Origin of the sequence: Trinickia terrae (assembly GCF_005144415.1) — a bacterium.
GTDB classification, from domain to species: domain Bacteria; phylum Pseudomonadota; class Gammaproteobacteria; order Burkholderiales; family Burkholderiaceae; genus Trinickia_A; species Trinickia_A terrae.
Map to the genome: position 1 here is coordinate 457775 of NZ_SWJE01000001.1, position 221943 is coordinate 679717.

The 221943-nt window shown below is 64.9% G+C and carries 207 protein-coding genes and 8 pseudogenes (2 of these 215 only partly in view); 95 read left to right on the forward strand and 120 right to left on the reverse strand.

All coding sequences use genetic code 11. The features are described from left to right. Window positions 1-186 carry the final stretch of a LysR substrate-binding domain-containing protein gene (locus FAZ69_RS02060; protein WP_136892265.1) on the forward strand. Its footprint begins 735 nt before the window's first position, so the window shows 186 of its 921 coding nt (coding positions 736-921); its start codon lies off the left edge, out of view; the stop codon is at window positions 184-186. 26 nt (window positions 187-212) lie between these two features. On the opposite strand, the gene FAZ69_RS02065 is transcribed toward FAZ69_RS02060, so the two are convergent. Next, window positions 213-998 carry a hypothetical protein gene (locus FAZ69_RS02065; RefSeq protein WP_136892266.1) on the reverse strand — a complete coding sequence of 262 codons (786 nt, stop codon included), beginning with the start codon at window positions 996-998 and terminating at the stop codon, window positions 213-215. A gap of 918 nt (window positions 999-1916) precedes the next feature. Here FAZ69_RS02065 and FAZ69_RS34310 point away from each other — a divergent pair. Then, window positions 1917-3005: a hypothetical protein gene (locus tag FAZ69_RS34310; RefSeq protein ID WP_169708524.1), complete on the forward strand. Its 1089-nt coding sequence runs from the start codon at window positions 1917-1919 to the stop codon at window positions 3003-3005. A gap of 59 nt (window positions 3006-3064) precedes the next feature. Here FAZ69_RS34310 and FAZ69_RS02070 read toward each other — a convergent pair whose 3' ends face one another. After that, a complete protein-coding gene (locus FAZ69_RS02070) occupies window positions 3065-3709 on the reverse strand; it encodes a DsbA family oxidoreductase (protein WP_136892267.1) in 645 nt (214 codons plus the stop codon). 205 nt (window positions 3710-3914) lie between these two features. On the opposite strand from FAZ69_RS02070, the gene FAZ69_RS02075 reads away from it, so the two are divergent. Together FAZ69_RS02075 and FAZ69_RS02080 are read left to right on the forward strand one after the other, a co-directional pair. Continuing rightward, complete coding sequence (locus FAZ69_RS02075) at window positions 3915-5294, forward strand: FAD-containing oxidoreductase (protein ID WP_136892268.1); 1380 nt, start codon at window positions 3915-3917, stop codon at window positions 5292-5294. A gap of 29 nt (window positions 5295-5323) precedes the next feature. After that, on the forward strand, window positions 5324-7147 hold the full coding sequence (locus tag FAZ69_RS02080; protein WP_136892269.1) for a beta-galactosidase: 1824 nt from the start codon (window positions 5324-5326) through the stop codon (window positions 7145-7147). Window positions 7148-7157: 10 nt separating this feature from the next. Here the strand turns inward: FAZ69_RS02080 and FAZ69_RS02085 are convergent, their stop codons facing one another. After that, entirely contained in the window at window positions 7158-9161 is a 2004-nt protein-coding gene (locus tag FAZ69_RS02085; RefSeq protein WP_439654735.1) for an alpha-galactosidase, read from the reverse strand. Window positions 9162-9255: 94 nt separating this feature from the next. Here FAZ69_RS02085 and mnmH point away from each other — a divergent pair, with 94 nt between their 5' ends. From mnmH to FAZ69_RS33150, 5 genes are all read left to right on the forward strand, one after another. Continuing rightward, a complete protein-coding gene (gene mnmH, locus FAZ69_RS02090; RefSeq protein WP_136892270.1) occupies window positions 9256-10389 on the forward strand; it encodes a tRNA 2-selenouridine(34) synthase MnmH in 1134 nt (377 codons plus the stop codon). A gap of 27 nt (window positions 10390-10416) precedes the next feature. After that, window positions 10417-11484, forward strand: a complete 1068-nt coding sequence (locus tag FAZ69_RS02095) for a permease (RefSeq protein WP_136892271.1) — start codon at window positions 10417-10419, stop codon at window positions 11482-11484. A gap of 29 nt (window positions 11485-11513) precedes the next feature. Continuing rightward, the gene (gene selD / locus FAZ69_RS02100; protein ID WP_136892272.1) at window positions 11514-12578 is read left to right on the forward strand and encodes a selenide, water dikinase SelD; all 1065 of its coding nucleotides are present in this window, start codon (window positions 11514-11516) and stop codon (window positions 12576-12578) included. A 274-nt stretch (window positions 12579-12852) separates the two neighbouring features. Continuing rightward, the gene (locus FAZ69_RS02105) at window positions 12853-13395 is read left to right on the forward strand and encodes a phasin family protein (RefSeq protein WP_169708525.1); all 543 of its coding nucleotides are present in this window, start codon (window positions 12853-12855) and stop codon (window positions 13393-13395) included. 71 nt (window positions 13396-13466) lie between these two features. After that, entirely contained in the window at window positions 13467-13625 is a 159-nt protein-coding gene (locus FAZ69_RS33150; protein ID WP_169708526.1) for a hypothetical protein, read from the forward strand. Window positions 13626-13694: 69 nt separating this feature from the next. Here the strand turns inward: FAZ69_RS33150 and FAZ69_RS02110 are convergent, their stop codons facing one another. Then, on the reverse strand, window positions 13695-15086 hold the full coding sequence (locus FAZ69_RS02110; RefSeq protein ID WP_136892274.1) for a pyridoxal phosphate-dependent decarboxylase family protein: 1392 nt from the start codon (window positions 15084-15086) through the stop codon (window positions 13695-13697). A gap of 169 nt (window positions 15087-15255) precedes the next feature. On the opposite strand from FAZ69_RS02110, the gene gcvA reads away from it, so the two are divergent. Continuing rightward, entirely contained in the window at window positions 15256-16131 is an 876-nt protein-coding gene (gcvA, locus tag FAZ69_RS02115) for a transcriptional regulator GcvA (RefSeq protein WP_136892275.1), read from the forward strand. A gap of 9 nt (window positions 16132-16140) precedes the next feature. Here gcvA and FAZ69_RS02120 read toward each other — a convergent pair whose 3' ends face one another. The 4 genes from FAZ69_RS02120 to FAZ69_RS02135 all read right to left on the reverse strand — a co-directional run bounded on the left by FAZ69_RS02120 (window position 16141) and on the right by FAZ69_RS02135 (window position 23544). Next, complete coding sequence (locus tag FAZ69_RS02120; RefSeq protein WP_136892276.1) at window positions 16141-18936, reverse strand: Hsp70 family protein; 2796 nt, start codon at window positions 18934-18936, stop codon at window positions 16141-16143. Window positions 18937-19931: 995 nt separating this feature from the next. Next, the gene (locus FAZ69_RS02125) at window positions 19932-21779 is read right to left on the reverse strand and encodes an Hsp70 family protein (RefSeq protein ID WP_136892277.1); all 1848 of its coding nucleotides are present in this window, start codon (window positions 21777-21779) and stop codon (window positions 19932-19934) included. Next, window positions 21776-22348 carry a DUF2760 domain-containing protein gene (locus FAZ69_RS02130; RefSeq protein WP_136892278.1) on the reverse strand — a complete coding sequence of 191 codons (573 nt, stop codon included), beginning with the start codon at window positions 22346-22348 and terminating at the stop codon, window positions 21776-21778. The genes FAZ69_RS02125 and FAZ69_RS02130 overlap by 4 nt, the downstream gene beginning before the upstream one ends. Window positions 22349-22569: 221 nt before the next feature. Next, window positions 22570-23544: an AraC family transcriptional regulator gene (locus FAZ69_RS02135; protein ID WP_136892279.1), complete on the reverse strand. Its 975-nt coding sequence runs from the start codon at window positions 23542-23544 to the stop codon at window positions 22570-22572. 220 nt (window positions 23545-23764) lie between these two features. On the opposite strand from FAZ69_RS02135, the gene FAZ69_RS02140 reads away from it, so the two are divergent. The 4 genes and pseudogenes from FAZ69_RS02140 to FAZ69_RS02155 all read left to right on the forward strand — a co-directional run bounded on the left by FAZ69_RS02140 (window position 23765) and on the right by FAZ69_RS02155 (window position 27977). Continuing rightward, on the forward strand, window positions 23765-24739 hold the full coding sequence (locus FAZ69_RS02140; RefSeq protein ID WP_136892280.1) for a LysR family transcriptional regulator: 975 nt from the start codon (window positions 23765-23767) through the stop codon (window positions 24737-24739). 66 nt (window positions 24740-24805) lie between these two features. Further along, a complete protein-coding gene (gene poxB / locus FAZ69_RS02145) occupies window positions 24806-26527 on the forward strand; it encodes a ubiquinone-dependent pyruvate dehydrogenase (RefSeq protein WP_136892281.1) in 1722 nt (573 codons plus the stop codon). Between the two features lie 123 nt (window positions 26528-26650). Then, window positions 26651-26776: pseudogene (locus tag FAZ69_RS02150) on the forward strand (integrase core domain-containing protein); the annotation flags it as partial. Window positions 26777-26822: 46 nt separating this feature from the next. Further along, complete coding sequence (locus FAZ69_RS02155; RefSeq protein ID WP_136892282.1) at window positions 26823-27977, forward strand: hypothetical protein; 1155 nt, start codon at window positions 26823-26825, stop codon at window positions 27975-27977. Window positions 27978-28112: 135 nt separating this feature from the next. On the opposite strand, the pseudogene FAZ69_RS02160 reads toward FAZ69_RS02155, so the two are convergent. Then, window positions 28113-28469: pseudogene (locus FAZ69_RS02160) on the reverse strand (transposase domain-containing protein); the annotation flags it as partial. Between the two features lie 185 nt (window positions 28470-28654). Further along, window positions 28655-30940 carry an aconitate hydratase gene (locus tag FAZ69_RS02165; protein ID WP_136892283.1) on the reverse strand — a complete coding sequence of 762 codons (2286 nt, stop codon included), beginning with the start codon at window positions 30938-30940 and terminating at the stop codon, window positions 28655-28657. Between the two features lie 104 nt (window positions 30941-31044). Here FAZ69_RS02165 and FAZ69_RS02170 point away from each other — a divergent pair, with 104 nt between their 5' ends. Then, on the forward strand, window positions 31045-31938 hold the full coding sequence (locus FAZ69_RS02170; RefSeq protein ID WP_136892284.1) for a LysR family transcriptional regulator: 894 nt from the start codon (window positions 31045-31047) through the stop codon (window positions 31936-31938). A 38-nt stretch (window positions 31939-31976) separates the two neighbouring features. On the opposite strand, the gene murQ is transcribed toward FAZ69_RS02170, so the two are convergent. The 13 genes from murQ to FAZ69_RS02235 all read right to left on the reverse strand — a co-directional run bounded on the left by murQ (window position 31977) and on the right by FAZ69_RS02235 (window position 49280). After that, complete coding sequence (murQ, locus tag FAZ69_RS02175; protein ID WP_136892285.1) at window positions 31977-32897, reverse strand: N-acetylmuramic acid 6-phosphate etherase; 921 nt, start codon at window positions 32895-32897, stop codon at window positions 31977-31979. Window positions 32898-33150: 253 nt separating this feature from the next. Continuing rightward, entirely contained in the window at window positions 33151-34548 is a 1398-nt protein-coding gene (locus FAZ69_RS02180; RefSeq protein WP_136892286.1) for an MFS transporter, read from the reverse strand. A 194-nt stretch (window positions 34549-34742) separates the two neighbouring features. Then, window positions 34743-36506, reverse strand: a complete 1764-nt coding sequence (locus FAZ69_RS02185) for a S53 family peptidase (protein ID WP_439654736.1) — start codon at window positions 36504-36506, stop codon at window positions 34743-34745. Window positions 36507-36855: 349 nt separating this feature from the next. Beyond that, window positions 36856-38571 carry a S10 family peptidase gene (locus FAZ69_RS02190; RefSeq protein ID WP_136892288.1) on the reverse strand — a complete coding sequence of 572 codons (1716 nt, stop codon included), beginning with the start codon at window positions 38569-38571 and terminating at the stop codon, window positions 36856-36858. Window positions 38572-38728: 157 nt separating this feature from the next. Beyond that, the gene (locus tag FAZ69_RS02195; RefSeq protein WP_369407717.1) at window positions 38729-39367 is read right to left on the reverse strand and encodes a class I SAM-dependent methyltransferase; all 639 of its coding nucleotides are present in this window, start codon (window positions 39365-39367) and stop codon (window positions 38729-38731) included. Beyond that, window positions 39364-40179: a sulfite exporter TauE/SafE family protein gene (locus FAZ69_RS02200; protein WP_136892290.1), complete on the reverse strand. Its 816-nt coding sequence runs from the start codon at window positions 40177-40179 to the stop codon at window positions 39364-39366. Before FAZ69_RS02200 ends, FAZ69_RS02195 begins: the two co-directional genes overlap by 4 nt. A gap of 3 nt (window positions 40180-40182) precedes the next feature. Further along, complete coding sequence (locus tag FAZ69_RS02205; protein WP_169708527.1) at window positions 40183-41451, reverse strand: NAD(P)/FAD-dependent oxidoreductase; 1269 nt, start codon at window positions 41449-41451, stop codon at window positions 40183-40185. A gap of 46 nt (window positions 41452-41497) precedes the next feature. Then, window positions 41498-42358 (reverse strand): MBL fold metallo-hydrolase, encoded by an 861-nt coding sequence (locus tag FAZ69_RS02210; RefSeq protein ID WP_136892291.1) that lies wholly within the window; start codon window positions 42356-42358, stop codon window positions 41498-41500. Between the two features lie 13 nt (window positions 42359-42371). Continuing rightward, the gene (locus tag FAZ69_RS02215) at window positions 42372-44012 is read right to left on the reverse strand and encodes an HAL/PAL/TAL family ammonia-lyase (protein ID WP_136892292.1); all 1641 of its coding nucleotides are present in this window, start codon (window positions 44010-44012) and stop codon (window positions 42372-42374) included. Between the two features lie 25 nt (window positions 44013-44037). After that, window positions 44038-45360, reverse strand: a complete 1323-nt coding sequence (locus FAZ69_RS02220) for an MFS transporter (protein WP_169708528.1) — start codon at window positions 45358-45360, stop codon at window positions 44038-44040. Window positions 45361-45396: 36 nt separating this feature from the next. After that, complete coding sequence (ertB, locus tag FAZ69_RS02225) at window positions 45397-47037, reverse strand: thiourocanate hydratase (protein WP_136892294.1); 1641 nt, start codon at window positions 47035-47037, stop codon at window positions 45397-45399. Between the two features lie 14 nt (window positions 47038-47051). Next, a complete protein-coding gene (gene ertC / locus FAZ69_RS02230) occupies window positions 47052-48143 on the reverse strand; it encodes a thiohydantoin desulfurase (protein WP_136892295.1) in 1092 nt (363 codons plus the stop codon). Between the two features lie 246 nt (window positions 48144-48389). Next, window positions 48390-49280, reverse strand: coding sequence for a LysR family transcriptional regulator (locus tag FAZ69_RS02235; protein WP_136892296.1), 891 nt, complete (start codon window positions 49278-49280; stop codon window positions 48390-48392). A gap of 101 nt (window positions 49281-49381) precedes the next feature. Between FAZ69_RS02235 and ertD the strand changes: the two genes are divergently transcribed. The 3 genes from ertD to FAZ69_RS02250 all read left to right on the forward strand — a co-directional run bounded on the left by ertD (window position 49382) and on the right by FAZ69_RS02250 (window position 53247). Beyond that, on the forward strand, window positions 49382-50773 hold the full coding sequence (gene ertD, locus FAZ69_RS02240; protein ID WP_136892297.1) for a hydantoin-5-propionate amidohydrolase: 1392 nt from the start codon (window positions 49382-49384) through the stop codon (window positions 50771-50773). Window positions 50774-50784: 11 nt separating this feature from the next. After that, complete coding sequence (gene ertE / locus FAZ69_RS02245; protein WP_136892298.1) at window positions 50785-52056, forward strand: N-carbamyl-l-glutamate amidohydrolase ErtE; 1272 nt, start codon at window positions 50785-50787, stop codon at window positions 52054-52056. 96 nt (window positions 52057-52152) lie between these two features. Continuing rightward, window positions 52153-53247: an AI-2E family transporter gene (locus tag FAZ69_RS02250; RefSeq protein ID WP_136892299.1), complete on the forward strand. Its 1095-nt coding sequence runs from the start codon at window positions 52153-52155 to the stop codon at window positions 53245-53247. A 24-nt stretch (window positions 53248-53271) separates the two neighbouring features. On the opposite strand, the gene FAZ69_RS02255 is transcribed toward FAZ69_RS02250, so the two are convergent. Together FAZ69_RS02255 and FAZ69_RS02260 are read right to left on the reverse strand one after the other, a co-directional pair. After that, on the reverse strand, window positions 53272-54126 hold the full coding sequence (locus tag FAZ69_RS02255) for an alpha/beta hydrolase (protein ID WP_136892300.1): 855 nt from the start codon (window positions 54124-54126) through the stop codon (window positions 53272-53274). A 129-nt stretch (window positions 54127-54255) separates the two neighbouring features. Then, window positions 54256-55347 (reverse strand): OpgC domain-containing protein, encoded by a 1092-nt coding sequence (locus FAZ69_RS02260; protein WP_136892301.1) that lies wholly within the window; start codon window positions 55345-55347, stop codon window positions 54256-54258. A gap of 454 nt (window positions 55348-55801) precedes the next feature. On the opposite strand from FAZ69_RS02260, the gene FAZ69_RS02265 reads away from it, so the two are divergent. The 3 genes from FAZ69_RS02265 (at window position 55802) to FAZ69_RS02275 (ending at window position 58220) form a co-directional block, all read left to right on the forward strand. Then, on the forward strand, window positions 55802-56038 hold the full coding sequence (locus tag FAZ69_RS02265; RefSeq protein ID WP_136892302.1) for a TonB family protein: 237 nt from the start codon (window positions 55802-55804) through the stop codon (window positions 56036-56038). A gap of 211 nt (window positions 56039-56249) precedes the next feature. Beyond that, a complete protein-coding gene (locus FAZ69_RS02270; protein ID WP_136892507.1) occupies window positions 56250-56672 on the forward strand; it encodes a hypothetical protein in 423 nt (140 codons plus the stop codon). 390 nt (window positions 56673-57062) lie between these two features. Continuing rightward, on the forward strand, window positions 57063-58220 hold the full coding sequence (locus FAZ69_RS02275; RefSeq protein WP_136892303.1) for a porin: 1158 nt from the start codon (window positions 57063-57065) through the stop codon (window positions 58218-58220). Window positions 58221-58407: 187 nt separating this feature from the next. On the opposite strand, the gene FAZ69_RS02280 is transcribed toward FAZ69_RS02275, so the two are convergent. Beyond that, entirely contained in the window at window positions 58408-59307 is a 900-nt protein-coding gene (locus FAZ69_RS02280) for a LysR family transcriptional regulator (protein WP_136892304.1), read from the reverse strand. A gap of 268 nt (window positions 59308-59575) precedes the next feature. Between FAZ69_RS02280 and FAZ69_RS02285 the strand changes: the two genes are divergently transcribed. Further along, window positions 59576-60595, forward strand: a complete 1020-nt coding sequence (locus FAZ69_RS02285) for an aldo/keto reductase (RefSeq protein WP_136892305.1) — start codon at window positions 59576-59578, stop codon at window positions 60593-60595. A 40-nt stretch (window positions 60596-60635) separates the two neighbouring features. Here FAZ69_RS02285 and FAZ69_RS02290 read toward each other — a convergent pair whose 3' ends face one another. After that, on the reverse strand, window positions 60636-61283 hold the full coding sequence (locus FAZ69_RS02290) for a GntR family transcriptional regulator (protein WP_255451492.1): 648 nt from the start codon (window positions 61281-61283) through the stop codon (window positions 60636-60638). Between the two features lie 353 nt (window positions 61284-61636). Here FAZ69_RS02290 and FAZ69_RS02295 point away from each other — a divergent pair, with 353 nt between their 5' ends. From FAZ69_RS02295 to FAZ69_RS02305, 3 genes are all read left to right on the forward strand, one after another. Then, window positions 61637-62386, forward strand: a complete 750-nt coding sequence (locus FAZ69_RS02295; RefSeq protein WP_136892307.1) for a hypothetical protein — start codon at window positions 61637-61639, stop codon at window positions 62384-62386. Between the two features lie 282 nt (window positions 62387-62668). Then, window positions 62669-64318 (forward strand): methyl-accepting chemotaxis protein, encoded by a 1650-nt coding sequence (locus FAZ69_RS02300; RefSeq protein ID WP_136892308.1) that lies wholly within the window; start codon window positions 62669-62671, stop codon window positions 64316-64318. A 276-nt stretch (window positions 64319-64594) separates the two neighbouring features. Further along, on the forward strand, window positions 64595-65392 hold the full coding sequence (locus FAZ69_RS02305; RefSeq protein ID WP_136892309.1) for a peptidoglycan DD-metalloendopeptidase family protein: 798 nt from the start codon (window positions 64595-64597) through the stop codon (window positions 65390-65392). 277 nt (window positions 65393-65669) lie between these two features. Here FAZ69_RS02305 and mdcH read toward each other — a convergent pair whose 3' ends face one another. Genes mdcH through FAZ69_RS02345 form a run of 8 tightly spaced genes read right to left on the reverse strand, consistent with a single transcriptional unit; the run spans window position 65670 to window position 72692 of the window. Then, window positions 65670-66596 carry a malonate decarboxylase subunit epsilon gene (gene mdcH, locus FAZ69_RS02310; RefSeq protein ID WP_136892310.1) on the reverse strand — a complete coding sequence of 309 codons (927 nt, stop codon included), beginning with the start codon at window positions 66594-66596 and terminating at the stop codon, window positions 65670-65672. After that, window positions 66596-67309, reverse strand: coding sequence for a malonate decarboxylase holo-ACP synthase (locus FAZ69_RS02315; RefSeq protein ID WP_136892311.1), 714 nt, complete (start codon window positions 67307-67309; stop codon window positions 66596-66598). Before FAZ69_RS02315 ends, mdcH begins: the two co-directional genes overlap by 1 nt. Continuing rightward, on the reverse strand, window positions 67309-68121 hold the full coding sequence (gene mdcE / locus FAZ69_RS02320; RefSeq protein ID WP_136892312.1) for a biotin-independent malonate decarboxylase subunit gamma: 813 nt from the start codon (window positions 68119-68121) through the stop codon (window positions 67309-67311). The genes FAZ69_RS02315 and mdcE overlap by 1 nt, the downstream gene beginning before the upstream one ends. After that, complete coding sequence (locus FAZ69_RS02325; RefSeq protein ID WP_136892313.1) at window positions 68118-68990, reverse strand: biotin-independent malonate decarboxylase subunit beta; 873 nt, start codon at window positions 68988-68990, stop codon at window positions 68118-68120. The genes mdcE and FAZ69_RS02325 overlap by 4 nt, the downstream gene beginning before the upstream one ends. Beyond that, window positions 68987-69292, reverse strand: a complete 306-nt coding sequence (locus FAZ69_RS02330) for a malonate decarboxylase subunit delta (RefSeq protein WP_136892314.1) — start codon at window positions 69290-69292, stop codon at window positions 68987-68989. The genes FAZ69_RS02325 and FAZ69_RS02330 overlap by 4 nt, the downstream gene beginning before the upstream one ends. Continuing rightward, on the reverse strand, window positions 69280-70215 hold the full coding sequence (locus FAZ69_RS02335; RefSeq protein ID WP_136892315.1) for a triphosphoribosyl-dephospho-CoA synthase: 936 nt from the start codon (window positions 70213-70215) through the stop codon (window positions 69280-69282). The genes FAZ69_RS02330 and FAZ69_RS02335 overlap by 13 nt, the downstream gene beginning before the upstream one ends. A gap of 4 nt (window positions 70216-70219) precedes the next feature. Beyond that, the gene (gene mdcA, locus FAZ69_RS02340) at window positions 70220-71902 is read right to left on the reverse strand and encodes a malonate decarboxylase subunit alpha (protein WP_136892316.1); all 1683 of its coding nucleotides are present in this window, start codon (window positions 71900-71902) and stop codon (window positions 70220-70222) included. A 7-nt stretch (window positions 71903-71909) separates the two neighbouring features. Then, window positions 71910-72692, reverse strand: coding sequence for a GntR family transcriptional regulator (locus tag FAZ69_RS02345; protein WP_136892317.1), 783 nt, complete (start codon window positions 72690-72692; stop codon window positions 71910-71912). 157 nt (window positions 72693-72849) lie between these two features. Here FAZ69_RS02345 and FAZ69_RS02350 point away from each other — a divergent pair, with 157 nt between their 5' ends. The 4 genes and pseudogenes from FAZ69_RS02350 (at window position 72850) to FAZ69_RS02365 (ending at window position 76593) form a co-directional block, all read left to right on the forward strand. Beyond that, on the forward strand, window positions 72850-74232 hold the full coding sequence (locus FAZ69_RS02350; RefSeq protein ID WP_136892318.1) for an MFS transporter: 1383 nt from the start codon (window positions 72850-72852) through the stop codon (window positions 74230-74232). 126 nt (window positions 74233-74358) lie between these two features. Further along, entirely contained in the window at window positions 74359-74709 is a 351-nt protein-coding gene (locus tag FAZ69_RS02355) for a hypothetical protein (RefSeq protein WP_136892319.1), read from the forward strand. 109 nt (window positions 74710-74818) lie between these two features. Then, window positions 74819-75659: pseudogene (motA, locus tag FAZ69_RS02360) on the forward strand (flagellar motor stator protein MotA). A gap of 16 nt (window positions 75660-75675) precedes the next feature. Then, window positions 75676-76593 (forward strand): flagellar motor protein MotB, encoded by a 918-nt coding sequence (locus tag FAZ69_RS02365; RefSeq protein ID WP_136892320.1) that lies wholly within the window; start codon window positions 75676-75678, stop codon window positions 76591-76593. 5 nt (window positions 76594-76598) lie between these two features. On the opposite strand, the gene FAZ69_RS02370 is transcribed toward FAZ69_RS02365, so the two are convergent. Together FAZ69_RS02370 and FAZ69_RS02375 are read right to left on the reverse strand one after the other, a co-directional pair. After that, entirely contained in the window at window positions 76599-77996 is a 1398-nt protein-coding gene (locus FAZ69_RS02370; RefSeq protein ID WP_439654737.1) for an SH3 domain-containing protein, read from the reverse strand. A 288-nt stretch (window positions 77997-78284) separates the two neighbouring features. Then, complete coding sequence (locus FAZ69_RS02375; protein WP_136892322.1) at window positions 78285-79235, reverse strand: ATP adenylyltransferase family protein; 951 nt, start codon at window positions 79233-79235, stop codon at window positions 78285-78287. 384 nt (window positions 79236-79619) lie between these two features. On the opposite strand from FAZ69_RS02375, the gene FAZ69_RS02380 reads away from it, so the two are divergent. From FAZ69_RS02380 to FAZ69_RS02395, 4 genes are all read left to right on the forward strand, one after another. Beyond that, window positions 79620-80045 carry an organic hydroperoxide resistance protein gene (locus FAZ69_RS02380; RefSeq protein WP_136892323.1) on the forward strand — a complete coding sequence of 142 codons (426 nt, stop codon included), beginning with the start codon at window positions 79620-79622 and terminating at the stop codon, window positions 80043-80045. Between the two features lie 185 nt (window positions 80046-80230). Next, window positions 80231-81265: an alpha/beta hydrolase gene (locus tag FAZ69_RS02385; RefSeq protein ID WP_136892324.1), complete on the forward strand. Its 1035-nt coding sequence runs from the start codon at window positions 80231-80233 to the stop codon at window positions 81263-81265. 219 nt (window positions 81266-81484) lie between these two features. Then, window positions 81485-81946, forward strand: a complete 462-nt coding sequence (locus tag FAZ69_RS02390) for an Lrp/AsnC family transcriptional regulator (protein ID WP_136892325.1) — start codon at window positions 81485-81487, stop codon at window positions 81944-81946. Window positions 81947-82164: 218 nt separating this feature from the next. After that, entirely contained in the window at window positions 82165-83286 is a 1122-nt protein-coding gene (locus FAZ69_RS02395; RefSeq protein WP_206171165.1) for a hypothetical protein, read from the forward strand. Here FAZ69_RS02395 and FAZ69_RS02400 read toward each other — a convergent pair. Further along, window positions 83253-83537, reverse strand: coding sequence for a hypothetical protein (locus FAZ69_RS02400; protein WP_136892326.1), 285 nt, complete (start codon window positions 83535-83537; stop codon window positions 83253-83255). The genes FAZ69_RS02395 and FAZ69_RS02400 overlap by 34 nt on opposite strands. 54 nt (window positions 83538-83591) lie before the next feature. Beyond that, a complete protein-coding gene (locus FAZ69_RS02405; RefSeq protein WP_369407718.1) occupies window positions 83592-84272 on the reverse strand; it encodes an FHIPEP family type III secretion protein in 681 nt (226 codons plus the stop codon). On the opposite strand from FAZ69_RS02405, the gene FAZ69_RS02410 reads away from it, so the two are divergent. After that, entirely contained in the window at window positions 84235-85338 is a 1104-nt protein-coding gene (locus FAZ69_RS02410) for an IS5 family transposase (RefSeq protein WP_169708536.1), read from the forward strand. The genes FAZ69_RS02405 and FAZ69_RS02410 overlap by 38 nt on opposite strands. A 146-nt stretch (window positions 85339-85484) precedes the next feature. On the opposite strand, the gene FAZ69_RS33695 is transcribed toward FAZ69_RS02410, so the two are convergent. Next, entirely contained in the window at window positions 85485-85751 is a 267-nt protein-coding gene (locus FAZ69_RS33695; RefSeq protein ID WP_240702065.1) for an FHIPEP family type III secretion protein, read from the reverse strand. Further along, window positions 85733-86188 (reverse strand): FHIPEP family type III secretion protein, encoded by a 456-nt coding sequence (locus FAZ69_RS33700; RefSeq protein WP_240702066.1) that lies wholly within the window; start codon window positions 86186-86188, stop codon window positions 85733-85735. Before FAZ69_RS33700 ends, FAZ69_RS33695 begins: the two co-directional genes overlap by 19 nt. A gap of 461 nt (window positions 86189-86649) precedes the next feature. Here FAZ69_RS33700 and FAZ69_RS34390 point away from each other — a divergent pair, with 461 nt between their 5' ends. Beyond that, entirely contained in the window at window positions 86650-86880 is a 231-nt protein-coding gene (locus FAZ69_RS34390) for a transposase (RefSeq protein WP_169708529.1), read from the forward strand. A gap of 59 nt (window positions 86881-86939) precedes the next feature. On the opposite strand, the gene FAZ69_RS02425 is transcribed toward FAZ69_RS34390, so the two are convergent. From FAZ69_RS02425 to FAZ69_RS02450, 6 genes are read right to left on the reverse strand one after another with little or no spacing between them, the layout of a single operon-like run. Then, window positions 86940-88010 carry an ABC transporter ATP-binding protein gene (locus tag FAZ69_RS02425; protein WP_136892329.1) on the reverse strand — a complete coding sequence of 357 codons (1071 nt, stop codon included), beginning with the start codon at window positions 88008-88010 and terminating at the stop codon, window positions 86940-86942. Between the two features lie 59 nt (window positions 88011-88069). Then, window positions 88070-89665 carry an ABC transporter permease gene (locus tag FAZ69_RS02430; RefSeq protein WP_136892330.1) on the reverse strand — a complete coding sequence of 532 codons (1596 nt, stop codon included), beginning with the start codon at window positions 89663-89665 and terminating at the stop codon, window positions 88070-88072. Window positions 89666-89676: 11 nt separating this feature from the next. Continuing rightward, window positions 89677-90708, reverse strand: a complete 1032-nt coding sequence (locus FAZ69_RS02435) for an iron ABC transporter substrate-binding protein (RefSeq protein WP_136892331.1) — start codon at window positions 90706-90708, stop codon at window positions 89677-89679. A gap of 55 nt (window positions 90709-90763) precedes the next feature. After that, window positions 90764-92083 (reverse strand): iron uptake transporter deferrochelatase/peroxidase subunit, encoded by a 1320-nt coding sequence (gene efeB / locus FAZ69_RS02440; RefSeq protein WP_136892332.1) that lies wholly within the window; start codon window positions 92081-92083, stop codon window positions 90764-90766. A 1-nt stretch (window position 92084) separates the two neighbouring features. Then, window positions 92085-93245 (reverse strand): NHL repeat-containing protein, encoded by a 1161-nt coding sequence (locus FAZ69_RS02445; RefSeq protein ID WP_136892333.1) that lies wholly within the window; start codon window positions 93243-93245, stop codon window positions 92085-92087. Between the two features lie 43 nt (window positions 93246-93288). Then, window positions 93289-94716 carry a carbohydrate porin gene (locus FAZ69_RS02450; RefSeq protein ID WP_240702068.1) on the reverse strand — a complete coding sequence of 476 codons (1428 nt, stop codon included), beginning with the start codon at window positions 94714-94716 and terminating at the stop codon, window positions 93289-93291. A 501-nt stretch (window positions 94717-95217) separates the two neighbouring features. Between FAZ69_RS02450 and FAZ69_RS02455 the strand changes: the two genes are divergently transcribed. The 6 genes from FAZ69_RS02455 (at window position 95218) to FAZ69_RS02480 (ending at window position 100946) form a co-directional block, all read left to right on the forward strand. Further along, a complete protein-coding gene (locus FAZ69_RS02455; protein WP_136892335.1) occupies window positions 95218-96060 on the forward strand; it encodes an arylamine N-acetyltransferase family protein in 843 nt (280 codons plus the stop codon). Window positions 96061-96064: 4 nt separating this feature from the next. Further along, window positions 96065-96742 (forward strand): methyltransferase family protein, encoded by a 678-nt coding sequence (locus tag FAZ69_RS02460; protein ID WP_136892336.1) that lies wholly within the window; start codon window positions 96065-96067, stop codon window positions 96740-96742. A 147-nt stretch (window positions 96743-96889) separates the two neighbouring features. After that, complete coding sequence (locus FAZ69_RS02465) at window positions 96890-97897, forward strand: ABC transporter substrate-binding protein (RefSeq protein ID WP_136892337.1); 1008 nt, start codon at window positions 96890-96892, stop codon at window positions 97895-97897. Window positions 97898-97934: 37 nt separating this feature from the next. After that, window positions 97935-98978 carry an ABC transporter permease gene (locus tag FAZ69_RS02470; protein WP_136892338.1) on the forward strand — a complete coding sequence of 348 codons (1044 nt, stop codon included), beginning with the start codon at window positions 97935-97937 and terminating at the stop codon, window positions 98976-98978. After that, window positions 98972-99832 (forward strand): ABC transporter ATP-binding protein, encoded by an 861-nt coding sequence (locus tag FAZ69_RS02475; RefSeq protein ID WP_240702069.1) that lies wholly within the window; start codon window positions 98972-98974, stop codon window positions 99830-99832. The genes FAZ69_RS02470 and FAZ69_RS02475 overlap by 7 nt, the downstream gene beginning before the upstream one ends. A gap of 70 nt (window positions 99833-99902) precedes the next feature. Further along, on the forward strand, window positions 99903-100946 hold the full coding sequence (locus tag FAZ69_RS02480; RefSeq protein ID WP_136892339.1) for an ABC transporter substrate-binding protein: 1044 nt from the start codon (window positions 99903-99905) through the stop codon (window positions 100944-100946). A 296-nt stretch (window positions 100947-101242) separates the two neighbouring features. On the opposite strand, the gene FAZ69_RS02485 is transcribed toward FAZ69_RS02480, so the two are convergent. Together FAZ69_RS02485 and FAZ69_RS02490 are read right to left on the reverse strand one after the other, a co-directional pair. Further along, window positions 101243-101617: a hypothetical protein gene (locus tag FAZ69_RS02485; protein WP_240702070.1), complete on the reverse strand. Its 375-nt coding sequence runs from the start codon at window positions 101615-101617 to the stop codon at window positions 101243-101245. A 5-nt stretch (window positions 101618-101622) separates the two neighbouring features. Then, a complete protein-coding gene (locus FAZ69_RS02490) occupies window positions 101623-102552 on the reverse strand; it encodes a hypothetical protein (RefSeq protein WP_136892340.1) in 930 nt (309 codons plus the stop codon). Between the two features lie 39 nt (window positions 102553-102591). Between FAZ69_RS02490 and FAZ69_RS02495 the strand changes: the two genes are divergently transcribed. Further along, window positions 102592-102810, forward strand: a complete 219-nt coding sequence (locus tag FAZ69_RS02495; RefSeq protein WP_136892341.1) for a hypothetical protein — start codon at window positions 102592-102594, stop codon at window positions 102808-102810. Here FAZ69_RS02495 and FAZ69_RS02500 read toward each other — a convergent pair. From FAZ69_RS02500 to FAZ69_RS02520, 5 genes are read right to left on the reverse strand one after another with little or no spacing between them, the layout of a single operon-like run. Next, a complete protein-coding gene (locus tag FAZ69_RS02500; protein WP_136892342.1) occupies window positions 102797-104020 on the reverse strand; it encodes an acyl-CoA dehydrogenase family protein in 1224 nt (407 codons plus the stop codon). The genes FAZ69_RS02495 and FAZ69_RS02500 overlap by 14 nt on opposite strands. A gap of 51 nt (window positions 104021-104071) precedes the next feature. Beyond that, window positions 104072-105685: a rhodanese homology domain-containing protein gene (locus FAZ69_RS02505; protein ID WP_136892343.1), complete on the reverse strand. Its 1614-nt coding sequence runs from the start codon at window positions 105683-105685 to the stop codon at window positions 104072-104074. Continuing rightward, entirely contained in the window at window positions 105682-106278 is a 597-nt protein-coding gene (locus tag FAZ69_RS02510; protein ID WP_136892344.1) for a cysteine dioxygenase family protein, read from the reverse strand. The genes FAZ69_RS02505 and FAZ69_RS02510 overlap by 4 nt, the downstream gene beginning before the upstream one ends. Beyond that, a complete protein-coding gene (locus tag FAZ69_RS02515) occupies window positions 106278-107096 on the reverse strand; it encodes a class II aldolase/adducin family protein (protein WP_136892345.1) in 819 nt (272 codons plus the stop codon). The genes FAZ69_RS02510 and FAZ69_RS02515 overlap by 1 nt, the downstream gene beginning before the upstream one ends. 31 nt (window positions 107097-107127) lie before the next feature. Next, window positions 107128-108204 carry an LLM class flavin-dependent oxidoreductase gene (locus FAZ69_RS02520; RefSeq protein ID WP_136892346.1) on the reverse strand — a complete coding sequence of 359 codons (1077 nt, stop codon included), beginning with the start codon at window positions 108202-108204 and terminating at the stop codon, window positions 107128-107130. Between the two features lie 390 nt (window positions 108205-108594). Here FAZ69_RS02520 and FAZ69_RS02525 point away from each other — a divergent pair, with 390 nt between their 5' ends. Next, window positions 108595-109284, forward strand: a complete 690-nt coding sequence (locus FAZ69_RS02525) for a CBS domain-containing protein (protein WP_136892347.1) — start codon at window positions 108595-108597, stop codon at window positions 109282-109284. Window positions 109285-109355: 71 nt separating this feature from the next. Here the strand turns inward: FAZ69_RS02525 and FAZ69_RS02530 are convergent, their stop codons facing one another. Next, the gene (locus FAZ69_RS02530) at window positions 109356-110525 is read right to left on the reverse strand and encodes an NHL repeat-containing protein (protein ID WP_240702071.1); all 1170 of its coding nucleotides are present in this window, start codon (window positions 110523-110525) and stop codon (window positions 109356-109358) included. 282 nt (window positions 110526-110807) lie between these two features. On the opposite strand from FAZ69_RS02530, the gene FAZ69_RS02535 reads away from it, so the two are divergent. Beyond that, window positions 110808-111200, forward strand: a complete 393-nt coding sequence (locus FAZ69_RS02535) for a hypothetical protein (RefSeq protein WP_240702072.1) — start codon at window positions 110808-110810, stop codon at window positions 111198-111200. Between the two features lie 24 nt (window positions 111201-111224). On the opposite strand, the gene FAZ69_RS02540 is transcribed toward FAZ69_RS02535, so the two are convergent. Further along, window positions 111225-111716 carry an Lrp/AsnC family transcriptional regulator gene (locus FAZ69_RS02540; RefSeq protein ID WP_136892349.1) on the reverse strand — a complete coding sequence of 164 codons (492 nt, stop codon included), beginning with the start codon at window positions 111714-111716 and terminating at the stop codon, window positions 111225-111227. 116 nt (window positions 111717-111832) lie between these two features. On the opposite strand from FAZ69_RS02540, the gene FAZ69_RS02545 reads away from it, so the two are divergent. From FAZ69_RS02545 to FAZ69_RS02555, 3 genes are read left to right on the forward strand one after another with little or no spacing between them, the layout of a single operon-like run. Continuing rightward, window positions 111833-112864, forward strand: a complete 1032-nt coding sequence (locus FAZ69_RS02545; RefSeq protein ID WP_136892350.1) for a histone deacetylase family protein — start codon at window positions 111833-111835, stop codon at window positions 112862-112864. 60 nt (window positions 112865-112924) lie between these two features. Then, window positions 112925-113998 carry an ornithine cyclodeaminase gene (ocd, locus tag FAZ69_RS02550; protein ID WP_136892351.1) on the forward strand — a complete coding sequence of 358 codons (1074 nt, stop codon included), beginning with the start codon at window positions 112925-112927 and terminating at the stop codon, window positions 113996-113998. A 43-nt stretch (window positions 113999-114041) separates the two neighbouring features. Beyond that, window positions 114042-115175 (forward strand): branched-chain amino acid ABC transporter substrate-binding protein, encoded by a 1134-nt coding sequence (locus FAZ69_RS02555; RefSeq protein ID WP_439654738.1) that lies wholly within the window; start codon window positions 114042-114044, stop codon window positions 115173-115175. An 80-nt stretch (window positions 115176-115255) separates the two neighbouring features. Here the strand turns inward: FAZ69_RS02555 and FAZ69_RS02560 are convergent, their stop codons facing one another. Together FAZ69_RS02560 and FAZ69_RS02565 are read right to left on the reverse strand one after the other, a co-directional pair. Next, on the reverse strand, window positions 115256-116668 hold the full coding sequence (locus FAZ69_RS02560; RefSeq protein ID WP_136892353.1) for a cation:dicarboxylate symporter family transporter: 1413 nt from the start codon (window positions 116666-116668) through the stop codon (window positions 115256-115258). Window positions 116669-116694: 26 nt separating this feature from the next. Further along, entirely contained in the window at window positions 116695-118065 is a 1371-nt protein-coding gene (locus FAZ69_RS02565) for a class-II fumarase/aspartase family protein (RefSeq protein WP_136892354.1), read from the reverse strand. A 154-nt stretch (window positions 118066-118219) separates the two neighbouring features. Here FAZ69_RS02565 and FAZ69_RS02570 point away from each other — a divergent pair, with 154 nt between their 5' ends. Continuing rightward, window positions 118220-118951, forward strand: coding sequence for a GntR family transcriptional regulator (locus FAZ69_RS02570; RefSeq protein WP_136892355.1), 732 nt, complete (start codon window positions 118220-118222; stop codon window positions 118949-118951). Window positions 118952-119366: 415 nt separating this feature from the next. Here the strand turns inward: FAZ69_RS02570 and FAZ69_RS02575 are convergent, their stop codons facing one another. Next, on the reverse strand, window positions 119367-120338 hold the full coding sequence (locus FAZ69_RS02575) for a zinc-binding alcohol dehydrogenase family protein (RefSeq protein ID WP_136892356.1): 972 nt from the start codon (window positions 120336-120338) through the stop codon (window positions 119367-119369). A gap of 56 nt (window positions 120339-120394) precedes the next feature. Continuing rightward, the gene (locus FAZ69_RS02580; protein WP_136892357.1) at window positions 120395-121249 is read right to left on the reverse strand and encodes an alpha/beta fold hydrolase; all 855 of its coding nucleotides are present in this window, start codon (window positions 121247-121249) and stop codon (window positions 120395-120397) included. Window positions 121250-121459: 210 nt separating this feature from the next. On the opposite strand from FAZ69_RS02580, the gene FAZ69_RS02585 reads away from it, so the two are divergent. Then, window positions 121460-122092 (forward strand): CGNR zinc finger domain-containing protein, encoded by a 633-nt coding sequence (locus FAZ69_RS02585; RefSeq protein WP_136892358.1) that lies wholly within the window; start codon window positions 121460-121462, stop codon window positions 122090-122092. Between the two features lie 211 nt (window positions 122093-122303). Here the strand turns inward: FAZ69_RS02585 and FAZ69_RS02595 are convergent, their stop codons facing one another. From FAZ69_RS02595 to FAZ69_RS02620, 6 genes are all read right to left on the reverse strand, one after another. Continuing rightward, the gene (locus tag FAZ69_RS02595; protein WP_136892512.1) at window positions 122304-122675 is read right to left on the reverse strand and encodes a VOC family protein; all 372 of its coding nucleotides are present in this window, start codon (window positions 122673-122675) and stop codon (window positions 122304-122306) included. A gap of 238 nt (window positions 122676-122913) precedes the next feature. Further along, complete coding sequence (locus FAZ69_RS02600) at window positions 122914-123681, reverse strand: AraC family transcriptional regulator (protein ID WP_240702073.1); 768 nt, start codon at window positions 123679-123681, stop codon at window positions 122914-122916. A gap of 62 nt (window positions 123682-123743) precedes the next feature. Continuing rightward, the gene (locus tag FAZ69_RS02605; RefSeq protein WP_136892360.1) at window positions 123744-124466 is read right to left on the reverse strand and encodes an NAD(P)H-dependent oxidoreductase; all 723 of its coding nucleotides are present in this window, start codon (window positions 124464-124466) and stop codon (window positions 123744-123746) included. Continuing rightward, window positions 124459-125193, reverse strand: a complete 735-nt coding sequence (locus tag FAZ69_RS02610; protein ID WP_136892361.1) for an enoyl-CoA hydratase-related protein — start codon at window positions 125191-125193, stop codon at window positions 124459-124461. The genes FAZ69_RS02605 and FAZ69_RS02610 overlap by 8 nt, the downstream gene beginning before the upstream one ends. Then, window positions 125190-125642: a DUF2000 domain-containing protein gene (locus FAZ69_RS02615; protein ID WP_136892362.1), complete on the reverse strand. Its 453-nt coding sequence runs from the start codon at window positions 125640-125642 to the stop codon at window positions 125190-125192. The genes FAZ69_RS02610 and FAZ69_RS02615 overlap by 4 nt, the downstream gene beginning before the upstream one ends. Before the next feature lie 157 nt (window positions 125643-125799). Next, window positions 125800-126198, reverse strand: coding sequence for a nuclear transport factor 2 family protein (locus FAZ69_RS02620; protein WP_136892363.1), 399 nt, complete (start codon window positions 126196-126198; stop codon window positions 125800-125802). A gap of 82 nt (window positions 126199-126280) precedes the next feature. On the opposite strand from FAZ69_RS02620, the gene FAZ69_RS02625 reads away from it, so the two are divergent. Next, a complete protein-coding gene (locus tag FAZ69_RS02625; RefSeq protein WP_136892364.1) occupies window positions 126281-127222 on the forward strand; it encodes a LysR substrate-binding domain-containing protein in 942 nt (313 codons plus the stop codon). A gap of 66 nt (window positions 127223-127288) precedes the next feature. Here the strand turns inward: FAZ69_RS02625 and FAZ69_RS02630 are convergent, their stop codons facing one another. Together FAZ69_RS02630 and FAZ69_RS02635 are read right to left on the reverse strand one after the other, a co-directional pair. Next, window positions 127289-127837 carry a GNAT family N-acetyltransferase gene (locus tag FAZ69_RS02630; protein WP_136892365.1) on the reverse strand — a complete coding sequence of 183 codons (549 nt, stop codon included), beginning with the start codon at window positions 127835-127837 and terminating at the stop codon, window positions 127289-127291. Window positions 127838-127870: 33 nt separating this feature from the next. Then, window positions 127871-128497 carry a helix-turn-helix domain-containing protein gene (locus FAZ69_RS02635; protein ID WP_136892513.1) on the reverse strand — a complete coding sequence of 209 codons (627 nt, stop codon included), beginning with the start codon at window positions 128495-128497 and terminating at the stop codon, window positions 127871-127873. 334 nt (window positions 128498-128831) lie between these two features. Between FAZ69_RS02635 and FAZ69_RS02640 the strand changes: the two genes are divergently transcribed. Continuing rightward, window positions 128832-130424 carry a lectin gene (locus tag FAZ69_RS02640; protein WP_240702074.1) on the forward strand — a complete coding sequence of 531 codons (1593 nt, stop codon included), beginning with the start codon at window positions 128832-128834 and terminating at the stop codon, window positions 130422-130424. Window positions 130425-130520: 96 nt separating this feature from the next. On the opposite strand, the gene FAZ69_RS02645 is transcribed toward FAZ69_RS02640, so the two are convergent. From FAZ69_RS02645 to FAZ69_RS02665, 5 genes and pseudogenes are all read right to left on the reverse strand, one after another. Continuing rightward, window positions 130521-131225: a substrate-binding domain-containing protein gene (locus FAZ69_RS02645; protein ID WP_136892367.1), complete on the reverse strand. Its 705-nt coding sequence runs from the start codon at window positions 131223-131225 to the stop codon at window positions 130521-130523. Between the two features lie 11 nt (window positions 131226-131236). Further along, window positions 131237-131920 (reverse strand): 4-carboxy-4-hydroxy-2-oxoadipate aldolase/oxaloacetate decarboxylase, encoded by a 684-nt coding sequence (ligK, locus tag FAZ69_RS02650; protein ID WP_136892368.1) that lies wholly within the window; start codon window positions 131918-131920, stop codon window positions 131237-131239. Between the two features lie 2 nt (window positions 131921-131922). Beyond that, window positions 131923-132948 carry an amidohydrolase family protein gene (locus FAZ69_RS02655; protein WP_136892369.1) on the reverse strand — a complete coding sequence of 342 codons (1026 nt, stop codon included), beginning with the start codon at window positions 132946-132948 and terminating at the stop codon, window positions 131923-131925. Between the two features lie 66 nt (window positions 132949-133014). Beyond that, on the reverse strand, window positions 133015-134316 hold the full coding sequence (locus FAZ69_RS02660) for a gallate dioxygenase (protein WP_136892370.1): 1302 nt from the start codon (window positions 134314-134316) through the stop codon (window positions 133015-133017). A 260-nt stretch (window positions 134317-134576) separates the two neighbouring features. After that, window positions 134577-135086: pseudogene (locus FAZ69_RS02665) on the reverse strand (substrate binding domain-containing protein); the annotation flags it as partial. A gap of 14 nt (window positions 135087-135100) precedes the next feature. Between FAZ69_RS02665 and FAZ69_RS33715 the strand changes: the two are divergent. Continuing rightward, window positions 135101-135265 (forward strand): annotated as a pseudogene (locus tag FAZ69_RS33715) (alkene reductase); the annotation flags it as partial. Between the two features lie 5 nt (window positions 135266-135270). Here the strand turns inward: FAZ69_RS33715 and FAZ69_RS02670 are convergent. Continuing rightward, the gene (locus FAZ69_RS02670) at window positions 135271-136206 is read right to left on the reverse strand and encodes a LysR family transcriptional regulator (RefSeq protein WP_136892372.1); all 936 of its coding nucleotides are present in this window, start codon (window positions 136204-136206) and stop codon (window positions 135271-135273) included. A gap of 114 nt (window positions 136207-136320) precedes the next feature. Between FAZ69_RS02670 and FAZ69_RS02675 the strand changes: the two genes are divergently transcribed. From FAZ69_RS02675 to FAZ69_RS02685, 3 genes are all read left to right on the forward strand, one after another. Continuing rightward, window positions 136321-137376, forward strand: a complete 1056-nt coding sequence (locus tag FAZ69_RS02675; RefSeq protein ID WP_136892373.1) for an aromatic ring-hydroxylating dioxygenase subunit alpha — start codon at window positions 136321-136323, stop codon at window positions 137374-137376. Between the two features lie 41 nt (window positions 137377-137417). Continuing rightward, window positions 137418-138338 (forward strand): PDR/VanB family oxidoreductase, encoded by a 921-nt coding sequence (locus FAZ69_RS02680; protein ID WP_369407720.1) that lies wholly within the window; start codon window positions 137418-137420, stop codon window positions 138336-138338. A 124-nt stretch (window positions 138339-138462) separates the two neighbouring features. Further along, window positions 138463-140943 (forward strand): GcvT family protein, encoded by a 2481-nt coding sequence (locus tag FAZ69_RS02685; RefSeq protein ID WP_136892375.1) that lies wholly within the window; start codon window positions 138463-138465, stop codon window positions 140941-140943. 18 nt (window positions 140944-140961) lie between these two features. On the opposite strand, the gene FAZ69_RS02690 is transcribed toward FAZ69_RS02685, so the two are convergent. The 12 genes from FAZ69_RS02690 to FAZ69_RS02745 all read right to left on the reverse strand — a co-directional run bounded on the left by FAZ69_RS02690 (window position 140962) and on the right by FAZ69_RS02745 (window position 153242). Next, window positions 140962-141804, reverse strand: coding sequence for a sterol desaturase family protein (locus tag FAZ69_RS02690; RefSeq protein ID WP_136892376.1), 843 nt, complete (start codon window positions 141802-141804; stop codon window positions 140962-140964). A gap of 53 nt (window positions 141805-141857) precedes the next feature. After that, window positions 141858-142553: a methyltransferase family protein gene (locus FAZ69_RS02695; RefSeq protein ID WP_136892377.1), complete on the reverse strand. Its 696-nt coding sequence runs from the start codon at window positions 142551-142553 to the stop codon at window positions 141858-141860. Window positions 142554-142611: 58 nt separating this feature from the next. After that, on the reverse strand, window positions 142612-143562 hold the full coding sequence (locus tag FAZ69_RS02700; RefSeq protein WP_136892378.1) for a type II secretion system F family protein: 951 nt from the start codon (window positions 143560-143562) through the stop codon (window positions 142612-142614). 57 nt (window positions 143563-143619) lie between these two features. Further along, window positions 143620-144597 carry a type II secretion system F family protein gene (locus FAZ69_RS02705; protein WP_136892379.1) on the reverse strand — a complete coding sequence of 326 codons (978 nt, stop codon included), beginning with the start codon at window positions 144595-144597 and terminating at the stop codon, window positions 143620-143622. 29 nt (window positions 144598-144626) lie between these two features. Continuing rightward, a complete protein-coding gene (locus FAZ69_RS02710) occupies window positions 144627-146003 on the reverse strand; it encodes a TadA family conjugal transfer-associated ATPase (RefSeq protein ID WP_136892380.1) in 1377 nt (458 codons plus the stop codon). Window positions 146004-146021: 18 nt separating this feature from the next. Continuing rightward, window positions 146022-147224, reverse strand: a complete 1203-nt coding sequence (locus tag FAZ69_RS02715) for a CpaE/TadZ family protein (RefSeq protein WP_136892381.1) — start codon at window positions 147222-147224, stop codon at window positions 146022-146024. Between the two features lie 44 nt (window positions 147225-147268). Further along, window positions 147269-147574: a hypothetical protein gene (locus FAZ69_RS02720; protein WP_136892382.1), complete on the reverse strand. Its 306-nt coding sequence runs from the start codon at window positions 147572-147574 to the stop codon at window positions 147269-147271. Window positions 147575-147602: 28 nt separating this feature from the next. Continuing rightward, window positions 147603-149708 (reverse strand): type II and III secretion system protein family protein, encoded by a 2106-nt coding sequence (locus FAZ69_RS02725; RefSeq protein ID WP_136892383.1) that lies wholly within the window; start codon window positions 149706-149708, stop codon window positions 147603-147605. Between the two features lie 75 nt (window positions 149709-149783). Beyond that, window positions 149784-150602 carry a Flp pilus assembly protein CpaB gene (cpaB, locus tag FAZ69_RS02730; RefSeq protein WP_136892384.1) on the reverse strand — a complete coding sequence of 273 codons (819 nt, stop codon included), beginning with the start codon at window positions 150600-150602 and terminating at the stop codon, window positions 149784-149786. A gap of 65 nt (window positions 150603-150667) precedes the next feature. Further along, window positions 150668-152137 (reverse strand): DUF8689 domain-containing protein, encoded by a 1470-nt coding sequence (locus tag FAZ69_RS02735; protein WP_206171166.1) that lies wholly within the window; start codon window positions 152135-152137, stop codon window positions 150668-150670. 286 nt (window positions 152138-152423) lie between these two features. Further along, window positions 152424-152957, reverse strand: a complete 534-nt coding sequence (locus FAZ69_RS02740; protein ID WP_136892385.1) for an A24 family peptidase — start codon at window positions 152955-152957, stop codon at window positions 152424-152426. A 108-nt stretch (window positions 152958-153065) separates the two neighbouring features. After that, window positions 153066-153242: a Flp family type IVb pilin gene (locus FAZ69_RS02745; protein ID WP_136892386.1), complete on the reverse strand. Its 177-nt coding sequence runs from the start codon at window positions 153240-153242 to the stop codon at window positions 153066-153068. Between the two features lie 67 nt (window positions 153243-153309). Here FAZ69_RS02745 and FAZ69_RS02750 point away from each other — a divergent pair, with 67 nt between their 5' ends. After that, window positions 153310-153603, forward strand: a complete 294-nt coding sequence (locus FAZ69_RS02750; protein ID WP_136892387.1) for a hypothetical protein — start codon at window positions 153310-153312, stop codon at window positions 153601-153603. Between the two features lie 654 nt (window positions 153604-154257). Then, on the forward strand, window positions 154258-155706 hold the full coding sequence (locus FAZ69_RS02755) for a sigma-54-dependent transcriptional regulator (protein ID WP_136892388.1): 1449 nt from the start codon (window positions 154258-154260) through the stop codon (window positions 155704-155706). A gap of 234 nt (window positions 155707-155940) precedes the next feature. Here FAZ69_RS02755 and FAZ69_RS33725 read toward each other — a convergent pair. Further along, window positions 155941-156351: pseudogene (locus tag FAZ69_RS33725) on the reverse strand (IucA/IucC family protein); the annotation flags it as partial. A gap of 65 nt (window positions 156352-156416) precedes the next feature. On the opposite strand from FAZ69_RS33725, the gene FAZ69_RS34175 reads away from it, so the two are divergent. Further along, the gene (locus FAZ69_RS34175) at window positions 156417-156545 is read left to right on the forward strand and encodes a hypothetical protein (protein WP_255451493.1); all 129 of its coding nucleotides are present in this window, start codon (window positions 156417-156419) and stop codon (window positions 156543-156545) included. Window positions 156546-156633: 88 nt separating this feature from the next. Here the strand turns inward: FAZ69_RS34175 and FAZ69_RS02765 are convergent, their stop codons facing one another. From FAZ69_RS02765 to FAZ69_RS02780, 4 genes are all read right to left on the reverse strand, one after another. Then, entirely contained in the window at window positions 156634-156981 is a 348-nt protein-coding gene (locus tag FAZ69_RS02765; RefSeq protein ID WP_136892389.1) for a hypothetical protein, read from the reverse strand. Further along, window positions 156978-157451 (reverse strand): hypothetical protein, encoded by a 474-nt coding sequence (locus FAZ69_RS02770; RefSeq protein ID WP_136892390.1) that lies wholly within the window; start codon window positions 157449-157451, stop codon window positions 156978-156980. The genes FAZ69_RS02765 and FAZ69_RS02770 overlap by 4 nt, the downstream gene beginning before the upstream one ends. Before the next feature lie 105 nt (window positions 157452-157556). Continuing rightward, window positions 157557-157889 carry a hypothetical protein gene (locus FAZ69_RS02775; RefSeq protein ID WP_136892391.1) on the reverse strand — a complete coding sequence of 111 codons (333 nt, stop codon included), beginning with the start codon at window positions 157887-157889 and terminating at the stop codon, window positions 157557-157559. Between the two features lie 32 nt (window positions 157890-157921). Continuing rightward, window positions 157922-158188 carry a hypothetical protein gene (locus tag FAZ69_RS02780; RefSeq protein WP_136892392.1) on the reverse strand — a complete coding sequence of 89 codons (267 nt, stop codon included), beginning with the start codon at window positions 158186-158188 and terminating at the stop codon, window positions 157922-157924. 1012 nt (window positions 158189-159200) lie between these two features. Between FAZ69_RS02780 and FAZ69_RS02785 the strand changes: the two genes are divergently transcribed. After that, a complete protein-coding gene (locus FAZ69_RS02785; protein ID WP_136892393.1) occupies window positions 159201-160823 on the forward strand; it encodes an AAA family ATPase in 1623 nt (540 codons plus the stop codon). 97 nt (window positions 160824-160920) lie between these two features. Beyond that, window positions 160921-161013: pseudogene (locus FAZ69_RS33535) on the forward strand (IS6 family transposase); the annotation flags it as partial. A gap of 139 nt (window positions 161014-161152) precedes the next feature. Here the strand turns inward: FAZ69_RS33535 and FAZ69_RS02795 are convergent. Continuing rightward, window positions 161153-162007: a helix-turn-helix domain-containing protein gene (locus tag FAZ69_RS02795; protein WP_136892394.1), complete on the reverse strand. Its 855-nt coding sequence runs from the start codon at window positions 162005-162007 to the stop codon at window positions 161153-161155. 167 nt (window positions 162008-162174) lie between these two features. On the opposite strand from FAZ69_RS02795, the gene FAZ69_RS02800 reads away from it, so the two are divergent. Beyond that, on the forward strand, window positions 162175-164418 hold the full coding sequence (locus FAZ69_RS02800) for an NADP-dependent isocitrate dehydrogenase (RefSeq protein WP_136892395.1): 2244 nt from the start codon (window positions 162175-162177) through the stop codon (window positions 164416-164418). 74 nt (window positions 164419-164492) lie between these two features. Here the strand turns inward: FAZ69_RS02800 and FAZ69_RS02805 are convergent. The 4 genes and pseudogenes from FAZ69_RS02805 to FAZ69_RS02820 all read right to left on the reverse strand — a co-directional run. Next, window positions 164493-164900 (reverse strand): annotated as a pseudogene (locus tag FAZ69_RS02805) (LysR substrate-binding domain-containing protein); the annotation flags it as partial. Window positions 164901-165197: 297 nt separating this feature from the next. After that, complete coding sequence (locus tag FAZ69_RS02810; RefSeq protein ID WP_136892397.1) at window positions 165198-166673, reverse strand: NCS1 family nucleobase:cation symporter-1; 1476 nt, start codon at window positions 166671-166673, stop codon at window positions 165198-165200. Window positions 166674-166831: 158 nt separating this feature from the next. Further along, window positions 166832-167032, reverse strand: a complete 201-nt coding sequence (locus FAZ69_RS02815) for a 5-oxoprolinase subunit B family protein (RefSeq protein WP_136892398.1) — start codon at window positions 167030-167032, stop codon at window positions 166832-166834. A gap of 193 nt (window positions 167033-167225) precedes the next feature. Continuing rightward, complete coding sequence (locus tag FAZ69_RS02820; protein ID WP_136892399.1) at window positions 167226-167660, reverse strand: VOC family protein; 435 nt, start codon at window positions 167658-167660, stop codon at window positions 167226-167228. Between the two features lie 160 nt (window positions 167661-167820). On the opposite strand from FAZ69_RS02820, the gene FAZ69_RS02825 reads away from it, so the two are divergent. Continuing rightward, complete coding sequence (locus tag FAZ69_RS02825; protein WP_136892400.1) at window positions 167821-168693, forward strand: LysR family transcriptional regulator; 873 nt, start codon at window positions 167821-167823, stop codon at window positions 168691-168693. 24 nt (window positions 168694-168717) lie between these two features. Here the strand turns inward: FAZ69_RS02825 and FAZ69_RS02830 are convergent, their stop codons facing one another. Both FAZ69_RS02830 and FAZ69_RS02835 read right to left on the reverse strand, forming a co-directional pair. Further along, complete coding sequence (locus FAZ69_RS02830) at window positions 168718-169359, reverse strand: hypothetical protein (RefSeq protein ID WP_169708530.1); 642 nt, start codon at window positions 169357-169359, stop codon at window positions 168718-168720. Between the two features lie 27 nt (window positions 169360-169386). Further along, entirely contained in the window at window positions 169387-170781 is a 1395-nt protein-coding gene (locus FAZ69_RS02835; protein WP_136892401.1) for a selenium-binding family protein, read from the reverse strand. 314 nt (window positions 170782-171095) lie between these two features. Here FAZ69_RS02835 and FAZ69_RS02840 point away from each other — a divergent pair, with 314 nt between their 5' ends. The 5 genes from FAZ69_RS02840 to FAZ69_RS02860 all read left to right on the forward strand — a co-directional run bounded on the left by FAZ69_RS02840 (window position 171096) and on the right by FAZ69_RS02860 (window position 173343). Further along, window positions 171096-171464: a nuclear transport factor 2 family protein gene (locus tag FAZ69_RS02840; protein WP_136892402.1), complete on the forward strand. Its 369-nt coding sequence runs from the start codon at window positions 171096-171098 to the stop codon at window positions 171462-171464. Window positions 171465-171498: 34 nt separating this feature from the next. Further along, entirely contained in the window at window positions 171499-171912 is a 414-nt protein-coding gene (locus FAZ69_RS33730; RefSeq protein ID WP_240702075.1) for a hypothetical protein, read from the forward strand. After that, a complete protein-coding gene (locus tag FAZ69_RS02850; protein WP_136892403.1) occupies window positions 171906-172382 on the forward strand; it encodes an RbsD/FucU family protein in 477 nt (158 codons plus the stop codon). The genes FAZ69_RS33730 and FAZ69_RS02850 overlap by 7 nt, the downstream gene beginning before the upstream one ends. Window positions 172383-172534: 152 nt before the next feature. Beyond that, window positions 172535-172969, forward strand: a complete 435-nt coding sequence (locus FAZ69_RS02855) for a DoxX family protein (RefSeq protein ID WP_136892404.1) — start codon at window positions 172535-172537, stop codon at window positions 172967-172969. 101 nt (window positions 172970-173070) lie between these two features. Beyond that, window positions 173071-173343, forward strand: a complete 273-nt coding sequence (locus tag FAZ69_RS02860) for a hypothetical protein (protein WP_136892405.1) — start codon at window positions 173071-173073, stop codon at window positions 173341-173343. Window positions 173344-173392: 49 nt separating this feature from the next. On the opposite strand, the gene FAZ69_RS02865 is transcribed toward FAZ69_RS02860, so the two are convergent. Then, a complete protein-coding gene (locus FAZ69_RS02865) occupies window positions 173393-174844 on the reverse strand; it encodes an MFS transporter (RefSeq protein WP_136892406.1) in 1452 nt (483 codons plus the stop codon). 286 nt (window positions 174845-175130) lie between these two features. Between FAZ69_RS02865 and FAZ69_RS02870 the strand changes: the two genes are divergently transcribed. Continuing rightward, the gene (locus FAZ69_RS02870; protein WP_136892407.1) at window positions 175131-175832 is read left to right on the forward strand and encodes an AIM24 family protein; all 702 of its coding nucleotides are present in this window, start codon (window positions 175131-175133) and stop codon (window positions 175830-175832) included. 51 nt (window positions 175833-175883) lie between these two features. On the opposite strand, the gene FAZ69_RS02875 is transcribed toward FAZ69_RS02870, so the two are convergent. Beyond that, window positions 175884-176789, reverse strand: a complete 906-nt coding sequence (locus tag FAZ69_RS02875; protein ID WP_136892408.1) for a dihydrodipicolinate synthase family protein — start codon at window positions 176787-176789, stop codon at window positions 175884-175886. Window positions 176790-176822: 33 nt separating this feature from the next. Beyond that, window positions 176823-177038, reverse strand: coding sequence for a hypothetical protein (locus FAZ69_RS02880; RefSeq protein WP_136892409.1), 216 nt, complete (start codon window positions 177036-177038; stop codon window positions 176823-176825). Between FAZ69_RS02880 and FAZ69_RS02885 the strand changes: the two genes are divergently transcribed. Genes FAZ69_RS02885 through FAZ69_RS02905 form a run of 5 tightly spaced genes read left to right on the forward strand, consistent with a single transcriptional unit; the run spans window position 177028 to window position 181559 of the window. After that, a complete protein-coding gene (locus tag FAZ69_RS02885) occupies window positions 177028-177984 on the forward strand; it encodes a 4-hydroxyproline epimerase (protein WP_136892410.1) in 957 nt (318 codons plus the stop codon). The genes FAZ69_RS02880 and FAZ69_RS02885 overlap by 11 nt on opposite strands. Beyond that, window positions 177981-179120 carry an NAD(P)/FAD-dependent oxidoreductase gene (locus FAZ69_RS02890; RefSeq protein ID WP_136892411.1) on the forward strand — a complete coding sequence of 380 codons (1140 nt, stop codon included), beginning with the start codon at window positions 177981-177983 and terminating at the stop codon, window positions 179118-179120. The genes FAZ69_RS02885 and FAZ69_RS02890 overlap by 4 nt, the downstream gene beginning before the upstream one ends. Next, the gene (locus FAZ69_RS02895; RefSeq protein ID WP_136892412.1) at window positions 179113-179379 is read left to right on the forward strand and encodes a 2Fe-2S iron-sulfur cluster-binding protein; all 267 of its coding nucleotides are present in this window, start codon (window positions 179113-179115) and stop codon (window positions 179377-179379) included. The genes FAZ69_RS02890 and FAZ69_RS02895 overlap by 8 nt, the downstream gene beginning before the upstream one ends. Then, on the forward strand, window positions 179379-180716 hold the full coding sequence (locus FAZ69_RS02900; protein WP_136892413.1) for an FAD-dependent oxidoreductase: 1338 nt from the start codon (window positions 179379-179381) through the stop codon (window positions 180714-180716). Before FAZ69_RS02895 ends, FAZ69_RS02900 begins: the two co-directional genes overlap by 1 nt. Window positions 180717-180770: 54 nt before the next feature. Further along, on the forward strand, window positions 180771-181559 hold the full coding sequence (locus tag FAZ69_RS02905; protein ID WP_136892414.1) for an AraC family transcriptional regulator: 789 nt from the start codon (window positions 180771-180773) through the stop codon (window positions 181557-181559). 18 nt (window positions 181560-181577) lie between these two features. Here FAZ69_RS02905 and FAZ69_RS02910 read toward each other — a convergent pair whose 3' ends face one another. Further along, window positions 181578-182339 (reverse strand): SDR family oxidoreductase, encoded by a 762-nt coding sequence (locus tag FAZ69_RS02910; protein ID WP_136892415.1) that lies wholly within the window; start codon window positions 182337-182339, stop codon window positions 181578-181580. Window positions 182340-182876: 537 nt separating this feature from the next. Here FAZ69_RS02910 and FAZ69_RS02915 point away from each other — a divergent pair. Then, window positions 182877-184160 (forward strand): tetratricopeptide repeat protein, encoded by a 1284-nt coding sequence (locus FAZ69_RS02915; protein WP_136892416.1) that lies wholly within the window; start codon window positions 182877-182879, stop codon window positions 184158-184160. A gap of 119 nt (window positions 184161-184279) precedes the next feature. Continuing rightward, entirely contained in the window at window positions 184280-185368 is a 1089-nt protein-coding gene (locus tag FAZ69_RS02920; protein WP_136892417.1) for a TAXI family TRAP transporter solute-binding subunit, read from the forward strand. 56 nt (window positions 185369-185424) lie between these two features. Here the strand turns inward: FAZ69_RS02920 and FAZ69_RS02925 are convergent, their stop codons facing one another. Further along, entirely contained in the window at window positions 185425-185685 is a 261-nt protein-coding gene (locus FAZ69_RS02925) for a hypothetical protein (RefSeq protein ID WP_136892418.1), read from the reverse strand. 115 nt (window positions 185686-185800) lie between these two features. Beyond that, the gene (locus tag FAZ69_RS02930; protein WP_136892419.1) at window positions 185801-186139 is read right to left on the reverse strand and encodes a hypothetical protein; all 339 of its coding nucleotides are present in this window, start codon (window positions 186137-186139) and stop codon (window positions 185801-185803) included. Window positions 186140-186383: 244 nt separating this feature from the next. Between FAZ69_RS02930 and queF the strand changes: the two genes are divergently transcribed. Beyond that, complete coding sequence (queF, locus tag FAZ69_RS02935) at window positions 186384-187187, forward strand: NADPH-dependent 7-cyano-7-deazaguanine reductase QueF (protein ID WP_136892420.1); 804 nt, start codon at window positions 186384-186386, stop codon at window positions 187185-187187. 138 nt (window positions 187188-187325) lie between these two features. After that, on the forward strand, window positions 187326-187742 hold the full coding sequence (locus tag FAZ69_RS02940) for a VUT family protein (RefSeq protein WP_255451496.1): 417 nt from the start codon (window positions 187326-187328) through the stop codon (window positions 187740-187742). A 271-nt stretch (window positions 187743-188013) separates the two neighbouring features. Here FAZ69_RS02940 and FAZ69_RS02945 read toward each other — a convergent pair whose 3' ends face one another. Both FAZ69_RS02945 and FAZ69_RS02950 read right to left on the reverse strand, forming a co-directional pair. Continuing rightward, window positions 188014-189192, reverse strand: coding sequence for a porin (locus tag FAZ69_RS02945; RefSeq protein ID WP_136892422.1), 1179 nt, complete (start codon window positions 189190-189192; stop codon window positions 188014-188016). 72 nt (window positions 189193-189264) lie between these two features. Next, complete coding sequence (locus FAZ69_RS02950; protein ID WP_136892423.1) at window positions 189265-191157, reverse strand: bifunctional sugar phosphate isomerase/epimerase/4-hydroxyphenylpyruvate dioxygenase family protein; 1893 nt, start codon at window positions 191155-191157, stop codon at window positions 189265-189267. Window positions 191158-191461: 304 nt separating this feature from the next. Between FAZ69_RS02950 and aroQ the strand changes: the two genes are divergently transcribed. The 3 genes from aroQ (at window position 191462) to FAZ69_RS02965 (ending at window position 194215) form a co-directional block, all read left to right on the forward strand. After that, the gene (gene aroQ, locus FAZ69_RS02955; protein WP_136892424.1) at window positions 191462-191911 is read left to right on the forward strand and encodes a type II 3-dehydroquinate dehydratase; all 450 of its coding nucleotides are present in this window, start codon (window positions 191462-191464) and stop codon (window positions 191909-191911) included. Window positions 191912-191941: 30 nt separating this feature from the next. Then, on the forward strand, window positions 191942-192808 hold the full coding sequence (locus FAZ69_RS02960) for a shikimate dehydrogenase (RefSeq protein WP_136892425.1): 867 nt from the start codon (window positions 191942-191944) through the stop codon (window positions 192806-192808). A gap of 87 nt (window positions 192809-192895) precedes the next feature. Next, window positions 192896-194215 (forward strand): MFS transporter, encoded by a 1320-nt coding sequence (locus tag FAZ69_RS02965; protein ID WP_439654741.1) that lies wholly within the window; start codon window positions 192896-192898, stop codon window positions 194213-194215. Between the two features lie 80 nt (window positions 194216-194295). Here the strand turns inward: FAZ69_RS02965 and FAZ69_RS02970 are convergent, their stop codons facing one another. From FAZ69_RS02970 to FAZ69_RS02980, 3 genes are all read right to left on the reverse strand, one after another. Next, complete coding sequence (locus FAZ69_RS02970) at window positions 194296-194973, reverse strand: TetR/AcrR family transcriptional regulator (RefSeq protein ID WP_136892426.1); 678 nt, start codon at window positions 194971-194973, stop codon at window positions 194296-194298. Window positions 194974-195104: 131 nt separating this feature from the next. Then, on the reverse strand, window positions 195105-196373 hold the full coding sequence (locus FAZ69_RS02975) for an NAD(P)/FAD-dependent oxidoreductase (protein WP_136892427.1): 1269 nt from the start codon (window positions 196371-196373) through the stop codon (window positions 195105-195107). A 19-nt stretch (window positions 196374-196392) separates the two neighbouring features. Next, the gene (locus FAZ69_RS02980; RefSeq protein WP_136892428.1) at window positions 196393-197301 is read right to left on the reverse strand and encodes a LysR substrate-binding domain-containing protein; all 909 of its coding nucleotides are present in this window, start codon (window positions 197299-197301) and stop codon (window positions 196393-196395) included. A gap of 201 nt (window positions 197302-197502) precedes the next feature. On the opposite strand from FAZ69_RS02980, the gene FAZ69_RS02985 reads away from it, so the two are divergent. The 5 genes from FAZ69_RS02985 (at window position 197503) to FAZ69_RS03005 (ending at window position 204047) form a co-directional block, all read left to right on the forward strand. Beyond that, window positions 197503-198522, forward strand: coding sequence for a DUF1338 domain-containing protein (locus FAZ69_RS02985; RefSeq protein WP_136892429.1), 1020 nt, complete (start codon window positions 197503-197505; stop codon window positions 198520-198522). Between the two features lie 13 nt (window positions 198523-198535). Beyond that, window positions 198536-199768, forward strand: a complete 1233-nt coding sequence (locus FAZ69_RS02990; protein WP_136892430.1) for an aminotransferase-like domain-containing protein — start codon at window positions 198536-198538, stop codon at window positions 199766-199768. A gap of 255 nt (window positions 199769-200023) precedes the next feature. After that, the gene (amaB, locus tag FAZ69_RS02995; protein WP_136892431.1) at window positions 200024-201535 is read left to right on the forward strand and encodes an L-piperidine-6-carboxylate dehydrogenase; all 1512 of its coding nucleotides are present in this window, start codon (window positions 200024-200026) and stop codon (window positions 201533-201535) included. A 173-nt stretch (window positions 201536-201708) separates the two neighbouring features. Further along, the gene (locus tag FAZ69_RS03000) at window positions 201709-202233 is read left to right on the forward strand and encodes a putative pterin-binding protein (RefSeq protein ID WP_136892432.1); all 525 of its coding nucleotides are present in this window, start codon (window positions 201709-201711) and stop codon (window positions 202231-202233) included. Further along, entirely contained in the window at window positions 202230-204047 is a 1818-nt protein-coding gene (locus FAZ69_RS03005) for an ATP-binding response regulator (protein ID WP_136892433.1), read from the forward strand. The genes FAZ69_RS03000 and FAZ69_RS03005 overlap by 4 nt, the downstream gene beginning before the upstream one ends. Window positions 204048-204071: 24 nt before the next feature. On the opposite strand, the gene FAZ69_RS03010 is transcribed toward FAZ69_RS03005, so the two are convergent. Then, window positions 204072-204926, reverse strand: coding sequence for a helix-turn-helix domain-containing protein (locus FAZ69_RS03010; RefSeq protein WP_136892434.1), 855 nt, complete (start codon window positions 204924-204926; stop codon window positions 204072-204074). A gap of 436 nt (window positions 204927-205362) precedes the next feature. Here FAZ69_RS03010 and FAZ69_RS03015 point away from each other — a divergent pair, with 436 nt between their 5' ends. The 3 genes from FAZ69_RS03015 to lhpI all read left to right on the forward strand — a co-directional run bounded on the left by FAZ69_RS03015 (window position 205363) and on the right by lhpI (window position 207768). Then, window positions 205363-206025: a C39 family peptidase gene (locus FAZ69_RS03015; protein WP_136892435.1), complete on the forward strand. Its 663-nt coding sequence runs from the start codon at window positions 205363-205365 to the stop codon at window positions 206023-206025. Window positions 206026-206146: 121 nt separating this feature from the next. Continuing rightward, window positions 206147-206776: a proline racemase family protein gene (locus FAZ69_RS03020; RefSeq protein WP_136892436.1), complete on the forward strand. Its 630-nt coding sequence runs from the start codon at window positions 206147-206149 to the stop codon at window positions 206774-206776. Window positions 206777-206847: 71 nt separating this feature from the next. After that, window positions 206848-207768 (forward strand): bifunctional Delta(1)-pyrroline-2-carboxylate/Delta(1)-piperideine-2-carboxylate reductase, encoded by a 921-nt coding sequence (lhpI, locus tag FAZ69_RS03025; RefSeq protein WP_136892437.1) that lies wholly within the window; start codon window positions 206848-206850, stop codon window positions 207766-207768. A 26-nt stretch (window positions 207769-207794) separates the two neighbouring features. On the opposite strand, the gene FAZ69_RS03030 is transcribed toward lhpI, so the two are convergent. Both FAZ69_RS03030 and FAZ69_RS03035 read right to left on the reverse strand, forming a co-directional pair. After that, window positions 207795-208448: an amino acid ABC transporter permease gene (locus tag FAZ69_RS03030; protein ID WP_136892438.1), complete on the reverse strand. Its 654-nt coding sequence runs from the start codon at window positions 208446-208448 to the stop codon at window positions 207795-207797. Then, on the reverse strand, window positions 208445-209194 hold the full coding sequence (locus tag FAZ69_RS03035; RefSeq protein ID WP_136892439.1) for an amino acid ABC transporter permease: 750 nt from the start codon (window positions 209192-209194) through the stop codon (window positions 208445-208447). The genes FAZ69_RS03030 and FAZ69_RS03035 overlap by 4 nt, the downstream gene beginning before the upstream one ends. A gap of 359 nt (window positions 209195-209553) precedes the next feature. Between FAZ69_RS03035 and FAZ69_RS03040 the strand changes: the two genes are divergently transcribed. Continuing rightward, complete coding sequence (locus FAZ69_RS03040) at window positions 209554-210429, forward strand: LysR substrate-binding domain-containing protein (RefSeq protein ID WP_136892440.1); 876 nt, start codon at window positions 209554-209556, stop codon at window positions 210427-210429. 281 nt (window positions 210430-210710) lie between these two features. Further along, on the forward strand, window positions 210711-211415 hold the full coding sequence (locus FAZ69_RS03045; RefSeq protein WP_136892441.1) for a DUF2968 domain-containing protein: 705 nt from the start codon (window positions 210711-210713) through the stop codon (window positions 211413-211415). A gap of 74 nt (window positions 211416-211489) precedes the next feature. Here the strand turns inward: FAZ69_RS03045 and FAZ69_RS03050 are convergent, their stop codons facing one another. Next, window positions 211490-212578, reverse strand: a complete 1089-nt coding sequence (locus FAZ69_RS03050; protein ID WP_136892442.1) for a calcium:cation antiporter — start codon at window positions 212576-212578, stop codon at window positions 211490-211492. Between the two features lie 275 nt (window positions 212579-212853). On the opposite strand from FAZ69_RS03050, the gene FAZ69_RS03055 reads away from it, so the two are divergent. Then, window positions 212854-213534 carry a DNA-3-methyladenine glycosylase gene (locus tag FAZ69_RS03055; protein WP_240702077.1) on the forward strand — a complete coding sequence of 227 codons (681 nt, stop codon included), beginning with the start codon at window positions 212854-212856 and terminating at the stop codon, window positions 213532-213534. Here the strand turns inward: FAZ69_RS03055 and FAZ69_RS03060 are convergent. Continuing rightward, a complete protein-coding gene (locus FAZ69_RS03060; RefSeq protein WP_136892444.1) occupies window positions 213506-213961 on the reverse strand; it encodes a hypothetical protein in 456 nt (151 codons plus the stop codon). The genes FAZ69_RS03055 and FAZ69_RS03060 overlap by 29 nt on opposite strands. Before the next feature lie 274 nt (window positions 213962-214235). Here FAZ69_RS03060 and FAZ69_RS33735 point away from each other — a divergent pair, with 274 nt between their 5' ends. After that, complete coding sequence (locus FAZ69_RS33735; protein WP_240702078.1) at window positions 214236-214565, forward strand: helix-turn-helix domain-containing protein; 330 nt, start codon at window positions 214236-214238, stop codon at window positions 214563-214565. Here the strand turns inward: FAZ69_RS33735 and FAZ69_RS03070 are convergent. Next, a complete protein-coding gene (locus tag FAZ69_RS03070) occupies window positions 214528-215232 on the reverse strand; it encodes a helix-turn-helix transcriptional regulator (RefSeq protein WP_136892516.1) in 705 nt (234 codons plus the stop codon). The genes FAZ69_RS33735 and FAZ69_RS03070 overlap by 38 nt on opposite strands. Before the next feature lie 634 nt (window positions 215233-215866). Between FAZ69_RS03070 and FAZ69_RS03075 the strand changes: the two genes are divergently transcribed. Further along, window positions 215867-216190 carry a DUF4148 domain-containing protein gene (locus FAZ69_RS03075; RefSeq protein WP_136892445.1) on the forward strand — a complete coding sequence of 108 codons (324 nt, stop codon included), beginning with the start codon at window positions 215867-215869 and terminating at the stop codon, window positions 216188-216190. A 40-nt stretch (window positions 216191-216230) separates the two neighbouring features. On the opposite strand, the gene FAZ69_RS03080 is transcribed toward FAZ69_RS03075, so the two are convergent. After that, entirely contained in the window at window positions 216231-216671 is a 441-nt protein-coding gene (locus FAZ69_RS03080; RefSeq protein ID WP_136892446.1) for a CBS domain-containing protein, read from the reverse strand. A gap of 221 nt (window positions 216672-216892) precedes the next feature. On the opposite strand from FAZ69_RS03080, the gene ribA reads away from it, so the two are divergent. After that, on the forward strand, window positions 216893-217543 hold the full coding sequence (gene ribA, locus FAZ69_RS03085; protein ID WP_439654739.1) for a GTP cyclohydrolase II: 651 nt from the start codon (window positions 216893-216895) through the stop codon (window positions 217541-217543). Between the two features lie 134 nt (window positions 217544-217677). Here the strand turns inward: ribA and FAZ69_RS03090 are convergent, their stop codons facing one another. The 3 genes from FAZ69_RS03090 to FAZ69_RS03100 all read right to left on the reverse strand — a co-directional run bounded on the left by FAZ69_RS03090 (window position 217678) and on the right by FAZ69_RS03100 (window position 220083). Then, window positions 217678-218730, reverse strand: coding sequence for a cytochrome P450 family protein (locus FAZ69_RS03090; protein ID WP_136892448.1), 1053 nt, complete (start codon window positions 218728-218730; stop codon window positions 217678-217680). A gap of 40 nt (window positions 218731-218770) precedes the next feature. Further along, complete coding sequence (locus FAZ69_RS03095; RefSeq protein ID WP_136892449.1) at window positions 218771-219385, reverse strand: acyl-homoserine-lactone synthase; 615 nt, start codon at window positions 219383-219385, stop codon at window positions 218771-218773. A gap of 254 nt (window positions 219386-219639) precedes the next feature. Then, window positions 219640-220083 carry a DUF4902 domain-containing protein gene (locus FAZ69_RS03100; RefSeq protein ID WP_136892450.1) on the reverse strand — a complete coding sequence of 148 codons (444 nt, stop codon included), beginning with the start codon at window positions 220081-220083 and terminating at the stop codon, window positions 219640-219642. A gap of 73 nt (window positions 220084-220156) precedes the next feature. Here FAZ69_RS03100 and FAZ69_RS03105 point away from each other — a divergent pair, with 73 nt between their 5' ends. After that, window positions 220157-220876 (forward strand): autoinducer binding domain-containing protein, encoded by a 720-nt coding sequence (locus FAZ69_RS03105; RefSeq protein WP_136892517.1) that lies wholly within the window; start codon window positions 220157-220159, stop codon window positions 220874-220876. Window positions 220877-220897: 21 nt separating this feature from the next. Here FAZ69_RS03105 and FAZ69_RS03110 read toward each other — a convergent pair whose 3' ends face one another. Then, window positions 220898-221943, reverse strand: partial view of an enoyl-CoA hydratase/isomerase family protein gene (locus tag FAZ69_RS03110; protein WP_136892451.1) — the 3' portion only. Its footprint extends 157 nt past the window's final position; the window shows 1046 of its 1203 coding nt (coding positions 158-1203); its start codon lies beyond the right edge, outside the window; the stop codon is at window positions 220898-220900.

The following is a 221943-nucleotide window of genomic DNA, read 5'->3' on the forward strand; positions in this document are numbered from 1 at the left end:
TACGGCATGCCGTCGACGCTCATCGCCTTCGATGCGAAGGCGCACGGCTTGCCGCCGCTGCCCCAGTTTTCGCTGATGCTGCTGCGCGGGGCGTCCGCCGTGACGCCGCCGGTCGAACGGCTGGCGGAGCTGATGGTGGAGTCGGTGCGCAGCTTTGCGAATCCGCTCGATGGCGAAGCGGCGTAGTGAGGGGTGTGCTATCCGATGCTGCGCTACCGTTGCCGCCACGGTTCTCGCTGATGCCGCTGCACGGAGGCGAGCCGTTTGGTGCTCGACTGGACCGCCATTGCGATGACGGCCGCTTCGGCAAACGCTGCAGCGGGCGCTTGGCGCATCAGCGCGAATGAAAGCCAGAGACAGAACGCGGCGAACGAAAACCGTCCGAGCACCATGCCGCGCAAGAGCGAGATGACGAAGTCAGGCCCGTGGGCGCGCTGCGACGATACCGACAGCACGATGCCGAGCAACGGGAACACCGCCAAGAGCCCGCTCCACTTCGCGCCGAGCATTCCCGACAGCGACGTGACGAGCAGCGTGAGCGCGGCTCCGGCCAGCATGCGGCCGATCAGGTCGCTGCGCGTGAGCGGCGCGCCCGCCGCGACACTTCTCGCGCGCGGCAGGAACGATTGACCGAACAAGACCGCTACCAACGCGACTGCCGCAGCCCAGGCCGGAGAGGCGGGCAACAGCGACAACGCGCAAGCCGAAACGAACCATGCAAGCAGACCGGAGCACAAGGCGAGGGGCCATGCACGCGTGCGGCAGGTCCATGCATAGGCGAAGTTGAATGCTTCGGACGCGAGGATTGCCGACAGCGAGAGTATCGCGGCGTGCGCGCCGAATAGCGGGCCGTGCTGGAGGACGAGCAGATAAAGAATCGGACCTGCGACGACAGGCAAGCCTGCGAGCCATCCGGCAATGGATGGCCCCCACCACTTTCCGGACGACGAGACGATCAACAGGAATGCCGGGACAAGCGTGAGCTTGAGAGCGAGCATGGTGGCATGCAGGTGGGATTAAAGACAGATTTTATAACGTGAGCGGTGAGTTCCGATTCGGCATGCTCGTGTCGGAGCAGCACTGCCAGCGTTAACCCTCGCTGCGATAGGCGCGTGTGACGTGCCGCTGCTGCCGGACGCGACGGCGATGAGCACCTTGGCGCTCTCCGCCGCCAATGTTCGCTAGCGATCATCCCCGCCATTTATCTCCCTGCTTTCAAGTCCATTCATACCAATGCGTGGGGCTGCGCACGGTTCTCGCATCCGGGACCGCCTAACGTAACTTCACGCAATGGGGGGGCAGTCCGCGTGATTCACTAGCGCTGCCAGATGAAACGAGTATGGGTCGACGAGGATCCAGGCAAGATAATTAGGATTTCAAAATGAATAAATATAACCGGGGATATAGGGGGCGGGTGCCGTTGAAAATGCTGGCGGTGCTGACAGTCAGTCTGCATGTGGCGGCGGCATACGCCCAGCAAGACGGCGGTACGACGGCCTACGCGGTGCCGGATCACGGCGTAATGATGGAGAGCCAGGCACAGCAGTCGGAAGCGCCCTCGACCGGGCAGAGTGCGGCGAGTGATTGCCCGTTAACCGGGGCGACAGATTGCCCGCGCAGGGACGTTGACCTGTCGTTGACGGATGAGACCTCGAGCGGATATGGCGATGACGTTTCATCCGGCAGCGATGCTGGAGGTGCCGGAGTGGCCGGCTTCGCGGGCAGCGGTGGCGGCGGACGCGGCACGGGCTCGGGAAGTCCGGGCACGGCGACGACCGGCGGTGACGGGGGGCACGGGGGCAATGGTGGCGCCGGCGTCGGATCCGGTGGGCCGGGTGCGGCAGGCAACACCCCCGGGGGTTCGGGCAACGGAAACGCTGGGAGTACCGGAAGCACCGGAAGCAAAGGCTCGGGCAATGGCGGTTCGGGTAGCGGCGGACAGGGCGCTGGTGGGCAAGGTGCCGGAGGAAGCGGTGCTGGCGGACAGGGCGCTGGCGGGCAAGGTGCCGGAGGAAGCGGTGCTGGCGGACAGGGCGCTGGTGGGCAAGGTGCCGGAGGAAGCGGTGCTGGCGGACAGGGCGCTGGTGGGCAAGGTGCCGGAGGAAGCGGTGCTGGCGGACAGGGCGCTGGTGGGCAAGGTGCGGGAGGAAGCGGTGCAGGTGGTCAGGGCACTGGTGGGCAAGGTGCGGGAGGAAGCGGTGCAGGTGGTCAGGGTAGTGGTGGGCAAGGTGCGGGAGGAAGCGGTGCAGGTGGTCAGGGTAGTGGTGGGCAAGGTGCTGGAGGAAGCGGTGCAGGCGGACAGGGCGGTGGCGGTCAGGGATCGGGCGGAAAAGGCTCAGGCGGCGAGGGTGCTGGTGGACAAGGTTCCGGAGGAAGCGGTGCTGGCGGTCAAGGCGCTGGTGGTCAGGGCTCCGGCGGAAAGGGCTCAGGCGGCCAAGGCGCCGGTGGACAAGGTTCCGGAGGAAGCGGTGCCGGTGGCCAGGGAGCTGGCGGTCAGGGATCGGGCGGAAAAGGCTCGGGCGGCGAGGGCGCTGGTGGACAAGGTTCCGGAGGAAGCGGTGCCGGTGGCAAGGGAGCTGGCGGTCAGGGATCGGGTGGAAAAGGCTCAGGCGGCGAAGGCGCTGGTGGTCAAGGTTCCGGAGGAAGTGGTGCCGGTGGCCAGGGAACTGGCGGTCAGGGATCGGGCGGAAAAGGCTCAGGTGGAAAAGGCTCAGGCGGCGAAGGCGCTGGTGGTCAAGGTTCCGGAGGAAGCGGTGCCGGTGGCCAGGGAGCTGGCGGTCAGGGATCGGGCGGAAAAGGCACGGGCGGAAAAGGCTCAGGCGGCGAAGGCGCTGGTGGTCAAGGTTCCGGTGGAAGTGGTGCAGGTGGTCAAGGCTCAAGCGGCAAGGGCTCAGGCGGCCAGGGCGGTGGCGGAAACGGTGGTCACGGCGGTAGCAACGGCTCTCACTAAAAACCCGTCAGTACCTCACGGACTCCAAAATAACTACAAGATAAATTCTCAATAGACGTTCGCGCCGACTTCACAGCGCACCGGGTTAGGGGGCGAAAGCCCCCTAACCCTCTCTCACGCGTTCTCGGCCAGAATTTGCCGGATGGCCTGCTCGAATGCTTCCACGGGCTGTCCGCCCGACACCAGATAGCGTTGATTGAAGATGATCGACGGCACCGACTGGATGCCCATCGCCTGGTGTTCCCGTTCTTCCGCGCGAACCTCGTCGGCGTAGTCTCCGCTGCGGAGCACGTCGCGCGCCTTCGCGGCGTCGAGTCCGACCGATTGTGCGGCATCGACCAGCACGTCGTGGTTGCTCGGGTCCTTGCCGTCGGCGTGATAGGCGCGCATCAGCGCCAGCTTCAGCGGCAGCTGCTTGCCTTCGATGCCGGCCCAATGCAGCAAGCGATGCGCGTCGAAGGTGTTGTAGACGCGCGTGCGCGGGCCGAACGTGAAGCCGACGCTCGCGCCGCGATCGCGGATCATGGCCTGCGTCTCGGCGATCTGTGCAGGCGTGCGTCCGTATTTCTTGCCGAGATAGTCGACCACGTCCTCGCCGCCTGGCCCCATCTGCGGATTCAGCTCGAACGGGTGCATGACGACCTGCGCGTCGACTTCATTGCCGAGGCGCGACAGCGCGAGCTGGAGCGAGGATAGGCCGATAGCGCACCACGGGCATGCGATATCGGAGACAAAATCGATTCTGAGCGGTTGTGTCATGGCTTTCCTGATGGCAATAACCTGTTGCGCGGCACGCCTTTGCATGCGAGCGGCAGGGTCCGAAAGGGTAGCGTGAATCGCCGTTGCTTGCAGGAGCTGCAACAGGTCTACCATATGCGGGCAACTGTCCGCGAGCGGCGCGTCAACTTCACGCGAATGGCTCGCGCAACGCCATGCATACGATGTAGCAGCGAAGGAGAGTTCCATGACTCAACGCTTCGAAGCAATCATCATCGGCACCGGACAATCCGGCCCGCCGCTCGCCGCGCGGTTGTCCGGCGCGGGCATGAAGGTAGCCATCGTCGAGCGCTCGCAGTTCGGCGGCACTTGCGTGAACACGGGCTGCATCCCCACCAAGACGTTGATCGCCAGCGCCTATGCGGCCCGCTTGGCTCAGCGGGCCGACGAGTACGGCGTGGTGATCGGCGGGCCGGTCACGGTCGACATGAAGAAGGTGAAGGCTCGCAAGGACCAGATCTCCGGGCGCTCGAGCCGCAACGTGGAGAAGTGGGTCCGCGGCCTCGCGAACTGCACGGTCTACCAGGGCCACGCCCGCTTCGAAAGCGCGCATGCCGTGCGAGTCGGCGACGAGCTGCTGGAGGCGGAGCGGATCTTCATCGACGTCGGCGGGCGTGCGCTGGTTCCGCCGATGCCCGGCCTGGACCAGGTTCCCTATCTCACCAGCTCGAGCATGCTGGACGTGGACTTCCTGCCGGAGCACTTGATTGTCGTCGGCGGCAGCTACGTGGGTCTCGAGTTCGGTCAGATGTACCGGCGCTTCGGGTCGCGGGTGACGATCGTCGAGAAAGGCCCGCGCCTGATCGGGCGCGAGGACGAGGACGTGTCGCAGGCGGTCAAGGAAATCCTCGAAAGCGAGGGCATCGACGTTCAACTCGACGCCAACTGCCTGAGCGCGCGACGCGATGGAGACAACGTGGTCGTCGGGCTGGATTGCGCCACGGGGGCGCGTGAAGCCGCGGGCTCGCATCTGCTGCTCGCCGTCGGGCGCGTGCCGAACACCGGCGATCTCGGCTTGGACCGCGCCGGCGTCGAGACGGACGCGCGTGGCTACATCAAGGTCGACGAGCAATTGCGCACGAATGTCCCCGGCATCTGGGCGATGGGCGATTGCAACGGTCGCGGCGGGTTCACGCATACGTCGTACCACGACCATGAGATCGTTGCGGCAAACCTTCTCGACGACGACCCGCGCCAAGTGTCGGACCGCATCACGGCCTACGCCATGTTCATCGATCCGCCGCTTGGCCGTGTCGGCATGACGCAAGCCGAGGCGATGCAATCGGGACGCAAGCTGCTGGTCGGAACGCGCCCGATGACGCGCGTCGGACGCGCCGTGGAAAAAGGCGAGAGCCAGGGCTTCATGAAGGCGATCGTCGACGCGGATACCGGGGCCATACTCGGCGCCTCGATCCTGGGCGTGACGGGCGACGAAGTCGTTCATGCGCTGCTCGACGTGATGTATGCAAAGGCGCCCTACACGACGATCAGCCGCGCGGTGCACATCCATCCGACCGTGTCGGAACTGGTGCCGACGCTGCTCCAGGATCTGCATCCGCTGAATTGACGAGGGATAGGTCGAAGGGGATCGAATCCATGCACACGTTTTCCTTCAGCGAAGACGGCAGCGCCTTTCTGCTCGACGGCCGCCCGTTTCAGATCCGTAGCGGCGAGCTGCATCCGGCGCGCATCCCCTTCGAATATTGGCGGCATCGCATCCGGATGACGAAGGCGATGGGCATGAACACCATCGCGCTCTACGTCATGTGGAATTACCACGAGACGAGTCCCGGCCGCTTCGACTTCCACAGCGAGAACCGCGACATCGAAGCGTTCATCCGCCTGTGCCAGTCGGAGGGAATGTGGGTGCTGCTGCGGCCTGGCCCGTACGTCTGCGCTGAATGGGACTTGGGCGGCCTCCCTTCCTATCTGTTGAGCTACCCCGGCATCCAGCTCAGGACCGATTCGGCCCATGATCCGCGCTACATGTCGGCGGTCGCGCGCTACATCGGCGAACTGACCCCGCGCGTGAAGCCGCTGATGGCGTGCAATGGCGGCCCGGTCCTGATGATCCAGATCGAGAACGAGTTCGGCTCGTATGCCGGCAACCCGGCTTACCTCGAGGAAATCCGGCAACTCTGGCTGGATGGCGGCATCGAAGGCCCGTTCTATACCGAAGACGGCATCGCTCAACTGCGTGAGAATCGCTCGACCATAACAGGCGGCGCGATTGCGTTGAGCAACGGCGACGCCGCGCAAATCGCGGCGGCAAGGCAGGCATTTCCGGAGGTTCCGGTCATGGCGGGCGAGGTTTATCCGGGCTGGCTCACGCATTGGGGCGATGCGGCGCTGCAGGGCGCCAGCGTCGATATTTCCGGCACGCTCGATGCGCTGATGCAGCAGGGCCTCTCGTTCAATCTCTACGTCATTCATGGCGGCACGAGCTTCGGTTTCTACGCGGGGGCCAACGTCGACCCCGATTCCGGCGTCTACCAGCCCGACATCACGAGCTACGACTACGCGGCGCCCGTCAGCGAGCAAGGCGTGGCGACGCCGAAATACATGACGTACCGCAGCATCATTGCGCGATACCTGTCGGCGCCGCAGCCCGAGGCGCCCGAGCCCATCGCGACGATCGAGCGCCGCGGGGACAGGGCCTTGATGCCGGAGCCCTACGCGTCCGTTTGGGACAATCTGCCCGCCGCGCTTCCCGTCGAGCAGAGCCTCGATCCGCAGCCCTTCGAGGCATATGGACAGTCGTTCGGCTTCGTGCTTTACCGCAAGACGCTGCAGGACGGACGCGGCGGCGTGTTGCGAATCGGCGATGTCCACGATTACGCGGCTGTTTTCTCAGGCGGGCAATACGTGGGCGGCGTATCGCGGGCGCTCGTGCCGGCGCGCTCCGCACAGTCTTTGCATGTGGTTCACGATGCGCCGCTCGTGCTTCCGTCGAAAGCCGGTGCGGCAGCGCTGGAAATCCTCGTGGAAGCGATGGGACGCGTCAACTACGGTCACGCGATGATCGACCGCAAGGGCATCCTGGGGCCTATCACGCTGGAGGATTCGACGGGCGCGAGCGAAGTTCTCACGGGGTGGGAGGTGTTCCCGTTGCCGATGGACGAGGCTTTCATCGGCAACCTGCGGGCCGTCTGCTCGAACCCGGACAGGCCCGGGATGTTCTTTCGGGCGATGGTGTCGCTCGATGCGCTCGGCGACACCTATCTCGACATGAGTTGCTGGACGAAGGGCGTTGTCTGGGTCAACGGCCGCAATCTTGGCCGCTACTGGAACATCGGCCCGCAAACGCGCTTGTTTTGTCCCGCGCCGTGGCTCAAGCAGGGCGAGAACGTGGTCATCGTCTTCGACTTGCACCAGACGGAGGCCAGGCCGATTGAACTCGCGCGCACGTTGTCAGGCTGATGTGCGCGGCTCAGTCCTCCATGCCGGGAACAGGCAGCAGTTCCAGCGTGAGCACTTCGAATGGCGCGAGCGGAACGGTCTGCGGCTGGTCCGCATCGAGAACCCCGGGAACATTCACGGCTTGCTCTTGCCAAGGGCAGTGCGCACGAAATCGCTTGTCGAAACCGGCGGGCAATTCCAGGCTCCGGCGCAAGTCGAGATCGAATCGCTGCTCGCGATTGGCGGGATTGCGCAGCGTGACGATCGCTTTTTCGGGTGACCACGCCGCCCACCCATAGATGTCGAGCGCATCCGGCGCGCCGCCGATCCAATGGCTGTCCCGCAGCACGCTCGCATTCGCGCGCGCCCACTTCGCCGACTCCGCCAGCACGTCCCAATCGCGCGCGCCCAGCAGGGACGGCGTGACGTACAACTCCTGCAACTGCGTCCCGCTGCCGAAATACGAACGGACTTCGTGGACGAAATCGTCGCCCGAGCTGTCGCTCAAGCGCGGATTCTCCCGCGCGCGGATGATGCCGTGGAGCATCAGCGAATTGAGCGGAAACAGCGGGCTTTCGCGCACGACGTTGCGATAGGTCTGCGCGTCGCGGTACGTGATCCAGCGCTCGCGATTGCTGCCCACGCCGGCCAGGCCGTCGTCGACGCCGCCGCGCCAGATGGTATCGGCGTAGCGCAGCCAGAACGGCGAGGGCAGGGTGCCGGTGGAGAGGTTGATGAAGGTCTCGGGCTTGGCGCGGCGGATATCGTCGATCAATTCGATCGCGGCGTCCCAATCGCTGTTGTAGGCGCTGCGGGGGAACACCCGGTTGGCGTTGCCGGTGCCGTCGAACTTGAACTGGTTGACGCCGTGCACGCTGAGCAGGTCCATGACGACGTCGTGGAAGCGGCCGTAGTAGTTCGGCCCCGATAACGCCAGGCCGTCGTCGACCGTTTCGTATCCGGCGGCGCGTCCGCGCGCGACGCGTTCCTCCCGCGGCCCGCAGTAGCCGCCCCACGGCGACAGCCACACCCCGGGCGCCGCGCCGTACCGGGCGGCGGCCTCGCGCAGCGGCGCGAAGCCGCGCGGAAAGTGCTCGCTGAAGCGCCAACTGCCGCTGTAGTCGTCCCAGCCGTCGTCGAACAGGAACGAGTCGATCTGCACGCCGCGCTTGTCGTGCAATTCCCGGCCTAGCGTGTCGATGCGCTCGAGCGCTTGCGCTTCCGTATAGCGGGTGAGGTAGCCGATGTCGTACCACGAGTTGTAGTGGAGGAACGGGCGGTACGGATGCGCGCGCTCGCGTTCGAGATACGCCGAGAAATCGCGGCGCAACTGGCCTTGCCGAGCCACGCCTGCCACCGCCGAGTAGGCGAGCGTTTTCCCTTTTTCCAGCGGCAAGGCTCTCGCCACCGTGAAGCGGACCATGCCGTCGCGCGCTTCGCTCACAGACATGGGAAGCTCGAAGCCCAGGTAGAGATCCTCCGTCGCCGTCACCACAGGCGTTCCAGGCAATGCGCTGGTCTTCCGCGCACCGGCTGCCTCGGTCCGCAGCATCGAAACGGCGACGATGGGCTCGTCCCGCACGAGCGCGGTGATGGCCACGCGTTCGCGCAGATAGGGGGAGCCCTCGCGCTGCTCGATGCTCCATTCCACGCGCAAGCGGCCCTCTTCGTCGCGCAGGAGGGCGCTCACGCGCCTGCCGGCGATGCGTTCGGCGAGCCGCGCCGCGCGCGGATCGGCCGCCAGTGCTTCGTCGCGCAAAGGTGCCAGCAGCGTCAGGCCGGCGACGCCTAGCGTGCGCCCATCTGCGAACGTCAGCGCGAAGGGCTCGGACACCGCCAGCGTCCGCCCATGCGCGCGGTCGACGACGGCGAACGCGCCCAGCCGCCCGTCTTCCAGCGCCCACGTCAACGCTATGGCGGCGTTGCCGAAGCTGCAGCGGCCGCCGTCGCTCGTTTGCAACTCGGGCATGCCCGGGTGGGTGAGCGCGGCTTCCTCGTTGAGCATGATGTCGGCGGTCCGTGGGCGAATTGTCATCTTGGACGGGCCGCGCATCGGACAGCGCGCCCGCATGGAATAATAAGCAATTATTCGGACAGGCCCGGCAACGTCCGTGCTTCATCAAGACATCGTGAAAAACCTCGTAGTCTCCATCGATCAGCTCGACAAATTCGACGAGATCGTCGACGTCCGCACGCCGCTCGAATACGCCGAAGACCACGTGCCCGGCGCCATCAACGCACCGGTGCTCAGCAACGAGGAGCGCGTGATCGTCGGCACGCTGTACAAGAGCTCGCCGTTCGAAGCCACCCGGCTCGGCGCGGCGATGGTGGCGCGCAACATCGCGCACCACCTCGATACGGTCTTCGCCGACCGTCCGCGCAACTGGCGTCCGCTCATCTACTGCTGGCGCGGCGGCAAGCGCTCAGGCTCGATGACCACGTGGTTCAACATGATCGGCTGGCAGGCGCGCCAGCTCGACGGCGGTTACAAGTCGTACCGGCAGCGCGTGCTCGAAGAGCTCGAGCGCTTACCGCCGCGGCTCAGCTACATCGCACTCACCGGACACACCGGCACGGGCAAGACGCGTCTCCTGCATGCGCTCTCGGAAGCGGGCGCGCAGGTGCTCGATCTCGAAGGGCTGGCCCGGCACCGCGGCTCGCTGCTCGGCGCGCTGCCCGATTCGTCGCAGCCCACCCAGAAAGCCTTCGATACAGCGCTGGCCGCCGCGCTGTCGAAGCTCGACGCCAGCCGTCCCGTGTTCATCGAGGCGGAGAGCCGCCGCATCGGCAACATTACGCTGCCGCTCACGCTGCTCGATGCGTTCCACGCGGGCCGCTGCGTCCGGGTGACGGCGCCGCTCGAGGCGCGCGTGGCGTTCTTGCTGGCCGACTACGGGCATCTGTTCGACACGCCGCAATTTTTCAAGGACCAGCTCGCGTACCTGATCGGACTGCACAGCAGGCAAACCGTCGCGCACTGGCATGCGCTCATCGACAGCGGCGAGCGCGCACAGCTCTTCACGGAGCTGGTCGAGCAGCATTACGATCCGGCCTACGCGCGCAGCAGCCAGCGCTCGTTCACCCGGATCGGCGAGGCGCTGCCGTTCGGCTTCGATCCGTGCGCGGCCGAACCGCTTGCGCAGGCGCGCGAGTTGATCGCGTTGGTCGCGGCGGCGCAGAGCCCGGCGCCGGACCTGTCCGCAGGCAAACCGATGCATGAAGAGCAAGCGCCTGCGGCGCAGGACGCTTCCCGCATTCGCTGACCCTTTCGAACCTACCGACAAGAGACCATGGAATCCTTTTTTCCGACGCAGCGCCGCCCCAATTCCGCGCTCGCCATCGCGTTGTTTGCGCTGATCGCGGTGGCGGGCCTCTACTACGTCAAGTGGTCGCCGTACTATCACCGCGCGTTTGTCGCCGCCGATACGCATTCGATCGGCCATTCGATCCTGACCGGCGCGCAGGCGTCGCCGCCCGCGGCCTCGTGGCATGCGGCGCTCGATTATGCGAGCGCCTACGCGAAGGCGATCTGGCAGGCGCTGGTGCTTGGGCTGCTGCTCGGCTCGGCCGTGCAAACGCTCCTGCCCGCGCATTGGGTGGCGCGCGTGCTCGGCAGCACCGGCCTGCGCAGCGTCGCCGCCGGCGGTCTGCTCGCGCTGCCAGGCATGATGTGCACCTGCTGCGCGGCGCCCGTGGTGGTGGGCTTGCGGGCGCGGCAGGCCTCGCCGGGCGCGGCCGTGGCGTTCTGGCTCGGCAATTCGGTGCTCAATCCGGCGACGCTGGTCTTCATGGGCTTCGTGCTCGGCTGGCACTGGACCGCGCTGCGGCTGGCGCTCGGCGCGCTGCTCGTGTTCGGCGGCGGCTGGCTAGTCAACCGGCACGCGACGTCCGCCGAGCGTTCCGCCGCGCTCGCGCAGCTCGATGCGTTCGCCGAGGCCGCGTCGCACCAGGGCAACCGGTTCGCGCGCTGGCTGAAGCTGCTCGCGCAGATGGCGCTGCGCCTCGTGCCCGAATACGTGGTGCTCGTGCTGCTGCTCGGCGCGGCGCGCGCGTGGCTGTTCCCGCACGTCGGGCCGGAAGTCGACGACGCGCTCGGGTGGATCGTTGCGTTTGCGATCGCCGGCACGCTGTTCGTGATTCCGACCGCCGGCGAAGTGCCGATCGTGCAGGCGATGCTGTCCTTCGGCGTGGCGGCGGGGCCCGCCGCCGCGCTCTTGATGACGCTGCCTCCCATCAGCGTGCCGTCGCTCGCGATGACAGCGCGCGCGCTGGGCGTGCGAGTCCAGGCGCTGCTGGTGCTGATGGTGGTGGCGACGGGCGTCGTCGGCGGCCTCGCCGCCGTTGCACTCCATTTTTGAATCGCGTCTGATTCGACTCAGGGCTTGTCATGAACTCCACTTCATCGAACCACGGCGCGGCGCCGCGCCTGACCGAGCTGTCCCACGGCGGCGGCTGCGGCTGCAAGATCGCGCCCGGCGTGCTGGCCGAACTGCTCAAGCGGGCCGCGCCGATGCCGGCCTTTCCGGATCTGCTGGTCGGCACCGAGACCGCCGATGACGCCGCCGTCTATCGCCTCAACGACGAGCAGGCGATCGTCGCGACCACCGATTTCTTCATGCCGATCGTCGACGACCCCTACGACTTCGGCCGCATCGCCGCGACCAACGCGCTCTCCGACATCTACGCGATGGGCGGCAAGCCGCTCTTCGCGCTGGCGCTGGTCGGGATGCCGATCAACGTGCTGCCGCACGAGACCATCGCCCGGATTCTCGAAGGCGGCGAGTCGGTGTGCGCGGAAGCGGGGATTCCCGTGGCCGGGGGGCATTCGATCGATTCGGTCGAGCCGATTTACGGGCTCGCGGCCATCGGCGTCGTGGATCCGAAGCGCGTCGCGCGCAACGCCGGCGCGCGGGCCGGCGACGTGCTCGTGCTCGGCAAGCCGCTCGGCGTCGGCGTGCTGTCCGCGGCGCTGAAGAAGGGCAAGCTCGACGACGCGGGCTATGCGGCGATGATCGGCGCGACCACGCGCCTGAACCGCCCGGGCACGGCGCTCGCCGCGCTCGACGGCGTGCATGCGATGACCGACGTGACCGGCTTCGGCCTGCTCGGCCATCTGCTCGAACTGTGCCGGGGCGCGGGGCTCGGCGCACGCGTGGACTACGCGGCGCTGCCGTGGCTCGACCCGGCGCCGGAACTGGCGCGCGCCGGTCTCGTGACGGGCGCGTCGGCGCGCAATTGGACGAGCTATGGCGCAAGCGTCACGCTCGCCGGAAACTTGCCCGCCATTGCACAGGCGCTTCTGACCGACCCGCAGACCTCGGGCGGCCTGCTCGTCTCATGCGGCGCGGGCAGCGTGGATGCGGTGCTCGATTGCCTCCGGGACGGCGGCTTCGACCGCGCGGCCGTCATCGGCGCGATGACGGAGGGCGCGCCCCGCGTCACGGTCGAGTAGGCCGGAACGCCACTTTCGAGTTTCCCGCGATGTGCCGAGCCGTATGCCGCGTGATGAATGTCTGACGAAACGTGCTGCCGATATGAAAGCGTTTTCAATGAAACTCTCTGAAATCTCACATGTTGATATTTCCTGGGACCGGTTCTAAGATGCGGCTTCCTGACTGCTTCAGAACTTGTCTGTCTTTTCCTTGACCATGTCTTTCGAGCGCTTCGCGCACGCCGGCCAGTGGCGTGACGGGGCGTCAGCGAGATTCTTCTTCAGGAGCTGGATGATGACCTTGTTCACCCCCGAGCAATTCATGGCGATGCAGAAGGCCAACCTCGATACGGCGTTCACGCTCGCCAAGTCGGTCGCCGACGGTTTCGAAAAGCTGGCCGTACTGAATCTGCAACTGACCAAGTCGGTGCTGACCAGCGCGCAAGCGAGCCTGCTGCAAGGCCTGGGCGCGCCGCAAACGCCCGAGAGCGGCGCGCGGCAAGTCGAGCTCGCGGCCTCCATTCCCGCGCAGGCGCAATCCTACGGCCGTCAATTGGCCGACCTCGCGTCGGCCTCGATCGCCGAGTTCCTGAAGGTCGGCGAAGGGCAGACCGATGCCTACAACCGCCGCGTGCAGACCTTGGTCGAGGACCTCGCCAAGAACGCCCCGAGCGGATCCGAAGCCGCCATCGCCGCCTGGAAAGCGGCGATCACGACATCGAGCACGCTGATCGAAACCATCCGCAAGAACTGCGAGCAGGCGATGCATGCGACCGAATCGAATCTTGCCGCCATTGCGTCCACGCCGAATGCTGGCAGACGCGGCGCTGCCAAATAGTCTCTTTTGCAATCGAGCAGGCCAGCGGGACGCGAATCTGAAGCTGCAAACACCAACCAAGGAGCGCAGCAATGAGCACGTCGTGGTGGGGCATCGCAGGGGGCTCGGCGGCCCTCGTCATTGCGGCACTGAGCGTGGTCGTCCACTATCGCCGCGAGCATCGGCGGCAAGCGTTGATGAGGAATCTCGATCACCACGATTGGTGGTATCGGGCGGTGCCCCGGCGCTGACCCAATCGATCGCAGCAACGGCAATGGCGCGCCGAAACGTGTATCGCCGTTTCGGCGCGCTGCTGGTCGCTAGGGCGTTTCTCGCTTGACGATTTCCGCAACGGCATCGAGCGTGCGCCGCACGTCGTCGGCCGTCGTGCGCCAGTTGCAGACGGAGATGCGCATCGCGCGCCGTCCGCGCCACGTCGTGCCGCCGAACCACGCGATGCCCGATGCCTGGATCGCGGCGATCGTGGCGTCGGTGCGCGCGTCGTGTGCGCCGTCGCGATCGAGAAAACGCACGAGCCCTTGGTTGATCCGCGGACGCGCCAGCACCTCGACACCGGGCAGTGCGCCGAGGCCGCCGGTCAATTGCGCCGCGAGATCGCAGCAGCGCGCCACCATCTCGCCGATCCCGTCGCGGCCCAGCGCGCGAATCGCCGCGTAGCAGGCGACGGCGCGTCCGCGCCGCGACCACTCGGGGTTCCAGTCGCGCTGCTCGCGCACGCCTTGCGACGCGGCGGAATAGCTGGTCTCCATCGTGAACACCGCGCGGTGCGCCTCCGGGTCGGCGACAAACACGAAGCCGTTGTCGAACGGCAGGTTCAGCCACTTGTGTCCATCGGTCGCCCATGAGTCGGCGCGCTCGACGCCGGCGAGATGATGGCGATGACGCTCGCTCGTTGCGGCCCACAAGCCGAACGCGCCGTCCACGTGCACCCATGCGCCTGATGCATGCGCGAGCGCGCAGGCTTCGCCGAATGCGTCGAAAGCGCCTGTGTTGAGGTCGCCCGCTTGCAGGCAGACGACGGTGGGGCGATCGGATTCGCGCAAGGCGGTGGCGAGCGGGTCGAGTTCGAGCGCACCGTCGCCGCCGACCGGCAGCAGCGTGATTGCATCGGTGCCGATGCCGAGCAAGCGCGCCGAGCGCACGATCGATTCGTGACGGTTCTCGCTCATCAGGAGACGCAGCGGCGGCGCGCCGTAGAGACCTTGCCGCTCCACATCGATGCCGCGCGCGGCCAGCAGCTTGTGGCGCGCGGCCGCGAGCGCCGTGGTGTGGGCCATCTGGCAGCCGGTCACGAAGGCGAACGATGCCGTTGCCGGCAGGCCGAGCAATTCCTTCAGCCACGCGCCGCAGATCTCCTCGATCACGGCCTCGGCGGGCGAGCACGCGACGGATGCCGCGTTCTGGTCCCAGGTCGACGTGAGCCAGTCCGCAGCGAGCGCGACGGGCAGCGTGCCGCCGATCACCCAGCCGAAGAAGCGTCCGCCGGTCGAGCCGAGCAGGCCGCCTTCGGTGTTGGCGACCAATGCGTCGATGACGCCGGCGGGGTCGCTCGGGCCGGCGGGCAGTGCGCCGCCGAGGCGCTGACGCAATTCGCCGGCGGTCACGGTGGCGTGTACTGGGCGCTCGTTCAGTTGGTCCAAATAGCGTTGTGCATGCGCGGCTGCGCGCGCGAGGACGTCGTGGTCGTTCATGAATGAAGGGGCGGCAAAGGATAGGAGTGAATTCGCCGGTTGCCGGAGAAATCAATTTTGCTAAAGTCCGGCAATCGACGCACTGAAGTGCAGTGTCGATATTTAAGGCCGGATTGGTTTCAGCGTACAAGCAACTATTCTTGCTGTTCAATTAAGAGAATCTACATTCATGACTGTCCGGCCAAGCCTCTATGCGCTGCGCTGTTTCGTTACCGTCTGCCGGTATTCGAGCGTCAAGCTCGCGGCGCAGGAACTGCATGTCACGCCGGCGGCGGTGAGCCAGCAGCTGTCGAATCTCGAAGACAGCATGGGCATCAAGCTGTTGGAGCGCGCGGCGCGCGGCGTCGCGCCCACTGAGCGAGGCGAACGGTATTTCATGACGTTGCGCGGCGCCTTCGCGCAGATCGACGATGCGACGCGGATGCTGATCCGCGAATCCCGCTCGAACCTCACGGTCAGCTGCACATCGGGTTTCGCCATGCAATGGCTGTTGCCGCGGCTTGCACGGTTTCATGATGCGTGCCCGGATATCGACGTGCGGATCAGCACGTCCGACCGGCTCGTCGATTTTGCGCGGGACGATGTCGATTTCGCCATCCGCCACGGGTTGGGGAACTACGCCAATCTGATATCGGAAAAGCTGGTCGGCGACGACATGTTTCCCGTATGCAGCCCGTCGCTGATCCGGCGAAGAAAATTGCGCCGCCCGCAGCAATTGAGCGGATTGACGTTGCTGCACGACGCGCATCGTCAGGATTGGCGGTTGTGGCTTCAGGCCGCCGATGCGGAGGAGGTCGAGTGGGATCGCGGCCCGGTGTTCGTCGATTCCAACGGTGTCGTCGAAGCGGCGCTGCACGGCCACGGCGTGGCGCTCGCGCGCAAGTCGCTGATCGCGGACGAATTGCGAGAGGGCAGGCTCGTTCTGTTGTTCGCGGATTCGATCGAGCCGCCGATCAGCTACTACCTCGTGTATCCGGCAGGCGTGGCGCTGCCGCAAAAGAGCGCTGCATTTCGAGCGTGGCTTCATCGGGAGGCGGCGGCATAGCGCCCGCGTTCACTCCCCGATCAGCTTCAACCCCGCCGGCAGCGATTCGCCGAACACGCGGCCGGTGTCGGCTTCGTCGAGCGTCACGGTTGCTTGGACCATCGCGATCCACGACGGCGACGCGCCGATCGCCTCCAGCCGCCGCACGACGGTCTCGCGCGCCGTCTGAGGGAGGTCGCGCGAACGGTCGCCCGTCATGCGCGCGATCTGGGCGGCGGCGAATGCGGCCGTGTCGACCTTCTTCCAGTCGAGCGCGAGAATCGCGTCGAGCCAGGAACCGGCGGCCTCGGGCGGCACGACCGTGTGCGCGCTGCCGTAGAACGGCCGGCGCGCGCCGATGCGGCCGATGGCCCACCAGTTCTGCTGGTTCTCCGTCGACTTCTGCAATTGCGCGAGCAAGCGTTCGGCGATCTCGACTTTGCGATCGATCGCGATGCGCTCCAGTGATGCCGAGAGCCGGACCATGTCGGCAAAACCCACTTTCGCGGGGTCGAAAGGCGACTTGTGGCGCTTCGCGCCGGCGGTCTCGCGCAGGTAGTCCATTGCTTCGAGCAGGCGCAGCTGCTCCTCTTCACCGAGTCCGCCGGCCGCGCGCCGCCAGAGCGTCCACCACTCCGACCACACCTGGCTTTCGTTGATGTACTGGATGCCGTCGTCGAACAGCGACCACAGCTGCTCGACGCGCCATTCGTCGAGCGGGTAGCCGAAGCCCGGACGCACGCAATAGCCCGCGAGGTTCAGCCACAGGCGTTCGTGGTCCGCCGAGCGGCGGCGCCGGCGCGCGCGCTCCCACAGTGCGCCGAACAGCTCGCGAAGCAGGGCGCTGTCCCAGGATTCGCGCGCGCCCAAGGTCTGCTCGAGTTGCGCGCGCAGACGCTTCACGTCCTTGGCCGCGACGTCGTGGGAACGCGAGCCGAAGATGCGGTCGATCTGCTCGATCGCGTCTTTCAGCGCGGGATGGGCCGTGGTTTCCAACGAGGACGGTGCGCCGCCTTGGGCATCGTCGCGCCGCAATTGGAATTCGAGCAGCCAGCGCTGGGACGCGCCGGCGGTCTCGATGCAGTGCACTTGCAGCGTGCCGACCTCGGTAAGCGCCGTGGCGAGCTGGACCGGCGTTTCGCCGGGGCCGCTCGCGCCGCGCGGCTGGACCACGGTGGCGATCGGCGGCAGGCGGACGAAATCGCTCGAGTCGAGATCGGCCAGGTCGCCTGGCCGATACGGGGCGTCGGCGACGGACGACGCCAGGTGAAAGCGCACCGGCGAGCCGAGCCGCAATGCGAACGTGCGGTCGGCGAGGTGGATCTCCTGGCCTTCTTCGGTGCCGCGCGGCAGGAGGCAGACGCCGTGCGGGGTGTCCTTGCCGTCGTCGTCGAGCACGAGGAAGTAGCTGCGCGCCGAGCCCCCGCCGATGCGCGGCGCGCTGCCTGCTCTTGCGAGCGCATAGGCGACCGCGCCGCGCGCGACGGCGACATCGGGGTTGGCGTTTTGCAGCACGTTGAGCGGCGCGCCGCGCCACGCGCCGAGCGTATCCGCTAGACGCCGCTCCAAGGCGTGTGCGCGGAACACGCCGCCGTTGAGCAGGAGCGTATCGGGCATCGGCAACGCGCTGTTGCCTTCCGTCTCCTGGATGCCCAGCGCATTGCGCGCTTGGGCCGCGTGCTGGCTCAGAAATGCCGCGACGTGGCGCGTGATCGCCGGATCGCTCGCGTAAGGCAGGCCGAACTCGACGATGGCGCCGCGCGCGCGCCGCGGACGCTCGCTCGCATCGACCATCGGAAAGAAGCCGTCGACGATCAGCCGCTCGGCTTCCTGCCGCGTCACGTCGGCCGAGCGCGCGCCGCCGATCAGCCTCGCCCCCGAGCCGAGCAGGGTGATCGAGGTGGAGTCCGGGGCGCGCGCATCGAGCAGTTGCTCTTTCGCGGCGCGGCAACGCTCGACGAGCTGCGACAGGCTTGCCGCCGACAGCTTCTGGTCCTTGTCGCCTGCGGCGAGGCGCGTCTCGACGAGATGCGCGAGCGCGAGGTCCATGTTGTCGCCGCCGAGCATCAGGTGATTGCCGACGCCGATCCGCGTCAACTGCGGCTCGCCGTTCTCGACTCGGACCTTGACGAGCGTGAGGTCGGTCGTGCCGCCGCCGACGTCGCAGATCAGCACGAGACGGGTTTCTCCAAGCTCGGTGGCGAGCGTATCGCGATGATGGAACAGCCAGTCGTAGAACGCCGCCTGCGGCTCTTCGAGCAGGCGCAAGGCGGGCAGCTTCGCGATGCGCGCGGCTTCGAGCGTCAGCGCGCGCGCGCCCTCGTCGAACGACGCTGGCACGGTGAGCACCACCTCCTGGTCTTCGAGCCGCGCTTGCGGGAAGCGGTGGTTCCACGCCTCGCGCACGTGGGCCAGATAGCTCGCGCTTGCCGTCACGGGCGATACCTTGACGATGCCTTCGTCGGCGCCCCAGGGCAGGATCGGCGCGAGACGGTCGACCGAAGCGTGCGACAGCCAGCTCTTCGCGCTCGCGACAAGCCTGCCCGGCACCTGCGCGCCGAGCGCGCGGGCGAGGCGGCCGATCACGGCGGGCTGGGGCGAAGCGAGGTCCGCTTCCGGTTGCCAGGGCAACGTCAGCGAGTCCGCGTTCAATTCGCTTTCAGCCGCGTGATAGCGGACCGACGGCAGCATCGGCCGCGCCGCGACTTCGCCGACGCCCACCAGCTGCTCGATATCGAAGACGCGGATCTCGTTGCCGCCCGCCTCGGCATAAGCGACGACGGTATTGCTCGTGCCTAGATCGATCCCGACGATGTACTGCTTCATTGCTTCCAATTGCTTAGACTCGCTGACAAAACTGGCTTTGGGGTTTTTTGTTCTTGCCGTTTGGGTTTTCGTGCAACTTTGAATTCGCGGCGGTGCGTATAGTCCGTCCCTCCCCGGGACCGGGGTCACTTTGGTCTTGCCCAAAGTAACCAAAGGCGTGTCCTGGGCGGACGGCCTGGCCCGGAGGCACTCAGTGCTGTTGGCGATAGCGGTCGAGGGGCTACCGCTATCGCTCGCCGCACGTCCCGTTAGCACGTGGCACGGAATTGCTCAGATTCGAATCAAATCAATACTGATGGCCAGGCAAGGTCCGAAGACCCTTGTCTTGCGATGCGGCGCATGCTCCTGTGCTCACATCCAATCGCAGGCAACGTGGGGCGCGGCCAAACCGCTGTCTTCCATTTGTTTCGTCGCAAGGCCATTCGGTGCCGCGTGCTAACGGGACGCGCGGCGAGCGGTGACGCTTGCCCTAGACCGCTATCGCTGGCAGGACTGAGTGCTAACGGGCCAGGCCGTCCGCCCAGGACACGCCTTTGGTTACTTTGGGCAAGACCAAAGTGACCCCGGTCCCGGGGAGGGACGGACTATACGGACCGCCGCGATATCAAAGTTTTCACGAAAACCCAAACTTTTCACGAAAACCCAAACGGCAANGATGCGGCGCAGGCAAATCGAACTCTTCAATTTGTTTCGTTGCAAGGCCATTCGGTGCCACGTGCGAACGGGCCGCGCGGCGAGCGGTGACGCTTGCCCTAGACCGCTATCGCTGGCAGGACTGAGTGCTAACGGGCCAGGCCGTCCGCCCAGGACACGCCTTTGGTTACTTTGGGCAAGACCAAAGTGACCCCGGTCCCGGGGAGGGACGGACCATACGGACCGCCGCGAATTCAAGTTTTACGAAAACCCAAGTTTTACGAAAACCCAAAATTTCAAGTTTTACGAAAACCCAAAATCCGCGATCCTTCACTTCAACCGACAGCCATTGATACCGAGCCTCAGTCGCTCACGCCACCGCGCACATCGAACTCGACCTTCCAGCGCTCGCCCGTGCCGCGCGGCACGGCTTCGAGCTCGAGCGTCCCGGCTTCGGTCACGCGGGCATGGAGCTTGACCGGCACGATCTCGCCGGGCGTGCGGCCTTCGGTCGGCAGCGTGGCCTGGATCTCTTCGAGTTCCTGAAGCTCGTCGGGCTGCCAGAAGTCGAGCAACGCGCCGACCTGATCCTGGCGCCGCACTGACGAGCCGAAGAAGCGGAAGTGCACCGGCTCGCCGACGACCAGTCCGAACTCCTGCGCCGGCAGTTCGGCTTCGGTGCCTTCCTCCATCCCGAACGGCGCGACGCAGAGCGCCTGGATCGGCGGCTCGAGCCCCGGCACCGCGGGCATCGCCGATTCGATCGCGATGTAGTACGCACGCGCCGTGCCGCCGCGAATCCGCACGCCTTGGCCGCGCCGCACATAGCCGTAATAAGCGGCGCCGCGCGCGACGGCGAGATCGAGGTCCGCGCCTTCGAGCAGCCGCGCGGCCGGCGCGCCTTCGGCGGAAAGCCAATCGTTGAGCGTCCGCATGACACGCTCGACGAGCAGCGGCGACTTGAACACGCCGCCGTTGAACAGCACCGCGGTGGGGTGCAGGAACGTCGCGCCTGCCGCGGCTTGAACCTGGACACCTTCGAGATCCGCGAGCGCGCCCACCTGGCGCGCGAGGAAGGCCGCGAGATGGCGCGTCACGGCGGCATCCTGCGCATAGGGCAGGCCCAGCTGCGTCAAGCCCGCGCGCGTCCGGCTCACGGGCCGCGCCGAGCTTTCGGCTTGCGGGAAGAAGCCTTCGAGAATCGTCAGCGTGAGTTCGGCGCGCGTGAGCTCGGTGCGGATCGAGCCGCCGATCAGCTTGGAGCCGCGGCTCGGCACGACGAGCGGCGCGGCGTCGAGATCGTCACGCGTGAGCAGCGTTTCCTTCGCGGCGCGGCACGCGTAGGTGAGGGCGCGCAGCTGCCACGGGTCGGCCTGCGTGCCGAGCGCAGCCAGCTTGCGCGCGACGACGTGGGCCAGCGCGAGATCCATGTTGTCGCCGCCAAGCAGGATGTGCTCGCCGACGGCCACGCGATGCAGTTCGAGGTTGCCCTCGCGCTCGACGACAGCGATCAGCGACAAGTCAGTCGTGCCGCCGCCGACGTCGACGACGAGGATGATGTCGCCGACCTTCACCTGCTTGCGCCACTGGCCGTTGCTCTTCTGGATCCAGCTGTAGAGCGCGGCTTGCGGCTCTTCGAGCAGCGTCATGCGCGCATAGCCGGCCGCCTGCGCGGCTTCCGCGGTCAGCTCGCGTGCAGCCGGATCGAACGAGGCCGGGATCGTGACGGTGATGTCCTGGTCGGCGAACGGCGCGTCGGGGTGCGCGTGGTCCCAGGCTTCGCGCAGGTGGGTGAGGTAGCGGATCGACGCTTCGAGCGGCGACACGCGTGCGACTTCCTCGGGCGCGTCGTTCGGCAGGATCGCCGCGCGGCGATCGACGCCCGGATGGCAGAGCCAGCTCTTCGCGCTCGAGACGAGGCGGATCGGCGTGGCCGCGCCGCGGCTGCGCGCGAGCTCGCCGACCGCGAAGCCGCGCTCCGCCGTCCACGGCAGGCTCAGGTCGCCGGGCGCGAGCTCGTTGGCGTGCGGCAGGTAGAGGAACGAGGGCAGCAGGTCGAGCGAGCCGGTCGCGCCCGGAGCCGTGAGCTGGGAGATCGGCAGCACTTGCTGAGCGGTCTTGTCGCCGTCGCTCGCGGCGACGTCGACATAGGAAAGCGCGCAGTGGGTCGTGCCGAGATCGATACCGATCGCGTAGCGCGTATCGCTCATAGCTCCACCTCGGCGGGGGCGATCACCGAAGCGTCATGGCTCTCGGCGAGCTTCGGCAGGCGCACGTCGGCGACGCGCCAGCCGCGGTGGCTGATGCTGCCGTGGAACGGCGGCTTGCCGACGACGTTGCCGGTCAGGCGGATAGCGGTGGCGTCGAAGCCGTCGGGCACCGTCACGCGGCTGCCTTCAGCCTCGTCGCGCACGGGACGGATCGTGAAGTGCTCGCGCAGCACGCGGCGGCAGCCGTCGTGGACGAGGCGCGCCGCGGCGCCGATATCGGTGTCGGAGTAGCTGACCACGTCCTCTTCGATGAAGTCGATGAAACGGGCTTCGCGCTGCAGGAGGCCGAGGAGCTGGAGCGCCGCGTCGGGCGTGGCTTCCTTCAGCGTGCGCACGACAGGCTGGGGCTGCGGTTGCGGCGCGGCAGCCGGCGTTGGGGCGGCGGGAATGCCCGGCGCTTCGCGCAGGCTGCGCACACGGGCAGCGAGATTGCGGTCACCGAGGATGCTGAAAAACGTTCCGACCGCGAGAGAAAATCTCCCGAAGAAAGACCCGTTCGAGTCGGTCATACGATGCTCCTGAGGTTTCGGCGCGCGGACGCTGGCCCGCGGCGGCAATAGGCGAAATCGGATCGAGGGCGGGGCGATGCCGCCCGGCGGCGCGCGGGTCACGCGGCGAGCATGGGCTCGCGGTGGGCGCCGGCACGTGCGCTATTGTAGTTGGACTTCACGGCCGGGCCTGAGGAACGCGCCGATCGCAAGGGGCGGCTGCGCATCGAAGAGTCGATCATTCACTCCGTCGTCACATAGCGCGGGGCCGATGGCTGCTCCGGTTCCTGTTGTGACGACGCGTCAATCCCCGTGCGCACGCGCCGCAATTCGTCGACCGGGCTCAGCCCGAACAGCCGCTTGAATTCGCGGCTGAATTGCGAAGCGCTCTCGTAGCCGACGCGCGCCGCCGCCGTGCTCGCATTCAATCCATCCTGCAGCATCAGGAGGCGCGCCTGATGCAGGCGCGTTGTCTTCACGTACTGCATCGGCGAGGTCGATGTCACCGCCTTGAATTGTGCGTGGAACACGGCAAGGCTCATGCCTGCTTCGCTCGCGAGCGTATCGACGTCGAGATCGCCGCGATAGTCGCTGTGGATGCGCCGCAGCGCCTTGGCGATACGGCCGAAGTGGTGCTGGTAGTTGAGCGCCGCGCGAATCGCGTTGCCCTGCACGCCGGTCAGCACGCGAAAGCAGATCTCGCGCACGATCGACGGCCCCAGGATGCGCGCCTCGAGCGGCGATGCGAGCGCTTCCAGCAGGCGCAGCACGGCGTCGCTGAGCGGCTTGTCGAGCGGCGTCGAGTAGATGCCTTGCGGATCGTTCAAGGCCGGGGCGCGCGTGTCGTCGATTTGCAGCAGCAGCTCAGCCGCCATCGTCAGGTCCACGCGGATCGAGATGCCGAGGAGCGGATGCTCCGCGCTCGCCTCGGTTTCGGCCTCGAACGGCAGCGGCACCGACAGCACCAGATATTGCTGCGCATCGTAGACGAACATCTTGTCGCCGAGATACCCCCGCTTGCGTCCCTGGCAGATGATCACGATGCACGGCTCGTACAGCACCGCGGTGCGCGGATGCGAACGGCTCGAGCGCATGAACTTGACGCCGTCGAGGCGCGAGTACGTTGCGCCCTCGGACGGCGCCAGCGTGGCGAGCAATTCGACCATCCGCTGCTGGGCGGGGCTGACGAAGGAGGTAGCCGGAGCAGTCGTTTCCATGATGAGAATGGCCCGTATGCGAGACAAGAGAATCAGGCTTGAAATCTAGCACCAAACCGGCGCGTCTAGTGTTCCATGAGAGTAATAGGCAAGTCTTCGAGATATTCAGGTATTCACGGGCTGGCGTCCGGTTCCTAAGATGGGAGCCCTGACGGACTCCGTCCTTTGTGTTCACACCGGAGCTCCGTGCCGCCCTCTTTGCTTGCCAGGAGAAAAGCCCGTGATCGACCGTGTCCAGGCGATGCGTACCTTCGTTCGCATCGTCGATACCCAAAGCTTCACGCGCGCCGCCCTTTCGCTCGACATTCCGCGCGCGACCGCCACCACCATTGTCCAGAACCTCGAAGCCATGCTCGGGGTGCAACTGCTGCAACGCACGACGCGCCGCCTGAACCTCACCGCCGAGGGTGCGGCGTACTACGAGCGCTGCGTGCAGATTCTCGCCGACATCGACGAAATGGAGGCGAGCCTGCGCGACGCCACCGACAACCTGCGCGGCCGCCTGCGCGTCGAAATGCCGGGCGCGATCGCGACCACGCTCGTGTTTCCCGCGCTCGACGATTTTCATGCGCGCTTTCCGCATGTCGATCTCGCGATCGGCTTGAGCAGCCGCACCGTCGACATGGTCGGCGAGGCGGTCGATTGCAGCGTGCAGCTCGGCGAATTGCCCGATTCGGGGCTCGTCGCGCGGCGTCTCGGCATGCTCGAGCAAGTGACGTGCGCGAGCCCCGACTATCTCGCGCGCCACGGTACGCCGATGACGCTCGACGACCTGGCTGGGCACGTCGCCGTCAATTGCATGGCCGAGGTGTGCGGCAGCGCGGCGCGCGGGGCCGAATTCGACTTCGAGGACGACGGCCGTGTCACGAGCGTCAGGGTGGAAGGCTTCGTGCAGGTCGCGGACGAGCATGCGTATCTGGCCTGCGGGCTCGAAGGGCTCGGCCTGATCCAGCCGTCGCGGATCGCCGCGCAGCCGTACCTCGATTCGGGGCAGTTGAAGGAAGTGCTGCCGCGCTATACGCCCGTGGCTGTGCCGGTCTCGGTCGCCTATTTGAAGAACCGGCGTGTCGCGCCGCGCGTGCGTGCGTTCGTCGATTGGCTCGCCGAGCTGTTCGAGCAGGCCGAGCTCGTCGGCAAGGATATGTCGCGTGTGCGTCAGCTGTTGCGCGGCTTGCATCCCGATGAAGTGAACTAGCTTGGCATTGCCGCCGCGAACGGTCTATCTTCCAACCACGTGCGGATACGTCGATGGGAGCGCGTCATGGCAAAGCAGACCGTTGCGGACTACCTGGCGAAGACATTGCAGGCGGCCGGCGTCGAGCGGATCTGGGGCGTGACGGGCGACAGCCTGAACGGCCTCTCCGACAGCCTCGGCAGGCTCGGCTCGATCCGCTGGATGCACACTCGCCACGAAGAAACGGCGGCGTTCGCAGCGGGCGCGGAGGCCGCGGCGACCGGCAAGCTCGCGGTCTGCGCGGGCAGTTGCGGGCCCGGCAACCTGCACCTGATCAATGGTCTGTTCGACTGTCACCGCAATCATCAGCCGGTGCTCGCGATCGCGGCGCACATTCCGTCCTCTGAGATCGGCCTGGGCTACTTCCAGGAGACGCATCCGCAGGTGCTCTTCAAGGAGTGCAGCCATTACGTCGAGCTCGTGAGCAACCCGCGGCAATTCCCGCGCGTGCTCGCCACGGCGATGCGCACCGCCATCGACGAGCATGGCGTCGCTGTCGTCGTGCTGCCCGGCGACGTCGCGCTGGCCGAGGCGCCGGAAGAGGAGGCGCAGTGGGCGCAGCCCGGGGCGTCGGCGACGGTGCCGTCGTCGGCCGATCTCGACCGGCTCGTGAAGCTGCTCGACGCATCGGATGCGGTGACGCTCCTCTGCGGCAGCGGCTGCGCCGGGGCGCACGACGAAGTCGTCGCGCTCGCCGACCTGCTCGGTGCGCCTGTCGTGCATGCGCTGCGCGGCAAGCAGTACGTGGAGTGGGACAACCCCAACGACGTCGGCATGACCGGCCTCATCGGCTTTTCCTCGGGGTATCACGCGATGATGTCGTGCGACACGCTGCTGATGCTCGGCACCGATTTCCCGTACCGCAACTTCTATCCGCCGCAAGCGAGCATCGCGCAGATAGACCGGCGCGCAGCCGCGCTCGGGCGGCGCGCGCCGCTCAAGCTGGGCCTCGTCGGCAACGTGCGCGAGACGCTGCAGGACCTGCTGCCGAGGCTCGCGCGCAAAGCGAACCGGCATTTCATCGGGCGGGCGCTCAAGCACTATCAGGCGGCGCGCAAAGGGCTCGACGAGCTGGCGCGGCCGTCGGCGCCCGGGCGGCCGATTCATCCGCAGTACCTGACCCGGATCGTCGACCAGATCGCAGCCGTTGACGCCGCCTTCACTGTGGACGTCGGCACGCCGACGCTATGGGCCGCGCGCTATCTGACGATGAACGGCAAGCGCTCGCTGCACGGTTCGTTCAATCACGGCTCGATGGCCAACGCGATGCCGCAGGCGCTCGGCGCACAGGCGGCGCATCCGGGGAGGCAGGTGGTGTCGCTGTCGGGCGACGGCGGGCTCTCGATGATGATGGGCGACTTGCTGACCGCGCGGCAGCTCGACTTGCCGATCAAGGTGGTCGTCTTCAACAACGGCACGCTCGGCTTCGTCGCCATGGAGATGAAGGCCGGCGGCTATCTCGACAACGGCACGGATCTCGCCGCGACGAATTTCGCCGACATCGCGAACGGGGCGGGGATCTTCGGCGTGCGGGTCGAGGAATCGGAGCAATTGGCCGAAGCGCTGAGGCTCGCGTTCTCGAAGCCGGGGCCGGCGTTGGTCGATGTCGTGACGTCGAAGTACGAGTTGGCAATGCCGCCGAAGATTCAATGGGAGCAGGCGAAGGGCTTCAGTCTCTATATGCTGCGCGCGGTGTTGAACGGGCGTGGTGATGAGGTCGTGGAGCTGGCGCATACGAATTTGCGCTGAGGGTTGCTTCGGGTTTCGCGCGAGTGAGAGCGTGCGGACTTCGCCGGTCCGCACGCTCTTGTTTTTATGGGTATCGGTATTTGGTGATTGATACCGGCGGTCTCTGCTGCATCGCAAAAATTGGGCGTGCCAACCGCGCTCTCACATCTGGCTGCTGCTTTCGTGCACTACAATGAGCGCCACCCGCACAAAGCGTTGAGATACCGCTCGTCTCGGGAGTTTCGGCGAGCCGCCGCGTCATTAACTTAACGGTGTCTGGTTGTCCTGACTTACAGGGGCAACTCCAGGAGTCGAGATGGAAAAAGCTCAAAAAGATCAGCCGCACTCGCAACCTTCACAATCGGCTATTCAGGGCAAAAGTGGTGCAGGTGTCGAGGCCCCAAGCGCGCGGCAACTTATTCAACGAGAAGTCCTGACAAGTCACAGTCCGCAAGCAGCCAAGTTGACTCAGATGGCGGCAATGAGCGAGGGTAGTCCGCGATTGGCGGCGCAGCGTAGGCAAGCCAATATGCTCCACCACAGTCCACGTATGGCCGTGCAAAGAAGCGTATTGGATTCGACTCGCAGCGGTGTGCATCCCGTCATACAACGGCAGTCGCAAGAAAAGATCGAAGGGACAGTGCCTGTACAGCGGATGCTAAAGATAACTGGCGGGGAAGCGGTGGCGAACGTTCAAAATATCACGAGCAGCGCCATGTATGGGAAATTAATAAAAGAAACAGGCCTTGGGGAAAAGAAGGAAGTCGTCGAGTTTCTTCTGTCCCAGTATTTGAGCGATGAAAATGTTGAAGCCTTCATAAATTATCAGCATTTGAAAGATGCGGTTCTATATGATGCGCGGACACGATCTTTTGTGAAAGGTCAAAAGGTTGATTTCGATAAAAAAATGTCCGTGCAAGAAGAGTTCATGACTCGACGTGGATGGAAGGCGAAATCTCTTCATAAAACGAATCCAGCCGTCAATCCGAATGTTGTGCGGCGAACGGGGAAAAATGCGCCTACAAATCTCAGGCTTTATCGAAACATGAGCCAGGATGAGGCCAATGCGATATTGAAAGATAAAGATTATTCCAAGGTTGGGGCTCATTTGGGTGACTATAAACAAGCGCTCGATTATTTTCATAGGGATACAAATCCACCCAATTTCCTGGTCGAATTTGTGCTGAAGCGAGAGGAAGAGAAAACTCTTTTTTCTGATGATTTGGCCATACAGGAAGGGCAGGATGATGATAAAAAGCCGGTCGGCAGGATAAAAAATGCAACGGGCGCGAAGAATAAGGGAAACAGAGCCGAAGGCGCGCACGAAGATTATATTGGAATCAAAGCGGAGTCGAAGGGGGATGCCGGTTTCAGTATTTCGCTTAGTGGAGGAGTCAAGGCGAAATTTGCAGAAATGGTAAGCTCCGCAAAATTGCTGATGACAAAGCGGCAGAATGGAGAAATAGACTAAGCTTCCCCTGAAATTTTGCCTTCCATGAGGTCGTGTATAAATTCAACGGAAAGGAAGGAAATCAGGCATGTTCAGGGTGCCGAAACTGAACCACACGTAAGCGCTCACCGAGGGCCGTAGCTCAGGTTGTTGACTTTACCGAATGGGTGCGGCTTTTGCCGCTGCGGGCAGATGCGGCGCGACGTTCCACGGCGGCAGTTCGTCGATGCGGTTGACGGGGTGATCGGCAATGCGCTCGATGACGTAATGCAGGTACGCTTCGGGATCGATCCCGTTAAGACGTGCCGAGCCGATCAGGCTGTACATCGCGGCAGCGCGCTCGCCGCCGGAGTCGGCCCCGGCAAACAGATAATTGCGCCTTCCGATGGCTATACCGCGCAACGCCCGCTCCGCGATCAGGTTGTCAATCTCCGCGCAGCCGTCAGAGCAGTAATAGACGAGTGCCGCCCAACGATTGAACCCATAGTTGATCGCTCCCGTCGTCTCGGATCTGCCTCCCCATCAACGTCCGTTGGTTGATGGGGAGCGGCCGCTCGAACGGCCTGACCGTGTAGATGCCCGACGGCGGCTAGTGGCTGTTCTGCGCCACCTCGATAGCCACTTGCATCCCGCCGCTTTCACTGCGCCGCACAACGACAAATCAACCGCGGAATACGGATACCGGTTTTTATACAGCGCTACGCCGCCTTGCGATGATGAAACAAGTTCAACGCCGAGCCCGCGCGGAACCATTCGAGCTGCGCCGCGCTATACGTGTGCTTGAGCCACAGCGTCTCCTCTTTGCCGTCGGCATGCATCAGGCGGCATTCGACTTCCTTGCCCGGCGCGAGCGCTGACAATCCCGGCAGGTCGATACGGTCGTCGGCACGCACGCGCTCGTAGTCGGCGGGATCGGCGAACGTCAGCGCGAGCAGCCCTTGCTTCTTCAGGTTCGATTCGTGGATGCGCGCGAAGCTGCGCGCGATCACGGCCGCGCCGCCCAGCAAGCGCGGCGAAAGCGCCGCATGCTCGCGGCTGCTGCCCTCGCCATAGTTGAAGTCGCCGATCACGAGCCAGCGCAGCTTCGCGTCGCGATAGCGGCGCGCCGCTTGCGCGGGCGTGATGCCGTATTCGCCGCTCAACTGATCGGCGGTCGTGCCGATGTTGCCCGTATAGGCGTTGGTCGCGCCGTTCAGCAGGTTGTCGCTGAACTTGTCGAGGTGGCCGCGAAAGCGCAGCCACGGGCCGGCGGGCGAGATGTGGTCGGTCGTGGTCTTGCCGCGCGTCTTGATGAGCACGGGCAGGTTCGCGAAGTCGTGGCCGTCCCAGGCAGGCCATGGATGCATCAGCTGGATGCGCTCGCTGTGCGGATCGACAGCCAGCTCGATCGCACGGCCGTCCGCGGGTGGCGCGACGTAGGTCGTGCGGCCCGGTTCGAACGCGGCGGGCGGCACTTCGGGCGCGGGCTTGGGCGGCGTGAGCGCGAACGGCTTGCCGTCAGCGCCCGTGAGCGTATCGGTCAGCGGGTTGAACGAGAGGCGGCCGGCGAGCGCGAATGCGGTGACGATCTCGGGGCTCGCGATCAGGTTCATCGTCGATGGCGAGCCGTCGTTGCGGCGCGGGAAATTGCGGTTGTACGAAGTGACGATCGTGTTTGGCGCGGCGTAGGCCTGCGGGTCGCGGCGCCATTGCCCGATGCAGGGGCCGCAGGCGTTGGCGAGCACGTTGCCGCCGATCCTGGAGAGCGCGTCGAGCTGCCCGTCGCGTTCGATCGTCGCGCGCACCTGCTCCGAGCCCGGCGTCACGAGGAACGGCACGGCGGCCTTCACGCCGTGCGCGCTTGCTTGGGCGGCGACGTCGGCGGCGCGGCTCATGTCTTCGTACGACGAGTTCGTGCAGCTGCCGATCAAGGCGGCCGAGATGGTCTCGGGAATGAGGTTGCCGGCTGTTTTCAGCTCGGCCGCCAGCTGCGAGATCGGCCGTGCGCGATCGGGCGAGTGCGGGCCGACGACGTGCGGCTCGAGCGTCGACAGGTCGATGCGGATCACGCGGTCGTAGTAGCGCTCGGGGTTGGCTTCCACTTCGGCGTCGGGTGCGAGCAGATGCGCGTACTGCCGCACGAGCGGCGCGAGCTCGCCGCGGCCGGTGGCGTCGAGATAGGTCAGCATCTTGTCGTCGGCGGGGAACATCGACGTCGTTGCGCCGAGCTCGGCGCCCATGTTCGTGATGGTCGCCTTGCCGGTCGCGCTGATCGTGCGCGCGCCGGGGCCGATGTACTCGACGATCGCGTTGGTGCCGCCCGACACGGTGAGCTGGCCCGCGACGCAAAGAATCACGTCCTTGGGCGCGGTCCAGCCGCTCAGCTTGCCGGTGAGATGGACAGCGATCCGCTTCGGATACAGCACTTCCCAGGGCAGGCCTGCGATCGTCTCGACCGCGTCTGCGCCGCCGACGCCTACCGCGCATGCGCCGAGCCCGCCTGCGTTCGGCGTGTGAGAATCGGTGCCGATGATGAGCGCGCCGGGAAACGCGTAGTTTTCCAGAACGACCTGATGGATGATGCCCGCGCCCGGCTCCCAGAAACCGGCACCGTATTTCGCGGCGGCGCTGCGCAGGAAGTCGTAGACCTCGTGATTCTCGACGATCGACGCGCGCAGGTCCGCGATGCTGCCGGTGCGCGCCTGGATCAGGTGATCGCAGTGAATGCTGGCCGGCACGGCGACGCGCTCGCGCCGCGTCTGCATGAACTGCAGCATGCCGGTCTGGCCGAGCACGTCCTGGAACACGACGCGATCGGGGCGCAGCATCAGGTAGCTGCTGCCCGATACGAGCTCCTGCTGCTCGGGGTCGTCGAGATGGCCGAGCAATACCTTGTCGGCGAGCGTGAGCGGCTGGTTCTTGCGGCGGCGAACGATGGCGAGCTTTTGCTCCATCTGTGCGTAGAGCGCGGTGGCCATGGCCACGGGGGATTCGATTGCGGACATCGCGGTTTCCTCTTTTGTGGGGTGGGGTGTGAGGTGCCGCAAGTTTGCGCACCCGCGATGTCTGCGTAAAATGAATTTATTCTGCGAATTGGTTCATTTTTCTTATGAAAATCGATACCCTGGGCGTGCAGGCATTTGTCGCGATTGCCGATCGAGGCAGCTTCCAGAACGCCGCCGACGAGCTTCACGTCACGCAAACGGCGATCACGCAGCGCTTGCGCAAGCTCGAGGATTTTCTCGGCGTGACGCTGATCGAGCGCACGACGCGCTCGATCGCGCTGACGCGCATCGGCCGCGAGTTCCTGCCGCAAGCGCGGCGTCTGCTCGAAGAGCTGTCGCATGCGCTGATCGAGATCCGCGAGACGGGCAAGGCCGAGCGTGGCGATGTGTCGATCGCCTGCGTGCCGACCGTCGGCGTGCAGTATTTGCCGCGCATCATGCAGGAGTATTCGGCGCGCTATCCGCACAATCGCATCAAGATTCTCGATCATGCTTCTTCCGCCGTGGCCGATGCGGTGCTGCATCGCGAAGCCGAATTCGGCATCAATATCGCGGGCGCGCATCATCCGGAACTGTCGGCGATTCCGCTGATCGAGGACCAGTACGTGCTGATCTGCGACGACATGCATCCGCTCGCCAAGCGCAAACGCGTGACATGGCGGCAATTGCAGCCGTATCCGCTGATCTTCGCGGGGCAAGTGAGCGGCAACCGCGCGCCGCTCGATCTCGCGCTCGGCGTGAGTGAACTGACGTTGCAGTCGTTCTATGAGGTGCAGCGCAGCTCGACGGCGGTGGGGCTTGTCGCTGAGCGGGTGGCTGCCGCCGTCGTGCCGCGGCTGGCGATTCAGAAGGGCGCGTATCCGAGCATCCGGATGGTCGAGCTGGTGGAGCCTGTCGTGTCGCGCACGCTCGTGCTGGTGGCGCGCAAGAGCGCGCGGCTCTCGCCGGCGGCGCAGGCGCTGTACGACATGATTCGCAAGCGGGCGATGGTGAGGTAGGGGACGGCGTTGGATGCTGCGCGGCCTTCGGTCAGCGATCAGTCCGCGCCGAGCGCATCGAGCGCAGCCCGCACGTGCCCGTTGGTCCGCTCGAGAACGGCGTTCGCTTCCTGAAGGCTGACGCCGGCGCGAATCATCACGATGGCCGTCTTGCAGTGATGCTCGCTGAGCTCCAGTGCCTCGCAGGCCTGGTTCCGAGAACAGCCGCAGGCGGCGATGACGATCTGTATCTGCCGCTCGATCAGCTTTGCACTGGTCGCTTCGACATCGACCATGAGATTTCCGAACACCTTGCCGAGCCGGATCATGGCGCCTGTCGAAAGCATGTTCAGGATGAGCTTCTGGACAGTTCCAGCCTTCAGGCGCGACGAGCCCGTTACGGCCTCCGGACCGACGACGGGCGTGATTGCGATATCGGCCATCGATGCCATCGCGCTCCCTGGGTTGCAGGTGATCGAGATGGTCCGCGCACCAAGCGAGGCGGCCCATTTCATGGCGCCGATGACATAGGGCGTGCGCCCGCTGGCGGCGATTCCCACCAGGATGTCCCGGTCGCGGAATCCGATGTTCTGAAGGTCGATTTGCCCTGCGTCGGCGTCGTCCTCGGCGAATTCGATTGCACCGACAATCGCGTCGGGGCCGCCCGCAATCAACCCCTGAACCATCGCCGGAGCGACGCCGAAGGTTGGCGGGCATTCGCTGGCATCCAGGATGCCGAGGCGCCCCGACGTGCCCGCGCCGACATAGATCAGGCGTCCGCCCCGCGACAGCGCCTCTGCAATGGCGTCGACCGCCGTCGCGACAGCAGGAAGAACCGCTTCGGCGGCGAGGGCAACCTTCTGGTCTTCCGCATTGAGGATTCGCAACATGGTCAGCGTGTCGACACGGTCAATCCGTTCGCTGGCCGGATTGCGTTGCTCCGTGATCAGCTCGTTCAGCGGGATCGGTGCGTCGTCCATGAAGACGTATCCTTTTAATTTGTTGTTTGGATAGTTTATTCCTTGGCGGCGGCCCACGGGATCGTTGAGCGCGGTGACTGACCTGCTTTTCATGGTGCTCGTGCAAAGCCACGCTTCGCGAAACGATTTGATCAGGGATACGCAGGCGCTGATCAATGGGCTGACGGACGGGGGCCGAACCGAGGATTGGCCGGGCCGCGATAGGCCGGGCCGCGATCGGCCGGGAGGCTGCCCATCTCCCTCGGTAAGCGGCTCACCCCCGCGTCCCTCGCGCAATCTCATCCCCGGCGTTCGGCTCCAGCCGCCGCGTAATCGGTATCGAGCCGAACGAGAACAGCCCGACCACCACGAACGCCGGCCAGAAATCCGACCACATGATGTGCGCGTGCCCATGCAGCGCGCGCGAGATCTGCAGCACGATCCCCGCGACGGTCACGCCGAGCCCGAGCGACATCTGCTGCACGACGCTGCCGAGGCTGGTGGCACGGCCGGCGTCGCGGCTGTCGATGTCGGCGTAGATCATCGAGTTGAGGCTCGTGAACTGCAGCGCCGGGAAAAAACCGCCGAACAGCACGATGACCCAGATCAGCCAGACCGGCATGCCGGGAACGAAGGTGCCGCAGGCCGCGATCGCGATGCCGGCGAACATCGCGTTATAGATCAGCACCGTGCGGAAGCCGTAGCGGCGCAGCACGGTGGAGGTGAGCGAGCGCATGAACATGCCGCCGAACGCCGAGGCGCAAGTGATCGCACCCGACTGGAACGCCGACATGCCCAGCCCCTCCTGCAGCGAGAGCGGCAAGAGGAACGGCACCGCGCCGAGCCCGATCCGGAACATCGATCCGCCGAGCACGCTCGCCCGATAAGTGGGAATGCGCAGGAACGCCAGGTCGAGCAGCGGCCGCGCCGCGCGCTGGGCGTACAGCACGTACAGCACGAGCAGGAGCGCGCCGATCACGCACATTTCGAACGCCGTGCGCGCCGAGACGAGCTCGCCGTCGATCAGCGACAGCCCCAAGAGCAACAGCGACGCGCCGAACGCGGAGAGCACGAAGCCGACCCAGTCGAGCGGTCCTGGATGCGGCTCGTGCGAATTGACGATGTGCTTGTTGGTCAGGTAGATGCCGAGAACGCCGACCGGCACGTTGATGAAGAAGATCAGGCGCCAGTGCAGGTAAGTGGTGATGAACCCGCCCAGGAGCGGAGCGACCGCTGGAGCGAGGAGCGCGGGCATGCTCAGGTAGTTCATCGCGCGCACGAACTCCGCCTTCGGCACGACGCGGAAGATGATGATGCGGCCGACCGGCACCATCATCGCGCCGCCCACGCCCTGGATGAAGCGCGCGAGCGTGAAGGTGTCGAGCGACCGCGAAGCGGCGCACATCAGGGAGCCGGCCACGAAGATGCCGATCGCCGTGCGGAAGATGGTGCGGGCGCCGAAGCGGTCGGCGAACCAGCCGCACACGGGGATGAAGACGCCGAGCCCCATCACGTAGCTGATGACGCCGATCTTGAGCGCGACCGGATCGCTGCCGAAATCGCGGGCCATCGAGGGGAGTGCCGTGACGATGATGTTGGCATCGACGCTTTCCATGAACATCGCGCACGCGACGATGAGGGGGACCAGGAAAGCTCGGATGGCAAGCGGCATGGAAGACGGCGCGAGCGATGGCAGCGGCAAAGCGCTGATTATGCGCCTACTTCAATCGCGTTGGGGAGGGGGATGGTGCGTCTCGCGATGCGTTTGTGCTGTTTCGCGGCGGGTTTACAGCAGAGTGTGATGGCGGCCCGCCTCCGTTCGAGCGAAGGAGGCGGGCGATCCGGCTACGTCACGCGCTCAGGCTCTCACTGCGCGAACTTGTGGCTCTGCACGTACGCGCCAAGCTTCGCGATATCGACGCTGCCCCAGCCGGTCGGATAGTCCCAGCCCTTGCCGGCGTTGTACCCGTAGCCGCCGTAGCCGTTGTTGCCGGAGGTCACGTCGTGCACGAGCGAGGGCGTCGACGGCACGGCGCCATAGATGCTCGCCGCCGGGAAGCCGAGCGCGTTCGAGTTGGCCGACTGAAGGCGCGCATAGAAGCCGACGAAGATCGGCGAGGCGAGGCTCGTGCCGCCGATCTGCTGGAGCTGTCCGTAGTTGTAGACGAGCGCGCCCGTGCTCTGCGCGGCATCGAACGAGATGTCGGGCACGGCGCGGCCAGCCGGCGCGGGGCTCACGGACAGCGCCGCTTGCCACGACGGGCTCGCCTCGTACGAACTGAAGCCGCCCGTCGACGCCCATAGCTTGCCGGCCTGGTCGAGGCCTTCGTTCCAGACCGTCTCGCTCGCGTAGCCGTCGCTCGCCGTCGTGTAGAGCGTCGTGCCGCCGACCGCGATCACGTTCGGCGACGACGCCGGCCACGAGATCGAGTAGGTGCCGCCGTCCGGGTAGCCGCGGTTGTTGCACTCGTACACGCCTTCATCGCCTGACGATACCGAGAACGTCTGCCCCTGCGCGACCGCGGTCGTGAAGATCTGGTCCTCGGCCGCCATCGTGCCGTCGGAATAGGCATCGGCCTCGCACCAGCCGAGCGATACGTTGATCACTTTCGCGAGGTTGTCGGAGACCGCTTGATTGAACGCCTGCGTCAAGCCGGTATTGCCGGATGCGCTGTTGTCGGCCATGTAGAACCGCAGCTGGTTCACCGCGCCGCCTGCCGCGCCGACGATCGACTGGCTGTCGAGATCCCATTCGCCCTGGCCTTGCTGGTCGTCGCTGTAGTCGCCGCTCGGGCTGCCCGTCTGGATCGCCTGGACGTTCACCGCCGGCAGGTTGTTCGCGCTCGTGAACTGGTTCAGGTCCTGGGTCGCCTGGCTCACGCCGCCTTGCGTGATGATGCCGACGGTCGTGTTCGCCGCGCTCGGCGTATTGCCGACGTCGTAGAGCGCCGGGAATTCGGTGGGGCTGTGACCCTTCGCCGTGCCCGTCGCGAGCGTGCGCGCCTGCGTGCGCGGGCCGGCATGCAGCATCGGGTGGGCGCGCGTCACGTCTTGCAGGCCGAGCACCGAGAGCACGACGTCGCCGAGCTCCGCGGGCACTTCCGCGGGCGCAGTGTTGGCGTAGACGTCGCGGTTGTTGCGCTGGAAGTGGACGAGCGGCGTATTGAAGCCGCTCTTCACCGAGCTCGCCGTGCCGTCGGCCGATACCAGCAGACGGTTCGGCGCCACGCGGATGTTGATGAAGCCGTGCTTGCGCAGATGTGCGGCGACGGCCTGGGCCTGCGCCTCGGTCGGCGCGTAGTTCGCGAGGAATTGCTGGTGCGTGAGGAACTTGCGGTAGCGCGCGCTGCGGCGATCGTCGACGTCGCGCGCGAGCTGCTGGAGCTGGCTGGCGTTGCGCAGCTTGAGGCTGACGACGACATGGGTCGGCGTGCCGGCGGCCAGCTCGGCGAGCGGCGTGGCGGTGAGCGTGCGCGTCGGGGCGATGAACGCCTTGGTTTCGGTGCTGACCCAGGCGGTTTGCGCCGGCGCGGCCGCGTAAGCGGTCGATGCCAGGGCGAGCGGCAGCATCCATGCGTTGTGTTTAAAGGAAGCAAATGCGGAACGTTTTGTATTTAACGTCAATTTCATTTGAGCTCCTAAAGCGAAATGCCATGAGAAGACAAATCCGTCGAGTCTCGATGCATCGGCGAATTGAAATGACCAGCCCTCTCAGGCGCGACTTCGTCGATATGGATTGTTGGCGATCGCCGGGGCGATGCGCGCCGCTAAGCTAGCAGGGGCGGTTTTGATGGCGGTACTGTCTAAACTGTTAGTGGAGGCGCGAATTTTTCTCGGCTACCCGAATTGGAAAATATAATTTGAAAGCTTGTTGAATGAAAAATGGGGGTTGACGATTTTTAATTTGAAAATATGGAGGGGATTTTTATGGATATTTTTCTTTGGATGAAATCGAGAGTTAATTCTAATTCTGACTGGATTATTTGTTTCGGATCGTTCCTCCCGTCGCGGCGTCGTAGAAGCGCGCCAGGTCGCCCTTGAGCGCGTGCAGCGCCGCATCGTCGAGATAGATCATGTGCCCCGTGGGGTAGTACGTGATGCGGATGTTCGAGCGCAGCGACGGATCGAGTCCCATATGCGCGAGGTCGTACTCGGTCGCGAAGAACGGCGTCGCGAGATCGAAGTAGCCGTTCGCCGACAGCACCTGCAAGCGCGGATTCTGCCGCATCGCCTGCGCGAGGTCGCCGGCCGCGTAGGGCTCGGCGAGCTCTTCGCCCGACCACGTGCGGTGCTTCCAGTTCCATTGCTTGAGCGCCGTGTCGTTGAAGACGCGGTAGCGATCCTGCGCGGCGTAGTGCAGGTCCTGCGCGAGGTGCTGGTGGAACGCGGCGTCGAAGGCGCTCGAGATGCCGCTCACCGATGCGTCGCCGTCGGGGCTGTCGGACGCGTCGTCGTAGTCGATGCCTTCGAAGCGCGCATCGTAGCGGCCCACCGTGCGTGACGCCGAGCGCAGCAGCTCCTTGCGGAAATGCGACGGCCAGATGCGCAGGCGCGATTCCTCGACGTAGCGGACGTCGAGCCCCGTAAAGCGCGCCACTTGTGCGGCGACGGCGTCGCGCTCTTGGTCGCTCAGCGTGTCGCCTTTGGCGAGCGCCTGCGCGTAGGGGCCGGTCGCGTACGCGCGCACTTCGTCGAGAAAGCCCGGCAGGTCGGCGGGCTTCGGGTCGAGCTTGCCGTGATACCAGGCGATCGCGGCGAAGCTCGGCAGGTAGCGCTCGTTGACGAAGTCGTAGCCAGGCGCGCGCACGTTCGAATTGAGCACCGAGGACAGCAGCACGACGCCATTCACCGCCATGTTCTCCTGATCGAGCTTGTAGGCGAGCATCGCGGCGCGCGCCGTCCCGTACGACTCGCCGACGAGGAACTTCGGCGAATTCCAGCGCTGATTGACGGTCAGGTAGCGCTCGATGAAATGCGCGAAGGCGTCGAGGTCTTCGTCTACGCCCCAGAACTGCTTGCCGGTGGCGCTGCCGACCGGCTTCGAAAAGCCCGTGCCGACCGCATCGACGAACACGAGGTCGCTCTTGTCGAGCAGGCTGTCGGGGTTGTCGGCGAGCACGTAAGGCGCGGGCGGGGTCACCGAGGGGCTCGCGGTGCGCACGCGCTTGGGTCCGAACGAGCCGATCAGCAGAAAGAGGCTGCCCGCGCCGGGACCGCCGTTGAAGAGAAATGTGACGGGGCGCTGCGCCGGCGCTTTCGCATGCCCCGAGGCGGCTTCCTTCGGGGCGTCGACGGTGTAGGCGACGTAGAAGACGCTCGCTTGCGCGTCGCCGGCGTTGTTGCGCAGGAGCAGGTTGCCGGCTTTCGCCGTGTAGTCGAGCTTGTGGCCGTCGATTCGGATCGAATGCCGGGTGACGCTGGCTGTCTCGGGCGGAACGGGGACGGCGGCGGCACGGGTGGCGCCGGACGGTTCGGTCTCGCTCGCCGGCCCGCCGGTGTGCTGGGCGCCCGGAGCGGGCTGGTCGCCGGGCGCCGATGCCGCGGGTAGCGGGGTGGCGATGGCCGGCGCGGAATCGGAGGCTGCCGGCGAATCCGCGTTCGCTGCGAGGCCCGACGCCGATGCCAAGGCTGCGGCGACTGCCGTCGACGCAGCGGCAATGAAACCGCGCAGCGAGATTGCGAAGCGATAGCGCATGGCCGGTCCGGTTGAATGTGGCACTGACGGAATTGGCTCCGATTCTTCGCAATGTCGCGCATCGAGTCAATGGTTTGAGCGGCGTTGTCACGTCACCGGTCATATGACGGGACATCCGCATTGCCCCGCGAGTTGTTTGGTCGTGCGCTCGACCGGCTCAATCGCCCTGCGAGCCTCGCTCGAGGCAGCAATGGACGAATTGCTGCGTGGCCCCGGACGGCGTCCGATGCCATTGCGTCGCGCTTTCGACAAGCCGGAAATTCGCTGCAAATTGCGCGTACAGCGCATCGGTGTCGTAGCGAACCACGTCGAGGCCGCTGCACTTTTGCGGCCCCTCGGGGCCGAACGCCGCGACGATCAGGTGCCCGCCCGGCCTGATCGCGCGGCTTGCCTGACGTACATACGCCGCCCGCTGCCGAGGCTCCGTCAGAAAATGAAACACGGCCCGGTCGTGCCAGACGTCGTAGCGATCCGCTTCAAGGGCCACGCGCGTCACGTCGCCGGCGATCCAGTTCACGCGTGCTGCTGCGCCGCCGATGCGCCGTTGTGCCGCGTCGAGCGCCGCCCGCGAGAGATCGAGCACGGTGACATCCCGATAGCCGCGCGCAAGCAGGTCGTCTACGAGTGACGCCTGACCACCGCCTGCGTCGATGATCGCCGCGGCGCGGTCCGGCGCCACGCGTTCGATCAACTGAAGCGATAGCTCGAGATGCGGGCGATACCAGCTCACCGCGTCCGGCGCCTTGGTCCGATAGACCGCCTCCCAATGACCGGCTGCATCCATTTCGACGCTCATTGAACGGCGACCTTGATCGCCAAACCCATCGCGATGACCGTTGCGATCACCGCGAAGCCTCGTTGCAAATGGGGTCCGGCGAGACGCCGCGCCAACGGCCGGACGGCGATCAGCCCGCCGAGCGCGCCCGCCGCGAACGGAATCGCGATGCGCCAGTTCATCTGGCCGCTCGCAACCGAATAAGCGACGCCCGACATCGATACGAGCGCGATCACCGCGAGCGACGTGGCGACGATCGACTGCATCGGCAGCCGCGTGGCGCGGCGCAGCGCCGGCACGACGACGAAGCCGCCGCCGACGCCAAGGAGCCCAGACAGAAAGCCCGCGCTCACACCGGACGCCGCCAGCGCACGTGCGCAAGGCAGCGTCCAGACGAGGCGTCCGGTGGCGCCGTCGAGCGCGCACGGCACGTCGGCGCCGGCGCCGATTCGCTCGCCGTCGTACTGTGCGCCCGGCTGCCGGAACATCCGATACGACACCAACATCAGCACCGCCGCGAACAGCAGCGTGAGCGGCGCGTTGGGCAGGCGTTGCGAGGCCCACACGCCGGCGGGCGAGATCAGCATCCCGGTCACGGCGATGAAGCTCGCGGCCTTGTAGCGGACGATCCCCGCGCGCAGGCCAAGCACGGCGCCGAGCGCGGCGGACAGGGCGACGGCCAAGAGGCCGATCGGCGCCGCCTGCGCGACGGCGAGGTGCAAGCCGAACACCAGGAGCGGCACCGCGATGATCGCGCCGCCGGCGCCGGTCAGCGCGAGGATCACGCCGACTACCGAACCCAGCAACGCGCTGATCAATTCAACCATCGCCATGCGTCAACCGGCCTTCGTCTGCGTGAGCCACTCGTGGCCCTTCAGCATGCCTTCCCAGTAGAGCCACGGCAGCAGCTTGGTCTTCATGTGCCACGACGAGCGGCGCGCCACCGTTCCATCCAGCGGGAACGTGGGCAGGAGCTTGCCCCCGTAGCCGAATTCGGCGAACACGACCTTGCCTTTTTCAACGGTGAGCGGACACGCGCCGTAGCCGTCATAGGCAGCCGGCAGCGGCTGGCCGTCGCGCGCCGCCAGCAGGTTGCGGGCGACGATCACGATCTGCTTGCGCACGGCGGCAGCCGTCTTCGCATTCGAGGTGGAGCACACATCGCCGAGCGCGAAGATGTTCGGATAGCGCGGATGGCGCAGGGTTGCCGGATCGGTTTCGCACCAGCCGTCGGGATTCGCGAGCGGGCTCGTGCGAATGAAGTCGGGCGCGGCTTGCGGCGGGACGACGTGCAGCATGTCGAATGGCTTGTCGACGCGGGTCACGTTGCCGTCGGCGTCCTTTACCGCGAAGGTCGCGACGCGGTTCGGGCCGTCGACCGCAACCAGATTCGAATTGAACGCGAGCGCCGCGTGGTAGCGCTCGATGTAGCGCATCAGCGACGGCACGAACGCCGCGACGCCGAAGAGTGCCGCGCCGGCGTTGTTGAATTCGACGTCGATGTTGGCGAGCACGCCTTCGCGCCGCCAGTGGTCGCAGGCGAGATACAGCGCTTTTTGCGGCGCGCCCGCGCATTTGATCGGCATCGGCGGCTGCGTGAAGAGCGCCCGGCCGCGCCGGGTTTCGCGCACGAGTTGCCACGTATAGGGCGCGAGATCGAAGCGGTAGTTCGAGGTGACGCCGTGCTTGCCGAGCGACGCTTCCAACCCGTCGATCTTGTCCCAGCCGAGCTGCAAGCCCGGGCAGACGATCAGGTGCCGATAGCCGAGCTCGCGTCCGTCGTCGAGCTCGACCGCGTCGCGCTCGGGCGCGAAGCGCGTCACGCGCGCCTGAATCCATTGTGCGTCCCCGGGGATCAACGAAGCGGTCGGCCGCACCGTCTTGCCGATCTCGAACGCGCCGCCGCCGACGAGCGTCCATCCGGGCTGGTAGTAGTGCTTGTCGCTCGGCTCGACGATCGCGATCCTCAGCCGCGGCTGCCGCCGCAGGAGGCTTGCCGTCACGCCGATTCCGGCTGCGCCGCCGCCCACGACGACGATATCGAAGGTTGGCTTGTGATGGGGCCGCCCGTTGGCGGGCATGGTCGTTTCGATCATTCTTGTCATGGCCTGGTTATTGTTTGGTTATTGTCTGGTTATCGCGTCGATGCGCTCAAAGCACGTTCAACGGTATCTTCAGATAGCGAATGCCGTTTGCCTCGGGCTCGGGGAGGACGCCCGCGCGAATATTCAACTGGACCGAGGGGATGATCAGCGTCGGCATGCCGAGCGTCGTGTCGCGCGTGGTGCGCATCGCAACGAAGTCCAATTCGGCGACGGTGTCCCGCACATGAATGTTCGCCGCGCGTTGCTCATCGACAGTCGTTTGCCAGCGCAGTTCGCGCCCGTTCGGCGGATAGTCGTGGCACATGAAGAGTTGCGTGTCGCCGGTCAGCGAGAGCAGCCGCCTGATCGACGCATACAGCGTGTGCGCGTCGCCGCCCGGAAAATCGCAGCGCGCGGTGCCGACGTCCGGCATGAACAGCGTGTCGCCGACGAACACCGCGCCGTCGAACGCATAGGCAACGTCGGCCGGCGTATGGCCCGGCACATGCATCACGGTGGCTTCCAGTTCGCCGACGCGAAGCGTGTCGCCGTCCCGAAACAGCCGATCGAACTGCGAGCCGTCCAGACGGAAGCCCGGCTCGAAATTGAAGACCGGAGCGAAGATCTTTTGCACCGCGCGAATGTGCTCGCCGATCGCGATGCGGCCGCCGAGCTGCGCCCTCAGATACGGCGCCGCCGACACGTGATCGGCATGCGCGTGCGTTTCGAGCAGCCATTGCACCTCGAGTTGCTGCTCGCGCACGAAAGCGATGATGCGATCCGCCGAATGCGTGGCCGTGCGGCCGGCGTGCGGATCGTAGTCGAGCACGGAGTCGATGATCGCGCACGGCGAGCCGGGTGCTGCATAGACGACGTAGCTGAGCGTCGATGTCGCCGGATCGTGGAACGCCTGAATCACGGGTTTCACTGAATTGCCTCAATCATTCGTGGTAGTTGCGCAGCAGGTCCGCCGCTGCGCGGAAGTCTATGGTAAGCGGCCGGTCCTGGTCGAGGAAGGCGACCTGGCGACGCAAGGCTGAATAGAGCTCCTGCGCGGCGGGCGAGAGCGTGAAGTCGGCTTGCTGCTGCTTGCGCAGGTCGACGGCTTGCGCGGCGTGAATCAGCTCGATGCCGAGCAGCGCGTAGCTGTTGTCGATCTGCCGCTGCACGCGTTCGACCACTTGCGGCGCGTTGGTCGCGATGTCTTCGATGCCGCCTGCCACCGGCAGGTAGTCCGTCGAGACCGGCATCGCCAGTTGCTTGTTTTCCATCGCGAGCGCCATCACGGGTTTTTCCATCGCGCCGAATGCGTGGACGGTCTTGCCGGTGCCGAGATAGCGGGGCAGGCCGGTGAGATGCGAGTCGTTCAGCTTGACGATGCGCTGCGCCGACGCGAGCGAATTGTGTGCGAGCACGAGGCCCAGTTCCTCGAAGGCGAGCACCCACGGCAGCGGCTCGAAGTTCGCGCTCGGCAGCACCGCGCCGCCCGGATTCGCATCCACATAGCCGCGCTTGTCCTGCCAGCGCGCGGATTTCGGCGTGACGCCGACGGCGACGCCGGGGTTGTCGTCGGACGAATTCAGCTGCACGTCGAGCAGCGCGCGGGTTTCGTCGTACACGCGATCCTCTTCGCCAAGCAGATATACGCCCGAGCGGAAGCTCAGCGGATCCTGCAGCGGGCGCTGATCGTCGCGATTCCAGATGCTGCCGCCCGCGAGCAGCGCACGCAGTTCGTCGCCCGCGCGCATGGTGTACGGGAACGGGCGAAGCGCGAGGGTGTCGTGCAGGAACGGCGACACGTTGCCGTTCAGCGCTTGCAGCGAGAGCGCGTAGACGAGCTTCGTCGTGCGCGCGAGGCGCGCCATGTCGTCGAGGGCGAGCGCCGCCATGCCGGCCGCATAGGCGTTCGAACTGAGAATCGCCAGCGCGTCCTTGCCGTATGGCTTGATCGGCGCGATGCCGGCCGAATCGAGCGCGTCCGCGGCGGGCATTTTCTTGCCCTGATAGTAGACGTCGCCTTCGCCGAGCATCGCGAGCCCGACGTGCGAGAGGATCGTGATGTCCGCCTCGCCGATCGAGCCGTCCGACGGCATCGCCGGCGTGATGCCGTGGTTGAGGAACTGCACGTAGGTATCGACGATCGCAGGCTGAACGCCCGCACCGCCGTCGAGCATCGCGTTCAGGCGCGCAGCCATCGCGGCGCGCGCGACACGGATGTCCATGTCCGCTCCCACGCCGCCCGAGTGCGCGTGAATCAGGCCGATGTTGAAGCGGCGCGACGCATCGAGCACTTCGTCGGTCAGCTTGCCGTGGGCGTCGACCATCACGTGGTCCTTGTTCAATCCGACACCGACGGTCAGGCCGTAGATTTGCTGGCCCGCCTGCGCGGCTGCGAGCAGCACGCGCTGCGCATTCTCGACACGCGTCCGCGCGGCGGGAGCAATGCCGACTTGTTCGCCGCCGGCGATGCGGGCGATGACCGCTGGTGTCGCGGAGCGGCCGTCCAACTGCACTTCGGCGAAGGAAAGCGTGGCATGCAGCAGCGCACAGGCCACGATCAGGCGGGGAATCGAGCGGAGCACGGGCGGATGTCCTTGTGATGGTCGGTTATTGGAGGGCCTGCCGGGGCAGGAAGGCGATGGAGACTAAAGCGGCGACGCACGCGGCCATCACGTACCACGCAGGCGCGAAGGTATTGCCCGTGCTTTGCGTGAGCCAGGTGAGGATGGCCGGCGCGAAGCCGCCGAACACGGTGGCCGCAAGGTTGTAGGAAAGCGACATGCCGGTGGAGCGCACGCGCGTCGGAAACAGCATCGACAGTGCGGACGGCGCCACACCTGTGAAGATCGCGACCATCACGCAGAACGCGGTCTGCACGACGATCAGGGCGGCGCTCGTGTGCCATGCATGCAGCCAGACGAGCAGCGGATAGACGCTCGCGAGCATCAGCAACGCGCCGGCCGTGAGCACCTTCCTCGCGCCGAAGCGGTCGGACAGCGCGCCGGCCCACACGCATACGACGGCCATGAAGCAATTGCCGATCAGCGAAGCGATGAACGCTTGGCGCCCTTCGAAGTGGAGCGTGCGCTGCGCGTAGGTCGGCATGAAGATGACGAGTACATAGACGCAGACGGCCCACAGGATCGAGAAGCCGGCGCCGATCGCGAGCGAACGCGGATATTCGCGCACCACTTGCATGAGCGGCGCCTTCTGCGCCTCGTGCTGGCGATGAGCGCGCTCCATTTCGGCCTGGAAGTGCGGCGTTTCATCGAGCGTCTTGCGCAGCCAGAAACCGACCGGCGCGATCGCGAGACCCAGAACGAACGGAATGCGCCAAGCCCAGTCCCCGATCTGCTCGTGCGTGAAGAGCAGCGTGACGACGGTGGCGACCAGCGCGCCGAGGATGTTCGACAGCGCCATGCTCGCCTGCAGCCACGACGCATACTTGCCGCGCTTGTTGGCGGGCGCGTGCTCGATCAGGAACGCCGCCGCGCCGCCGACCTCGCCGCCGGCCGAGAAGCCTTGCAGCAGGCGTCCGCAGACGATCAGGAGCGGCGCGCCCACGCCGATCGCCGTATAGGGCGGCGCGAACGCGATGATGCCGGTGCCGGCCGCCATCACCAGGATGGTGAGCGTCAGCGCGGCCTTGCGCCCCGCGCGGTCGCCGTAGACGCCGATCACGAGCGCCCCGAGCGGCCGCACGACGAAGCCGAGGCCGAACGCCATGAAGGCTTCCAGCAACTGCACGCTCGAATCCGCGTGGCCGAAGAAGTTCTGCGCGATGTAGACCGCGAAGAACGCGTAGACCGAGAAGTCGTACCACTCGAGCGCGTTGCCTATCGATGCGGCTGCAACGGCCCGTCGACCGGTGTTGATTGCGTGCGGCGAAGAGAGTCGAGCGGCATCGGCCGGTGGCGCGGCGTTTTCCAAGGTGGCTCCTGATTGGCTCATGGACGAGAGATGAGGCTACAGCCGGATATGGGGAACCGACTTGAGTTGGACTTCGTCGAGTGCTTCTTCGTAGCCGGCGTCGGCGTAGCGCATGACGCCCATCGACGTGTCGTTGGTCATCGAAAGCGCGAGCCGCGCGTCGGCTTGCTTGGTGCCGTCGGCAATGACCGTCACGCCGGCGCTCGTCATATAGCCGCTGTAGCCGCCGCCGCCCGAGTGGATCGCGACGAGATCCGCCATCGACGAGCAGGCTGCCATGGCGTTGAGCAACGGCCAGTCGGCGATCGCATCCGAGCCGTCGCGCATGTTCTCGGTCATGATGTTCGGGTGCGCCATCGCGCCCGCGTCCAGATGATCGCGCGTGAAAGCGACCGGGCCGGCGAGATGGCCCTCGCGGACCATCCGGTTGACCGCGCGCGCGAGTTCCGTGCGTTCGCCGTGGCCGAGCCACGCGATGCGCGCGGGGAGCCCCTCGAACGGCACATGCTCGCGCGCGAGCCTGATCCAGTTGGCGACGATCGCGTTGTGGCCGAAATGTTCGAGCAGGTGGTCGTCGATCTTGCGGATATCGCCGGCATCGTTGGACAGCGCGATCCAGCGGAACGGGCCGATGGCGCGGCAAAACAGCGGGCGCAGGAAGGCTTCGGTGAAGATCGGGATCTCGAATGCGCGCTCGACGCCGCCTTCCTTCGCATGCGTGCGGATCAGGTTGCCGTTGTCGAAGACGATCGCGCCGCGGTCCTTGAAGCCGAGCATGGCCGTGACGTGACGCACGATCGACGCGCGGCTCGCGTTCATCAGGCGCGGGATGTCGGCCGTGCGCAGCGCGCGCACTTCGTCGAGCGTGCAGCCCGCCGGCACGTAGCCGTAGACGAGATCGTGCGCGGAGGTCTGGTCGGTGACGATGTCGGGGATGACGCCGCGCGCGAGGATCTCCGGATAGACATCGGCGGCATTGCCGAGCAGGCCGACCGACAGCGGTTCGTGGCGCGCCTGCGCGTCGCGGATCATCGCGAGCGCTTCGTCGAGATCGCGTGCCTGACGCTCGAGGAAGCCGATCTTCATGCGCTTGTCGATGCTGTCCTGATTGACTTCGATCGTGAGGATCGCCGCGTTCGCCATCCGGCCCGCGAGCGGCTGCGCGCCGCCCATGCCGCCCATGCCGGCCGTCAGGATGAAGCGCCCGCGCAGGTCGCCGCCGAAATGCCGCTCGGCGATGCGCGAAAAAATTTCGTAGGTTCCCTGAATGACGCCTTGCGAGCCGATGTATTGCCAGTCGCCGGCCGTGAGCCCGCCCCAGCAGATCAGGTTGTTCTTTTCCCACTCGTAGAAGTTCTCGGCCTTCGCCCATTGGCCGATCATGTTGCAGTTCGCCATGATGACGAGCGGCGCCTGAGCATGCGTGCGCAACAAGCCGATCGGCTTGCCGGACTGGACGACGAGCGTTTGATCCTCGTCCATCGTCTTGAGCGCATGGACGATCGCGTCGTGCGAAGGCCAGTCGCGCGCCGCGCGGCCGAGCGCCGCATAGACGATCAACTGCTCCGGCGCTTCGCCGACGGCGAGCACGTTTTCGAGCAGGCGCAGCAGTGCTTCCTGGCGCCATCCCTTGCAGCGCAGCGTGGTACCGGATGTGACGTTGAATTCGCGTTTCATGCTTCCGATACCCCTTACTGAGCGAGCGCGTAATCGGCGATGCTGATGCCGAGTGCCTTTTCGACCGGCGGATAGACAGCCGGATCTCGCACTGACGACGACAGCGGAATGTCCTGCTTCGCCACGTGAAACAGCAGGATCTCCATGCCCTCGCGGACCTGGCCCGCGCTGACCGGACAGCCGCCGGCATCGAGCGTCGTGATCACGTCGGGGTAGGTCGCGATGCGCGCGCCGTGCGCATCCTCGACGGCCATGTGCTCGTTCATCACGTGAATCAGGCGGCGATTCGCGCCTGCGCCGATCTCGATCACGCCGACATCGAACGCTTCGTCGGTGTACTTGAGCGTGTTGCGCACGACCTTGCCGCTGCCGATGATCTGCCCGCGCGTCGCCTTGCAGATCGCATCGACGACGGCTCCGCCGCCTTTCGCTTCCGCCGCGATGATCGCTTCGCCGAGCGCGAGCGCCATGCCGATGCCGCCGAGCGCCGCGTGCTGGCGCACATACGACGCGCGCACCGGATTGCGGCAGCTCGCGATGAAGCCGCCCGACATGTCCGACGCCTTGCGCAGCACCGGCGAGACCTTCGCGGTCGCGCCGCGCACGACGAGCTCGATATACGCGTGGTTCGCGCGATTGCCGCCGGCGGCCGCCTGAATCATCGGCTCGGGGCTCGACGCGAGGCCGAGCGAGCCCATGTCGCCGGTCGGATGGGCGCGGATGTCGCCGACCGCATCGACCACCTTCGTGCCGAGCAGCGCCGAAGGCAGCCAGCCGTTGAGCGTGCTCGACATGCCGTTCTGGCCGATGATCAAGCCGTGGATCGGGGCGCCGAGCGCCTCCTGCACGAGCTGCACCGCCTTCACGTAGTCGACGCCGAGCATTTCCCAGTCGGTCAGGCCGCCCGGTGCGCCGATTGCCGCCGCGGTCGCGATCCACGCGTCGTCGGGGATTTCGTCCATCGTGACGAGCTCGGGGCGGCCGATCGTCACCGCCAGCGTGCCGAGCTCGCGGCCGTGATCGGCCCAGCCGCCGCCGCCGCACGCGAAGATCGAGCCGCCCTTGACGGCGGCCTCGACATCTTTCAACGACAAGATGCGTCCCATGGTGTTTTCCTTCCTGTTGGTTTTCGGTTGCGTGAGCGTCGACGGCGAAGGCGTCGACGCGTCCGGCGCCGCTTGCGCCAGACGCGGGTATTGGCATGCTCGGAGCCTTGTGGCTGCGAGGATTGAAGGGGATTCTAGGGAGCGTTTATTTTTGCTCGTTATTGCTTTTTTATGGCTGAGGCATAACGCAGTGTTAAGGCTAGGGTAATCCCTCGGAGGGGCGGTGCGAGCGGCCGGAGCCGTGCTTCAGACCGCTGCGCGAAGGCTTTCGAGCATGGCGATGAACTCGCGCGCCGGCCGTGACAGCGGTTCGAGCACCGGATGGAGCACGCTGACCGGCGCACTGACGGTCGGCACGATCGGCCGCACGACGACTTGCGGCCACACCGGCCCGCTGACCGTGAGCTCGTCGATCAGCGCGATGCCCGCGCCGACCTGGACGAGCGCGCAGGCTACATGCGACTGCTGCACTTCCATCTTGATTTGCGGCACGCACTGCGCGTCATGAAAGAGCCGCCGCACGAGTTGTCCGAGGGGGATGTCGCTGCCGTAGCCGATCAGTGGCTGATCGACGAGATCCTGCACGCGCAGCGTCTCGTGCTTCGCGAGCGGATGATCGGCCGGCAGCGCGGCGACGATCCGGTTTTCGTGCAGCGGATGGATCTCGATGTTCGGGTGCGTCTCCTGAAGGAACGCGACCCCCAGCTCGACCTGCTGCGTGAGCACGGCCTGCATCAACACACCGGGAATCATCGTGTGCAGGATGATCCTCACGTCCGGAAGGTGCTCGTAGAAGCGGGCGATCGCGCGCGGAATCAGCGATTGCCCGAGATTCGGGCTGCACGCGATGCGCAGGTGTCCCATGCGGTTCTCGATCAGGTCCTCGGCCACCTCGTTGACGCGCTGAACGCCTTGGTACACCGCGTTGACCTCGGTGAAGAGCCGGCGTGCTTCGGGCGTCGGATAGAGGCGGCCCTTGATGCGCTCGAACAGGGCGAGCCCAAGCCGTTGCTCCGCATAGGAGATCAGCCGCGACACGGCCGGCTGTGAGACGTGCAGCAGCTTGGCGGCGCCGCTGATCGAGCCGGTCAACATGATCGCGCGGAACACTTCGATTTGCCGCAGGTTGAGTCGCAAGGGATTAACTCCATGTTATGTCGATGCAATAAATAGGCATGAGACATTCTGACAGAGCACCGCCTAAACTTGCTTCGGACAAGAACATGCCGGGAGCAAGGATGAGCGATTTCGATCTGGTGGTGCGCGGCAATCTCGTCGATGCCCGGAGCATCGTGGAGGACGGTTGGGTGGCGGTGCGAGACGGCAAGGTGGCGGCGCGCGGCACGGGCGCGGCGCCGCGGGCGCGCGATAGCGTCGATGCGAGCGGGCAGTGGGTGATGCCGGGCGTCGTCGACGGACAAGTGCACTCGGGCAGCCAGGCCCATCAGGAGGGGCTGGGGCAAGCTTCCCGTGCGGCGGCGGCCGGCGGCGTGACGGTGATGGTCGATATGCCGTACGACGACCCGGAGCCGGTCGCGTCGCGCGCGCAGCTCGACGCGAAGATCGCCGAGGTCGAGCGCGATTGTCACGTGGACGTGGCGCTCTTCGGCACGCTGAACGACCGGCACGGCATGCAGGCAGCGGCCGGTCTGATCGAAGGCGGCGTTTGCGCGTTCAAGTTCTCGACCTTCGAAGCGACGCCCGGACGCTTTCCGCGCGTGGAAGAGGACGATCTTTACGAAGCGTTCCGGCTGATCGCGCCGTCGGGGCTCGCGTGCGGCGTGCACAACCAGATGCAGGAGCTCACGCGCAAGAACATCGCGCGCATGATCGACGCGGGCGACACCGGCTGGGACGCGTTCATGCGCGCGCATACGCCGCTCATCGAGAATCTCGCGACCACGCTCATCTACGAGATCGGCGCGGAAACCGGCGCGCGCGCGCATGCGGTGCATGTGTCCACTTCGCGCGGCTTCGAGCTGTGCAACATGTACCGGCGCGCCGGACACCGGGCGAGCATCGAGACCTGCGTTCAATACCTGATGCTCAATCACGAAGAACATACGAAGCGCTTCGGGGCGAAGACCAAGCACTATCCGCCGATCCGTCCGAAGGCGGAAACCGAGCTGCTGTGGACCCACATCGCCAACGATGCCTGCACGTTTGTCTCGTCCGATCACGTCAGCTGGGGCCTCGAGCGAAAGGGGAACCCGAATGTGTTCAGGAATTCATCGGGCGGGCCGGGGCTCGAGACGCTGCTGCCGGCGTTCTGGACCGGCTGCGAGGCGCACGGCATCGCGCCGACGATGGTCGCCAGGCAACTGAGTGCAAACCCCGCGCGCCACTTCCTTCTGCACGATCGCAAGGGCTCGCTCGATGTCGGCGCCGATGCGGACATCGTGATTCTCAAGCCTGAGCGCTATCGGTTCGATCCGTCGAGCAGCTTGTCCGCGGTGCAGTGGAGCTCGTTCGAAGGGATGGAGTTCAGCGTGCGTATCGCAGCCGCCTATTGCCGTGGCGTGCAGGTCTTCGACGGGACAAGGATCGTCAATCCGCAAGGGTATGGGCGTTTCCTGCGTCCGCAGCCGCAAACCAAACTGGCGGCCGAGGCTGCCTCCCCATCCGCTTGAACGGACATTCCATGACCGCTATCCCGTTTCCCCCGCTCAACGCCGAGCGGCTCAATGCGCGTGCCGAACGGCTGGCCCGCTTCACGCTGCCCGACGTGCCGTGGACCCGCCGTGCCTTCTCGCCGCTGTTCACCGAAGCGCGCGCGTGGCTTGCCGAGGAGTTTGCCGCGGCCGGCCTTGCGGTGACGCAGGACGCGGGCGGCAACCTGATCGGCCGGCGCGCCGGCTCGGGGCGCTGCGCCAAGCCGATCGTCACCGGCTCGCACTGCGACACCGTGGTCGGCGGCGGGCGCTTCGACGGCATCATTGGCGTGCTGGCCGGCATCGAGGTTGCCCACGCGCTGAACGAGCAGGGCATCACGCTCGACCATCCGCTGGAAGTGATCGACTTTCTGTCGGAAGAGCCGAGCGACTACGGCATTTCGTGTGTCGGCAGCCGTGCTTTCTCGGGCGTGCTCGACGCGGGCATGCTCGCGTCGAAGAACGCGGCGGGCGAAACGCTCGGCGAAGCGGTGCGGCGCATCGGCGGCGACCCCGGCGCGCTGACCCGGCCGCTGCGCGAGCCGGGCAGCACCGCAGCGTTCGTCGAACTGCATATCGAGCAAGGGCCGGTGCTGGAGGCGCGCGGACTGCCAATCGGCGTGGTCACGAACATCGTCGGCATTCGCCGGGTGCTGATCACGGTGACGGGGCAGCCGGATCACGCCGGCACGACACCGATGGATATTCGCCGCGATGCGCTGGTCGGCGCTGCGCGGCTGATCGAAGGCGCGTACCGGATGGCGTCCACGCTGAACGGTGCGCCGCACTACGTGGTGGCCACGATCGGCCGCATCGCGATGACACCGAACGTGCCCAACGCGGTGCCGGGCCAGGTCGAGCTGATGCTGGAAGTGCGCAGCGACAGCGACGCGATACTCGATCGCTTCCCGGAAGACCTGATGGCATCAGCCGCCGCGGATCTGGAGGCGTTGCGCGTATCGGCGAGCGCCGCGCACGTGAGCCGTGCGAAACCGACCGACTGCCAGCCGCTCGTGATGGACGCCGTCGAACGTGCGGCGGGCCAGCTCGGCTACGCGAACATGCGGCTGCCGAGCGGCGCGGGACACGATGCGGTGTATGTCGCGGCGACCGGCCCGATCGGGATGATCTTCATTCCATGCCTGAACGGACGCAGCCACTGTCCGGAAGAGTGGATCGAGCCGCAGCAGCTGCTCGACGGCACGCGCGTGCTGTATCAGACGATCGTCGAACTCGATCGGGAGCTGGCCAAGGCCATTTGACGCAATCCTTTAAGATGTCGTGCATTGACCACTTGACTATTTCGCAGCGTGCCGCCCAACGGTTGTTCACGCAACGAAAGCGCCGACATCACCGCCATGCCACAAGACAATTCTCCCGAGCAAGAAACGGACGGCGCCCTGGAGAGCGTCCCCTCAACGGACAGGAAGCCCCAGCACATCGCCGCAGCGGTGCTCTACGCGGCGCTCGTCCTGCTCGCGCTCTGGGTGATGCGCGATTTCATCCCGGCCGTTGCCTGGGCCGGGGTGATCGCGATCGCGCTGTGGCCGCTCTTGACGCGTCTCGAAGCGCGCTCGGGTTCGCACAAGCGCACGACCCTCGTCGCCATCGCCCTGACCGCGGCAGTGGGCCTGCTCATCGTACTGCCGTTCGTGCTCGTGTTCGCGCAGGCCGTCAGCGAAATGCACGATTTCATCGCGTGGCTCAGAGAGGCCGAAGCGACCGGCATCCCGGTGCCGGACTTCGTCGCGCATCTGCCGTTCGGCTCAGCGCAAGTGGCCTCGTGGTGGCAGGACAATCTCGCGCTGCCGCTGCACGGCTCGCCCGCGATGAAGGCGCTGCACGGCGACGCGGTTGTCACCATCGGAAGGCGCTTCGGCACGCTCGCGGCGCATGGCCTTGTCGTGTTCTCCTTCACGCTCGTCACGCTGTTCGTGATGTTCCAGGCGGGCCCGCGCTTGAGCTGCAACCTGCTCAAGGGCACGCGCCGCGCGTTCGGCTCCCACGGCGCGCTGCTCGCCGTGCGGATGGCGGCCGCCGTGCGCTCGACTGTCAGCGGTCTCGTCGTGGTCGGTCTGGGGGAGGGCGCGTTCCTCGGCATCGCCTACCTCGTGAGCGGCGTACCCCACGCCGCGGTGCTTGGCCTGCTGACGGCGATCGCGGCGATGCTGCCCTTTTGCGCGCCGCTCGTCTTTTGCGGCGCGGCGCTTTGGCTCTTCGCGCAGGGGGCGGCAGCGGGGGCGATCGGCGTGGCGGTGTTCGGCTTTATCGTGGTGTTCATCGCCGAGCATTTCGTGCGGCCGCTCTTGATCGGCGGATCGACGCGCCTGCCGTTTCTGCTGGTGCTGTTCGGCATCCTCGGCGGCGCGCAGACGTTCGGCTTCCTCGGGCTCTTCATCGGTCCGGCGCTGATGACCGTGCTGACGGTGCTGTGGAGCGAGTGGGTCAGATAGGCGCGGCGCCGCGCCTTTGCCCCCTTACTTGGCGCCGCCCTTCACGCATTCGAGCGAGTACTTGAGCCCGGGCGCGATCAGCCCGCGCCAGACATCCCACGTATGCGCGCCGTCGACTATCCGCAATGCCGCCGGATTGTTCGCTTGGCGCAGGTGCGTGTAGAGCGCGTCGGCTTCGGCCTGGATCACGAGGTCGTCGCCGCCGGCGGCGATGAAGAACGGCAGCCGCCAAGGCTTGCTGAAATACCCGCTCCACAGCGTCGGATAGTTGAGTTCGTGCCAGACATGCGGATCGAATTGCCGCTCGCCGAATACGCCGACATAGCGCGCCGCCGAAGTGAGCGGCGGCACGTCCGCATAGATGGCCGGACTCAGCAGCATCGCCGAGCAGAACTGGTCGGGCTTGAGCAGCGCATAGCGCAGCGCGCCGAAGCCGCCCATCGACACTCCGCCGATCACCCGTCCGCCGCGCTGGTTCGACACCCAATAGCGCGCTTCGATTTCCGGCAGCAGATCGTCGAAGAACGCGGTCTGCATGCGCTCCTTGCGGTCGACGTACCAATCGGTGCCGGCCTGCGGCATCACGATCACGACGGGCGGGATCTCCTTGCGTTCGATCAGCTGGTCGGCGGTGGCCTGCAACTGGCCTTGCGTGATCCAGTCGTTCGCGTCGCCGTGATTGCCGTGCAGCAGATAGAGCACCGGATAGCGTGGACCCTCGTCGCGATAGCCGGTCGGCAGATAGACGGTGTATGACCAGTCGCGCTCGAGCGCCTCGGAATGGAAGGTGCGCGCCGCAACGGTGCTCGCGAACGAAGGCGCTGGCGCTGCCGCTGCCGCGCAAATGAGCGCGGCGAAGAAATAGAGGAGTGTGCGCATGAGCGTCGATGGGGAAATCGGCCCCGGGCGAAGTGCCCAGAGGTTCAATGTTAACAGCAGCACGGAGCTGTCATCGGCGCGATGCGGCGCGCGTGAACAGCCCGGACGGCGCCGCGTACGAGCGGCGGCTCAGCTCGTCTTGACGGCCAGCACGCGCACGAGCGGCCCGTAGACTTTGGCGACCGCGAGCAGCGCGCCGATCGCGATAGCGTCGGCGGCGAGGCCGAGCGGCACGTCGAGCAGGCCGTCGGTCATCGTGTACAGCGCGGAGTCGACGATCAGCGAAATGCCCGTGCCGGCGATGAAGCACAGCAGCCCTTTGCGGCCCACGATGCCGATCCACGGCAGCCATTCGGCGGTCTTCCCGACCCAGCCGATGCGGATCATGTCCGCCACGAGCCAGGCGATCGCCAGGAAATTCACGACGCGCAGCCATTCGAGGTTCTGCTTGAACTCGGGGCGCAGCGCCGCTTCGACGCCGACGAGCTTCGCGAAGCACAGCGCCGCGATGATGACGAACGCCGCGCCGCTGACGAGCGGCCCGAAGTGCGACGTGCTCACGCGCTGATAGACGGGCTGGCAGCGTGCGAGCACGCCGAGCAAGAACATCAGTTGCCAGGCGAACGGGTTGAAGTCCCAGTGCATGTCGTCGGCGGCCGGCAGGTAGGGGATCGCGTGGCTCGCGGCGGCCCATAGCGCAACGCTGCCGGCGGCGAGCAGCCACGGTTTCTTGCGCGCGAGCGGCAGGGCAAGCGGCACGGCCAGCGCGAAGAACGCGTACATCGGCAGCACGGACGCCAGATAGGGCTGCCGGCGCAGCAGCAGGATGTCGATGAGGCTCTGGAACGGCGTGCTTGTGAGGCTGTCGAGATCGGCGTACGCGAGGTTGGGCGCTTCATCCATGCCCAACGCGACGAAGGCCGCGCTGATCACGAGCATCAGGCCTGCGGTCACGAGAAACGCGCGGTAGATCTCGAGCGCGCGCCGCATGAAGCGCAGGCGGGCGGCGGTTTCGTCGCGCTTTGCGGCGAGCGAGAGATAGGCGGTAGCCGTTGCATAGCCGCCGAGAAAGACGAAGACCTCGGCCGCGTCGCAGAACGCGTAGCTGTGCAGCGTGAAGCGCGACAGGATGCTGCCGCCGATGTGGTCGACGACGATGACGAGGAGCACGAGTCCGCGCAGGAAGTCCAGTTCGACGAGGCGTTGCGATTTCTTCTGCATGGTTTTAACGGTCTGGCCCGGTGGCCCGCCCGATGGGCAGGGCCTGGCGTCAGGCTGGGAATGGGGGTTGCAGGGGCGGCGCCCGATCGAAACGGATGGCGCCAGGCCGGCGAGGCAGACGCGTGGATCGGCTGCAAGACACAGTCTTGACGGACCCGCCAGGCCCGAAATGGTTTCGACTGTCATTACAAAAATCTTTCGAGATTATTGCCGAAATTTACGCTGCACTGCGGCAAACGCGGCATCGTGAGGCGAATACCGGGAACGGGCTTGTTGTATATCAAGATGGATACGTTATATCGCCTCGGAAGGTGGCGGTGTGAGAGGGCGGGGGTGCAATCGCGCCGCCGCAGCAGCGCGCGTCTGCGCGTACGACAAGAGCCTCGAGAAATTTCCCACTTCGCAGAACAACAAAAGATGAACCACCGCAGACTCATATCCGCTTTCGCAGCCGTTGCCCGAGTTGCCCGACGATTTGCGCGAGGATGCCTATCGCGCGGAAGCCGTCGCCCGCTTCAGCGTCCACGCAGACGGCAGCACCGAAGTCGAATTGCTGAAGGCGACGCAGAACCCGCGCCTCAACCAGGTTTTGCTCCAGGCGTTGCACCGCTGGCGCTTCTTTCCGGCGATGCGGGACGGCCGCCCGGTCGACAGCCATCTGGACGTGCGCGTGCATTTCAACGTGAGCTGATCGCGAGGCGGCGCTCGCCGTACTCGCCGCGCGATATATACATATCCGCAAAGGGTTGCTTTTTCGCCGGCCCGGGCGGGTACTTCGATTGCTGTCAGCAAAGCGCGGAAAACATCGGTAAAGTGCGGGCCTTGGCCGACTCCCTTGTCTTCAGGCACCGGTGTGCGGAGTCCGGATGGCTCCGTTCTGCTTGCATCCTGCGGTTATTAAAATGAAAGGCGTTTTATCTGCGGTCTTCTTCGCTTTATTGCCTGTCATCTGCTCCGCAGCCGACCTCGATGAGCAGCTGAAGTGCGGCGTCTCCGCACACGAGTTCATCGGCTCGCTGGAGCAGCAACAGCTGATCGATCCGGCCCCGACACGCGTCGAGCCGAACTCGATCAACGCGTTCCGGCCAGCGAGCGGCGCGACGCTCACGGCATACGGATTTCACGTGTTTGCGATAGTCGGATATCAAAAGAATGACCCGCTGTTCCGCACCGGGGATGGCAAGCCCATTAGCGATTCGGCGTACGGCGCGGTCGTATTCGGCTGGCTGGACAGCGTGCGGGCGGCGGTGACGGCGGCGCATAGCACGGCGGTCGTGCACAAGGTCGCGCCGCATATCACGGCGATATTCTGCAATCAGGATTGATTGATGCGGGTTAATTAACGAGTACGTCCAAAAGGCCGGCGTTTGTTGTTAATACGCCGGTTTTAATCGACGCACTGCTATGCATTTCGCGTTGTTGTATGGCTTGATCTTCCCTTCTTCGTCTTTGGGGCTGGATTTATAGGGTTATCACTTATTGTCTTGGCCTTTGGGTTGACCAGTGCTGTGTCAATCCGTCTGATTGATGCGGCTTTAGTTGGCAATTCGCAACGGTTCAGTGCAAAAGCACGCACCAGAATGGACTCGGGGATTTCATCGTGCAAACATCTCCTCCGTGTTGCATGAACTTACCGCAACCGAACACTAGAGGCTCCGCCTAAAATAAGTAGATTGAAAAAATTTTCAACAAGTCAAAAAGCTTTGGAGATTTTGATGAAAAAACACGTCATCTCGCTTGCAGTGCTGTCCGCATTCGCAGCGCCGGTTTTCGCACAGAGCAGCGTCACGCTGTATGGCGTGATCGATGAGGGCCTGAACTATACGAACAACGTGGGCGGCAGCCACGTTTGGGAGCTGCAAAGCGGCTTTGCGCAAGGCAGCCGCTGGGGCTTGAAGGGGTCGGAAGATCTGGGTGGCGGCCTGAAGGCGGTTTTCCAGTTGGAAAACGGCTTTGATGTGAACACCGGCAAGCTGAACCAGGGTGGTCGCATGTTCGGCCGTCAAGCCTATGTGGGTCTCGCGCAAGATCAATACGGTACGGTAACGTTGGGCCGCCAGTACGACTCGCTCGTTGACTTCCTGGCACAGACGACGGCGAACGGTAACTGGGCCGGTTACATGTTCTCGCACCCGTACGACAACGACAACACGGATAACTCGTTCCGCGTCAACAACACCGTCAAGTACACGAGCCCGGATATCGCGGGCTTCCAATTCGGCGGCACCTATAGCTTCAGCAACAGCACGAACTTCGCGAACAATCGTCAGTACAGCATCGGTGGCCAATATGCAAACGGCGGCCTGCTGGTGGCTGCCGCGTATTTGCAAGCCAACAATCCGGGCGTTGACAACGGCAACGGACCCAGCGGTGGCGCAATCTCGCCGAACGATGCGGACTTCATCTCCAACAAACTGCGTGTCTTTGGCGGCGGTATCAACTATACTTTCGGTCCCGCTACCGCAGGTTTCGTGTACACCAACACGTACATCGGCAATCCGACCGGTTTTGAGGATAACGCCACCACCACCGGGCTTCCTGCGGGCCTGAACTCGCTGCGCTTCCAGAACTTCGAAATCAACGGCAAGTACCAACTCACGCCGGCATTCTTCGTAGGGGCAGAGTACGTCTATACGCTGGCGAAGGCCAACACGTCCGGCGGCAGTGCGAAGCCGAAGTACCACACCGTAGGCCTGATGGCAGATTACAACTTGTCGAAGCGTACGGACTTCTACGTCCAGGGTGCGTACCAGCACGCGCAGAGCGCCAATACGGGCACGTTCTTGGATAACGCACTCATCGTGAGTGCGGATGAGAACTCGTCGACGGCGAATCAAGTTTCGGTTCGTGTCGCAATCCGTCACAAGTTCTAACCTGACGCGACAACGCGCGGCGCCTGGCGCGCCGCGCGAGTTTTTAACAAGTCGATGTGCTGGCAGCTGCGTTCTCGTTGCTGCGGGTCTTCGATCTGCGCCGTTTGTCGGCGATTTGGCTCATCCCAGCTTGGCTCGGATGAGCCTTTTGCTTTTTGGGCGTCCGTTTTTCCAGGCAGAGCCGCGCTCAGCCGTGCGCCTCCTTGATGAGTTGCGCGACCCAATCGATGAAGATCCGCACCCGCGGCGCCAGATGCCTGCTGTGCGGAAACACGACCGATACCGGCAGCGGCGCGGCTTTCCATTCAGGGAGCACTTCCACCAGTTGCCCTGAGGCAAGCAGTTCGTTGATGTTGTCGCGCGGCACCTGAATCATTCCGAGCCCGGCGAGGCAACTGCCAAGATAGGCATGCGCGCTGTTGACCGAAATCAGGCTGCGCATCTTCACAAAGCGCATCTCGCCGTCTTCCTCGTATTCCCAGTCCAGATCGCGCCCCGTCCGGTTCGAAAAGAAACCGACTGCGACGTGCTGAGGCAAGTCGTCGGGCGTGCTTGGCATGCCGTACCGCTGGACATACAGCGGTGACGCGCAGTTGACCTGCTCGAACATGCCGATGCGCCGCGCGACGAGCGTCGTGTCGCTGAGCACGCCCACGCGCACCGCGCAGTCGACGCCATCGTCGATCAAGTCGATGATCCGGTCCGATGCGCTCAGCACGACGCGGATGTCGGGATACTTCGCAAAGAAATCGGGTAGCGCCGGGATCACCGTATGCAGCGCCAGCCGCTCGGGAAGGTCGACGCGGATCGCACCGCGCGGGCCCGCCGTGGCGTCGGAGAACAGGGATTCGGCGTCGTCGATGTCGGCGAGCACCTGCACGCAGCGCGCGTAGTAGGCGCTGCCTTCGTGCGTGAGGGAGACGCGGCGCGTCGTGCGCTGCAGGAGGCGCACGCGCAAATGCTCCTCGAGATACTGGATCGCGTTGCTCACGCTAGGGCGCGGCAGCTGCATTTGCTCGGCGGCCTTCGTGAAGCTGCCCAGCTGCGCGACGCGCGCAAATACTCTCATCGCTTGCAAGTGGTCCATACGCGCATAATTTCCTTCAAGGCGTTGATTTCCTCAGCGGCTGCCTGCTCGTGGGCCGCCGATTGGTAACGCCGCTCGAATAAATTGATCGAGCGCAGCGGATTTATCGGGATGCGCCCGCTCGGCAGAATGCTCTTCAAGCGCGGTGCGGCATGTCAGTCGCGACAGTCCCGGCGACTGGCGGCACCGGCCCCTCTCAACCGCAAGCTTTGCATGAGATCAGAGTAAGGCGCTGAAGCGCCAACTCTGATCGACAGGAGCGATTCGCATGAACACGAGACGTCTTGGCCGCAATGGTCCGCAGGTATCCGCTATTGGTCTCGGCTGCATGGGCATGTCCGATCTGTACGGTCCCGCCGATCAGAACGAAAGCATAGCAACGATTCACGCCGCGCTCGACGCCGGCATCACGCTGCTCGACACCGGCGATTTCTACGGCATGGGCGCGAACGAAATGTTGATTCGCGATGCGCTGCGCGGCCATGAGCGCGAGAAGGTGCAGATCAGCGTGAAGTTCGGCGCGCTGCGCGATCCCGCCGGCGCGTGGCTTGGCTACGACAGCCGTCCGGCCGCGATCCGCAACTTCCTGGCCTATACGCTGCGCCGGCTCGGCACGGACTACATCGACGTCTACCGGCCCGCGCGGCTCGACCCGGGCGTGCCGGTCGAGGACACGATCGGAGCGATCGCGGATCTCGTCAAGGCAGGCTATGTGCGGCAGATCGGGCTTTCGGAAGTGGGTGCCGAGACGATCCGCCGCGCGCATGCGGTCGCGCCGATCGCGGATCTGCAGATCGAGTATTCGCTGATGTCGCGCGGCATCGAGGCCGACATTCTGCCGGCTTGCCGCGAGCTCGGCATCGGCGTAACGGCCTATGGGGTGCTGTCGCGCGGCCTCTTGAGCGGGCAGTGGTCGAAAGAGCGCTCGGTGCAGCGCGATTTTCGCGGCGCCAGCCCGCGCTTTTCCGGTGAGAACCTCGAGCGCAATCTCGCGCTGGTCGAGGCGCTGCGCGCGATTGCCGATGAGCGCAATAGCAACCCGGCGCAGGTCGCGATCGCCTGGGCGCTGTCGCGCGGCGACGACATCGTGCCGCTCGTCGGTGCGCGGCGCCGTACGCAGTTGACCGACGCGATCGCGGCGACCCATTTGCGCCTGTCGGCCGACGATCTTGCTCGCATCGAGGCCGCGATTCCTGCCGATGCCGTGGCGGGCGAGCGTTATCCGCAAGCGCAGATGGATCACCTCGACAGCGAGCGTGGCTCGGGCCATTCGCCGGCTTCGCACTAAGGCGCTGTGCAGGAAGCGAAGCAGCGAGGCGCCGCGCTCGTCACGCAGCGGGTTCGGCATCACCCCGCAGCGTGACGAGCACCGCTTGCTTTTTCTCGTCGAGATGCTGCCGCATCAGCTTCGCCATCCGCGGGCCGTCGCGCGCTTCGAGCGCTTCGATCATTTGTCCGTGTTCGGCCACGGCGCGCGCCCATTTCTGCGCGTCGTGATTGGAGCGGAAGCGCAGCCCCTCCACGCGCCGGTTCAGCGCCAGATAGGTTTGACGCAGCACGTCATTGCCCGCGAGCAGGTTGATGCGGTCGTGGATGGTGCGGTTGTACTCGTAGTAGCCGGACAGGTCGCCGCGTGAATAGCAGGCCAGCATCGAATAGTGCAGCGCCTTGAGCTCATTCAAATCGGTAATCGTGCTCTTTGCGCATGCCAGTTCCCCGGCAAAACTCTCGAGGCAGCCGAGCAGGTCGAACGTCTCGCAGATGTCCTTAGCGCTCATGACCGCCACGACAGCGCCCCGATTCGGCTGATGGTCGATCAGGCCTTCGGCGGCGAGCACCTTCAACGCTTCGCGCAACGGCGTGCGAGAGACGCCGAGCACGGCACACAAATCCCGTTCATTGAGCCGGGCGCCCGGCGCCAGGGCGCCTTCCACGATCATCTTGCGCAGCGCATTGGCGACCGTTTCGTGCAGCACCGGACGGGCGACCGCGAATCCGCCTCGGCCTGGCTTGGCGGCCTCTGATTCAACATCGTCAGATTTGGTATGCAATATACCAGTTGCCATATTATGGATACCCACGCCAGAAACCAGGAAACCCAGTCATGATAGGGTGACTAAGGCAATGCGTCCATATATCGAACGGCTACGGGAAGAATTTGCGTTTCGCAAACTGACTGGATATGGTATACCAAATACCAAATTTGGTACCGCAGAACGGATGAAACTGAATTTCCGTCCAACGTCTATCATTCTTATCCCGGCCGCATCCGCCGGGCGGCGCGCAATGCGCGCCGGAATCCTACGCAGGCAAGGAGACACCTCATACCATGGCCTCTATGCAAGCTCTCGCCGCGCGGCTCGTCGAGGCGCGCCGCACGCATACCTTGATCGACACGCTGCCGGATGACTTGCTGCCCGCCAGCACCGCCGATGCCTATCTCGCCCAGCAGCTGACGATCGCTCAACTCGGCGGCGGCGCCGGCTACAAGATCGGCGCGAAAACGCCAACCGACGATCCGCAGTGCGCGCCGCTGCCTGCCACCCGGGTGTTCGGCGCGAAAACCGGCGTGCGCCGCGCCGAGTACGCACGCGTGGGCCTCGAACTCGAGATCGCGTTCAGCTTCGCCACGGATATCGACAACAGCTTCGCTGAGCGCACCGACGACGTCCTCGATGCCATTGATTCGATGTCGGTCGTGGTCGAAGTGGTCGACAGCCGCTTCAAGACCTGGCCGCAAGTCGACAAGCTCGCACAGCTCGCCGATCTGCAGAACAACGGTGCGCTCGTGATCGGCGATACGAAGCGCTATGACCGGCGCTTCGATTTCGTCGCACCGAAAGTCAGTTTTCATTGCGGCGACCAGGAGATCTTCAGCGGCCAGGCGAGCAATCCCGCGGGCGATCCGCGGCGGCTCATCGTGTGGTTCGTGACGCGCGCCTTGCAGAACGTGCAGACCATCCCTGCCCGCACGCTGCTGACGACAGGCTCGTATACCGGCCTTTATCTGGCCGAAGGGCCGGATATCGTGCGGGGGACGATCGAGGGCATCGGCGGCATCGAGTTCGAGATCAGTTGACCGATCCATCGGTCGCTTATCGGGGAGATTCGCGGGCCGATTCCCGTTCCCATCACCGTGCGCGACGCGTCGCTTCGCGGGCTCGCCGCGCACGCGTAGCCGGTGTGGCAGAACGCCGCGCAGTAGCAGTAGGCCATCAAGTTTTTTAAGCAGCGGCCGTAGACCATGGCATGTGGCGTCCGTTTAATTCGGACGCTGGCCACGCCTGTGCCATGTGTGCAGTGCGCGAGCAAAGAAAGAGGGTTGGCGGACACGCCGGCTCCACCGCACTGGAGAAAACTGATGTTGAAGAACCTTACGATCCGCGCATGGCTGACGCTGATGGTCGTGTGCTTTGCCGTGGTGCTCGTTGCCGGGGCGGCCGCCGGATTGCTGTCGATGCGCGCGGACAACGAGTCGCTGCAGCAGGTGTTCACGGTCGATACGCCCTCCATCGCGGACATCGACGGCAGCGCCGGCCAGTTGCTGCGCTTGCGCCTCGCGCTGGCGACCTACGCGTCGCTGACCGAGCTGAACGACCAGGACGCCGCGGCTGCCGTGCTCAAGCGTGCCGACGACTATCAGCGCGCTTCGGACGAACGCCTCGCTCACTACCTGAGCCAGGCGAGCAGCGATCCGCAGGAGCAGCAGCTCATCAAGGACTTGCAGGACACGCGCAACGCGTTCCTGCATGACGGCGTCGATCCCGCGCTTGCCGCGCTGAAATCCGGCGACAAGGCGGCTTTCCTGCAATCGCAGGGCAAGCAGCTGCCGGCGCTTTACGACGCTTATGACAAGGCGACCGCCGCGCTCGAAAAGCTGCAGCTCGACCGTGGCGGGCGGCGCTATCAGGACGCACAGCAGCGCTTTCAGATCGTGAGTGTCGTGGTCGCGGTCGGCATGCTGTTGTCGTTGCTGTGCGGGTGGTTCGCACGTGTCACGCTCGTACGGGCGATCGTGCACCCGGTCGACGCGTCGATCGCGCAGTTCGAGCGCATCGCGCACGGCGACCTGACGGGGCGCGTCGAAGTCGAGAGCGACAACGAAATGGGGCGCCTTGCCGCCGCGCTGCAGAAGATGCAGGCATCGCTCGTCGCGACGGTCGGCACCGTGCGCAGCAGCGCGGATTCGATCGATACGGGTGTGAGCGAGATCGCGGCCGGCAATACGGATCTCTCGCAGCGTACCGAAGAGCAGGCTGCGTCGCTCGAGCAGACGGCCGCGAGCATCGAAGAGCTCACCTCGACCGTCAAGCAAACCGCGCAGAACGCCCAGGAGGCGAGCTCGCTCGCGCGGGGCGCGTCCGGTCTCGCGACACAGGGCGGCGAGCTCACGCAGGAGGTGGTCGGCACGATGCAGGAGATCGTCGGCAACTCGCGCAAGATCTCCGACATCGTCGGCGTGATCGAGGGCATCGCGTTCCAGACCAACATTCTTGCGCTCAATGCGGCCGTCGAAGCGGCGCGGGCTGGCGAGCAGGGACGCGGCTTCGCCGTGGTGGCGAGCGAGGTGCGCTCGCTCGCGCAGCGCAGCGCCAGCGCAGCCAAGGAGATCAAGACCGTGATCGGCGAATCGTCGGCGCGCGTGGAAGCGGGGGCCGAGCTCGTCGAGCGCTCGGGCGCGACGATGAACGAGATCGTGTCGGCGATCACGCGCGTGAGCGCGATCATGAACGAGATCGCATCGGCGGCCCACGAGCAAAGCACCGGGATCGATCAAGTCAACATCGCTGTCGCCCAGATGGACGAAGTCACGCAACAGAACGCCGCGCTCGTCGAGCAGGCTGCGGCGGCGGCCGGCGCGCTCGAGGAGCAGGCGCGCAGGTTGACGACGGCAGTGGCGGTGTTTCGCATCTCGGGAGACACCGCGCTGGAGCGTGTGTTCGCGAGCCGCGTGGAGGAGCGCACACGCGTTGTGGAGCGGCAGGTTGAAGAGGCAAGCGAGCCGGCCTGAGCGGCGTTTTCACGGCGGTCTATGCCGTTGCATTTGTTAATGATCGATTGCAGTCCGTTACATGTCGGCGGACTCAATTTTGAGATGTTGCCCTTACAATGCACCATCACATTTTGATGCACAACGTATGCGGTATTTTGTATTGGGTATACATCATGCCGTTGGATCGCGAGTAACAAAGGGGCGTCTCGCTCGCATGCGGGTTTGCAGGCCATCGAGGCGCCGCGCGGGTGTCCTGGACGCGACGCCCTTGGAAAAATGGAGTTCAAGTCGAAGATGAGTCGACGTCATTTCGACAGAAGCATGGCGCTCATGGCGAGCGCCGCGATCGCCGCCTTCATGGCGGGCTGTGCAACGGTCGCGCCGCCTGTATCGAGCGATACCGTGGCCGGCGCGGTGCCCGCATCTGCGGTACAGGCAGCTCAGGCAGGGCAAGGCGCGAGCGCCGGGAGTGCGGATACTTCATCCGCACCGGCAAGCGATGAAGCAGTGCAGGTGCAGTGGACCCGCTATGTCGTCAAGCGCGGCGATACGCTCGCAAGCATTGCGAGGAGCCAGGGCTGCACGGTGAAGAACTTGATCGCGTGGAATCACTTGAAGCGCAAGACGCATCTGGTGAAAGGGGAATCGCTGCGCATCGCATCGCGCAGCGGCGGGAACGGCGGTGCCGTTACCGCCCAGACGCTCGATCGGCACACCGGGCGCGTCGTGCTCGCCTGGCCCGCCGACGGCTCCGTCATCGAGCCGTTCGAGCCAGGACACAACCGGGGCATCCAAATTGGCGGCAACGAGGGCGACCCGGTGCGTGCCGCCGCCGACGGGCGCGTGATGTATGCAGGCACGGGGCTGAACGGCTACGGCAGCCTGATCATCGTGCAGCACAACGCCGATTTCCTGACGGCGTATTCGCATAGCCGCAAGCTGCTGGTGAAGACGGGCGACGTCGTCAAGCAAGGCGAGGAGATCGCTGAGATGGGCAAGGTCGACAGTCCGCGCGTCGCGGTGCTGTTCGAGGTGCGCCGCGACGGCAAGCCGGTCGATCCGATGCCGTATCTGCCGAGCGGGCACGGTTGAGCGCGTGAGCGAACACGATCGGGGGGAGCGGGATGCATGAGTTTCAAGCCATCGTCGAATGGCTTGGCTGAATGGCTTGACCCACGGATCCCGCAAAGTCTCACCTTCGTATGTGGCCGGACTGCTGGGAATGCGCTGGGTTGTTAGTACTTCTACGGCCGATCAAGGCCGATCGTCGCGCCATTACCCCCTAAAGACGATCGATTGCGCGCCAAAACGCGCATTAGTTGTATCTACATGCACCGATCTCAATGGTGAGCCTATTCGGGAGCAGCGTTCAACCCAGCCGTCTTCGAATCGTTTCCGCCAGCTTGTCGTGGGCGATCGTGCTTGCCGAGATCGCGCGGACGTCCGGATAAGCGTCGGCTGCGATGTCGGTCAGCACTTGTCCCGGAGGCGCCTGGACAAGCAGGGTTGCGCCCATTTCGATCATCACCGAGAGCGCGTCGAACCAGCGCACCGTATGGCGCATATTGGTGGCGAGGTCGTCGCGGACCGCGTCCGCCGAATGCAACGGACGAGCGCTTCGATTGCCGATATAGGTGCTGCGTGGCGCACGGAATGGAACGTTCGCGCTGTAGGCGAGCAGTTCGTCGGAGGCGTGCGCGAGCAGTTCGCAATGCGACGGCACACTGACATCGAGCCGCGTCGCCTTGCGCGCGCCGGCCGCGAGCGCGCGCTCGTTGAAGGCGGCGAGCGCGGCATCGGAACCCGCCACGACGATTTGCCTCGGCGCATTCACGTTGGCGATGTAGATGCGTCCAGCGGCATCGTTTTCCGTCCCGCGCGCCAGCGCTTCGATCTCGTGTTCCGTCAGGCCTGAAATGGCGGACAAACCGTATCCGCCCGGATAGGCGCTCTCCATCAGCTCGGCGCGCTTTTTTGCCATGTGCAGCGCGTCGGCGAACGCCAACGCTTCACAGCCGACGGCGGCCGCATAGGCGCCGATCGACAAGCCGGCGCACATCTCCGGGCCGAGTCCTTCCGCTGCGAGCTGGCGCGTCATCGCGACACCTGCGATCACCAGCGATAGCTGCACCGCGACGGTCGAGCGCAGCGCATCGGCGGAATCGAGCGTCAGCACGTCGAGGCCTAGCACCTGCGAGGCCTCGTCAAGCGTGTCTCGGACCGCGGCGTTCGGTGGCAACCGATGCAGAAAGCCGGCGCTTTGCGCGCCTTGACCCGGATAGAGATAGGCAAGCATTACGCGGACTCCCGCATGTGAGTTTCTGCTGCTGGCCAAGGGTCTGCGACGAGCCGCGGACCTTGCGCACCCCGCACCATCACGCGCGCTTTGTCCGATGCGAGCTCGGCGAGCGCGACGCCGCCGGCCGGCGTTTCCAGCTGCGCGTCGAGCCGGGTTCCGGCACGCTCGGCATACGCGGTCAATTCGCCGAGCAGGGCGCGTGCGGCCTCGCGCGAGAGCGGCGCCGGGGTTCTGATCAGCAGATCGAGATCGCTGATTGGAGTCGTGGTCGGCAGCCCGGTCGCGAGTTCGAAGCCCGCGCTCCCGGTAGGCCCCCAACTGAATTCGGCAAGGCAGGATGTGTCGCGCAAGGCATGCAAAATATTGAATACCGGATACCGTGCACGGTCGACCGCAGGTTGTATACCAACCAAAGACTCTGGTGCAATGACGGCTTCGATGTCGGCGGTTTCGGCCCAGGCGCCATAGCGCTCGTTTCGCGCGCCGCCGCGCAAGCCCACCGCGACGTATCCGGCTGCCGATTCGGCTCTGCGCACGACGGCGAATGGCGCACGCGCAAACGCGCTGCGTACCCACTCCGGCTCGCCGGGCAGCACCGCCAGCCGCCGCAACTTCAGCAGATCGTGCGCGCGCCACCGCGAATCGAGCGCGACCTGCTTATCCGGTGCCCAAGGCGGCAGTGCGCAAGCACGCGTCGCTTCAGGCTTCATCAGGCATCCCATTGCTCGGCCAGACGCCGCCGCACTTCGATCGAGGCAGCGCGCGTCGTCTTCGCCGTTGCCGATTCGAGCCTGTGCGACAGATTGCGCGGGCCGCTCCTTGCACTCCGCACGGTTTCACTCAGCACCGCCCGCACGCGTTCGGTCTGCGTATCGGTCGGCGCATCGGCATCGACGCCGTCGATCAAGGTGTCGAGCAGCCCTAGCTTGGCGAATGCCGCGAGCGAATAGGACATCGGCGTGATCGTTTCGCCGAGTGCATCGAGGGCTTCGACGGTGCGGCGCGTCACACGCGCCGCCGCTTCCTTGCCCATTGCATGCACGGCGATGCCGGGCGCGTCGAGCGCGACGATCCGGTTGGCCTGATAGCCGTGCGCGAGAAACGCGCCCGACATGGCCGGCCCGACGATCAACGCGACCACCGGATGCCCCGCGGCGCGCGCGGCCGCATAGGCGTCCACGGCCGCCGCGCAGGCGAGATGAATGCCGAGCATTTCTTCGCGGTACCCATAGGCCTGGCTTTTCACATCGACGATGGCGACGATCGGGCGGCGCGTTCCTGTGCGGGCGTCTTCTTCGATCGTGTCGCGCACGATGCGTGCAAGCCGCCAGCCCTGCTCGAGGCCGACGACGTTGTCGACCGCGCGCGGGAAGCGATTGCCGGGATCGGGCACGACAGCAATGAAGCGCGCCGTCTCGGCGCCGAGCGCCGCATCGCCCGACCACACCGGCGCGCCGGTGCGCGATTCGCCCGCGAGGGCGCGGAACCAGCATTGTCCGCGGGTCATCGTGTTCTCGCTCATGCTTGCTCCTTTGCATGAAACACCGCGCGCATCGATTCGGGCGCGACGTTCGCCGGATCGATCTGCGCGAGCCTCGCCAGATACCTATCGACGGCTTCGCTGCGATGCTGCGCCGGCACGCCGCGCGCGAACGCTTCCCGCACGGCGGAGCGGATCGCGTTCGTATCGTCATCCGCGAGCATGTCGACCAGACCGGTCGCCGCGCGCTGCTCGCCGCCGATCAACTGCCATACATAGCGCCGGTCGCTCGCATCGAGCTCGTCGATGCCGGCTTCCTGCTCGATCACTTCGGGTCCGTTCATCCCGAGCCGGCCCTGCCTGGTCGCGACGAGATACGAGCACAGCGCGGCAGCCAGCGACATCCCGCCGAAACAGCCGACCATCCCCGCAATCACGCCGACGACCGGCACATGACGGCGCAGCGCGACGATCGCCGCCTGGATCTCGGCGATGACCGCGAGGCCGAGGTTGGCTTCCTGCAAGCGCACGCCGCCGGTCTCGAACACGATGACCGGACGCACGGGCTTGCCGCGCTCGCAATCGCGCAACGCGAGCTCCAGCGCTGCCGCGATCTTGCTGCCCGACACTTCGCCGATGCTGCCGCCCTGGAACGCCGATTCGATCGCGGCGACCACGGCCGGCTCGCCGTCGATCGTGCCGCGCGCGATCACGGCGCCGTCGTCGGCCTGGCAGACGATGCCTTGCAGCGGCAGCCACGGCGATTCGAGCCTGTCGAACGGCCCGAGCAGCTCGCGGAACGTGCCTGCATCGAGCAGCGTGCGCGCGCGTTCGCGCGCCGGCAGTTCGATGAAGCTGTCGCGGATGATCGACGCGGCGTGTACGGTGCCAACGGTGTCGCGCCCGCTCATTGCACGGCTCCTTGCTCCGAAGCTTCGACCGCTTCGGCGAGCCGCAGCGCGACGACGCCCGGCGTCGCGCCGAAGTCGTTGATCTCGATCGACGCCGCGCCGTCGTAACGTGTGAAAAAGCGATCGAGCACGTGCTTCCAGATGTGCCCGTAGCCGTCCACGCTCGTGCGCACGACGACGTGCGCCGTCATCGCCGCGCTCGGCGACAGCAGCACCTCGAGGTCGCCCGAGCCGACCACGCCCACGTGTGCGCGGGCGGTCGCGGGGCGTCGTGCCGGGTAGTCGAACGTCAGATGTTCCATGTCGTGGGGCTCCCGCCAGTCCGGTGCGGGACCAGCTTGTCGATGAAAAGGGTCGCGGCGAGCAGGTCGGCTGCGCCGCCGGGGGATGCGTTCAGCGAGAGCAGGGTGCGCTCGAGCGTATCTAGCGCGTCGCGTCCACTTGGGGTGGAACTGCCGCCCGCGCCGAGCACGCGCCGTGCGCCGCGCTTGGCGGCGGTGAGCGCGGGCTGGCCGGCGCGATGGAGGAGGCAGGTGTCGTCGAGCATCGTCATGATCGCGAGCAGCGTGTCGACGCGGGCTGCGTTCTCGTCGATGCCGCGTTGCCGTGCCGCATGAAGCGCGGGTAGGCCAACGCCTATCACATGAGGAAAGCCTTCTTGGGCTTCGCGGCGCGCACCGCCGACGCCATAGCGCTCGCGTACGCGTGAACCGTTGCTGTCGATATGGGTTGCGAGGCGGTCGGGGAAGCAGGCGATTTGCGCACCGAGATCGCAAATGCGTGGAGCGCTCATGCGATGAAGGTCGCCACAGATGGTTGCGCCTGCAACCAATAGCCCGACGATCCAGATTGCGCCGCGATGCGCGTTGCTGCCGCCCGTCGCACGCATCATGGCGGTTTCGCCTGTTCGGCCGATTCGAGCCAGTTCGGTGCGCAGTGCCGCCGACGGTTCGCGGTTGCGCGACGCCTGCGCGAGCGCCGCGAAAGTAGGCTCGAGCGCGCGCGCGGAACGTGTCATCACTGCGAGATCGAGATCGTGATGGGCGCCGCTGCCGCGCCGGTCGACGAGCGCCGGCTTCGGCGTCAGGTGCGCTTCTTCGAGCAGCGCCTCGACGGCGAGGCGCGCAAGTTGCGCATCGGTTGGAATCTGCGCAGCCGCCTGCATGGAGGCGGCTGCGCAGCAGCGATCGCTGCTGCATTCCGCAAGAACTGAAGTCGCAAGCATCGGCTTACCAGCTCCTGAAACGTGCCGGTGGCGCATAGAGCCCGCCGGACCACGTCACGAGGTCGTCGATGCTGCGCGCGGCGAGCAACGACCGCTTCGCGTCGCCACGCCGGATGCCGAGGTCTTCCGGATAGGCGACGATCCCGCGCCGCCGCAACGCGGCCGTTTGCTCAGGCTTCGCGCGCAAGCCGATCGGCGTGACGCCGGCCACCGCGGCGAGCGCCGCGCGCCGTTCGTCAATGCCTTCGGCCTTGTGCAAATGCGCGATCCCCTCTTCGGTGACGACGTGGCTCACATCGTCGCCGTAGATCATCACCGGTGCGATCGGCATCCCGCTCTTGGCGCCGACGGCGATCGCGTCGAGCTCGTCGACGAAGGTCGCCTCGCCGCCTTTCTTGTACGTTTCCGCGAGCTGCACGACGAGCTTGTGTCCGCGCGCGATCGGCCCGTCCTGCTTCAACAGCTTGAGCCACGCCTCGCTCGAATGACGACGGCCGCGCGGATCGTGTCCCATGTTCGGTGCGCCGCCGAAGCCGGCGAGACGTCCGCGCGTGACCGTCGACGAATTCGCATCGGCGTCGATTTGCAGCGTCGAGCCAATGAACAGATCGACGCCGTATTGTCCAGCCAACTGGCACAGCACGCGGTTCGAGCGCAGGCTGCCGTCGCGGCCCGTGAAGAAGATGTCGGGGCGCGCCGCGATATACGCCTCCATCCCCACTTCGCTGCCGAAGCAATGCACGCTGTCGACCCAGCCCGATTCGATCGCGGGTATCAGCGTGGGATGCGGATTGAGCGTCCAGTTGCGGCAGATCTTGCCTTTGAGGCCGAGCGATTCGCCGTAAGTGGGCAGCAGCAACTCGATCGCGGCGGTGTCGAAGCCGATGCCGTGATTGAGCGACGTGATCCCATACGCTTCGTAGATGCCGCGGATCACCATCATCGCGGTCAGCACCTGCAGGTCGCCGATATGGCGCGGATCGCGCGTGAACAAAGGCTCGACCGCAAACGGACGATCGGCCTCGACGACGATGTCGACCCACGAGCCCGGGATATCGACGCGCGGCAGCTCGTCCACGATTTCGTTGACTTGCACGATGACGATGCCGTGCCTGAACGCAGCAGCTTCTGCGATGGTGGGGGTGTCCTCGGTGTTGGGGCCTGTGTACAGGTTGCCGTGGCGATCGGCTTTCTCGGCGCAGAGCAGCGCGACTTGCGGCGTCAGGTCGACAAACATCCGAGCGTACAGCTCGACATATGTATAGATCGCGCCGATTTCGAGCTGCCCGTCTTCGAGCAGCTGTGCGACCCGCAAGCTTTGCGGGCCGGCAAACGAGAAGTCGACCTTGTGTGCGATGCCTTGCTCGAAGAGCGTCAGATGCTCAGGGCGGCTGATGCTGGAAATCAGCAAATGAATGTCGTGGACTTTCTCGGGATCGACCTTGGCGAGCGAGCGCGACAGGAAGTCGGCCTGCTTTTGATTGTCGCCCTCGAGCGCCACGCGGTCGCCGGGACGGATCAGCGCTTCGAGCGCTTGCACGATGTGCTCGCGCGGCAGCACGCGCGCGTCGAGCCAGGGCGCTATCGCAGCAAGGCGGCGCGCTTTCTCGTCGCGCAGCGTGGTCCATGAGCGCGCGGCGGGGGAGGCGGATGAGGCGCCGGCCGGCATGAAAGCTGGATGATTCATCGGTGGATCAGCTCCCGGAAGTGTCGCGCTGGCGTTTCACACGCGGCTTGCGCGTTTGGGACGAAGCGCCGGCTGTGCCGGCATGTTCGCAAAGGAATCGATAAAGCAGCTCGCCCGTGTCGAGCAGGTGCTGCGTGACGAGCGTTTGCGCCGTGACGACGTCGCCTTGGCGCACGGCCTTGAGCAGTGCCACATGCTCGCGGTCGGATTCGCCCTTGTACGACGGCAGGCCAAACTTGAGGCGCAGATAGCGTTCGCCGCGCCGATGCAGCGTGCCGATCATTTCGAAGAGCTGCGGCCGCGCAGCGGGCTCGTAAAGGCTCAAATGAAAAGCCTCGTTGCGCGTGACGTAAAGCGACGGATCGGTTTCGGCCGACGCCGCCTTGCAGAGCGCTTGCGCGTGCTTCAACGAGGCCGGCGTGTGCGCGGGAATCGCGAGGCCGATCGCTAGGCTTTCGAGCGCGGCGCGAATCTCATAGATTTCGCGCGCTTCCTCGGCCGAAAGCGGCGCGACGGTCGCGCCCTTGTGCATCTCGACCTTCGCCCAGCCTTCGCTTTCGAGCTGACGCAAGGCCTCCCGCACCGGAATCGCGCTGACGGAGAAATGCCGCGCGATGGCGTCTTGGCGTAGAGGCGCGCCGGGCGCGAGAGTGCCGTCGACGATTGCCGTGCGCAGCGCGTTCGCGATCATCCGCGGCGTGCTGGCGCGCTCCGCGACGGAAATCGCGGCAGGCAGCGCACTTGTGCCGGACGGACTGTCTAGGGGAAAACGATTCGTTGCGTCGCTCATGATGGTGAATATTATATATAAAATACGAACCCGCAATCGGGACAAACACGAAACGAAGCCCGGGTCTGGCGCGTATCGGACGCGAGCACGCGGCGAGAGCTGCGTGCTCGCGAATTCATTAGGGACAGACGTTCAACCGTATCACCGGAGGAGCAAGATGAGTTCAACGACGGAACGCGCGAGTGTCGCGCGACATCGCACGCCGCTCAATCGTTCGCAGATAGCGGGATTCTGGGGCGCGTGGACAGGCTGGACGCTCGACGGAATGGATTCGTTCATCTACGCGCTCGTGCTCACGCCGGCGCTGACCGAGCTGCTGCCGCGTTCCGGATATGCCGCGACGCCTGCCAACGTCGGGCTTGCCGGATCGATCTTGTTCGCGCTGTTCCTGGTCGGCTGGGGCCTGTCGTTCATCTGGGGGCCGATTGCCGACCGCTTCGGGCGCACCAAGGTGCTGGCCGCCACGATCTTCACGTTCGCCATCTTCACCGGGCTCTCGGCCACGGCGCAAAACGTCTGGGAACTCGCGCTCTTTCGCTTCATCGCAGGCGTGGGGATCGGCGGAGAATGGGCGCTCGCGGGGACTTACGTGGCGGAGTCATGGCCCGAGGATCGGCGCAAGATGGGCGCGGGCTATTTGCAGACCGGCTACTATGCGGGCTTCTTTCTGGCGGCCGCGTTGAACTACACGATCGGCGTGCATTTCGGCTGGCGCGCGATGTTCCTGACAGGCGCGGTGCCGGTCTTCGTCGCCATTCTTATCCTGACCCGCGTGAAGGAAACGGAGAAATGGCAGAAGGCCGAAGCGCGCGCGGTCCATGTCAGTGCGCGCCGGGCCGCCCCAAGCGCACTGACTGCCCCCACGGGGGGCAGCGAACGCAGTGAGCGCAGGGGGCTGTCCTATTTCAAGCCGTTGCGCGAGATCTTCGGCTCGCACTATCGGCGGCGGACGTGGGTGGCCTGCGCGCTGTTGACGATTGCGATCGTGGGCTTGTGGGCGGGCGCGGTCTACGAACCGTCGGCCGTGATTCAGCTGGCGCAGAAGTCGGGCATGGACAAGGCCGGTGCAATCAAAACCGCGTCGCTTGCGACGGGCCTCTTGTCGATCGGCACGATACTGGGCTGTCTGGCGTTGCCGCCGCTTGCGGAGCGCGTCGGCCGCAGGAAGACGCTTGCGATCTACTTTGCGGGGATGGCCGTGTCGATTGCCGGGAGCTTCGGCTGGGCGTTCTATCTGCCCGACGGGCTCGCGCCGTTCATCGCGTGGTTGTTCGTGCTCGGTTTCTTCGGCGGCAATTTCGCGCTCTTCAGCCTTTGGCTGCCCGAGCAGTTCGAGACGCGCGTGCGCGCAACTGCGTTTGCGTTCTGCACGTCATTCGGCCGTTTTGTCGGCGCGGCTGTGAACTTCGCGCTCGGCGCGGCAGTGCTGCATATGCATACGCTTGGCCTGCCGGTGGCGCTGACGGCGATTGCTTTCGTGATCGGACTCTTCATCATTCCGCTCGCGCCTGAAACACGAGGGGAGGTGCTGCCTCAATAGAGTATCGGAATGAGGCCGCCCGCGTGGCGGCTTCGATTGGGTCTGTTGATTGCGGGTGGCGCCGGTGGAGCCTTGCTGTTCCAAAACTTTAACGGGTTTCGAGATGACCACAACGAAGAGGCCAAGGTGGTCAAGCACGCGAAGCCGTTCGACTACATCGAGTTGAACAAGATCATGGTTTCCGTGCCGTTGACTGTCGCATCGGACGGTTCCGCGTCGTCGATCTATCGCGTCTGTTCGCTGGATATGGCGTTCGAGGTCAACGCGAAGGACAAGGACAAGTTCAAGAACATCACGCCGCTGGTGCGCAGCATTGCCGTCCAGGCGCTGTCGGTGCATACGTACGACAAGATCCGCAATGTTCCGCTCGACGAATTGCAAAACGACGTCAGCACGAGAATGTTGAGCATCGCGGACAGCTGGCATATCGATCGTCCGTTCAACGCGGCAATCATCACTCAGCTGTTGTGCGAGTGACAGGCAGGCGGGTCCCGTCAGGCATCGAGTCGAGGCGTTTCCGGGAAGTGGCGCTGATCGATCGAATATAGAGGGGTGTGAAATGCAGATATTGTTAGGTTAACTATTTATTGTTGGTTGCGTGTTAGGGGGATTCCTCCTGCACGGCGGATCGCTGCACGCGATCTGGCAGCCGACCGAGATTCTGATTATCGTGGGCGCGGCGCTCGGCGCTCGGCGCGCTGGTGATGGGCAGCGCAAAGCATGTGCTGATGGACATGCTGGCGCAAATCAAGAAGGTCGTCGCGCGCGGCAAGAACGATGGAGAGTTTCAGCGCCAGTTGCTGTTGCTGTTGTACGAGCTGCTCGAGATGGTGCGCGACGGCGGCTTGAAGGCGCTCGACCAGCACGTCGAAAGCCCGGAGGAAAGCGAAGTCTTCAAGAAGTATCCGATGATCCTCGGCGAGCGCAAGCTTACGGCGTTCCTCGTCGACAACTTCCGCCTGATGGCAATGGGCCGCATCACCTCGCACGAGCTCGAGGGCATGCTCGACCAGGAGATCGAAGCGATCGAAGGTGAATTCCTGCAGCCATCGAAGTCGCTCGGCAAGATCGCTGAAGCGATGCCCGGCTTCGGGATTCTGGCGGCCGTGCTCGGCATCGTGACGACGATGGGCAGCATCGGCGGCTCGGTGGCGGAGGTCGGCGTGCAGGTGGCCGGCGCAATGGTCGGGACGTTCATGGGCATTCTCTTTTGCTATGGCTTTCTCGATACGCTGGCGGGGGCGATAGTGCAGCGCGTGAAGTCGGAGATGTCGGCGTTCGAGTGCGTGAAGGTGGTGCTGTGCGCGCAGGTTGCCGGCAAGCCGACGCTGCTTGCCGTGGATGCGGGCCGCAAGCTGATCCAGCTCGAGGTGAAGCCGAGCTTCGCGACGCTCGAGTCGTGGATCACGAAGCTGAGAACCAACTGATTGCAGTAGGGGCGAAATGAAGAAGGACGACGCACATCACAGTCCCGCGATCATCAAGCGCGGCTCCAAGCATCACGACGAGCATCACGGCGGCGCTTGGAAGGTGGCGTTTGCGGACTTCATGCTCGCGCTGATGGTGCTCTTCATGGTGTTGTGGGTGATGAGCGCGTCGACGCAGGAGGAGCGGATGAAGATCGCGGCCCAGGTGAGCGGCAGCCCGGTTATCGACGGAGGCGCCGGCATCTTCGAGCAGAACAGCAAGACGCCGCAGATAGCGCCGTACGCGCCGCACGCGGCTGAAGGAAGCAAGGATCGTGATAAGGGCGGCGACGATGTATCGCCCTACGCTTCATCTTCGGCAGATTCGCTGGCGCAGCAGCAGGCGCTCGCCGCCGCGATTCAGGCGCAGGCAAAAGCGCTTGGCCTCGACAAGAACCTCGAGACGATCATGACGCAAGACGGGTTGCGCATCATCGTGCACGACTCGGACGACCACGGCATGTTCGTGCGCAGCAGCGACGTGCTCGAGCCGCAGGTCGCGACGCTCTTTCTCAGCCTGGTTCCCGTGTTGACGCAGGTGAAGAACAAGGTCGTGATCGCCGGTCATACCGACTCGGCGCAATACACGGATTCGAGCGTGTTCAACAACAACTGGAACCTATCCAGCCGGCGCGCGCTGCGCGTGCGTCAGACGCTGGAGGATGGCGGCCTTGACGACCGGCAGGTGCTGGAGGTGATCGGGATGGCCGACAAGGTGCCGGCCAGGGGTAGCGATGCAACCGGCGAGCACGATCGCCGCGTCGAGCTGATGATCCTGACGACCAAGGCCGAGCAGGACTGGATGCGCTTCTTCCGCATGGAGGGCATGAGCGCGAAGATCGTGGGCAGCGGCGCCGCGGTGCGCCTGGCAAGCGGCGCAGCGGCGACCAACTAGGCGCATCAGCTTGCGGGATTGTCCTCGTCGGGTTCGGGCGGGGTGCCGTTCTCTGGCGCATCGAGGATGCTGACCCGAAAAATGGATGTGCCCGCAAGCGATTGCAGCGCGGGGTCTTCGGGCATCTGCTCGAGCAACGGCAGGATCACCGAGCCGCCGATCACCGCACGCCGGCTGTTGTCGGCGGGGCGCATTCCCCAGATGTCCTGGTAGACCACGGGCACCGTCTGCGTGCCGCGCGTGGTGTTCCCGAGATACAGCATGACGTGGCCGCCGATGTAGATCAGCGTGCGCATCGGCTTGCCGTTCTTCACCAGATAGTCGAGGCGCACGGCGGGGCTCGACGATGACAGGTCGACCATCTGCCCCGCGCTCATCTGCGTCGACGAATGGCGCGGTAGCCACACGCCGAACGCGGCGAAGATGCTTTGCAATTCCGAGGAGCAGTCGTTGTAGAGGCCCGTATTGCCCCAGCCGTACGGACGTCCGATCAACGCCTTGATGAGCGTCGCGAGATGGCGCGGCGTGGCGGCGAACGGCATCGGCACGATTTGCGTGTCGCTAAGCTGCGCGGTCTGAATCACGGTGCGGCCGTCCAGGTCGCGCGCGGGCACGAGCACGACGCGCATGCCGGGCCGCGCGCCGAGCCGCAGCGACGAAAGCGGCAACAGCGTGCCCGCGGGCGCGTCGAAGCGGAACGTGCCGCCGGCGTCGGTGACGCTCGCCGATGCGGCGATGACCGCACCGAGCCCCCCGCGTTGGGCGTTGCTTCGCCACGCCGCGATGAACGTGTTGTCGGCGAGGCTCACGTTGTCACTGCGCACCCAGCCCTGGACTTCGGGCGTCTGCACGTAATCCCAGCCGCCGTCGACGCTGCGCCCCAGCACGTAAAGCGGCGTGCCGGGGCGGATCGCCGAGATCTGCAGATTGTCGAACGGGTAGCCTTCGCCCGCGAAATGACGCGAGTAGAAAAACGGGTCCATCGTCGGCAGCTCGCGCACGAGCAGGTTGCCCGTGGCGATCGCACGGCGCGCCGGTGTGTAGGCCGTGTTGCGTTCGAACTGGCCGACGTCCAGGTTCCGCGCGATGTCATCGATCCACGCTTTCGTGTACGGACGGAAGTTCCGGCCGTAGCCGATCTCGTGGTCGGCCTTGCCGGTGTTGTCGTAGCGGGCGATGCGGCTGCGTTGCAGGCTTGCGATATCGCTGCCCTGGTTCTTGTACACGCGCCCGGTGACGAACGCGGGGTTCCAGGGCGACGGGCTGTTCGCGTCTGTGCCGAATTCGCGCGCGAAGAGCGCTGCGAAATGGGCCTGCTGATCGCTTGCGCTGAGAAACGGCTGGTCGTAGCCGGGGCTCGCGGGGGGGATCCAATGATCGACGTCTTGATCGTACGCGGCCATCGGAAACAGTCCGATTCGGTCGATCTCGGCGGCAGGGCCCGAGGATACCGGCGCTGTCGTGCTGCACGCGGCCAGCGCGGCGCAGAGTATCGCGGCCGGAATGCGCAATCGAAGCCTTGCGGCCCGGTGCGAGCGCGACGGCGCACGGACAGCGGCACTGCATGAAGACGGGGAAGCGGGAACGGCAAAAGGCATGATGCTCGCAGGATGGGCACGAAGGCCATGATGATACGGGGAGTTGCGGCGCCTGCGGGGCCGAATTGCAATGGATTCGACGCAGTGACGGCCTTAGCGCGTTTCGTCTGCCGGCATGGCGACGCGGCGAAGCACGTTCATCGGTCCGAGCCGCTCGACAACCTGCATCTGGGACGCATCGCGCACGAAGAGCGACCCCGCGAAACCCAAGGCATTGACCTCGACGGACTCGACGCTTTGCGCCGACCGAGGCACCAGCAACATCCAATGCGAGGTGATCAGCAAGTTATAGGGCGCCGGCCGTGAGGGCGCCGGCCGTGGCGTTTCGCCGTGCGCGTCGCTCGCCGAATTCGGGCGTGGCCCCGTGACCGCTTCCAGCAGGGCGCGATAGTGATCGGCAGCGGCGTGAGCTGCCTCGGGCGAGTCGCCGGCGGCAGGATCGAGCGCTGCGAACGCGTGGCGAAACGGCAAGCCCGGCAGCGTGCCGATCGCGCCTCGCCATTGCGCCGCCGCGACGAGCGGCTCGATCGGCAGCCGCAAGCCCGCGGCGCCAAGCGGTAGCGGCACGATCTGCAAGTGTTTGTGCGGCTGGCTCGCGCCGGCCTCCGTGCAGCTGTTGTAGAAGCCCAGTCCGTCGAATTCGGCAAGGCACGCCAGCCACGCGGCAAAGTCGGCAGCGTCGAGCGGCGTGTCCTGCGGGATGAACGAGCGCGTGACGATCAGCAGGTGATGGTCGATCACGTTGAACTTGTTGAGCAACGCGAAGTGTGTCTCCGAGATGTCGGCGACGAACAGGTTCGGGTCGTGCGGAAGAAACGGATTGACCGGGACGCTTGCCACGGTGCGCGCCGCGGGCGCCGTCTTCGCCGCGTTCTTGCGGGCGAGGCTCGAGACCTGGCGGACGATGAAGCGGACCCCGGCGTCGTCGATGGTCCGTTCGTCGGACGCGATCGGCTGCAGCGCTCCGCAATGCAGGGCATGCGAGGTTTGTTTCTCGATGGCCGGCCCCAGGGTGCCGGGTTGCAGCAGGCGAGTGGAGTTCATGTTCGAGAAGCGTGCGTTGCGGCTCGAAAGGCTGGAGCGTCGTGAGCGCGGCGGGCAGTTGCCGCTCCGGGCTTCCTGAAGGCATTTTACGCACGGCTCGCTGTTGTCTCTAAAAAACGCTTGACAGTCTATCTATGAGTAGATAAAGTTCGACGCATGGAACCGAATGACGTGCAGGTTCGGCAAAGATGGAAAGCGAACTGTCGCGGTGGTTTCGCTGTAGCAATGCGAGTGGGGCGGGTAACGCCCTTTTGTTTGATTTCACTGTCTACCTTTGGGTAGATAGGCTGAAGCTGGTATGCAAAAGCCGGTACACAAAATACCGGCGGTTTTTTTAAATTCTATACCTATCTAGTAGTAGATAACCTTAACAGGAGCCTCATCATGTCGATCGAAAAAGTTCTCTACCGCGCTCACGCCACCGCCACTGGAGGCCGCGACGGCCGCGCGGTCGTGCCCGAAGGCAAGCTGGACTTCAAGCTCACCACGCCGCGCGAGCTCGGCGGTGCGGGTGGCGATGGCGCCAACCCCGAGCAGCTGTTCGCCGCGGGCTACAGCGCATGTTTCCTCGGTGCGATGAAGTTCGTCGCGATGCGCGACAAGATCGCTATCCCCGCGGACATCTCGATCGACGGCAGCGTGGGCATCGGCGCGATTCCGAGCGGCTTCGGCATCGAAGTCGAGCTGAAGATCTCGCTGCCGGGCATGGATCGCGCGGCGGCGCAGGTGCTCGTCGACAAGGCGCACATCGTGTGCCCGTACTCGAACGCGACGCGCGGCAACATCGACGTCACGCTGACGCTCGTTTGACGTTCTTTCTTCCACATCGATCATCGATTCGAACCCGCTGCGGGCGTGGAGCAAGGCCCTGCATGGGACCGGAGCAGGCGCTCAAGCGCCAACTTCGGTCGACACGCTGAAGCGCTAACTCCACGCAACCACAGCATGGGATCAGAGTAGTGCTCTGCCTAACTCTGATCGACAGGAGTCTAGTCATGAAGAGCTTCAAGCCTTTGCTGTTGGCGACGCTGTTTGCTGCCGCGCCGACGCTCGCGGCCGCAGCGGGCGCCGCCGTGCCGCTCGCCCCGGACCACGTCACGTCCAGCTTCCTGAGCGTGCTCAATAGCGCCAAGGGGCCGGCGCTCGAAACGCTGCCGCCTGCGAAGGCGCGCCAGGTTCTGGTCAACGCGCAAAACGGCGTCAAGGTGGATCTGTCCGGCATCGAGGTGTCGAACAAGACCATCGAGCAGGACGGCATCAGCGTGCCGCTGACCATCGTGCGCCCGCAAGGCGTGACGGGCACGCCGCCGGTGTTCATGTTCTTCCACGGCGGCGGCTGGGTGCTGGGCGACTTCCAGACGCACGAGCGGCTGGTGCGCGACCTCGTCGTGCAGTCGGGCGCGGTGGCGGTGTTCGTGAACTACACGCCGTCGCCCGAGGCGCACTACCCGGTGGCGATCAATCAGGCCTACGCGGCGACCAAGTGGGTCGCGGCGCACGGCAGCGAGATCGGTGTGGACGGGCAGCGTCTCGCGGTGGTCGGCAACAGCGTCGGCGGCAACATGGCGGCGGTCGTGAGCCTGATGGCGAAGGACAAGCAAGGGCCGCGCATTCGTTTCCAGGGCCTGATGTGGCCGGTGACGGATCACGACTTCGACAACGGCTCGTATATCACGTACCAGAAGGATCGTTTCCTGACACGCTCGATGATGAAGTGGTTCTGGGACTCGTACACGACGGACCCGAAGCAGCGCAACGAGATCTACGCCTCGCCGCTGCGCGCCTCGGCCGAGCAGTTGAAGGGGCTGCCGCCCGCGCTGATCCAGGTGGCGCAGTTCGACGTGCTGCGCGACGAAGGCGAGACCTACGGACGCAAGCTCGATGCGGCCGGCGACGAAGTCACGACGACCCGTTACAACGGCACGATCCACGACTTCGGCTTGCTCAACGCACTGGCCGACGATGCGCCGGCCAAAGCCGCGCTCAAGCAATTGGCGAACGAGCTGAAGACGCGTCTCGCGCAGGATTGAGCACGACGTACCTGCAGTAAGGGGCGCCCGGCCGGGCGGTTGCGCGAAGTTGCGCGGCAGTCCGGTGCGAGGCGCCCCGCTTGCGTTCGACGCACGTGCCGATCTGATTCCGGCACCGTCTTCTCGCCAAACCATGAGCATTTCCGGCTAATTCCAGCTGTCGAGACTCGCGCGTTGGAGGAATACACTATGATTCTGCGCGTTCTTGGAGATCGACTCATGAAGCTTGATAAAACGGATCGCGCGATCCTGATGAAGATCCAGTCCGACGGCCGGGCCACCAACGCGAGTTTGGCCGAGGCTGTCGGCTTGAGCGAGACGCCCTGCGCGCGGCGCTTGAAGCGGCTCGAATCCGAGGGCTACATCGAAGGCTATCAGGCGGTGCTGTCGCGCTCGGCATTGCAGATCGGCGTCGTGGCGTTTGCGCACGTGCGCTTCGGCGTGCACGAGAGAAAGCTGTCGGATCAGTTCGAGCGCGAAATCCAGGCGATTCCGCGCATCGTCTCGTGCCACAACATTTCCGGCAGCGCCGACTATCTGCTGCAAGTGGTGGCAAAAGATCTCGAAGACTATGGCGTGTTCATGCGCGACGTCTTGCGCGCGCTGCCTGGCGTCACCGCGGTCGAATCGGTGCTCTCGCTGCGCGAAGTGAAGCGCAGCAGCGGCTTGCCGCTGCTTTGAGCGCACGCTGCAGCCTCTTGCTTTGCAAATGAAACGCACCGCGGCGAGCGGTTGGGAACGCTGCTTGCGCAGTTCCTCGCGCAAACGGGTCCGCGATACGTCCCTGCCATTCAGCTTGCGCCGATGGCTACATGCAACGGCATTGTGGCGAATACATACGTGCGGTCCCTCATACCATTGACTCAGCTTGGAGCCGGTTCGTGGGGCAACGCATGCACATGCAGGGTTCATTTGTCGCTGATATTCGCCGCGTCGTTTCGAACATGACGATGCGGCGCCGTTCGCAGGACAACGCCGATCGATACTCGTCGACGGCGCACGCGATCTATCCGTGCTCGCTCGTGTATCTGGATCCGGCCGGCGCGTCGAGTCCGAACAGCCGCAGCAAGAGCCCGCTTGGCTATGTCTGGCAGGCGCTGAGCCTGAACAAATCGCTGCTGCGCGCCGGCATGCCCCGGCTCAATGTCTATACGAACGCCGCCGATCGCGTTACCGCGCTGTTGTCGAGCGTGCCGGCGAACATGCGTCCCGAAGTGCACTCGCTCGCCGAGACAGGCATCGACCTGCCGAAGAGCACGCCGTTCTACGCCGCGCATTTCAAGCTCGATTTGCTGAGCCAGGTCAGCGAACGGCTGCCCGAAGACGTGCTGGCGCTTTTGCTCGATACGGACATCGTCGCGCTGCGCCCGCTCGACGCCGACGTGGTCAGGCGCAGCGCGCGGCTTGGCGTAGGCGCGTTCGACATTTCGGACCAGGTCTTTCCCGCGTACGGCAGTGCGCGCGTGATCGAGGATCTGGAGATCGTCGCGGGAAGGCGCCTGAACAATCCGCGCTGGTACGGCGGCGAATTTCTATTGGCGACGCCCGCGTTTCTCAGAAGGCTCGTGGTGCGCGGGAGGCAATACTTCGATCGCTACGCGACCGAGATGTCGCGCTTGAATCATCTAGGCGACGAGGCGTTCATGTCGGCCGCGCTCAACGTGCTGGCCGACGAAGGGCAGCCGATCCTGGACCTCGGGGCGTATCAGACGGTGGGGCGTCATTGGCCCGGCAACACGCATCGCAATCTCTACTGGTACAAGCACTGCGCGTTCGTCCATCTTCCGGGCAACAAGCAGCTCATCGAACGCGAAGCGCGATTTGCCGAGTTCGATCCAGCGCGTTTCTGGCGTGCCGTTTCGCTCGCGCACAAGGTTGGCTTGCTCCGCTGCCTGGTGAAGTCGCTGTTGCCGCGCATGCCTCGGCAAAGCGCGCGCGAGGCGTTGAGCCGGGCAGGGCGGCAGGGCGGCGACGAGCCTCGAAAGCCTCAGGAGCCCTCGGGATCGCCGAAGAGGCTGTGAATGTTCTGGGTGTCTTCCGACAGGTTGTATTCGGCCCGCGCCGCGTCGAGCACTTCGGCGATGACGCGCTCGTAGCCGATCGCGTTGCCGAAGTGCTTCATCGTCCAATTGCAGCCGGTTTTGTCCGGGTCTTGTTTTTGCGGGCGAGGCACGCGGATCTTTACGCCGTCTTCGACGACCTCGTGAATGCGATGGATGCGCCGGCTCACTTCGTCCTGCAGCCGGGATGCGTTGAGCGTCTTGCGGATCACGGCTATCTCCTGCGCTTGGCGTAAGGACGGAAATCGTAGCATGGCGGGGAATGCTTATCCCAGCGTCCCCAGCATATTGACGTTGCGCGCCTCCGGCACCTCGTTATACGACAGCACGTTCAATCCCGGCGCAAAGAGCCGTGCATAGCGTGCAAGCAGCGGCCGCAGCTGCGGAATCACGAGCAGGACCGGCGTCAGGCCCTGTTGCTTGAGTTGCTCGCGCACGGCCGGCATCCGCGTTTGCAACTGCGCGAGCAGGTTCGGGGCGATCGGGAAGTTCTCGAGATTGACCGCGCCCGTCTGCTGCGCTTGCGAGAGCGACGTCAGCAGCATCGTTTCGAGCTCGCTCGTGAGGCCGAACGCCTGGATCTCCGCGCTTGCGCCCACGAGTTCCGCGACGATCTCACGCTTGAGCGCGCAGCGCACTTCCGCGGCGGGCAGGATCGGGTCCTTCGTCGTCTCGCTCGTTTCGAGCAGCGCGGTCGCGATGAGCGCGATGTTTTTCAGCGACGCGTTCTCGGCCAGCAGGATGCGCAGCACCTTGCGCATCTGGTTCTGCGTCATGGCCTTGTCGAGCGCATCGGAGAGCTTCGGCGCGATCGCCTCTAGCAGGCTGTTGAAATTGGGTACGGTGTAAACGGGCTTTGAGCACCGTGCATTATGGATATCGTGTTCATGGAATTGGGCGATGAGTGCGATGCGCGGATTGGACGAGATGCAAGAGTCGCTGTTCACGACGGTAAAGCTGGAAGATTTTGTGCCGACCGATCATCCGCTGCGGCCGGTTCGGCTGCTTGTCAACGACGCGCTGAAGCGGCTCAACGGGCTGTTCAGCGTGATCTACGCGGACAGTGGCCGCACCTCGATCGCACCGGAGAAACTATTGCGCGCGCTGCTGTTGCAGGTGTTCTACTCGGTGCGCAGTGAACGCATGCTGATAGAGCAGATGCGCTACAACCTGCTGTTTCGCTGGTTCGTCGGGATCGCGATCGAAGAGGCGGTGTGGGATCACTCGACGTTCTCGAAGAACCGCGACCGGCTGCTGGAACACGAAGTGGTCGAAACTTTCTTTACCGAGGTCATGAGCTTGGCGGATGAGCAGGGCCTGCTCTCGCGCGAGCACTTCTCGGTCGATGGCACGCTGATCCAGGCGTGGGCCAGCCACAAGAGCTTCCGCCCCAAGGACGGCTCGGAAGATCCGCCGGCCGGTGGCGGACGCAATGCCGACACCGACTGGAAGGGTCGGCGGCGCAGCAACGAGACGCACGAATCAAGCACCGATCCGGATGCCCGGCTGTTCAAGAAGAGCAAGGGTACACCGGCCATCCTGTGCTACCACGGGCACGTACTGATGGAGAACCGCTCGGGCCTGGTGGTGGGAGCCGTCGTCAGCCACGCCGATGGCTTCGCCGAACGTGCGAACGCTTTGCGCCTGCTCGATTGCGTGCCGGGCCGGCATGCCAAGACGCTGGGCGCCGACAAGGCCTATGACATGCGCGATTTCGTTGGCGACTGCCGAGCGCGCAAGGTGACGCCGCACGTCGCACGCAACGCCACGCATCAAGGCGGCAGCGCGATCGACGCGCGCACCTCGCGGCACACCGGCTACGGAATCAGCCAGACGAAACGCAAACGCATCGAAGAGCACTTTGGTTGGGGCAAGACCGTCGGCAGGATTCGACAGACCGTCTATCGCGGCATCAAACGGGTCGATCAGCACTTCAAGCTGACGATGCTGGCGAGCAACCTGACTCGAATGGCCCGAATGCTGACGGCGGTGCCGCAAGGAGCGGCGCAATGAGCCGCCCAGGCGCGACCGTCGCGCGGCAACGCACCGGTTGGACCGCTCGCCAGCGGGGCGACCCGGGTGATCCATCTGCAACTGAGCAGCACATTGCATACGGAACCCTTATAAACGGTGCCCCGATCGTCAAAACGAGGCACTTTTCAACAGCCTGCTAGGCGCTGCATCAATGCGGCGACGTCGTCGTGGCGGAACAGCTCCGGCAGATAGTCGCGCATCGCGTTCGCGACGTGCGTCGAGATCACCGCCGCGCTTTCCACCACCTGATAGCCGAGGCCGAGCGCATGGGGCTTGTCTTCGGGCTTGATCCACGTGACGAGCATGCCGTAGGCGGGGTCGACCTCGGGCGTGCCGTCGACTTCGCCATACACGTCGGGCGACGGAATCGCCATCAGCTTGTCGGGATGCACGTTCGCGCGGGCTTGAGTCCGAGATCGTCGCGCACCGAGACGGCCGGCAGCAGGAAGCCGGAGGCGTTGCTCATGCTGCGGCGCAGCCCTTCGAGGCGGCGCGTGAGCGGCGCGCCTTGCGACTTGTCGATCATCTGGGCGAGCTGGAAGCCGATCGACACCGACAGCGGATCGACATAGCCGATGTTGTCCCAGCCAAGCGGCTCTTCCTTCGTCGAGAACAGCGCTGTTTCGAGCTTCTTGAGCTCGGCGTCGTCGGCCTCGCCCGGCGTGCGCTGCGAGATGCGCCAGCCGACGAACGCGAGCACCACGGCGAAGCTCAGGAACGGCAGCCACGGCATGCCCGGGATGATGGCGAGCACGAACATCAGTACCGCAGCGCAGAACAGCGCGTTCGGCGAGGCGAGCAGCTGCTTGCCGGTTGGCTCGGCGCGCACCCCGGGCGCGGTGGCCGTTGTTCAGACAACGGGCTTGAGTTTTGCGGCCAAGGCGCGCACCGCTAGCGCGTCGCGCAGCCCGAGTCTCACCGGCTACCGGCGCGGCGATGCCGTCGCGGCGCACCTGCGGCTCAACCAGCAGGTCACGGGCGCGCAGCAGACACTCGCATTCCTCGGCCGCGCTACCGCGCAGCTCGCGCAGGTCAAGAGCGCGGTGGTCGCGCAGATCAGCGGCAGGGCGCAGGACGAGGGCGAGCTCGCCGAGCGCATCGCGCAATTCGATGCGACCTGGAAGACGCGCAGCGCCGCCACCGAGGGCCGGCTGAGCGCCCAGCTCGGGTATGGCGAAGCCGGCTCCGCGCGCCAGGCGTTTCGCATTCGCGGGCTCGACGCCCGTTCGTCGCAGGCGGACAAGCCGGAGACGCTCGTCTTCCATACGTCCGCGAGCGCGGCGCCGATTCATGCGCACCGGCGAAGGGTGGTCGAGGCTGCCGGTGCGCTATCCGCCGTATCAGACGTGCCATCGGCGCTATCAGCGCTGGCAGAAGGAGGGCGTGCTGCGGCAGCTCGTGGAGCGCTTGTACGGCGAGTATGGTCTCGCGCTCCATTTGAGCCTCATTAACCGCTCGCGGCATCGCGACCGCGCGGCGGACGAGCGCGGCACCCAGGCTGCGGACGTGCAGGCGCGGTAACGTTTCTATCCGCGCCAACACTCGGTGCGGCGCTCACGCCTTCGGTGTTTCGCCTGGCGTCACGAACGGGGATACGCGGTCACTTCCCCATCCACCGCGACGCGCACCTTGTCCCCGACCTGCGGGCTCAGATAGCCCGGCACGCGCGCACGGATCGCGAGGTCCGGCGCAGTGTGGAGCACGAGGCCGATGCTCGCGTCCTGGCCGAAGAAGGCGACGTCGCACACGGTCGCCGCGTGGCAGGACGCGTCGCCGTTCGCAGGCGTTTCGGCCGCCGCGCCAGCCGGCAGTATCCGGATCTGCTCGGGCCGCACCATCACGTCGACCGGCCCGTCATTGGCCGGCGCCGAGAGCTTCAGGAGCCCGAGCCGGCAGTCGACCGCACCGCGCGCCGCCATGCCCGGCAGCAGCACCGCTTCCCCGATGAACGACGCCAGCTCGCGCGACACCGGCCGCCGGTATAGCGCCTCGGGCGTCGCGGTCTGGATCAGCTTGCCGCGCCAGAGCACGGCCACCTCGTGCCCCAGCGAGAGCGCTTCCGATTGATCGTGCGTGACGAGCACCGCGGTCGCGCCGGCCGCCGCGAGCGCGTCGGCGACGGCTTGCCGCGTTTCGATGCGCAGCGCGGCGTCGAGCGACGAGAACGGCTCGTCGAGCATCACGAGCGTCGGCGACGGCGCCAGCGCGCGAGCCAATGCGACGCGTTGCTGCTGCCCGCCCGATAGCTGCTGCGGCGCGCGCTCCGCGCAGGTTGCGGGCAGCCCCACGAGCTCGAGCAATTCGGCCACGCGATGGCGCGCGCGGCGCTGCGTGCGCGGCAGGCCGAACACGATGTTGTCCGCGACCGAGAGATGCGGGAAGAGGGCGCCTTCCTGCGGCACGTAGCCGATGCGGCGCGCCTCGGACGGCGTATGCAGCCCCGGGCCCGCCACGCGGCGGCCGTCGATCTCGACGGTGCCCTCGTCGGCTTGCTCGAACCCGCACAGCACGCGCAGCAGCGTGGTCTTGCCGCTGCCCGACGGTCCGAGGAGCGCAAGCAGCGTGCCGCTCTTCACGGTCAGGTCGATGCCGTGCAGTACCGCGGCGCCGCTGAACGACTTCTTCAAGCCGCTGATGTTCAGATTGCTCATCGATGACGATCTATTCGTAAAACGTTCGTGTGGGCCGTTGGATTCCGGCCCGTGCGCCCTCAGTGTTCGAGCACCGCCGATTTGCCGAGCAGCGCGAACAGCACGCCCGAGGCGGCGAGCGAGATGCCGACGAGCAGCGCCGCATACGGCGCCGCCGCCGCGAACGCGAGCGTGGAGGTGTCGGTCCAGACTTGCGTCGCGAGCGTCTGCGTGCCGATCGGCGAGAGCAGCAGCGTCGCATTCAATTCGGTGACGACGGAGATGAACACCATCGCCGCGGCCGAGCCGAGGCCCGGCCCCGCGAGCGGCAGCAGCACGCGCCACATCGTCTGCCATGCGTTGAGGCCGAGCGCGCGCGCGGTCTCTTCGAGGCGCGTCTGCGATTGCATCAGCGCGGCGCGCACGCTCACGAGCGCGAGCGGCAGGAACAGGATCGCGTAAGCGACGACGAGCAGCGTCGCGCTTTGATAGAGCGGCAACAGGATATGCACGGCGATCGACACGATCGCGAGCGCGATCACGAGCCCCGGCATGCCCTGCGCGATGAACACGGTGCGCTCGAACAGCGTCGGGATGCGGCCCGGATAGCGCACGAGCAGGTAGGCGAGCGGCAGCGCCAGCAGCGTCGTGACGAACGCCGCGGCGGCGCCGAAGCCGAGCGAGGCGGTCGCCGCGTTCCACAGCAGCTCGGGCGAGACGTCGGCCGGCGTGACGGCGGCGGCGCCCGGCTGCGTGAGCCAGTAGCCGATCATGCCGAGCGGCACGCCGAGCGTCGCGATCACGACCGCCGCGAAACCCGCGACGACGAGCCAGCGCCAGCCGCCCAGCCGATAGCGCAGCGCCGCGCGCCGCGCGCCGCGGTCGACGCGCTCATAGCGCGCCTTGCCGCGCACACGGACTTCGAGCACGAGGCAGACGAGGCACATCGTCATCAGGAGCGACGCGAAGATCGACGCGCCGCCGCCGTCGAAGCTCGTGCGGTACTCGGCGTAGATCTCGGTGGTGAAGGTGCGAAAACGCAGCAGCGTGAACGCGCCGAATTCGGACAGCACGCCGAGCGCGACGAGCAGCATCCCGCCCAGCAGGGCCGGGCGCAATTGCGGCAGCACGACGCGCACGAAGGTCGCCCAGCGTCCGCAGCCGAGCGAGCGGGCGCTTTCTTCGAGCGCCGGGTCCATGCCGCGCAGCGCGGCGGCCACCGGCAGGTAGACGAGCGGAAAGTAGGTCGAGGTGATGACGAGCAGGGCGCCCGCGAAGTCCTGCAAGTCGAGCGAGAACGACACCCACGCATAGCTCGTGATGAACGCGGGCATGGCGAGCGGCGCGGCGACCAGCAAGGCCCAGGCGCGGCGTCCGGGCAGATGCGTGCGTTCGATGAACCAGGCCGCGGCCGTGCCGAGCACCGCCGAGGCGAGCGTCGCGGTGACGGTGATCAGCAGCGTGTTGAGCAGCAGCTCGCCGACGAGCGGACGGAACACCAGCTCTTCGGCGTCGGCAAGACCAAAGCTCGCGGCACGGTAGACCGTGAACGCGAGCGGCATCAGCACCAGCAGCGCGCCGACGGCGGCGGCCGCGAAAAGACCGCGCGGCGCGCGCCTTGAAGCGCGCGCCGCGGTATCGGGCGATGGCGTGACCGCCACGGCGGCATTGCTCATTTACAGCCTCATTACAGCAGCCCGGCTTTGCGCAGCAGTTTGCCGGCCTGGCTGTCGTCGCCGAGTTGCTGGAGCGTCAGCGACGGCGGCGACAGTTCGTTGAACGGCTTCAGGATCGGATCGGGCGCGACGCTTGGGCGCAGCGGATATTCGAAGCTGATGCGGTTGCCCGCGATCAGCTTCTGCGCGCGCTCGCTCACGAGATAGGCGAGGAACTTCTGCGCGGCGTCCGCGTTCTTCGAGTTCTTCAGCACGGCGGCGCCCGACACGTTGATCAGCGCGCCGATGTCGCCGTTGCCGAAGTGGTAGACGGCGCTCTTGGTCGACTTGTCGCCAAGCTCGGCATGCAGGCGCGCCCAGTAGTAGCTGTTGATCACGCCGGTCGCGACCGCGCCGCGATTGACGGCGGCCACCACGCCTTCGTCATCGTCGAAGATCTGCGCGTTGGCCTTGAGGCCCTTGAGCCAGGCGAGCGTGGCGGCTTCCCCCTTCTCGGCGAGCACGGCGGAGACCACCGGCAGGAAGTCCGCGTCGGAGGGCGCGATGCCGACCTTGCCCTTCCACTCGGGCTTGGCGAGATCCATCAGCGAGGCCGGCAGCTGCGACGGCTGGAGCTTCGCCGTGTTGTAGGCGAGCACGTTCTCGCGCGCGAGCACCCCGAGCCAGTCGCCTTGCGGCGCGTTATAGCGCGCGGGCGTGACGGCGAGCGTCGAGGCGTCGACCTTGGCGAGCAGGCCCTTCTCGGCGAGCAGCACGAGCTCGGGCGAGTTTTCCGTGAAGTAGACGTCGGCGGGCGTCGCGCCGCCTTCCGCGACGAGCTGGGCGGCGAGCGCCGGGCCTTCGCCGTTGCGCACCTTCACTGCGATGCCGGTCTCTTTTTCGAAGTCCTTGGTGAGCATGTTGACGACCTGCTCGTGCTGCGCGCTGTAGAGCGTGAGCGTTGCGGCATGCGCGGCCACGGGCAGCGCGCCGAGCGTTGCGACGGCGAGAGCGGCTGCGCCGCCGATGGCGGCGAACCGGTTGCTCAACTTCAAACCTGCCATGATCGAATAGTCCTTTTCGAGTGCTTGTCGAATTCTTGTGTAGACGACGCGTCGATTACGCGTCGAACAGCTCCGCGCCGATGAACGAACCTTCTTTCGCGCCCGGCGGCAGGGCGAAGATCGCGCTGCCGACGTGCGTCGTGAACTGGTTCATCATGTCGAGTTTCGCGAGCTTCTCGTTGATCGGAATGAAGCCGGTGCGCGGGTCGCGCTGGTGCGCGAGGAAAATCAGCCCGGCATCGTACTCCGTTTCCTGGCGCCACGGCGGCCAGCGTTCGATATAAAAATTCGTGCTGTCGTTGTACGAATACGAGCGGCGCAGGATCCGCTGGCCGTTGTTGGTCGCGGCCGTCGAAAGGCGCACGTGCGAGTTGTCGGGGATCAGCGAATTGCCGTCCTTGTCCTGCGCGTCGAGGTCGAGCGCGTCGAACTCGTTCTGCTTGCCGATCGGCGCGCCGCTGTACTTGTGGCGGCCGAACACCGATTCCTGGAAGCCGACTTCCATCTGGTCCCAGTGCTCGAGCGTGATGCGGATGCGCCGGAACACCGCGTAGGTGCCGTCCTTCATCCATGCCGGGCCTTCGTCGCCGGCCCAGATGAACTGGTTCATCAGCGCGGGGTCCTTCGGCGACGGGTTGTTGGTGCCGTCCTTGAAGCCCATCAGGTTGCGCGCGGTCTGCCCCTTCGGGCCCGACAGAAAGCCGGCCTGGCCCCAGCGCATCTGCAGGATGCCGTAGCCCATGCGCGCGAGCTGGCGCACCGCGTGGAAGGTGACTTGCAAGTCGTTCGAGCAGGCCTGCACGAACAGGTCGCCGCCCGATTTCTCCGCCACGAGCTGGTCGCCGTTGAAGCGCGGCAGGTCGACGAGCGCGGCGGGGCGCTTGCCGGCGAGGCCGTAGCGGTCCTTGCCGTCCTTCGTGAAGAGGCCCGGGCCGAAGCCGAACGTGATCGTGAGACCGGCGGCGCCGAGGTCGAGCGCTTCGCCCGAATCGGTCGCGGGCTTGTCGTCGGCCCTGGGCAGCGGCTGGGCCGTCTGACCGCGCGTGAGGCGCGCCGCGGCGTCGGTCCACTCGCGCAGCAGGTTGATCACGTCTTCGCGCTTGGCGGTCGTCAGGTCGAACGCCGCCACGTACGTATGCGCCTGCTGCGGCGTCACGATGCCGCCCTGGTGCGCGCCGTAGAACGGCTCGATCGCGAATTGCGGATCGTCGGCGTGCGGTTTGCCGTGCGCCGGCGCGTGCGGGGATTGCGCCGCCTGGGCCGCGCTCGTGCCGAGCGCGGCTCCCAGCGTCGCGCCGGCCGCTACCGCGGCGCCGCTCGCCTTGAGGAACCCGCGCCTGGCGTTGCGCGCCGGACGCTGAGTATCGTCTGTCATGTTATTTCGCCAGTACGAGAGTGTTGACGTCGTCTTGGACGTAGTAGAAGCCGTCGCCTTCCGGCGTCATGGCGATGCCGAACAAGTCGCCGTTGCCCGGGGGCGATTGCGCCTTGTCGGTATCGATCCAGCGCGCGTAGATCTGCTTGCCGGTCGCCGGATCGATCTCGACGATCTGGCCGTTGAGCGCGTTCGTGACGAGCAGGTGGCCGTTGGGCGCGGTATCCATCGCGAGCGGACGGTGCAGCAGGCCGTCGGCGGTGAGCTGGCGGCCGACGCCGCCGCTGAAGTCGCGCGTGAGCGGCTCTTCGATTTCGTTGATGCGGTTGCCGATCGCGTCGGAGACGTAGAGCAGCTTGCGGTCGGCGGACAGCGCGAGGCCCGTCGGCCCGACCAGGAACACGCCCTTGTCGGCCTGCGCGCCGAAGCCGCTCGCGACCACCGTCTGCTTCTTGACGACGGGCGGCTTGCCGGCCGGAATGTCGAGGTCCAGGCGCAGCACCGTGGATTGCTTGAACACGGGCGGGTCGCCGTCGGGGCCGGCCGCTTTCGGGCTGCCCACGCCGAAGCCGGCGTTCGAGACGAACAGCGTCGCCGTGTCGCCGTTGTCGACGACGGCCATGTTGCCCCACGGGTCGTTGATGTTCTCGCCGGTGATCGTCGAGACGACCTTGCCCTGGTTGTCGAGCACGATCAGGCAGCCGGCGCCCTTGGTCGTCGTGGTGCCGTCGTTGCTCGGCGTGCTGCCGACGATCACCCAGCCCGACTTCAGCACCGTCATCGCCGTCGACAGGCCGATCCCGCCCGGGCATTCCTTGAGGTCGCGCGGCAGCGTCGCGAACGTCGTCATCTGCCGGGTGTTGGGGTGGTAGTCGACGATCGTGCTGCCCGTGCCTTGCAGGTTGGCCGCGTTGTTGAAGTTGTCGACGAGCACGTCGCCCTTCTTGAACGCGCCCGAAGTGACCGGCGCGACGGCGATCGCGTACGGGTTCTGGTCGCCGTTGTCGGGCACCGTGTTGATGAGCGTCGTGTGCTTGTGGACCGTTTCGAGGAAGCCTTGCGGCTCGGCGAAAGCGGCTTGCGCGAACACGAGCGCCACGGCTGCGGCCGCCGCCGCGAAGGCGAGGCGTGCGCCGGATCTGGAAGGCGAGTTGGGTTTCATATGTGTCTCCCCGTCGTTCATCGATTGCATAGGGTGCTGGTGCTCAGAATGTGATGTTGGTCCGCAGGCCGACCACGAGCGTGTTGCGCATGCCCTGGCTCGGGTTGCTCGGGTTCTGGCCCGCGCCCGGATTGAACGTGTACTGCACGTCGCCCTGGAGTTGCCACCACGGGGTGACCTGGTATTGATAGGTCGCTTCGAGCGCCGTTTCGCTGCTGCGCGGCACGAGGCCCTGGGCTGCGTCGAAGTTGCTTAGGTGATTGCCGACCTTGATGTAGGCGAGACCCAGGCCGACGCTGTCGTTGTCGCGCCCCTTGAACGGCGCCTTCATCACGACGCCCGCGTTCGCGCTGAAGCTCACCTCGTTGCGGTCGCCCGGCGCGCCCATCACGCGTGCGAAGACGCCGATGCTGCGCGGCTCGTCGGGGTCGGGGCGCCACACCATCTGGTCGGCCACGGCATAGAAGCTGTAGTCGCCCTTGTGCGAGGCGGGGGTGCCGGTCGTGTTCGGATCCGCGAGCGACAGGCCCGTGTTGTCGATGCCTTGATCGGCGAACGTCTCGTTGTTGTACCAGAGGCCGATCTTGTAGGTGCCGGGCAGGCCGCCGCTGCGGCTCTTCGCGGCGCCGGGCAGTTCCATCGCGCCGTCGCCGGGCTGGTTGATCGCATATTGCACTTCGCCGATATAGAGCGCGCCGTTGTGCAGATTGAAGTTCGTGCCGCTCAGGTTGTTCTGGTCGTTGCCGAGCGGGTTGCCGTCGAACACGCCCGCGAGCGCGGTGACCGACGGCGTGATCTGCGTGCGCACGCGCACGCCGAGCGCGGACAGCGGGTAGGCGGGGCCGCCGTTCGGCATGTCGTACGAGGGCAGGCCCGGCCAGCCGAACATCGTGTTGACGAAGGTGCCCGCATACGAGCTGACCATGAACTCCTGATCGAGACTCTGCTGGCCGACCTTGACGTCGACTTTCTTGTCGAGGAACGACTGCTGATACCACATCTCCCACAGGCGCGTCGTGCCCTGCGCTTCGATGCCGCTCGCCGTGTTCAGCGTGCCGAGATAGCGCGTGGAGAGGTTGGTGCCGTGAATCTGCAGCGCGCTGATGTTGAACGTGCCGCCCGGCAGGCCGATCGCCTTTTGCGTGTCGACTTGCAGCGACATCGTCGTGAGGCCGTCGTAGGCGCCGCCGGTGCCGAGGCCGCCGCGCGTGTTGTAGAGGTACTCGCTCGTTTCCTGCAGGTTGAACGTGACGCCGTAGCGGTTGAGCCACGGACGCAGTCCGCCGATATCGCCGAGCAGATTCTGGCGGGTCCACAGGCCGGTCCACTGGTCGGTCGGCTGCGCTTGGATCTTGAGGTCGGCTTCGGGTGCTTCGGGCTGCGCATCGGTGGCTTGCGCGAAGGCGGAGGCGCTGGCCAGCGACGCGCAGGCGAAGGCAGTATGAGCGGCAAGACGGCGAAGGGCAGGCATGCGCGCGCCACGCGGCGCACTCCCGTGCGAGCCCTTCAGGGAATCGCGTGTAATGGACGAAGCAGGCTTCATCGATGTCCTTGTTGTTTGAGCCGGCTGGCAGCCGTGGTCGTTTCTTGAAGGCGTTGCCAATCGCTGCGAATCCGAATCGCGTCGATCGTGGCGTGGTCATTCGGCAGGCACCGTGCCGCGGCCGACACTGCAGCGAATCCCGGAATCGTACCCACGTGGAATATTATCGTCAATACAAATGCGAATGATTCGCATCTATATTACTGAGGTGTAATGTTGTCTATTACGGATTGCTGGAAGCCGCCAAGATCTGCCAAATGAAAGTGAAATTTATGGGTAATGAAAATGAAATAAATGAGCGCTGAATCAGGAGGGCGTGCGATGTCGAGCTGGGCGCGCACAATGGCGAAATCAGGTAGCCTGAGGCCGCGAAACGGCGTCTAGCGGCCGGCGCGACACGCGCCCCGCATTCTTGCTGAGGACCTTTCGATGATTCAAGAGACCAGTCGAGGGCTCGATCTCGACCCGTATTTCGAACGCATCGGCTACGGCGGGCCGCGCACACCGACGCTCGATGTCCTGCGTGAGCTGCAATGGCTGCATCCGCAAAGCATCCCTTTCGAAAACCTCGATCCGATCTCGGGACGCCGCGTGCGCGTCGATCTGCCGTCGGTCGCGGACAAGCTAGTCCGAAGAAGGCGCGGCGGATATTGCTTCGAGCAGAACACGTTGTTCGCGCACGTGCTGACGCAGCTCGGCTTTCGCGTGACGCCGCTGATCGCGCGCGTGCTATGGGGCAGGGAGCCGGGGGCGGTCACGGCGCAAACGCACATGCTGCTGCGCGTCGACCTGGACTACGAAGCGTGGCTTGCCGACGTCGGGTTCGGCAATCTCACCCTGACCGCGCCGCTGCGCATGGCGCCCGGTCTTGCGCAGGAGACGCCGCACGGCGTGTTTCGCCTGCACCGCGACGGCGCCAGCGGCGCGATCGATTTACAGCTTGGTACGCCCGAGGGCTGGCCGTCGATCTATCGCTTCACGCTGCAACGCGCGGAGTGGATCGACTTCGAGGTGGCGAACTGGTTCACGACGGCGCATCCGGATTCGCGCTTCACGAACAATCTGGTCGTGTGCCGGGTGTTTCCCCGGTCGCGCTTCACGCTCTTCAACGGCAAGCTGACCGAGCGCGGCAACGACGGCGCCGGCGTCGAGCGCCCGATCGGCAGCGCGGACGAACTGGCGCGCGAGCTGACGCAACGGTTCGGCATCGACATCGAGGGGATCGACGTCGCACGTGTGTTCGAGCGCGTGGCGGCGCCGGTGGAGGGATAACAGCGTGATTGCGCGTCTGATCATCAGTACGCTCGGCTGGATGGTGTTCATGGGCGCGTGTCTGTTCGGCGCGGCCGGCACCTTCGACTGGCCCGCAGGCTGGACGTTTCTCGTCGAGATGGGGCTGCTCTCGATCGGCTCGGGCGCGTGGCTCGCCAGGCACGATCCGGAATTGCTCGCCGAGCGGCTTTCGGTGTTCGTGCAGCGCGGGCAGTCGCGCTGGGATCAGGTCTTCATGATCTGCGCCGCCGTGGCCTGGGTCGCGTGGCTCGTGCTGATGGGGCTCGACGCGATGCGCTTTCATGGGTCCGTGGCGCCGTCGTGGCTGCAGGGGCTGGGCGGTGCGCTCCTCGCGCTCAGCATCTTGTTCGTGTGCTTCGTGTTTCGCGAGAACAGCTACGCATCGCCCGTGGTCAAGATTCAAAGCGAGCGAGGGCACAAGGTGATCGACACGGGCCCGTATGCCTATGTCCGGCATCCGATGTATTCCGGCGCGATCGTGTATCTCGTCGGCATGGCGCTGCTGCTCGGGTCGTGGTGGGGGCTCGCGTGCGTGCCGCTCATCACGGCCGGGCTCGGCTATCGCGCGGTGCGCGAAGAGGGCCTGCTCGCCGAGCGGCTGGCGGGATATGACGCGTATATGCTGCGCGTGCGGTATCGGCTCGTGCCGTATGTCTGGTGAGCGATGGTGAGCCATGGCGGGCGTTGCGCGAATGCATCGAAACATGAAATGCATAGCGGTGGCTCCGATATAAACATATCGAAATAGAATCATTCTCACGGCGGTCCTTCGTCGCTACGCTGTCCTGCACATCGACAGCGAGGGCCTATGACCGCTTCTGTTCCCACGTCTTTTTCCACGCGGCGGCGTGCGCTGCGCATGCTCGCTGCAGCGCCGGCCATCGCAGCGTTTTCTTCCGCGCTGGTCGCAGGCGGGGCGCGCCATGCGCACGCAGCGGAGACCGCATCGACGACGCTCGTTCTCGGCGACCAGGCGGGCGGCACGCGTGCGCTCGTCGAAGCCGCCAAGGTGCTCGACGGCGCGCCGTATGCGTTTCGCTGGGCCAATTTCCAGGGCGCCGCGCCGCTGTTCGAGGCGCAGCGCGCGGGGGCCGTCGATCTCGCGCCCGCGGGCGATCTGCCGGTGCTCGCGGCGGCTGTCGGCGATCCCCAGCTCAAGATCGTCGCGACGCGCGTCGGCTCCGGCGCGCAGCTCGGCATTCTCGTCGCGGGGGATTCGAAGATCCGCTCGGTCGCGGATTTGAAAGGGCGCACCGTGTGCGTGTCGTCGGCGCGCGGCAGCATCTCGCAGTTCCAGCTCTATGGCGCGCTGGCCGAAGCGGGGCTTTCCAAGGACGACGTCACGATCCGCTTCATTCTTCCCGTCGATGCGTTCGCCGCGTTCGAGTCCGGCGCGCTCGAAGTGTGGGCGACCTTCGATCCGTACTACGGCATCGCCGTGCAGCGCGGCGCGCGCATCCTGCGCGACGGCTCGGGCATCAATAGCGGCCTGGGCTTCATCACCGCATCGGGCGAGGCGCTCGCCGACACGAAGAAGCGCGCCGCGATCGCGGACGTCCTGCAGCGCTATCAGCGCGCGGGCGACTGGGCGCTTGCCAACCCCGGCGCCTACGCGCAAATCTACGCGACGCTCACGCGCTCGCCGCTCGACGCGGCCAGGCAGATCACGAAGCGCGCTTCGCTGAAGCAGCGTTTCGTCTCGGATGCGGACATCGGCGCGCTTCAGAAGGTCGCGGACGCGGCGTATCGCGACGCGATTCTGCCGCGCCGCATCGACGTTCGCGCGATCTCCGAGACGCATCTCGCCAGCGCATAGCGCGCATTCGCAACGTATCTGCACGGAGCGCATCGGTATGTCTTCACCCACTCAAACGCTCGATATCGCGGGCCTTCATGCGGACCAGGAGGCTGCGCCGCATACGCGCGGCGGCGCAGGCAGGCGGACGGTCGCGGCGCTGGCGGCGCTCGCTTGGCTCGGCGGCGCGGCGGTCACGCGATGGTGGCCGGCGCTCGACGACTGGCCGCACACGCGCGAGCTGCTGATCCTGAAGCTCGCGCTGGCGGCGTTGCCGGCGGCGATCGGCATCGCGGCGTGGCGCTCGCGCGGCGCTTCGGCCGGCGCGTCGGCCCGCCTCGACGCATGGCTCGCCGCGACGCCCTGGCTGCTTGCGCTTGCGCTCGGCGTGACCGCTTGGGAAATCGTCACCGCGCAGCTCGAATGGCTGCCGCGTCCTTTCTTTGCGCCGCCGCAGGCGTTGATCGCCGTGTACTTCGACGATCTGCCGAGGCTTGCATCGAGCGTCGCTCATTCATTCGGGCTGCTCGCGTATGGCTATGCGCTGGGCGCGCTCGCGGGCTTCGTGGTTGGCGTGGGCATCGGCTGGTCGCGGGCCGTCGGCTACTGGCTGCATCCCGTGCTGCGTTTGATCGGGCCGCTGCCGGCCGTCGCCTGGCTGCCGCTCGCATTCTTTTTCTTTCCGTCGAGCTTCAGCGCGAGTGTGTTCCTCATCGCGCTCGCGACGGCGTTTCCCGTCGCCGTGCTCACGTGGTCCGGCGTCGCGGGCGTGAACGCCGCCTATTACGACGTGGCCCGCACGCTGGGCGCACGCCCTGCATTCCTGATCCTGCGGGTGGCGATTCCCGCGGCGTTGCCGTCGGTGTTCGTCGGCTTGTTCATGGGGCTCGGCGCATCGTTCTCGGTGCTGTTCGTCGCCGAAATGATGGGCGTGAAAGCGGGTCTCGGCTGGTATCTGCAATGGGCGCAAGGCTGGGCCGCGTATTCGAACATGTACGCGGCGCTGCTCGTGATGGCGCTGATGTGCTCGGGGCTCGTCACGCTGCTGTTCCGTCTGCGCGACCGTCTGCTTGCCTGGCAAAAAGGGGTGCTCAAATGGTAGGGGTTTTTCGTGCGCTGGCGGCCGAGCCCATCAGGCCCATCAGGCGCGATACGCCACCGGGCGCGCGCATCGACGTGCGCAGCGTCAGTCACCGTTTCGCGTTGCGCGGCGAAATGCTGCCCGTGCTCGACGATGTCAGTCTGACCGTCGAGCCGGGCGAGTTCGTCGCGCTGCTCGGGCCGAGCGGGTGCGGCAAGTCGACCTTGCTGCGTCTCGTCGCCGGTCTCGAGACGCCCGCGCGCGGCACGCTGCACGCGAACGGCGAGCCGATCTCGGGACCGGATCCGTCGCGCGTGGTCGTGTTCCAGGACCCGACGCTGTTCCCGTGGCGCACCGTGCGCGACAACGTCGGCTTGGGGCCGCAAGCGCAACGCAAAGGGCGGCGCGAGGCGAGGGAAGCGTGCGCGCCCTGCGGGCGGACGCCGCCGCCCAGCGCGAGCGAGCGCATCGACGCAGCGCTCGAGCTCGTCGGCCTGACGAAGTTCGCCGACGCGTTTCCGCACCAGCTCTCGGGCGGCATGGCGCAGCGCGCGGCGCTGGCGCGCGCGCTCGTCAACGACCCGCAGCTGCTCGTGCTCGACGAGCCGTTCGGCAAGCTCGATTCCCTGACGCGCATCCGCATGCAGGGCGAGCTCGTGCGGCTCTGGCAGGCGGCGCGCTTTTCGGTGCTGTTCGTCACGCACGACGTCGAAGAGGCGTTGTATCTGGCGAACCGCGTGATCGTGCTGAGCGAGCGGCCGGCGCGCATCGTGGCTCAAGTGCGCAACGATGCGCCGTATCCGCGTCACCGGGACGATCCGAAGCTCGTTGCGCTGCGCCGGGAAGTGCTCGGGCAGCTTGGGCTCGAGGCGTGAAGCGCGATCGATCGCGCTCGGCTCATCGAAAGATCGACACAACTCCACCACTGCTACGAAAAACAACGACATGAATTTCATCGACGACGATACGGCGCCAACGCCCGCGAATCCCGCCCGCCGCGCCTGGCTGCGCAAAACCGCCTGGGCCGCGGGCGCGGCGGCGCTCGGCGGCGCGTCCCTCGGCCTGCCCGGCGTGCGCGCCGCGGCCGCCGGCGACCTCAAGCCGCTCAAGCTCTCCTGGAACGCGGGCGCGATCTGCACGGCGCCGGTGCCGGTCGCGCTCAAGCAGGGCTTCTTCGAAAAACATGGCCTGCAGGTCGAGCTCGTCAACTTCGCGGGCTCGACCGACCAGCTGCTCGAAGCGATCGCGACGGGCAAGTCGGATGCGGGCGTCGGCATGGCGCTGCGCTGGATCAAGCCGCTGGAGCAGGGCTTCGACGTGAAGCTGACGGCGGGCATCCACGGCGGCTGCATGCGCCTGCTCGCGACGAAGACCTCGGGCATCGTCGACCTGCAAGGGCTGAAGGGCCGCACGGTGGGCGTGAGCGACATGGCGAGCCCCGCCAAGAACTTCTTTGCGATCACGCTGAAGAAGCTCGGCGTCGATCCCGACAACGACGTGCACTGGCGCCAGTATCCGGCGACGCTGCTGGGCGAAGCGCTGAAGAAAGGCGAAGTGCAGGCGATCGCCGACGGCGACCCGACGATCTGGACGCTGCGCGAGTCGAACCATCTGCAGGAAGTGTCGAACAATCTTTGCGGCGAGTACGCGAATCGCGTGTGTTGTGTGCTGGGCGTGCGCGGCTCGCTCGTGCGCAAGGATCGCGCGGCGGCGCAGGCGCTGACGCAGGCGCTCATCGAGGCGACCGAGTGGACGGCGAACCATCCGGCCGAAGCCGCGGCGATTTTCGCGCCGAACGCGCCGGGGGCGGATGTCGGTCAGTTGACGGCGATGCTGCAGAGCCATACCGACCGGCATCACCCCGTCGGCGACGCGTTCAAGAAGGAGATCGCGCTTTATGCCGACGATCTGAAGACGGTCGGCGTGGTCAACGGCGCGACGGATTCCGAGCGTTTCGCGGCGCGGGTGTTTTCGGACGTGCTGGCTTGAGCGGGGAGTCAGTAATTGTATTGACCTGCAATCGAAACCGGCCGAACTTGCAATCGACGCGGTTTCCTGCTCGAAATAACTGCCACTGACGGAACCCGCGTGCTCGGATTAACTGCAGCTGTGCTTGCATTCAGCTGTGCGTGCTTGCATTCCATCGCCGTGTGCTCACATTGTCTGCCACTGACGCTGCTCAGATCGGCAGCCCGGCGGCCAGCATCCGGTCGCGAAGCGTCCGCGCCATGCTTTGCCTACTCGAACGTGTGAGATCGCCTGTCTCGTTCATCCAACCGCAGCATTTAGTGTTCAGCCGGAGAGCGTTCGATGCGAAGTGAATCGAACTCAATGCCAAGTTCGGCACCAAGGCTTGAGTACATGAATGCGGTCTTTGCACCTTTCCTTGTTGATAGCCGCTCGCCCTTGTTCAAGGCAGCGCTCACGTACTCGTAGTTTTTGTCGATTGCCTCGACGATTCTGATGCTGTACACGATGTTCAATAGCCCGAGGTGTTCCAGGCTAAAGCACGTCACGCCTTCGAACGTCACGGTCGCGCGCTTGTTCCCAAGATATAGGCCGAGCGTCAATGTGCGAGGTTCTTCATTCGGCCCAACAGCTATGCGGTCTAGGTACCAGTCGTGGAAATGGTTCCATTCAGTCAGCGTTGCTTCTGTCATGTCGACTACCAGGGAAGTATTGAAACAGGAGCACCTTCGTCGCGGTTGTAACCGTCCCAATTGTGCGCGTGCGGGTTAGGGTTTCCGTGATGGGCTTCGAAGTCGATGTCCGTCAACGGAGTCCCATTTGGGCCGTACTGACGCAACTGCGGCATTGTTCCCGGCATGCTCGAAGCCCACGATCCGGGCGTGCCGTGAAAAGACATGCCGGCTACCTGCTCCGTGCCGGCGTCCGGTAGAGCTTCGCTGTACTCGAAAGGCCGCGCATTGCCGAGCGGCGTTGAGGTGTCGTGGCCAATATCGACGCCATCGCTCGAACCAGCATCGCTCCCGAGTATGGCCCCGGCAACCTCCTCGACCACGCCGAGCCAGTCGCTGCTATCGCTAACACCGCTGGCCGCGCGCGCAGTGGCCAGTTGTGCCGCCTGAGTGGCAGGGTCGTAAGGACCGGACAGCACCGGCTCGCCGTTAAACGAGGTGGTGCCGGGTGGGAACAGATAGGCTGAACGCTTCCAGCTCCCGCCTCCGCCAGTGGTGGGCCATCTCAGCGGGGCAGGTGTTGGGCGTGACACGCGGCCACTAAAGTTCCCTTCTCGATTGATGATCGGCACCAGCCGTCCGGAGGCTATCGCATCCTTCAGCGTGCGCTCGATGCCTGCGTTGTCCGTCGGCAGGTTCCAGTGGGCCACGTTCAGTTGCTCGCTCACGAACGCCTGAATTTCGCGAAGGTTGGTCCCGCCGGTTATCGTTCTCAGGTCCCAGCCCGGCCGGAAATAATGGGCAAACTCGCGTCGGTCCTGTTCAAGCTGCCTACATTCGTCGTCCTTCATGAACCGCAACGAGTCGCCGGACTCGCTGCGATAAGCATCGGCCAGCACCAGGGTGCATTGTCGGCCGATCTCCAGCGGGACATCGAGTGTGCTCCATGACGCCATGTGAAACCTGCCTCGCTCAGTCCAATAAACGAAGGTTTGATGGAGGCTGATCGCCGGAGCGCCTCGCATGGGGGGGGCTATGCAAAATGCATCCAATATCAGCTTCCATCTTTCGATGTCCGAATATATTGCATTTTAATCCGGCAGACGGAAATTCGTGTCGAGTCGGTGCTTTCGTGCCAGCTCGACGCCAAGCCAGCCGAAGTCAAGGCGCTGTTCAGCAACTCGCTGTCGCACGGCATGGTCAATGTGCGTTGAAACCCGCAAACGCCGCCCGCCCAAGCGCCCCAAGCACCGTGTCGTTCTGCGGCGTATGAATGCGTGCGCACAGCACGTCGCGATAGTGGCGCTCGAGCGCATTGTTGCGGCTCAGGCCCGGATTGCTGCTCGCTTCGAGCGCGATCTCGACGGCTTCGATTGCGTGCTTGCTGACGAGGTACTTGATCGCCGGCGCTTCGTCCGTGCCGATTGAGCCCGCCGCGCCGGCATCGAGCAGGACACGGTTCTCGAACAGCAACGCGTCGATGCGCCCGGCCGTCTGCTGAAAGCGGTCGAGACTCGCCAGCGGCGCATTGAGGCCCGACGGCGAGCGCTGCGCGGCCCATTGCACGAACCAGTCGCGGGCGGCGCGCGCGACGCCGTCGTAGATCGCCGGCAGCAGCACGTTCATCCAGAGGTTCGTCAGCGGGTCGAGACCTTGCCCCGGTCCAGGCGCTTGCAGGTCGACGGCATGATCGAGCGGCACGCGCACGTTGTCGAAGATCACTTCGTGGCTGCCCGTCGCGCGCATGCCGAGATGGTTCCAAGGCTCGCCGAAGCGGATACCCGCCGCGTCGCGATGGACGAGCCAGGTGCCGACGCGCGGCGACGCCTCATCGGTGCGTCCCCAGACGGCGAACCACGTGAGCCCCGGGCTACCCGTCGAGTAGAGCTTGCGGCCGTTCAGTATCCAATGCCCGCCATCCCGGTCGACATGGCGCACGCCGATCGTCGCGGGCAGTCCGCCGCGCGACGGCGAGCCGAGTTCCGGCTCGACGCGCAGCGAATTGATCAGCGCGCCGCGCTCGACGGCATCGCGCGCAATCCGCTCCTTCAATGCAGCCGGCCAATTCGGGTTCTGCTGCAGGCGCAGATGGTAAAGACACTGCATCACGAGAATCAGCGCCGTCGACGGCTCGCCGCGCGCGACGGCGCGGATCACCGCGAGCGTCTGCGCGAGCGTCGCCTCGCGGCCGCCGAGCGCGCTCGGCACCGTCAGCGACAGCAGGCCCGCGCTGCGCAGGCGCGCGAGATTGTCGTGGGGAAAGAGCGGGCCGGCGTCGAGTGCGGCGGCGGTCGCGGCGAATTCCTGCGTGAGCGAGGCAAGCCATGCGGCGGCGCGCGGGCTGTCGAGATCGGCGAGCGCTTCGAGCGCGTCGGCGTCGCGCGCGACTTCGAGGAGGGCGTTGCCGGGGTGGCGGCTGGTCATGAGCGATGACGGCGTCAGGAACGAATGAAGGAGACTGCGGTGCAGCGCGCTTCAGATCACGAAGAACCCATGCGTGCCGTCGCGTTCGAGTTGGGCGACGAGGCCGTACTCCCACTCCAGATAGGCATTCATCGCTTCGTGCGCGTTGCCGGTGCCTTCATACGGACGTCGATAGCGATCGATGCGCGGCGACGCGAGGCGCGTGTCGCCGGATTCCGTCGGCAATCCCGCGCGGATCCATGCCGAGTTTCCGCCTTCGAGCACGTGCACGGGCTTGCCGCCGGTGAGCGCGGCGACTTCGGGCGCGGCGAACGCCGCCAGCGCGCTGGTCCCGCAGGTGAGCACGTAGCGTTTCGCGTCGGGCAGGTCGCGCAGATCGTCGAATGCGTTCGACAGGCGCGAGCGCACGATCCAATACGCGCCCGGGATGTGCGCCTTCACGTGATTGGCGCTCGACGTGACGTCGAGCACGACGGTGCGGCTCGCGGGATCGGCGAGCAGCGCGGCCAGTTCGTGGGGCGATACGGCGGGCGTCGGTGCGGCGGGTTGCGGCTTGGGCGCTTGCCATGGCCCGCTTTCCGTCAGGTCTTCATGCGATGCGCCGTCGGCCACGTAAACCTCGATATTCATCTGCGCGAGCCATGAGGCCGTCATGTTCGCGCGCACGCCATCGTCGTCGAACAGAACCACACGCGCACCGCGCACGGGCGCGAACATCTCCGTTTCCTGCACGAGCTGGCCGCCGGGCGCGCCCACGAAGCCCGGCGCGTGCGCGCGCTCGTATTCGGCGGGCGTGCGCACGTCGAAGCGGTAGGTGGTGCGCGATGCGTCGGCGGTCCAGCGTGCCGCTTCGGCGAGCGTCGTGCGCTTCACGCCCGCGCGTTCGGCGAGCGCGAGCGCCGCGCGGCGAGAAGCCTCGAGCTGCGCGGCATCGAGCCCGGCCTGCGGATCGAAGCTGCGCGCGCTGCCGTGCGCGAGCGCCTGGCCTGCGAGCGTCCAGCCGATCGTGCCGTTGCGCAGCGCCGCGACCGGATTCGGCAAGCCTGCGTTGACGAGCGACTGCGCGCCGATGATGCTGCGCGTGCGGCCCGCGCAGTTGACGATCACGCGCGTCGCCGGATCGGGCGCGAGCGAGCGCGCGCGCAGCGCCAGCTCCGCGCCGGGCACGCTGATGCTGCCTGGGATGTTCATCGTCTGGTACTCGTCGAAGCGGCGGGCGTCGAGCACGACGACATCGTCGCCGTTCTTGAGCAGCGCATCGAGCGCTTGCGCCGTGACCGACGGCGTGTGCTTGTGCGCTTCGACGAACTCGCCGAACGCCTTGCTCGGCACGTTCACGTCGCGGAACACTTCGCCGCCCGCGCGAATCCAGCCGTCGAGTCCACCCGCGAAGAGCGCGACGCTCGTATAGCCGAGCGACGTCAGCGTGTGCGCCGCGCGCCCGGCGTAGCCTTCGCCCGCGTCGAGCAGCACGATCGGCACGTCGCGGCATGGCAGGCGCGTGTAGGCCTCGAGTTCGATCCGCGAGAGCGGGAGATTCGCGGCGAAGAGCGGATGCCCTTCGGCATGCGGGGCTTCTTCGCGGACGTCGAGCAGGGCGATTTCACGTTTTGCCAGCAGCGCTTCGCGCACGTCCTGATAGCTGCGCACCGGATATGAGTTCATGAATGACGAACTTCCTTGCTCAGGTCCCACAGGTTCGGGAGGGTGGTGTTCGAGTAGCCGGAGACGAAGGGCTTGGGCGGCGCATCGGGCGGATAGGTCGAGCGCCGCACCGCGCCGATGTTCGCGCCGTAGACGTGGATGCTGATCGACACGCGGTCGTCGTAGGCGTTGCGCACGCGATGGATGTCGCCGATTGCGGGCGATACTGCTTCGACATCGCCCGCGTCCAGGCGGATTTCCTCGCCGCTCTGCCGCAGCGTGCCGTCGGCGGTGCGTTCGTAAGAGGCCGCGAGTTCCGCGCCGCGAAGCACGCCGATCAGCCCCCATACCGTGTGGTCGTGAACTGGCGTCCGTTGCCCTGGACCCCAGACGAAGCTCACCACCGAGAAGCGCTGGCGCACGTCGGTGTAGAGCAGGAACTGCTGGTAGCGATCGGGGGAGGGCTGCGCATAGGCTTCGGGCAGCCAATCGTCGACGCGGATCAACTCGCGCAAGGCCAGCCCGCCTTGTTCGAGCAGAGCGGTTTCGCTCGCCGTCGAATCGACCAGTTCCGCGATCTCGCCGACGAAGCGGCGCAGTTTGTGGATTGCCATCAGTCGAGCAGTTCTGGCTCGGCTTCGACGAGCCCTTCGTAGAGACTCTCGAACGCATGCAGCGCGCCGCCGGGGCGGCCGATCTGCTCGTGCGTCAACGCGGCCACCTCGTGCGGGATCGCTTGCGGCGCGCCGGCCGCCTCGGCGAGCAGTTGCGCGTGGCAGGCGTTGTCGAGTGCGATGTACCACCACGCCGCGGCTTCGACCGTCGGGCCTGCAGTCAGGATGCCATGGTTCTTCAGGATCACGGCCTTGTGGTTGCCGAGCGCGCCGGCGATGCGCGCGCCTTCGTCCGTGTCGAGCACGACGCCGCGGAAGTCGTCGAATAGCGCATGGTCCTCGTAGAACGCGCAGGAATCCTGCGTCAGCGGATCGAGCTTGCGTCCGAGCGTAGACCAGGCTTTGCCATACAGCGAATGCGTGTGCGCTGCCGCGACGACATCGGGCCGCGCCTCGTGAATGGCGGCGTGGATCGCGAACGCGGCCTGGTTCACCGGACCGTCGCCGACCACGATTTCGCCGTGACGGTTGACGAGCAGCAGGTCCGACACGCGGATGCGGCCGAAGTGCTTGCCGAGCGGGTTGACCCAGAAGTGATCGGTCCATTCCGGATCGCGCGCGGTGATGTGGCCGGCGAGACCTTGGTCGAAACCGTAGCGCGCGAACAGGCGGAACGCGCCTGCCAAACGTTCCTGACGGTGACGGCGCTCTCGCGCCGGCGTGCGCCGCGTTGCGGCGGCATCGTCGTCGAACCAGAACTTGCGCACGGGCGGTTTGCGAAAAGGCAAAGCAGGCGTATCGAGGAGGGCGGAGCTCATGAGTGGAGGGCGGTAATCGTTCTAGTCGCCATCAAGCGGCGTGGCGTACGCGTGAAGTCAGCTCGCGCGTGGCGGGAATCAGCTCGCGTCCGTAGTCGATCGCGTCTTCGAGCGGATCGAAGCCGCGAATCAGGAAGGTCGTGACGCCCAGGCCGTAGTACTCGGAGAGTGTCTGGGCGACTTGCGAGGGCGTGCCGACGAGGGCGGTGGAGTTCGAGCGTCCGCCGATCTCTTTGGCCACCGCCGTCCACAGGCGCTCGTCGGCGCGCACGCCGTCGCCGGCCGCGGCCAGCAGGCGCCGCGCGCCTTCGCTCTGCTGCGGGCCGCCGCGCGAGAAGCCCTGTTCGACGCGCAGGCGGCGCGTCTCTTCGAGGATGTGCTCGGCGCGCTCCCAGGCGGCTTTTTCGGTGGGCGCGAGGATCGGCCGGAACGACACCGAGAAGCGCACCGTGCGGCCATGCTTGGCCGCCTCTTCGCGCACGCGAGCGATCTGCTCGCGCACTTGCTGCTTCGATTCGCCCCACAGCGCGTAGACGTCCGCGTGCTTGCCCGCGGTGGCGAGCGCCGGCGCCGACGCGCCGCCGAAATAGATGGGCACGTGCGGCGTCTGCTTTGGCTTCACATCGGAAAACGCTTGCTCGACGCGGTAGAAGCGGCCTTCGTGATCGAACGGCTTGTCTTCGGTCCACACGCGCTTGAGGATCTGCAGGTATTCGTCGGTGCGCGCGTAGCGCTCGTCGTGGTCGAGGAAGTCGCCGTCGCGGCGCTGGTCTTCGTCGCTGCCGCCCGAGATGAAGTGCACGGCGAGCCGGCCGCCCGAGAAATGGTCGAGCGTCGCGATCTGCCGCGCGGCGAGCGTCGGCGCCACGAAGCCGGGACGATGCGCGAGCATGAAATGCACGCGCGAGGTGACGCTCGCGGCGTAGGCGATAGTGATCGTCGCGTCGGGGCTCGTCGAGCCGTGCGGCACGAGGATACGGTTGAAGCCGGCGTTCTCGTGCGCCTGCGCGAAGGCGCGCACGTAGTCGGTATCGATAGCCGGGCCCTGCGGCCGATGCGTCTCCGATACCTTGCGCTGCTGGATCATGCCGATGAATTCGACGCTCACGTTGGCTCCTTCCCGCGATGTCCGCTCGAGCGGACGGATGGACTGTGGGAGCAGACGTGCAATCGATCATCGAGCCGCGCGCCTGCAGGTCGAATGCAGGTTATCAGCGCGTTAAGCGAATGCTAAATGGTGAATTCAGATATCGATATTGGCGAGGGGCGTTAGGCGAACTCCCAGGCCTCACATTCGAATCACATCCATCACCGTTAAGGCCGTTGTCCGATACTCGTGAAGCTTTTATAGAGCTTTCCTCTCAGGCATAGGCGCTATCGGCCAACGCTATCGGCCAAAACTGGTGGCAGACCGGGGATGGCACTATGATCCAGTTTGCCGTAACCGTGCCAGGGGGCGACGGATGGGGGCCCTTGGCGTCAATGTTGGGGAGCCATCATGCGCGCACTCGATATCATGACTACACCCGTCATCACGGCCACCACGGACATGACGATCCAGGCCGCGGCCAGGCGGCTCGCGGACCACCATATCAGCGGCATGCCGGTCGTCGACGCAGACGGAAAGATGATCGGCATCGTGAGCGCCGGTGATCTGCTGCACCGTGCGGAGCTCGGCACCGGCGCGAAGCGGCGGCCCTGGTGGCTGGACTGGCTCTCGTCGACCCGCGATCTCGCAGCGACCTATGTGAAGGAGCACGGGCACTTCGTCGGTGACGTGATGAAGGATCGCGTGATATCGATCACGGAAGACATACCGCTCAAGGAGATCGCGGACATCCTGGAGCGCCGTCACATCAAGCGGGTGCCGGTGCTGAAGGACGGCGCGCTGATCGGCATCGTGAGCCGCTCGAACCTGATCCGCGCATTGGGAAGCCTCGAGCCCCCTCATGACGACGGCTCGCACGACGACGCGGAGCTCCGGGCCGCAATCGTCCTGGAAATGCACGGGCAGCGCTGGGGGTTGCCGAAAGGGAGCGTGCTCGTCAAGGATGGCGTGGTGCACCTGTGGGGCGTCATCAATACCGAAGAGGAGGGCCATGCGATCCGCGTCGCCGCCGAGAGCGTTCCCGGCGTCAGGCGCGTGGAAAGCCATCTGGTCTATCCGGGCGTGAATATCTCGCTGTAGGTTGGGGGGCGGCGCGACGGCGGGAACTACCTGTCGTTGCGTGGAACGCGGACTGCCTTTTACTGACTGAATCAGTTGCGGTCATCGTCCGGCAACGTCCATACGGTCGCGGCATTGGTGTTGTCGTCCACGGCGGCGAACTGCAATTGGCCGTTGCCGTCGCGTCCGAACGCGATGCCGAATGCGCCGTCGGGCGCCGGATCGATCTGCAATTGCGCGATGAAGCGTCCGTCCGCCGTGAACTCGACGATCTCGCTCGGCTGCTGTGGATCGGCATTGATCGCGTCGCCGTTCGACACGACGAGATGCCCGTTCGGCGCGAGCGCGAGCGCGAGCGGCCCGTGCAGGTGCTTGTTGTCCTGATAGATGAGCCTGCCCACACCGCCGTCGTGTGTCGTGCGCGACGCGCGGTCAATCGCGAATATGGCGTTGTCGGCCGTCGAGGCGACGTAGAGCACGTCTCGATTCGCGTCGAATGCGAGCCCCGTCGGGCCAAGGAGGAACGCGACCGGGTCGCTGCGATGCTGGTAGCCCGACGCAATGACGGTCGAGCTCGATAGCACCTTCACGCCATTCGGTCCGATCGAGAGATCCAAGCGGGAAACGGTCCCGCTCAATACCTCCGCGACGAACACCTTAACCAGCGGTCCCAGATCGAGCACCGTGAGGTCCCACGGTCCGTTCAGCAGTTTTGCATCCTTCAGCTCCGCAACGAGCCCGCCCTGTGGATTGATGACGAGCAAGGAACCGGCCGAGCTGACTGTCACGCCGTCGTTCGACGGCACGTTGCCGACGAGCACGAAGCCGCTTCTGAGCACTGCCAGCGCAGTCGTGAAGCCGAAGTTCTTTCCTTGGAAGAAAGTCACTGGCTTGCCGTTCGCGACAAGCTTGACGATCGTCGTTCCCGTGCCCTGCAGATTCGACTTCGCATTGAAATTCGACACGACGATGTCGCCCGGCTTCAGCGTGCTCCAGGCGGGCACGCCCTTCGGCACGAACGCGATGCCGTAAGGGTTGAGATCGCCGTTATCCGGCACGGTGGACGCGGTGAACGACTGCGGCGGCAGGATCGCTTCATTGTCATGTGCCCATGCGGTGCCGAGCGATAGCGCCGCGAGCCCGGCGCCGCACACCGCGTTGAAGAGACGCCGGAATCTTGATCGGGCGGCATGGGGGACTGTGGAGGAATCGATGCTGCTGGCAGGCGGATCGACGAGGGACAACCGAACCGAGGTTTCCATGGAACACCTCCTGGTTGCGCGGGCTGCCACTGGCTGCGGGGGCAGCCGACAGCCGGCTCCGAAAGAGCTCGCGATGCTTGAATGCAGAGGATCGCTTGCAATAAACGGATCGCGGCAGCCTTTATTCCGCTCCCTTCAAATATTTCCGCGGCGCCCCAATCGCGGAATAGGTGGCCCGCAGCATGCGTTTAGCCAGCATGTTGACCGCCACGTGACGTGCTTAAGGACTTAACTGCTTAACGGAACGGGAGCACGAAGATGAACTGGGTTTGCTGGTGGGTGATGCTTGCCGCCACCTTGTCCCTTGGTGTCGGTTCGAGCGCTGCGGGTATGCCGCAAATCGTAAGCGCAACGTTGCTGTCGAACGCCATTCAGCTCGATATGCACGACGTAAAGGCCGGCGAGGTCACGCTAAACGTGCACAACGCCGGGGGCGATGCCAACGCGCACGAACTCGTCGTGTTGAGAACCGACCGTCCCGACGGATCGCTTCCCGTTGTCAAGGGGCAGGTGCCGGAGCGCAAGTTCATGAAAATCGGCGAGGTCGAGGACGTGGCGCCGGGCAAAAGCAAGCGCTTTACGATCAAGCTCGCGCCCGGCCATTACGTGCTCATTTGCAACAAGGCCGGCCATTACGCCGCCGGCATGCACACGTCGTTGACCGTTGCGCCGTGAGCGGCAAGCCAGACAAGACAAGCTCTAGGCTTCGTCAGGAATCGGAATGCGCGACGAAAACTTCACTTCGCGCAGCGCCAGGTTTGACTGAATCGAAGCGATGCCAGCTTGCCGGCGCAGCACGCGCTCGACGAACTCGCCATACGCGTCAAGATCGGCAGCGACGACCTGCAGGATGTAGTCTGCATCGCCGGTGATCTTGTGGCAGGACAGGACTTCGGGCCGATTGCGGATGACGGCTTCGAAGTTGTCGGCAGTCTTGTCCGAGTGAATGTTGATTCGAATCTGCACGAACGCGAGGAGATTCAGGCCGACGGCGCGCCGATCGATGTTCGCTTGATATCCGGTGATGACGCCTTCGTCCTCCAGATGTTTGCGCCGCCTCCAGCACGGCGTCACGCTGAGCGAGAGCTGCTCCCCGAGCGCGGCATTCGACAGCGAGCCATCGTCCTGAAGCAGGCGCAGCATTGACCGATCGACCGTATCCATTTCAACCTTTGGGCGCTTTGTGCTCATTTTCGTCGTTTCGTAGACAAACTATCCAATAGTCTAGGCTCAGCCGAAATCGAAAGCAAAATCTTTGCACCCGCCCGTCCGTAGACTGTTGGCTATCGTCAACGCGGTAGTCAACCATGCTCACCATCTACAGCAGCGATCATCGCTTGCACCACGGCGTCGAACTGAAGGACGGCGCAGTTTCAGAATCGTTCGAGAAGCCTGCTCGCGCGGAAACCGTTCTCGCACGAGTGAAGGCCGCCGGATTGGGCGGCATCATCGGTCCACAGTCCTATGACCGCTCGAGTTATGTCGGCGCGCACAGCGAGCGGTACATCGAATTCCTGGCAGGCGCGTGGAGCGAATGGATAGCAACGGGCCGGACTTGTCAGGCACTGCCGCTCGTGTGGCCCGTACGGGGATTGCCCAGTATCGAAGTGCCGCAATTCATCGATGGAAAGCTGGGGTTCTTTTCGATGGACGCGGGCTCGCCCATCAACGCGGGTACGTGGGATGCAGTTAGCGCTAGCGCAAACCTGGCGCTCACCGGCATCGACAGACTGTCGGATGGCACGCGCTCCGCGTTCGCGCTGTGCCGCCCGCCGGGCCATCACGCCGGCCGCGAATACATGGGCGGCTATTGCTATTTGAACAACGCCGCGATCGCCGCACAGCATTGCATCGCGCGGGGAGCCGAGCGCGTAGCGATCCTCGACATCGACTTTCATCACGGAAACGGCACGCAAGAAATCTTTTATGACCGTTCCGATGTGTTGTTCATATCGATTCACGGCGACCCGGCAGTCTCCTTCCCGTACTTCTCCGGGCATGCAAACGAACGAGGCGCAGGTCCGGGAGAGGGGTTCAACCTGAACATGCCCTTGCCGAAAGGGACCGCCTTGGACCAATTCGCGACGGCGCTGCATCACGCTGGTGCTGCAATCGCTCGGCATGCGCCCGACGCGCTGATCGTTTCCCTCGGAGTCGACACGTTCGAAGACGACCCCATCAGCCACTTCCGCTTGCGCACGCCCGACTACTTGCGCATCGGAGAAGTGATCGGAAGGTTTGGCGCTCCCACGCTGTTCGTGATGGAGGGCGGCTACATGGTGGACGAGATTGGCGTCAACGCGGTCAACGTCCTGCTCGGCTTTGAAGGCCGGGCCTGACGAGGTTCATGGTGACCGCACCGCGCCATTCGGCAATGGCAAAAGACAGGAGCAGAAGACATGACACGATACATAGATGTGAATGATGTTTCGAAGCTGGTTCAGGAAGCCGGCGTGACGCGCGTCCTGATCTCGATGGCGAGCTACATCGAGCAGGACTACCGCCGGTGGCATACGTTCGAGAAGACAGCGCGCCTGGCGAGTCACTCGACCGACGGCGTCATCGAGCTGATGCCGACATCCGACGCAAAGCTCTATTCGTTCAAGTACGTCAACGGGCACCCCAAAAACACGAAAGAGGACTTGCTGACCGTGATGGCTTTCGGCGTGCTCGCGGATGTCGACACCGGCTACCCGTTGCTGCTCAGCGAGATGACGTTGACGACCGCGATTCGCACGGCGGCGACGTCGGCGCTTTTTGCACGCTTTCTCGCGCGCAAAGACGCTCGCTCGATGGCGTTGATCGGCAACGGCGCGCAAAGCGAGTTTCAAGCGATCGCCTTTCACGAGATGCTCGGCATCGACGAGATCCGCGTGTTCGACGTCGACGAAGCGGCAACGGATAAGCTCGTTCGCAACCTCGCCCGGTTCAGGGGGCTTCGTATCGTTCGCAGCGCCTGTGCGGCGGACGCGGTGCGCGGCGCGGATATCGTGACGACGGTAACGGCGGACAAGACGAACGCGACCATTCTGACGCCGGACATGATCGAGGACGGCATGCACATCAATGCCGTCGGCGGCGATTGCCCGGGAAAGACCGAGCTGCACGCGGATGTGCTGCGCCGATCACGGGTCGTCGTGGAATACGAACCTCAAACGCGTATCGAGGGCGACGTCCAGCAATTGCCGCCCGAGTTCCCTGTCGTCGAGTTCCATCGAATTCTGTCGGGCGACGAAAAGGGCCGCGAATCCGCCTCGCAGGTGACGGTATTCGACTCGGTAGGCTTCGCGCTCGAAGACTTTTCCGCGCTGCGCTACCTGCATGCGGTTTCGCGCGAGCGGCTGATCGGCATCGAACTCGACCTGATTCCGGCACCGCACGACCCGAAGGATCTTTACGGCTTGGCAGTCGGCAGCGGGATTGGCGAGCACGCGAAGCCGGTTGCGCTGGCACAGGGCGCCATCCGGCATTGAAAACGAAGCGGCACGCGAGTGCGCTATACAAGGAGAAATGGAGATGAGACGAAATACCTGGAGCAGCATGATGGCGGCAGCGGCGATTGCCTTTCCTTTCGCGGCCCACGCGGACGAAACGGTGCGGATTGGTCACGTTGCACCGCTTACCGGCGCTATCGCCCACCTGGGCAAGGACAGCGAGAACGGCGCGCGGCTCGCCATCGAGGAAATCAATGCAAGCGGCCTGGTAGTCGGCGGACAACGCGTCACATTGCAGCTCGATCCGCAAGACGACGCGGGCGATCCTCGTACCGCCACGCAGGTCGCCCAAAAGCTTGTTGACGATAAAGTGGTCGGCGTCGTCGGCCATTTGAATTCCGGCACGTCGATTCCCGCTTCGCGGATCTACAAGGAGGCCGACATCGTCGAAATCTCACAGGCGGCCACCAATCCGGCCTATACGAAGCAGGGATTCAACACGACCTATCGCGTGGTCGCAACGGATGCGCAGCAAGGACCGGCATTGGCGGAGTACGCGGCAAAGAGCCTTGGCGTGAAGACGGTGGCGATCGTCGACGATGCCACCGCTTACGGGCAGGGGCTTGCCAACGAGTTCGAGAAAGCTGCGAAGGCCGCCGGCATGAGCGTGGTGTCACGGGACGCGACGAACGACAAGGCGGTCGATTTCCGCGCAATCGTCACGAAAATCAAGGGAGAGAATCCCGATGCGATCCTGTATGGCGGCATGGACGCAACGGGTGGTCCGTTCGCGAAGCAGGCCCGGCAGTTGGGCGTGCGAGCAAGAATTCTGGGCGGCGACGGCGTCTGCTCGACTGACGTCATGAAACTCGCGGGCCCGGCCGCCGACAACATCGTGTGTTCCGAGGCCGGAATGGCGCTCGAGAAAATGCCGGGCGGACCGACGTTCGTACGGAAATACGAGGCCCGCTTTCACCAGCCGTTGCAGGTGTACGCCCCCTTCTCCTACGACGCGGTGTACATCATTGCCGACGCGATGAAGCGGGCGAATTCGACCGACCCGGCGAAGATCCTGGCCGCCATGCCGTCCACCCGCTACAAGGGTGTGATCGGCGAGACGAGCTTCACTGCCGAGGGCGATCTCCAGCATGGCGCGATCTCGATCTTCTCGTACAAGGGCGGCAAGAAGGTCCTGCTTGACGTCGTGCGAATGTAAAGCAGCCTGACCGGCGCCGGAGGCCCGTTGGTCTCCGGCGTCGCCGCCGATCGATCGCTGTTTCAGCCTGCCGCCTCGGATCAATGAGAGGTGCCTGCGGCCTTCAACGGGATGCCCGAAGGATGGGGATTGGCGTCGTTGGTATCTTCGGGCAGCAGGTTTCCGTCATCGAGTCTCGCATCCGCGCAAGCGGTCTCGGGATAGCGCTCAGGGTGCAGATGCCGCAGCGCGGCCTGCCTGTCGAACGTGCCGGACCATCTGGCGACGACCACCGTCGCCAGGCTATTGCCGATCGTGTTGCAGGTCGCGATCGCCATCGACATGAAGCGATACACGCCGAAGATCAGCGCGAGCCCTTCCACCGGGAGCATGCCGGTCGATGTCACCGTTGCCGCGAACACGACGAAGGATCCGCCCGAGACGGTTGCGGCGCCCTTGGAAGTCAGCAGCATCAAGAGCAGGATGCCGAGCTGGTGCTCGAACGTGATGGGTACGTTGTAGGCGTGAGCGATGAACATGACGCCCATCGCCATGAAGATCGACGTGCCGTCGAGGTTGAACGCGTAGCCGGTGGGCAACACGAGCCCGACGGTCTGCTTGGCGCAGCCGAGCCGTTCGAGCTTGATCAAGAGCCGCGGCAACGCGCTTTCCGAGGAGGCCGTGCCGAGCACGATCAGGATTTCGTCCTTGATGTAGCGCATGAAGCGCCACATGCTGAATCCCGCCAGCCTTGCGATGAGGCCCATCACGACGACGATGAACAGCACGATGACCGCATAGAAGCTCAATACCAGCTGCGCGAGCGCAATCAGAACGGCCGTCCCGTTGCTGCCTACCGCGAACGCGACCGCACCGAAGGTCCCAAGCGGCGCGAGCTTCATCACCAGATTGATGAACGAGAACAACACCTCGGAAACGAGGTCGAGCCCCGCGTTGATCCGCACGCGCCGCGCCTCGGGAATGGCGAGGATGCCGATTCCCACCATGACGGCAAGCACGACGACTTGAAGCAATTCCCCTTTCGCGAAGGCTCCGATGAAGTTGTCCGGCACGAGGTGCATGACGAAGTCATGGAAGCCCTGAGGCGCTGCCTTTGCCGCCGTGGCCGGCACCGCGCCGACCGCCACGGCCGTCATGCCCTGGCCAGCGGGAATGAGGTTGCCGGCGAGCAGGCCGACCGCCAGCGCCAGGGTAGACACGGCTTCGAAGTAGACGACCGAGCGCCAGCCGACCCGGCCGGCGCTCCTGACATCGCCTGCCGAAGCGATGCCGTGCACGATGGTGAGAAACACGAGCGGTGCGACACCGGCCTTGATCAGCGCAAGGAAGATGTCGCCGAAGATCTTGAGCGGTTCGCCGAACTTCGGAAAAACCAGGCCGGCGGCGATGCCGAGCACGAGGGCCGCCAGAACCTGCATACCCAGCTTCCTGTACCACGGCCGCCTGGCGGCCGGTGCGGCCGACGCGTCGCGCGATGCCTCATGGCTATTCATGTTGTCTGCTCCTCCATGTCTTCCGTTCAGATTTCGCGGGACAGTGCGACGGCCCGGTCGACCATTTGCGGTGCGAGACCCAGATAGTTGGCGGGATCGGTCATCCGTTCGATCGCATCGCGGTCGAAGTGCCGTGTGACCGCCGGCAGCGCCGCTAATGCATCGGCGAGCGAGCCGCCCGTTTCGTTCGCTGCGCGGCAGGCGTCGTAGACGATGTCGTGTGCCTGCTGGCGGCCCGTGAAGGGCGCCAACTGCATCATGGCCGCCTCGGCGACGATGAGGCCGCGGCTGATGCCGAGGTTGTGCTTCATGCGCTCGGCGTCGACGATCAGTCCGCCGAGTGCGAACTTCGCCTGATGCAGTGCGCCCGAGGTCAGAATGAAGCTTTCGGGAATGGCGATCCATTCCGCGTGCCAGGGGCCCGTGGCGCGCTCGAAGTCCTGGATCATCGCGTCGACCATGAGCCCCGCGTGCTGGCGCACGGCTTTCGCCGCGGCAAGCATCAGTTCGCTGGAGATCGGATTGCGCTTTTGCGGCATCGTGCTGCTGGCGCCGCGTCCCTTGACGAACGGCTCGTACACTTCTGCGAACTCGTTCGACGCCATGATCATGATGTCGACGGCGATCTTGCCGAGCGAGCCCGTGACGAGCGCCAGGAAGTTGACGGCTTCGGCGAAGCCGTCGCGCGCGACGTGCCACGTCGTGGCGGGCACACCTAGCTTCAGTTCCTCAGCCAGCGCTTGCTGCACCGCGAAGCCGTCGCTGCCGAGCGACGCGAGCGTGCCGGCGGCGCCCGCGAATTCCACGACTGCAACGCGCGGACGCAACTCCCCAAGCCGCTGCTGGTGCCGGTCGAACATCGCCAGCCAGACGGCCGCCTTGTAGCCGAACGTGACGGGCAGCGCCTGCTGCAGATGCGTGCGGCCCGCCATCGGCGTGTTCCTGTGCTTCTCGGCAAGAGCGGCAAGGATCGCGCGCAGTTCGCGAATGTCGCCATCGATCGAATCGAGGGCGTCGCGAACTTGCAGAGACACCGCCGTATCCATGATGTCTTGCGTCGTTGCCCCCCAGTGCACGTAGCGGCCCGCGTCCCCGCACATGCCCACGAGCTGGTGCACGAGCGGCAGGATCGGATAGCCGACGATGTCCGTCTCCTCGCGCATGTGGTCGAAATCGATGCGCTCGATCTTCGATTCGCGCGCAATCACCTCGGCGGCGTCCGCGGGAATCACGCCGACGCGCGCCTCCGCCTTCGCAAGCGCGACTTCGACGTCGATATAACGCTGCACGAGCGCGTGGTCGGAGAAGAGTGCGCGCATCTTTGCGGTGCCGAACGCATCACGGAACAGGATGGAATCAACGACGGTGCTGGAAAGTGGAAGGGTGTGGCTGGTCATGGCGGTCTTCGAAGAGAGAAAACTGGGTAGCGGACAAGGTCTGTTCGGCTATATGTCCGGACATATTTAATCTAATATGTTCGAACATATCGCTCAATGATGATTTACCCTAAACTCGCACCCACGACCTACCCACGACCGTTTAGCAGTGAATATGAACAGACCCCATTTCGCCGAGATCGCCCAGGACCTGACTGAAGGGATCGCGGCCGGCCGCTATCCGGTCGGCTCGTACCTGCCGACCGAGCTCGAGCTGCGCGACCGATACCAGACAAGCCGGCACACGATTCGCGCGGCGTTGCACGAGCTTCAGCAGCTCGGGTTCGTGTCGCGCCGCAAGAACGCGGGGACGCGCGTGGAATCGGCCCAGCCGCGGAACGATTTCCGCCCGTCGCTGGCGTCGGTGGAGGATGTCGTGCAGTTCGGCACGGAGCATCTGCGCGTGGTGCAGTCGGCCGAAGAGATCGCCGCGGACGCGACGCTTGCCAAGGTCCTGCATTGCGAGGAGGGGACGCGGTGGCTGCGCATTTCGAGCCTGCGCGTCGAAAGCGACAGGAAGCGGCCTCCGATCGGCTGGACCGACGTCTTCATCGATCCGGCCTACCGTGAAATCGCGGACGCGGCGCGCAACGAGCCGGACAGGCTGATCAGCTCATTGATCGAGGCGCGCTATGGTCGATGCGTGTCCGAGATACAGCAGAACGTCCACGCGGTGAACGTCTCGAAAGAGATGGCGGCCCGGCTGCAGATGCCGGCTGGGACGGCTGCGCTGGAAATCGTGCGTCGTTACATCGATTCCACCGGCATCGCATTTGAAGTCTCGATCAGCATTCATCCAGCCGATCGCTTTTCGGTATCAATGAGGCTGAAGCGCTCCGAGGTTTGACCAGTCCTTGACGGACGCGGAGGCGGGCGTGTCGAACTGACCTCTGAAGCAAACGTGATTCCCGACGGGGCCGGCCAGCATGCCTGCGGTATCGCGCGTCATTTTCCACTGCGAGCCCAGTGCGAAGTGGAAGGTGTGGAGACGATCAAGACAAGGGCAGGCTCATTCGCCGCGGTCAAGATCAGGATGTGACCGCGAAGGCGGCTTTCAAAGTACAACGGTCACGCCCGCCGTTGTATCGATCGACAGCTACTCGGCGGCCAAAGCGTTCGTCCGCGTCAATTCAAACCGGTAGCGAACCACTGCTTTCTGCTATCACTGCGAGCCGGCCGTAGTCCGCTGGCAGTGGACAATTGGAGCGCGCGATTCTCATGGACGACCATCAATTCCCGTCGTCCCATGAGCACCTGGTCGGTCAGAGGACGACGACCATCTTTCCGCCAGCTTCGTTGGCTTCCATCACCCGATGCGCTTCGCGGATTTCATCGAAACCGAACACACGGGACGGCTTTGCCTTGAGACGGCCGGCGGCGACGTCTTCGGCAATCTTTTGAAGCGGTACGTCGGAAAGCGGAAAACCGGGCGTGCCGAACACGAAGCTGGCGAAGAACGTCAGATCAACGCCGCTCGGCATTTGCGCCAGCGGGTTGAAATCGGCTATCGGAGCGAGGCCGCCGAGCCAGCCCGCAAGACAAGCCCGACCGCCGCGCCGCAACATGGCAAGCGAGTCGAGAACCGTGCTATTGCCGACGAGGTCGAGCACCGCATCGATGCGCTTTGCTTCGGCGATGCGCTTCGACAGATCGGGGCCTTCGATCTCTGCGCGCGAGGCGCCGAGACCTTCAAGCATCGTAAAGCGTGCCGGACTGCGCGTCGTCGCGATGACCTTTGCGCCGGCGTTCACAGCGAGGTTGACTGCCGCCTGTCCAAACGACGACGTCGCGCCACGGACGACCAACGTTTGCCCTTTTTCGATCTCGAGATTGCGGAACAGACACGTCCACGCGGTCGCGTAGGTTTCCGGAATCGCCGCGAGCTCCGCCCACGGCAGGTCGGACTCGATCAGCGCCACGTTCGACGCGGGCGCCCGCGTATATTGCGCGTAGCTGCCGTTGATGGTTCGTCCGAGGCCGCCCATCAACGCAGCGACTTTCGCGCCGACAGGAAATTCGCTGCCAGGACACGACTTTACGACGCCCACGCATTCGATGCCGCTGACCTTGGCAGCTTCGGCCCACTCGCCTCGCCGCATATGCAGCTCGGCATGGTTGAGGCCGAAAGCCATGATTTCGATGACCACATGACCTTCCAGTGGCTCGGGTTCCGGCAGTTCCGTATAGACGAGGCTATCGAGGCCGCCGAACTTTTCGAGCACGATTGCGCGCATGACTATTCTCCTGATGTTTGATGGCACTGCTGTTGATGCTGGCGAGGCGCTGCACGTCAGCGAATGAGGAACTCAGAAATGGCCGCGGCGATCTCCGCGGCGTGCGTTTCCAGCGCGAAATGCCCGGTATCGAAGAAGCGCACTACCGCGCCTGGCATGTCGCGCCGGAATGCCTCGGCGCCTGCCGGCAAGAAGAACGGATCATTCTTTCCCCACACGGCGAGGAAGGGCGGCTGATGAGTGCGGAAATACTGTTGAAACGCGGGATACAGCGCGACGTTGCTGCGATAGTCGGCGAACAGATCGAGCTGAACCTCGTCCGCGCCGGGTCGGCTCAGATAGAAGTCGTCGAGCGAGTAGCCGTCCGGTGACACGCGAGTCGTGTCGTGAACGCCATGCGTGTATTGCCAGACGGTCGTTTCGTGCGTGAGCAGCGCACGAAGGGCCTCGCGATTGGCGCGCGAAGCATCCTGCCAATACGCGCGGATCGGATTCCAGCCCTCGCTCAACCCTTCTTCGTAAGCGTTGCCGTTCTGCGAAATGATCGCGGCGATCCGTTCGGGATGCTTGAGCGCAAGCCGGAAACCCGTCGGCGCACCGTAGTCGAACACGTAGACGGCAAAGCGATCGAAACCGATCACCTCGGTGAAGCGGTCGATGACATTGGCGATGTTGTCGAACGTGTACACAAATGCGCCCCGACCTGGCATGTCCGACTGTCCGAAGCCAGGCAGATCCGGAGCAACGATGTGGAACCGGTGGGCGAGCCTCGGGATCAGGTCGCGGAACATGTGGCTCGAACTCGGAAAGCCGTGCAGGAGCAGGAGTTTCGGGGCGCCCGATCGACCCGCTTCGCGGTAGAACACCTTGAAACCGTCGACGTCGGCATGGCTATAGGCGATAGAGGACATGGTTTCCCTCCGCAGGTAAGCAGGATTGGACAAGTGATGAACGCCGGCGTCTGACTGTCAGCACGACAGGTCGCTGATGCTCATACATCGAGGCAGGCAATGTAACCTTGCTGTCGTTGTTTTAAAGGTTACTCATCGAGTATGTAACTTGTCAAGCGTGTTTTTAGTGGTTACGATGTGAGCATCGTTACTTCACATTCGTCATGAGAGATGGACTACCGTCAGATTCCCGCGATATTCGTGGCCGATGCACCGGGCCTCGATTTCCTGAACTCGGTTGCAACGCCGGTGGATGAGGAGGTCGACTGGATCAGCGACGGGGAGGGCTTGCTGGCCTGGTTGGAACAGGCAGGGCTGGTGCCTCGCGCCGCGCTCGCGGCGATACGGACGCGGTCCACGCCGGCTCAACTCGACGCCGTTGCGGCGCAGGCGCGCGCGCTGCGGGAGTGGTTCAGGGGCTTCGTCCAGAAGCGAAAGGGGCGGCCGCTGGCCGCCAGGGATGTGCGTGAGCTGGAGCCACTGAATCAACTGCTCGAGCGGGACGAACGAAACGGCGAAGTCGTGGCTAATGTCACCAACGGCGTGACGACGTTTGAATTTCGTGAGAATCGGCGCTGGCAATCACCGGAGTCGTTACTGATGCCCATTGCCGAGGTGTTGGCGAAACTCGTGTGTGAAGAAGATTTCACGCACGTGAAGGCGTGCGAAGGTCCGCGGTGCACGTTGATGTTTGCCGATCACACGCGAGGCCACGCGCGCCGGTGGTGCAGCATGGCGATCTGCGGGAACCGCGCGAAGGTGGCGGCTCACCGGAAAAGGCTCAAGGAACGGGAGAACGGCTGACACGACGGCGGCAGCGGCAGCAAACCGGCTGTTGTGCCGGCGTGTCTCGATCGTCGATTCTCTTCGTGTCGTCGAATGCGTGGGGATGCCACTGGAGCCCGCTATTTCGGATTTCCGGCGTGCTGGATCAATCCCGCAGGCAATGTCTTCGAAGAGATGGGCCAGGCACCGGACTGGCAAGTGCGCGGTCTTGACGACCTACTGCGGTTATTCAATAAGGGCGGGTCATGACCTCAAGAAAATGACCGTCAGGATCGTTGAAATACATTCCCCGGCCGCCGTTGTGCAGATAGGTTTCGCCGGCACGCTGTTTGCTGGGATCGGCCCAGTATTGAAGCGCTCTATCACGAATACGAGCGAAGACGCGGTCGAATTCGTCCTCACTGATCAGAAACGCATAGTGCTGCCTGGAAATCGCGCTGTCGCTTTCGACGAAGTCGAGCGAAACGCCGTTGTCGAGTTGAACGACCAGCATCTGCCCGAACTCAATGGAACTCGGAAGCCCCAGGATGTCCACGAGGAACCTTGTCGACTTCTGCTTATCGCTGCACCAGACGATAGTGTGGTTTAGCTGTACGCCCATGTTGCGACCCTCACCGAATTGGCTGAGTATGCCCTTCTGGCCAAGACCGAGTTCCTGTCTCGCCATGGATTCAACATAGCCGACGCCTGATGGCATTCAAGTGAAATGTGACTGCGACCGGCAGATGATGGCCGACTACTGCCTGATGCGGTCGACGGAAATCGATCCATCGTCTTCAATCAACCCCAATCTCACCAATGGTTGCTTGCTCGTTCTCATCAGGTGCCCGCTAACGGGTTCATGCAAAGGCGTTCTGATAGACCTTCGGTGTCACGCCGGTTTGTTGCTTGAACACGCGCGTGAAGTGCGCCTGGTCGGCAAAGCCGGTTCGCGCACCGACCTCCGCAATGGGGCTGCCGTCACGCAGCATCGGCATCGCGATGCGCACGCGCTCCTGCTGCAGAAAGGCGTGCGGACTCAGTCCCGCTCCGCGCACAAAGGCACGCAGCAGCACGAATGGCGTGACGCCAAACTCGCAGGCGAGTGTCGACAGGGTCACCCGTGCATGCAAGTCCTCGCGAAGGCGGCTCTTGACCTTGCGTATCAGAGCAGGCTCGCTGCGCACGACGGGCAGGTCGACAGAGCGGCCCGCGTGCCGCGCGTGCAGGCCGGCGACGGCACAGGCCAGCGCTTCACTGCGCTTGAAGGGATCGTCGTCCATCTCGGAGCACCAGTTCACGCCATAGAGGTGCCGCGACAGTTCGGCGTCGACGACGAACGGGCTCGCCAGCTCGAATCGCTCACACCGGGGAATGCCGAGCCTTTCGCAGTAGGCGGCCAGCGCCGCCGGCTGCACATGTTCGACGCGCATCTTCCACTGGCCGTCGCCGGCGGCGGCGCCCGCGTGCACCACATCGGCATCGATGACGATGACGTCGCCGCGGCGGCATAAGCGCCGCTGGTCCCGAACCTCGACTGCAAGGACCCCGCCGGTGATCACCGCAAGGCAGTGCGTATCGTGTGCGTGCGGCGGATAGCGGTGGCCGACGAACTGGCCCTTGAGCATGACCGCGTCCATGACGTCCGGCGCACGCCAGAGCTTGATCGAACGAGTCGGCGCTGTAGCTTTCATGATGAGACGGACAGTGGAAGAGGCCGGAACACGTCATCATATTCCTCGAGCCGTGGCATCGGAATGCGCGGTTGCTCGTCGAGTCTCTCGATGAAGCCGCTCCAGCGCGTCAGCGTGTCCGCCCGCTGCGCGTCCGAGCAGTATGGGACGTGCCAGGCAAAGAACGGCTCGAGCACTTCATAGCCGACATATCCCAACGTGCCTTGCAGCAGATGGCGCAGCATGCCGCCCGCCAGTTCGCCATGGATGCCTTGCGCACCGAACATGTGCTCCCGCCCCCCGAGGGTGACGCCGACGACGGCCCGCTTGCCCGCCATGCCGCCGCGACCGTAAATGCGCTTGCCGCCGTACAGCGCGCCGGATAGGAAGCAGCGGTCGATCCAGCCTTTGATCAGCGCGGGCACCGAGAACCAGTAGAGCGGGAACACCAGCATCAGCGTGTCGCTGGCCAACAGCGCGTCGACCTCTCGCCGAATGTCGGGCGCAAGCGTATTGCGCTCGAGCGCTTGGCGTTGCTCCAATGCATAGACGAGGTAGTCGCTGTTGGCGCGTTCGGCGAAATCGCTGGCGCGAACCACCGGATCGAACTCGAGCGCGTACAGGTCCGAAAAACTCACTTCGTCGCCGCGCAACTCCATCAGGCGCCGGGCTTCGTGGGCCATGGCCGTGCAGAAGGAGAGCGGCTCCGGGTGGGCGTGGACGAGGTGAACTTTAGCCATGAGGGATCGATGTCCAGGTGACAGCGGGGATGAAGGCGTTGAGATGGGCGAGCTCATTTTCGATCGCCTCTCGCGCAGGCAGAGCCGAGCCCTTCAGCAACAGGCGCCGCGTGGCCTGGAGGGCGCTCGGCGGTTTGGCGGCGAGGCGCATGGCGTAATCGTGAGCCGATGCGCGCACCTCCGTGTCCGGCACGACGCACGAGACGAATCCGTGCCGCAAGGCTTCCGCCGCCGTTATCGGGCGGCCGCTCATCAACCAGTCGCGTGCCACCAGATCGCCGACCCGGCGAGCCAGCAAAGCCGTTGCCCCGGCTTCGGGAACGATGCCGAGATCGGCAAATGGAAATCGGAACATCGCGCTCTCGCCGGCGACCACCCAGTCGGCGTGCAACAGCATCGTCGCGCCGAAGCCCACCGCTGCGCCGTTGACGGCAGCCAGCAACGGCTTGGGTTGCTCCGCGAACGCGTTGATGCAGCGCGCGACCGCGCCGTTGGCGGCCTGCGGCCATAGCGTCCCGAATGCGGCGGTGTCGTGGCCCGAGCAGAAACTATTGCCGGTTCCGTGCAGCAGCACGCAATGCACGCGTATGTCGCCCTGTGCGAGGCGCAGCGCGTTCGCCAATGCGTCGAACATCATGCCATCGAGCGCGTTGCGCTTGTCCGGGCGGTTTATCCCGATGGACCAGATCTGGCCATCGAGCTCCGATGTGATGTTGGCTTCCATCATGCGAACAGAGAAAAGCCGCCGACCAGTTTGCCGATTCTGTTCCTCGTCCCGACCAGGCCGACCGCCAGGTATTGCAGCGACTCGCCGGAGAGCGCTTGGACGGCATTCATAAAGGCGTCGTAGTCGGTGGTGGCCTGTCCTTGCACAGGAAAATCCACCACGTCGCAGTGCGCCAGCGATTTCTCGCGAAGCTCGCTCAATTGATGAGCCGTGGCCTTGAGCACCGGAATGCCGATCGGAATGAGGCCCGGGTGCGTCGTGCCATCCCGCTCCCGCAGAGGCGCTCCCACGAGATGGCTGTGACGTTGGCCCAGCGTGAACGCCACCACCGCGGCTGCGTTCGACGCCTTGCCGGGCGGCAGTGCTTCATCCACGACGATGACACAACGCTCCGGCTTGCGCGGAGCCTCCGTGTCGTTCGCAGGGTGTGCTTCGGTTTGCAATAACAACGTCTCTCTCCTGAAGAAAAAGCCTTGGAGAGAATGCTAGGGAAGCTTTTGCCAAAAGTATTGAACGATTTTGCAGGAGCCGGGGCGAAGTGATCGCGGCGCCGGGGCAGGCCATGCCGAGCCGGGCGGTAAATCCGGTGATTCGATCTCCTCCCCGCTACGCGTACTTATCCCCAACCGTGCTGCGAACCGGATGAGTATCGTAGACGATGATCATCCGTTCGATCAGCCCGCTGTCGTCGAACTCGAACACGTCGACACACTCGAAGCGCACAGCCGAACCATCTTTCAGCCCCCAGTCATAAATGAAGTAGCCTGTTGCGCGTGGCGCCCCCGTTGCGCTGATGCAGATGTCGATGGGTGTGATCTTGCTTTCCCCCGATGCCGCGTCGACCTTTGCAAAAAATGGCGCGGGCTGCATCCAGCCGAGAAACGGCGAGAAGATCCGGGCGTCCGGCGTGAACAACGCACAGATCGCGTCGACATTGCCGCGTTCCAGCGCTTGGAGGTAGGTGCGAATCTGCTGCGTGTAAAGTGATTCCGACGATAAGGCCACAATTCATCTCCGATCATTCGTTGACAACCGGGTCCGTTCAAAAGAACAGGGTCTCCGGTACACGCACGATAGCGATGCACTCATGACCGAACAATCGAAAAATTCGCAAACCGGGTATGCGGCGCATGCATATCCGCTGGCCGACCTGACGCGGCCCCTCCCTCCGCTGGCAGCGTTTCAGGCATTCGTCGCCGCGGCGCAGCTGGGCAGTGTCAGTCGAGCAGCAGAGCATCTGTGCCGGACACAAGGCGCAGTGAGCCGTCAGATCCAGCAATTGGAAGCGCATTACCGATGCGCGCTCTTCGCGCGTCATGCGTCGGGTTTGACGTTGACGGCAGAAGGCAACGCGCTGCTAAGCGTCGCGGTCAACGTGCTCACGCAACTGGTTCAGCACGCAAAAACTCACGATGGGACGAAGCCGGCCCTCACGCTGAGGTTGCCGTCCACCTTTGCGATCCGCTGGCTGCTTCCGCGACTGCCTGACATCGAGCGGGCGCTGAGCGGAACGGAGCTCCGCATCTCGACATCGGCGGACGACACGCCGGATTTCTCGGCGCCCGACGTCGACGCCATCGTCGTGCGCGGGACAGGGCAGTGGAGCGGTATGGAGTCGATGGCGCTGTTTGCCGAATCGCTCACGCCGATGTGCACGCCCGCATTGGCCGCATCGCTGAAATCCGCAGCCGACCTTGCTCATGCCACTTTGCTCCATCCCGGACCGAGCCATGCGGAGTGGCGATGCTGGCTCGACCACGTTGGAGCAGGGCGGATCGACGCGGGGCGTGGGCCGGTATTCGATACCCTCGAACTGACGCTCACGGCGGCGATGGAGGGGCACGGCGTTGCGATTGGCGATCCACGCATGGCAAGGGATCGACTCCGGACAGGGTCACTGGTGACGCCGTTTGACGACTCGGCCCAAAACGGCCTTTCCTATTTCCTCGTCTATCCGCCCCAGCGCGCGGCACAGCCCAAGATTCGCGCCCTCGCCGACATCTTGCTGCGGCTTGCACGGGAAGATTGATCGACAGACGAGATTGCGGGCTGGATAAACGGAGCGAACGACGCTTCAAGACGCGCCTTCATTCCATCAGCCGTCCTGCGGCTGCAAGGGCGTCTCCAGGTTGAGCTGATAGAACGCGGCATCCAGCCAGCGGCCGAACTTGAAGCCGACTTGCGTGAAGGTGCCCGCATGCACAAAGCCCATCCGCGTGTGCAAGCCGATGCTGCCGGTATTGCTGGCATCGATGCAGCCCACCAGAACGTGGAGCTGAGCTTCGCGCGCACGCCGGATCAGTTCGTTCAACAACAGTTTGCCGAGTCCTCGGCCGCGCTGTTCGTGATGCACGTAGACGCTGTGTTCCACCGTGTACTTGTAGGCTGGAAACGCCCGGAACGTCCCCCAGCTGGCGAAGCCCAGCAATCGCCCTGATGCATCGACCGCGCCGACGACCGGAAAGCCGTTTGCGCGCTTCGTGGCGAACCAGGTCTCCATGGCTTGCGGGGGGCGAGGCACGTAGTCGTAGAGAGCGGTTGAATTGACGATGGCCTCGTTCAGGATCTCCAGGATGGCCGAAGCATGCTCGGCTTCGGTGCAGTCGATCGGGCGCACGTCGTTATCCGGCACGGAGGAATTCATTAAAAGCTCCTGTTGACTGAAGGCTGAAAAAAATCAGGCAGTTCTCGCGCCCGTTGGAGCGAGCTCGTCGCAGATGGCCACGATGTATCGCGCGGGCTTGGCGGTGGGATTGCTATAGAGGAGCGGTTGATCCAGGCGCATGGCCAGGCAGTCGCCCTCGTTGAGCACATAAAGCTGGGCGCCGAGCATGACGTCGATACGCCCCTTCACGACCCAGACCTGCTGCTGAAAGACTTTCTCACGTCCACCTGTTTCATAGGCCACGCGCGCGCCAGGCGGGAAGTCCACTTCGACCAGTTGAATGGGCGAGGGCCAGCCGGGCGGCGAGAGCGCTCGCCGCAAGTAGCCGGACTCCGGGTCGCGCCATTGGGATTGCTGGGCGCGTCGCACCAGCGGCTGCGCGGGCTCCTCGTCTGGCCCGCCGCTGAACAGATGCGCCAGCGACACGCCGAGCCCGGCGGCCAGTTTTTCCAGCACGACTGCCGTCGGGCTGGTGCCGGCGCGCTCGATCAAGGAAATCATGGACCGGCTGACGCCGCAGCGCGTGGCGAGCGCGTCGAGCGTGTAGCCGCGCGCAGACCGCAATTCGCGCACCCGGCGGGCGATGCGCTCGTTGACGCCGGTGTCGTCGTGGCTGGCAGGGTCTTTGGATTCCATCATGATGCACGAATATTCCAACATGATGGAATCCAAGTCAACCTCGACCGTTGCGGAATTCCCTGGCGCAGGGAGCATCCGCCTGTGCGGTAGGGCGCGTTGGCGATGTCGAGCCGGCGACGGCCCGCTTCGGAAATCAGTGCATTTGTTCGCGTCGCCGTTCGTGTTCGATTGGATTGAACGTATAAGACAGCAATCGATTCATCCGATGAATTTTCGTAGGCCGTCGTTAATCGTCGTTACTTATTCACTGGAGGACGTAATGGGTATTTCGCGCCGTTCAATTCTGAAAGGCGGTGTAGCCGCAGCTGCGTTGGCTGCGATGGATGTTGCTTCGATGTCCAGAGCGTTTGCGGCCGCAAGTTCGGCTGTCAGCGGCCCCGGCGATGTCGTCGGCAAGATCACGGTGGGTTATCAAGGCTGGTTCGCGGCGATCGGCGACGGCGCCCCGATCAACGGCTGGTGGCATTGGGCGCCAAACATGTCCCAGGCGCCTTCGCCGACCAACACCGGCATCAAGGCGTGGCCCGACATGCACGAGTACGCGAACGGGTACCAGACAGCGTTTGCCCCGTTGAACAGCGGCGCGCCGGCAACGCTGTTCTCCTCGTACGACCAGGATACGGTCAATCACCACTTCAGCTGGATGCAGCAGAACGACATCGACACGGCCGCGCTGCAACGCTTCAACCCGTTCTCCGGAGAAGGGCCGACGCGCGATGCGATGGCCCAGAAGGTGCGCCAGGCCGCGGAAACCTATGGGCGCAAGTTCTACATCATGTACGACGTGTCCGGCTGGACCAGCATGCAGTCGCAGATCAAGCAGGACTGGACCTCCAAGATGTCCGCGCTGGTCGCCTCTCCTGCCTATGCCATGCAGAACAGCAAGCCGGTCGTGTGCATCTGGGGCTTCGGTTTTAACGACGACAACCATCCGTTCGACGCGGCGTCTTGCTCCGACGTGGTCAGCTGGTTCAAGGCGCAGGGTTGCTACGTGATCGGCGGCGTGCCGACGCACTGGCGAACCGGCGATTCGGTTCGCCCCAATTTCCTGCCGGTGTTTCATCAGTTCGACATGCTGTCGCCGTGGATGATCGGCGCGATCGGCACGGTGCAGCAGGCAAACGCGTTCGCCGTGGACGTCACCGCAGCGGACAAGGCCGACTGCGACGCGAACGGCATCGACTACCAGCCCTGCATCATGCCTGGCGACCTGTCGATACGGCAGCGGGGCCACGGCAACTACATGTGGCGTCAGTTCTACAACATGACGCAGCTCGGCGTTGCGGGCATCTACATTTCGATGTTCGATGAATTCAACGAAGGCAATCAGATCGCCAAGACCACGGCCACCCAGGCCGACGTACCGTCCAACTCGGGCTATCTGAGCCTCGACGAAGACGGCACGCCGTGCTCGTCCGACTACTACCTGCGCCTGACGCGGGACGGCGGGCACATGCTCAAGGGGACGCTTGCGCTCACCCAGGTCAGGCCCACGGCTCCGGTCGTGAACAGCACGACCGGGGTTGCAACGGTCATCAGCTTCCAGTCCCGCACCAACGGCCTCTACGTGACGGCCGAGAGCGCGGGCAGCCAGCCGCTGATCGCCAACCGGACCGCCATCGGTTCGTGGGAACAGTTCGACCTCGTCGACGCGGGCAATGGCGCGATCGCGCTTCGCTCCCATGCGGACGGCATGTATGTCACCGCCGAGAATGCGGGGGCGGCGCCATTGATCGCCAATCGCACGGCTGTCGGCCCCTGGGAGACGTTCGATCTCATCGTCCAGCCCAGCACCAACGGCGCTGTCGCGTTGCGGGCTCACGCAAACGGAAAGTACGTGACGGCGACGAACGCGGGGCAGGGACAGTTGATCGCCACCGCAACCGTGGTCGGCGGATGGGAGCAGTTCGACATGATCCTGGCGTAGCGCCGCGAGCTCGAACGACGCGCGACAGCGCGTCGAAGACCACGGGCAGGCGTAGACGGCTTGCCGCACGGGTTGACGCTTTTGCCGACGTCACCGTCAGAGGGGCTCCATCCCGTGCTCGACTTTTACCGCATCGCCGTCCGGAGAGGTTAGATGCGCAAGGAAGGATTTTGCTGCTCCCTGCTGGTCGGATGTCGCGCTGATGGCTGCGGCGAAGACCGTGGCCGCCTGGATGGCCGCCGGAAGCCTTCCCAGCACTTCGATTCCGGGCTGGTGGATGAGTTCGCTTAGCTGCTGGAACCCGAGTTCAACCTTTCCCTCGGCGACAAGGCTGCCAACGGGGACGCCTGGCGGAGCCTCGACGATCCGAGGCGCGATGGCGTCGGCAATGCCCCATTGACGGAGCAGGCCGATGATATGGGTTCCGCTTGGCCCCGTCGAATATCCAATGGTGCGAGCGTGCAGGACTGCAGCACGCACGGCAGACTCAGAACCGATGTCGCGATACGGCTCTCCACGCTTTATGGCGACCGCCACTTGCGAGCGTGCAACGTCGAGGCGGCTTCCCGGAACGATGTGACCGTCTTTCTCCAGCCGCCGGAGCGCATCGGACGCGAGAACCACAACGTCGAAACGTTCACCGTCCTGAATGCGGCGAGCTGCTTCGACTCCGCCGACTGACACAATCGAGACGCGCTGCCCGGACGCGGTTTCGTACGCTTCCGTTAGCCGTGTTAGAACATGGCGCGTGGCCATGGACGATATAACTGTCAACGGCAGGCTAGAGGTATCGGTCGACATGCTGGCCTCTATCAGTCAATGTAACGCAGGCCGGCTTGCTTCAAGGGCTCCCGCATGCTGTACATGTCGAGTCCCAGCACTCCGGAAGCGAGCTTGGCGCGTTTATCTGCTTCGTTCGCTTCCCGCGAGCTCGCTTTGTCGAGTACCGAAGCAGCCGCAGAAGCGGGGACGGCCACGACACCGTCAAAGTCAGCGACGATTACATCGCCCGGCGTAACGAGCGCCCCAGCGCAAATCACCGGGATATTGACGGAACCCAAGGTTGCCTTGATGGTTCCCTTCGCAGAAATCGCTTTGCTCCAAACGGGGAATCCCATTTCTTCGAGAACCTTCACGTCACGCACGCCGGCATCGATGATGAGTCCCGTGGCGCCGCGTGCTTTAAAACTTGTCGCCAGCAGGTCGCCGAAGTAGCCATCGGTGCAGTCTGCTGTAATGGCTGCGACGACGATGTCTCCGGGTTGAATTTGCTCGGCGGCGACGTGCATCATCCAGTTGTCGCCGGGATGAAGCAGAACCGTGACTGCCGTACCGCAGGCCTGTGCGTGAGGATAGATGGGGCGCATGTACGGCTTGAGCAGGCCAGTTCGACTCATTGCCTCGTGGACCGTTGCCGAGCCCAGGGCGCCGAGCCTGCTGGTGACATCCTTGTCTGCGCGCTTGATGTTGCGGTAGACGACTCCCATCTCATACATAGTCAAACTCCCTTCGCTTTGAGTGCTGCGTCCAGGCGCGGATATACGCGTCGCGCGTTGCCCTCGTAAATCTTGTAACGGTCCTCTGCGTCGATGGCCGCTGCCTCGATATAACGTTTCGTGTCGTCGAAGTTGAAGCCCGTCTCCGGGTCGATGCCTCGGACGGCTCCAATCATTTCGCTCGCGAACAGAATGTTTTCGACGGGTATCACGCGCGTCAGGAGGTCGATGCCCGGCTGGTGATAGACGCAGGTATCGAAGAACACGTTGTTCAGCAGATGCTCCTTGAGCAGCGGTTTCTTCATCTCTTGAGCGAGCCCGCGGAAGCGTCCCCAGTGATAGGGCGCGGCGCCGCCTCCATGCGGGATGACGAAGCGCAGTGCCGGGAAATCCTGAAACAGGTCCGACGTCAAGCACTGCATGAACGCGGTCGTATCCGCATTCAGGTAGTGCGCGCCCGTGGTATGGAAGCACGCGTTGCAGCTCGTGCTCACATGAATCATCGCGGGGATGTCGTACTCGACCATCTTTTCGTAGATGGGGTACCAATACCTGTTCGACAGCGGCGGGCTGGTCCAGTGACCACCCGACGGGTCCGGGTTCAGGTTGATGGCGACGTTCCCGTACTGCTCGACACACTTCACCAGTTCGGGGATGCAGGTCTTGACGTCGACGCCGGGGCTTTGCGGCAGCATTGCCGCTGGAATGAAGCTGTCCGGGAAGAGCTGGCTCACGCGAAAGCACAGCTCGTTGCAGATGGCCGCCCACGTGCTTGAAACCTCGAAGTCTCCGATGTGATGAGCCATGAAGCTTGCGCGCGGACTGAAAATCGTCAAATCGAGTCCTCGCTCCCGCATAAGTCGAAGCTGATTGCTTTCGATAGACTCGCGCAACTCGTCATCGCTAATCCGTAGTTCAGAGGCATGCGGCATTTCTGGCGGGCTTTTGATGCCCGCAATTTGGCGATTGCGCCAGGTTTCCAATGCCTTTGGTGCGGTGGTGTAGTGACCGTGAATGTCGATAATCATCGTTGCTGTCTCTGTCAGGTCGAAGGCTGCACGAACAGGTGTAGTGGTTGCGTATCGACGCGCGATTTATTTTGTGGTCGACGCGGGCTTGTCCCACGAAAGGCTTTGTCCGCTTTTGCCCGCTACCGAATAAAGCGCGCCGGGCGCGTTGCGGGTTTTCTGGAAGGCTTCCAGCGTCTCGCCGCGCATGGCTGCGTAGATGTGCAGGTTCGACACGCCCGTCACAGCACCGAGCTTCTCGAGCATGAAGAAGATGACGCCATAGTGGAGAAGTCCGCGCCAGTCACGCCGACGGATCAGGTCCCTTTCCTGCTCTGTGAGTCCAGCCGCTTCGAAGCTGGCTTCCTCATCGCGCTTGAACGCCTCGCGGTGCTCGGGCTCAACCATGCGATGCAGGTAGTCGTTGATGCGATACGCGCGAACTGCCGTTTCAATCGAGAACGGATACGTGCCTTCAAGCTTTTCGACGCCGGCTAGTTCAACCGCCATCTTTTGACGATGACGCTCGACGGTTGCGGAGTTGGCCTCGCTGTCCTCACCTTCGTAGATGGCAGCCGCGATACCGGCCATCGACGGCAGGTAGTAGCTCCGATGCTTGCAGACCACGTTCGACGACAGGGCGCCGCGCATGGCGAGCCACATGATGACTTCCGCGCCCTCATAACCACCGAGCTCGGCATACTCGGCGATGGTCATGTTCGCGAGTTGCTCAGGGTCGCGTTCGAACAGGTCGAGGAAGCGCTGGTCCCACCCGGTGTTGTTGAAGCCCGAACGCTCGCCATGCACCTGATGCGAAAGGCCGCCGGTTGCCAGAATCACCACCTTGAGGTCTTCCGGATAGCTTTCGATTGCGCGGCGCAACGCTTGGCCGAGCTTGTAGAAGCGCCTCGCGCTCGGCACCGGCAGTTGCAGGACGCCCATTTGCAACGGCACCAGTTTGATCGGCCATGCGGGCTTGTGCGGGCACAGCATCGACAGCGGCGAGAAGCACCCGTGGTCGAGCGGCTTGTTCTGAAAGAACGACATGTCGAATTCGTCGGTCATCAGAGACTTGCCGAGGTGCGCAGCGAATTCCGGATGGCCTTGTACCGGTGGCAGGTCGCGCGCGCCACCGCCCTCGTCTGCGACGTGCCATTCCTGTCCGACGCCGAGTGCGAACGCCGAATAGTGGTCGAAAAAGAACGAAGTGACGTGGTCGTTGTAGATGGTCAGCACCACATCGGGACGCTTTTCAGCCAGCCATGCGGCCAAGGGGGCGAAATTTTCGAAAATAGGCGCCCATACCGGGTCGTCTCGCTTGTTCTTGTCGAACGCGAAACCAATGGTCGGGGTATGTGAAGCGGCAAGTCCGCCGATGATTTTTGCCATGGCTTGAAGTCAAGGAACATACGTTGCAACGCCGGGCGGCTAGTTAGCGAGCTTCGTCGGGCGTTGGATAAATGCATGAAATATCACCCTGCCAAGGCGTGTCAACCTGGCTTCCAACGTCTTAGTCCCCGGAAGTTGGCGGGCGAAAAGCAAAAAACCACCGTCGCAAAGGGGGATTCGCGCGTCGGAAAGAAGCTTCGTCACATAAACAATTTCGATACCTGCGATGCTCGAAAGCATCGAGTCCAAGGACTAGCTTTTTACTGCGCAAACCGCTCGCGAAGAAACTCGATGAAACGCTGTGTCTTCGCGGGAAGCAAACGCGTTTCGGTGATGGCGTAGACGGGTATTGGCGTGCCTTGCCATTGAGGCATCACGCGCCGCAGCCGTCCGCTGGAGAGGTCGTCCGCGACGATCTCCTTCGCCATCGGGACGATGCCCATGTCGAGCGTTGCCAGACGCCGGATCATGCCGACGCTGTTCACCGTGAACCGGCTGCCCGCCGGGGTCGGCACGGTGTTCGTTCCGTCATGCAATGTCCACGAACCGGCTCTCAGGATGCCGAGACATTCATGCTGTTTCAGGTCGGCGGGCTCGCGCGGTTCCCCCGCGCGCTCGAGATACCGAGGGGAGGCGTAGAGATGAGCGCGGAACGAGGCCAGCGGGCGAGCGATCAGTTGCGAGCTCTCGGGCTCGCCCACGCGAATCGCTACGTCGAAGGGCTCGCTCACCAGATCGACACGCCGCGGCGTGAGATCGAAGCGGTGGGTTGCGCGAGCATTTCGCCGAGCTGGAGGCCTACGGGCAGATGGCGCTGGCCAACCCGGATTTCGTCGCGCGATTGATGACCGGCGCGCCGATGAACGATGTGAACCACGCGACCTTTTTCGGCGGCGACGCGCGCGGGTATGTCGACTACCCGGCTCTGGACGAAACCGCGGAGGCCTGAGCCAGTCAGTCATCCGCAACTTCGGGATACCGCTCGAACATCGTCTTGACGAGTTGCCGCAGCCAGATGTTCGCCGAGTCGGCGTGAAAGCGCGGATGCCAATGCTGCCGAAGCGCAAACGGCGGGAGGCTGACCGGAGGCGGCAGCGTCCTGACCGTGCCCAGCTTCGCGAATACGTTGCCGAGCTCGAGCGGCACCGTCGCGATCAGGTCTGGGAAGGCGTCGATCAGATGCGGCACGGTCAGGAAGTGCGGCGTCGTCAGGTAGACATTGCGCTTGATGCCGTACTCGTCGAATGCGCTGTCGTAGGCGCCGTTCGCGCGCCCGCTCAAGGACACGGCGATCTGCGGCAGCGCCTCGAATTGCTCGCGCGTGATGGTCTTGCCGACGGCGCGATTGCGCACGCTGACCATCGTCACGAACGCATGCAGGAAGAGCTGCTGCTGGAACAGACCTTCGGGCGCGGCATGGATCGATCCCAGGGCAAGATCCGCTTCGCCAGATGCCAGCAGCCCCTCGATCTTCTCCAGCGGAACCTGGACCGAGCGCAGCGTGCAATGCGGCGCAGCTTTGCGCAGGCGCCGGATCAAGGGCGGCAGGAACACCAGCTCGCCCATGTCGGTCATGCACAGGACAAACGTGCGGCGCGCGGTCGACGGATCGAAGCGCGCCTGCGACACGACGTTCTGGCGCAGCGTCGCGATCACGTCGATGACGGTCGCGCCGAGCAGCTCCGCTTTCGGCGTCGGCGCCATGCCGCCTGGCGTTTTGACGAACAGCGGGTCTTCGAAGAACGTGCGCAGCCGGTTCAGCGCGTGGCTCATCGCGCCTTGCGACAGGCCGATTTCCTCCGCGGCGCGCGTCACGCTGCGTTCGCGCAGCAGCGCGTCGAAGACCACGAGCAGGTTCAGGTCCAGGTCTCTGATATGCACAATGTGCATTCTCCGTATTGATGGCATTCGGTTGACGCATGATGGTGGGAAACCTATCGTGAGGTCAAGCGCGCCGGTCCAGGTGGACAGGACGCCATAACGATTCCATCAAGGAGACAAGCGATGTTCATCAGGAACACGTGGTACGTGGCCGCCTGGTCGCACGAAGTGCTGGCCGAAGGCTTTTTCTCGCGCGTCATCACGGGCATCCCCGTCATGCTGTACCGGAAGGAGGGCGGCGAGATCGTCGCGCTCGAAGACCGCTGCTGCCACCGCGGCGCGCCGCTGTCGCTCGGCCGGCGCGAAGGCGATTGCGTGCGCTGCATGTATCACGGGCTCAGGTTCGACAGCGCCGGCGCCTGCGTCGAGGCGCCGGCCCAGCAGCGCATCCCGCCGCAGGCGAAGGTGCGCAGCTTCCCCGCCGTCGAGCGGCATCGCTGGATCTGGATCTGGACCGGCGACCCCGCGCTCGCCGATCCCGCACAGATTCCCGACACGCACTGGCTCGACGATCCCGCGTGGCGCTGCCGGCCCGGCTACATCCACTACGACGTCGACTACCTGCTGATCTGCGACAACCTGCTCGATTTCTCGCATTTGCCGTTCGTTCACCGGACGACGCTCGGAGGGCACGAAGAGTACGCGGCGGTGCAGCCGAAGGTGGAGCGGATCGAGAACGGCGTGCGCGTGACGCGCTGGGTCATGAATACCGATGCGCCGCCGTTTGCGGCGGCTGTCAAGCACTGCCCGGGCAAGGTCGACCGCTGGAACATCTACGATTTCACGCTGCCGGGCGTCCTGCGCATGGATTCCGGCATGGCGCCGGCCGGCACGGGCGCGCGCGAGGGCACGCGCGTGGATGCCGCCGAATTTCGCAGCTGCCAGGCGCTCACGCCCGAGACGGAGCACTCCACGCATTACTTCTTCAGCATGCCGCACAACTTCGCGATCGACCAGCCCGAGGTCACGGACTCGATTCACCAGTCCATCGTCGAGGCATTCGCGGAGGACTCCGCCATCATTCACGCGCAGCAGAAGAACCTTGCACTCGATCCGAGCTTCAGGATGATGGCGTTCGGTATCGATTCGGCCCTTTCGCAATTCCGCCGGATCGTCGATCAGCGGCTCGAGGAGGAGCGCCAGGCATCGCCGCTTGCGGCGGAGGGAGCCGCGAGATGATTGCCGTCGAGGTCACGAAGCTGAGCCGCGAGGCGGAGGGCGTGCTCGGCGTCGAATTGCGCGCCGTGGACGGCGCGGCGCTGCCATCCTTCGAGCCCGGCGCCCACGTCGACGTGCATCTTCCCGGCGATCTCGTGCGCCAATATTCGCTCAGCAGCGACGCAATCGAGACCGGACGCTATTGCCTGGGCGTCGGGCGCGCGGGCGCATCGGGCGGCGGGTCGCGCTACATCCACGAGCAGCTTCGCGAGGGCGACCGCCTGACGATCGGCGAGCCGCGCGCGCTGTTCACGCTGGCGCCCGACGCGCAGCGCCATCGCTTCATCGCGGGCGGGATCGGCATCACGCCGATCCTGAGCATGATTCGATGGTGCGAGCGCCACGCCAAGCCGTGGGAGCTGCACTACTGCGTGCGCTCCCGGGCGCATGCCGCCTATCTCGGCGAGTTGAGCGCATTCGGCGAGCGCGTTCGCCTGCATGTCGACGACGAGGCGCACGCCTTGCCGCATGACGTTCGCGCCATGGTGAGCGGGGGGCAGTCCGGGGAGCATGTGTACTGCTGCGGACCGGGCGGCCTGATGGACGCGGTGCTGCTGCATGGCGAGCAGGCAGGCGTGCCGCGCAGTCGTCTCCATTTCGAGCGCTTCACGGCGCCTGCGAAATCCAGGGAAGCAAATGCCGGTGCCGGTGCCGAAGGCGCCTTCACCGTGCTGCTCGCCAGGCAAGGCGTGCGATGCGTCGTCGAACCCGGCGAATCGATACTCGGCAGCCTCGAGCGCCACGGCGTCCGCCCGCCGTTCTCGTGCAGGGAGGGGCTCTGCAGAAGTTGCGAGGTGCCGTTGCTGTCGGGTGAGGTGGAGCACCGCGACTATGTGCTGAGCGACGAGGAGCGCAGTGAAAACAAATCGCTGATGATCTGCGTTTCCCGCGCGCGGTCTGGCGAGCTGGTGATCGACGTGTAGGCGAGCGCTGGCGTTTTGTGGCATTTTGGTGCAATAAGTGGCATTATGTGCGTCGATTGGGCGCGGCGGGATTCGCGTCCGCAACAGCCGCGTCGCCACTCGTTCACCTGCTACCTAAACATCCATGAGCTCTGCCGTTCCCTCGCATTCGCGCGTCGTCATCATCGGCGGCGGCATCGTCGGCTGTTCCGTCGCGTATCACCTCGCGAAAGCCGGCTGGGATGACGTGACGCTGCTCGAGCAAGGTCAGCTCTCGTGCGGCACGACCTGGCATGCCGCCGGGCTCGTCGGCCAGCTGCGATCGCAGGAGAACATGACGAAGCTGATCCGCTATTCCACGAGGCTCTACGCGGAGCTCGAAGCCGACACAGGGCTCGCGACGGGCTGGAAGCAGTGCGGTTCGCTGTCGGTGGCGCGCACGAGCGAGCGCATGACGCAGCTCAAGCGCACCGCGGCCGTGGCGCGCGCCTACGGCGTGGAATGCGAGGTGATCGGCGCGCGCGAGGCCGGCGAGCTCTGGCCGGTGATGCGCACCGACGACCTGCTCGGCGCGGTCTGGCTGCCCGGCGACGGCAAGGCGAACCCGACCGACCTCACGCAGGCGCTCGCGCGCGGCGCGCGGCGGCGCGGCGCGCGCATCGTCGAGAACGTGCGCGTGACGGGCATCGCCACCGGGCGCACGAGCGCCGGCCGCAAGGCGGCCGGCGTCGCGTGGCGCACGAAGGCGGGAGAGGCGGGCACGATCGGCGCGGACATCGTCGTCAATTGCGGCGGCCAGTGGGCGAAGGCGATCGGCCACCTCGCCGGCGTCACGGTGCCGCTGCATTCGGCCGAGCACTATTACATCGTCACCGAGAAGATCCCCGGCGTGCATCCCGACCTGCCGGTCATGCGCGATCCCGACGGCTACATCTACTTCAAGGAGGAAGTGGGCGGCCTCGTGATGGGCGGCTTCGAGCCGAACGCGAAACCGTGGGGCATGAGCGGCATCCCCGAGAATTTCGAATTCCAGCTGTTGCCCGACGACTGGGACCAGTTCGAGATCCTGATGCGAAACGCGCTGATCCGCGTGCCCGCGCTCGAGACGGCGCAGGTGCGGCAGTTCTACAACGGCCCGGAGTCGTTCACGCCGGACAACAACTTCATCCTTGGCGAAGCGCCCGAGCTGAAGAACTTTTACGTGGGCGCGGGCTTTAATTCGGCGGGGATCGCGTCGGCGGGCGGCGCCGGCATGGCGCTTGCCGAGTGGATCATGGCGGGCGAGCCGACCGTGGACCTGTGGCCCGTCGACATCCGCCGCTTCGCCCGCTTCAACGGCAACGACGCGTGGCTGCACGATCGCGTGAAGGAAACGCTGGGGCTCCACTACGCGATGCCCTGGCCGAACCGCGAGCTCGATACGGCGCGGCCGTTCAGGCGCTCGCCGCTCCACGCGCACCTGCGCGACGCCGGCGCGTGCTTCGGCAGCAAGATGGGCTGGGAGCGCGCGAACTTTTTCGCGCCGCCCGGAGAAAAGCCCGAGATCCAATATGGCTTCGGACAGCAGAACTGGCACGCGTGGAGCGCGGCCGAGCATCGCGCCTGCCGCGAGCGGGTGGCGCTTTTCGATCTCAGCTCGTTTTCGAAATTCCTGCTCAAGGGGCGCGACGTCGAAGCGGTGCTGCAAGGGCTCGTTGCCAACGACGTGGCGGTCGAGCCGGGCCGGACTGTGTATACGGGCATGCTCAACGAACGCGGCGGGTATGAATCCGATTTCACGTTGACGCGTCTTGCCTACGATCAATACCTGCTGGTCACGGGCTCCGCGCAAACCGTGCGCGATTTCGACTTCATCGAAAAGCACATCCCGCAAGACAAGCACTGCACGGCCGTCGACGTGACCGGGCAATACGCGGTGCTCGCCGTGATGGGACCGCACTCGCGCGCGTTGCTGCAGCAGGTCTCGAAGAGCGATTACTCGAACGAGGCCTTTCCGTTCGGCACGAGCCGCGAGGTCGATATCGGCTACGCGACGGTGCGCGCGACGCGTCTCACCTACGTCGGCGAGCTTGGCTGGGAGCTTTACGTGCCCGTGGAATTCGCGGTGGGCGTCTACGAGACGCTGATGGCGGCGGGCGGCGCGTTCGGCCTCGTCAACGCGGGGTATTACGCGCTCGAATCGCTGCGGATCGAGAAGGGGTATCGCGCGTGGGGGCGCGAGCTGTCGCCCGATGTCGATCCGTTCGAAGCGGGTCTCGCATTCGCCTGCAAGCTCGGCAGGGACATCCCGTTCCGCGGCCGCGAGGCGCTGCTCGCGCGCCGGGGCAAGCCGCTCCAGCGGCGGCTCGTGGCGCTGACCGTCGACGGGCATGCCGACAAGATGCTGTGGGGCGGCGAGGCGATTCTGCGCGACGGCGTGGCTGTCGGCTCGGTCAGCTCGGCGGCGTTCGGGCATACGCTCGGCTGCCCGGTCGCGCTCGGGTATATCGGCGCGGGCAGCGCGGCGGTCGATGCCGGGTATCTGGCGAGCGGGCGCTACCAGATCGATCTTGCTGGCGAACGGCTCGATGTCGCCGTGCACCTGAAGGCGCCGTACGATCCGGACGGCGCGCGAGTGAGGGCGTAGTGAGGGCGTAAGCGCCTGTCACACCGTCTTCCCCCCAACCGGCACAGACTTCGCACGCCGTTCGCGCCACGGCCACATCAGCGCCTGCGCGAACGACTGCGGCTCGGCTTCGTCGGCGAGACCGGTCGCAGGCCACTCGTGCGGGCCCGGCACCCAGATCGTGCCGAACAGGCGGTCCCAGAGCGGCAGCATTTGCGCGAAGTTCTTGTTGAGATGCTCGGGACGGCGTGAGTGATGTATCCGGTGATACTGCGGGCTGTTGATCCACGTCGCGAAGCGGCCGATCGAGAAGCGTGCGTTCAGATGCACGTAGTAGTTGTTGATCGTAAAGACGACAAACGCCAACACGACGATATGGGATTCGACCTTGAACAGCATCCCTGCGATCGGGTAGAGCAGCGCGCTCTTGATCAATCCTTCAGTCCAGTAGTGCCGCTGGGTGATGGTCACGTTGTAGGCGCGCGCACTGTGATGCAGTTCATGCATGCGCCATAGGAAGGGCACCGAGTGCTCCAGGCGATGAAACAGGTATTCGAGCAGATCGAATGTGAGCACCATGACCACGAACGATGCGATTGCGCACCACCCGTGCGATTGCAGCGTGACGAGTCCGCCGCCCAGCGCGCCGACGAGCCAGACCGAGCAAGCGGCCGTGAGCGGATGCGCCGCTTGAAGCAGCGCGGTGTAGAAGACGGAATACACCACGTTCAGCCGCGACGAAACCTTCGATTGAAGTCTCTGGACCGGATTCGCGCGTTCGATGGCCGCGCCGGTCGAGAAGAGGGCGACAACCATCGAATACGTAACGAGCCAATCCCTGGTGAAGTGCCAAAGCATCAGCAGCGAATTTGACGAAGACATCGGCGTTCTCCTCTGCCGGCAGGGTCCGCGAGCGGCGGGCCGCGGCCGCGATGTCAAAACACCTTGGGAATCAGGCGATAGCGCACGATATCGCGGTACTCGCAATATCGCGCATCGGCCGACAGCAGACGTTCTTCGAACAGGATGCGGCTGACTTGGAGCACCACCAGAACGCCGTACACGAGCACGTTTTGCATGGCGAAATTCGCCGCCAGGAAGCCGAGATCGGTCGTGATGTAGCCGAGGTACATCGGGTGCCGCATGAATCGATAGGCGCCATACGACACCACGCCGCGATTGGCGGGCAGGATGCCGAACGAGCGCCGCAGCGAAGCCTTCGCATAGATCTGCCAGACAATTCCAACGACCTGCAGCGCCGCGCCGACCATCTCGGGTGCGAGCTGCGTGCCCGGATTGAGCTGATAGGCGATGAAGCCATAGCTTCCGGCGAGCGAGCAGAGGAGCACGTGCGGCCGCCAGTCACGCTTGACCGGCACGCGCGAGAACAGCGCAATGCCTGCCGTGAGGCATCCGGCCACCACCAGCAGAAGCAGCGTGACCCGTTCCGGCGCGGCAAGCCATTGTTTGATCGCGCTGTACGCGAATATCGCGAGCGCGGTCCCGGACAGCGCGCGGATGGTGATTTCGGCCAGCGCCGAGCGCAGGTCCCATGCGGGGACGCTTGGAGCCGGCAGAGCCGTCGGCGTGGCCGGCGCCGAGCGCTGCAAAGAGATGCCGTGACTGGACATGATGGATTTCCTCGGTTGTAGTTAGGCGCGGCAGCTTCTTTGAACCGCCATGTGATGCTTACAGCGTGTGGCCTCCCATGCTGGGCAGCAGCAGGCGGAAGATGTTGATCATGGCCGGGCCGAGCAGCACCACCATCAGTGTCGGGAAGATGCAGAAAATCAGCGGGAAGAGCAGTTTCAGCGCGATCTTGGCGGCCAGCTCCTCGGCTCTCAGGCGGCGCTTGGTGCGCAGGTTGTCGGTGAAGACGCGCAGCGAATCGCCGATGCTGGTGCCGAAGCGGTCGGCCTGGACCATCATCGCGACGAGCGTGTCGATATCCTCGACGCCGGTGCGCAGCGCAAGATTGCGCAGCGCCTTTTCGCGCGAGGCGCCGGCGCGCAGCTCGAGCAGCATGAGCTCCAGTTCGTCGCGCAAATCAGGGCTGCGTACGCCGATTTCCTCGGTGACACGCATCATCGCGGCATCGATTGCGAGGCCCGCTTCGACGCACACCGTCGTCAAGTCGAGCGCGTCGGGCAACGCTTCGAACAGTGCGCGCTGCCGCTGTTTGACCATGCGGGTCAGCACGAAGTTGGGCAGATAAAAGCCCAGCGCGGAGGCAAACAGCAGCACGAGCAGCAGAAGCAGGCGCTGGTTTGCGTCGAAGCGGCTCGCCGCCGTCAGCAGCACGATCAAGGGCAACGCGATCGCGAGCACGGTCTTGGCCGCGAAATAAATGGCGGGCGCGGAGCTGGTGCGAAGGCCGGCGTTCATGAAGCGCACGCGCAGCGCGGAACGATCCCAATCTTCTTTCGGCAACGAGAGCTTGGCGACGTGCTTGGAAACCTCCGCGACCCGTTCGATCCAGGCGTTCTCGTCAGGCGCGGCGCCGGGCGTTGCGGGACCGGCGCCGAGCTGGTCGAGGCGGCGCTTCAATGGGTCGGGCTGCAACAGCGTCAGCATTTTCAGGGCGGTGCCGAAGACGATGACGAACGTCAGCCCCAACAAGACAATCTGCTCGATTTTCATGGTTGCCCGGGATATCCCGTCCTCCGATGAGTTCTCAGTCGATGCCGCGCTTTCGTGCTAGACGCGGATGCGGATCAGTTTGCGCATCCAGAAGATGCCCGAGATCGTGAGCATCAAGGCAAAGCTCGAGCACTTCTGGCCGATCGGGTCATTCCAGAGCAGGCGGATGAAGCCCGGGTTCAGGATCGATACGATGGCGACGATCACGAACGGCAGCAGCGACAATATCCACGCGGACAGACGTCCCTCGGCCGACAGCACGCGGATCTTGCCGAACAGCTTCAGGCGCTCGCGAATGATCTCGCTGATATTGCCGAGGATCTCGGCGAGATTGCCGCCCGCTTCGCGCTGGATCAGCACCGCGATCACGAAGTAGCGCAGGTCCTCGATAGGCACGCGCGTCACGATGTTCAGCAACGCGTCGTTCATCGATACGCCATAGTTGATTTCGTCGAAAGCGATGCGAAACTCGTTGGCGATGGGTTCGGGCATTTCCTGGCCCACCATGCCGAGCGCCGTCGGAAACGAGTGGCCGGCGCGCAGCGCGCGGCCGATCAGATCGGCGGCATCGGGCAGCTGGCGTTCGATCAGCGAGAGCCGTTTGGCGCGCTTCCTGCGCAATGTCCAGGCCGGCAGCAGCGCCGGAGCGCAAGTCAGCAGCGCGAAGAACATGAAGGGCAGGTGCAGCATGACGCCAGACGCGAAACCGAGCACGGCGCACGCGCAGGTATAGCCGCAAAAACGCGCCACCGACCAGTCGAGCCCGGACTGCTGCAAGAGCCGGTCGAGCTGCTGCACGCGCGGCATGCGCATCAGGATCCGGGTGAGGAGCGGCGAGCCGCTCAAGAGCCGCTCCTTCAGGATCGAGAACTGCTGGCTGCTCACGTTGCCGCCCGCCGACATGGCGAGCACGCGCTCTTGCATGCGCTTGGCGGCCGGGCCATGGTGGCTGTTCCAATACAGATAGATCCCTTCGATGAGCAGCACGATCGCAAGGAACAGCAAGACCGCGAAGCCGATTAACGAAGTGTCCATGCCTGACTCCTGGGCGTCGTGGCGGCGGCTCAGACTTCGAGACGCCGCGAGGGATCGAAAATGTTGTCGGGCAGGCCGAGCCCGAATGCGGCGAGACGGTCGCAGAATTTCGGGCGCACGCCGGTCGCGGCGAAGTAGCCTTTGACCTTGCCGTTCTCGTCGACGCCGGTGCGCTTGAAGGTGAAGATCTCCTGCGCGTTGATGATGTCGCCTTCCATGCCGACGATTTCCTGGATGCTCACCACTTTGCGGGTGCCGTCGGTCAGGCGGATGGCCTGTATGACCACGCTGATGGCTGACGCGATCTGCTGGCGCGTCGCCTTGATCGGCATCGTGAGGCCGGCCATGCCGACCATGTTCTCGAGCCGGGTGAGGGCGTCGCGCGGCGTGTTCGCGTGCAGCGTCGCCATCGACCCTTCGTGGCCGGTGTTCATCGCGTGCAGCATGTCGAGCGCTTCGCCGCCGCGCACTTCGCCGAGCACGATGCGGTCGGGGCGCATCCGCAGGGCGTTGCGCACCAGCGCGCGCGGCGTGATCTCGCCCTTGCCCTCGATGTTCGGCGGACGCGTTTCGAGGCGCAGCACGTGCTCCTGGCGCAGCTGGAGCTCGGCGGCGTCCTCGACGGTGACGATGCGCTCGTCGGCGGGGATGAAGCCCGACAGCAGGTTGAGCAGCGTCGTCTTGCCGCTGCCGGTGCCGCCGGAGATCAGCACGTTGAGCTTCGCCTTGATCATCGCTTCGAAGAGCTGCGCCATGGCGGGCGTGAAGCTCTGGTTGTTCACCATGTCGGTGACGGTCAGCGGATTCACGGCGAAGCGGCGGATCGAGACGAGCGGGCCGTCGATCGCCGAGGGCGGGATGATGGCATTTACGCGCGAGCCGTCGGGCAGACGGGCGTCGACCATCGGCGTCGATTCGTCGATGCGCCGGCCGACGCGCGAGACGATCCGCTCGATCACCTTCATCAGGTGGGCGTCGTTGTAGAAGGTCACGTCGGTGTGTTCGAGCTTGCCGCGCCGCTCGACATAGACGTGCTTGCAGGTGTTGACCAGGATGTCCGAGATCGTCGGGTCCTGCAGCAGCGGCTCGAGCGGGCCGAGACCGAGCATCTCGTCCTGCACGTCCTGCACGAGGCGCTTGCGTTCCGATTCGTTCATCGGAATCTTTTCCTCTTCGACGATCCGCTCGACGAGCTGCGCGAGCTCGCGCTTGACCTGGTCGGGCGTCAGCCGCTGCAGCTTGTCGAGCTCCACGCGATCGATGATCGTCTCGTGGATGGTCATCTTCAGCTGCTGGTAGGCCTGCCGGGAAGCGAGGCTTTCGGCCGAGGTGGAGGCTGCGCCGGGCGGGCTTGCGTCGAACGACGCCACGTTGCTCTGCATCAGCAATTGTTCACGCAGTGACATGATGGTCTCCGCAGCGGGTCATGATTCGGTTTTCAGTTGGTGCGGCTCGGCCGTCTTCGGCGCGAAGAGGCGCTTCAGGACGCTCTTCGAAGCGGTTTCGGGTTGCGGCCAGAGCTGCTCGCCGAGCGCGGCGAGGCTCTGCGCGAGGGCGCTGTTCTTCGCGATCGTCAGGAGCGGCGCGCCGTGGTTGACGGCCAGGTCGGCGTGCTTCTCGTCGCGCGGCAGCAAGTGGGCCGCGCGTACCGCCAGCGTTTCCTCGAGCGTCGCCAGGCTCAGTTGCGCGCTCTTGTCGTATTGGTTGACGAGCAGGCGGACTTTGCCCGACGGGTAGCCGAGCTCGAGCAGGATCCGCAAGAGGCGCCGCGCGGCGTGCAATTGCGGAATGGTCTGGCGCAGCACGGCGCAGATCGCGTAGCTCTGGTCGAGCGCGAGCATCGAGAGCGGATCGATGGTCTGGCCGACGTCGACGATCACCGCGTCATAGCGCGGACGCACCAGCTCGAGCACGCGCTCGAGCTGGGCAGGCCGCAGCTCGGCGGCCTTGATCGGGTCGCCGGCGCCGGCGAGCACGTCGAGGTTCGGGTGCACGCGCATCACGCAGCCGTCGAAGAAGGCGGCGTCGAGCCGGTCGATCTGCGCGCAGAGATCGGCGAGCGTCGCGGTCGGCACCTGGTCGGCGAGCAGCAGGCTCGCATCGGCGAACTGCCGGTTCAGGTCGAGCAAGAGGACGCGCTTGTCGCGCATGGCGGCGAGCGCGTACGCGAGATTGACGGCGATGAAGGTGGCGCCGCTGCCGCCGCGGCACGAGACGAACGACAGCACGCGTCCCTCGCGCCGCACGCCGGAGATCCGCTTGGTGGCAAGATGCGCGAGCTCTTCGTCGAGCTGCTGCTCGTTGAGCGGCCAGGACAGCACGTGCCGCACGCCCGCGCGCATCGCGGCCATCAGCTGCTCTTTCGACAGCGACGGGGTGACGAGCATGCAGCTCAGGCGCGGCGTGGCGACGAGCGCTTCCTCGATGCCGCTCAGGTCCAGCGCCGTCAATTCATCGTCGTCGACGATCAGCAAGTCGGCTGACTTGAACGCCTCGGCATGCTGTTTCAATTGACGTGCCTGGATCGGCGCCGTGCGCAGGCGATGATCGACGCCGTTTTTCTTGAGCATGGCGGCGATGCGCGCCGCACGGGCTTCGTCGGTTGATATCAGGAGGATGTCGATCATGGGAGTCTCCGCTCACCGCGTATTGCTTTAGTGGTCCGTCAACGCTAGTTGCCGCTCGACGATCCCGAGGGAGCGCCGACGCCGATCGTGAACATGTTCATGGGCGGCGGCGGCGCGGTGAACGACTTGTCGTAGTTCGCCATGAGCGAGTTGGCCGCCGACCCGTCGATGCCGTTGACGGGGTCGTCGTTCTGGCCCGCCTGCGGGTTGAGCACCTGCATCGCGGTCACCTGGTGGATCGAGTCGCCGAAGGTCTGGTCCCAATGCGGCGTCGACGACAGGCAGCCGTTGAGCGCGAAGCACGCGCCGATGCAGACGACGGTGCGAAACGGTGTGAGCTTGAATTTCATGGCGGTCTCCGGATATCGGTCGGCTGCGTTAGTGGGTGGCATAGAGGGACGCGGTGCGCAGGCTTCTGGCCGACGGCGCCAGGGCCGGGTCCGCGGCCGGGGCCTGAGCCGATTCCGGCGCCGGTGTTTGTGCCGGCTCGGTTGCGACCTCGGCGATCGTCACCGGTGCGGCGGCCGGCGTGTCGGCCGAGGCGGGCTTGATCGCGGCAGGCGGCGTGTCGTTCGCGGCGGGCGCCGGGGCAGGGGCCGGCGCAGGTAGCGGATCGGGTAGCGGGATTGCCGCGGCTTCGGGCGAGGGCACCGGCGTCGTCGTGGCGGCGGGCTCGGCAGCCGCCGCCGGAGCGGCTGCGGCTGGAGCGGGTGCTACAGGGACTGCCGCAGCCGGAGCCGGCTTTGCGGCAGCAGGAGCGCTCACCGAGGCGGCCGCCGTCGGCGCCGCCACCGCAGGAGCGCTGCCTGCCTTGGGACGCGCGTGGCCTTCCATGTTGCCGGTCGCGTATACCTCGGCTTCGTTCACGTCGCCGAAGTGGTCGGTCGGCAGCGGATAGTTCGGCTGGAGCGGCTTGACCAGGTGCGGCGTCACGACGAATATCAGCTCGGTCTTGTCGTTCTGGTAGTTGGTGTCGCGTGCCAGCGCGCCGATGATGGGCAACTCGCCCAGGCCCGGAATGGCCTTCAGCGCGCCCGTGATGTTGTTCTTCAACAGGCCGCCGATCGCGAAGCTCTGACCGTCGTTCAGCTGCACCGTCGTCGAGGCGCGGCGCGTGGTGATGAGCGGCAGGATCGAGGTGGCGTTGGTGCCCGGGGCCGTGACCGTGACGCCGGTCGGTGACAGCTCCGAGACTTCCGGCGCCACCTTCAGGTTGATGCGGCCGTTGCCGAGCACCGTCGGCGTGAACGTGAGGCCGACGCCGAACTGCTCTTCCTGCAGGACGATCGTCTCGCCGTTCGAGTTGTTGCTTTGCGGCACCGGGATGAAGACCTTGCCGCCCGCGAGGAAGCTCGCTTCCTGGCCGCTGATGGCGAGCAGGTTCGGCTCGGCGAGGATCTTGGTCAGCTGATCCGTCTTTTGCGCGTCGAGCGCCGCCGCAAGCGGCGAGTTGTTCGCCTTGGATGCGGTGACGGCGGAGAGCCCGCCCGACAGGAAGTCCGAGAGCAGGTTGAAGCTCCAGCTGCCGGAATGGGCGTTGATGTTGAGCGCGGAGCCGAGCTGGTCGATCAGCGTCTTGTCGACTTCGGCGATCTTGACTTCGAGCATCACCTGCTGCGGCGCGGCGACGTGCATCATGTTGATGATCTTCGAGCGCTGGCTGCTGCCGTTATTGCCGCCTGCGGAGGACAGGCTCAGCGTGAGCATGCCGCCCGCGGCGCCCTGGCCGGAATCCTGCCCGCCCGCCTGTGCCTGCGCGTCCTGCCGGTCGACGAAGGCGTTCGCGAGGTCGACGACGCGCTGGGCCTTGGTCGTGTCGGAGACCATGCCGCTCAGCACCAGCGAGTCCGACACGGCCGTGACGCGCACGCCGTTTTCCTCGGGCATCACTGCCGCGAGCGCATGCTGCAGGCCGGCCGGGTCGACGCTGACGGCGACGTCGATGACGCTGCACGAGCCGCTCCTGCCTTGCACGATCATGTTGGTCGTGCCGATCTGGTTGCCGAGCAGATAAAGTGTGCGCGGCGAAACCAGCATGGCCTGCACGATCTGAGGGTTGCCGAGCGTGCGCGAGCGGACCGGTTCGGGAAGATCGAGCATCGTCGACTTGCCGAGCGGCACGGTGACCGACTGGTGCGCCCCGAGCTCGCCGGTGCAGTTCGGGCCTTTCTCCGGCATGGCGCGTGCGGCGGCTGCTGCGGCGGCGGCGGGGCCGGCGGCCATGCCGATCGTCAGGTGCAGCGGCGCACCGCCCGCGGCCAGCTTGAGCGGCATGCGCGAGGCCCCCTTCGAGACCGGCGCGGCGACGGCGCCCGCGGTGCCCGCATATTCGCCCGCGACTTGTGCTTGTGCGTTCGGCAACACCCACAGGAAGGTGCCGATCAGTCCGCATACGCCGGCTTGCAGGATGCGTGCGCGGGCGGCTTGCGAGATCTGCTTCAAGCCATGCGGCGGGCAGTTCAGCTGGTCAAGTCTGGTCTTCATTTCGGTTCCCCCGGTTTCTTTCAATTTCGTAGAAGGGCCGCTCGAGTGGCTTGGGCGGCCTGCAGGCTGGGCCTGTCAGAAGCATTCTTGTTTTGTCTGGGTGCCGGAAATGACACCGACGCAGTCGCGCGGCGCCACGGGCGCCGGCGCCCGGTGCTCGACCTTCACTTTCACCGGCGCGGGCGCCGGCGCTGCGAGCTTGAGCAGCGTGGCCCGCGTGACGCCTTCCGTGTCGGTCTTCTGCGGATCGACCTGGTTGCGCAGCACGAGCGACAGGGTGCCGATGCTGCGCGCGAGATCGATCTTCTCGGCCTGCTCGGGCGACACTTGCAGCGTCACCGCGTCGACGACCTTCGGCTTGGTCTCGTCGCGGCCGACTTCCTGCGCGACGGCCAGCACGAGGATGTGCTCGAGCACGGTCTTCGAGATCTTCTGGTCCTGCTGCGCGTTGGCGTCTTTCTGCGTGTTGACGATGATGTCGACGTAGTTGCCCGGCAGCGCGAAGCCCGCCACGCCGATGACATCGTTGACGCGCACCGTGATCGCGCGCTGGCCGGGATCGATGACGGCCGAGAGGCCGCCCATCGTGCCGACGGGCGCGAGCTTGGCTTCGAGGATCGGCTCGCCGCGCAGCGCGCTTTCCTTCATCACCCGGCCTTCGAGCTTTTGCGGGTCGGAGAACGCGCCGGCCGGCACGCTGCCGCTCGGCCAATCGACGACCCTCAACACCTCCGGCGTGACACGCTGGCCGAGGTCGATGTCGCCGGTGGCCACGATGACCTTGGTGGTCGCGTTCGATGCCTGGCTGATCATCCAGCGCGATGCGAACACCACGGCGGTAAGGCCGGCCGCCGCTGCGATCAGCAGCATCAGTAAAGCGCGCATGTTCTTCATGTTGTTCTCCTAAGAACTTTCCTTGCGTCCTGGACGCGTTGGTACAGCATCGGTGCCCGGTCACTTCAAGCCGGGTCGGCGCCCAGCTCGCGCTGTGCGCTTTCCGTCGACGGGTTCTGGATGACGGGGCTCGCGCCGAGTCCGCTCGTGTTGGCAAAGTAGCTCAGCCAGGCGCGGCGCAGCGTTTCCGGCGATGCCTTGGCCGGCTCTTCGCGATACAGCGCATGCGCGACGACGAGGCTCAGGAGATCGCGCGGATAGCAGGCAAGCAGCGCCCGCCGTGCGGGGTAATGCAGATGGTTCAGCAGGTAGCCGAACGCTTCGTCGTCCGACGCCACTTTCAGCTCGCGGCACAGCCGCTCGTACATCGCCCGGTAGTCGTGCTCGGCGAGCGCGCCGATGTACAGCTTCGCGCCGAGCCGCCGCAGGAACGCTTCGTCGCCGAGTTCGCTCGGCGTGAAGTTGCTCGAGAAGGCGAGGCGGACGTCGAACGGCAACGTGAAGCGCATGCCGGAATTCAGCGTCAGCGTGTCGCTGCCGCGCCCGAGCGGCGTGATCCAGCGGTTGAGCAGCTCCTGCGGCGAGACGCGCTGACGGCCGAGGTCGTCGACGATGAACAGCCCGTTGTTGGCTTTCACATGGCTGGGGGCCTGGTAGAAGCCGGTAGTGCGGTCGTAGCGCAGCTCGAGCATGTCGAGCATGAGCTCGCCGCCGACTTTCACCACCGGCCGGCGGCAGCGCTGCCAGCGGCGGTCCGGCTGGATTTCGCTGGTCATGTGCCGGGGCGTTTCGACCGGCACATGCACGAGCGAATCGAAGATCTGCACGATCTCCCGCTCGACGGCGATGGCATACGGAACGGAGATCGTGCCCGGCAGCAGCCTGGCGAGATTCTCGGCGAGATAGGTCTTGCCGCCGCCCGCCGGACCGTAGAGCAGCAGGGGGCGGCCCGTATTCATCGAGCCGCCGACCTCGTCGACGAGGTCCGCGCTGATCGTCAGGTCTTCAAAGGCGGCGTGCGCGTAAGCACGGGATACGCGCACGAGCTCGACCGATTGCGCCGCGATCGCCGCGTTGTAGTCGGCGAGCGATACCGGCGCGGGGCCGACGTAGGCGCATTTTTCGATGTAGACGCGCGCGCGGTCGCGGCCTTCCTCGGTCAACTGGTAGTGCACGTCGAAGCCTGCGCCGCCGCGCCGGGTGATTTCGAGCAGCCGGTTGCGGATCATGAAGACGGTGACTTCCTCGATCACGGGAATCGGCAGCTTCAGCGTGTCGACCAGTTGGGCCAGCTCGACCGTGCCGCGTGCGAATGCGACCTTGGCGATCAGCTCCACCAGCATCGACATGTCGAGGCCGGTCTCGGCGACCGTGCGCGGCGCGCGCTGCAGGGCGGCGGAGGGCAGTTGAACGTCCCGCTCAACCGCGCGGCGCGCGGTATCGGCCGCGCCCTGCGAGTGTGTTGCGTTCTCCGCGTTCAGGCGGTCCCACCAGTTAGCGGCCGTCAGATCGGCCGGCTCGATCGCTTCGCTCATCGCACATCCCCCGTGTTTGTGGCTAGCCTCTGCTAAGAAGGCTCAATCCGGTTCGCCCTGCGTTGCGTCGCTGCGCACTCCCGCGCGATCCGGTTAGCCGGTGTCTCTCTTCGTGGAGACTTCGGCCGGTTTCGTTGTATCTGCGGCGGCGCTCTGATTGCCGGCGCCGCCGCGCCCCCGTTGCCATGCTTCTCTCGCACTTCCCCCGTACTTCCGGCCGTGTCCCCGGCCGTTGCCCCCGCCGCTCTCCCTGATGCTTATCGTTTTTCGTCGCCTGCCGACGCCGTCAGACGCTTACGAACAGCACGCAGACCGTCCCGACCGCAATCGCGACGCCGTACGGCAGCGATCCGACCGACGGCCTGACGCTGTGCCGCATGCCTCGCGGCGCGTCGCCCGGCTGCGCGGACATCGTGATCAAGGCCGACATGGCATTCGTCACGCCGTCGCGCACCCGCCGTCTTTGAATCATGGCGATCACGGCAAACACACCGCCGATCGCTCCCGACACCAGCGCGATTTCGAATGCGCCGATCCCTCCGCAAAACGCACCGACTGCCGCCATCAACTTCACATCGCCTGCGCCCATCATCCTCATCAGGTAGCCCGGCAGAAACAGCAGGCCGCCGGTCAGGCAGCCCGCCAGCCACAGCCCGGCGCCGTGAGCCAGGCCGTGCAGCGCGCATTGCACGGGTAGTGCCAGCGCGAGTGCCGACGTCACGAGCCAGTTGGGAATGCGCCGCGTGCGCAAGTCCGAGGCCATCGCAATGCTGACGAGCAGCACGACGCAGGGTCCGATGGGAAAGGGCACACCGTTCATGGCAGGCTCCGGTCGATGAGTCGAATCCGTTCGCTGGGAGGATTGCCGCCGCTGTGCATCGAAATGCAGAGCGGGCGGCAAGTCCTCGCCCGCGAGGTCGTGCAACGCTCAGGCGCCGCCCGTCGGCACCTTGGTGCCGATGTAGTTGAACAGCGATTGGAGGTTGGTACCGATCACGGTCGCTCCCGCGATGATCATGATCGAGATCAGCCCTGCCAGCAGACCGTATTCGATCGCCGCCGCACCGTCTTCGTCGCGCACAAACTGTTGAATCAAGCTCTTCATGCTAGCCCCCGTCAGAGATAGGTCGAACGTTCGACCAGAGCCCGCAGCCGCAAAGGAGGACTGCGGAGTGCAAACCGTCCACAAGGGACGGGAAATGACGAAATCACCGTTTGTTGCCGCGGCGATTTCGCTTGCGGGCTCTGAGGCAATGGCTGTGCCATGGGTGCGCAAACCCTTGTCGCGGCTGGGGCTGGCGGGTGGCCGCCGGGCTGCCCCAGCATGTGGGAAGCAGGCGATGTTTCATTTCCGATACATGGCCGAAATGGCATGCCGGAATTCGACAGACTTAAAACACGCGATTGACGGGGAGGAGAAAAACGTTTGCGAAACATCACAAATGCTTGCTGTGCGTGGTTTATAACGAACCGGCGGGGATTACGGCGAATTGCGCGACCTCGGGGAAACACGGACGGACCAACTTGTCTCAGGTCTGAGACGACCGGGGAATGGGCATCGGCAAAGGCTCCGCGCTGCGATCTCAAACGCTCCTGCGCGCCGCGCGCGCGGCGCTAATTCATTTACCGCGGTCGTAATGTTGGAATGCTCACATAGCGAAATCGAATTACGGTTCCACAGTGGTATTTGTCTGAATGTCGTTTTTATCTATGGCAATTTTAGACGGGGTGATCTAAGTTAAGTCCCATGCGCCGGTTAGAGCGCGAATTGCACGTCACTGCAATATGAGGGTTGGAAAACGGGGATTCAAAATGACGGACAAAAAATCGCACGATCGCACGATTTGTTCCGCACCCGCGCGAGCCGGCGTTGACGCCGCCGCGCCTGCCGCTTGGCCGCATGCGCGGCACGGCAGCAAGCCGCCTGTGCGCGAACCGCTCCCCAAGACACGACAACCAGGCCGCGCAGACGGCTCGCCAGTGCATTTTTGATGCGTGTGCCACGGCGCCCCTGGGTCCTGGGCGCGCCGTGATCATTCAAAACCAGTAGTCATCGATGCACGCAGCGCGCATGAAAGCCAGTTTTCACGGCGGGCGCTTGGCATCGGATCGGGGGCACCATGAATACCGTCACGATTCCGTCCAGCGCGGAACGCACCGTCCTTTATGTATCGCCGAAGCCTGACGCGTGCAGCGTCGACTCGCTCGAGGCGGCCGGCTGGCACGTCGCGCATGCTAAAACGACCCAGCAGGCCGAACGGATGCTCGAGCGCAGCGCCGCCACGGTCGGCCTGATCGTGCTGCCGCCCGAGGGCACGCAGCAGCAGCTCTCCGAGCTGGCCGCGTGCGCGACGCGCACCGACGTCACCTGGGTCGCCCAGGTGCAGCCGGGGCAGGCGGAAAGCGAGCCGGTCCGGCGCTTCATCCTCGACTACTGCTTCGACTTCGTGACGCTGCCGTGCCTGGACGAGCGGCTCGTCTTCGTGCTGGGGCACGCGCATGGGCTGTCGCGGCTGCGCGAAAGCGTGGTGGCGCCGCAGCTCGATCTCGGTTCGCACCAGATGATCGGCCAGTGCGACGCGATGCTTCACCTCTGCCGCGGCATCGACAAATGCGCGCACACCGGCGCGCCGGTCTTCGTCGCGGGCGAATCCGGCACCGGCAAGGAGCTGACGGCGCGCGCGATCCACGACCGCTCCTCGCGCGCAGGCAAGGCCTACGTGGCGATCAACTGCGCGGCGATTCCGCCGACGCTCTTGCAATCCGAGCTCTTCGGTCACGAGCGCGGCGCCTTTACGGGCGCGCTGCAGCGCAAGATCGGCCGCATCGAGTCCGCCGACGGCGGCACGCTCTTTCTCGACGAAATCGGCGACATGCCGCACGAATGCCAGGCGGTGCTGCTGCGCTTCCTGCAGGAAGGGACGATCGAGCGCGTCGGCGGCAGCGGCCCGATCCAGGTCAACGTGCGCGTCATTTCCGCGACGCACGTCAATCTGGAGGCCGCGGTGGCCGACGGACGCTTCCGCGCGGACCTCTATCACCGGCTCTGCGTGCTGCGGCTCGCCGAGCCGCCGCTGCGCGAGCGCGGCCACGACATCAAGCTGCTCGCGCTCCATGCGCTGGCGATGCACCGCAAGGACGGCGCGCGCAAGATTCGCGGCTTCTCGAGCGATGCGATCACGGCGATGTTCAACTACAACTGGCCGGGCAATGTCCGCGAGCTGATCAACTGCGTGCGCCGCGCCGTCGTGATGGCGGAAGGGCGGTTCATCACCGCGGCCGATCTCGGCCTGCCGGATGCCCCTTGCCAAACGGGCCGCACGCTCGCGGAGATCCGCAACGACGCGGAGCGCGCGGCCGTGCAGGAGGCGCTGACGCGGCATGCGTACAGCCTGTCGGGCGCTGCGGCCGAGCTCGGCATTTCGCGCGCGACGCTCTACCGGCTGCTGAATTCGATCGGCTTGCGTTCGGAGCAACCGGCGATGAAGGACCTGCGTCTCCTGGATGCGGAAGCCGGACAGAGCGCGAATGCCCGCGCGCCGCGCTGCGCCGAGCACGTATCCCATTAGCCGCAGGCCATTCATAGCGGCGTCTTCGCCCGCTCGATCACGCAAGCCGTGCAGGCGGCGGCGCTTCTCGCCGACGCCGCCGCCGCCGCTGCCGGCGGCGTCCGCAACGCCCTGCGGTACCAGTCATGGAAATGCCGTATGCCGTCCTCCAGCGGCGACTGATACGGTCCGGCGTCCGTCACGCCGCGCGATGGGCTTCGACAAACTCGCGCTCGAACGAAGCGATCTCGTCTGGATGAAATCGCAGATCGCCGGCGTCCACGACATGTAGTACGGCGACAGTCCGCGCATGAACCCCATGTTCAGGATCGACAGCGATGTTTTCAAGTAGCGCTTGTGCCGGTTCGTGACGTTGAAGAACGCGCGGATCGATTGCTGCGCGAGGTAGCGGTCGTCGCCGTAGCCGAGGCAGATGATCCGGTTCGTCGCCACGTAGGACGCAAAGCAGATCGACAGCTTGTTGAACCACTGCCACGGGTGCGCCGGCATCAGGTGGTAGTCGGCGACGTCGCATCCGTGCGATTCGATCGTCGCCTGGAAGCGGTCGAGCGTCGCCGCGCCGAGTTCTTCGTTCATGAGGCGGGTGTAGTCGAGATCCGCGGAGCAGTGGAACGCGGCGTTCTCCTTGTGCACTGCGAGCCAGAGAGCTGGTCGTGCCGGCCGTGAACTGCGTGTAGACGAGCAGATGCATCGCGTCGAGGCGCTTGGCGATGCGCGCCCACAGCGGCAGCGTCATCGACAAGGTGATGAACCGCCGGTACTGGGAATTCCAGTACGCCGACTACGTCAAGCCGGGCGATCCGCGCATGCTGAGCCTCAACGCGAAGATCGAATTCTGAGCGAGGGTTTCAGGGCCTGTGATTCAAGTGAACAGGCCCTGGCAGGCTGTTGAAAAGCGCGTCGTTTTGTTGAGAACCTGTGCGCTATTTAAAGCGACTGGCTGCGTGGCCGTGTGCCATTCCGGTTCGAAGCAAACGCGTCGAGCGCCTTGTAAGCGACATTGCCCAAGTTGGAACGGAATACGCTCAGGATAGCGGCCTGGGCACTTCGGGCTGTGACCGTATTTCCTTGCTCTTCGTCTCTGACTGCGTTCCTGAAACTTGTCTTGACGACCGTTCCCGTAATGGCAATGCCGCACTCGGTGGCATTGCCGACCTCGCGGATGAAATCCATATCGCGCCGCACCCGCGCCTCCACGGCCTTGACGAAGGCGTCGGGGCGGGTTTGCTTCAGGTTGGTTGACTCCTGGGTCAATACCTTTTCGGCCCAGCTCACCCGCGCGGCTCTTCGGACTTCATCGTGACCTCGGGAATACGCCGGCACAGTGCTTCGATCGAATTCACGTCGTTGCGGCCGAGCTCCATCTTCTTGGCGTGCAGCTTGCCGGCGACTTCGGACAGCGGCGCATCCAGCCCGTGCAGCGACCAATCGCCGCGCGGCCCCCAGAATTGCTGCTCGTCCAGCAGTTCTTCCAGCGTGGTCTCCACAATAGGCCGATCCACTGCGGCGGCAAAATTGTTGACGAACTGGGTTTTGCCCACGCCGCCTCGGCTTGTCAGAAAGACAGCCGGCCGGCTCTCGTCGCCCAACTTTTCGAAGAAGACGGTTTTCAGTTGGTCGGCCGTGGATTTCGGGAAAAAGTCGGCCAATCCATCGAGTTTTTTCCGGACTGCAGGGCTCTTGAGCCATTCACTATCGTGCTTTGTCACCATCTTCGAGCCAACCAGCGTTTCTCGCCGTGCCATCGACAGCTCGATTTGCGCCAGTCCGCTCGTACCGTTGGCCGGGTGCAGCCATTGGGCGATGTGCGAATCGATGGTGCTGATCTTGCCTCGAGTCAGGGGATCGAGTTATCGAGCGACGTAATCTCGAGTTTCATCCATCAACTTCAGGTGCACCTGATTCTTGGATCCGTATGGATCGAGTTCCATGCGGGGGCGCCGCGATGCGCGCACTTGGTTAATCACATTGTGCACGGCGGCCTGGGTGCCTTCATACACGGATTCACCCAGCGTGTGCATGACCTGCGAAGTCACGATGCTGCTGGAGCTCAGCCCGCCCGGTGCTCTCTGGACCGGGTGTCTTGCCGCCGCGACGTCGTGTCGGCAATCATGCCTGCCGTCTTGTTGATGCCATACCTGGCAAGCGCCGTGAAGCGCCGTGGTGGTATCGCTGGCGGCCATGGGCCATGGCCGGCGCAGTCGACTTGATCGGGCTATGACTGGAAGCAGACCAGAACGCATCCAGCGTCTTGCTGAAATCGAAAGACGGCGGCTCGTCGTAGTACTTGGCTGCAAGCCGCGAGCGAAAACGGCTTTTCGGCGGGTGCTTGCTCGCCCGATGCCTGTTCTTCGGCGAGGGGTTGCTCGCGGACGGTTTCACTCGCTTCTGCCTTCTGCTCGATCGACTGCGGCAGGCCCTTGCCCTTGGCAAGCGCGGCAGCCTGCTGCGCCTCGATCGCGGGGATCACCTTGGTGCGCACGCGCTCGGGGACACGATGCCCGATGACACAACATACCGTGCGGCCTTGAGACGGTCGTCCATTCCGGACAGTCCACCCGCCATGCCGGAGGCCGGCTGGCGAGCCTGCCGGGATGGGCGCGTCGGCGCGGTGGAAACGTGTTCGGACGGGTCCTCGGAAGGAGAAACAGTCGCCGATGAAGACGACGCCTTTATCTTGGCGGCGCCTGACATATTTCCTCTGCGATATTGACGAAAATTCTCTGCAAATCACGATATGAAAGAGCCTTGTTTTGCCATACCTTTGCCGCGAAGATTAATTCGAAGAAACGAAGCGGCTGCCGTTCGATTATGCTGGGCGGGTAATTGAGGCAAGCGTGCTCGCTCCATTAACTCGGCGCTCACTTCTAAATCGCGATCGCAAATATCGTCAGCCGATCTCGACCGTCGCGATGCGTTGGGCTCGGCCATCAGCTGAAAACGATTCCGCTCTTCGCAAAACAGAACATGGATTCGTCGTATGAAATTAATTTTTATTTAATAAGAATAAAATTCATTTGACAGTATGCGAGGAAATTTTTGAATCGCGATTTCTTATGGAATTCAGAGCTTTGGCGGAATGGCGGCGATATACGTGTGCATCACCACAAGTCAGCGGATCCATGGAATTCACGATAAAACGGCCGCCGCACTGGCTAACGCTTGCAACTAAGAAGCCTTGAAAAATGACGCTTGAGGGTTTTTTGATTTCGACCGCTCCTGTTGAGGAGGGGCTGCATAACTAATTTTTCGTGGTGTCGGACCTTTTGTTTGATTTTAATATGGCATATCTTGCGCTATTTTAGTCAATCAACAAACATGGAGCCTAACGCACTGAAAATTAACTTCGAGCTCTTTCGGGTCAACCGGAGTTCGTAGAATTTTGCCAACATACCCTTAAGAAAATTATTCAGAAGGGAAAGCAGGACCGATCGACGGATCAAGCGGTGCCACCTTCCTATGATTGAAATTATTAATAACGCGAGGTAATTTAAATGTCGGATCTTAAAATGCCCGGCGCTTTTCCCTACCCCACCCAAACCCCACAGGAAATACATGCCGAAGACAATTCGGAAAGACGTCAAGTGGCAGCACCTATCTCTTCTACAGACTCACGGCTTCAAGCATTGACAGGTGGCAAGACTTTCGTGCCGCTGCGCAACCGGCAGAAAGCGAGATTGGATCAAGTAAAGGTCCAGCCTGGAACGTTCGCTCCCAGGCGTTTGGGGATCAACCTAGTCAAGGGCGTCGGCGACGCTCTTCAGGAGGCTACGGGTACGGCGATTGGCGCCGGCCTTGTCACATATGCAGCCTCGAGCATGCGTAATCCCGACACGGACAACTCCAACAATGCAATCACTCAGGCAGTTACGGCTTCCTTCGCCGTTGCGGCGACCAACCTTGTTAAAAACTCAATTTCGACGATCGTCAACCAACGTACTCTGGACGAACGTGGAGCGCATGAAGAAACCTATGCGAAGTTGAAGAAGGATATTACGCCGGAGTACCTGGCGCGATACCCGGAAGATATCAAAACGGCTGCTCGTGCGACAATGGAGGAAATTGACCATGCGATTCGCTTTGGGACGCAAAGCGCAACGTGGCTGGATTGGAAAATCAAGCATCTGCAACTCGTAATACTGAGTAGGCCGCTCGAAGCTAAAAATCTAATGAGCCAGGCACCTCAGGATAAGCAACGGCGAGCTGCTGCGCTTGAAAAGCTCCTGAGCGATTATCCAGAAAAAAATCATGGCATCATCGAGACGATGGTGCAGAAAATACAGGCAAATTCCGTCAGGAACGAACCTCAGCGGGTGCAGGCTTACCTATACGGCCCAGCGGGGACCGGCAAGACGAGATTCGCTCGCGAACTCGCCAAGGTATTGGATGTGCCGCTCGTGACCGTCAAAATTCCGGCGAAGAATCTTGACAGCATACTGGGTACCCAGTGGGACGTATCGTCTTATACACCGACTACCCAAGATTCAGAGATTATAGGCGAGCTACCGCTTAAGCTAATCAAAGCTGGATGCACGAACCCGATTGTCTTGATTGATGAACTTGAATTGACAGGGAATAATCTCAACGATCTTAAACTTTTGCTGGATCCGTCGAAGAAAGAGCTGAAGATCGGCGGCTACGACGCGAACCTCGACTGGAGCCGCGCGACGATTCTAATCGGGAGCAACGATCCATTGGAAAACGAGGCGCTCCAAACCAGAGTTTCCCAGATCGTATTCGACAACGTGTCCAATGATGTTAAAAAGAGTGTGGCTCAGACGCAATTTAATAAAACTGCGCTCGTATACGCTGGCGATCTTACGCACGCTCAGAACCAGCGTCTCGTTAGCACCTGCAACCACTACCTGGATGAGCTCATTGCGCTGGACAACGAGAATTTCCCCGGCGTACGTTTTCTGGAAAGCGTATCGGAGAACCTGGTGCATTTGGTCGCCAAGGGGTTAAACGATGGCAAACCCAAAACCACTAATGAAATTCGATACAACTTACAGATGCAGTATGCACAGGCCAAGGGTAAGCCTGAGCCGGGCGCGGACATCTTGCTACCTTCCGATCGTGACAGCCGTCTGCGGATGGCGCGACGCGAGGAATCGTAAGGTGCGCGGTAGTTCGCGCTTTTTGCAGAATCTTGTTTCCGGTTCCCCATGCCACCGGCTGACCTGACATCGGTATATCCCGGCCGCCGGTCAAAACCGTGAGACGCTCATCAAGATCCGCGAGTCCAAATATCTCAACAACCTCGTCGAGCAGGACCATCGGGCGATCAAGCGGCGCGCCCGAACCATGCCGATCGGTTCCACGAACTCGCAACGTGAGCTGTCCTTTTCATATCGATCATCTTTGTCCGTGTGCCTTCCCGCGACAAGACCTAATAAAGTCTCTTGCGGGACACTGCACCAGGGCCTGTTATTAGCGTGAACAGGCCCTAAGACGCCGCCTGGGATTCGGCACGAGCACGCAGCGCTCGAGCGGTCTCCTCGTCGGCGGGGAAGAAGGCCTCGATCGCCAGCTCGGACAGCGTCACGTCGACCGGCGTGCCGAACACCGTCGTCGTGCTGAAGAACGACAGCACGCCGAGATCGGTCGCGAGACGGAACGGCACGGCGATCTGATTGACGTCCGAGGGGGCGTCCTGCTCGTGCGCGCCCGCATGCGGCGGCGCGGGGTATGCGCTCAACTCGCCGGCGAGGGCGGCCAGCGCGGCATCGCCGCTCGCTTCGGCCTGGCGCTGCACGCGTCCGATCACGTGCTCGCGCCACGCGTGCCAGTTGATGATATGGGGCGCGAGGCCGTCGGGGTGCAGCGACAGGCGCAGCACGTTGACCGGCCCCGTCAGCAGCTTGGGATCGGCGCGCGCGACGAGCGGCGCGACCGCGCGGTTGGCGGCGACCATCGTCCAGTGGCGGTCGACGGCAAGCGCCGGATACGGCTCGTGACCCTTCAGCACGAGATCCACGGCCTGCCGCGCGGCGGCGAGCTGCGGGTCGGAGAGCGGCCGCTCGCGAAAGAGCGGCGCGTAGCCGGCCGCGACGAGCAGCGCGTTGCGCGAGCGCAGCGGCACGTCGAGCCGCTCGGCCAGATGCATGACCATTTCGCGGCTCGGCAGCGCGCGCCCCGATTCGACGAAGCTCAGATGCCGCGTCGAGATCTCGGCTTCGGAGGCAAGCAGCAGCTGGCTCATGCGGCGGCGCTGCCGCCATTCGCGCAGCATGTCGCCGACCGTGCGGCTGGCCGCCGCTGGGGCGGAGGAAGGGGGCAGGGAGGCGGTCAAGGTGCTCATGCGGGGGATGATAGTCAATCGGAGCGGGGTTTCCATTACCTCATAAGTAAGGGAATCGGACCGATTTCAGATCCGATTAAAGCTCATGAAAGCAAATTGAGGCAAAATTCTAAAGTTTCAGCCCGTCTGCGACGTTCCTCAACCTGTTTCTCGTCTTGAGCCAAGCAATGAGCACCCAGCAATCCACGATCATCTACACCCTGACCGACGAGGCGCCGCTTTTGGCGACCAGCGCCTTCCTGCCGATCATCCGCACCTTTGCTGCGCCGGCGGGCGTCGACGTCATCACCAGCGATATTTCCGTGGCGGGCCGTATCCTGGGCGAGTTTCCGGAGTTCCTGAGCGAGGAGCAACGCGCGCCCGACAACCTCGCCGAGCTCGGCCGCCTCACGCAACTGCCCGACACCAATATCATCAAGCTGCCCAACATCAGTGCATCGGTGCCGCAGCTCGTCGCCGCGATCAAGGAGCTGCAAGGCAAGGGCTACAAGGTGCCGGACTATCCGGAAGACCCGAAGACCGAAGAAGAGCAGGCGATCCTCCGGCGCTACTCGAAGTGTCTCGGCAGCGCGGTGAACCCGGTGCTGCGCGAAGGCAACTCCGACCGCCGCGCGCCTGCCGCCGTGAAGAACTACGCGAAGAAGCATCCGCACAGCATGGGCGAGTGGAGCATGGCTTCGCGCACCCACGTGGCGCACATGAAGCACGGCGACTTCTACCACGGCGAAAAGTCGATCACGCTCGACCGTGCCCGTGAAGTGCGCATGGAGCTCGTCACGAAGAGCGGCGAGACGATCGTGCTCAAGCCGAAGGTCAAGCTGCAGGACGGCGAGATCGTCGACAGCATGTTCATGAGCAAGAAGGCGCTCGTCGCGTTCTACGAAGACCAGATGGAAGACGCGCGCAAGACCGGCATCATGCTCTCGCTGCACGTGAAGGCGACCATGATGAAGGTCTCGCACCCGATCGTGTTCGGTCACGCGGTGAAGGTGTTCTACAAGGACGCGTTCGCGAAGCACGCCAAGCTGTTCGAGGAACTCGGCGTGAACGTCAACAACGGCATGGTCGATCTGTACACGAAGATCGAGACGCTGCCGGAATCGAAGCGCGAAGAAGTGATCCGCGACCTGCACGCATGCCATGAGCACCGTCCGGCGCTCGCGATGGTCGATTCGGCCAAGGGCATCTCGAACCTGCACGCGCCGAACGACGTGATCGTCGACGCGTCGATGCCCGCGATGATCCGCGCCGGCGGCAAGATGTGGGGCGCCGACGGCCGCCCGGCCGACACCAAGTGCCTGATTCCGGAAAGCACGTTCGCGCGCATCTATCAGGAAATCGTCAACTTCTGCAAGACCAACGGCGCATTCGACCCGACCACCATGGGCACCGTGCCGAACGTCGGCCTGATGGCGCAGAAGGCGGAGGAATACGGCTCGCACGACAAGACTTTCGAGATCCCGCAAGACGGCACGGCGCGCATCGTCGACAACGCCACGGGCGAAGTGATCGAAGCGCTCACGCAGCAAGTCGAGCAAGGCGACATCTGGCGCATGTGCCTCGTGAAGGACGCGCCGATCCGCGACTGGGTGAAGCTCGCCGTCACGCGCGTGCGCAACTCGGGCATGCCGGCTGTGTTCTGGCTCGACCCGTACCGTCCGCACGAAGCCGAGCTCATCAAGAAGGTCGAGACCTACCTGAAGGACCACGACACCACGGGCCTCGACATCCACATCATGTCGCAGGTGCGGGCGATGCGTTACACGCTCGAGCGCGTCGCGCGCGGCCTCGACACCATCTCGGCCACCGGCAACATCCTGCGCGACTACCTCACCGACCTGTTCCCGATCATGGAGCTCGGCACGAGCGCCAAGATGCTCTCGATCGTTCCGCTGATGGCGGGCGGCGGCATGTACGAGACGGGCGCGGGCGGCTCGGCGCCGAAGCACGTCCAGCAGTTGAAGGAGGAGAACCACCTGCGCTGGGACTCGCTCGGCGAGTTCCTCGCGCTGGCCGTGTCGCTCGAAGATCTCGGCATCAAGAGCGGCAACAGCCGTGCCAAGCTTCTCGCGAAGACGCTCGACGCCGCGACCGGCAAGCTGCTCGACAACAACAAGAGCCCGTCGCCGAAGACGGGTCAGCTCGATAACCGCGGCAGCCAGTTCTACCTCGCGATGTACTGGGCGCAGGAGCTGGCCACGCAGACCGAGGATGCCGAACTGGCCGCGAAGTTCGCGCCGCTCGCCAAGACGCTGACCGACAACGAGAAGACCATCGTCGGCGAGCTGTCGGACGTGCAGGGCAAGCCGGTCGATATCGGCGGCTACTACCAGCCCGACTTCGACAAGCTCGCCGCCGTGATGCGTCCGAGCAAGACGTTCAATGCGGCGCTGGCGGCGGTGAACGGCTGATGTAATTTGCTGTAGCTCGTGTTTCAGAAGGCCCCCGTGCGGCATCCGCTGTCGTGCGGGGGCTTTTCATTTTCCTATCGAGCGCTTTCTCCTTCACGGCCCGCTTCCGCCAGCATCCATTCGCGCAATTGCCGCAGCGCGCTCGAGCTTTCCAGGCGCTCGGGCTGATAGCACAGGTAATGCCCCTGTTCCTCGACGTCGATGGCGACATCCGGCGGCTCCACGAGCGTGCCGTTCACGAGGTTGTCGCGCACGAGAAAGCGCGGAACCAGTGCAACCCCGAGCCCCGCCTGCGCGGCCTGGATCAACACCGAGTACCGCTCGAAGCGCGTGCCCGCCAGCGCCTGCGCCTGATTCACGCCGTAGCGCGCCGCCCACTTGATCCACACGATTTCGGCTTGCCCGTGCAGCAGCCGCTCCGCCCGCGCGACGTCGTCCGGCGCACGTAGCGGTTGGTGGCACGGATAGTCGGGCGCGCAGACGAGTGACCGCCGACATGGGTTTGATTCGAGGCCGAGGCGACCACGAGCCGCGTGCGCTTCGGCGGTTCGGCGTGCGATGACGCTGGAACCGAAAGACCGCTACGGCCAACAGGACTGAGTGCGCTTCGGCCGAGGCCGTCCGCCCAGGACGCGCTTTTGGTTACTTTGGGCAAGACCAAAGTGACCCCGGTCCCGGGGAGGGACGGACTATACGGAACGCTGCGAATTCAAAGTTGCACGACGAATTCAAAGTTGCCCGAAACCCTAAACGACAAGAACAAAAACCCCAAAAGCCAACTACAACCGCCGCGCCACCCGCATCATCGCCGTATAGATCACGGCGCCCGCAGCCGCCCCGATCAGCCAGCCGAAGTTGTTGTCCGGCAGCACGCGCAGCAGCTGCGTGCACAGCTCCCAGCCGATCGAAATGACGCCTGACAGCACGAGCGCCGCCAGGCCCACGCGATTCCATCCGCCGTCGTAGTAGAAGCGCCCTTCGGGCGCCATCGTGTAGAGCTGGGCCGTGTCCACCTGCTGGCGCTTCACGAGATAGAAGTCGGCCATCATCACGCCGTACAGCGGCGCGAGCACCGCGCCGAACACGCTGACGAAGACCGTGATCGCCTTCGGGCTGTCGACGAAGATCCACGGGCAGACGAGCACGGCCAGGATCGATGCGATCAGGCCGCCTTTCTTGAAGTCCACGTGCTTGGCGAACAGGTTGGCGATGTCGTACGCGGGCGAAACGAAGTTGGCGACGATGTTGATCCCCATCGTCGCGACGATGAAAGTCACGCTGCCGAGCACGACCGCCACCTTGTTCTGGATCTTCCCGACGATCGCGACCGGGTCCATGATCATCGAGCCGAATACATGCGCGCTGCCCGACGTCACGATCACCGTGATGATCGCGAACACGACGAAATTGACTGGAAGCCCGAGGAAATTGCCGACCTTCATCTGCGCCTCGCTTCTCGCGAAACGCGAGAAGTCGCCGAAATTCAGCAGCAGCGCCGCGAAATAGCTGATGACGAGCAGGATGGCGTTGCCCATGCTCGCGAGCTGCTCGCCGGCGGAGAGCACCTTGCCGCCGAGCGTGAGGCTCAGGCTGCCGAGTCCGGCTTGCGACAGGATCCACGCCATCAGCACGAACATCACGACGTACACGGCCGGGCCGCAGAAGTCGATGAAGCGGCGGATGGTCTCCATGCCGCGCTGGAAGATGAAAAGCTGGAACAGCCACATGAAGAGGAAGCTGAACCAGCCGAGGCCGTCGAGCCGCAGGAAGCTCACGTCGCGCCACGACGCAACCGCGGGCACGAAGACCAGCAAGAGCGTGGCGACCGCCTTCGACGCGAAGTAGGTCTGCACGCCGTACCAGACGATGCCGACCACGCCGCGGATGATCGCCGCGAGGTTCGCGCCCATCACGCCCATGCTGACGCGGGCCATCACCGGGAACGGGATGCCGTGCTCGAAGCTCGGCTTGCCGACCCAGTTCATCAGCACGAACACGCAGAGGATGCCGATGGCGAGCGCAAGCAGCACCTGCCAGCCCGAGATGCCGAGCAGGAACAGGCTCGCGGCGAAGGTGTAGCCGCCGACGCTGTGCACGTCGGACATCCACATCGCGAAGATGCTGTAGCTCGTCCAGGTGCGCCGGTTGCGCGGCACGGGCGCGAGATCGCGGTTGAAGAGGCGCTCGTCGGCGCCGGCAATGGTGCCGTCGGGGCCGTAGGGCGAATGGCTGTCGAGCGGAGGAGACGCGGACATGACACCCCCTTGCAAATGGACGGCCGGTCGGAAAGGCAGGAAGCGGGCCGGCTGCGCTGCGCGGTCCGGCGCGCTTGCCGCCGGGGCCGGATGAATTGCAGACCAGACTACTCGGTATTTTTTTATTTCACCACTGAAGAAAAAAACGCGGGCGCCGGTCACTCGAGCCCGCTCTTCGCGGTCTCTTTCACGCGCAGCAGCACCAGCAGGCTGAGGGCAGCGCCGCCCGCGAGCATTCCGGCGAGCGCGTCGACGAGCGTTGCGAAGACAGGCTCGCCCTCCGGCGTCAGGTCATACGGCCGGTAGTGCACGCCGAGCGTCGTGAGCGCGGGCACGATCTCGACGGCGCCCGGCAGCACGGCAGCACGGCGGCGCGCAGGCGCGCTGCTGCCGCGCGCACGCTCCGGTTCGCGGCGGCCGGGTCGTGCGCGTCGAACTCCACGATCAGGCAGCAATCGCCGGAGGGCACGATGCGCCAGGCCGAGCCTCGCTCGATCTCGACGCCGTCCGGGCTGCGCGCGTTCATGACTGGCGGCTCGCCGGCGTTGCGCTTTACTTCGCGAACAGCGAGGCGATATTGGCGAACGCCTTGATCTCGAGCGCGTTGCCCGACGGATCGAGGAAGAACATCGTCGCCTGCTCGCCGACTTCGCCCTTGAAGCGGATATGCGGCTCGATGATGAAGGACACGCCGGCGGCGGTCAGCTTGTCCGCCGCCGCCTGCCATTGGTCCATCGGCAGCACGACGCCGAAGTGGCGGACCGGCACGGCGTCGCCGTCGACGGCGCTCGTCTTGCGGTGGCCCACTTCCTCGGGCGCGAGGTGCGCGACGATCTGATGGCCGTAGAAGTTGAAATCGACCCAGTCGTCGGCGCTGCGGCCCTCGGGGCAGCCGAGCAGATCGCCGTAGAACTCGCGCGCGGCGGCGATGCTGTGCACCGGAAACGCAAGGTGGAAGGGACAAAGGACGGCGGTCGTATTGCTCATGATGGGCCTTGTGGGTGAGAAAGCGCGCTGTGCGCGCGGTCCGGCGTGAATCCGGCGTAAAGCGGAGTCATGTCATGGAGGCCAGTCTAGTAATGACAAAAACCCGTGAATAACGATATCTTTTTGGCCTGAGCAACAAAAATTTCGATCAATCGATGCCATGCTGCGCGAACTGAAAACCTTTCTTGCCGTGGTGCGCTACGGCACCTTCGCGAGCGCGGGCTCGCATATCGGTCTCACGCAATCGGCGGTCAGCGCCCAGATCCAGCGGCTCGAGGACGATCTCGGCTTCCCGCTGTTCGACCGCACCGGCCGCTCCGCGACGCTCAACGCCGCCGGCCGGCAGGCGGTGGAGGTCGCCGAGGAGCTGTTGTCGGTGTATGGAAAGCTCGGGGGCCGCGGCGACGCGGCGGAGCGTTTCGGCGTCTTGCGCATCGGCGCGATCGCGTCGGCGCAAACCTCGTTCCTCATCGAGGCCATCGCGCGGTTCCGGCGCGACGCGCCCGGCTGGCGGGTGCGCGTGATTCCCGGCGTGTCGCTCAATCTGCTCGCGCAGGTCGACGCGGGCGAAGTGGATGCCGCGGTGATGATCAAGCCGCCATTCGCGATGCCGGCCGAGCTCAAGTGGCGCACGCTGCTCGCCGAGCCTTTCGTCTTGCTGGCGCCGCGCGAGCTCGCCAAAGAGCCGTGGCGCGAGCTGCTGCGCTCGGAGCCCTTCATCCGCTACGACCGGAATTCGTTCGGCGGGCGTCTCGTCGATCGCTTCCTGCGCAAGGCGCGGCTCACGGTGCAGGATGCGGTCGAGCTCGACGAGCTGCAGGGCATCGTCGGGCTCGTCGCGCAAGGCGCGGGTGTCGCCATCGTGCCGCAATCGTCCGCGCTGCGGATTCCGCGCACGGTCGCGACGATCGCGCTCGGCGAAGAAGGTTTTTACCGCGAGATCGGTCTTGTCGAACGGAAAAGCCTGAGTCAGCAGGCGGCGACCGCGCGGTTCGCCGAGTGCCTGTGCGCGGTCGCCGGCGTGAAGGTGTGAAGGCGTGAGGGCGTGAAGTTGGTCTCAGCCGCTCGCGATGAGCACGGCGCCCGTCGTGGCGAGCGCGCCGCACCAGAGCCAGTCGAAATTGATCCAGCCGCGCCGCAGGACGCCGAGTCCCAGATATTCGTACGCGGCGAGCGCGATCGCCGCGGTCGTGGCGAGCGTCACGACGGTATGGGCGACGGTGAATTGCAGCGGGATCAGCAGATTCGAGGCTGAGCCGAACCCCGAGCCCGCGCCGCACAGCGGCAGCATCGCCGGCATCAGCATGAGCCCCGCGCCGTGCATCGCCGCCATCGCCGCGGACCATGCCGTGAGGCCCGCGAATCCCGCCGTCATGCCGACGCGCACCCGATGCCGATGTCCGTACAGATGCCGATACAGCGCCCAGCCGATCAGCAGCGCGCCCAGGCACAGATTGAGCGGCAGCGCCGCCCGCCATGCGCCGAGCGCAGCGGCGGAGCTCGTGAAGAGCAGGATCGCCGCCGCGTGCCCGAGCGCGAGCGGCGGCAGCGCCATCAAAAGCGCGGCGCGGCTGCCGCGCTGCATGCCGAGCGCGGTCGCGAAGAGCCAGCCCATTGCCGGATTGACGCCGTGAAAGACGCCGCTGCCGACGATGGCCGCCCACGTCGCGGCCGATCCGCTGTCGAAGAGGCTGTTCACGATGCTCTCGTTCTCGCGCGCATGGCGTCACGGATAGCAATACGAATCGGACGACGCGTCGCCGCCTTCGAGACGGATCTGGTGCGGCCGGTGCGTCTTCGGCCATTCGATGAAAAACCGCTCGTCGAACGACAAGCCGCCCGCGGGCGAGGCGTCGAGCTTCACCATCCAGCCGTCGATGCCGTCGGGATAGAACTGCTCGTCGATCGCGCCGTAGAGCGAGTTCGTGAAGTAGACGCGGCTGCCGTCGCGGCTCACCTCGACCATCTGCGGCCCGCCGTTCAGCTTGCGAGCGCCGGCTTTCGGATGCGTCGCGCGCGCCGCGATGCCGCCGATGCGCACGCTGCCCGTGAGCTTCGGCGCGTGCGGATCGGACACGTCATACTGCTTGAGGTCGCCGGTGCCCCAGCACGACACGTAGAGAAAGCGGTCGTCGAGCGATAGCGCGATGTCCGTCACGAGCGGCGGCACGGCGCCGAAGCCTTTGAGCATTGGCGGCAGCAGGTCGGGGTCCGCGGGCTCGGCCGGGATCTCGATCACCTTGCGCGCGGCCCATTGGCCGCCTTCGCGGTACCAGGTCCAGATCGATGCGGACAAGTCCTTCAAGCTGATCACCGAGTTGACGAAGCCGTAGGCGCGCGTCGGATTGTGCGCGGGACGCAGCTCGAATACGAGCTGGTTCTCCGCGCCGAAATCGATCACCTGCTTGTGCTTGCGCGTATGCAGGTCCCAGAAGTGCAAACGGTGGCCGTATTGCCCGCCCAGCAGCACCTCGGGCACGAGGCCGTTTTCGAAGGTGGCGGGCAGCCCCCATTCGCTCGTCACCAGCGTGTCGTAGCCGAGATGCCACCAGCCGTCGTAGGCGAGCTGCTGCGGGCCGCGGTCGATTTCCCATTGGCCGCGGATGTCGAAAGTCTGGTGGTCCATCAGGAAGATGCCGCCCGGCGCTTCGCCCTGCGCGTTCGCGAGCGACACCACGTAGATGCCCTCGGGCCCGCAATGGACCGTATGCGGCCGCGTGTAGCCCGCGCGCTCGGCCACTTCCGCGGGCTCCAGCACGCGCACGATCTGCGGATGGCGCGGGTCGGGCTTCGTGTCGAGGACGTGGATGCGCGACGAGCGCAGCCCGGGCACGACGAGATAGCGCCGCTCCGAATGCGGATGCGGCGCGTTCGGGCACAGGCAGGAGCTGCAGGCGTTCCAGCCGAAGTGATGGAGCTCGTCGCCGAGGTTCGGCATCACCACGCGGTTGACGATGCGGGCGTAGTCGGGCGAAGCGGAGTCGAGGTCGACGATGTCGAGCGCGTCGGGCGTCTGCCGCGTGGGATCGAAGCTCGCGACATAGGCAAGCGTTTCCTTGGGGGCGCTGCCCGCCAGGCGTGCGGACGGATAGAAGGTCGGATCGGGCTTCCAGGTTGGCATCGAGAGTCTCCTTCCAGATGCAACGTTCAGTATGGAAACCGGCTGGCAACGAGCCGGTGAACCAGTGTCGGCAATCCGCGGGCCAAGCCGAACGAATTTTTTCGAATATCGATATTGCTGCGCCGAAGAAGCGCATCGAGCGCTCGATGCCGCTCCCATCCGCATGTCTCGCGAGAGCGGCGGGCAAAAGCATTACCTCCCGCGTAATCGACCCGCCGCGCGCCTTCGCCGATCCTTCGTCTCAAGCGAGCCGCAATCGCCTCGCGAACCTCGAACGATCTCGACTCACCGCATCCCTTTTCAAGGAGCCCGGCATGAACCCGCATATCGAATTGATCGACCGCTACTTCGAAGCATGGAACGAGCCTGACGCCGCGCATCGGCGCGAGCTGATCGCTTCGACCTGGGCCGCCGAGGCCTCCTATGCCGATCCGCTTCTGACCGGCGATGGCCACGACGGCATCGACGCGATGATCCGCGCCGTCCACGAGCGCTTCCCGCGCCACACGTTCCGCCGCACGACCGACGTCGACGGCTTCGGCAACCGCCTGCGCTTCTCCTGGGAGCTGCGCACGCCCGACGGCGACGCGATCGTCAAGGGCTCGGACTTCGGCGTCGTCGACGCATCGGGGCGGCTCGCCGCCGTCACCGGGTTTCTCGATGCAGCGCCGGGCATGGCGTGAGATGAACCGCTAACGAAACAAGGAGAACCGCATCATGGCCGAGCCCATTGCCTTCGTCCGCTTGCGCGCGCAGCGTTCGCTCGATGCGCTCTCGAGCACGGTCGCCGGTTTTGCGCTGCTCGCGGGAGGACGGCTCTTCGCCTTCGCCGCCTACGCGTCGCTGCGTGAGCCGGTGCTGGGAGCGATGGGGCTCGTGCTGCTGGCGCTCGTCGGCTGGACGAGATGGATGCTGCGAGCGCAAACAGCGGCATCCCAGGGATCGGGACGCGTTGGAAGCTGCCGGGAAATAATCGCGGCAACGCGTTGTGATGACGCTGTGCGAGGGGTACGATGCCTGCGAACCCGCGCTCCGCTTTTGCGGTGCATTGCACAAAACAACGGAGAAGACAGTTTGAACACGACCTACACGCGCAATCGTTCGAAGTGCTCCGGGGAGGCCGCGTGCTGAAGAACCTGGACCCGCTCTTGAACGCCGACGTGCTGCACGCGCTGAGCTCGATGGGGCACGGCGACGAGGTGGTCATCTGCGACGCGAATTTCCCCGCCGATTCCGTTGCGCGCGCAACGGTGCTCGGCAAGCTGCTGCGCCTCGACGGCGCGGATTCGGCGCGCGCCGTGCGCGCGGTGCTGTCGGTGCTGCCGCTCGATACCTATGTCGACGCGCCTGCGATGCGCATGGAGGTGGTCGGCGAACCCGGCACCATTCCCATCGTGCAGCGCGAGGCGCAGGCCGAAGTGAATACCGCCGAAGGGCGTGACGTGCCGTTTGCGTCGATCGAGCGCCACGCGTTCTATGCGCGCGCACGCAAAGCCTACTGCGTGATCGCGACCGGCGAGCTGCGCGGCTACGGCTGCTTCGTCTTCACGAAGGGCGTCATCCTGGCTCCGGACTCGCCCGCGCCGGCCTCGCCACGCTGAATGCGCTCGCGCCGGCGCCACGCGATGCGTTTCCCGCCGCTTGGCGGCCGCGTTGAACTCGCGCGGCGTGCGCAGGTCGATGCAGAACGCGCTTGTCGGGCGTGTCGTTTTTACAAGCCATTCTTCATTCGATTGATTCCAGGAGCCACCTCATGACGCGTCCCGTCGATTCCGGCGTTATTTTCATTGCGCGCGTCGCGCTTGCGATCCTGTTCCTCTGGAGCGGCGTGATGAAACTGCTGGGGTATGCGGGCTTTGTCGGCTATTTGCAAGCGAAGGGCGTGCCGTTCGTACAGGTCGGTGCGCCGCTCGCCGTGGCAGTCGAAGTGCTGGGCGGCCTGTTCCTGGTGCTCGGCTTCAAGATCCGGCCGCTTGGCATTTTCATGGCGGTCTACTGCATCGTCACCGCGGTGCTCGGCCACGACTTCTGGAACGTGAGCGATGCGGCCATGCAGCGTGACATGCTGATTCACTTCTGGAAAAACGTGGCGATGGCCGGCGGCTTTCTGCTGCTGTTCGTGACGGGCGCCGGCGGCCTCAGCATCGACGGCGCGCGCACCCCGCGCGGAGGACGCGGGCTGCGTTGAGCCGGGCCGCCCCGCGCCCTGGGCCTGTTGTTAGTGTGAGCAGGCCCTAGCACAGCGCTTGCTTGACATCGGGGATCGAGCGCTCTGGACGGAGGGTAGCGATGATTCTGAACTTCGAGCACGTGATCGGCGGCGAGAAGATGTCGTTTTGCGCAAGTCTCGGCGAGGGGGAGTCGAAGCATCGCGTGATCATCAGCCGCGAGGATTCGGCGGAGACGCTGGTGGTCCTCGATGCGTCCGGATTGTTCGGTGCGATCCGCGCCGAAATCGAAGCGCCCGACGTGCTGCTCGCCGACGCGATCCGCAAGACGAAAGACGAAGGACTGATCGAGCGCGCGCTCGACACGGGCGCGATTCAGAACGCGACGCTCTAAGGCTTGTCACTATTCGTATGAAGAGGCCTTGGGCCTCGCCCATCGCACGCTATTCCCCGCGACCGGACGGCGCCACGGCGGCAGCCGGCCGAACCGGTTCGCGCCGATGCGAGTGCGGATGAATGAAGCAGGCAAGCACACCGCCCGCCACCAGCAATCCCGCGGCAATGAGCGCCGACACCTGCAAGCCGGACACCACGTGCGAGGCGGCTTCGCTGCTCGCGAGCGCGCCGAACGCCGCGACGCCGACCGCGCCGCCCGCCTGCCGTGCGGTATTGAGCACAGCCGATGCCGTGCCGGCGCGCTGAGGCTCGACCGACGCGAGGATGGCCGTCGTCATCGCCGGCACCGCGAGGCCCATGCCCGACGGGATCAGCAGGAATGGAAACAACAGCGCCAGGGTCGGCGTGGCGGCCTGGGTCGCGCGGAGAAGGGCATAACCGAGCGCGGCGGTTGCCGCGCCCGCGATCATCGGCACGCGCGGGCCGTAGCGCCCGACCACCCAGCCGCTCGCGACGTTGGAAATCAGAAAGCCGCCTGTCAGCGGCAGGAACGCGAGACCGGCCTGCAACGGCGTATCGCCATGCACGCGCTGCAGGAAGAGGCTCAGCACGAAGACCATCCCGTAGTAAGCAAAATTGACGCAGACCCCGAACAGCACGGCGGCGCTGAACGTGGCATCGCGAAAGAGCGGCAGCGGCAGCATGGGCATGTCGCTCTTCGCCTGCACGGCGAGGAACGCGACGGTCGCGATCAGTGCGAGCGCGAAGCTTCCGGCAATCAGAGGATGAGCGAAGCCGAGCGGGCGCAATTCGATCACGGCGCCAGTGAAAGCGGTCAGCGCGACGATTGCGAGGCACTGGCCCGGCAGGTCGATGCCGCCGGTGCGCGCGTGCGTCGCCAAGCGCGGCCTCGGGGCCGGAGCAGGCACCCAGGCGAACGTGGCCAGCAGGCCCGCCGCGCAGATCGGCAGATTGACGAGAAAGATGCTGCGCCAGCCAAGCGCCGCGATCAGCAGGCCGCCCGCAATCGGGCCGGCCGCGATCGATACCGCGCCCGACGCGGTCCACAGCCCGACCGCGCGCGCCCGCAAGCGCGGATCGTGCCGGCATGCCTGATTGAGCAGCGCGAGCGAGTTCGGCAGCATCGCCGCGGCGCTGACGCCTTGCAGGGCGCGCGCGCCGATCAGCGTCGCCACGTTCGGCGCGAGCCCGCAGGCGAGCGAGGCCAGTGCGAAGAGCGCGATGCCGCCGGCGAACAGGCGCCGCGCGCCGAAGCGGTCGCCGAGCACGCCGCCCGAGAGCATCAGCACGGCGAACGCGAGCGTATAGGCATCGACGATCCATTGCAGTTTCGCGACGTCGGCGTGCAGGTCCGAGCCGATGCGCGGCAGGGCGATGTTGACGATCGTGACGTCGAGCTGCGTCACGACGAAGGCGACGCTCACGGTCGCGAGGATGCGGGCGATCGTGGGCGTGAAGATGGGCTGAGTCGTTTCCATGGGATTGGGCGCAGAAGGAATGAACCCATCGTAAGGCTCGCGCACGTGTCGACGTTTCGGGCTCGCCTGAATTGTCGATGCCGCATCGTTCGCCTGCGGCTGAATGGAACATAGGACGCTCGCAGCATCACATATGCCCATGGCGATCGATATCCGCTTCTTGCGCTGACAGTGGTGTTACGCTGGCCTCCGGCGCTTGCCGGGACCTGCGCCGGCGCGACCTTGCAAGCGCACGCGTCGCGCTTGCATCGTGCATGGATCGAATAGACAGACAGGGACCACAACGATGAACGAACTACCGCGTCTTTTGCCCACGGCGGCGTCCGATGAAAACTTCGGCGGCGTCACCTATCACATCGGCGGCGAGCTGGTGCCGGTGTTGTCGGTCGACGTATCGAGGCAGCCCGTGTACTTCGAGCACCACATCCTGCTATGGAAGCATTCGAATGTCCGGATCGGCATCAAGGCCGTCAAGGGGGCGGTCAAGCGGATGCTCGCGGGCATGCAGGTGTTCGTCACCGAAGCGAGCGGCGACGGCATCATCGCCTTCAGCCGCGACGGCGCCGGCCACGTGGTGCCGATTCACCTGCGCGCGGGCGAGGAGCTGCACGTGCGCGAGCATCAGTTCCTCGCCGCGACGTCCAATATCGAGTACACGTACGAGCGGATTCGCGGCATCGTGAACATGCTGTTCGGCCAGACGGGCTTCTTCGTCGACAAGTTTCACGGCCACGGCGGCGACGGCGTGCTCTGGCTGCACGGCTACGGCAACGTCTTCGAGAAGACGCTCGAGCCGGGCGAGACGATCGACGTCGAGCCCGGCGGCTGGCTCTACAAGGACCCGCAGGTCAAGATGGAGACCGTCATCGACCGGCTGACGAGCGGCATGTTCGGCGCCGGTTTCAACTTCACGGTGAATCGTTTCACCGGCCCTGGGCGGGTGGGGATTCAGTCAATGTATGTGAACAACGCGACGAGCGATCGATAGCGAAGGGCGGGGAGGCGGCACGCGCGGGCACACGTACCGCAGCGGCATGATTCAGAGCGAAGGCAGCGCCGGCCGCGTTTCGATCGCGTGCCGGATCAGCGTCTCCACGGCCTTGCGCTCAACGCCCTCGAGCGGCAGCCGCGGCAGGCGCACCGGCTCCGTGCCGAGGCCGACGATCGCCTCGGCGAGCTTGATGTTCTGCACGAGCTTGGCCGAGACATCGAGCGCCAGGAGCGGCGCGAACCAGCGGTAGATCTTGCGCGCTTCCTCAAGCCGCCCCGCCTTGACGAGCTTGTAGATCGCGACCGTCTCGCGCGGGAACGCGCAGACGAGCCCCGCCACCCAGCCGTGCGCGCCCATCAGCAGCGCTTCCATCGCGAGGTTGTCGACACCGCAGAAGATCGCATAGCGGTCGCCGACCGCGTTGATGAGGTCGGTGACGCGCCGCACGTCGCCGCACGACTCCTTGATCGCGACGATTTTCTTTTCGTCGGCGATCTCCGCGAACATGTCGGGCGTCATGTCGACGCCGTAGGCGAGCGGATTGTTGTAGATCATCAGCGGCAGCGGGCTGGCGTTCGCCACCGTGCGGAAGTGATGCAGCGTCTCGCGCCGGTCCGACAGATAGCGCAAGCCCGGCAGCACCATGTAGCCCGACGCGCCGCGCTGTGCGCCGCGCTCGACCTGGCGGCAGCCGTCGAGCGTGCTGTTCTCGGCGACCGTCAGCAGCACCGGCACCCGGCCGTGCGACGCATCGACGGCGAGGTCGAGCACTTCGAGCTTTTCGTCGAGCGAGAGTGTCGAGGCCTCGCCGAGCGAGCCGCACACGATGATGCCGTCCACGCCGGCCTCGATCTGTGCCTCGATGTTCTTCTTCGTCCACGCATGGTCTATGCTGAAATCCGCGTGGAACTTGGTCGTGACCGCGGGTAGTACGCCTTCCCAGATATGTGCCATTTCATGTCTCCTTTGTCGAACAGAGCCAGCGCTTCAGCGCTTACTCTGATCCCATGCAGAGCAAGCCAGGCCGATAAACGATTGAATCGCAGTGTAAGCATCGAAAATCGTGCCGTCTTGCGCCAATCGCGCGTGCCGGGTGACGATTTCGGCATAGCCGCGTGCGTCGGGATTTGTGCTGAAATCGTCATGCCGGGCGCGCAACGCCGCCAAGACGGCAGGCCGGCGCGTTCCTAACATGAGTCCCATGAAAACTGTCGACATCATCGATTCGCACACGGGCGGCGAGCCTACCCGCCTCGTCGTGTCCGGCGGCCCGGATCTCGGCCGCGGCCCGCTCGCCGAGCGGCTTGCCATCCTGCGTGAGCGTCACGACGCCTGGCGCGCGGGCATCGTGACCGAGCCGCGCGGCTCCGACGTCATCGTCGGCGCGCTGCTCTGCGAGCCGCACGATCCTTCCTGTGCCGCGGGCGTCATCTACTTCAACAATGTAGGCTACCTCGGCATGTGCGGGCACGGCACCATCGGCCTCGTCGTTTCGCTTGCGCACATGGGGCGGATCGCGCCCGGCCGCCACCGGATCGAGACGCCGGTCGGCATCGTCGAGGCGACGCTCAACGGCGATCGCAGCGTGTCGGTGCAGAACGTTCCCGCGTATCGCTACCGGCAAGCCGTGACGGTCGAGGTGCCGGGGCATGGGTCGTTGACCGGCGATATCGCCTGGGGCGGCAATTGGTTCTTTCTCGTCTCCGAGCATGGACGCACGCTGGCGCCGGCGAATATCGCGGAATTGACCGCATTCACGTCGACGGTGCGCGACGCATTGATCTCGCAGCGCATCACGGGTGCGGATGGCGCATTGATCGACCATATCGAACTGTTCGGCCCCGGCTCGCGAGCCGGCGTCGACAGCCGCAGCTTCGTGCTGTGCCCCGGCAATGCATACGACCGCTCGCCGTGCGGCACCGGCACGAGCGCAAAGCTCGCCTGTCTCGCGGCGGACGGCAAGCTCGCCTCGGGCGAGGCGTGGCGGCAGGAGAGCATCATCGGCAGCGTGTTCGAAGCGCGCTATGCCGAGGGCGAACGCGCCGGCACGATCGTGCCGACCATCACCGGACACGCGCACATCATGGCGGAAGGGCGCTTGTGCTTCGATGCGCAAGATCCGTTCGCCTGGGGCATTCCCAGCGCATGACGGCCGATGTCGTGATCGTCGGCGCGGGGATCGTCGGCGCGGCCTGCGCGGCGGAGCTGGCCGCGCGCGGCATGACGGTGGATGTGCTCGACGCGGGCGGCATCGGCGGCGGCGCGACGGCCGCCGGCATGGGCCATCTGGTCGTGATGAACGATTCCCCTGCGGAGCTGGCGCTCTCGCGCTACTCGCGCGACTTGTGGCTCGAGCTTGCGCCGAGGCTGCGTGCTCGCGACGCGTTTTCGCGCTGCGGCACGCTCTGGGTCGCTGCCGATGACGAGGAATTCGAGGCCGCGCGCGCGATGCATGCCACGTTCTCGGCGCAGCAGGTTGCCGCTCAGTTGATCGATGCCGGCGAACTGCGGCGTTGCGAGCCGGCACTTGCGCCGGCGCTCGCCGGGGGATTGCTTGTCGAGCACGACAGCATCGTCTACGCGCCCGCTGCAGCCGTTTGGTTGCTCACGCAATCGTCCGGCGCGCAGCGGATTCACGTGCATCCTGCGCACGACGTTGTAGCCGTCGAGGCCACTCACGCGACGCTGGCCGACGGCAGGCGCATGAACGCCGCGCATATCGTGGTTGCGAACGGCATGGGCGCGCGGCGTCTCGTGCCTGCGTTGCCGATGCGGCCTAAAAAAGGACATTTGCTGATTACGGATCGCTATCCCGGGATCATTCGGCATCAGCTGCTCGAACTCGGCTACATCAAGAGCGCGCACCATGCGGCGGGCATTTCGGTCGCGTTCAATGCGCAACCGCGCCCAACCGGGCAACTCTTGATCGGCTCCTCGCGCCAGTTCGATACGATCGATCCCGCAGTCGACATGCCCGTGCTTGCCCGCATGCTCAAGCGTGCGGCGCGCTATCTGCCGATGCTGCCGGAACTGCACGGTCTGCGCGCCTGGACCGGTTTTCGCGCGGCGACGCCGGACGGCCTGCCGCTCATCGGCCCGGCCGGCGCGGCGGCGCCGGGCGTATGGCTCGCGACGGGGCACGAGGGCCTCGGCGTGACGACCTCGCTCGCGACGGCCAAGCTGCTTGCGGCCCAATTGACCGGGACGCAGGCTGCGATTCCGCTCGAACCTTATCTGCCGGAGCGCTTTTCCATCGGGTCGGTTTCGGGGGCGTGCCATGCGTGAGGCGAATCGCGAACCCGTCAGCGTGACCGTCGACGGACACCCGTTGCAGGTGCCGGAATATGCGACGGTGGCGGCGGCGCTCGTCCTCGCGGGCGGCATCCGCGGCACGCGTCTCTCGGCGAACGGCGAGCCGCGCACTATGGTTTGTGGCATGGGCGTGTGCCAGGAGTGCCGGGTGACGGTCGACGGCCGCGCCCACGTGCTTGCGTGCCAGACCGTTTGCCGCGACGGCATGACGATCGAGACAGGGGCCGTGTGATGGCCATCGGCTATGACATCGTGATCGCCGGCGCGGGGCCGGCGGGGTTGAGCGCGGCGCTCGCGGCGGCGGCTGGCGGCGCACGGATCGCGGTGCTCGACGACAACCCGCGGGCCGGCGGCCAGGTCTGGCGGCAGGGGCCGGGGCGGCGCGCGGCGCGTCCGCTTGCCGATGCGCTTGCAGCGTTGCGTGCTTTTCCGCACGTGACGATTTACAACTCGACGCGCGTGATCGCAGCGTTGCCTGGGCGCGCTTTGTTGATCGAGACGCCGGACAAGGGCGGCGTCACGCTGGCTTTCGATCGCCTCGTCATCGCGACCGGCGCGCGCGAGCGCCTGTTGCCGTTTTCGGGCTGGACGCTGCCCGGCGTGACCGGCGCGGGCGGCTTGCAGGCGCTGATCAAGGGCGGCGTGGCGGTGCGCGGCGAACGCATCGTGATCGCGGGCAGCGGGCCGTTGCTGATGGCGACGCTCGCTACCGCGCGCGAGGCCGGCGCACAGGTGATCGCGGTTGTCGAGCAGGCGAGTGCGGCGGCGGTTGCGCGTTTCGGCATGGCGCTTGCCGCGACGCCCGGGAAGCTGTGGCAGGCTGCGCGTTTGACGCGAGGTTTTGCCGGTCTGCGCTATTGGACCGGCGGCGTCGTGCGCGAAGTGCGCGGCACAGGGCGCGTCGAGGCGGTCGTGATCCGGCGCGGCACGCACGATGTGACGCTTGATTGCGAGCGCGTAGCCTGCGGCTACGGCCTGCTTCCGAACGTGACGCTCGCTCACGCGCTCGGCTGCGAGCTGGCGGATGGAGCGATTGTGGTCGACGACATGCAGCGTACGTCGGTCGACGGAATCTTTGCGGCGGGCGAATGCACGGGCGTCGGCGGGATGGAGCTGGCGCGCGCAGAAGGCGAGATTGCAGGGCTCGCCGCGAGCGGTGCGCGGATTCCATCCGCACTGTTGCGCACGCGCACCCGCTGGGCACGCTTCGCCGGCCGTGTGGAAACGGCCTTCGCGCTCTCGGCTGCCGCCTGCGAGCGGCCGAGCGCCGACACGCTCCTGTGCCGCTGTGAGGACGTGACGTTCGGCGAGGTCGCGGCCCACGCGAGCTGGCGCGACGCGAAGCTGCACACGCGCTGCGGCATGGGCGCGTGCCAGGGACGCACGTGCGGCGCGGCGGCGCACATGTACTTCGGCGGGGCCACCAATGGCGGGGCCACCAATGGCGGGGCCACCAATGGCGGGGCCGCTTGCGGCTGGGATGCGCCGCCGCCGCGTCCGCCGTTCAGTCCCGCGAAGATCGCCACGCTGATGGCAGCCGCTCCGGATGACGACCCCGCAGCCCTATAATCGATCGCACCTTCACAGCGCAGCGGTTGCGCTGCGCCACCCGGCCACTCGACCATGAACACGCAGGCTTTCGCGCCGAACGTCTCCCTCGACCTGCCGCCCGCGCCCGCGGCGGCCACGCTTGCCGGCATGCTTGCGCATTACGCGATGCTCGAGCCCGTGTTCGACGCGCTGCCCGACGTGGTGTTCTTCGTGAAGGACCGCGAGGCGCGCTACGTGCTCGTGAACCGCACGCTGGCGCGGCGCTGTGGCTGCAAGGAGAAAAGCGAGCTGCTCGGCAAGACCGCGGAAGACGTTTTCCCGCGCCGCTTCGGCAGCGTCTACACGGCGCAGGACCAGGCGATCATCGGCGCGGGCAATCCGATGCTCGACCAGCTCGAGCTGCATCTCTACCCCGGCCGCCAGCCCGGCTGGTGCCTGACGACCAAGGTGCCGCTGCGCGGCGAGTCGGGCGGCATCGTGGGACTTTCCGGCATCTCGCGCGATCTCAAGGCCGACGAAGGCACGCATCCGGCCTATAGCCGCCTGGCGGCGGTCGTGCAATACATCCAGGACAACTACGTGCAGCCGCTGAACTTGAAGCAGCTTGCGGAGATGGCGGATATGTCGGTGGCTCAGCTTGAGCGCTACTTTCACAAGGTGTTTCACCTGACGCCGCGCCAGGTGCTGCTCAAGACCCGGCTCGATGCGGCCACGGCGCTGCTCGTCTCGAACGACAAGGTGACCGACGTCGCCGCGCTCTGCGGCTATACCGACCACAGTGCGTTTACGCGGCAGTTCAAGGCGACGGTAGGCGTCACGCCGACCGAGTATCGGATGCTGCTGAACGGCGCGCCGCGCTGAAGGCGCTTCTCCCGCGTTTCAACCCCGCCCGACATACGGCATCTTGCTTGCCATGATCGTCATGAACTGCACGTTTGCTTCGAGCGGCAGTTCGGCCATGTGCAGCACCGCGGCAGCCACGTGCTCGACGTTCATCGTCGGCTCGGGCACGATCTCGCCGTTGGCTTGCGGCACGCCTTTCGCCATGCGCTCCGTCATATCGGTGGCGGCGTTGCCGATGTCGATCTGGCCGCAGACGATGTCGTACTTGCGGCCATCGAGCGAGGTCGATTTGGTGAGGCCCGTGATGGCGTGCTTGGTCGCCGTGTAGGCGATGCTGAAGGGGCGGGGCGCGTGCGCCGAAATCGAGCCGTTGTTGATGATGCGTCCGCCGCGTGGCGCTTGCGATTTCATCATCGCGAAGGCCTCGCGCGTGCAGAGGAACGCGCCGGTCAGGTTGGTGTCGACGACCGCGCGCCAGTCGCCCACGCCGAGCTGATCGATCTCGACGGGCGGCGCGTTGCGGCCGGCGTTGTTGAAGAGCAGATCGAGCCGTCCGTAGCGCTGCCGCGTGGCGTCGAACAGCGCGGCGACGCTTGCCGCATCGGTGATGTCGGCGGCGACGGCCAGCGCGTCCTCGCCGCGCTGGCGGGCGGCGTCGGCGAGTGCATCGAGCGCCGCCTGGTTGCGCGCGGCCAGCACGACGCGGTATCCGTGCGACAGCAGCTTGAGCGCGACGGCGCGCCCGATGCCGGCGCTTGCGCCCGTGATCAAGGCGACCTTTCCTGTTGCAGGGCTCATCGAATGTCTTCCTGTGGTGGATCCGCTGCGGATGGCTTGGCATCTTAGCCGAAGGCAGATGTTTTCGTCGTTTGATGAGGAATGAGCGGTGCGGATGCAGTGGGCGTCGCCGGCAAGAACGCGCTAAGCGGTGTCGCGGTTTTGGCAACACACCGTGAGTATCGTGCGTCGTTCAGACAGTCGCATTCACCGGGCATGTCGATCGGCTTCGCTTCTGGCGGGCCGCGAAGTGTGATGCGGAAGCTGGAATTGATGCGAGGAAACCACGCGGTAATTAATATTTCGGATCGCGAATCAATAGGCGGAATCGTGCTGCCATCATGGCGGATCGATGCTAGCCGCAAGCCCGGCGCTTGCTTGACGCACGCCACCAAGTGACACATATTAGTTTGCAAATTCGTGACCCCCTTCGTCGTCTTTTCCTCGTCGACGAAGCGCGTTGGAAGCTTGGTTCCGTTGGCAGCTTAGTCCTTTGAGCGCAGCAGCCGCGATGTCGGAGCGACGTGCCCCATCGCGTATTCATCCAAGGGTCCGGCGATGTCTAGCCTATCCACTCCCGATGCCGATTTCCCCGTCGCGTGCCGACGCTGCGGCGGATTGTTGACCGAACCCATTTCCTTCTGTCCGCATTGCGGTGCAACGGCGCGGGTCGCGCTGGGGACCGGCTCGGCTGCCGCCGCCAGCGCTTCTGCGAGTCCGGCGGCCGCTGCGCCAGCGTCGCCCGGCAAGGCGTTGCCGCGAGTCGAACTCGCGGGGACGCCACGGCCGGTGCCGCTGTTCGCCGCAGCGGGCATGTCGCCCTCGCCGATACCCGACGGCGCCCGGCATTGGGGCTTGAGCCACGGCGCCGGGTGGACGCTGGCGGCGTTCGCGGTGCTGTTCGGCGGCTTCGTGCTGCTGCGCCAGTTCAACAGCCCGGAGACGCGCATCGAAGAGATGATGTCGCGCACGGTGGTGGGTTCGGTGACGCCCGGCTTGGAGCTCCCGGCTTCGGCGAGCGCAACGCCTGCCGCGCCTTTGCGACCCGCTTCCGTTGCGCCTCCTGCGGCTGCGACGGGCCAACAGCGCAATGCGGCGCTCCATGGGGCGCCGGCGCTTAGCGCGCAGGCGGCTCAGGAACAAGCCCAGCTTCAGGCGCAGGCCGCAGCGAAAATGCAAGCACAGGCGCAGGCGCAAGCACAGGCGAAACTGCAGGCTCAAGCGCAGGCGAGGTCGCAGGCACAGGCTCAAGCCCAGGCGAAGCTGCAGGCCCAAGCGCAAGCAAAACTGCGGGCCCAGGCGAGGGCCGCTGCGGAGCCCGCGCTACCGGCGCTTCCGCCGCTGCTGTCGCGTGCACCCGTCGCGGCGCAGGCGCCTGCGCCCGCCAAAACGCCTGTACTGGCTCCCACCCCGACAACCATTCCGGCAGCCGCTCAAACGACGGCGTCCGCCGCGGCGCCCGATTCGACCGATCGCCACGGCAAGGCGCCCCCGCGTGACCTTCAGTCGATCCAGGCAAATCTGCAAAAGAACGACCTCACCGATGCGCACGCCGCGTTGAGCGAGGTGCTCGCCGCGCAGCCGGACAACGGCGACGCGCAGCGCATGCGCCAGGAACTGCAGGCGCGCGAGCAGGCGCGCGACGCAGCGCTGCGCGTGGCGCGCGGTTGCGCGCAACAGGGCCTGTGGACCTGCGTCTGGCACAACGCGGGCGATGCGCTCGCAGCCGACTCCGGCAGCGCCGAGGCGAAATCGCTCATTGCGCGTTCGATTCGCGAATCGGGCTGGGGCAAGGCCTCGCAGGCTCCGGCTCCCGCTCCCGAGCAGACGAACAGTCAGTGACGCACGATGCGCCGACGGAAATCAGAAGCGTGCGCCGCACTGGCGCACAACGATGAGGGCAGCCCGGCACGTCAGGCGCGTGCTGCGCGCGGGAAGTCAACCAAACCAACAGGTGCACCATGATCAGGACGATAGCGGCGGGGTTGGGGACCATGGCGCTGGCGTTGCTCGCAACGCTCGCATTGACGGGGCAGGCGCGCGCCGAGGCGCACTACAAGATCGTCACGGGGCAGGAGAGGGGCACCTATATCCAGATCGGGGCCGATCTCGCCAAATATGTCGCCGCGCCGGCGGGCATCGATCTCGAGGTGCTGCCGTCGAAAGGCTCGGCGGAGAACGTGCAGCGCATGCGCTATGAGCCGGGCGTCAAGCTCGCGCTCGTGCAGTCGGACGTGTACCAGGCCTTTGTCGACATGGCGGACGCCGGCAACGACGAGGCCGGCGCGATCATTCGTCCGCTGCGGCTCATCATGCCGCTCTACGACGAGGAGATCTATTTCGTCGTGCGCTCCGATTCGCCGATGAACGCCATCCAGGACATCAAGGGCAAGACCATCAGCGTCGGGCTACTCGGCAGCGGCACGGCCCAATCGGCGACGACGCTTTATCGCCTGATGTTCGGCCGCCCGATCGACGACGCGAACGTGCAGCACTTGAGCAATGAAGACGCGCTGGCGCAGTTGATCGCCAAGCAGATCGACGTGGCGATCGTCGTCGCCGGCCAGCCGGCGAAGCTGTTCACCGACATGAACCCGGAACTGCTCTCGCAGATCAAGTTCCTCAAGCTCGATCCGAACGCGCCTGAGACGGCGCGCGCCAAGCAGACGTATTTCCCCGCCGTGATACACCAGAGCAGCTATCCGAACTGGTTGAAGGAAGATGTGCCGACGTGGACCGTCAAGGCCTATCTGGTCACCTACGACTATGGCTTGCGCGACACGGTCGGCAACCTGAACCGTTTCGCCGAATCGCTGTGCACGCACTTCGACGACCTGCAGGCGCACGGGCATCCGAAGTGGAAGGAGGTCAAGCTGGAATTGCCGCCGCTGAGCTCGGGCTGGAAGTACTACCCGCCGATGGAGCGGCGCTTGCGGGCGTGTCTCACGCGCAGGGCCGCAGCGGAGCGGCAACGCCCGCGTCCGGTGGCGGAGGACAAGCCGAAGCCGACGTGTTCGTCGGAAGAGCAGTTGCTGCTGCTGTGCAAGTAGGGGCGATGCGGAATCGAGGACGCGTTAGCGAGCCCGTCGGCTGATGCAGGTCACGCTCAGGCGACGCCCAGCCCGCGCAGAATCGCATTGCCTTGCGGCGTCAGCTGGAAACGCTGGGTGCCGGGTGCGCTCGTGACGACCTCGACGAGGCCGGCTTCCTCGAGCATCGGGATTTCCGGCTTGGCGTTGACGTCGATGGGCGCATGCAGCAGGAGCAGCAGCGTGGCGAGCTCGTGATGGCTCAAGAGCCGCCGCAAAATGTGCGGCTGCTTGGCAGGCGGGCCTGCGCGATCCGGCTGGCGGTTCAGCTCGTTCATTCTCGTATTCCTATCGCTAGATTTTGCTTGGCGATGATCGTCAAGAAAAATTAAACGATTCTTAAATCGGCCCGCGAACCCGTTTTTTCACCCCCCGGCGCTGGCTTACAGCCGTTTACGGCGCGCAGGTCTTGCTTGCCCCTTCGAGCCACAGGTTCGACACGTGGCGCTGGCCCGGATAGAAGCGATACCACGTCTGGCCGTTGTCGCTGCGCACCTTGACCACATTGGAATCGCCGAACTCGAGCATCGTGCCTTGCGGAATCGGCGTGGATTTGAAGCTGACGCCGTGCTTGGCCGCGTCTTGCGTCAGGCATGCGACGACATCATTGACCGAGCGGTCGGTCGCATGATCGATCTCCGGCTCGCCGGAATCCGGGTTGCTCTGGAACATGGCGCACCCCGCGACGAGCAACGGGATCGATACGGCTGCGGCGATGGCGAGTCTGTTCATGGACGTGGGGTGCTCCGGAAGGACTGACCTCGCGTGCGGCGACGGATCGCGGCGCGCGATACAAAAGCCGCCATTAGATCACATCGACGCGAGCTGCCCAGCGGGCCGGCGCCTCGTCCCCTAATAACGTTGATGGGTTCTGGCGCGATCTCCGGTTGCGCTAGATTGCAAATCCGCGACAGCTCTCCCAAGCTTTTCGGCCCTGATTGGCAGCGCCATCGATTGACCAAATGTAAGGAAATATATGGAACTGGGCAAGACTTCCGTTTACGAGTCTAAATACAACCCCGAAAGGCTGTTTGCGATACCGCGCAGGCCGAAGCGAGAAGAGCTGGGCATTACCGGGGAATTATTGCCATTCGTCGGATACGATTTATGGAACCACTACGAAGTATCGTGGCTCGACCAGCGCGGCAAGCCGCAGGTGGCGACCGCGCAAATCGCCTACCCCTGCGATTCGGAATTCATCATCGAATCGAAATCGATGAAGCTTTACTTCAATAGCCTGAACAACACCCGTTTCGAGAGTATCGATGTCCTGCGAGACACCATTGCGGCCGATTTGTCTTCGCGCTTGAAGGCGAATGTCTCGGTCGTCGTCAATCCGCTGCAAGACCAGATGCATAGGATTATTTCGCCGCTGGAGGGTGTTTGCATCGATGACGCCGAGATCGACGTCGAGGATTTCGCTCTCAACCCGCAATACCTGGAAACGGAGCGCTGGCAAGCGGAAGAAATGCTGTATTCGAATCTGCTGAAATCCAATTGCCTGGTGACCGGGCAGCCGGATTGGGGAAGCGTCTGGATCAAGTACCGGGGAAAGAAGATATCCAGGGAGGGGTTGCTCCGCTATATCGTCTCGTTTCGCGAGCATCACGAGTTTCACGAGCAATGCGTGGAAAGAATATTCGTCGACATCATGCGGATGTGCGAGCCGGCAAGCCTGACCGTCGGGGCGAGATACACGCGCCGTGGCGGGATCGACATCAATCCCGTCAGGTCCACGCAAAACCAGAAAATCGCCAATCCTCGGTTGATCCGCCAATGAATACTACTGCAGCGACACATGATTCTTTTCGTATGCTTTCTCATGACGTCGAATATGACCGCCTTTCAGTTGTCGGAGGTGGTGTTGCCGTCGAGGATTTTCGGCGATGCCGTGTGAATTCAATTCCCCGCCGCGCTCATTCTGTTTCCGGCAACGTACGCGTTCAGCACGATCTTGACCGAAGTGTATGGGTTTCACGTGAGCCGCCTTGCCATATGGGGCGGCCTCGTGGCGAATTCGCTGGTGGTGCTGGGCGTCTGGCTGGTTTCGCTGTTGCCGACTTCGCCTACACACGCTGGGATTGGCGCACAGGCATATGAGGCGCTCTTTTCCGGGTATGTGAGAGCATTTGTCGCTTCTTCCATTGCCTATTTTTGTATTTTGTTTTGGGGCGTGTTGAGCGCGAAGGAAATACTGATGATCGTCGTCAAATTCCTGTACGAGCTCGTTTTGCTGCCGCTCGTCATGCGCGCTGCGAGGTATCTGAAGCAGAGAGACGAAATCGATTACTACGACGTGAATACGAGGTTCAATCCGTTTTCGCTTGCGGAGTGAGAGGTCGGCATTCGATCGGCCGCACCAAGGAGGAGCAGATGACGAATACCGGCCCTGTTTCGCTATCGGCGCGATCGCGCGATGCCTGGGACTTCGCGAAAGCGCTCGCGCACACTTGGCGGGTAAGGCTCGCACCGTTGCATTCGCCGCATGTGCGGAACCTTGCGTTTGCGCGAGCCGCGTCCGGCACAGGCGAGATGCCTTGCCACCCCCTTGCGCATGCGTTGCGACAGGGCGTCGAGCAACGGCCGCCTGTCGTCGCACGATGTGCTTAGAACGTAACGGCGACCCCGAACATCGCGACGAACTGCCCCTGCGTGGACGACCACGTCGAGCTTTGCGAATCGCCGACATCGGGCGCCGCCGCAATGATGTTGCCCGCGCCCGACTTGCCGAGCGTATTGCCGCTCGCATGCTGGTAGGCCTGCGTCGAATAGAGCGTGGTGCGCTTCGACAGGCGGTAGGACTCGCGCAGCGAATACTGCTCGTAGCGCGCCGCGCTCGTGATGCCGTTGGCCTTCGACGCCGCCGTGTACGAGAACCCGCCGGCGACATCGAACGCGGGCGTGAAGCGATAGTCGGCGAGCGCGGCGTAGGTGTTGAAGACGGCGGTGTTCTTGAACAGCGAAAAGCCGCCCGGCAGATACTGGACGTTCGAATAGCTCAGGCCGAGCGTCAGGTTCCCGAGCGTGTAGTTGCCGGCGGTCGCGATGTGCTGGACCGCCTTGGCCGACACATAGCCCTGGTTTACCGCCGAGGTGCTGAACGATGCCGTGGCGGCGGTATCGAAGCTGCTCGTGAGGCCCGTGTTGTTCATCCGCAGATAGCCGGCGCCGAGACTCAGCGGGCCGTTCGCGTAGCTCACCGCGCCGCTCCACGTCTGGCCTTTGCCCATGCTGCCCGCGATGCCGCTGAATGCATACATCATGCTCGCGGTGAGGCCGTAGTAGTTGGGCGACGTGTACGTCACCGAGTTGTTGATGCGGATCGTGGTGTCGAGCCCGTCGATGTCGCCGGGGTGCGCGCCGGTTGCGCCGGTGAGCCAGTTGCTGCCCGTGAGCGGTCCCACCATCAGGTAATACGGGGTGTACTGGCGGCCGGCCGTGACCGTGCCGTACCGCGTGTTCTGCAACCCCACGTACGATTGGCGGTTGAAGATGAGGCCGGAGGTCGAGGCCGCGCCCGTGTTCAGATCGAAGCCGGCCTGCAAGTCGAAGATCGCCTTCGTGCCGCCGCCCAGGTCCTCCGAGCCGCGGAAGCCGAACTTCGATGCATAGAGGTTGCCCTGTCGCAGGTAGACGTTCGAGCTGCCTTTCTGATTGTTGACGTAGGTGATGGCGTCATCCACCACCCCGTACAGCGTGACGCTGCTTTGCGCCCATGCTGGGACCGTCGCGAGGGCCGCGCCGGCGGCAAACAGTGTTTTCTTGAGCGTGAAGCTGGATTTCATCCAAAGATCTCCTGATTGGTACGTTGACGTTGCGGAATTGTTTTAGTGGGCTACAGAGGGGCTGCTGGCGATTCACTTGCGTTGCTGGGCTTGCGCGGCGAGACGGACGGCCGCATTGATCGCGCCGTAGCCGTCGTAGCCGCCGCGGCGCTCGACGATCTCGAACGAGAAGCGCCGTCCGATGCGCTCGGTATAGGCATGGAAAAACTCGCCGCCGCGCTCGTCGCGGTCGTACAGGATGTGTTTCTCGGCCAGCGCGTCGATCAAGTCGTCGGGCAGCGCGTAGCGGGCCGCGAGGTCGTCGTAGTAGTTGCGCGGGATGCGCAGGAACGGCACGCCGTCGGCGACGAACTGCTCGATCGCGCCGAAGATATCGCCGGTGCGGAACGCGACGTGGTTCAGGCCCGAGCCGTGGTAGGTGTCGAGCGCGTCGGCCACAGCGGTGTGGCGGTCCGCCGACGCGTTCAGCGCAATGCGCACCGAGCCGTCGCGGCTGCGCACCGCGCGGCTGCGCACGAGCCCGTACGGGTCGGGCACGACCCAGCTCGGCTCGGCGTCGAAGCCGAACGCGGTTTTGAAGAACAGGATCCAGGTGTCGAGCGCGTCGGCCGGCAGCGAGAGGCAGACGTGGTCGATGCCGTCGAGCGGGCCCACTTCCGCGGGGCCGTTCATGTCGGTCAGCACGAAGTCCGATTCATAGAGCGTCGGGGCGTCCGGCGCTTCGTCGACGAAGTATTCGAGGCTGCCGTCGGGCGCCTGCACGCTCGGCAGCACGCGCTCGTTCGGCCCCACGCGGCCCGAGAACGGCGTGTAGCCGAAGCCCGCGGCGCGCTCGAAGGCCACCTTCGCGTCGTCGACGCGGAACGCCGACGCGCACAGCGACAAGCCGTGCTGCTGGTAGAACGCGTCGGCGAACGAGTCGCGCTCGGCGTTCAGCACGATCGACGCGGCGCCGTGCTGGTAGAGCGTGGCGTCCTTCGAGCGATGCTTCCCCGCGAGGCGGAAGCTGAGCTTGCCGAGCCAGTCGGCGACTTGCGCGCCGGTCGTTGCATCGACGGCGAATTCGAGGAACTGGAAGCCGACGTGCGCGGGCGGGGCGGGCGGCGTGAACAGCGGCTGTGAGGCGCGGCGAGCCGCGCGTTCCCGCTCCATCAGCGCGCGCGTCTGCTCCTCGAGATAGAGAAGCGAGCGATAGCCGTCCTTCGCGGTGGTGGCGGTCTGCGCGGCGCGGAACCCGTCATTGAAAATTTCGAGCGACAGCGGCCCCGTGAAGCCCGCTTCGATCACGCGCGCGGTGAAGCGGGCGAGGTCGAAATCGCCCTGGCCCGGGAAGCAACGGTAGTGGCGGCTCCATTCGAGCACGTCCATCGCGAGCTTGGGCGCGTCGGCGATCTGCACGAAGGCGATGCGCTCGCCGGGAATCGACGCGATCTCGTCGACCGGATCGTTCAGCGACAGCGTGTGGAAGCTGTCGAGCGCGAGCCCGAGGTTCGGGTGATTCACGGCGTCGACGAGGCGCCACGCATGGCGGTACGAATGCACGTGCCGTCCCCACGCCAGCGCTTCGTAAGCCGCGACCACGCCCGCCTGCTGCGCCGCGCGCGCCAGCGCGCCGAGCTGGTCGACGATCAGCGCATCGTCGGCGATTGTCTCCGGCGACACGTTGCTGCACACCAGAATGCGATCGCAACCCAATTCGTGCATCAGGTCGAACTTGCGCTTGACGCGCTCCAGATTGCGCGAAAGGCGCTCGGCGCTCACGCCCTCGAAGTCGCGAAACGGCTGGAACAGCACGATCTTCAGGCCGAGGTCCTCGGCCATGCGGCGGACTTCGGCGGGCGAGCCGTCGAAGTAGAGCAGGTCGTTCTCGAAGATTTCGACGCCGTCGAAGCCCGCCTGCCGGATGGCGGCCAGCTTCTCGGCGAGTGTCCCGCTGATGGACACGGTGGCAATCGAACGCTGCATGGTGAGGCTCCTATGTCGGCCAGAGTTAGTGCAGAGCACTTACTCTGGCCCCATGGCTGGCTAAGGCTGGAAATCGCACCGGGCGAAACGGGACGTTCGATGGAAATGAACTATCTGATCCCAATCTAATTCCGCACCAAGCCAATCCAGATCAATGAATTTGCGTGTATTGTACAAACTAACTAGACCGTACAAATTCTGGAAAACCCCAAAAGACGCGACGAGAAGACGCAGGCAAAATCCGCCTCACGATGGTCGAGAGCGCAGTCTTCCAATCGCGCCCTCATTGACGGAGTTGCAAGACATGAGCAAGCCTTCGGTGCTGGTCCTGAACGGGCCGAACCTCAATCTGCTGGGCACGCGCCAGCCGCACATCTACGGGGCGGAAACGCTGCAGGACGTCGAAGCGCGCTGCCGCAAGGCGGCCGAGGCGCTGGGCATCGCGATCGAGTTCCGCCAGTCGAACGCCGAGCATCAGTTGATCGACTGGATCCAGGAATCGCGCACGACGGCCGACGGCATCGTCATCAACCCGGCGGCATACACGCATACCTCGGTGGCGATCGCCGACGCGCTCGCCGCGGTGGATAAGCCCGTGATCGAAGTGCATATTTCAAACATCCACCGGCGCGAGGCGTTCCGGCACCACTCGTATGTGTCGAACGTGGCGGAGGCGGTGATCTGCGGTTGCGGCACCGAGGGCTATGAACTGGCGCTGCAGCGGATGGCGACCTTGCTCGCCAAGGCGAGCTGACGCTCTAAAAGGTGGTTGAAGGAGTATTGAATGACATCGAAATCGTTTCTGACCGGCTTGATCGGCTCTGGCATCGGCGGCTCGCTATCGCCTGCGATGCATGAAGAAGAAGGCCGCCGGCTCGGCCTGAACTACGTCTACCGGCGCATCGACCTGGAGGCGCTGCGGCTCGACATGTCGTCGCTGCCGTCGCTCTTGACCGCCGCCGAGCGCATGGGCTTCAACGGCTTGAACATCACGTACCCGTGCAAGCAGGCCGTCATCGAGCTGCTCGACGATTTGTCCGACGATGCGCGCGCGCTCGGCGCGGTGAACACCGTGCTGCTCAAGGACGGCAAGCGCATCGGCCACAACACGGATTGGTCGGGCTTCAAGCGCGCCTTCGAGCGCGGCTTGCCGGGCGTGCCGCTCGAGCGCGTCGTGCAGCTCGGCGCGGGCGGAGCGGGTGCGGCCGTGGCGCATGCCGCGCTGATGATGGGCGCGCGCGAACTGACGCTGTTCGACGTCGAGGCGGCGCGCGCGGCGAAGCTCGCGGCCGAATTGCAGGCGCGCTTTCCGGCCGCTCGAGTGCAGGCGGGCGGCGAGTCGCCCGCCGCGCTTGCGGACGCGATGGCCGCGGCGAACGGCCTGATCCACGCGACCCCGACCGGCATGGCGAAGCTGCCCGGCCTGCCGCTGCCGGCCGAGCTGCTGCACAAGCGCCTGTGGGTCGCCGACGTCGTTTACTTCCCGATCAAGACCGAACTCCTGAAGGCCGCCGAAGCGCTCGGCTGCCGCACGCTGACGGGCGGCGGCATGGCGGTCTACCAGGCGGTCGACGCCTTCGAGATTTTCACGGGCATCGCGCCGGACGCCGAGCGCATGTTCCAGCACTTTCAGACCTTGCTGCCGCGCTGATCCGCCGGCCGCGAACACTACATCAAGGAGACATCCGTGCCACAGCAGATTCCGGCGCAAAGCGCGCCGCAGGGAGAGCACGCGCCTGTGCAAGGCGCGTCCGCCGCAACCACGCGCCGTTCGTCGGCGCGCTACAAGATCCTCGTGTTGCTGGCGATCGGCACGATGATCAACTACCTGGACCGCACGGTGCTCGGCATCGCGGCACCGCAGTTGACCAAGGAGCTCGGCATCAACGCGGCGGTGATGGGCGTGATGTTCTCGGCGTTTTCGTGGACCTACGTCGCGGCGCAGATTCCAGGCGGCCTGTTCCTCGACCGCTTCGGCAGCAAGCTGACCTACTACCTGGCGATGACGTTCTGGTCGCTGTGCACGCTGCTGCAAGGGTTCGTGCACGGCGTCTCGCCGTTGCTCGCGTGTCGGCTGGGGCTCGGCGTGGCGGAGTCGCCGTGCTTTCCGACCAATAGCCGCGTCGTCGCCACCTGGTTTCCGCAGAGCGAGCGCGCGCTCGCGACGGGCACCTACACGGTAGGCGAATACATCGGTCTCGCGTTCTTCAGCCCGTTCCTGTTTGCGCTCATGGGAGCGTACGGCTGGCGCACGCTGTTCTACGTGGTCGGCGCCGCCGGCCTCGTGTTCGGCGTGATCTGGTGGATCTTCTACCGCGAGCCGCGCGAGCATCCGGGCGCGAATGCCGCCGAGCTCGAATACATCGAGGCGGGCGGCGGGCTCACGCACCGCAAGGCCGGTGCTGACGCAGCCGCCCAGAAGCCCGCGGCCAAGCTGAGCTGGGGCACGATCGGGCAACTGCTCAAGCGCCGTCAGCTGCTTGGCATCTGCCTCGGCCAGTTCGCCGGCAACTCGACGCTCGTGTTCTTCCTGACGTGGTTCCCGACCTATCTCGCGACCGAGCGCCATATGGCCTGGCTCAAGATCGGCTTCTTCGCGATCATGCCGTTCATCGCGGCGTCGGTGGGCGTGCTGTTCGGCGGCTCGATCTCCGATTGGATGCTGCGGCGCGGCATCTCGGCCAACATCGCTCGCAAGCTGCCGATCATCGCGGGCCTCTTGCTGGCGTCGACGATCGTGCTCGCGAACTACGTGCAAAGCAACATGGTGGTGATCGCGATCATGTCGCTGGCGTTCTTCGCGCAGGGCATGGCCGCGCTCGGCTGGACGCTCGTCTCAGATATCGCGCCGGACGGCCTGCTCGGCGTGACGGGCGGCATCTTCAACTTCGCGGCGAATCTGGCGGGGATCATCACGCCGCTCGTGGTGGGCATGATCGTGGCGGCGACCGGCTCGTTCGTCGGCGCGCTCGTGTTCATCGGCGCGATCGCGCTGATCGGGGCGCTCGCCTATATCTTCGTGGTCGGGGATATCAAGCGGATCGTGCTCGACAACTGATCCGCCGCTTCATGAGCGATGGGCCGCTTGGCGTGTCCAAGCGGCCCATCGCCGTTTTGCAAGCCGGCTCGACGGATGCGCTATTCCTTCCTGACGAACCGCAGCACGGCATCGACGATCATCTCGCGATGCCGCGCCCGCAGCCGCGGATGCGACGGGTCGCGCCCGAATGCGGTGCCGAACGTGTAGCGGTTCGAGACGCGGTGAAAGCAGAGGGCGCTGATCATCAGGTGCAGGTCGATCGCATCGACGTCGGCGCGGAACACGCCCGCAGAGACGCCGCGTTCGAGCAGGTCCTCGATCGTCTTGATCACGCTGGCGTTGCGGTTCTTGAACGACTTCAGCTGCTCGATGTACTTCGCGCCGTGGATGTTCTCGATCGTGACGAGACGCACGAAGTCGCGATGCTTGTCGTGATAGTCGAACGTGAATTCGACGAGCTTCTTCATCCCTTCCTGCGGTTCCAGCTCGTCGATGTGCAGATCCTGCTCGAGCGTGCGGATGTCGCCGTAGACCTTGTCGAGCACGGCCTCGTAGAGCCCCTCCTTGCTCTCGAAGTAGTAATACAGCATCCGCTTCGTAGTGTTGGTGCGCTCGGCGATCTGGTCGACGCGCGCGCCGGCGAGACCCATCGCGGAGAATTCCTGCGTCGCGACATCGAGGATGTTGCGCTTGGTCTGCTCTGGATCGTATTTGCGCCGGGCTTCGGTGGGTGCCTCGTTGAGGTCGGACGGTGCGGCCTTAAGTGCCTTCTTCATTGTGTCAATTGCTCGGCGATAACGCGGCGATTCTAGCACGCGCAAAGTGCGCGTCCGGCGGCGCTATAGCCGGTTTTAGAGGCGATGGCCGCATGTCTTGCCCCGCTGCGCACGGGAGTGCCGCAAGCGGCTCAGCCGCGCCGTTCGGCGAGCGCGTCGCGCGCCTGCATCGCCGTGTAGGTCAACTGCGCGGCGGCGAGCCCGAGGCGGCCGAACGCGGGCGTGAGGCCGAATGCCGCGAAGCCGCCGGGAATGGGCCGGCCTTCGCCGATTGCCGCGGCGAGCAGTTCTCCGGCCACGGTGGTGGGCGCCATCCCGTGCCCGCCGAAGCCGACCGCATGCCAGACGCCATCCACGCTTCGGCCGATCTGAGGCATCTTGTGCCGCGCGTAGCTCATCAGGCCGCCCCATGCGTATTCGATCTTCACGTCGCGCAGTTGCGGATAGACGCGCAGCAAGTCGCGCTTGAGCAGGCGCGCGATCGCCTCGGGCTCGCGCTCGAGCACGGAGATGCGGCCGCCCCAGAGGATGCGCGTATCGGCGAGCGGGCGATAGTAGTCGAAGGCGAAGCGCGTGTCGTAGACGGCCGAGGTGCAGTCGATCGCGTCCGCGAGGCGCGCGCCGAGCGGCTCGGTCGCCATCACGTAGGTGGCGATCGGCAGCACGGCGCGCTCGACGCGCCGGTAGACGTTGCGCGCATAGCCGCCGCCGGCCATGACGACATGCCGGGCGTCGACGCAGCCGCGCGCAGTGCGCACCGAAAAGCCGCTGCCGCGCCGCGTAAGGCTTAGCGCAGGGCTTCGCTCGAAGATCTCGACGCCGGCGCGCGAGGCCGCAACCGCAACGCCCAGCACGTACTTGAGCGGATGAAAGTGAAAGCCATGACGCTCGAGCAGGCCGCCGTGATAGCGCGCCGTTTTCAGTTGCGCGCGCAACGTTTCCTTGGGAATCGGTTCCCAATCGACGCCGAACGACGCTTTCATCAGCTTGCGCTGCGTCTCGAGCCGCGCCGGATCGCCGAACCAGTCGGCGAGAATCACGCCGGCGTAGCGGGCGTCGCAGCCGATGCCATAGCGTTCGATCCGCGCGCGGATCAGGTCGACGGCGTCGGTGGTCAGGCGATACATCGCGCGGGCGCGTTCCGGGCCGAGAGCGCGCAGGAGATCGGCGCAATCGAGGCTGTAGCCGCCGAACACGAAGCCGCCGTTGCGCCCCGAGGCGCCGAAGCCGACCTGCTGGTCCTCGAGCACGACGATGCCGCGCACGCCGCGCTCGGCGAGTCCGAGCGCGATGGATAGTCCCGCGAGCCCGCCGCCGACGATGCAGACCTCCGCCTCGCGCGAGGTTTCCAGCATCGGCCGCGCGGGCCGTGACACCGTCGCTTCGTAGAAGCTTTCCATGGTTAGTAGTCTGTATCCATCACGCGTCAATCGGGTCTCGCGGCACGAGCGAGCTCAGCCACTTCGACAGCGCCACGAACGGCTCATCGCCGGCGGTTTCATCCGGCGCCGCCAGATAGTAGCCGGCGTCGCTCGTCATCGGCAGCTCGAGTGCGACGGCGAGGCGTTGCGACGCCAGTTCGTCCGCCGCCAGGATCTCCGGCATCAGCGCGACGCCCATGCCCGCCTGCGCCGCGCTCGATAGCATCGTGAACAGCTCGTAGCGCGGCCCGCTCACTGCGCGCACGTCGTTGCCGAGGCCGTGCAGGCGGAACCAGTCGCGCCACGCGTCCGGGCGCGTCGACAAATGCAGCAACGGCATTTGCGCGACGTCCTCCGGTGCGAGCGGCGCCTGGCCTCGCAGCAGCGCGGGGCTGCAGAGCGGCAGCACATTCCCTTCGCGAAAGAGGAGCTTGCCTTGCGTGCCGGGCCAGACCGAGTGGCCGAAGTAGACAGCTGCGTCGTACGGCGAATCGCTGAACAGGAACGGCTCCGTGCGGATGGACAGATTGACGGTGATATCAGGCCGCAGCGCCCGAAATTGCGGCAGGCGCGGAATCAGCCATTGGCTCGCGAAGGTCGGTACGACGGCGAGCTCGAGAATCCGCCCGACCCCGCGTTGCGCCATCAGCTCGAGCGTATCGCGCTCGATGCGCTCCAGGCTCTTGCGCACCTGCGCCGCGTAGTGCCGCCCGTGCGGGGTCAGCACGACGCGCTTCTTGATCCGCAGGAACAAGGCGACGCCGAGCCGGTTTTCGAGCGCGGCCACTTGGCGGCACACCGCGCTTTGCGTGAGCGCGAGCTCGTCGGCCGCGCGGGTGAAGCTTTCGTGGCGCGCGGCGGCCTCGAAGATCTGCAGCGCGGCGAGGTTCGGAATGCCTTTTCTCATCGTTTGGCGCGATGCCGCCAGAGGCGGGCTTGGTGCATTTTGAGAATGAAGTGGTGAGTTTAAATCAATTGCCAATGCATGCGCGCCCCTCGAAAATCGCACTCGAACAAACCGGCGCAAGCTAGCTCCCGGCAGCCGCGAAACGGCGTTAGCCCGCGCCACGGCTGGACCGCCACGACCCACGAGTACAAGGACGCCTCGATGAATCCCAATCTCGCCGCATTGCTCGACGCCGCCTGCGGCCAGGAGGCCGCGCAACAGCTGGTGCAATTGATGAACATACCGGCGTGCATGTCGCGCTCGGAGGAGGGCACGGTCACGCGTGCCGAGCTCGCGCAGGCGCTCAACATGGCGCTGTTTTCCGGCTTGCTCGAGCGGGTGCCGACGGGCCGCGCCTACACGGCCGACGTGATCCGCGCGGGCGGCCGCGTCGAGTTCGATCACGGCGCGCTGCGTACCGTTCGCTGGCCTCATTGCGGCGCGCTGCCGCCCGGCGAAGCGGCGTTTACACGCATCCTCAAGCCGCTCGGCTACCGGCTCAACGGCACCTATCCGCTCGAGCGGATCAGGATGACGGGCCGTTCTTACACGCATCTCGATGCGCCGGAGCACATCGCGCAGTTCTTCGTGAGCGAGCTGCACCCCGAGCGGTTCAGCGCCGGCTTCCAGCGGGCGGCGACGAATGTGCTCGGCGCGTCGGCCGATCCGCTGACGCCGCAGGCCGTCGCGTGGCTCGCGGAGTTGGAGCGCGACGCGTCGCTGCCGCTCGCCGCCGCCTGTGCGCTGCTGCCGGTGCTCGTGCGCTGCTTCGAGCGTCGGCACGGCGCGCCAAGGCTTGCCGACTACGAGACGCTGCTCGCCGAATCGGCCGAGATGGCCTGGATCGCGACCGAGGGCAACGCGTTCAACCACGTGACCGACCGCGTCGCCGACGTGTTCGCCGTGGCCGACGCCCAGCGCGCGCTGGGGCGGCCGATCAAGGATTCGGTCGAAGTGTCGAAGTCGGGCCGCGTGAAGCAGACGGCCTATCGCGCCGATCCGGTCGTGCGCACGTTCATCGATGAGGCGGGCAACCCCGTGGAGCGCACCGTCCCGGGCTCGTTCTACGAGTTCATCACGCGCGACGCCTGCCTCGACCCCGCGACGGACCGCACCGTGCTGGACCTCGGTTTCGACGCAGGCAACGCGACCGGCATCTTCAAGATGACGGCAGCGGCCTGAGCGGAGCGCAGCGATGACTTCCGCCGCCACGCTCGACGCCGACGACGCGTATCCCTTCGCCGAACCGTTCCGCTCGCCGCAGGGCTCGCCGATCCGCGAACTCTTCAAATACCTCGGCCGCCCGGGGATGATTTCGTTTGCGGGCGGCTATCCCTCGAAGGATCTGTTCGACCGCCAGGGCTTCGGACGCGCGCTCGAAGCCGCCTATCAAGCCGATCCGGCCGCCTGCCTGCAATACGGCGACACGGCCGGCGTGCCCGCGCTGCGCCGCTCGCTGGCGCGGTTGATGGCGGGGCGCGGCGTGCGCTGCGAGACGGACGACGTGATCGTCACCACCGGCTCCCAGCAAGGCTTCGACCTGCTGCTGCGCACGCTGATCGCACCGGGCGACACCGCGCTGATCGAACAACCCGCCTATTCCGCGGCGATCCAGGCGCTGCGTCTGGCGGGCGCGAACATCCTGACGGTGCGCACCGATGCGCACGGCATCGACGTCGACGCGCTGCGCGCCCAGCTCGACGCGTTGCCGGCCGCCACGCGCCCGAAGCTCCTCTACACCGTCCCGACCTTCGCGAATCCGACCGGCGCGACCATGCCGCAGGCTCGCCGCGAGGCGCTTGCGCGCCTGGCCGCCGAGCGCCGCTTCGTGCTCGTCGAGGACGATCCGTACGGCGAACTGCGCTTTTCCGGCACGCCCGTGCCGCCGATTCTCGCGCTCGCCGCGACGATCCCCGAGGCCCGGGACTGGATCGTCTATCTGGGCAGCTTGTCAAAGATCGTCGCGCCCGGCGTGCGCATCGGCTGGGCGCTCGCGCCGGCCGCGATCGCGCGCCGGATGATCGTCGCGAAGCAGACGAGCGACCTCTGCACGGCGCCGCTCGCGCAGGAAGCCGTGCGGCACTACCTCGACAGCGGCCGGCTTGCCGAGCACCTGGGGACGATCGTCGACGCCTACCGCAAGCGCTGCGAAGCGCTCCTGAATGCGCTGCGCAACTTCGTGCCCGACGAGATCGAGTTCGCCGCGCCCGAAGGCGGGATGTTCGTCTGGGCGCGCCTCGCCGGCGGCCGCGACGCCTCGGAAACGGTCAAGCGGGCGATCGAGCAAAACGTGATGTACGTTCCAGGCGCCGCGTTCTTTGTGCGCGACGCGGACGCGAGCAGCCTGCGACTGTCGTTCGCGGCGCCGACGGAAGCCGAGGTGTTCGAAGGCGTGCTGCGGCTCGCGAAGGCCTTGCAAAGCCGCTAACGCAGCGATCGGACACAAGCTTAGCGCGGCACGAGCCCGCCCGGCATCGGCCATTCGGCCGACCCCTCGGCGGCTTGCGCGGATGGCGCGAACGCGTTTCAATCGACGCATGGTTTCACTCGCATCTCGATCCGCGAGGATCGAATCGACCGATAGCGGCGGCTGATCCCGCCGCGCATACCGCGCATCGCGGCCGGCCTCGCGCTCCACTCGCGCGCGACGCCGCCCGTTGCGCTTCCACTCGAAGAGGAAGTGATGGCAGTCAACGACATTCTTGCAGCGCTCGATATCGATCTCGCCCAATGGCAGGGCAACGCCTTGACGGCCCGCTCGCCGCGCGACGGCGCGACGCTCGCCACGCTTGCCGCCGATACCGCGCAGGACGCAGAGCGCAAGATCGACGCCGCGCACGCCGCTTTTGCGAAATGGCGCGTCGTCCCCGCGCCGCTGCGCGGCGAATTTGTCCGCGTGTTCGGCAACGTGCTGCGCGAGCACAAGGAGGCGCTCGGCAAGCTCGTCACGCTCGAAGCGGGAAAGATCCAGTCTGAAGGCCTCGGTGAAGTCCAGGAGATGATCGACATCTGTGATTTCGCGGTGGGCCTGTCGCGTCAGTTGTATGGTTTGACGATCGCTTCGGAGCGTCCGGGGCACCGCATGATGGAGACTTGGCATCCGCTCGGCGTGTGCGGCGTGATTTCGGCGTTCAACTTCCCGGTGGCGGTGTGGGCGTGGAATGCGGCGCTGGCGTTCGTCTGCGGCGATCCGGTCGTCTGGAAGCCGTCGGAGAAGACGCCGCTCACGGCGATCGCCTGCCATGCGCTCTTCAGCAAGGCCGTGCGTGAGTTCGAGAAGACCCACCCCGGCGTCGTGCCGGATGGGCTGCTGCAGCTCCTGATCGGCGCGCGCGACGTCGGCGCCGTGCTGACTGCGTCGCCGAAGGTCCCGCTCGTCAGCGCGACGGGCAGCGTGCGCATGGGTATCGAAGTCGCACACGTGCTGTCGAAGCGCCTCGCGCGCAGCATCCTCGAGCTCGGCGGCAACAACGGCATGATCGTCGCGCCGAGCGCGGATCTCGATCTCGTCGTGCGCGCCGTGACGTTCGCGGCCGTCGGCACCGCGGGGCAGCGCTGCACGACGCTGCGCCGGCTCATCGTTCATCGCAGCGTGGCCGACCAGCTGCTGCCCCGCCTGGAGAAGGCGTTCGCGTCGGTGAAGATCGGCGACCCGCTCGCCGCCGACACGCTCGTCGGACCGCTGATCGACCGCGCTTCGTTCGACGCCATGCAAAGCGCGCTCGTGCAAGCCCGCGCGGAGGGCGGCGAAGTGAGGGGCGGCGAGCGCGTCGATACCGGCCATGACGACGCGTACTACGTGCGTCCCGCGATCGTGCGGATGCCGAAGCAGACCGCGGTGGTCGAGCGCGAGACGTTCGCGCCGATCCTCTACGTGCTCGTCTACGACCATTTCGACGAGGCGCTCGCGGTGCACAATGCCGTGCCGCAAGGCTTGTCGTCGGCGATCTTCACGAACGACATGCGTGAGGCGGAGCAGTTCATGTCCGCGGCGGGCAGCGATTGCGGGATCGTCAACGTGAACATCGGCACGAGCGGCGCGGAAATCGGCGGCGCGTTCGGCGGCGAGAAAGAGACCGGCGGCGGCCGCGAATCGGGTTCCGACGCATGGAAGAGCTACATGCGGCGTGCGACCAACACGATCAACTACAGCCGCGAGCTGCCGCTTGCACAGGGCGTGAAATTCGACGTCTGAGGCTTCCTGCCTGCCGCAGGCCAACCCGGCTGCAGTATCGGCCGGGCTGGCCGCCTTTTCTCTTTCCACGCGTTTTCCGGCGCGGCACATCCTCCATTAGCGGCTACAATGCGCGCCCAAGGAACCGGTTCACATAGTGAGCACGGGCGCAGAATAAAAATGGGGTACAAGATATGCCGACGACAGCAAACCGAGGGAAACCCTGCCGGGCCGTAGCAGGCGCGTTCTGCGTGGCTTTTGCCGCAGCATTTGCCGCGCCGGGCGTGCAGGCCGCACCACTCGCGCTCGACGTGACCGGCCAGATCACGAAGACGACCAATGCCGAGCACACCGTCTACCACTTCGGCGAAGAGCAATTGCTGAACCTGCCGGCCCATTCGATTTCGACCGGCACGCCCTGGACGAAGAAATCGGTATTCACGGGGCCGAGCCTCGCAGATATCCTGAAGACGGTCGGCGCGCGCGGCCAATCGGTCGAGGTGCATTCGTTCGACGATTACACCTACACGGTCCCGGCCTCGGACGCGGATCGCTACGGCGTCATCCTGGCCTACAGCATGAACGGCAAGCGCCTGCAGGTGAGCGATTTCGGTCCGCTGTTCCTGATCTATCCGCGCGACCAATACCCGGACGAGCTGTCGACGGCCGGGGCTACCGCCAAATTCGTCTGGCAGATCAAGTCCCTCGTCATCAAATGAAAAAGGCCTCATTGCGGTGCTTCGCGTTCGTGCTGATATGGTTGACCGCGCTGGCGCCGCCCATCGGAGCAGTCGGCTACCTGTTCTACGACAACCTGCTGGCGCCGCGCGCCGGGGTCGAGGTCGCGGGCCCGTATGACGGTTTCTATTGGGATGCCGCGCAATTCCAGATCGCTTACGCGCGCCTCGAAAACCAGGTGCTGCTTTACCAGACCGGCGCGGACCGCGATGGCTCGACGCTGACGCTGCGCTACCAGATCCTTCAATCGAAGATCCGGGTGATGCTCGGGTCGACCCGCATGCTGGAGACGCAGCCGTCGCTCGAACATTGGCAGCATGACGAGCTGGTTGCGCTCGACAAGACGGTCAAGGCGCTGAGCCCCGACATCGAAGCCTTGCCCGGCGATCGTTCGCGCGCCGATCAGATCGTCGCGGCGCTGAACGACCATTGGGACGAGGTCAACGATCTCGCGCAAAGCCGGCGGCTTCTCGACGTCGCCGAGCGCGACGCGATCGCGAGGGATTTCCTCGCCAAGCGGCGCTACCTGTTCGCGGGCGGCGTCGTGCTGCTGCTGCTGTCGGCAGCAGCGACGGCGCTCCTGATCTTCAACGGCCTGCGCCGCAGCAAGCTTATCGTGCAGCAGCACGCCGCGATCGCCGCCGAGCACGAAGCGGCGCGCGTAGCGCGCGAAACGAGCCTCGCGAAGGACACCTTCCTCGGCATGATCAGCCACGAGTTGCGCACGCCGCTGCATGCGATCGTGTCGTCGGTCGAGCTGCTCGGCTTTCATCAGCAATCCGAGGCCGACCGCAAGGTGATTCGCCGTCTCGAGGCCGCCGCGCGCCATCTCGAAGTGCAGATGCGCGATTTGACCGACTACGCGCGCCTTGGCGCCGGCAAGCTCGTGCTGCATGACGAGCGCTTCGATCCGCGCGCCTTGATCGAATCGATCGTCGACGAAAATCTTCAGGCAGCAAGCGCGAAGCACCTGACGCTGACGAGCGGCGCCGACGGAGGCACGGGCCTGGTCGAGTCAGATCCGCATCGCATCCGGCAGATCGTCGGCAATCTCGTGACCAACGCAATCCGCTACACCGACACCGGCTCGGTGCGCGTTGTGCTCAGCGTACAGTCCGGCGCGCTCGCGATTTCCGTTAGCGACACCGGCCCCGGCGTCGATGAGGCGCAGATTCCGCTCTTGTTCAAGGAGTTCACCCAGCTGGACGGCTCGCGCACGCGGCGCTTCGGCGGCGCGGGGATGGGGCTCGCGATCGTCCAGGGGCTCGTCAATCTGTTCGGCGGCACGATCCGCGTGGCGAGCCGCATGGGCGAGGGCACGACGTTCTCGGTGACCATTCCCGTGCGCCTCGTCGAACCTCCGGCGCCCGACGGCGCCGCGCGTGCGGGCGCGCAGGGCGGTAGCCGGCCGCGCGTGCTCGTCATCGACGACAACCCGCCGGTGCGGGAATCGCTCGGCGAGTTGCTGGCCCACATGGAATGTGAGGCGGTGGCGGCGGGCAGCGCCGACGAAGCGCTGCGCTGGCTCGACACCGAGCGGTGCGACCTCGTGCTGGTCGACCTGCACATGCCGGAGAAGGATGGTTATTCGTTCCTCGCCGAATTTCGCGAGCGCGGCGGGACGAACACGGGCGTGCCTGTCATTGCGGTGAGCGCCTACGCGCCGGATTCTGCCGGGCAAGGCGCGAGCGGACCGTTCTTCGACATGCTTTCGAAGCCCGTCCACTACGATCAGTTGCGCGACGCGGTGGAGCGGGCGCGCGTCGTGCGGCGCGAAGCCCGCCAGGGGGCGTAAGGCGGGCCGGGGGAAGCGCGCGCTCTACGCGCGATTCAGGCGCTTGGTCAGATCCGCGACGAGAATCGCCAGCCGCGCAGGCTTCTCGTAACAGGCGACGTCGAAGCGGCGGATCACCTCACTGATCTCCGATTCGCTCGCCTTGCCGGTCAGCAGTTCGCCTGTCAGCACGAAGATCGGCGCATCGGGGTTTTCCGACGCGCGCACGTTCCGGATCGCCTCGGCGGACGTCTGGCCCCCGAACAGCCAATCGATCACGACGGCGTCGAACACTTGCGTCTGCAGGGCGTCGTTGAACGCCTGCAGCCCGTACAGCGCCGTCGCCGAGAAGCCGCTTTGCTCGAGGTAGTCGCGCAGGTTGTCGGCGGAGGCCTGGTCGTCGTCGACGACGGCCACCGACGGCTTGTCGGTTTCGCCGCGCCGCGGATAGACCTCGATCTTGTGAACTTCGAATGCGTTCTGATAGAGCGCGCCGTCATGGCGCACCACACGCCATTGGCCTTGCTTCGAATATGCGATGAATTCGGGGCGCGAGCCGGCCTCGATCGGCGCGCCGATCCAGGCGGTGCACGCCATTTCGACCGCGCCGACGCAAAAGACCGCCTCCTGCGCGTTGGCGCCCACCATGCCGGGGTCGAGCGTCTGCGCGCCGAACAGTTGCGCTGCGGGCTCGCCGAACGCTTCGGCCACTTTCTTGATCTGCGAAAGCGTCCATGGACTGTTGCCGCGGAGCTTGCGGTGGCCCTGCGAAAAACTGAGGTCGAGGATGCGGCACAGTTCGGTCGTTTGCTGCCGCTTGCCGATGCCGTGTCGGCTCATCAGCTCGCGAACGCGTTCTGCGACTGCGAGGGAGTCGGTTGAAGTTGCTTCGTTGGTCATGCTGCTTGAAAGCGTCTCGATTTCAATTGTAGTAAGAGGACACCAAGCTGAATATCAACGCAATTCGCGCTTTGATTGGCCGCTTGCTTCGTAAGCTGGCCGGTCATGCTGGGGAAATAGGCGAACGGACTGAAAGAAAAGCGTCTCTACGTTGCTTACAGCGCAGCCTCGTGAAACCGGTTTCGCGGCGGCGCATCATGCTGAGAAGCGCAGTATATCTTAGCGAGAAAAAAGCGAAGATCCTCTGTCAAATTTGTTTCAACGCGTTACGCTTCGCACATTATGCAAGAGTGTGCGGGATTTCCATGGCAAATGTCGTACATTCTCGTGACGAATGCAGATTTCAGCGGCATCGGCGCGATGTAATGTTCTGGAAAGAATCGAAGGAAATCGCGGCTTTCGCGGTTGTTTATTTATATGAGGAAAATGTAAACCGATGACGGCCGGCTCGATTCGTCACATCAATGTGCCCTATTACTCGCAGTGGGGGAGTCCGGATTGGGTGAAACCGATCGTCGAGGAGGCGGCCGATCCTTGCGACGATCCGCATTGGCGGCAAAGCGGCTTTGCCGATCCCGAGCGCTATCGGTTCTGGGCACAGCGTCTTTGCGGATTGACGTGCCTCGAATCGATACTGGATTTCTGGCGGATCAGGCGAGGCTCGCGAGCCTCGCTGCTCGACGCGGCCTTGGCGCGCGGCGCGTACAAGATGCGCGCGGACGGCGGCGTGGACGGGCTGATCTACCAGCCGTTCGCCGACTGGGTCGGCGAGGTTTTCGGCCTCAAGGTGGAGGTGCTGCCGCAAATCGGCATCGCGCAACTGGCTGCGCACATCGACGGCGACACGTTTGCGATCGCATCGGTCAGCCCGCTGATTCGCTATCCGGACGAGCCGAACGAGACGCGTGGCGGGCACCTCATCCTGTTGCATGGCGCCGATCGTCACGGCGCATGGTTCCACAACCCCTCGGGCATCGCGCCGCATCAAGCCGATGCCTATCTGCGCTTCGATGCGTTCGAGCGCTTCTTTGCGGGGCGCGGCATGACGATCTCGCGCGCGAACGGCCAGGGTCTGTTCGGGGCTGCGCCTCAATTTTGAAAACGTTGCCGGGCGGCGCAATGTCGTCTAAGTTTCGAGCCACCATCGATCGCGCAAGCAACGGGAGGAACAAGATGGAGCGGCGGGGTGACGATTCGTCGACGGCGACAGGCGGTGCGGCATGAAGCTGAACCGCATGATCGAAACCGTGGAGATGCACACCAACGGCCGGCCGTTCAGGCTCGTGACACGCGGCTTGCCGAAGCTCGCGGGCGCGACGCTCGCCGAGCGGCGCGCGTGGCTCGAGCACTCGGCGGATCATTGGCGGCGTGCGCTGTTGCTGGCGCCGCGCGGCTACGCAGGCCTTGCCGGTGGCTTCCTGACCGAGCCGGTAAGCGCTGGCGCGAACCTGGGGATGGTCTTCGTCGATTCGGATGGCTACTTCGAGTGCGACGACGACGGCGTGATCGCGCTGGCGACGGTCGCCGTGGCGCTCGGCTGGGTCGAGCGCGTTGCGCCGGAAACGCGCGTGGTGATCGACTTGCCTGGCCGCATCGCCGAAGCGCTCGTGCGATGGGACGGCGATCATGCCGGCGCGGTGCGCCTTGCGGACGCGCAGGTATCGGCCGAGGCCCGCGAGGCATACGCCCGCGCGGTGGTGGGCGCCGCCCCGGGCGCGCAGCGCAGGCACGGCGTCGAGCCGGCCTGTACGACTGAGGCCCAGCAGCGCACAGGACACGCGCGCATCTGCGGCTTTGCAAGCTGGATCATCGACGAGGGCGATCCGTTCGCGTACGGTTGCATCGTGTGATCGCCCGATCGACCACCGTCAGCGGTGCCGACCAAGACCGGCGCGCAGACAGCCCTGGAGCTCCCTGGACCATGACCGCGATGCAGATCTTCGACGCACAGGCCACGGTGCGCCTGACGCCTTTTCCGCAGCTCATCGACGCTCTGCGATCGGCGTGCGTCGAGTATGCGCGAGGCGCGATCGCGAGCCCGGCGCGTCTTGTCGTGCCGCTCAACGACGGCGGCGTGATGCTGTCGATGCCGGCCACGGCCGGCGATCTTGCGATCCACAAGCTGGTGACGGTGTGTCCTCGCAATGGCGAACGCGGACTGCCGACCATTCACGGCCAAGTGACGGCTTGCGATGCCGATACCGGCGAGGCGCTCTTCGCGCTCGACGGCCCGACGGTGACCGGCCGCCGCACGGCGGCGGTTTCGATGCTGGCGATTCGAACGTTGATGGGCACCGCCCCGCGTGACGTGCTTCTGATCGGAGCCGGGACGCAAGGCGCCCATCATGCACGGGCCTTGGGGGAAGTGTTTCCGCAAGCGAAGATCCGGGTGCGCGGCAGTTCGTATGCCCGTGCGCAGGCGTTTTGCGCGGCGTACGGTTCGGCCGCGCCCAATCTGGAGCCGATCGATGGGGTCGAGATTCCGGATTCCGTCGATGTCGTCGTGACGGTCACGACGAGCAAGGTCGCCGTCTATGACGAAGCGCCGCGGCGCGAGCGGCTCGTGGTCGGCGTCGGCGCGTTCACGCCGGATGCGGTCGAGATTGGCGCGAGGACGGTGCTGGGCAGCACGCTGTTGGTCGACGATCTGGCCGGCGCCCGCCATGAAGCCGGCGACTTCATCCAAGCAGGCGTCGACTGGGCTCGCGTGGCCACGCTGGCGTCGGTGCTTGGCGACGACGCATCGGCCGCGCCGCGAACGGTCCCCGTGGTGTTCAAGAGCGTCGGCTGCGCGGCGTGGGATCTGGCGGCTTGCCGCGTCGCACGGGGATTGGCCAGCTGACCGCTGTCGCCGCGCCTATTTCTCCCTCAGCGCCCGCGAACCCGAAACTTTCGCTCAAGCACGCGCGCATACCACGTCAGTGGAAAACACATTGCGAAGTACAGCAGCGCGACCATGCCGTAGATCGGAAACGGCCGGAACGCCGCGTTGGTAATCATCGTGCCGGTCTTGGTCAGCTCGGTGAAGCCGATGATCGACGTCAGTGCCGTGCTCTTCACGACCTGCACCAGAAAGCCGACCGTCGGCGGCACGGCAATCTTCCACGCTTGCGGCCAGACGACATAACGCAGCTGTTGCGTCCAGGTCATGCCGAGGCTGGCCGCCGCGCCCCATTGCCCGCGCGGCACCGCTTCGACGCAGCCGCGCCAGATGTCGACGAGATACGCGCTCGTATAGAGCGTCAGCGTGACGGTCGCGGCGGTCAAGGGTGAAACCTCTATGCCCACGAGCGGCAGCCCGAAGAACGCCAGGAAGAGTTGCATCAGGAGCGGCGTTCCCTGGAACAGCTCGACATAAAGCGCGATCGCGCGCCGCAGCCAGCCGGCGGGCGCCACGCGCAGCGCGAGCAGGGCAAGCCCGACGCCGCCGCCGCAGACAAACGCGATCAGCGAGAGCAGCACCGTCCAGCGGCAGGCGAGCAGCAGGTTGCGGGCAATGTCCCATAGCGTGAATTCGATCATGACGATTGCTCCGTCGACAGCGCCCGGCGCGCACGCAGAAACGGCCACGCACCGCGCGAGCGCGCCGGGGGCTGGCCGCGCGGCGCACGCCCTGCGAACAGCCGCGCGCCGAGCAGGCCGAGCACCCGTCGCAACACGATCGACAGCACCAGATAGGCGACGGTGATCACGACATAGCTCTCGAACGCGCGGAAGTTGCGCGATTGCACGAAGTTGGCGGCATAGGTCAGGTCGGGGACCGAGATCTGCGACACGACGGCCGAGCCGAGCATCACGATCAGCACCTGGCTTAGCAGCGCCGGAAAGACGTTCGCGAGCGCCTGTGGCAGCACGATGTGCCGATACACCTGTTGCCGGTGCAGGCCGAGCGCCATGGCGGCCTGGATCTGGCCGCGCGGGATCGAGTCGATGCCGGCGCGCACGATCTCGATCGCATAGGCGCCGAGGTTGACCGTCATCGCGAGCACGGCGGCTTCGATTTCGTTGATCTGCACGCCGAGGCTCGGCAAGCCGAAGAACACGAAAAAGAGCTGGACGAGAAACGGCGTGTTGCGGATGGCCTCGACGTACGCCGAGATGAGCGCACGCGCCCAGCGTGGCCCGGAGGTGGCGACGCCGGCCCCCGCCACGCCGACGATGCCGCCGAGCACCGTGGAGACGGCGGTCAGCCCGAGCGTCACGACGCCGCCGCGAGCGAGCATCCCGGTGTATACGCCGAAGTCGCTGAAATCGAACGTATAGCTCATCGCGGCCTCTTGGCGGGCGCGCGTGCCGCCGGCCGGGTGGCGGCTTGGAATGCGGACATGGTGTGGTTTCTGAAAAAGCAAATGGCGACTGTAGGGGCGCCAAAATCTTGGAACAACTGAAATTAAATTGCGCACGCATCGGCCAGATGTGCGTGATCGGCAAAAACACCGTGTTTCAGCAAACAGCCAGCGGGGCTCGGGGCTGCCGATTTCCCATGACGATTTTTCATGGAAACGCGTACGCCGGGATATCACACGGAGTTTTGTATACCTTATTCTCCGTACTGCATGCCGTTTCCCCTATCCGGTCGACGCGCAGAAGCCATGAGTTTTTCCAATGCCGAAGCCTATCCGTCGCCATGCGTAAACTTCCGCCGCTCAACGCGCTTCAGATCTTCGAAACCGTTGCCCGCCATCGCAGCTTCACGCGCGCGGCCGAGCATCTGTGCCTGACACAAGGGGCGGTGAGCCGGCAGATCCTCGCGCTCGAGGACTATTACCAGTTCCCGCTGTTCACGCGCCACGCGAAAGGGCTCACTCTGACGGCCGAGGGCGAATTGCTGTTGCCCGCAGTGAAGGAGAGTTTCGCGCGCATCGAGGAGATCTCGCTGCGCCTCACCCGCCAGCGCACCGATCTCGCGCTGAAGGTGCCGACCTGCGTGATGCGCTGGATGCTGCCGAAGATCATGCGGTTCCAGGCCGAGCACCCCGATCTTCAATTGCAGATCACGACCACTTCGCAGCACGACGTCGACTTCCAGGTGGAGCCCTTCGACGTGGCGATCATCTACGGCTCGTCGCCGGGCGTCGACGTTCACGCGATCCCGCTCTTCGACGAGCGCCTTACGCCGGTCTGTGCGCCGGAGCTGCTGAACGACAAGCCGCTCGCCGATGCGGCCGACTTGGCGCAGCACACGCTGCTGCACCCGACCCGCGATCATCGCGACTGGAAGCTGTGGCTCGATCACGTTGGCGCGAGCAACGTGAACCCGAACCTGGGCCCAAGCTTCGAAACGCTCGACATGGCGACGAACGCGGCGATGCAGGGCTTCGGCGTGGCGATCAGCGACTGGACGCTGGTAGGCGAAGACGTTGCGGCCAAGCGGCTCGCGATGCCGTTCGAGGCGGTTGTCGAGACGGGCTTGCGTTACTACTTCGTGTATCCCGACTGTGTCGCACACCAGCAAAAGGTCATGCGCTTCAGCGAATGGATCGCGCAACACCGGGACGATTGAGCGGGTCTGCGGCGCTTATTGGATTTCCGCGCTCGGGATTTAAAAAACAATGGCGAAATGCCGCAAAGCATCCTTGTCGATGAATGACAGGCTTTTCCGCTCAAGACAGAGCGGCCTACCGTTGCCGGATGCAAACGCCTGCTACGTGGCCAGAAGCGCAACGCGGCTGCGGTCGCGTATCATGCCTCCCGGCATGGTCCCAAACGGACCAATACGAGATGAAAATCGGCAACTCCGAGAGATAATTCGGCCGACGAGGAAACCGCATGGAGCACAGGGGTATGAAGCAGTCTTTGAAGATTCGAAGCGCGGAGCTGGTCGCGATCGCCTGTGGGCTGATGCTTGCGGGGACGGCGTGGGCGCAGGGGGGCCAGGGAGAATCCGCGCCTGTCGCGGGCGATCGGCCGGCGCTCGGCACGTTCGACGGCAAGGCGGGTCCGGCGGCGCAGCAAGTTGCGCCCGAGGGCGACAACAATGCCCAAGGCAACGTTGCCCAGTTGATGAAGCTGATCCGCAACGGTGAACTGAACGAACTGCGCACCACCTATAACGGGACCTACGGCGCGAGCCTGTTTTTCCATGCGCAGGAAATGACGTATTACGTCGCGCTGTTCCAGGACAAGCATTTTTGGCGCGTGATTCAGTCGCAGGATCGCGGGCGGGCGGAAGCGATCTACGCGTCGTTCGCGCAGAAGACGGCACAACTGTCGGAAATCGAAATTCGCCGCACCGAATTGCAAGCGCAAAACGTCTTCCTCGATCGCATCATCGCGTTGCAGAACGATCAGGCCAAGCGCTTGCAGGCCGATCTCGCCATCGCGCGTGCCCAACAAGCGCAGGTTTCGGAGCAGCAGCGCCAGGCGCGCGGCGAAGCTGCCGAGCTGCAGGCCGAGAAGAGCGAGGCGCAGGCGAGACTGCGTGACTTGCAGCGGCAGGTTCAGCAATTGCAAAGGCAGAACGACGCCGATTTGCCGGTTAACCGTTGATCACATGAGGCGCGCCGAGCGGCGCGCCTTCATGCAAGACGCTGCCGCCTCGATCTGGCGGCATCGAAGTTCCGTCAGTGCGTAATCGACAAGAACAGGTACGCGGCGAACAGCGAGAGATGCACGGCCCCTTGAAGAATGGTCGTGCGGCCTGTGGCCAGCGTGAGCGTGCCGACCAGCAGGGTGAGCGCGAGCAGCACCGTCTCCATCCCGCCGATGCCGAGCGTGAGCGGTTGCCCGGTCGAAATGAACACTACCGCGACGGTCGGAATCGTCAGGCCGATACTCGCCAGTGCGGAACCGAGCGCCAGATTCAGGCTGGTCTGCAGACGGTTCGCACGCGCCGCGCTCACCGACGCGACGCCTTCCGGCAGCAGCACGAGCGCGGCGATCACGATGCCGACCACGGCCTCGGGCGCACCCACCGCCCGCACGGCGCGTTCGACCGCCGGCGATAGCAGCTTCGCGAGCAGCACCACGGCAACGAGGCCGACGAGCAGGAACACGAGGCTGACGATCGCGGTGCGCGGGCTCGGCGGCGCGGCGTGCACCGACTCGTCGCCGGCTTGCGTATCGGCCAGGAAGTAATCGCGATGGCGAATCGTCTGGATGAAGACGAAGACGCAATAGAGAACCAGCGACGACACGCCTGCGAACGCAAGCTGCGAAGTCGACAACACCGGCCCGGGCGCTGCGCTGAGGTAATTGGGCATCACGAGCGTCAAGACCGACAATGCCGCGAGCACCGACAGCGCCGCATTCGCGCCGCGCACCCGGAAATTCTGTTCGCCGTGGCGCCACCCGCCCACCAGCAGGCAGATCCCCACGATCCCGTTGCAGACGATCATGACGGCGGCGTAGACCGTGTCGCGCGCCAGCGCGGACTTCTCGGGGCCGGCCGAGAGCATCACCGAGACAATCAGCGCGACTTCGATGATGGTCACCGCCACGGCGAGCACCAGCGTGCCGAGTGGTTCTCCGACCCGGTGCGCGACCACTTCCGCGTGGTGGACGGCGGAAAACACCGCGCCCGCGAGCGACAGCGCGACCAGCGCGACGAACCATGTCCCGTCGCCGGAGATGGGTGACGCGGCCAGTACGATCCAGGCCACAACGGGCACCCAGAGGGTCCAGCGAGGGAGGTCGTTCGGTGATCGGGGCATCGGAGATTTCCTTTCCTTTTATTGACGACAGGGCGGCAGGCTGGACGCGTCGCCAGGCGACGAACCGCATGGAGGTATGAAAAGCGTCAATTTTTACATGAAGTAATATGCCAAACGTTTTCCTTTCAGGAGAAAAGTTTTGCTGACTCTTCATGGAGGAGGCGAACGCAAGCGCAGCCAGTCGATTCGGACGCCATCGCCGCGCAACAGTTCACACCCTCTGTCGAAACGGCCCTCAGCGGTTGGCGTTTACGCCATCGCGCTGGAGCAATGAGTTGATCGCGAACCTGCAATCGTTTTCAATCACGCCGCTCTCACGCGACGAACTGCCCGTCGATACAGTCGAGCTCGCGCGCTGGATGGTCGGTAAATGCCTGGTGCACGATACGCGGCAAGGGCGCGTTAGCGGGCGCATCGTCGAGACCGAGGCCTATCCGGTTGGCGATTCCACGAGCTACGCGTATCGGGGTCTCAGGTCCTACAACGGCGCGCTGTTTCGCGTGCGGGGCCATGCGTACGTGCGTCTGGTCTACGGGGCGTCATACACGATCAATATGTCGAGCGAGGAGGAGGGCGTCGGCGCCGCGGTGCTCTTTCGCGCCATCGAGCCACTCGACGGGATCGATCTGATGCGGGCGCGTCGCCCGGGCGCGAAGCTCGTCGATCTCGCTCGCGGGCCGGGCCGCCTGTGCGCCGCCATGGCGATCGGCCCCGAATGGGACTGCGCCGACCTATGCGGCGGGAATGCGCTGTGGATCGGACGGCTCAATCCCGAGCGGCTTGAACCGGATATTGCCCGCGTGGCGTCGACCAAGCGCATCGGTCTCACGCGTGAGATGCATGAACCACTGCGCTTTTATGTGCCCGGCAGCCGTTTCGTGAGCGGGCCGAAACGGCTGCTCGAGCCGATTGGGCGCAATGAGGGGCTCAATGTGTCGCCGGGCGGCCAGTCTTGACGGTTTCGATCGACGCGACCACCGCCAGCAATTTCTTTTCGGGCAGCGCGGCAAGGGCCGCCAGCCCGGCGCGCAGTAATTCGCTCTTTTTCACGACGACACCGTTCTTCAGGCACGTGGCCTTGAGCTCGGCGATCTTCTCGAAATCGTGCTTGGGCATCGTGAAGCTGTCGCGAATCACTTTTTCGCGCTTCTCGGTCTTTTTCTTTTTTGCGCCGGCCGCCTGGGCGCCGTTGCCTGCCGGGACGGTGGCCGCTTGCGCCTCGGCCGCCTTGATGGGCTTTTCCTCGGCTTTCACAGCCGGCTTGGCGGCGGCCTTGGTCTTTGCTTTCGACTTGCCGGCAGGGGACGTGCCGGTTGCGGACGTGCCGGTTGCGGACGATGCGCGTTGTTCGGCGGCGCCTGTGGTGGCCTTCTTGGTCAGCATGGTCGGGCTCCTTCGCAAGTTGAAATAATCTAAACGGTATATCACGTTTTTAAGATGTCTCCAAGGCTTGCGCGGGGAGGGGTTCGAGGTGGCATCGAAGATTTTGAGGCACCGGCCTGAACCGACCGAGCTTCGGCGCTTATCGGGATGCAATGTGACGAGCATGTGAAACTATGCATTTCGAGTGGAGCGCGTAACTGTCTAGCAAGATAGGTACAAAGTACGGCGAGGCTTGAGATGATGCGGAACGTAAGATGTCAACGAGGAGGCAATCATGTCGAGCGTCAACCTTTACTCCGTCGAACCTCAAGAGCCGCGTCCGCCGGCCCACCTTGAGATTGATAGCAACTTTATCCAGGCTTATCGCAAGAAAGTTAAGGAAAGCCAGAAGCGCTTCTGGTCACGCTTTGGCGTGACGCAATCACGCGGCAGCCGATTCGAGCTCGGCGCGAGCATTCCGAAGCCGGTCATGATTCTGCTTCGGCTTTATTTTGAAAAAATCATTTCGGAGGACGACATTTCTTATGTTTCTCAAGTGCGTCCTCAGGCGCGCTGGCCGAAGGTGATCAGTCAGGATCTATCAAGCCCATTCGGGTCGCCTTGACCGCTGCCGCACATCTTGAACTGACGCCGAACTTGGTGCGAATGTTGGTCATGTGGAAATTGACCGTAGCTTCGGAGCAATTGAAGATCTTTGCGATTTCCCAGGTCGATTTTCCTTGCGCCGTCCACTTCAGGCATTCGCATTCGCGCGGCGTCAGTTTCGGAATGAGCGATTCCGTGTGATTGCTCAGAAACCGCTGGCTGATGTCGAACGCGACGTCGCGCAATAGCGCTAGCATCGGCAAATCATGCTCTATGCGAGTCGATATATCGCTGCTTGGGGCGTCGCTTGAGACGAAGCACAACATTCCCGACTCTTGCTTGGGCCCATGAATTGGCAACGTGACGCCGGTTCGCAAACCATGGTACCGGGCTTCTTCGTATAACCGCTGTTGCCGCTCCTCGACGAATAACGACGAAGACCAGACGAGCGGTCGCGTGTGCGTCCAACTGTGCAAGACAGTGGGGTCGACCCTGACGAATTCCTCCGCAACGTACGTCTGCCACCATTCGGCCGGGTAGTTGAACCGCAGATAGGCTTCGACGTGTCGCATCCCGGGACGGGGTAGCACTGCAAATAGCGTGCGATCGAAGCCGTATTGCTCCCCCAATGCAGAAAGCGCTTGGAACCACGATTTCTCGTCTTTTGCTTGCCAAAGCGGAGACATCGGTTCCATGAATTGTCGTGGCATTACACCCTCGGAGGTCAGAAAGGCCATGCGTGGCGAACCGTCTGATTCGCTTGCGCTGGATGGGCTCTAGTTGTAAATCCAATTGCCCCAGCGGAGAAATCATACCAGACAAATGCATCTTTAACTGCTTATCCTCGACCATCAAACTCGAGTGTCGATGTTTGATGAGCTGCCGAAAGATATGCATCCGTTTGATTTCATCTCACTCGAGAGCAAAGCCGTTAGCACCGGCGTGAGTAGGGTAGCGCGGATTGAATTGCAATGGCATGCGATTCGTCGCGACGCAATATCGCAGCCGAGGCGGCACAAAAAACGGCCTGATTAGACATTCGCACCAAACAATCTTTGAGGTTTGCATGGATTGTCGTTCGGTTTTGCGAGTCCCGGGAGAATCTGTTTCTGGCTAGATTTTTCCAGAGAGCGAGTATTAATGCGAAACATGTCGTATATCTCGAGGGGTGTGCCGTTTGGGAGATCCATTCTTTCTGAGATTGCAAAAGTGCATATCCGAGATAGGTATTTTTACCCGAGCAAGCACTGCCTAGACTGAAGTTAATCGCTTAAGACATCACGCCGACAGCGACTTAACCAAGATTTGGAGGTAATCACCATGAGATCGATCGTCTATGCTGCCGTGCTCGCCACTGTCCTTGCCGCGCCGGTGGCTTCGTTTGCTCAATCCGCGGAGCCCGTGACCCGCGCGCAAATGCGTGCGGAACTCGTGCAATTGGAAAAGGCTGGCTACAACCCCGCATCCGACAATCTTATCTATTCGGCCGACATCCAGGCGGCCGAGCAGCGCGTCCACGCACAAAGTCGGCAATCGGCCAAAGCCGACACGAGCGGCTACGGGCCGCAAGTGACCGGCGCTGTGCAGTCGGGCGGCCCGTCGGCAAACGCGAACGGTCCGATGTCGGTCTACTTCGGCCGTTGATGTACGGCTGTCGACAAGCGTGGCGCGTGCGGCGCCGCGCTCAGGTATGCGCCCCTGTGATGTAGTGCTCGAGCTGCTGGATCGTGAACTGCTGCTCCGAGATGATGTCTTTCACGAGGTCGCCGATCGACACCATGCCCACGAGCTTGCCGTCGTCGATGACCGGCAGGTGCCGCATCCGGTGCTCGGTCATCAAAGCCATGCAGTCTTGCGCGGTCTCGCTCAGGCGCACATAGCGCACCGACGTGGTCATGATGTCGCGCACGGGCGTCGTCTTCGACGAGCGGTCCATCAGCACGACCTTGCGCGCGTAGTCGCGCTCGGTGACGATGCCGACGATATCGTCGCCTTGCGTGACGATGAGCGCACCGATCTGCCGCTCGGACATCAGCTTGATCGCGTCGAATACCGACTTGTCGGCGGTGATCGTCACGACGGCCTGGTTAGGCTTGGACTTGAGGATTTGCGCAACGCTTGGCATGAAGGTGGCTCCATTTGGGTGTGAAGGGGCACGGTCAAGCAGGCTTTCGTTCCAGTATAGGCGTTGCGGGCGCCGTCTCGTGCCCGGGCAGACCCGGGCATGTTGGCGAGAGCGCAAAAGAGCGTGTCCAAACCGATATTAGGATTAGCGGTAAACTTCGGTTCCGCGTACCGGTTGCCGGTACCCCTTGAAATCCTGACTTCGCGCCACTGCTTATCGCCATGTCCACGCCTTACACTCCGTCGCCTGCCGACGGCGCCGCTACCGAAGAATGCGTCACGCTCGCCGCGACGGCGACTCTTCCGACCCGTTACGGCGTCTTCGCCTCGTACGCTTTTCGCGTTACCGGCGGCGATGCCGAGCATCTGGCGCTCGTGATGGGCGAGGTGGGCGATCAGCAACCGGTGCTGGCGCGCTTGCACTCGGAATGCCTGACCGGCGACGTGCTGGGTTCGTATCGCTGCGATTGCGGTGAGCAACTCGACCTGGCGCTGCGCTACATCGCCGCAGAAGGTCGCGGCGTGCTGCTGTATTTGCGCGGGCACGAAGGGCGCGGCATCGGCCTGTCGAACAAGATCCGCGCCTATGCGCTGCAGGAGCAGGGGCTCGATACCGTCGAGGCCAATCTCGAGCTCGGCTTGCCCGACGACGCGCGCGAGTACGACTCGGCGGCCGCGATCCTGCGCATCCTCAAGGTGACGTCGGTGCGACTGATGAGCAACAACCCGAAGAAATTCGATACCTTGTCGAAGCACGGCATTCCGGTCTGCGAGCGTGTGGCGCTTGCCATCCCGGTGCGCGAGGAAAACGAGCGCTACATTCGCACGAAACAGGTCAAATTCGGGCATTACTATTTCGAAGAGAACGAATAGGCTGTGGGCAGGGTGTTGTTCAAACCGCTTTCTGGCGTGGGTTTCGCGCCGACGCCGTACATGCGGCAGTCGCTGCGGCGCTGAGGTATCGGTGATCCGCGACTGTGCGGGGATGGAATGCGCAGCCTGAATGTTCACATGCGGAGACGCAGCACGAGATGCTCGGAAGCATTCGATTCTGGGCGCATCCGGCGCGCAGCGCGAGCGGTACAGTCAAAGTTCGGCAACAATACCTCGAGCACCGCCTCCGCTTGCACTTGAGCGAGCGGGGGCATGATTTGCGGAGTCGCTACGTGTCGCGACGCCCTGGCGACAAAAGAGCGAATCGCGTCGGGCTGCGCGTTCAATTCGATCGCGAGTTCGCGCTGTTCGAGAAGCAGATTGGTGAGATGACCAATTAGGGCGGGCGCAGTCTCGCCACCGGCGCGAAGGAGCCGCATGCCCGCAATGACAGCTTCACTTTCGATCGATCCGAGCGTCGGCTTCCAGGCGAGTTGGAGCGACGCGAACAAACTCGGCATACCAGCGACGTTGCGCGGCTGGCGGTAGGCGCTTGCGAAGATCCGGTGCAGTTCGTCGAAGGCGTCGACGGCGCTACGAACGCCCGCAGCCGATAGCTTGTCTGGCATTAGGGCGGCGGCCCGGAGCGTGCGGCTTAGATGCTGAAGCCTGCGGCTTTGCTGCTCCGCCAAGCCACTCCATTGGGCCATCACGTGAGGCCATAGCGGTATTGCGATTTCTTCGATGAGGTCGACGGTCGAGCGCCCGTGAGAGTGAATCAGCGTCAGCCGGTTTTGCACGGCGGTGCGGGCGCAGGCGCGCAGTGCTGCCAGTGCCGCAAGCGAGCACGCGCTGGCTTCCCATGCGCCGTGGTGGCCGGATTGGCTGTCCTCCTCCGGTGCCAGCACGCGAGCGACGTCAAGCCAAACACGCGCAGGCACATCGATGCCCCAGTGCCGGGCCCGCGCTTGAAGCGCCGCTGGCACGATTCCGGCGCCGGAACGGCAATTCTTCCGTGTGGCGTCGATATCGTGGCGCTCCGTCAGCATGGCAATGCCGCCGTTTTTGTGCACAGGCCTTGCCGGACTCCGCCGCATATCGAGCCGATACCCGGCGCCGAGTGGGGCTGGATCGAGCAGGGTTTCGGGCATCGAGGAAGACGGCGGCGACGGAACAGTCGGCGTCATACAGGCAATATCGTTTGACTAATCGGGAGCGTCGTACCGGTCAAGCCGCCAGCGCCGGCGCAACCGTGCAAAGCGACGGATCGAGATTCAACGCGCCGAGCGTTTGAGCATCGATATCCATCAGGAGCGCGACCACCATCCTGCCATCGATCCGTTGCGCCGGCCCGGCGCGGTGCACGTGCAAGCCGATCCGGCGAAGGAGCCGCTCCATGCTAAGAAATGTCACGGCTATCAACTGTCGCGCACCGCGCTTTGCCGCGCATTCCACCACCGCCGCCATCATCGGGCGCATGGCACAGGCGGCGTCGGTGTCAGCGGGGTCGGATGCGTCTGGACTCGCCGCCAAGCGTGATACCTCCCAAACGTCGCTCGAGTTGGGCGCAGGCATGCCATCAGCAAGAAGGAAGGGGAATTCCTGCAGCAAATAAGGGCGATTGGTAGGCAGCAACCGTGCGCAGCCGCAGATCGATCCGGATTCATCGTGAGCCACCACGTAAACGGTATCGTCCCGGTCGTATTGATCGCGCTCGAGATGCTCGTCGGCGCCCGGCAAGTCCCAGCCGAGCTGTTGCACGAAAATTCGATGGCGATAATGCGCGAGAGCCGTGTCGAGGTGCGCGGGCATACGCCCGTCGCCATGAATTGACGTTTGCATAGATTCCTCTCGGGTGCTTTTTAATGAGCCCATTAAATCGCGCACCCTGAAGACATGAAACTGTCAACGTTGACAGGCGTTTGCGTGTGATGACGGCGGTTTTGCGTTCGAAGACGACGTAATTGAGATGGCGAGCATCAATTCATAATGCGATTGAAATGAGCCCGGAGTTTGCTTATAAATAGATCTGGGGAATTTTTTGAGATGGGATGTTGGGCGGGGCGGGGCGAGTGTAGAGAAGCGGGGAGACGGCGTTACTGGATGCTGGGGCCGTGCGTGGACAGATAGCCATGCTGCATGAGCGTCGCATTGGCGACCGTGTTCCGCCAGTTCAGTTGCGCGAGTCTCCGGATCAGCGCATTGGCTGTGCCCGTCATGCCGATGTCGAGGCCGCGCTGGTTAACGCACATGATGTTGCTTCTGACATCGTTCCAGGCAACGAGAAGCACGCCGGACGCGCGGTCGAGATACCAGTCCCATCCCACCGAGATGTGCGCCGCTCCAGGGCGCCGCAATCTCTGCCATTCCGTGTAGCCTGCGCGCACCGCATCGACGTCGCTAGCGCGCAGGTCCCAGAGCAATGATTCGTCGACGCCGGAGTCAACGTGGATCAATTGCAAGTCTGCGAGCACGTCTTCCCGAACACGGACATAGCCATCGGGAGAAGGACTACGCAGAGATGCACAAGAGGGTTTCATGCTTGGACTGTACCAGCCTGCTGGCGTGATGAGACCTGCTAACTATGACAGTCTTTCGATGTGCGGGGAAAAAATGGAGTTGATATGGCAAGACGCTTTTCAGCGGTTTCACAGTGCGAAGAACGAGCAGCTTCTGTTTGCGGAGATCGCTGATTTCTCCAAGCAGCTCGGCTTCGAGTATTGCTGTTACGGAATTCGCGTCCCACTGCCGGTATCGAAGCCTTCGGTGGCGATCTTCGATACGTATCCGAAGGGGTGGATGAAGCACTATCAGGAGAGCAACTACATCGAAATAGACTCGACTGTACGCGCGGCGATGAGTACCACGGGCCTGATCGTGTGGCCTGACTCGCCGCCCGACGATTCGCCCCAGCTATGGGAGGACGCGCGCGACTTCGGGCTTGCGGTTGGTGTCGCGCATTCGAGTTGGGCCGCGCATGGTGTATGCGGACTCCTGACGATTTCACGATCTTCCGATCTGCTGACGCCATCGGAGATCAACGATCTGACGCTGAAAACGAACTGGCTCGCGAACATGGCGCATACGCTGATGAGCCGGTTTCTCGTGCCGAAGCTCGCGCCCGAAGCGAGCGTTGTGCTGACGCCGCGCGAGCGCGAGGTGCTGTGCTGGACCGGGGAAGGCAAGACGTCGTGCGAGATCGGGCAGATCCTCAACATTTCGGAGCGCACGGTCAACTTCCACGTCAACAACGTGTTGCTCAAGCTCTCGGCCACCAACAAGGTGCAGGCCGTCGTCAAGGCGATCGCGATGGGACTCGTCGATTCGCCGTGAGCAAAGCGGCGGCAGCGGCTGCTAGGCCGCGAGCTTCGATGCGCGCCGTTGCGGCAGTGCGCCCAGTTCCGCGAGCGGATGCCTGTCGCTCATCCATGGCGAGCGCAGGAAGTGCCGCTCGCGTTCGATGCGCACCTCGGCGAGCGTCGCGGGCTGCCATCGCGGTTGACGGTCCTTGTCGACGAGATGCGCGCGCACGCCTTCGCGGAAATCCCCTTCTTCGATCGCGCGCGTGGCGATGCCGAGCTCCATGCGGAAGCATTCGGCAAGCGTCATCGAGCGTCCGCGCAGCAGGGCTTCGCGCGTGACCTGCAGCATCGTCGGCGAATGCGCATTGAGCGCGTCGAGCGTCGCTTGCAGCCAGGTGCGAAGTTCGCGCGGCGGATCGAGACGAAGGTCGGCGGCGAGTGATGCGGCCATCTCCATCACGCTCAGGCGAGGCGCGAAGTGCTTGACGATGAGCGGCATGAACGCGTCGAGGTTTGCGTGCGGCGTGATGTTCGCGGGCGGAATGAAGACGTCTGCGAGGGCGCGTTCGACATCGGTATCGGGCATGCGCTGCAGGCGCGCTTCGAACGTGCGCAGCCATTCGCCCGGCACGCACGCATCGGCGAGGCGGCAGCGCACGGCGTCGGCGCCGGAGAGTGTCGCGCCGGTCAGGCCGACGTACAGCTCGAGCTCCACGGGCATCACGCTCAGGAAGCGTGTTGCGCCGACGTCGGGCACGAAGCCGATGCGCGTCTCCGGCATCGCGATCTTGCTGCGCTCGGTGGCGATGCGCAGTGTCGCCGCTTGCGAGAGCCCCATGCCGCCGCCCATCGTGATGCCGTCCATCAGCGCGACGATCGGCTTCGGAAACGCGTGCAGCGCGAAATCTAGGCGGTATTCGTCGATGAAGAATTGCTGCCACGCAGAGGGCGTATCCGTGAGCGGCGCGGCGCTGGCGTGATAGAGCGCGCGCACGTCGCCGCCTGCGCAGAAGCCCTTGTCGCCCGTGCCGCGCAGCACGAGCGCGACGATCTTGTCGTCGCCGCGGCAGCGTTCGACTTGCTCCGCCAGCTCGAGCA

What these genes read in the sequence shown, in the direction of transcription:
- FAZ69_RS02065 (WP_136892266.1), bottom strand. Translation starts at nt 998, where the DNA reads ATGCTCGCTCTCAAGCTCACGCTTGTCCCGGCATTCCTGTTGATCGTC.
- FAZ69_RS34310 (WP_169708524.1), top strand. Translation starts at nt 1,917, where the DNA reads ATGGCGGTTCGGGTAGCGGCGGACAGGGCGCTGGTGGGCAAGGTGCCG.
- FAZ69_RS02070 (WP_136892267.1), bottom strand. Translation starts at nt 3,709, where the DNA reads ATGACACAACCGCTCAGAATCGATTTTGTCTCCGATATCGCATGCCCG.
- FAZ69_RS02075 (WP_136892268.1), top strand. Translation starts at nt 3,915, where the DNA reads ATGACTCAACGCTTCGAAGCAATCATCATCGGCACCGGACAATCCGGC.
- FAZ69_RS02080 (WP_136892269.1), top strand. Translation starts at nt 5,324, where the DNA reads ATGCACACGTTTTCCTTCAGCGAAGACGGCAGCGCCTTTCTGCTCGAC.
- FAZ69_RS02085 (WP_439654735.1), bottom strand. Translation starts at nt 9,161, where the DNA reads ATGACAATTCGCCCACGGACCGCCGACATCATGCTCAACGAGGAAGCC.
- FAZ69_RS02095 (WP_136892271.1), top strand. Translation starts at nt 10,417, where the DNA reads ATGGAATCCTTTTTTCCGACGCAGCGCCGCCCCAATTCCGCGCTCGCC.
- selD (WP_136892272.1), top strand. Translation starts at nt 11,514, where the DNA reads ATGAACTCCACTTCATCGAACCACGGCGCGGCGCCGCGCCTGACCGAG.
- FAZ69_RS02105 (WP_169708525.1), top strand. Translation starts at nt 12,853, where the DNA reads ATGACCTTGTTCACCCCCGAGCAATTCATGGCGATGCAGAAGGCCAAC.
- FAZ69_RS33150 (WP_169708526.1), top strand. Translation starts at nt 13,467, where the DNA reads ATGAGCACGTCGTGGTGGGGCATCGCAGGGGGCTCGGCGGCCCTCGTC.
- FAZ69_RS02110 (WP_136892274.1), bottom strand. Translation starts at nt 15,086, where the DNA reads ATGAACGACCACGACGTCCTCGCGCGCGCAGCCGCGCATGCACAACGC.
- gcvA (WP_136892275.1), top strand. Translation starts at nt 15,256, where the DNA reads ATGACTGTCCGGCCAAGCCTCTATGCGCTGCGCTGTTTCGTTACCGTC.
- FAZ69_RS02120 (WP_136892276.1), bottom strand. Translation starts at nt 18,936, where the DNA reads ATGAAGCAGTACATCGTCGGGATCGATCTAGGCACGAGCAATACCGTC.
- FAZ69_RS02125 (WP_136892277.1), bottom strand. Translation starts at nt 21,779, where the DNA reads ATGAGCGATACGCGCTACGCGATCGGTATCGATCTCGGCACGACCCAC.
- FAZ69_RS02130 (WP_136892278.1), bottom strand. Translation starts at nt 22,348, where the DNA reads ATGACCGACTCGAACGGGTCTTTCTTCGGGAGATTTTCTCTCGCGGTC.
- FAZ69_RS02135 (WP_136892279.1), bottom strand. Translation starts at nt 23,544, where the DNA reads ATGGAAACGACTGCTCCGGCTACCTCCTTCGTCAGCCCCGCCCAGCAG.
- poxB (WP_136892281.1), top strand. Translation starts at nt 24,806, where the DNA reads ATGGCAAAGCAGACCGTTGCGGACTACCTGGCGAAGACATTGCAGGCG.
- FAZ69_RS02155 (WP_136892282.1), top strand. Translation starts at nt 26,823, where the DNA reads ATGGAAAAAGCTCAAAAAGATCAGCCGCACTCGCAACCTTCACAATCG.
- FAZ69_RS02165 (WP_136892283.1), bottom strand. Translation starts at nt 30,940, where the DNA reads ATGTCCGCAATCGAATCCCCCGTGGCCATGGCCACCGCGCTCTACGCA.
- FAZ69_RS02170 (WP_136892284.1), top strand. Translation starts at nt 31,045, where the DNA reads ATGAAAATCGATACCCTGGGCGTGCAGGCATTTGTCGCGATTGCCGAT.
- murQ (WP_136892285.1), bottom strand. Translation starts at nt 32,897, where the DNA reads ATGGACGACGCACCGATCCCGCTGAACGAGCTGATCACGGAGCAACGC.
- FAZ69_RS02180 (WP_136892286.1), bottom strand. Translation starts at nt 34,548, where the DNA reads ATGCCGCTTGCCATCCGAGCTTTCCTGGTCCCCCTCATCGTCGCGTGC.
- FAZ69_RS02185 (WP_439654736.1), bottom strand. Translation starts at nt 36,506, where the DNA reads ATGAAATTGACGTTAAATACAAAACGTTCCGCATTTGCTTCCTTTAAA.
- FAZ69_RS02190 (WP_136892288.1), bottom strand. Translation starts at nt 38,571, where the DNA reads ATGCGCTATCGCTTCGCAATCTCGCTGCGCGGTTTCATTGCCGCTGCG.
- FAZ69_RS02195 (WP_369407717.1), bottom strand. Translation starts at nt 39,367, where the DNA reads ATGAGCGTCGAAATGGATGCAGCCGGTCATTGGGAGGCGGTCTATCGG.
- FAZ69_RS02200 (WP_136892290.1), bottom strand. Translation starts at nt 40,179, where the DNA reads ATGGCGATGGTTGAATTGATCAGCGCGTTGCTGGGTTCGGTAGTCGGC.
- FAZ69_RS02205 (WP_169708527.1), bottom strand. Translation starts at nt 41,451, where the DNA reads ATGACAAGAATGATCGAAACGACCATGCCCGCCAACGGGCGGCCCCAT.
- ertB (WP_136892294.1), bottom strand. Translation starts at nt 47,037, where the DNA reads ATGAAACGCGAATTCAACGTCACATCCGGTACCACGCTGCGCTGCAAG.
- ertC (WP_136892295.1), bottom strand. Translation starts at nt 48,143, where the DNA reads ATGGGACGCATCTTGTCGTTGAAAGATGTCGAGGCCGCCGTCAAGGGC.
- ertD (WP_136892297.1), top strand. Translation starts at nt 49,382, where the DNA reads ATGAGCGATTTCGATCTGGTGGTGCGCGGCAATCTCGTCGATGCCCGG.
- ertE (WP_136892298.1), top strand. Translation starts at nt 50,785, where the DNA reads ATGACCGCTATCCCGTTTCCCCCGCTCAACGCCGAGCGGCTCAATGCG.
- FAZ69_RS02250 (WP_136892299.1), top strand. Translation starts at nt 52,153, where the DNA reads ATGCCACAAGACAATTCTCCCGAGCAAGAAACGGACGGCGCCCTGGAG.
- FAZ69_RS02255 (WP_136892300.1), bottom strand. Translation starts at nt 54,126, where the DNA reads ATGCGCACACTCCTCTATTTCTTCGCCGCGCTCATTTGCGCGGCAGCG.
- FAZ69_RS02260 (WP_136892301.1), bottom strand. Translation starts at nt 55,347, where the DNA reads ATGCAGAAGAAATCGCAACGCCTCGTCGAACTGGACTTCCTGCGCGGA.
- FAZ69_RS02270 (WP_136892507.1), top strand. Translation starts at nt 56,250, where the DNA reads ATGAAAGGCGTTTTATCTGCGGTCTTCTTCGCTTTATTGCCTGTCATC.
- FAZ69_RS02275 (WP_136892303.1), top strand. Translation starts at nt 57,063, where the DNA reads ATGAAAAAACACGTCATCTCGCTTGCAGTGCTGTCCGCATTCGCAGCG.
- FAZ69_RS02280 (WP_136892304.1), bottom strand. Translation starts at nt 59,307, where the DNA reads ATGGACCACTTGCAAGCGATGAGAGTATTTGCGCGCGTCGCGCAGCTG.
- FAZ69_RS02285 (WP_136892305.1), top strand. Translation starts at nt 59,576, where the DNA reads ATGAACACGAGACGTCTTGGCCGCAATGGTCCGCAGGTATCCGCTATT.
- FAZ69_RS02295 (WP_136892307.1), top strand. Translation starts at nt 61,637, where the DNA reads ATGGCCTCTATGCAAGCTCTCGCCGCGCGGCTCGTCGAGGCGCGCCGC.
- FAZ69_RS02300 (WP_136892308.1), top strand. Translation starts at nt 62,669, where the DNA reads ATGTTGAAGAACCTTACGATCCGCGCATGGCTGACGCTGATGGTCGTG.
- FAZ69_RS02305 (WP_136892309.1), top strand. Translation starts at nt 64,595, where the DNA reads ATGAGTCGACGTCATTTCGACAGAAGCATGGCGCTCATGGCGAGCGCC.
- mdcH (WP_136892310.1), bottom strand. Translation starts at nt 66,596, where the DNA reads ATGCTTGCCTATCTCTATCCGGGTCAAGGCGCGCAAAGCGCCGGCTTT.
- FAZ69_RS02315 (WP_136892311.1), bottom strand. Translation starts at nt 67,309, where the DNA reads ATGAAGCCTGAAGCGACGCGTGCTTGCGCACTGCCGCCTTGGGCACCG.
- mdcE (WP_136892312.1), bottom strand. Translation starts at nt 68,121, where the DNA reads ATGAGCGAGAACACGATGACCCGCGGACAATGCTGGTTCCGCGCCCTC.
- FAZ69_RS02325 (WP_136892313.1), bottom strand. Translation starts at nt 68,990, where the DNA reads ATGAGCGGGCGCGACACCGTTGGCACCGTACACGCCGCGTCGATCATC.
- FAZ69_RS02330 (WP_136892314.1), bottom strand. Translation starts at nt 69,292, where the DNA reads ATGGAACATCTGACGTTCGACTACCCGGCACGACGCCCCGCGACCGCC.
- FAZ69_RS02335 (WP_136892315.1), bottom strand. Translation starts at nt 70,215, where the DNA reads ATGCTTGCGACTTCAGTTCTTGCGGAATGCAGCAGCGATCGCTGCTGC.
- mdcA (WP_136892316.1), bottom strand. Translation starts at nt 71,902, where the DNA reads ATGAATCATCCAGCTTTCATGCCGGCCGGCGCCTCATCCGCCTCCCCC.
- FAZ69_RS02345 (WP_136892317.1), bottom strand. Translation starts at nt 72,692, where the DNA reads ATGAGCGACGCAACGAATCGTTTTCCCCTAGACAGTCCGTCCGGCACA.
- FAZ69_RS02350 (WP_136892318.1), top strand. Translation starts at nt 72,850, where the DNA reads ATGAGTTCAACGACGGAACGCGCGAGTGTCGCGCGACATCGCACGCCG.
- FAZ69_RS02365 (WP_136892320.1), top strand. Translation starts at nt 75,676, where the DNA reads ATGAAGAAGGACGACGCACATCACAGTCCCGCGATCATCAAGCGCGGC.
- FAZ69_RS02370 (WP_439654737.1), bottom strand. Translation starts at nt 77,996, where the DNA reads ATGGCCGCGTACGATCAAGACGTCGATCATTGGATCCCCCCCGCGAGC.
- FAZ69_RS02375 (WP_136892322.1), bottom strand. Translation starts at nt 79,235, where the DNA reads ATGAACTCCACTCGCCTGCTGCAACCCGGCACCCTGGGGCCGGCCATC.
- FAZ69_RS02380 (WP_136892323.1), top strand. Translation starts at nt 79,620, where the DNA reads ATGTCGATCGAAAAAGTTCTCTACCGCGCTCACGCCACCGCCACTGGA.
- FAZ69_RS02385 (WP_136892324.1), top strand. Translation starts at nt 80,231, where the DNA reads ATGAAGAGCTTCAAGCCTTTGCTGTTGGCGACGCTGTTTGCTGCCGCG.
- FAZ69_RS02390 (WP_136892325.1), top strand. Translation starts at nt 81,485, where the DNA reads ATGAAGCTTGATAAAACGGATCGCGCGATCCTGATGAAGATCCAGTCC.
- FAZ69_RS02395 (WP_206171165.1), top strand. Translation starts at nt 82,165, where the DNA reads ATGCAGGGTTCATTTGTCGCTGATATTCGCCGCGTCGTTTCGAACATG.
- FAZ69_RS02410 (WP_169708536.1), top strand. Translation starts at nt 84,235, where the DNA reads ATGCGCGGATTGGACGAGATGCAAGAGTCGCTGTTCACGACGGTAAAG.
- FAZ69_RS34390 (WP_169708529.1), top strand. Translation starts at nt 86,650, where the DNA reads ATGCGCACCGGCGAAGGGTGGTCGAGGCTGCCGGTGCGCTATCCGCCG.
- FAZ69_RS02425 (WP_136892329.1), bottom strand. Translation starts at nt 88,010, where the DNA reads ATGAGCAATCTGAACATCAGCGGCTTGAAGAAGTCGTTCAGCGGCGCC.
- FAZ69_RS02430 (WP_136892330.1), bottom strand. Translation starts at nt 89,665, where the DNA reads ATGAGCAATGCCGCCGTGGCGGTCACGCCATCGCCCGATACCGCGGCG.
- FAZ69_RS02435 (WP_136892331.1), bottom strand. Translation starts at nt 90,708, where the DNA reads ATGGCAGGTTTGAAGTTGAGCAACCGGTTCGCCGCCATCGGCGGCGCA.
- efeB (WP_136892332.1), bottom strand. Translation starts at nt 92,083, where the DNA reads ATGACAGACGATACTCAGCGTCCGGCGCGCAACGCCAGGCGCGGGTTC.
- FAZ69_RS02445 (WP_136892333.1), bottom strand. Translation starts at nt 93,245, where the DNA reads ATGAAACCCAACTCGCCTTCCAGATCCGGCGCACGCCTCGCCTTCGCG.
- FAZ69_RS02450 (WP_240702068.1), bottom strand. Translation starts at nt 94,716, where the DNA reads ATGCCTGCCCTTCGCCGTCTTGCCGCTCATACTGCCTTCGCCTGCGCG.
- FAZ69_RS02455 (WP_136892335.1), top strand. Translation starts at nt 95,218, where the DNA reads ATGATTCAAGAGACCAGTCGAGGGCTCGATCTCGACCCGTATTTCGAA.
- FAZ69_RS02465 (WP_136892337.1), top strand. Translation starts at nt 96,890, where the DNA reads ATGACCGCTTCTGTTCCCACGTCTTTTTCCACGCGGCGGCGTGCGCTG.
- FAZ69_RS02470 (WP_136892338.1), top strand. Translation starts at nt 97,935, where the DNA reads ATGTCTTCACCCACTCAAACGCTCGATATCGCGGGCCTTCATGCGGAC.
- FAZ69_RS02475 (WP_240702069.1), top strand. Translation starts at nt 98,972, where the DNA reads ATGGTAGGGGTTTTTCGTGCGCTGGCGGCCGAGCCCATCAGGCCCATC.
- FAZ69_RS02480 (WP_136892339.1), top strand. Translation starts at nt 99,903, where the DNA reads ATGAATTTCATCGACGACGATACGGCGCCAACGCCCGCGAATCCCGCC.
- FAZ69_RS02485 (WP_240702070.1), bottom strand. Translation starts at nt 101,617, where the DNA reads ATGACAGAAGCAACGCTGACTGAATGGAACCATTTCCACGACTGGTAC.
- FAZ69_RS02490 (WP_136892340.1), bottom strand. Translation starts at nt 102,552, where the DNA reads ATGGCGTCATGGAGCACACTCGATGTCCCGCTGGAGATCGGCCGACAA.
- FAZ69_RS02495 (WP_136892341.1), top strand. Translation starts at nt 102,592, where the DNA reads ATGGAGGCTGATCGCCGGAGCGCCTCGCATGGGGGGGGCTATGCAAAA.
- FAZ69_RS02500 (WP_136892342.1), bottom strand. Translation starts at nt 104,020, where the DNA reads ATGACCAGCCGCCACCCCGGCAACGCCCTCCTCGAAGTCGCGCGCGAC.
- FAZ69_RS02505 (WP_136892343.1), bottom strand. Translation starts at nt 105,685, where the DNA reads ATGAACTCATATCCGGTGCGCAGCTATCAGGACGTGCGCGAAGCGCTG.
- FAZ69_RS02510 (WP_136892344.1), bottom strand. Translation starts at nt 106,278, where the DNA reads ATGGCAATCCACAAACTGCGCCGCTTCGTCGGCGAGATCGCGGAACTG.
- FAZ69_RS02515 (WP_136892345.1), bottom strand. Translation starts at nt 107,096, where the DNA reads ATGAGCTCCGCCCTCCTCGATACGCCTGCTTTGCCTTTTCGCAAACCG.
- FAZ69_RS02525 (WP_136892347.1), top strand. Translation starts at nt 108,595, where the DNA reads ATGCGCGCACTCGATATCATGACTACACCCGTCATCACGGCCACCACG.
- FAZ69_RS02530 (WP_240702071.1), bottom strand. Translation starts at nt 110,525, where the DNA reads ATGGAAACCTCGGTTCGGTTGTCCCTCGTCGATCCGCCTGCCAGCAGC.
- FAZ69_RS02535 (WP_240702072.1), top strand. Translation starts at nt 110,808, where the DNA reads ATGCTTGCCGCCACCTTGTCCCTTGGTGTCGGTTCGAGCGCTGCGGGT.
- FAZ69_RS02540 (WP_136892349.1), bottom strand. Translation starts at nt 111,716, where the DNA reads ATGAGCACAAAGCGCCCAAAGGTTGAAATGGATACGGTCGATCGGTCA.
- FAZ69_RS02545 (WP_136892350.1), top strand. Translation starts at nt 111,833, where the DNA reads ATGCTCACCATCTACAGCAGCGATCATCGCTTGCACCACGGCGTCGAA.
- ocd (WP_136892351.1), top strand. Translation starts at nt 112,925, where the DNA reads ATGACACGATACATAGATGTGAATGATGTTTCGAAGCTGGTTCAGGAA.
- FAZ69_RS02555 (WP_439654738.1), top strand. Translation starts at nt 114,042, where the DNA reads ATGAGACGAAATACCTGGAGCAGCATGATGGCGGCAGCGGCGATTGCC.
- FAZ69_RS02560 (WP_136892353.1), bottom strand. Translation starts at nt 116,668, where the DNA reads ATGAATAGCCATGAGGCATCGCGCGACGCGTCGGCCGCACCGGCCGCC.
- FAZ69_RS02565 (WP_136892354.1), bottom strand. Translation starts at nt 118,065, where the DNA reads ATGACCAGCCACACCCTTCCACTTTCCAGCACCGTCGTTGATTCCATC.
- FAZ69_RS02570 (WP_136892355.1), top strand. Translation starts at nt 118,220, where the DNA reads ATGAACAGACCCCATTTCGCCGAGATCGCCCAGGACCTGACTGAAGGG.
- FAZ69_RS02575 (WP_136892356.1), bottom strand. Translation starts at nt 120,338, where the DNA reads ATGCGCGCAATCGTGCTCGAAAAGTTCGGCGGCCTCGATAGCCTCGTC.
- FAZ69_RS02580 (WP_136892357.1), bottom strand. Translation starts at nt 121,249, where the DNA reads ATGTCCTCTATCGCCTATAGCCATGCCGACGTCGACGGTTTCAAGGTG.
- FAZ69_RS02585 (WP_136892358.1), top strand. Translation starts at nt 121,460, where the DNA reads ATGGACTACCGTCAGATTCCCGCGATATTCGTGGCCGATGCACCGGGC.
- FAZ69_RS02595 (WP_136892512.1), bottom strand. Translation starts at nt 122,675, where the DNA reads ATGGGCGTACAGCTAAACCACACTATCGTCTGGTGCAGCGATAAGCAG.
- FAZ69_RS02600 (WP_240702073.1), bottom strand. Translation starts at nt 123,681, where the DNA reads ATGCTCAAGGGCCAGTTCGTCGGCCACCGCTATCCGCCGCACGCACAC.
- FAZ69_RS02605 (WP_136892360.1), bottom strand. Translation starts at nt 124,466, where the DNA reads ATGGCTAAAGTTCACCTCGTCCACGCCCACCCGGAGCCGCTCTCCTTC.
- FAZ69_RS02610 (WP_136892361.1), bottom strand. Translation starts at nt 125,193, where the DNA reads ATGATGGAAGCCAACATCACATCGGAGCTCGATGGCCAGATCTGGTCC.
- FAZ69_RS02625 (WP_136892364.1), top strand. Translation starts at nt 126,281, where the DNA reads ATGACCGAACAATCGAAAAATTCGCAAACCGGGTATGCGGCGCATGCA.
- FAZ69_RS02630 (WP_136892365.1), bottom strand. Translation starts at nt 127,837, where the DNA reads ATGAATTCCTCCGTGCCGGATAACGACGTGCGCCCGATCGACTGCACC.
- FAZ69_RS02635 (WP_136892513.1), bottom strand. Translation starts at nt 128,497, where the DNA reads ATGATGGAATCCAAAGACCCTGCCAGCCACGACGACACCGGCGTCAAC.
- FAZ69_RS02640 (WP_240702074.1), top strand. Translation starts at nt 128,832, where the DNA reads ATGTCCAGAGCGTTTGCGGCCGCAAGTTCGGCTGTCAGCGGCCCCGGC.
- FAZ69_RS02645 (WP_136892367.1), bottom strand. Translation starts at nt 131,225, where the DNA reads ATGTCGACCGATACCTCTAGCCTGCCGTTGACAGTTATATCGTCCATG.
- ligK (WP_136892368.1), bottom strand. Translation starts at nt 131,920, where the DNA reads ATGTATGAGATGGGAGTCGTCTACCGCAACATCAAGCGCGCAGACAAG.
- FAZ69_RS02655 (WP_136892369.1), bottom strand. Translation starts at nt 132,948, where the DNA reads ATGATTATCGACATTCACGGTCACTACACCACCGCACCAAAGGCATTG.
- FAZ69_RS02660 (WP_136892370.1), bottom strand. Translation starts at nt 134,316, where the DNA reads ATGGCAAAAATCATCGGCGGACTTGCCGCTTCACATACCCCGACCATT.
- FAZ69_RS02670 (WP_136892372.1), bottom strand. Translation starts at nt 136,206, where the DNA reads ATGCACATTGTGCATATCAGAGACCTGGACCTGAACCTGCTCGTGGTC.
- FAZ69_RS02675 (WP_136892373.1), top strand. Translation starts at nt 136,321, where the DNA reads ATGTTCATCAGGAACACGTGGTACGTGGCCGCCTGGTCGCACGAAGTG.
- FAZ69_RS02685 (WP_136892375.1), top strand. Translation starts at nt 138,463, where the DNA reads ATGAGCTCTGCCGTTCCCTCGCATTCGCGCGTCGTCATCATCGGCGGC.
- FAZ69_RS02690 (WP_136892376.1), bottom strand. Translation starts at nt 141,804, where the DNA reads ATGTCTTCGTCAAATTCGCTGCTGATGCTTTGGCACTTCACCAGGGAT.
- FAZ69_RS02695 (WP_136892377.1), bottom strand. Translation starts at nt 142,553, where the DNA reads ATGTCCAGTCACGGCATCTCTTTGCAGCGCTCGGCGCCGGCCACGCCG.
- FAZ69_RS02700 (WP_136892378.1), bottom strand. Translation starts at nt 143,562, where the DNA reads ATGAAAATCGAGCAGATTGTCTTGTTGGGGCTGACGTTCGTCATCGTC.
- FAZ69_RS02705 (WP_136892379.1), bottom strand. Translation starts at nt 144,597, where the DNA reads ATGGACACTTCGTTAATCGGCTTCGCGGTCTTGCTGTTCCTTGCGATC.
- FAZ69_RS02710 (WP_136892380.1), bottom strand. Translation starts at nt 146,003, where the DNA reads ATGTCACTGCGTGAACAATTGCTGATGCAGAGCAACGTGGCGTCGTTC.
- FAZ69_RS02715 (WP_136892381.1), bottom strand. Translation starts at nt 147,224, where the DNA reads ATGATCGACATCCTCCTGATATCAACCGACGAAGCCCGTGCGGCGCGC.
- FAZ69_RS02720 (WP_136892382.1), bottom strand. Translation starts at nt 147,574, where the DNA reads ATGAAATTCAAGCTCACACCGTTTCGCACCGTCGTCTGCATCGGCGCG.
- FAZ69_RS02725 (WP_136892383.1), bottom strand. Translation starts at nt 149,708, where the DNA reads ATGAAGACCAGACTTGACCAGCTGAACTGCCCGCCGCATGGCTTGAAG.
- cpaB (WP_136892384.1), bottom strand. Translation starts at nt 150,602, where the DNA reads ATGAAGAACATGCGCGCTTTACTGATGCTGCTGATCGCAGCGGCGGCC.
- FAZ69_RS02735 (WP_206171166.1), bottom strand. Translation starts at nt 152,137, where the DNA reads ATGAGCGAAGCGATCGAGCCGGCCGATCTGACGGCCGCTAACTGGTGG.
- FAZ69_RS02740 (WP_136892385.1), bottom strand. Translation starts at nt 152,957, where the DNA reads ATGAACGGTGTGCCCTTTCCCATCGGACCCTGCGTCGTGCTGCTCGTC.
- FAZ69_RS02745 (WP_136892386.1), bottom strand. Translation starts at nt 153,242, where the DNA reads ATGAAGAGCTTGATTCAACAGTTTGTGCGCGACGAAGACGGTGCGGCG.
- FAZ69_RS02755 (WP_136892388.1), top strand. Translation starts at nt 154,258, where the DNA reads ATGAATACCGTCACGATTCCGTCCAGCGCGGAACGCACCGTCCTTTAT.
- FAZ69_RS34175 (WP_255451493.1), top strand. Translation starts at nt 156,417, where the DNA reads ATGCGCGCCCACAGCGGCAGCGTCATCGACAAGGTGATGAACCGCCGG.
- FAZ69_RS02770 (WP_136892390.1), bottom strand. Translation starts at nt 157,451, where the DNA reads ATGGCACGGCGAGAAACGCTGGTTGGCTCGAAGATGGTGACAAAGCAC.
- FAZ69_RS02775 (WP_136892391.1), bottom strand. Translation starts at nt 157,889, where the DNA reads ATGGCCGCCAGCGATACCACCACGGCGCTTCACGGCGCTTGCCAGGTA.
- FAZ69_RS02785 (WP_136892393.1), top strand. Translation starts at nt 159,201, where the DNA reads ATGTCGGATCTTAAAATGCCCGGCGCTTTTCCCTACCCCACCCAAACC.
- FAZ69_RS02795 (WP_136892394.1), bottom strand. Translation starts at nt 162,007, where the DNA reads ATGAGCACCTTGACCGCCTCCCTGCCCCCTTCCTCCGCCCCAGCGGCG.
- FAZ69_RS02800 (WP_136892395.1), top strand. Translation starts at nt 162,175, where the DNA reads ATGAGCACCCAGCAATCCACGATCATCTACACCCTGACCGACGAGGCG.
- FAZ69_RS02810 (WP_136892397.1), bottom strand. Translation starts at nt 166,673, where the DNA reads ATGTCCGCGTCTCCTCCGCTCGACAGCCATTCGCCCTACGGCCCCGAC.
- FAZ69_RS02820 (WP_136892399.1), bottom strand. Translation starts at nt 167,660, where the DNA reads ATGAGCAATACGACCGCCGTCCTTTGTCCCTTCCACCTTGCGTTTCCG.
- FAZ69_RS02825 (WP_136892400.1), top strand. Translation starts at nt 167,821, where the DNA reads ATGCTGCGCGAACTGAAAACCTTTCTTGCCGTGGTGCGCTACGGCACC.
- FAZ69_RS02835 (WP_136892401.1), bottom strand. Translation starts at nt 170,781, where the DNA reads ATGCCAACCTGGAAGCCCGATCCGACCTTCTATCCGTCCGCACGCCTG.
- FAZ69_RS02840 (WP_136892402.1), top strand. Translation starts at nt 171,096, where the DNA reads ATGAACCCGCATATCGAATTGATCGACCGCTACTTCGAAGCATGGAAC.
- FAZ69_RS33730 (WP_240702075.1), top strand. Translation starts at nt 171,499, where the DNA reads ATGGCCGAGCCCATTGCCTTCGTCCGCTTGCGCGCGCAGCGTTCGCTC.
- FAZ69_RS02855 (WP_136892404.1), top strand. Translation starts at nt 172,535, where the DNA reads ATGACGCGTCCCGTCGATTCCGGCGTTATTTTCATTGCGCGCGTCGCG.
- FAZ69_RS02860 (WP_136892405.1), top strand. Translation starts at nt 173,071, where the DNA reads ATGATTCTGAACTTCGAGCACGTGATCGGCGGCGAGAAGATGTCGTTT.
- FAZ69_RS02865 (WP_136892406.1), bottom strand. Translation starts at nt 174,844, where the DNA reads ATGGAAACGACTCAGCCCATCTTCACGCCCACGATCGCCCGCATCCTC.
- FAZ69_RS02870 (WP_136892407.1), top strand. Translation starts at nt 175,131, where the DNA reads ATGAACGAACTACCGCGTCTTTTGCCCACGGCGGCGTCCGATGAAAAC.
- FAZ69_RS02875 (WP_136892408.1), bottom strand. Translation starts at nt 176,789, where the DNA reads ATGGCACATATCTGGGAAGGCGTACTACCCGCGGTCACGACCAAGTTC.
- FAZ69_RS02885 (WP_136892410.1), top strand. Translation starts at nt 177,028, where the DNA reads ATGAGTCCCATGAAAACTGTCGACATCATCGATTCGCACACGGGCGGC.
- FAZ69_RS02880 (WP_136892409.1), bottom strand. Translation starts at nt 177,038, where the DNA reads ATGGGACTCATGTTAGGAACGCGCCGGCCTGCCGTCTTGGCGGCGTTG.
- FAZ69_RS02890 (WP_136892411.1), top strand. Translation starts at nt 177,981, where the DNA reads ATGACGGCCGATGTCGTGATCGTCGGCGCGGGGATCGTCGGCGCGGCC.
- FAZ69_RS02895 (WP_136892412.1), top strand. Translation starts at nt 179,113, where the DNA reads ATGCGTGAGGCGAATCGCGAACCCGTCAGCGTGACCGTCGACGGACAC.
- FAZ69_RS02900 (WP_136892413.1), top strand. Translation starts at nt 179,379, where the DNA reads ATGGCCATCGGCTATGACATCGTGATCGCCGGCGCGGGGCCGGCGGGG.
- FAZ69_RS02905 (WP_136892414.1), top strand. Translation starts at nt 180,771, where the DNA reads ATGAACACGCAGGCTTTCGCGCCGAACGTCTCCCTCGACCTGCCGCCC.
- FAZ69_RS02910 (WP_136892415.1), bottom strand. Translation starts at nt 182,339, where the DNA reads ATGAGCCCTGCAACAGGAAAGGTCGCCTTGATCACGGGCGCAAGCGCC.
- FAZ69_RS02915 (WP_136892416.1), top strand. Translation starts at nt 182,877, where the DNA reads ATGTCTAGCCTATCCACTCCCGATGCCGATTTCCCCGTCGCGTGCCGA.
- FAZ69_RS02920 (WP_136892417.1), top strand. Translation starts at nt 184,280, where the DNA reads ATGATCAGGACGATAGCGGCGGGGTTGGGGACCATGGCGCTGGCGTTG.
- FAZ69_RS02925 (WP_136892418.1), bottom strand. Translation starts at nt 185,685, where the DNA reads ATGAACGAGCTGAACCGCCAGCCGGATCGCGCAGGCCCGCCTGCCAAG.
- FAZ69_RS02930 (WP_136892419.1), bottom strand. Translation starts at nt 186,139, where the DNA reads ATGAACAGACTCGCCATCGCCGCAGCCGTATCGATCCCGTTGCTCGTC.
- queF (WP_136892420.1), top strand. Translation starts at nt 186,384, where the DNA reads ATGGAACTGGGCAAGACTTCCGTTTACGAGTCTAAATACAACCCCGAA.
- FAZ69_RS02945 (WP_136892422.1), bottom strand. Translation starts at nt 189,192, where the DNA reads ATGAAATCCAGCTTCACGCTCAAGAAAACACTGTTTGCCGCCGGCGCG.
- FAZ69_RS02950 (WP_136892423.1), bottom strand. Translation starts at nt 191,157, where the DNA reads ATGCAGCGTTCGATTGCCACCGTGTCCATCAGCGGGACACTCGCCGAG.
- aroQ (WP_136892424.1), top strand. Translation starts at nt 191,462, where the DNA reads ATGAGCAAGCCTTCGGTGCTGGTCCTGAACGGGCCGAACCTCAATCTG.
- FAZ69_RS02960 (WP_136892425.1), top strand. Translation starts at nt 191,942, where the DNA reads ATGACATCGAAATCGTTTCTGACCGGCTTGATCGGCTCTGGCATCGGC.
- FAZ69_RS02970 (WP_136892426.1), bottom strand. Translation starts at nt 194,973, where the DNA reads ATGAAGAAGGCACTTAAGGCCGCACCGTCCGACCTCAACGAGGCACCC.
- FAZ69_RS02975 (WP_136892427.1), bottom strand. Translation starts at nt 196,373, where the DNA reads ATGGAAAGCTTCTACGAAGCGACGGTGTCACGGCCCGCGCGGCCGATG.
- FAZ69_RS02980 (WP_136892428.1), bottom strand. Translation starts at nt 197,301, where the DNA reads ATGAGAAAAGGCATTCCGAACCTCGCCGCGCTGCAGATCTTCGAGGCC.
- FAZ69_RS02985 (WP_136892429.1), top strand. Translation starts at nt 197,503, where the DNA reads ATGAATCCCAATCTCGCCGCATTGCTCGACGCCGCCTGCGGCCAGGAG.
- FAZ69_RS02990 (WP_136892430.1), top strand. Translation starts at nt 198,536, where the DNA reads ATGACTTCCGCCGCCACGCTCGACGCCGACGACGCGTATCCCTTCGCC.
- amaB (WP_136892431.1), top strand. Translation starts at nt 200,024, where the DNA reads ATGGCAGTCAACGACATTCTTGCAGCGCTCGATATCGATCTCGCCCAA.
- FAZ69_RS03000 (WP_136892432.1), top strand. Translation starts at nt 201,709, where the DNA reads ATGCCGACGACAGCAAACCGAGGGAAACCCTGCCGGGCCGTAGCAGGC.
- FAZ69_RS03005 (WP_136892433.1), top strand. Translation starts at nt 202,230, where the DNA reads ATGAAAAAGGCCTCATTGCGGTGCTTCGCGTTCGTGCTGATATGGTTG.
- FAZ69_RS03010 (WP_136892434.1), bottom strand. Translation starts at nt 204,926, where the DNA reads ATGACCAACGAAGCAACTTCAACCGACTCCCTCGCAGTCGCAGAACGC.
- FAZ69_RS03015 (WP_136892435.1), top strand. Translation starts at nt 205,363, where the DNA reads ATGACGGCCGGCTCGATTCGTCACATCAATGTGCCCTATTACTCGCAG.
- FAZ69_RS03020 (WP_136892436.1), top strand. Translation starts at nt 206,147, where the DNA reads ATGAAGCTGAACCGCATGATCGAAACCGTGGAGATGCACACCAACGGC.
- lhpI (WP_136892437.1), top strand. Translation starts at nt 206,848, where the DNA reads ATGACCGCGATGCAGATCTTCGACGCACAGGCCACGGTGCGCCTGACG.
- FAZ69_RS03030 (WP_136892438.1), bottom strand. Translation starts at nt 208,448, where the DNA reads ATGATCGAATTCACGCTATGGGACATTGCCCGCAACCTGCTGCTCGCC.
- FAZ69_RS03035 (WP_136892439.1), bottom strand. Translation starts at nt 209,194, where the DNA reads ATGAGCTATACGTTCGATTTCAGCGACTTCGGCGTATACACCGGGATG.
- FAZ69_RS03040 (WP_136892440.1), top strand. Translation starts at nt 209,554, where the DNA reads ATGCGTAAACTTCCGCCGCTCAACGCGCTTCAGATCTTCGAAACCGTT.
- FAZ69_RS03045 (WP_136892441.1), top strand. Translation starts at nt 210,711, where the DNA reads ATGAAGCAGTCTTTGAAGATTCGAAGCGCGGAGCTGGTCGCGATCGCC.
- FAZ69_RS03050 (WP_136892442.1), bottom strand. Translation starts at nt 212,578, where the DNA reads ATGCCCCGATCACCGAACGACCTCCCTCGCTGGACCCTCTGGGTGCCC.
- FAZ69_RS03060 (WP_136892444.1), bottom strand. Translation starts at nt 213,961, where the DNA reads ATGCTGACCAAGAAGGCCACCACAGGCGCCGCCGAACAACGCGCATCG.
- FAZ69_RS33735 (WP_240702078.1), top strand. Translation starts at nt 214,236, where the DNA reads ATGTCGAGCGTCAACCTTTACTCCGTCGAACCTCAAGAGCCGCGTCCG.
- FAZ69_RS03070 (WP_136892516.1), bottom strand. Translation starts at nt 215,232, where the DNA reads ATGTCTCCGCTTTGGCAAGCAAAAGACGAGAAATCGTGGTTCCAAGCG.
- FAZ69_RS03075 (WP_136892445.1), top strand. Translation starts at nt 215,867, where the DNA reads ATGAGATCGATCGTCTATGCTGCCGTGCTCGCCACTGTCCTTGCCGCG.
- FAZ69_RS03080 (WP_136892446.1), bottom strand. Translation starts at nt 216,671, where the DNA reads ATGCCAAGCGTTGCGCAAATCCTCAAGTCCAAGCCTAACCAGGCCGTC.
- ribA (WP_439654739.1), top strand. Translation starts at nt 216,893, where the DNA reads ATGTCCACGCCTTACACTCCGTCGCCTGCCGACGGCGCCGCTACCGAA.
- FAZ69_RS03090 (WP_136892448.1), bottom strand. Translation starts at nt 218,730, where the DNA reads ATGACGCCGACTGTTCCGTCGCCGCCGTCTTCCTCGATGCCCGAAACC.
- FAZ69_RS03095 (WP_136892449.1), bottom strand. Translation starts at nt 219,385, where the DNA reads ATGCAAACGTCAATTCATGGCGACGGGCGTATGCCCGCGCACCTCGAC.
- FAZ69_RS03100 (WP_136892450.1), bottom strand. Translation starts at nt 220,083, where the DNA reads ATGAAACCCTCTTGTGCATCTCTGCGTAGTCCTTCTCCCGATGGCTAT.
- FAZ69_RS03105 (WP_136892517.1), top strand. Translation starts at nt 220,157, where the DNA reads ATGGAGTTGATATGGCAAGACGCTTTTCAGCGGTTTCACAGTGCGAAG.